Source organism: Bradyrhizobium quebecense (assembly GCF_013373795.3).
GTDB lineage: Bacteria > Pseudomonadota > Alphaproteobacteria > Rhizobiales > Xanthobacteraceae > Bradyrhizobium > Bradyrhizobium quebecense.
In genome coordinates this window covers 1,421,702-1,652,387 of the sequence record NZ_CP088022.1, presented here as the reverse complement: position 1 = coordinate 1,652,387, position 230,686 = coordinate 1,421,702, and the positions used below count along the sequence as shown (strand labels likewise).

Below are 230,686 nucleotides of genomic sequence, written 5' to 3'. Positions count from 1 at the left end.
ACGAAATCCCGTGAACGTATCCCAGCCGAAGATGGTCCCGGACAGCAGCAGCAGAGCGGACGCCATCAGGGAGGCCGTTATGACAACGCTCCAACGTCCAGTGGCGATCAGTACGAAGGGGAGAAGAATGCCATATTGAGGCTTGAAGATGAGAAGCGCGATCAAGAAACCACTGATGATCGGGCGCCTGTCCAATAGCAGCAGGGCGCCACCCAGCAGCGCTGCCGCAAGCAGCGAGCTTTGGCCGGAAAGAAAATCGTAGACGACGGGCGGTGCCGCCAATGCCAGCAGCAGTGCGCCTGAACGCGGCCGAATGGAGTAGACCACCAACAGCCAGCAAAACAGCTTTGCCGCGCTCCAGATCCAGAAGGCAGCTGTAAAGGGCAACAGCGCCAAGGGCGCCAGAACCAGAAAAAACACCGGAGGATAGAAGAACGGAACCGGCATTTGATCGTAGGAATACGGCGCATGATCCGCCGGCTGCATCTGAACGAGCATCTGACGCAGTTGGCCCCAATCATAGGCGGTCGCAGCATGGCCCTTTAGAGCCATGGAGCCGGCGGCCCAAAAACATGAGAAGTCGATGCCTGGATGACCGGCTCCACTGATAAACATCAGGGCCAAAGCCAGTATCGTCATGCTGAGCAGGATGAGACAGGCAATCGCCTGCCCTCGATCCTCGCCGTCCTCGTGCGAAATAACCCAGGTCATGAAAAATCGCGCGATCTCGTCAAAAGCGCAATCTACCATTGCGCTTTCTGGCGCGGCAACGGATTGGGGGTCCGTTAGTTAACGGAGAGCCCTGCAGACTTTGAGGACGGTTCCTGCGGCATCCCGTTGATTCAATGAGCTTGGTCGAGAGGGCGGCCTACGGCTGATTGTTCGGCGGCCTTTCGATGAACTTCCGGCTGCCGTTGAGAAGCTCGAGATTGTTGGCGATGACGGGGTTGCCCGGATCGAGCGAATACGCCTTCTCGAATTTGCGCCGCGCGCCGTTCAGATTGCCGCGCAGCATGAGGGAATAGCCCTGGTCGTTCAGGATCTGGACGGTCTCGCCGCCAATCCGGATCGCCTGCGCGTAGGCCTGATCGGCAAGATCGAACCGGCGCAACTTGTCATAGCTCGCCGCAAGCCCGACCCAGGCCGTGACGTCCTTGGGCGCCTTCTCGACCGCATCCTTGAAATAGCGCTGGGAGATTCCGTAGTTGCCGCGGTTGTACTGCTCGAGCCCCATCCGCACCGGCTCGTCGGAGGGATAGTATTTGACGTCGGTCGGCTCCTGCACGGGATCGCCGCCCGGCGGATCCACCGGTGCGACGATCGCGGCCTCGCGCGTCGTGTAGTCACAGGCCGCGAGGCCCGCGGCCAGCCAGCAGCAGGCGAGCGCCGGAATGAGACGCCGTAATCCTCGTCCCATGTTCCAGCTCCAGCGACTTCCCTGCGTCATTCGAAAACCCATCGTAAAACTACCTAACAAAAAACAGACGGCGCGATCCGACACTGTCAGCGCCAGAACCCAGTCTTCAGCTCGTTATCTGCCCCCTCCTCCTCCTACCCCGACGGCCACCGATCCTCCGGTCCCTGCTCCCAATCCGGTCGTGTTGACATTCTGAATTGTCGTGACAGGCGGGGCCTGGCCCATCGCCGTAGTCGGAGCGCTTATGTCGGGAAGCTGGTCGACCGGCCGCGACGTAGTGCCGTAGCGCCTCACGGCTTCGCCCGTCCGCCGCGCGTCATACGCGATCCGGCGATCGCCGACATAGGCCGGCCATGGGTGGATCGTGTGGGTGACGGCGTTGACCTCTTTGGCATTGCCGGCGCTCATCGTGATGGTGTCGGAACGCTGGACGTAGCGGTCCATCTCGTCATGCCCGTAGACGCCGTAGCAGCCGCCGAGCAGCACGGGGGCGAGCAGAGCCAGATATCGGACAGTCATCTCTCGCCTCCTCTAGTTCAGGGTTTTCACGACCGGCTGGTCGACAACGACCGCCGGTGGTGGAGCGCGCACGACCGCATCGGGCGCGATGATGTGGCCATAGGGCCCCTTCACGTCGCCGCCGGAATTGACGTAGTCGTTGTAACGCTTGCGAACTTCCATTTGGCCGTTGAGGAAGAAATCGACATCGTTAGCCGGCAGGCGTGAATCGAGTGGCGATGCCAGTTGCTGGCCGGGCGCCGCCGGCGCGACGAGGCGCGGCGTCACGATGATGACCAGGTCGGTTTCCTGCTGCTGGTAGGACTTGCTGCTGAACAAGGCTCCAAGCACCGGCACCGAGCCGATCCAGGGCAGTTGCGAAATGTCCTGCTGGTTTTTTGTCTGCAACAGGCCGGCGATGGCAAAGCTCTGGCCGTCGCGCAACTCGACCGTGGTGCGCGCGTCGCGGCGGGTCAGCGACGGAACGCTGGTGCCCTGAATCGTGACCGTATTGGTGAAGTCGAGTTCGCTGACCGAGGGCTCGACGCGGAGATTGATCAAGCCGCGCGAGAGCACGGTCGGCACGAAGGCCAGCTCGACGCCGAACTTCTTGTACTCGATCGACACGGTCGGAAAGCCATTCGTCGATTGGGTCGGGACCGGCACCGGAAATTCGCCGCCGGCCAGGAAGCGCGCGGCATCACCGGAGAGCGTGGTCAGATTCGGCTCCGCGAGCCGACGCGCCAGCCCTTTTGTTTCCAGGGCAGTAATCAGGAGGTCCACCGAACTGCCGTTGCTGGTCCTCAAGATGCTGGTCAACAGGCTTCCGAACGGAGCCGGAGATACGCCGCCGGCAGCACCGACAAGCGTTCCTATCGTTCCGAGTACAGGAAGACTGCCTGTGGGAGCGGCACCGACTGGACCGCCCCCGGCACCAAAGGCGCCATTGTTGTTATTGATACCGCCAATGGGATTTCGGCCAGCGGCTACGACGCCGCCCGCCCCCGAAAGGCCGATATTGGTTCCATTGGCGTTGGCCGCCATAAGGTTCACGCCGAGGTCACGCCCCGCCTGCCGGTTGACCTCGAGGAAGCGCACCTCGAGCATCACCTGCTGCGGTGCCGCAACGCTCATCGCATTGACCACGATACCGCCCTCGGGAACGCTGCCCTTGGCAATCGTCATCGCGCGCTCCGCGACGACCGCATCGGCAGCCAAGCCGCTCAGCACCACCTGGCCTTGGGATGCCGACACCCGAATGCCTCGGGTACCGGTGCCCTCCTGGATGTTCTGCTGCAGATTGCCGATATCGAGGCTCACCTCGACATCGAGGATGCCGATCTGCTTCATCGAGCTGTCGAACAGGATGACGTTGGTGGTGCCGGTCTTCTTGCCCTGGACGTAGATCAGGTGGTCGCTCAGCGACTTCACGTCGGCGATATCGGGCGAACCCGCGACGATCGAGGAAAACGCAGTGTCGACCCTGAAGGTCCGCGACTTGTTGATGGTCACCCTGACGCGCTGGACGTCGCTCATCTCGCTGACGAAGACGCCGCTGGAAGACGGAGCCCGCCGCTCCGCGGCGGCTGCAGGATCGGTGGAATGAAACAGGGTGACCGCAACGCCAAGCGCCATCGCGCTGAAGGCGACCAGCCTACGTCCCGCACCATCCGAAACGCGACTTCCCATCATGCCATCCCCTTCGCCGCATTTCCGCAGCGATTCCCGTAAACCTACGGCCTCGGCGTCCCGATCACTCCAGTTCGTCCATCACGCCGTAGAGCTTACAGTCTGTCCGACTACAAATAGTTACTTGCGAATTCTTATTCCCCGGCGTGCCGAACCGAACCAAAAACGCAGCTCAGTCCGAGCTCATCCCCACCCGCCGGGCCGCAAATGGCGGCTTCCGATCATCCCCCGCCGCGCGCCTTGATTGCAAGGAAAGAGCCCCGCCGGGCTGCGCCGATGCCTGAGAAAACTCCCCGATGTTGCCAGCGCGCACCACTTCCATAGCCCGGTTGGGGTATGTCCGACCTGCCGGCGCAGCCCCGCCGGCCGCCGGGCTCCGGACAGGCCCAATCAGCCCGCAAACGATTCGGGTCTGCTCAGAAGGGAATCTGGGTCGATGCGCTCGGCGAGTTTAGGGACGTGCCCCATATCGGCATCAGCGGGGCGAAGCCTGTCAGGGACACGGTCACCGTCAGCGCAGAGGTCCCCGCAGTCGTGGTCACCGTCGGCGTGAGACCGGCGCCATACAGGAAGGGCGCAGTCGTCTGCTTCTGTGCGGTCGTCAAATAGTCTCCGGTACAGGTGGACGGTGAATTGGACGCCAGCACAGCGGGCGAATAGCAGGTGATCATGTTCGCTCGAGCGGCAGCATCGGCGAGGATGCGCAACGACTGCATCGTGATCGTGTAGCGCCCGAAATCAAAGATGGCGAAGATCAGGGTGAACAAGGGCAAGGCAACGAGACAAAACTCGAAAGCCGCCGCCCCGCGCTGGTCGAGCTTTCTCATCACTGCACCAAACGCACGGTTTGAACGTTGGGTTCTGCTGCCGATCCGGTCCCGCCAACGCATCCGGAGTTGTCCAGCGTCGTACTGCCGGTAAACGACACCGCGTAGGCTATGACCTGGTAGCAGCCGGAACTGGGCGCACCAGAGCTGTTGCCGCCATACGTGACGGGAGCATTTGGGATATAAACCGTGCCATCGAAATAGCTGGCGGAGGTGCCGCTGATGTTGACGCCTTTGTTCGAATAGGCCTCGTCATCATAGATAAGAAGTTTCCTCATCAGAGCCAGCACCGTTGCCGACAACGGCCCCGCGGGGGACGCCATCGCCGTCAATTTGATCGTCGGGTTGCCGGTGATGGTGAGCGATCCTCCTCCGAAAAAAATCAGCGTGGCCGTCCCTGTTATGGTTGGACTGCCGTTGATCTTGACGTTCCCCGTAAAATAGTACGTGCCACTCAACGTGCCGGATAAACTCACGCTGTTGCCCGCATTGTAACAGGAGCCCGTCTCATACGATGTGGGTGTCGAGCTGCACGCCCCTTTCGAAAAAGCCGACAGCTTCAACGCTCCAATCGCCGTCGCTACCGCGCTGAGTGGATCGGGGATCGGCTGCTGATAGGTTTGCACGCCCGTGCATTGGCTTCCACCGGTCTGGGAGCAGCCGCCGACCGTGTAGCTCGGTGCATTCACCGAGAGGCCTGCATTGCCAATGAATCCGATCGCGTTTGACGCAGGGCTGTTCGACGAAATACCGCAGGTCGGCGAGTTGACGGTAGCGGCACCCTGGAAGGTGACAGTGCTCGTGATTGCCAGAACGCATGGGGGCTTCGACAAACTATCAAGTTTGGCGACCGCCATCGCAGCGATATTGACCGTCGACATGCCGAGCAGCTGAGCCAAACGTGCCGGCTGCTGCTGGCTGACAGTGGCCTGAACGTAAGTTCCAGCGGTCCCGTTCCACGACGTCAGGGAAGCGATCTGGACGCTCTGCGTGATACCGCTTACCGGCACGCATTTGGAGCCGGGATAGCTGGTGTCGCCGGAATTGCAGAACGTATTCTGAGCTGCGGCCTGCTTGCCGCGGTAATCGTATGTTTGTGAATTGTTGCAGGTGACGCCAGGTTGCTGCGCGATGTCGCAGACCATCCGCAGGGCCCCCGAATAGGCCGCCGCATCAGCCGCGCCCTGGGCGCGCTGCTGGATGGCGTACCACGACCCGGCCTCGCCGCCGAGTGCCATCATTCCGATCAACGGGATCAACGCGAGAACGGTTGCAAACGCGGCCGAACCTCGACGGCAATGGAGCATGTCACGCATGGAACACCTCATTGAAACCGCTCCGAATAGGTCAGCGTGAACGAACAAGGATTGGTATTGGTGCTGGTGCAAATTGCCGACCTCAACACCATCGGCGCGAACGTGATCGTCGTTGAATACACGTAGTATTTAGGCTGGGACGGATCTGAGTTCGATGAAGAGCAGACGGCATTGCTGTCGCCGCAGATCAGCGTGATGCTGGGAATCGGATAACGGGGATCGGCCTTGGCGAGCGCCGCCGATGCCCAAGCCGACGCGTTCGTGACGTCGCCCGGTGGGGAATACTGGATCAATTGCCCGAACCCGCGCAGCGCCGCCGACGCCTGAATGTATTGAAAGCCGGCCACCGCCAGGTCGGCAAGCGGCAGCAGAATAGCCAGGAACAGGAAAAGGAAGACGAACAGCATCTCGAACGCGACGGCGCCGCGCTGATCCGCAATCAGAGAACGCTTGCCGCTCACACTGCTTTTCCAGTTCTGCATGGCGACTTACCAGACATAGGGAATCAGTCTCCAGCGCGAGGCCTCGTAGCTGGAATATTCAGGAAGAGTGCGCCGAAGCACGTCTTCTTCGTAATGAATTCGCCAGACCTGGATGCAGATATGCAGGAACAGCAAGGCGACGGTCATCCAGCTCAGATGCTGCAACACAACGCCGACGAACACGATTTCTTCCGACAGATAGAGCGGGTGCTTGATCCACCGGTACGGCCCGGTCTGCACCACCGAACGCGCCTGCGGCACCAGGCTGAACGACCGTCCGAGATGGCGGACAGTGACGAGGATCATGATCATGCCGGTCAGCACGAAAGCCGTGGACAACAGATTCGGCAATGTGCCTTCGGTCTTCTCGAAAAACGTGATCGTCCACGGCCAGTATGTGCCGACGAACGCGGCGATCCTTGGCAGCAGTCCTTCGGCCTGCGCCTTTGCAGGCCCCCGGATCAGGATCAGGAGCGCCAGCATCAGGTAAAACACCGCGACAAAGAAGTTCGACACGAGCGATGGCCACGGCTCCCCCGCCGGGGTGGCGAGCTTGAATGACACGGCAAGCGCCAACAGGAGGAACCACGCGCTGCCCAGCATTCGGGTGAGCCGATCGTAGGCCAGGTTCGTCGAAAGGCTCATTGCACTTGCACTCATGGCTTACTTACCCAGGTCGGCGAATGTACGAATCAGATGAAGGAACGGGCTTCCGCCCAGAATGACGAACATCGCCGGAAGCAAAAACAACACCATCGGAACGGTGAGCTTGGCGCCCAATTTGTGCGCGCGCTCCTCGAGCTTGGTGATGCGTTCCCGGCGCAAGTCGACTGCGATGCTGCGCAGGGCCTGGCTCAGCGGCGTGCCATATTGCAGGCTTTGACTGACCATGGTGCCAAAGCGACGGAGGCCCTCCGACGTGGCAGCGAGCTTCTCGAAGGCGTCGGCACGGTTCGGCAGGATCCGCAGATCATCGAGAAGATCGCGCAGCACGTGGCTGATGGCGGGATTGGACTCCCGCATCTCCTCCGCCACACGCTCAATCGCGCTCTCCAGGCCCATGCCGGCTTCGCTGCAAACGACAAGCAGATCGATGGTGTCGGGCGTGCCGAGCCGGATCGCCGCATCGAAGCGTCGCTTCACGACCAGCAAGATCAGACGCGGAACCATGATTCCAAACGCCACGCCAATCAGCGTGAAGATCATCACGTCGGTGAACGGTCGTCCAAGAATCTGCGCAATAGCGAAAGCTGCGATCGGCAATACAAATGTGCTGACCGTCTTGAAGCCGATCCAGATCGGCAGGGTTCGATAGCGATTGAACCCAGCCGACTGAAGAACCATCTTCAGTTGGTCGAGATTTTCCTCGGCGTAGAAACGCCTGTAGCGCGTGCCGACCGACGAAAGCCAACCGATCAGGTCCCTCGAGTTCGATCGATCGGAGATGCCCAGCACGGCATTCGAGACACGCGTGTTTAGCGCGCGGAGATGCATCTCGCGAATGATCAGCAGGAAGGTCGCAGCCGCGAGTGCAACGGCAAGAGTGGCAAAACCGAGAACAGCCGTCATAGGGTGGTTTCCCTTCTGACCATCCAACGGATCACGAAATGCCCGATCAGGACCGAGCAAGCCGCATAAGCGAGAAGCACGTTGCCTTGCGGATCGAACAACAGCAGATCGATCGACCGCGGATTGATCATGTAAAGCAGCCCGCCGATAACGAGCGGCGCGCCGGTGAGCGCACGCGATGAAAAGATCACCTCTCCCGCCAAGGCCTTCGCACGGGCCGCCAGCGCAACCCGCTGGCTCACGGTCTCGCCCAGCGTTTGCAGCGTTTCCGCCAGGCTGCCGCCCGTCTTCAATTGCACCGCGAGGGTCACCGCAAACATCGCATACTCGGGCACCTGCGTTCGCTGGTAGACGGCTTCCACAGCCTCCTCGGGCGACCGGCCCGTATTCAGTTCGCTGCAGACGATGGCAAACTGCCCGGATGTCGGTTGCGGCATCTCGCGGGCGATGGTGCGAAATGCCTCGTGGACGGGCAATCCGGACCGGACAGTACTCGTCACCAGCTGAACCGCGTCTGGAAGTTGCTGGAAGAGTTGATTTGCAAAGCGGTGTCGCTGCCATCCGAACAGCCCGCGCACGACCAGGATGGCGACGCCTACGGCGGCAATGCCCCCATAGAGGCCCGGAAACTTCAGGAACGCGTTGACATAGATGATTGCCGCCCCTGCCATTCCCCCTGCGAGCAGCACGTAAATCGGGCGCAGCATGTACACCGCGTCGGGACGGTAGTTGGCGAGGCGATGGAACACATGCCAACGCGACGTCTTCGCCGCACGACGGATGGACACCAGGGTCGCCGCTTCAGCCGTCGGCAAGGCAATCTCGAGCTGGCGATCCATTCGCCTCTGTCGTGAGTCGAGCCAAAGGGTGTTTGCCCCAGCACACAGCAGAAGCAGCAGGACGATCATCAAGGGCGTCGACATCAGATCTGCCTCATCGCATCTGCCCAGGCCCGATCGAGACCGTAATAGACGAGGCGGCTCTTGAATTTCGGGACCGCGTTGGTGGAGCGGTAGGTGCCCGATATCCGCCCGTGAACGTCCTCTTCCTTGTACTCGAACAGCGCGATGTCGTTGGTGGTGATCACTTCGCCCTCGAGGCCGATCACCTCGCTGATCTGTATGATGCGGCGCTGGCCGTCCCGCATGCGCTCGACCTGCACAATGAGATCCAGCGCGGCGACGATCTGCGATCGGATTGCGCGCGACGGCAGGTTGACCTGCCCCATCTGCACCATGTTCTCCACGCGGGTCAGAGCGTCGCGGGTGCTGTTGGCGTGCACGGTGGAGATCGATCCATCATGGCCGGTGTTCATCGCCTGCAGCATGTCGAATGCCTCGGCGCCGCGCACCTCGCCCACGACGATGCGGTCCGGCCGCATACGCAGCGCGTTCCACAGGAGATCGCGTTGCGTCACCTGTCCGCTGCCTTCGAGGCTCGGGGGCCGGGTCTCCAGGCTGATCACATGCGGCTGCTGAAGCTGCAGCTCCGCCGCGTCCTCGATCGTGACGATGCGCTCGCTGTTGTCGATGAACTGGCTCAAGGCATTCAGCAGCGTCGTCTTGCCGGAACCGGTGCCGCCGGAGACCAAGACATTGAGCCGGCAGCGGGAGGCGATCTCCAGCAACTGTCCAAGCGCGGGCGTCATCGAGCCGTTTTCGATCATCCCGGCGATGTTCAGACGCCGGTTCGGAAATTTTCGGATCGAGATGCAGGGGCTATGGATCGCCAGCGGCGGCAGGATGATGTTGACGCGGCTGCCGTCAGGCAGACGGCAGTCCACCATTGGGCTGGACTCGTCGACACGTCGGCCGACCTGCGAGGCAATCTTCTGTGCGACGGAAGCGATGTGGTCATTGTCGCGAAACCGGACCGCGACCCGCTCGAGCTTGCCGGCCCGCTCGACATAGACGTTGTTCGGCCCATTGATCATGATGTCGTTGATCGTCTGGTCGAGCAGCAGCGGACGCAGCGGCCCGTAGCCGGTCATGTCGTCGGCGATTTCCTCCGCCAGGAAGAGCTGCTCGCGGCCCGACAGCTCCAGCCGCTCCTGGTTGGCGATGCCGTGGATGATTTCCTCGATCTGCCGCCGCAGGACGTCGCGGGAGACCGTCGTGGCCACCGACGGCTCGATCTGCTCGATCACCCGTTCACGGAGTGACGCCGACATCACCGGATGATGCGTGGAGGGCTCGTCATACCTGGGCGCCGATACGAACAGGCTGGACGCCGATGGCGCCACGCTTGATTCCTCCGGCGGGAAGGCCGGCGGGACCGGTTGCGCGCTTGGTACCGCCGACGGCGTGACCAGCACCGCTCCGTGCATCCGCACCGGCATTTCGTCTGCGCGCCTGCCGAACTTTTTCATAGCCCGAGCCACCTCTTCCACGCGGCCTTTTTCTTGGCACCGACGCCGGTGATTTCCCGTACGATCGGGGCAAGGTGACGCCGAAGCCCGGATACGTGCTTCAGCGCCGGAATGCCGAGGTTGACCGCCTGGGTCATTCCCTTGCCGAGATCGGGGATGATCATGTCCGGCTCTGCGCCAAGGGCCTTGACGATCGTCGCCCTGGGCAGGCCGCCGGCGCGGTCGGCGCGATTGAGCAAGGTAAAGACCCGATCCTTGCCGGCGATGTTGGTGACGGCGTTGCGAAGTGCGTGGGCATTGCGCAGACCCGTCACTTCGGCCTCCAGCAGCACCAGCACATGACGGGACATCTGGATGACCGGATAGATCGATGCCGGGAACGGCACCGGCACGTCGACAACGACGTAGTTGAACCGCTGACGGAGCAGGCCCAGCACGTGCCGCACGCCCGCTTCCGTAATGTCGAGCTTGGCATCAAGCTCCTCATCGCCGGAAATCAGGACAACCCGATCGTTCACCTCGATCGCTGCCCGCTCGAGGAACAGCGTGTCGGCTCGCATCGGGTTTTCAAGCGCGATGCGGAGGCCGGGTCCGGGGCGAACACCGAGCATCACCGCGGTCTCGCCGCCCTGCAGATGCAGGTCGAGCAGCGCCACCTTCGCCTTGGTGGTTTCGGCCAGTTGCATTGCGAGGTTGATTGCGATGCTGGTCGCTCCGGCGCCGCCCTGCGCGCCGCAGATCGACACCACGTGCCCGCCACGGTCATTGTGTGCCGGCGCGACGTCGCCAAGCAGCTTCGGCCGGAGCTGGTCCAGCACAATATCCCTTGTGATCGGCGTCGGAAGATACTCGGTAAGGCCGATCTCCATCAGTTCGCGGTAGAAGGTGATTTCCCGGTTGTCGCCGATCAGACACACCTTGACATCGGGCGGGCAGACGCTGGCCAGACGCTCCAGTTCAGTGAACGGATCATCCATCCCGCTGATATCGGTCACCAGCGCGTACAGATCGGTGTCGGTCTCGAGCATGCGTGTCGCATGACGAATGGTGCCACGCCGGATCACCAGGTTGCAGCCGTCGAGACCCTTGCGAAGGGCCGCAGCGCTGAGCTCGTCGTTGACGAAGCAGACGATCCGGTTACGCGCAACAAGGGACGTCGTTTCTTCGGGTGTTTCCATCACAGCCATGTTCGCACTCATCAACGTTTCTCCGACCCCTTGCTCGCCTCACCCACCACTGCTGTCGTCTGACGGTCGGCCGCCTGCGAGCCGTCGCAGTTCGCCAGGGCGTCGTCGTCGAGATCCTGCTTCCTGACCGAGTACTGCTTGACCTCGCTGCCGGTATAGATCGCGACCGTCGTGCTCTGGCCGGCAACTGCACTTTGGCGCGCCAGCTCCGGAGACACATCGCAGCTGGATGTCGCACCTGTGTCAGCCTTGTCCCATTGCTCGGCCGCAGCGCGGACGACGAACGAGAGCGTTCCAAGCTGCTTTGCAACGGCGACCCTCTTGACCTGTTCCGGCTTGAGCTCCAGCGAGACGGTTTGCGCCGTCTTCCCTGCGACGGCATTGCTGACGGAGCGACCGCCTTGGGCAATCTCCTGGTCGATCGCGATGACGCGCACGTTGGACAGAACGGTTTCGCTGACGGCCCGCCGCACTGGAGCCCCCTTCTCGAACACCTGGGTCAACACCACGTCGACATTGTCGCCCGGCCTGATCAGACCTGAGACGCCAGTCTCCTCATCAACCTTGATGCTGATGGCGCGGCTGTCCGGCGCCAGGACGCTGGCAAGGAAACCGCGATCCTTCGGACGCAGGATGTCTTCCAGGGTAATGGCGCTGCCGGCGTCGACGTACTTGCGAACCAGCGAACCGGGCAGCCCGGCTTTGGTGTCAGGCGTTTCGAGGATCGCGCCCGCGGGGACACGATTCGGGGCCGCCTGGCGTACGGCGAAATCCTCGTCCCGCGCCAATGTCCCCTTCGACAGCGGACGTGTCGTAACGAAGTAGCCGACGGTCGCAGCTGCGGGCTGCGGCTTTTCCGCGACCACCTCGGCAACAACCGGATCGTTCGGCCGGTTCAGGCTATAGGCGATGAGCCCGAGCGCCGTAGCCGCAAGCAGCAGCACCATGATGATCGAGACGCGGAGAGCGGACGACATGTCAAAATCCTTTGCTCAAAATAGCCCAGATACCGCCGCATGCGATGGCGACCCCGTAGGGCAGCGGTGCATGTCGCAAATGACGCCAGCGCTCGACCACGTAGACCCGGCGCACCAGCGACGATCCGGCGGGCGCCAGCTTCGGTTGTGGCAAACGACGCATCATCAGATGCACCGCGGCCAGAACGCCGCCGGCCAGTGCAGTTGCCGTCAACAGTTCAATCACGCCGGTCAGCGGCAGACCGATCGCCAGGGCAACCAGCAACTTGACGTCGCCCCCGCCGATCGCTCCCCGCAGATAGATCACGAAAAGCGCCAGGAACAGGATTGCGGCAACGATCAGCGACTGGCCGATCTGCATCGGACTGGCCAATTGGCCGACGATCCCAAGGAGCGCCAGCGCCAGACAAATTTCGTTTCGGATCAACCGTGTCGCGATATCGATCGTTGCGACATACAACAACAATGCGATTTCCAGACACGAGGTCGTGGACGCAATCCAATTCATGAAATAAACGCCTCAGAAAAGGCGGGGGGCACAAAATAATGCCCCCCTCCGGAGCCCGTACTCTGGGCTTAAGCGCTAACCGCGTTGGAAACCGCGGTGCCGATCGAAGTGATCGAGGCGAGCAGAACACTGCCGATGCCACTGGCGGTACCCGTACCGAACGCGGCCGAAACGGCGGCGACGATACAGGCGGCGACGATCACGTACTCGAACGACACAACGCCGTCCTTGTCCGTGCGCAGGTGCCTCAACCCTTCGGTGATCTTGATGTACGACTGCAACATAGGAGAAAGCCTCCTTAAGGCTTGCACACATCGCAATCCGGTTGACCGCTGTTGGCAGACGGGATCTGCCAACAGCATTCAAACATCCGGAGTTAAGCGGAGACTGCGGTGGCGACCTTGCCGGCGATCGTGGTGATCGAGGCGCTCAGAACCGAGCCGATGCCGCTGGCGGTACCCGTACCGAACGCGGCCGAAACGGCGGCGACGATGCAAGCGGCGACGATCACGTATTCAAACGACACAACGCCGTCGTTGTCCGAGCGGAGACGCTTGAAGGCTTCGGTGGTCTGGATGTAAAGCTTCAGCATAGGAAAATATCCCTTTTACGAGTAAATTTACGCAATATGTTGGCGGGGGCAAATCCGATGCCAACTAGGATTTTCTTATAATGCGTCGCGATAAATCTGTCGATTGGTAATCGTTTATTAACCCTACCGGCGTAGTCGCTGACGCCTCTCCGCGGGCGCGACGCTTCGATGGCAATGCACGAAACACCTTAAATTATAGGGTTTTCTGCATTTCTCGACATTTCGTTCTAGCCGCTCCGTGCGAATACGGTGACGGCATCCAAAGGGCGCACCGGACAAGTTGTCGCGCGAACGACTCCTTGGAGTGACGGCGTCACAATCCGGTTCCACAAGCACCCGCCGACTGTCGTTCGCAGGTTTGCGCCCTCGTCTCAGTAACAGGTCCCCGAATCCCCTCCGAGCCGGCCACAGCTCTCCGGGTTGGATTGTCGCCACTGCGTGACCGCCAGCGGCGGCTTGCCCGCGTCGGCCGGTGCGGCCGGTAGCCTGTTGCGCTCTTCGTCGAGCAGCTGCGCATGGAGCGTTTGGATCTGGAGGTTTCGCTCTGGCAAGGACATTGTTCTTGCTTGAACCTGCTCCGCGTCCACGCGCATAAGCGGTGATCTGCTTTGGCGGCACGGGAGTTAAATTGACCCGCAAAAGTACGGGGTTTGACAAGAACTATTCTTCAGCTGCCTGAGAACGGCCCTGTGGCGGAAGAGTTTCGGCCGACCGCCGTGGCGCGCGCAGCCTGGTAGGTCGGATGCGGGCCACGCCATCCGCGGTCGGACCACAACCGAAGTCTCCGGCCCCTCGCGCTCTGCAGCGAGTTTCGCCTCCAGAACAGGCACCTAAATGACCTATCTTCTTGAGGCCTTTGATGGGGTGGAGTAGGGTCTGCGTATTCGAGAAGTCGTTCTTAAAAATTGGATAGCCGCTTCGAATAGGCGTCTTTTTCATGCGCCGCGTGATCGACACCGCTCCAAAGGATGGGACATTCGTCATTCTCGAGGATGACGTAAGCGGAAGCTTTGAATCTGCTCAGTGGTCAGCTGAGGGGCGCGGGTGGATTAAGGAAAATGGCGAGCCAAGCGAGATCACGGCGACGCATTGGCTAACAATGCACCTTCCCGAAGAAGGTGATGAATTTTTTCTGCAGGATGAATTCATCCCGCCAAAGGAAACTGGATCAATCGCCCCCCCAGCGTCGCCAGGGCCCCGCTCCTTTTGTTTCCCCTCGGGCCTCGCCGAACGCGCGAGGGTGGCGGAATTAACTCGTCTGGTTACGAACGCGGACCCTGTCACCGGCGTCCGGGTTGAAGCGCAGGCCGCGCGGAGCAAACAGGAGCGCGGACCGGCCGCGCGGCGGTGGTTTGCCTTCTCCTCGATCGCCGCAGTGATGGTCGGGGCATCGCTCGTCGGCTGGTATTTCCACCCCGAGCTCGTCGCCTACGTGACGCGATACATTGTGGAGCAGGATAACGTGAGGCCTGGCACAGCTGGCGTGGAGGCGGTCAAGCAAGAGACCCAGGCCGCAAGAGAGGACCTGCAAAAAGCTGATTCATCGGCGCGGGATCCAGCTCTTCATCAGCAAGCCGACCGGGCGATCTCACAGGCACCGCGGGATACTGCGCCGGGCAAGCAAGGTGCGGAGGCAATGCGGCCGGAAGAACAACAGCCTTCTGAAAAGGAGCGGCGCCGCGCAGAGGCCCTAGCAAATGAACTGGCGAAGGCGCAGCAGATCATTGAGATGCGGGTAGCGCAGGCGAACAAGGCGCGCGATCAGGCGACGCAGCTCAGTCAGGCGGCGGACAGTGGGATGGCGTCGCTGCGACAGTCTCTGCAGAAGGAACACGACAGGGCCGAGGCGCTGGCGGGCGAGCTTGCGAAGGTGCGGCGGGATCTCGAGACCCAACTGGCACTCTCAAGCAAGGCCAGTGACGAGGCGGTGCAGGCGAAGAGGGCCGCCGAGAGCGTCACGGCGGAGCTGCGACAGTCTCTGCACAAGGAACACGACAGGGCCGAGGCGCTGAGGGGCGAGCTTGCGAGGGCCCGGCGGGATCTCGACACCCAGCTTACGCCGTCAAGCAAGGCCGGTGACGAGGCAGCGCAGGCGAACAAGGTCGCCAAGAGCGCGACGGCCGTGCTGTGGCCGTCTCCGAAGAAGGAGCGCGACCGGGCCGAGGCCGGCCGCGAGCCCACGCTAACTCAGGCCGCGGAGGCGGTTGCGACAGAGCAGCCAGCGGTCGCTGAGGCGCAAGGCGGTCCGGACGCGGCCAGGTTGCTGGCGCGCGCCAGCGCCCTGCTCGGCCAAGGGGATATCGGTGCCGCGCGGATCGTGCTCGAACACGCCGTCGAGACGGGCAGCGCACAGGCGAGCTTCATGCTCGCGGAGACATATGATCCCCTCGTTCTTTCCAGATGGAAGACCTACGGAACACGCGGCGACGTGACGAAGGCGCGCGAGCTATACGCAAAGGCGCTTGCCGGTGGCATCCAGCAGGCCAAGGATCGATCTGTCGCGTTGCATTAGTCTAGTATGACAACGACGATGGCGATCCAGGCCCGACTGCTCGGTTCTAAGAAGAGAGGCCCTTGGCGGACTTCGCGCCGTCTCAAAAGCAATTCGCGGAATCCCCCCCGAGCCGTCCACAACTCTCCGAGTTGGATTGGCGCCACTGCGAAACCGGCGGCGGCGGCCTGCTCGCGTCCGCCTGCGCGGCCGGTAGCCTGCTGCGCTCTTCGTCGAGGAGCTGCGAATGCAGCTTCTGGATCTGGACGTTTCGCTCGAGCAGGGACATGGCGCGCGCTTGAACCTGCTCCGCCAACGCCTTGCGCAGGGCATTCTCCCGATCGAGCAGCTCAGGAAACGGCAACAGCGGCCGGACGAGGTCCGTCGCCTTGATCACGCACGACGCCCGCGCCACCGCTTGCGCGATCTGATCCGGAAAGGCGCTCCGGCATCCCGCGAGCGCGCCGCTCAGGTTGACCGTTTCCGCCGCCGGTGCGGTTTCCGCTACCGGTGCCGTTTCCGGTGCCGGTGCCGGTACCGGTGCCGTGGTCGTCTCCGTCGCCGGCTCTGTTGCGGTCTCCGTTGCCGGTCCCGCCTCCTTTTCGATGGCCCGGCGAGCGGCCCCGCAACAGGGCAGCAGGATACAGAGGGAGAGAACGACCAGGCATCTCGCGCGCCTTGGCCAGTCCTCCCTGGCTCGCTGCTTGATCCGGCGCCCGATTGTTGTGTCGCTCACGGCAAGCCCCCATCGCGAGCCCCACCTGCCCCCTGCCGATACGAACATCACATCGAGCAGCGGGTCGATCGCGACGGTTCGTTATCGATGAGGGCGAGAGACTCGTTGAGACGGCGCAGAAGACGCACCCCGCGCATCCACGCCCGCCAGCACTAACAAACCGTCTGCGCAATGCGGGGACGCGACGCCGTCCTCGCCCCTCCGACGAAACTGGTATGGCGAAAATCTGTATCAGCAAAAAAGTGGTATCTCGAAATATCGCGTCGGCACGAGGTGGCGCCGGTACACTCGATTGATTTTAGATGTAGTTTTGTTGGTGACGCAATAGTCGCCTCTCACGCAGCGGCGCGGCAGCTCGTCGGCACCGCAGGCCGCGCTGCACCATTGCCTTATCAATAGGCGCACGATCATCATGGCACCGGCCGGTGTCGAAAATTCCGCTTCATCACCGCCGAGTCCTTGCTCTAGGATCAGGCATTTCAATCAGAGCGCCCAGCATGCGCTCGCGATATTTCCAGAACCAAAACGTAGAGCGACTGATCCGGCGTCATGGGGCTTGAGATGACCGATCGCATTGCACTTTTCATCGATGGTGCGAATCTGCACACCACGGTCAAGAACCTCGGCTTCGAAGTCGACTTCCGGCGACTGCTCTCGGAGTTCGGCAAGCATGGGCAGATCGTCCGCGCCTATTTCTACACGGTCGTGAGGGACGACGACGAGTTCAGCAGCCTTCGGCCGCTGGTGGATTGGCTCGATTACAACGGATATGCAGTCAGGCGAAAGGCCGCCAAGCAGCACGACGACGGCGATGGACGGCGGCGAATGAAGCGCAGCATTGGCATCGAGCTCGCGGTCGATGCAATGGAAATCGCGCATCGCATCGACCAGGCGTTCCTGTTCTCTGGCGATGGCGACTTGCGAGCTGTTGTCGAAGCTGTCAGGCGGATGGGCGTGCGTGTCACTGTCGTTTCGAGCATTCGAACGAAGCCCCCGATGATCGCCGATGAGCTTCGCAGACACGCCGATGCCTTCGTTGAACTCGAGAACCTCAGGCCGTCGATCGAGCGGCCGGCGCATCCGATAGCGCCGGAGTGACGTTGCGGGCGCCTTCCGAGATCGCCGGCGGAGATCGGCTGGGGACGCGCGCGCGGCTCGGCCAACCGCATCCGTACATCACCGAGTTGCGCGAGCCGCGCGCAGCCATCAGTATGAACCCAACCAACGCAACTGCAGAGGGAAAGCCAATGTGGAGGTCGGTCGGCTGCGTCTTGTTGCTGCTGGCGACGACGAGCGCAGCGATAGCTGGACCTTCAAGGTTCACCTGTGACGCGCCACGAGGCAAACGGGTTGAGGTTGCCCCCTCAGGCAAAGGCAGTGACGTTCAGTGGGTCGATGACGATCTGGATACGGTCCGGCCATCCGTCGTGATCGATGGCGAGACCTTCTCGGTCACCTGGGGGACGTCCGTCGCGACGGAAGGCAAGGGAGCCAAGCTCACCACCTATGTCTTTGCCGCGGCGCACCGTACTGCTGCGTCGATTTTTGCGACCCGCGTCGACGAGACCACGGCCGAGATCTTCCGGTTCTATTTTGCCAGCAAGTCGCTCTACAAGCTGACGAGCCGGCTGGGGGCCCCCTCGCCCGACGCCAAGCCTACGCCCTTCGTTGCGACCTATCTGGCGACCTGCCGTGAGCAGGAGAGCGCGGCCGGCCGTTAAGACGGACTTAACTGACCTTTGCTGTTCCGGTCGCCGGTGTTGCTGGATGGTACCAGCCCGACCGGTCACTGAACCGCCGCCAAATCGTTGAATTTTAATAAAAAACCAAATATTTCCGACCACTGACCCCCTATCCCGCCGCCCCACTTAGACCGGCTGTGTGGCTGAAATGTCATAGGTTACGGAACCGCCCGCTGTTAGCTTTCGTCAGATTCTACGTAATAATTTTTGTGTGTAGGGGCGGGGATTATGAAATCGGCATACACGGTCATCGCGTGCCTCTGCCTGGCGGCAACGCCAGCATGTGCCGAGGTTTTTTCCATTAACGATGCGTTGCGCCAGGCAATGCAGACCAATCCGGGCGTCGGTGAAGCTTCCGCAAATCGCCGGGCCACCGAAAGCGAACTGCGACAGACTCAGAGCACGCTGCTGCCGCAGGTGCGCGTTGACGCCAGCTACGGACCGGAAAAATTCGATCAGCCGCCGGGCTTCATCTCCCCGTCCATTCAGGCGCCGACTGTGGGTGCAGGACCGTGGCGCAATGGTAGCCAGGAATCGGTGGTCGTTCGCCAGCTGCTCTGGGATGGCTTCTCGTCGATCTACGACGTCTGGCGCCAGACCGCGCGCGTCAATGCGGCGGCCTCCCGCGTCAAGGAACGAACCGAGCTGCTGGCCCTCGACGCCGCCGAAGGTTACATGGACGTCGTGCGCTATATCCGGCTGGTGAGCCTTGCCCAGCAAAACGTCGCCAATCACGAGAAGATCTTTGCAAACGTGAACTCCCGCTTCTCGGGCGGCCGGGCCGGCGAAGGCGACCTGGAGCAAGCGCGCGAGCGCGTCGAGAGTGCCCGCGCGGCACTCGCAGAATTCCAGCGCAGCCTCGACGATGCCAGGGCGAAGTACCGTAAGGTTGTCGGGCTTGAGCCGATCAATGTTCGCTTCCCGAGCCCTCTCGCAGGTTTGCCGCACAGCCGCGACGAAGCGCTGGCGACCACCCTCCGGTTCAACTCGACGATTGCGGCGGCACAGTCCGACGCCGACGCCGCCAAGCATGCGTTCAAGGCCACCGACGGAACGTTCGGCCCGAAGTTCTATCTCGAGGGACGGGCAACCCACTACGACAACTCGTTCCCCTACGTGGCGGCCACCGGAACCCCCGCCGTTACGCATGAGGACTACAGCGGCAAGGTAGTGATGTCGTGGGACATCTTCCGCGGCGGCCAGGATGCCTGGAACAGGTCGGAGAAGGCCGAGCGCTTTACCGAGGCCACGATGCGCCACGCGCGCTTGCAGCGCGACGCCTATGAATCGATCGACAAGGCGTGGAATGCCCGTACGATTACGGCCACACGCATCGCGGCTCTGACGCGCCAGCTGGAAGCGGACCGGAAGACCATCGCGGCCTTCCAGAAAGAATACGAGCTCGGTCAGCGCTCGCTGATCGATCTCCTGAACGCCCAGAATCAGTTCTTCAACGCGTCGGTCTCGCTCACCTCCGCCCGCAGCGTCGTCGTGTTCGCCGACTATCAGCTGCTGGCTGCGATGGGGACCTTGATCGAATATCTGAAGGCTCCGCCGCCGGTCGACGCAGCGCCCACCGACATGCTTTCGATTGGGCTGCCGCGCTACTCGTTCCCCACCCTCCGCGTGAACCTGCCGCAGACCGGGTCCGAGCCGCTGCGCGTCGCCGTCCCGGCCCCCGTCACCTCAGTCCGCCCCGCCAAGGGCTACAAAGAAGGCTATGCGGCAGCTCAGCCCAAGGATACCGGCTTTGCCGACCGCTTCACCGGCTCGACCACGACCGCCGCCGTGCCCGGCTCCGCGGAATGGATGCAGCAGCAAAAGAGCGCTGCGGACGGCCCGAATGTCATCTACGCGGATCCGTCGGTCACGGCGAATGCGAGTTCCTATGCGTCGACAAAGCCCCACTGGCTGCTGTCGGCATTCCCGAGTTCCGCTCAATAGAAGCCGTCAGCCAACATCAGGACTGCAGAAAGGGCCCCAAACGGGGCCCTTTCGATTCCGTATTAATACTTAAAGCAAGTTTCGCTGATTTTGTTCGCTGTTTGTTGTAGTCTGCACGAAATCATCGAATGCGAATTCTGCATCTCCATTTTGATTATCGAGGTTTCAGTTGCTTTTTCGGACCCCCAGCACGGCGGTTGACGCCGGACGCCCCTCGCCGGAAGAATCGACTTCAAAGCCTGCCGCGACAAGCCGGCCAAGCGCGCTTGGCGATGATGCCCTCACCGCGTCGTTGACTTACCTCGCGGCTTATCACGGCCGCGCTGTAAGCCGCGAAGCTCTTCTCGGGGGACTTCCGATCCTGGACGGACGCTTGTCCGTTTCGCTCTACGACCGTGCGGCCAGACGCGCGGGTCTGGAGACCGAGGCCGTCAAGCGCGACATTTCGGACATTCCCGCGCTTGTCCTGCCGGCCGTCCTCATCATGAAGGACGGCGCTGCGCTCATCCTCCTTGGAGTGGACGCAGCGAACAATGCGATCAAGATCGTTGATCCGGCGACGCCGAACACCCCGCGCGTCGTCGAAATCCGCTCGCTCGCTGCGGACTATACCGGCTACGCGTTTCTGGTGAGAAGCGCTGCGCAGGCCAATGCGCGCGCCGTAGCCGCGGGAGACATCCCCACGAGCCATTGGTTCTGGTCGGTCGTTAAGACGCATTGGCGCAGTTACGGGCACATCGCGTTGGCTGCCTTTCTGACCAACATCCTCGCGCTGGCGACGCCGCTGTTCACGATGAGCGTCTATGACCGCGTCATCCCCAACGGGGCGATCCCCTCGCTGATCGCGCTCTCGATCGGCATGGGGCTCGGCATCGTTTTCGATTTCGTCTTTCGCATGGTCCGCAGCCGCATGATCGACGTGACCGGCAAGACCATCGACGTCGTGCTCGCCGCCAACATCTTCGAGCATGTGATGTCCGTGAAGATGGCGCAGCGGCCGACCTCCGTGGGCATCCTCGCCAATCAGCTCCGGGACTTCGACTCGGTGCGCGAGTTCTTCACGTCCGGAAGCGTTGTTTCGGCGACGGACCTGCTGTTTGCCATCCTGTTTGTCGGCGTGCTGTTCATCATCGCCGGACCGCTGGCCTTGATCCCGCTGATCATGCTGCCGATCGTGATGCTGATCGGCTTCCTGCTGCAACGCCCGCTCGATCGCGCAATGAAGCGCCTGCAGGCCGAATCCGCCGCCCGGCACGGTGTGCTCGTCGAGTCCCTGTCCGGTCTCGAAACCGTCCGCGCGACCGGCGCCGAGGCCCGCATGCAGACCTTGTGGGAACGTTCGGTCGCGGCGACCGCCCGCTCGGGTGAGGACGTTCACTTCTGGTCGTCGATGTCGCTGACGAGCGCGAGCACGGCCCAGCAGATCACGAGCCTGCTCCTCGTCATCGTCGGCATTTTCCTGATCCTCGACGGCAAGCTGAGCGTCGGCGCGCTGGTCGCCGCAAACATGCTCGCCGGCCGCATTCTGGCGCCGATCGCCGGCATCGCCTCCGTGATCACCAAGGGAACGCAGACGCTGACGTCCCTCAAGGCAATCGACCGCATCATGTCGATCGAGCGCGAGCGTTCGCCGACCCGATCCTATGTCGCAAGACGGATCGACGACGGCAAGATCGCCTTCGAGAACGTGTCGTTCGCCTACCCCAACGCGCCGGGCAACGCGCTCGAAAAGGTCAGTTTCAAGATCGAAGGCGGAGAAAAGGTCGGCATCATCGGCCGGGTCGGGTCCGGCAAGACCACGGTCGGCAGGCTGCTGCTCGGATTTTACGAGCCGAAGGAAGGCCGTATCATGGTCGATGGCGTGGACTCGCGCCAATACGATCCTTCGGATCTGCGCGCCGGCATCGGCTTTGCGATGCAGGATACCGACCTGTTCTTCGGCAAGCTGCGCGACAACATCGCCCTCGGCAAGCCGGAGGCGACCGACGAGGAAATCCTGCTTGCCGCACGGCTCTCCGGCGTCGAGAGCTTCATCGCCGGCCACCCGATGGGCTATGACATGCCCATCTCGGAAGGCGGCCGCAGCCTGTCGGGCGGCCAGAAGCAGGCGATCGGGCTCGCCCGCGTCCTGATCCGCAAGCCGCGCGTGCTCTTCCTCGATGAGCCGACCGCGCACTTCGATATTCGCAGCGAGCAGGAGTTCCTTGAACGCCTCAAGGGACTCCGTGACGAGCGCATGACCATCATCATTTCGACCCATCGTCTGTCATTGCTGAACATGGTCGATCGCCTGCTGCTGTTCGACAACGGCCGCCTGGTTGCCGACGGCCCGCGCGACAAGGTGCTTGCCCTTCTCCAGGGAAAGCCCGCGTCCACGGCGCCGGCACCCGAGAATACGATCCAGCCGAAATCTGCATAACGAGCAACATATATTATGGCATCTTCCGATTTTGCATTTGCAAATGATATCCGGTCCGCGGCGCTGCTGCGCACGCCGCGCACCTCGCGCATGCTGCTGTGGACGTCCTGCGCGCTGCTTGGGACGTTTCTGATCTGGGCTCACTTTGCAGTGCTGGATGAGGTCAAGCGCGGCAGCGGTCGCGTCGTGCCGTCGCGGCAGATGCAGGTGGTCCAATCGCTCGAAGGCGGCATCGTCGGCGACATCCTGGTGCGGGAAGGCGACATCGTTCAGCAGGGCCAGTCCCTGATGCGCATCGAAGACACGAAGTTCGCCTCCGAGTTCGGCGAAATCCGCGAGCGCCGCGCGGCGGCGGCGGCGCGGGTGGCCCGCCTCGAGGCCGAGGCGCGCGGACGAAGCGAGATCAGCTTTCCGGATGAAATCGACAAGGTGGTTCCTGCCGCCGTCGCGACCGAGGCCAGCGTGTTCAAGATGCGGGCCCAGAAGGTCGCGCAGGACATCGACGTCCTCAATCAGCAGGTCACTCGCCTCAGCGGCTCCCTCAAGCTCCTGGAACGCGAGCAGACCCTGACCCGCAGGCTCTATGATCAGAAGGTCGTACCAGAGATCGAAATGCTGCGGCTTGACCGACAGGCAACCGAGATGAAGGGACAGCTGGCGGAGGCGCAATCGAAGATCGCGAACATCACCACGTCCTTCCGCTCGCAGGCCGATGAGGACCTCGCCAAATCGCGTGGCGACCTCGCCGTCCTCGATGAGAACATCAAATCCGCCCAGGACCGGGTGCGCCGCACCGACCTGAAGGCGCCGGTCCACGGCATCGTCAACAAACTGAACGTCAGCACCATCGGCGCCGTCGTGGCGCCCGGCGCCAACCTGATGGATATCGTGCCTCTGGACGACACGCTGCTGGTCGAAGGCCGGATTCGTCCCCAGGACATCGCCTTTATCCGTCCCAACCAGGACGCGGTGGTGAAGATCAGCGCCTATGATTCCTCGGTCTATGGATCGCTGAAGGGCAAGGTCGAGCGCATCAGCGCCGATACGATCGTCGACGACAAGGCGGAGAAGACCGAACGTCAGGAGACCTTCTATCGGGTCATGGTACGCACCGATAAGAACCATCTCGGCAGCGAGCAGCATCCGCTGCCGATCATTCCGGGAATGGTGACCACGGTCGAAGTGCTGACCGGCGAGAAGTCCGTGCTGGACTACATCGTCAAGCCCGCTCGGCTGCTGCGTGACGAGGCCCTGCGCGAACGCTGATCGGGGCCCCGGAGTGCGTGGTTAACCGATCATGACCTGCGGTCGTTCAATTTCGAACGAACCGGCAAACCCTGGATTGACCGCCTTCCCGACAATCCAGGAGCAGCCCCCTCCACTTAACTCTGCTTAAGCGGCCCAGGCGCCAGTCTGCGTCCCGATAACAGCGGGGAGGCAGATCGACGCACAGACGTTGACGGTCCCCGACATTGGGGACGTCATTATGAAGTCGCTGAAGATTGCTTCGTCGGCGGTCATCGCCGTGGCTGCATTTTCAATAAGTCTTTGCGCAGCGTCGTCCGCGTTTGCCGCGGACGAGCTGCCTCTCGGCAATCCCGCCGGCGAGCTCGCGCCGGCCTCGGATGCCGCATCGAACCGCCCGCCTGCCACCTTCTTCACCATCACCGACGTGCTGGCCAAGCTCGACCGGCAGCGCGGCCGTGGTCCGAACGCCATTCGCACCGCCGCGCTCGCGCCGCTGAATACGGCGACCGACGCACTTCCCGCGGCGAAGCCGCTGCCGCCCGTTGGCGCCGAGCCGTTCGGCCTGTTCACCTTCCGCGCACCGGAAAACGGCCTGTGGCGCAAATGGCGCGGCCTCGAATCCGATCTCGCAAGGGAGCAGACCGTCCTCGAGCATTGCCGGGAGAACGCCGCCGGTTGCCCGCCCAATGCCGCGCAATTCCTGCGCCTGATCAACGCGGTCAAATCCAGATCCGGACGCGACCGGCTGGATGAGGCAAACCGCGCCGTCAACCAGGCGATCCGCTATGTCAGCGACTTCGCGCAGCACGGCGAAGCCGACCGCTGGACGGCTCCGCTCGCCACCTTTGCCACCGGCAAGGGCGATTGCGAGGACTACGCGATCGCAAAATACATCGCGCTCAGCGAAGCCGGCTTCCCGCGCGAGGAGCTGCGCCTGGTGCTCGGCCGCGATCGCGCCATCCGCCAGGATCATGCCGTGTTGGTAGCGCGGCTGGACGGCCATTGGCTGATCCTGGACAGCCGCCGTTCCGAGCTGATCGACGACGGCGACCTCGACAACTTCACGCCGATGTTTGCGATCAACGAGCACGGCGTCCAGCTGTTTGCCGCCCCCTACGCCAAGCGGCTTCCGCTGGGCGACGAGCTCGACGCGGCACCGGCGGCTGCCAATGCGGCGGACGCCGAGTGGACCGGCGCGGAGCAGCTCGACGCCGCAAGCCCGCTCCCCGGCTTCTTGCCCGTGCTGATGTAACGGCACGCGGGCAAAAACAAACCCCGTCGAAGATTCGACGGGGTTTGCAGAACTTGTCAGGGCCGATCAGTAGGCGTGAACGTTTGCCGCGGCCGGCACCCCGGTGCTGACGTGAGCAAGGTCCACCCTGTCGGCGCCGGTGCCGCTGGCCGAATACCACAGTTCATGGGTCGTGTTGTTGAACACGAACTCCTTGCCTGTACCGCCATTCCACGTTGCGGCGTTGGTCTCGTCGCCGACATGGAAGTTGGCCGCGGCGACGGTCGACGCCTGGCCGATCGACAGGTTGTCGCCGAGGTTGACGAAGATCTGGTCGGACAGCGCGTTGAAGTTGTTGATGGTGTCGTGTCCGCCGCCATTGAGCGTCAGGACGAAGGTGTCGTTGCCGGCACCGCCGTTCAGGATGTCGTTGCCGGCACCACCGTCGAGGAAGTTGCCGCCGGCGGCGAGGCCGGTCAGGGTGTCATTGCCGCTGCCGCCGAGAATGCCCTCGATCCCGCTGTAGGTATCGCCCTGGGCCGTGCCACCAGTACCGGTACCGGTCTGCAGGTTGACTGTGACACCGGTCGTATCGTCGCGGTAGTCGACGATATCCATGCCGCCGCCACCAACAATAGTGTCGATGTGCGAGCTGGTCGCGATGACGTCGGCGGTCGCACCGCCCGTCAGCGTGAAGTTGCCGCTCGAATCGCCGGCGACGACGTGAATACCCAGCGTGGACGACGTCGTATGGTCGCCATCGCCATCCGTCGCCACGATCCCGAACGACAGGTTCTGATCGGACGGCAGAACCGTCTGCGACACGTCGGCCGCCGTCAAGCGAATGGATTCGCCAGGCGTGCTTCCGGTGATTTGAAGGGAATTGAACGAGATCGTCGGGTCGATCAGCAGATGCCCCGTCGCATCCACCGACGCCGTCCCGGATTGCGTCGTGCCATGCACGGTGTCAGTCGCAGTCCAGGATACCGAATCCCCCACGTTGCCGGAATTGACGCTGAAGTTCACGGAGTCCACGAACTGCGGATTCGAGTTCGGCGGGTTATCAACGCCGATCCCTGTGCCCGGAACGTGGAACTCCATATTGAACGTTTCGCCAAAGTTCAGGAAGTTGTTCCCGACGCCGAAGCCTTGCGTCGAGGAGTTGACGAAGCCAGCCGAGAAGAATTCGATGCTGCCATCGGCAAGTTCGGCCCACGTAACGTGTCCGCTGGTCAGGCCGAGGAGTGAATCGGTGACGACAGTCGACGCCTGCGGATGAAGCAGGTCGAACGTGTAGGTGCCGTCCTCGAACACCTTCAGATCGAACACCTGCGTCGCGCCGGCCGACCCGATCAGCTCCGTGCCGATCGCGTGACCGCTGGCATCGGTCAACGCGACCGTCGAGTAGGTGATGCCCGTAATGCTCGGACCGGTGAGCGTGAAACCGCCGAATCCGTCGGCGCCGAAGTTAACGGCGAAGGTGCCGTTCACCGAGCCGATGTCGTTCGGCAGCGTCCCGTTGACGAATGCGCCGAGCGTCGGGCCGTCGTCGAGGAAGCTGATGTGGGTGCCGATGTCGGCGGAAGCCGACGTATGATCACCGTCGGAATCGGTCATCGTGACAGTCGCACCGATCTTGCCGGCCGCCAGCGAAACAGCGTCGTTGGGGTTGGTGGTGTCGGGCTGGTGGAGCGAGAGGTACTCCGCCACATAGAGCTGACCGGTCGCCGGATCGATGGCGATCGCAAACGCCACCTTGTTGCTCAGGCTGGGATTGGCGGCATCGACGCCGGCCGTACCGATGATCCGGCCGCTGGCGTCGAGCGACAGCGTGATGGCTGTGCCGTCCGTCAGGGTCAGGCCAGACGCGGCATTCAGTACGGTCAGGGCGTAGGTCGTCGTGCCCGGACCATCCGCCCCGTAGCTGCCACCGGTCAAGGTCAGGATGCTGCTGGCACCCGTGGAGGCAAAGCTGAGCGCACCGTTGTCCAGCACCGCGGACGATACGTCGGTATCGGTGCCCGCGTTCGCGACGGTCGCAAACAGTCCGGCAACCGTATTCGCCACGCCGTTGAACGTGATCGCGGTCGAGCCAAGAACGTCGCTCGCGCCACTGACCGTCTGAACGCCGGGCGTCTCGTCCACGCCCACCGTCGCCGCACTCACCGTCAGCGTCGGTGCCTTCGGACCATCGTCGCCGAACTCGATCTGGTGACCGATGTCGATCGAGGCCGAGGCCGTGACCGTCTTGTCGCCTTCACTGTCGGTGGTGAACGCGCTTGCCTTCAGATCGATCAGGTTCGCAGCCAGCTGCTTCACATCATTGATGTAGGAGCCGCTGTAGGTATCGGTCTGCGAATGGTCGATTGATTCGAACTGCGTCAGCGTCACGATGCCTGTGGTGAGACCGACGCTTAGTGTGAACGCCGTGTTGCCGGCGTTGATGCCGGCCTGTGTGGCCGACGTCGAACCGGTCACGATGCCGGTCACGCTGTCGAGATACAGGAAGATCGTGCTGCCGGCATGGGTCAGACCGCTGGCGCTGCCATTGGCCACGCCGGCGTGCAGGCCGATCGAGTAGTTGATCGTCGTCGCACCGGCGCCGTCGGCGCCGTACAGGTTGGTATTGCCGAAGGTGAACGCACCGGAGAAGTTCTCGGTCGCGATCGTCGCCGACGGGTTGGTGTCGTGGATATCCTGGGTGCCGACGAAATTGCCGCCGGCCAGGCCGCCGTCGAACGTCAGCAGCACCGGCGCCGTGAAGGCCGCGAGCGTCACCGTCGGGGTCTGCGGACCGTCGTCACCGAACTGGATCTGGTGGCCGACGTCCACCGAAGCCGAAGCCGTGACCGTCTTGTCGCCTTCGCTGTCGGTCGTGAACGCGCTTGCCTTCAGATCGATCAGGTTCGCAGCCAGCTGCTTCACATCATTGATGTAGGAGCCGCTGTAGGTATCGGTCTGCGTATGGTCGATCGACTCCAGCTGGGTCAGCGTCACGATGCCTGTGGTCAGACCGACGCTCAGCGTGAACACCGTGTTGCCCGCGTTGATGCCGACCTGCGTCGCCGAGGTCGAACCGGTCACGATGCCGGTCACGCTGTCGAGATACAGGAAGATCGTGCTGCCGGCATGGGTCAGACCGCTGGCGCTGCCATTGGCGACGCCGCTGTGAAGGCCGAGCGTGTAGTTGATCGTCGTCGCGCCGGCACCATCGGCGCCGTACAGGTTGGTATTGCCGATGGTGAACGCACCCGAGAAGTTCTCGGTCGCGATCGTCGCCGATGCATTGGTGTCGTGGATATCCTGGGTGCCAGTGAAGTTGCCGCCGGCAAGACCGCCGTCGAAGGTCAGCAGCACCGGCGCCGTGAAGGCCGCGAGCGTCACCGTCGGGGTCTGCGGACCGTCGTCACCGAACTGGATCTGGTGGCCGACGTCCACCGAAGCCGAAGCCGTGACGGTCTTGTCGCCCTCGCTGTCGGTGGTGAACGCGCTTGCCTTCAGATCGATCAGGTTCGCCGCAAGCTGCTTGATGTCGTTGATGTACGAACCGCTGTAGGTGTCGGTCTGCGTATGGTCGATCGACTCGAGCTGCGTCAGCGTCACGATGCCGGTGGTGAGACCAACGCTCAGCGTGAACACGGTATTGCCGGCGTTGATGCCGACCTGCGTCGCCGAGGTCGAACCGGTCACAACACCGGTGACGCCGTCAAGATACAGGAAGATCGTGCTGCCGGCATGGGTCAGCCCGCTGGCGCTGCCATTGGCCACGCCGGCGTGCAGGCCGAGCGTATAGTTGATCGTCGTCGCGCCGGCGCCATCGGCGCCGTACAGGTTGGTATTGCCGATGGTGAACGCACCGGAGAAGTTCTCGGTCGCGATCGTCGCCGACGGGTTGGTGTCGTGGATATCCTGGGTGCCGGTGAAGTTGCCGCCGGCCAGGCCACCGTCGAACGTCAGCAGCACCGGTGCCGTGAACGCCGCCAGCGTCACCGTCGGGGTCTGCGGGCCGTCGTCACCGAACTGGATCTGGTGACCGACATCGACGGAGGCCGAAGCCGTGACCGTCTTGTCGCCCTCGCTGTCGGTGGTGAAGGCGCTTGCCTTCAGGTCGATCAAGTTGGCCGCAAGCTGCTTGATGTCGTTGATGTACGAGCCGCTGTAGGTGTCGGTCTGCGTATGATCGATCGACTCGAGCTGCGTCAGCGTCACGATGCCGGTGGTGAGGCCGACGCTCAGCGTGAACACCGTGTTGCCGGCATTGATGCCGCCCTGCGTGGCCGAGGTCGAACCGGTCACAACACCGGTGACGCCGTCGAGATACAGGAAGATCGTGCTGCCCGCATGGGTCAGCCCGCTGGCGCTGCCATTGGCCACGCCGGCGTGCAGGCCGAGCGTGTAGTTGATCGTGGTCGCGCCGGCGCCGTCAGCGCCGTACAGATTGGTATTGCCGATGGTGAACGCACCCGAGAAGTCCTCGGTCGCGATCGTCGCCGACGCATTGGTATCGTGGATATCCTGGGTGCCGGTGAAGTTGCCGCCGGCCAGGCCGCCGTCGAACGTCAGCAGCACCGGTGCCGTGAACGCCGCCAGCGTCACCGTCGGGGTCTGCGGGCCGTCGTCACCGAACTGGATCTGGTGGCCGACATCGACCGAAGCCGAGACCGTGACGGTCTTGTCGCCTTCGCTGTCGGTGGTGAAGGCGCTTGCCTTCAGGTCGATCAGGTTGGCCGCAAGCTGCTTGATGTCGTTGATGTACGAACCGCTGTAGGTATCGGTCTGCGTATGGTCGATCGACTCGAGCTGGGTCAGCGTCACGATGCCGGTGGTGAGACCGACGCTCAGCGTGAATACCGTGTTGCCCGCCGCAATGCCGCCCTGCGTCGCCGAAGTCGAACCGGTCACGATGCCGGTCAAGCTGTCGAGATACAGGAAGATCGTGCTGCCCGCATGGGTCAGGCCGCTGGCGCTGCCATTGGCCACGCCGGCATGCAGGCCGAGCGTGTAGTTGATCGTGGTCGCGCCGGCACCATCGGCGCCGTACAGGTTGGTATTGCTGATGGTGAACGCGCCGGAGAAGTCCTCGGTCGCGATCGTCGCCGACGGGTTGGTGTCGTGGATATCCTGCGTGCCCACGAAGTTGCCGCCGGGCAAGCCGCCATCAAACGTCAGCAGCACCGGTGCCGTGAACGCGGCCAGCGTCACCGTCGGGGTCTGCGGGCCGTCGTCGCCGAACTCGATCTGGTGGCCGACATCGACCGATGCCGAAGCCGTGACCGTCTTGTCGCCTTCGCTGTCGGTGGTGAACGCGCTTGCCGTCAGGTCGACGAGGTTCGCCGTGATCTGCTGGATGTCGCTGATGTAGGAGCCGTTGTAGGTGTCGGTCTGCGAGTGGTCGATCGACTCCAGCTGGGTCAGCGTCACGATGCCGGTGGTGAGGCCGACGCTCAGCGTGAACACCGTATTGCCGGCGTTGATGCCGCCTGCCGTGGCCGAGGTCGAGCCGGTGATCACACCGCCGACATCGTACAGGAAGATCGTGCTGCCGGCATGGGTCAGCCCGCTGGCGCTGCCGTCGGCGACGCCGGTGTGCAAACCGACCGTGTAGTTGATCGTGGTCGCGCCGGCACCGTCGGCGCCGTACAGGTTGGTATTGCCGAAGGTGAACGCACCGGAGAAGTTCTCGGTCGCGATCGTCGCCGACGGGTTGGTGTCGTGGATATCCTGGGTGCCGACGAAATTGCCGCCGGCCAGGCCGCCGTCGAACGTCAGCAGCACGGGTGCCGTGAACGCCGCCAGCGTCACCGTCGGGGTCTGCGGGCCATCGTCACCGAACTCGATCTGGTGGCCGACATCGACCGAGGCCGTGGCCGTGACCGACTTGTCGCCCTCGCTGTCGGTGACGAACCCGCTCGCCGTCAGGTCGATCAAGTTGGCCGCAAGCTGCTTGACGTCGTTGATGTAGGAGCCGTTGTAGGTATCGGTCTGCGAGTGGTCGATCGACTCGAGCTGGGTCAGCGTCACGATGCCGGTGGTGAGGCCCACGCTCAGCGTGAACACCGTGTTGCCGGCGTTGATGCCGCCCGCAGTCGCCGAGGTCGAACCGGTGATCACACCGCCGACATCGTACAGGAAGATGGTGCTGCCGGCATGGGTCAGGCCGCTGGCGCTGCCGTCGGCGACGCCGGTGTGCAAGCCGAGCGTGTAACTGATGGTCGTGGATCCAGCACCATCCGCACCGTACAGGCTGGTGTTGCCGATCGTGAACGCACCGGAGAAGTCCTCGGTCGCGATCGTCGCCGACGCATTGGTATCGTGGATATCCTGCGTGCCCACGAAGTTGCCGCCGGCCAGGCCGCCGTCGAACGTCAGCAGCACCGGTGCGTTGAACGCCGCCAGCGACGCTGTCGGCGCCTGCGGGCCGTCATCACCGAACTGGATCTGGTGGCCGACATCGACCGACGCCGAGACCGTGACCGTCTTGTCGCCTTCGCTGTCGGTGGTGAACGCGCTCGCCGTCAGGTCGACGAGGTTCGCAGCCAGCTGCTTGATATCGTTGATGTAGGAGCCGTTGTAGGTATCGGTCTGCGAGTGGTCGATCGACTCCAGCTGGGTCAGCGTCACGATGCCGGTGGTGAGGCCGACGCTCAGCGTGAACACCGTATTGCCGGCATTGATGCCGCCCGCGGTAGCCGAGGTCGAACCGGTAATCACACCGCCGACGTCGTACAGGAAGATCGTGCTGCCGGCATGGGTCAGGCCGCTCGCGCTGCCGTCGGCGACGCCGGCGTGCAGGCCGACCGTATAGTTGATCGTGGTCGCGCCGGCGCCGTCGGCGCCGTACAGGTTGGTATTGCCGATCGTGAACGCGCCGGAGAAGTCCTCGGTCGCGATCGTCGCCGACGCATTGGTGTCGTGGATATCCTGCGTGCCGGTGAAGTTGCCGCCGGGCAAGCCGCCATCAAACGTCAGCAGTACCGGCGCCGTGAAGGCCGCCAGCGTCACCGTCGGGGTCTGCGGGCCATCGTCACCGAACTGGATCTGGTGGCCGACATCGACCGACGCCGAAGCCGTGACCGTCTTGTCGCCTTCGCTGTCGGTGACGAACGCGCTCGCCGTCAGGTCGACGAGGTTCGCCGCGATCTGCTGGACGTCGTTGATGTAGGAGCCGTTGTAGGTGTCGGTCTGCGTATGGTCGATCGACTCCAGCTGCGTCAGCGTCACGATGCCGGTGGTGAGACCCACGCTCAGCGTGAACACCGTATTGCCGGCGTTGATGCCGCCTGCGGTGGCCGAGGTCGAGCCGGTGATCACACCGCCGACGTCGTACAGGAAGATCGCACTGCCGGCGTGGGTCAGCCCGCTGGCGCTGCCGTCGGCGACGCCGGCGTGCAGGCCGACCGTGTAGTTGATCGTGGTCGCACCGGGACCGTCGGCACCATAGAGATTGGTGTTGCCGATGGTGAACGCACCGGAGAAGTCCTCGGTTGCGATCGTCGCCGATGCATTGGTGTCGTGGATATCCTGGGTGCCCACGAAGTTGCCGCCGGCCAGACCGCCGTCGAACGTCAGCAGCACGGGTGCCGTGAACGCCGCCAGCGTCACCGTCGGGGTCTGCGGACCGTCGTCACCGAACTGGATCTGGTGGCCGACATCGACCGACGCCGAGGCCGTGACCGTCTTGTCGCCTTCGCTGTCGGTGACGAACCCGCTCGCCGTCAGGTCGACTAGGTTCGCCGCGATCTGCTGGACGTCGTTGATGTAGGAGCCGTTGTAGGTATCGGTCTGCGAGTGGTCGATCGACTCCAGCTGCGTCAGCGTCACGATGCCGGTGGTGAGGCCGACGCTCAGCGTGAACACCGTATTGCCGGCGTTGATGCCGCCTGCGGTGGCCGAGGTCGAGCCGGTGATCACACCGCCGACGTCGTACAGGAAGATCGTGCTGCCGGCATGGGTCAGGCCGCTCGCGCTGCCGTCGGCGACGCCGGCGTGCAGGCCGACCGTATAGTTGATCGTGGTCGCGCCGGGACCGTCGGCACCATAGAGATTGGTGTTGCCGATGGTGAACGCACCGGAGAAGTCCTCGGTCGCGATCGTCGCCGATGCATTGGTGTCGTGGATATCCTGCGTGCCGGTGAAGTTGCCGCCGGCGAGACCGCCGTCGAAGGTCAACAGCACCGGCGCCGTGAAGGCCGCCAGCGTCACCGTCGGGGTCTGCGGACCGTCGTCACCGAACTCGATCTGGTGGCCGACGTCGACCGACGCCGAGGCCGTGACGGTCTTGTCGCCCTCGCTGTCGGTGGTGAACGCGCTCGCCGTCAGGTCGACGAGGTTCGACGCGATCTGCTGGATGTCGTTGATGTAGGAGCCGTTGTAGGTGTCGGTCTGCGTATGGTCGATCGACTCCAGCTGCGTCAGCGTCACGATGCCGGTGGTGAGGCCCACGCTCAGCGTGAACACCGTATTGCCGGCGTTGATGCCGCCCGCGGTAGCCGAGGTCGAACCGGTAATCACACCGCCGACGTCGTACAGGAAGATCGTGCTGCCGGCATGGGTCAGGCCGCTCGCGCTGCCGTCGGCGACGCCGGCGTGCAGGCCGACCGTATAGTTGATCGTGGTCGCGCCGGGACCGTCGGCACCATAGAGATTGGTGTTGCCGATGGTGAACGCACCGGAGAAGTCCTCGGTCGCGATCGTCGCCGATGCATTGGTGTCGTGGATATCCTGCGTGCCGGTGAAGTTGCCGCCGGCGAGACCGCCGTCGAAGGTCAACAGCACCGGCGCCGTGAAGGCCGCCAGCGTCACCGTCGGGGTCTGCGGACCGTCGTCACCGAACTCGATCTGGTGGCCGACGTCGACCGACGCCGAGGCCGTGACGGTCTTGTCGCCCTCGCTGTCGGTGGTGAACGCGCTCGCCGTCAGGTCGACGAGGTTCGACGCGATCTGCTGGATGTCGTTGATGTAGGAGCCGTTGTAGGTGTCGGTCTGCGTATGGTCGATCGACTCCAGCTGCGTCAGCGTCACGATGCCGGTGGTGAGGCCCACGCTCAGCGTGAACACCGTATTGCCGGCGTTGATGCCGCCCGCGGTAGCCGAGGTCGAACCGGTAATCACACCGCCGACGTCGTACAGGAAGATCGTGCTGCCGGCATGGGTCAGGCCGCTCGCGCTGCCGTCGGCGACGCCGGCGTGCAGGCCGACCGTATAGTTGATCGTGGTCGCGCCGGCGCCGTCGGCGCCGTACAGGTTGGTATTGCCGATCGTGAACGCGCCGGAGAAGTCCTCGGTCGCGATCGTCGCCGACGCATTGGTGTCGTGGATATCCTGCGTGCCGGTGAAGTTGCCGCCGGGCAAGCCGCCATCAAACGTCAGCAGTACCGGCGCCGTGAAGGCCGCCAGCGTCACCGTCGGGGTCTGCGGGCCATCGTCACCGAACTGGATCTGGTGGCCGACATCGACCGACGCCGAAGCCGTGACCGTCTTGTCGCCTTCGCTGTCGGTGACGAACGCGCTCGCCGTCAGGTCGACGAGGTTCGCCGCGATCTGCTGGACGTCGTTGATGTAGGAGCCGTTGTAGGTATCGGTCTGCGAGTGGTCGATCGACTCCAGCTGGGTCAGCGTCACGATGCCGGTGGTGAGACCCACGCTCAGCGTGAACACCGTATTGCCGGCGTTGATGCCGCCTGCGGTGGCCGAGGTCGAGCCGGTGATCACACCGCCGACGTCGTACAGGAAGATCGCACTGCCGGCGTGGGTCAGCCCGCTGGCGCTGCCGTCGGCGACGCCGGCGTGCAGGCCGACCGTGTAGTTGATCGTGGTCGCACCGGGACCGTCGGCACCATAAAGGTTGGTGTTACCGATCGTGAACGCACCGGAGAAGTCCTCGGTTGCGATCGTCGCCGATGCATTGGTGTCGTGGATATCCTGGGTGCCCACGAAGTTGCCGCCGGCCAGACCGCCGTCGAACGTCAGCAGCACGGGTGCCGTGAACGCCGCCAGCGTCACCGTCGGGGTCTGCGGGCCATCGTCACCGAACTGGATCTGGTGGCCGACATCGACCGACGCCGAAGCCGTGACCGTCTTGTCGCCTTCGCTGTCGGTGACGAACCCGCTCGCCGTCAGGTCGACGAGGTTCGCCGCGATCTGCTGGACGTCGTTGATGTAGGAGCCGTTGTAGGTATCGGTCTGCGAGTGGTCGATCGACTCCAGCTGGGTCAGCGTCACGATGCCGGTGGTGAGGCCGACGCTCAGCGTGAACACCGTATTGCCGGCGTTGATGCCGCCTGCGGTGGCCGAGGTCGAGCCGGTGATGACACCGCCGACGTCGTACAGGAAGATCGTGCTGCCGGCATGGGTCAGGCCGCTCGCGCTGCCGTCGGCGACGCCGGCGTGCAGGCCGACCGTATAGTTGATCGTGGTCGCGCCGGCGCCGTCGGCGCCGTACAGGTTGGTATTGCCGATCGTGAACGCGCCGGAGAAGTCCTCGGTCGCGATCGTCGCCGACGCATTGGTGTCGTGGATATCCTGGGTGCCGGTGAAATTGCCGCCGGCCAGACCGCCGTCAAACGTAAGCAGTTCTCCCGTCTTCGCCCCCGACACCGTCACCGTCGGGGTCTGCGGGCCGTCGTCGCCGAACCGGACGTTGCCACCCATATCCAGCAGCGCCGAGATCGTTGGGGACGAATCACCATCGCGGTCAGTGGTGATCGCGCTTGCCTTCAGGTCGATCAGGTTCGCAGCGAGCTGCTTGACGTCGTTGATGTAGGAGCCGTTGTAGGTATCGGTCTGCGAGTGGTCGATCGACTCAAGCTGCGTCAGCGTCACGACGCCGGTGGTGAGACCAACGCTCAGCGTGAACACGGTATTGCCGGCGTTGATGCCGCCTGCGGTGGCCGAGGTCGAGCCGGTGATCACACCGCCGACATCGTACAGGAAGATCGCGCTGCCCGCGTGGGTCAGCCCGCTGGCGCTGCCGTCCGTCACGCCGGTGTGGAAGCCCAGCGTGTAGTTGATCGTGGTCGCGCCGCCGTCGGCACCGGCAACGTTCAAATTGCCGAAGGTGAACGCCCCGGCGAAGCTCACCGATGCAACCGTCGGCGACGGGTTGGTATCCCCGGCCGTCTGCGCGCCGACGAAGTTGCCGCCGGCCAGGCCACCGTCAAAGGTCAGCGCGACCGGCTCAACTCCGGATACGGTCACCGTCGGGCTGACCGGGCCGTCGTCCAGGATCGTCAGATGCGAACCGACATCGGCAGTCGCGGTTGCGGACTGGCCGAAATTGTCTGTCACCGTCGCGGTCAGCGTGACCAGGCCGGACGCCAGTGTAATGCCTTCATTGAAGTCGCCGGGCGTTCCCTCGTGAACCGCGCGCAGATCCGTCAGCGTCACGTGACCCGTGGCATCAACTGCCACTGTGAAGACGAGATCGCCACCGATGGCCGTGCGTCCTTCGACGACGCCGGCTGCGTTGACCGTCAGCAGCACGTGCTGACCGGTCCCGGAATCGATCAGACCGGAGTCGGCATGCGGTGAACTAATGGACAGCGCATAGGTCAGCGATTGCTGGCCGCCCGGCACAATGACGTTAAACGACACCTGCACCGACGCGACCGTTGTCCCGGCGGGCCCCTGTCCCGAACCGGCAACGCCGCCGTTGGTCGCAGCGGTCAGGAAGCTCTCGTCGACGATCAGTTGCGGTACGAGACCGCCGGAAATGGTCGGAGGCGGAGCGATCCCGTTGAGCACAAAGCCGGGCGGCTGCTCTCCCGGCGGCAGAGGCGGTATCTCTTCCTGCGGCGCCAACGGATTTGTGGGCACAGGATCCAGCGGATCAACCGCGAACGGACTGAAGTTCGCACCGCTCGCCTGCGCGTTGCCGTTCGAGTTGCCGCCATTGTCGGCTGCGGGCAACACGGAGGAGTCCGTGCTGATCGGAAACAGGCTTGCAAACTCTTGCACCGAAACGTCGCGACCGGGCGCCATCTCGATTGTGACGTTGTTCTGCCCATCCGCGCGGGAGTCGAAGAACGGCTCAACCGTGACGGTCGACTGGTTGTCGAACAGGATGATCAGCTTTTCGCCGATATGAACCAGCGTGATCTTTTCATTTGCGATCGACGAAAAGTCGACCTTCGCTTTCTGGTCGTATCCAAGATTGACGACCACTGCCTGATCGGTCAGTGGCTTCGTCAGCTTGTAAATTCGTACGGGAGCCGAATTGGTGGAATTGCCGGTGCCGGTAGCCTGAGCGACCTGAAACGAACCCTGCATTATCAACTCCGCAAAATGCGATTAGAGGAAAAGTTGTAGAAAAATTTAGTTTTAGGCTATTGTTAACCCTCCCCCGGTCAAGAAATGTATTTGGTTAATCAATGCTTTCCCTGCGAGTGTGGTAAAGATCGGACAGGTCGAAGCTGCAAGAACAACGGCTTAGCCCGTTTGACTTGGTCGAAAGGCAGTATTTGCCCGGCCCAGTTCGTTCTCGCCGGCTATTTGGAGCGCTCGATGCGGGTGATTCTTCTTCTGGCTTGTGCCGCCGTCTTGATTTGGGACTCCTTCGGCGCAGTGGCCGCGCAAGCCCCGCAACCACCCGTCCCGCGCGAGACCACGGTCGAGCGCCAGGTTCAGGCCCTGGCCAACCGGGACACCCAGATCGGCCTCTACCTCAACGTGCTGCCTGACTGCACGTCGGGACCGCTGCCAACCATCCGGCTGGTCAGCCCACCCACCGCCGGGAAGGTCGTGGTGAAGTCAGCGAAGGCCAAGGCCACCAATTACAAGGCCTGCCTGGCGCTCGAGGTGCCCGCCTATGTCGCCTTCTACAAGGCGCCGCCCGAATTCCTCGGCGACGACGCCTTGACCCTCGAGGTCAAGTATCAGGGCGGCCGCACCGAGATTCAGAAGATCACCGTCAAGGTGAGTGGGCCGGGTAACCAGCAAAAGATCTGACGGCCCGCTGCAGGCCCGAGCACCGCCCTATAGCGGCTCGCCGTCGGCCGTTTCCTGCTCGACATCGTGCGAGACCTCGCTCGGCGCGGCGGCCGGCTGGCCAAGCTGTGCCCTGTCCTCCCGGCAATCGCTGATCCGGCGGGCGACCACCCGGTCCATCCGCGGCGCCTGACCGTGGACTTCGTTGACCTCGGTATAGGCCTCGTCGCTCAGCACTGTGATGACGGTGCTGACCGGCCCCATGTAGTCGCACCGGTTAGAGAAGACGTACCTGTTGCTGATCTTCTCCGGCCTTGAAGAATGGCAATTTCCGATCGATGGCGATGAAAACGTCGCCTTCATCGCCTGCGTCGGGTCGACGCAGCGCGTCATTTCGCGCTCGAGCAGCTTTTGCCGGACGTTCGAGGGCGAGACCATTTCCAGCGTCCGCGTGAATCGCCACATCCCCTTTCGGAAGGTCGGCCCGCTGAAGCTCTCCTCAGCCGCCGCGCCGCGGGAAGCGAGCAAGGACACGGCAAGGGCGGCCACGACGCCAAGCGTGCATGCGAAGACCTTCGACTGCCCGAAGCCCTCACGCGAAGTCATTCGTTGAATCCTTATCGGCTGCACGATGCGCATCGCGTGACTTCACTTGAAGCACGCCCCACCTCACTTCATTCCAGAACACTTCACGTTAAGGTCGAGTAAACACTCGCCCTTTTGGCTGGAGTTCTCCGCAGTCAAGACTCGACCCGGCGTGAAGCACGATCAAGGCCGGCTGCGGAAAACCCTCTCCGGAAAAATACGGTCCGGCCCCGGAGCCCGTCGCGAACCGGGCCCAAGCCCCAGCCTCCGAGGAGCCTGATGCTGGCAAGCTGCCTTGGCTGATCAAGGGCTATTGCTGCAAACGCGCCGCAGCGGATTTCGCGGTGTTGGCAACGCCGCCATCGTCGCAGTCGCCGATCCGCGTCGCGACCACCGTGTCGGTCCTGGGATGCTCGCCGGTGCTGACCTCGTTCAGCTCGGTATAGGCCTCGTCGCTGCGCACCGTGATCACGGTGCTGACCGCGCCCATGTAATCGCACCGGTGCCCGAAGGTGTACTGATTGCCGACCTTTTCAGGCTTGTCCGAGACGCAGCTTCCGACCGGTTCTGGTGAGAAGGTAGCCTTCATGGCGAAGGTCGGGTCGACGCAGCGCGTCGTTTCCGCGTTGACCACTCGGTACTTGAAATTCTTGTTCGCGCTTTTGACGACGTCGAGCGTCCGGATGAAGCGCCATAAGCCCTTGCGAAAGCTCGGGCCGGAGAACGATTGATCGCCTTGAGCGGGCTGAGCCGCCGCTGCCCGGCCGTTCACCGGTTGAGGAGATGGCGTCTGCGCGTGAGCCGCAGGGACGATCGTCAAGGTCAGTAGCGAACCTGCAATGGCACCACGGAAGTTCATTCCCACCCCCGATGTTCGCCCCGAAACCCGTTCGCGATGCGATCCGGCCAGGCGCTTGAAGCAGTCGCTGCGAAGCGACTCAATTACCCCTCACCACTTGCAGGCCAATTGTGGCCAGTAAAGGCACGTTGTCGCAGCCGGACAGTCTTCGACTTAATTCCGTTCCACTGCAGCAAACTTGCAACACTTAACGCTCAATCCCCAAGGTGATTGACCCAATCCGCCGTGCTGCACCGGGTGGAGCGGTTTGACCTTGGAGGTTTTTTTTGCTCATTTAGCGCGAGATATTTTGCTCAATTACTTAGCCTATCGCTGGACGAGGGGGCACTGATGCGTATTCGGATTTGCTACATGGTCGCGGGCATGTTGGCCTTGGGCGCAACGCTATCAGGCGCTTCCCGGCCGGCGGCGGCCGCGGACCTCGGCCTGATTACGAAAGCACCGGCCGGCACCTGCACCGAGATCGTCTTCACCTGCGAGAATGGCCATCAGTATCCGCTGTGCCCGCGCGCCGTGTCGGTCGAGGGCGAAGTGGTCACCGCCTCGCTGCTGACCGGTCATTCCGGCGGCGTGCATGTGCGGCTGGTGCCGATGGGAGTCGGATATCGCTATGCCGGTCACGGCATCTGGCTGGACGGCTTCCGCGAAAACGCGCTCCTCAACTTCGGCAAGCACCACCAGGTGGCCTGCGCCATCGCGCACTGATCAAAGCCTGATCCGGAAAACCGAGAAGCGGCCTTCCCTCGCGACAAGCGCTCCGCGCTTGCGCGGAGTTCGTGCCCAAACAAGACGGTCAAGCGCGATAGCGATTCGGCCCGATCTACTGCGCGCTCCGCGCCACACCGACTGGGGTGACACAAAGCACATCATGAAGCCGGCCGCTCCTCACCCCTTGGTGCGGAGCACGACGCGCGACGATCGCGAGAACATATACGCCTTCGGATAGACGTAGACCGGGCAGTGGTCCTGCCACTGATATTGCTGCCAATTCCACTTCCAGCAGCCCGATTCGATCTGAGGTTCCTGCACGTAGTCCAGCCGGTACGGCGGATCCCCAAACGGATAGTCGCCGCATCGCGCCGCCGTCGATGACAGAACGACGATTGAAGCAGCCGCGGCAATGATCACAGAAAATGACTTGTTCATAACGCCCCTCGATCGAATGACGTGACGACTCGAGAGTGCCAAATCCGGCGGTCCTTATCAAGGTGCCGGCCGCCCGCACCGCGACGCCAACCGGCCGTCTACACGGCGCGGTTTTGCGTTGGCGAGCGGCCACCGCCGTCGGCGACCAGCACCGCACCGGTCACGAAGGACGCCTCGTCGGAAGCGAGGAACAGGCAGCATGCCGCGATCTCGGCGGGCTCGGCCATCCGTCCCAAAGCGATCCGTCGCTCGACGCCGCGAAATTCGGTCTCGGCGGTGGTGCCATTCCGGTCCGCGAGCAGCTGCATTTCATAGGCGCTCATCGGCGTCCGCACCCAGCCGGGCGCCACGGCATTGGCGCGAACGCCGTCGGCGCCGTGGGCATAGGCCAGCGAACGCGTATAGGCGACGACGGCCGCCTTGCTGGCGGCGTAGCTTGTGCTGTCCGGGCTGGCATTGAATGCGGCAACCGAGGCGATGTTCACGATCGCGCCGCCGCGCTGCCGGAGCAGCGGCAGGGATGCCCGGCAGACGCGCATGGTCCCGGTGAGGTTGACATCAAGCGTCCTGACCCAGACCTGGTCGGAGACGCTGGCAGGCTGATCCGGCACGATCAAGCCGGCGGCGTTGACGACGATGTCGAGCCAGGCGCCGCAGGCGGCGACGGCATTGGCAATGTCGTCCGGACGCGTGACGTCGCCATGGACCGCCTGCCCTCCGCACTCCGCCGCGGCGGCCTGAAGCTCGGCGTCGCCGAGCCCGAACAGCACGACGCGCGCGCCGCTCAATGCCAGCAGTAAAGCCGTGGCCCGGCCGATCCCTGTGGCTGCGCCGGTCACCAGCGCGGTCTTTCCGTCCAGCCGCGGCATCAGAGCATGATCCGGAAAAGTGGAAACCGGTCTTCCGAAAGGATCATGCTCATCTAGAGCCCCCACTGCCGTTCGACGGCAAATCCGGTCTCCGGCAGCGTCGAGCCGCCGTCGACGACGATGGTCTGCCCGGTGACATATTTGGCCTCAGTGGAGGCGAGATAGAGCATCGCGCAGGCGATGTCGTCCGCGCTCCCCATATGCCCCATCGGGATGAAGCGCTCGAGCTTCGCCTTGTTCTCCGGCGCGCTCATGGTGCCCCGGCCGGGCTTCTCGATGAAGCCGGCTTCGACGCCATTAACCGTGATGCCGTCGCGCGCGAGCTCGAAGGCGGCGCCGCGGATAAACGCGTTGACGCCGGCCTTTGCCGCCGAGTAATGCGCGCCGCCGCCCATCGCGACGCGCGCCGAGACCGAGGATGTCACCAGAATGCGTCCGAAGCTGACGGCGCGCATATGCGGAATCGCAGCCTGTGCGAGCCAGATGCTGGCGTTCAGATTGAGCGTCAGCGTCTCGTCAAGCTTGGCTTCGTCGAGCTCGTCAAGCGATGCCCACGGACAACCACCGGCATTGTGCACGACGATATCGAGCCGGCCGAACTTGGCGGTGACATCGTCAATCATCGTACGCAAGCCGCTGCGATCGAGCCGGTCGAACGGAACGCAATGCGCGGCCCGTCCATCGTCTGCGAGCTCGCGCGCCAGCGCCGCGGCCACATCGAGCGTCCGGTTGGCGATCACCACGGTCGCACCCGCCTGCGCAAGACGCCTGACAATGGCCGCACCGATCCCGCGGCCGCCGCCGGTGACGATGGCGACCCGGCCGTCGAGATTGAACGGAAGCGCCTGCATCAGATTGCTCCCGCGCCGCGCAGCAGATCGATGAACCGCGCGAACACCGCCGTGTGCTTGTCCACGTCCCGCTCCGACGTCGCCGGACACATCAGCAGCATGGTGTGGAACGGCGTCACCAGAATGCCCTCGTTCATGTAGAACGCATGCAGCAAGGTCTCGATATCGGGTTGCCGGCCGGCAATGACGTCGGCGCCGCTGCGTGGCGGCCTTGGCATGAACATGATCTCGGCACGCGCGCCGATCTGGGTGACGTGCCAGGGCAGCCCGGCCGCCTCGATCAGCCGGCGCGCCTCCTGCGCGAGCCAGGTCGCGATTCCGATCATCCGTTCGTAATTCGCTGAGGTCAGGACCCTCTCCAGCACCGCGCGCATGGTCGCGACCGTCAGCGCGTTGCCGGCGAGCGTACCGCCGAATCCAAGATGCGCCGACTGCCGCTCGCGCGGATTGACATGGGGGACGAGTTTCCAGAGCCGCTCGGCAATCTCCTCGCTCAGACCGAACACGCCGGCGGGGATGCCGCCCGCGATCGCCTTGCCGGCGACGAAGATGTCGGGCTCGAGCCCGTGGCCCTCCGTGTAGCCGCCCGGTCCGCACGACAGCGTATGGGTCTCGTCGATGATGAGCACGGTGCCGGCGCGGCGGGTCAGATCGCGCAAGGCCTGGTGGAAACCAGGGTCGACCGGGATCATGCCGAAATTCGTCATCAGCGGCTCGGTCAGCACGCAGGCGACATCGCCCTGCGCCAGCGCCGCCTCCAGCGCCGCGACGTCGTTGAACTCGACCACCCGGCTCACGGCATCATGATCGATGCCGTTGGGATGGATCATGTTACGCAGGCCGACGCGGCCGTCGCGTATCTCGACATGGGCCTCCTCGACACCGCCATGATAGCAGCCGGAGAACACCAGCACCTTGCGGCGGCCGGTGATCATGCGCGAGATGCGGATCGCGGCGCGGTTGCCGTCGGTCGCTGACGTCGTCAGGGTCCAGTACTTCGGGCCGAAGCGGCGCGACAGCTCGGCGCCGACCCAGATACTGTCCTCCGTCGGCAGCATCATGGTCGCGCCGCGCTTGAGCTGGGCCAGCGCGGCTTCCGTCACTGCCTCGGGCGCGTGGCCGCACATGCCGCCAGTGTCGCCGAGGCAGAAGTCGATGTAGTCGCGGCCGTCGATGTCCCTGATATGCGCGCCCTGCGCCTCCTCGGCATAGATCGGAAAACCGCCGGCCCAGCGCCGCATCCAGTGCGACGGGCCGCCATAGAGGTAGTGCTGCCGGCCTTGCTGCCAGGCCGCTGCCGATCGCGGATGCAGTGCCCGAAAGCGTTCCTGCTCGGCATCGAGCAAACGGTTCAGAACGCCTGCGCGCTCAGTAGTTGCTGATGTCATAGCGCGATCCAGGCGGTCTTGAGGTCGGTATAGGCGTCCAGCGCGTGGAGCGACTTGTCGCGTCCAAAGCCGGATTGCTTGAAGCCGCCGAGCGGCACCGTAATATCAGCGCCGCCATAGGCGTTGACGTGCACGACGCCGGCCTTGATGGCGCGCACCATGCGATGTGCCGTCGACAGGCTTCCGGTCCACACCGCCGACGCAAGTCCATAGGGCGTCGCGTTGGCGAGCGCCGTGGCCTCATCCTCGCCGTCGAACCGCGTGACCGCCAGTACCGGGCCGAACACCTCCTCGCGCCAGACCTCCATCGACGGCGCCACCTCGGTGAGGATCGCGGGCGCCATGAAGTTGCCGCCGCTCTCGACGTGGATCTGCTCGCCGCCGACCAGCCGCTTCGCACCCTGCGCTTCCGCGCGGACAAGCGCGTCCAGGTTCTTGCGCAACTGCACCTGGCTCGAGATCGCGCCGATATCCGACGTCAAATCGAGGGGATCGCCGACCCTGAGCTTTGCGGTGGCGTCGAGCAGCTCATCCATGAAGCGATCATAGATCGCGGACTGCACCAGCAGCCGCGAGCCCGCCACGCAGACCTGGCCCGAATTCCTGAAGATGCCGTTCGCAGAGACCTTGGCCGCATGCTTGATGTCCGGCACATCGGCGAAGACGATGTTGGGCGACTTGCCGCCAAGCTCGAGATGAATCCGCTTCAGGTTCGACCGCGCCGAGCATTCCAAGAGCCGCCGGCCGACCGCGCCCGAGCCGGTGAAGGCCAGCACATCGACATCCATATGCAGCGCGAGCGCCTCGCCGGCCGATGCGCCGCGGCCGGTGACGACGTTGAGCACGCCGTCCGGCAGGCCTGCCTCGGTCGCAAGCTCGGCGAGCCGCAGCAGGGTCAGCGATGCCAGCTCCGGCGGCTTGACCACGACCGAGTTTCCGGCGGCGAGTGCGGGACCGATCTTCCACGCCCCGATCATCAGCGGAAAATTCCAAGGCACGATGACGCCGACGACACCGAGCGGCTCGCGATGCACGAGCCCGAGCACGTCACCCGAGGTCGGCGCGATCTCGCCATACACCTTGTCGATCGCCTCGGCGTAGTACCTGACGGTGCCGGCCGCCGACAGCGGTTCGGCCTTGTAGGCCAAGCCGATCTCGGTGCCGTTGTCGCGCACACCGAGCACCGCGATCTCGAGCGCGTGCTGCTCGATCAGATCGGCGAACCGCAACAGCACTTTCTTGCGCTGCGCCGGTGCCGCGCGCGACCAGCTTCCCTGCTCGAAGGCCTGTCGTGCCCGCTTCACCGCAAGGTCGACATCGGCCGCATCGCCGTCTGCAATCGTCGTCAGCACCTTGCCGTCGATCGGCGACACCACATCGAGCCGTGCCTCGCCGATCGCCTGCGCCGGTCGGCCGCCGATGAAGAGCTGCTGGGCCGGAATTGCGGCCGAGCGTAACAGATCGATCTGGGCTTGCTGCATGCGCGATCATCATGACGGTGACAAAAGCGGCTCCCGACCGAGGACCGCTGGCATGGTGCAATCCTCGCCAAATCAAGGCCTTGGCAGCAATCAACCGATAGGTGGATGTCGCCGCGGCCAGCGCCCTCATAGCGTGATCGCACGATGGCCGAACGCCCTGCCCGCTGGGTGCAAACCAACTCGTCCACATCCCTCACGCCGCCGGCGAGCCGAAGGTCATGCCCGAGATCACGCAGCCCCGCATTCTTCTGATCGGCACTGGAGACACCAAGGCCGACGAACTGCTGTTCATGAGCGAGTGCATCGCGCGCGCCGGCGGCAGCACGATCATGATGGACATCAGCGTGCTCGGCGATCCGCCGTATCAACCCGCACATGACAAGCACGCGGTGGCATCCGCTGCGCAGACCACGATCGCGGCGATTGCATCCAGCGGTGACGAGAATTCCGCGATGTCGCTGATGGCGATCGGCGCTGCCAATCTGGCACGCGAGCTTGCGGCGCGCGATGCCATCGACGGCGTGATCGCGATCGGCGGCACAATGGGCACCGACCTCGCGCTCGACGTCGCACAGGCGCTGCCGCTCGGCTTACCGAAGCTGATCGTCTCGACCGTCGCCTTCTCGCATCTGATCCCGCCCGAACGCGTCGCCGCCGATCTGATGATGATCCTATGGGCCGGCGGCCTCTATGGCCTCAACGGCACCTGCGCCGCCGTGCTGTCGCAAGCCTGCGGCGCCATCGTCGGCGCGGCGAAGAGCGCGATCAAGCCGAGCCGGGACCGGCCGGTCGTTGCGATCACATCGCTCGGCAAGAGCTGCCTGCGCTACATGGTCGAGCTCAAGCCGCAGCTCGAGCAGCGCGGCTATGAAGTGGTCGTCTTCCACACCACAGGCATGGGTGGCCGTGCCATGGAGTCGATCGCCGCCCAGGGCGGCTTTGCCGCGGTGCTGGACCTCAGCCTGCAGGAGGTCGCCAATCAGCTCACCGGCTCGGTGGTCAATTCAGGCGCCGACCGGCTCGAGAATGCGGGCAGAGCCGGCATTCCGCAAATCGTCGCCCCCGGGGCTGTCGACATGGTCGACTTCCCGGCCTGGCTTGGGATTCCGAACGAGCTCTCGGATCGGCCGTTCCACGCGCACAACCGGCTGCTCGCGTCGGCGACTTCGGGAGCCGCCGATCGCCGCCGGATCGCCCACGCGATTGCGGAGAAGCTCGCCGGCGCCAGCGCGCCCGTCGCCTTTGTGCTGCCCGCCGGCGGCATCCAGCAATGGGACCGCGAAGGCGAAGCCCTGCACGACCCCGACGCCCTCGCCGCCTTTGTCGACGCGATGCGGTCGGCGGTCCAGCCGCCGGTCGAACTGCACGAGATCAAGGACCACATCAACAGCGCGGCGTTCAACGAAACGGTGCTCGGTATCTTCGACCGGTGGGTCGCGGCCGGCATTGTCCGCTCCGGCCGCGCGACGGCTGCCGCATGACGCGACCGCACGCCCAGGCGCTGGTGCTCGACTTCGGCGGTGTCATCTCGAAGACCCTTTTCGAGACCCATGATCTGACCGAGCGCGCGCTCGGACTCGCGCCGTGCACGCTGAAATGGCTCGGACCATTTGCCCCCGACAGCGATCCGCCCTGGGCTGCCATGCAGCGCGGCGAGATTTCGGAACGCGATTACTGGCTGACCCGCAGCCGCGAGGTCGGGCGCATGGTCGGCGAGGACTGGTGCGACATGGAAACCTTCGTGAAACGGGCGCGCGGTGCCGATCCCGACACTGTGATCCGCCCCGAGGCGGTGCGCGCGATCGCCCTCGCCGCCGACGCCGGTTTCCGGCTCGCGATCCTCTCGAACGAGCTCGACCTGTTCTACGGTGCGGAGTTCCGCACCCGCCTCTCCATCCTCAAGCGCTTCGACACCATCGTCGACGCGACCCATACCGGGATCCTGAAACCCGATCCGCGCGCCTATCAAAGCGTGCTGGACGAATTGGCGCTGGAAGCAGAAGATTGCGTCTTCGTCGACGACCAGCGCCGCAACATCACGGGCGCCGCCGCGTACAACATGCGCACGGTGCTGTTTGACGTACGCAGCCCAGCCGCGTCCTACAGCGAGGCCCTTCGGCACTTCGGGCTGCAATTCGACTAAAGCGTTTTCGAGCGAAGTGGGTACCGGTTCGCGTGAAGAAAACGCGTCAAAACTGGAATCTGGAGCCCCGTTCCGATTCCATCGAAACGGAAAAGACTCCAGCCGGACAGAGAGCGATCATGCGCGACAGAAACTTCCTGGTTGAGAACAACGCCAAGCCGATCTGGCATCCGATGGCCCATCCCGCCGAGATGCGGGCGCAGCCGCCGCGGATTGTGATGAAGGGCGAAGGCGTCCACGTCACCGACATTGACGGCAACACCGTGATCGATGCGGTCGGCGGCCTGTGGAACGTCAACCTCGGCTACAGCTGCGATCCGATCAAGAAGGCGATCGCGGACCAGCTCAGCGCGCTGCCGTACTATTCAGGATTCCGCGGCACCTCGAGCGGCCCCTCGATCGAGCTCGCCTACGAGCTCACCGAATGGTTCAAGCCGGAAGGCATGGTTCGCGCCTTCTTCACGTCAGGCGGATCGGACTCGGTCGAGACCGCGCTGCGGCTCGCGCGGCAATACTGGAAGATCAAGGGCCAGGCCGACCGCACCAAGTTCCTGGCGCTGAAGAAGGGCTATCACGGCACCCATTTCGGCGGCGCCTCCGTCAACGGCAACGCCAATTTCCGCCGCAACTATGAGCCGATGCTGCCGGGCGTATTCCATATCCCGGCGCCGTCGACCTATCGCAATCCCTTCAACGAGACCGATCCTGCCAGGCTCGCGCAGCTTTGCGCGGCGGCGATGGAGGAAGAGATCGCGTTCCAGGGCGGCGACACCATCGCGGCCTTCATCATGGAGCCGGTGTTAGGGGCCGGCGGCGTGATCGTGCCGCCGGACAGCTTCATGAAGCTGGCGCGCGAGATCTGCGACCGGCACGGCATCCTGATGATCGCCGACGAGGTCGTCACCGGGTTCGGGCGCACCGGCGCGTGGTCGGGTTCGCGTCTGTGGGGCGTCAAGCCTGACATGATGACGATGGCCAAGGCGATCACCTCGGGCTATTTCCCGCTCGGCGCGACGCTGATCGGCGAGCAGGTCGCGGAAACCTTCGAGACTGACACCACCACGTTCGGCTCGATCGGCCATGGCTACACGTATTCAGGCCATCCGGTCGGCTGCGCCGCGGGCCTTGCCGCACTCGCCGAGACCCGCCGCCTCAAGCTCGACGAGAATGCCGCCGCACGCGGCAAGGACCTCGCGCAGGCGCTGGCCGCGCTCAAGGCGAAGCATCCGCTGGTCGGCGACGTCAGGGGCAAGGGCCTGATGGCCGCGCTCGAGCTCGTCGCCGATCGCGTCAGCAAGAAGCCCGCCGACAAGAAGACGATGGCGAAGGTGGCAGATAGCGCCTACGAGGCCGGCGTGATGCTGCGCGTCTCCGGCAACAACCTCATTCTGTCCCCGCCCCTGATCCTCACCTCATTGGATGTGAAGGCGATCGCCGAAGGGATCGACGCCGGCCTCTCAGCGGCCGGCTGACAGCGCACTGACACACGCCATAGCGCGCTCGAACAGCGCGCCGTCCGCCTTGTCGCTATCGAGGCAATCGGCGAGCGATGCCGCCGACATTCTCTGGTCGGTGCAGAAGATCCGCATGAAGTCGGCCGCGAGCGCGACCTTGCGCGGCGCGGATTGGCGTTCCCAGTCACTGCTGCTCAAATAGAGCAAGGACGCATCGTCAGCGCTGTTTTCGGCCGTCGCGCCCCACGCGACCGGCTGCGCCGCCAACAACGCCAGCAGCGCGCCGGCCACCGCTCCCGTGCGATGCACGCGGCCACTCATTTGGTGTCCCTGGCATTCACCATCGGCGGCACGTCGAGCGCGGGATTGCGATCGAAGAAGTTGAACGGGCGGAGCCGGAAGCCGTGCCAAAGGCCCGGCATGACCGGCCAATCCTCGGCGCGCGGCACATGGCGAAAGCCGACCGTGTACCACAGCACGAGGTCACGATCCTCGATCGGCCGCTTTGCGGCGGTCCATTTCGGCAAGCCATCGACCTCAGGATTCTCGTTCGGGTACATGCCTGCGGCATATCGCTCGTCCCTGGCGTAGGCCGAGGTCCATAGCGTGTAGGCGCTGAAGCCGGCGCGGAGCTGGATCGGATCGTCCTTGGCGAGCAATGAGACGTCGGAGTGTCCGGGCATCAGCTGATAGCTCGTGCGATAGCCCTGCTTGTTGGTCTTGCCCGTACTTTCGATCCTGAACTGCGCCGCGCTAAGCGGCGTCGTGATCGGCCCTTCGTTCGCGACCGGCCTGGTGTCGACCTGCCAAAGGCTCTTGCGCTGGCCCTCATCCAGCCGGCGGACGCTGAAGCGGTCCTCGACCAGCCGGTTCGCGGTGCCGTCGACGTCCATGTCGATCCGGAACGTCATGTAGTGATCGTGATTGACGGCCAGCAGCCGCTCGTCGACCAGCGTCCCGTAGGCCGTGTCCTGCTTCGCCGTCGGATCGCTCAAGGTTCGGCTTGCGACGCCCTTGGTTGCATCGATGCCATAGGCGCCGAGCCGCACGTCGATGTTGCCGGCGCGGTCGAACACGTAGTCCACCAGATAGTCGTAATTGCCGACCACCGGCGCCATCCGCACCACCAGCTCGTTGTTCGGCCGCACCTCGGCGGTGTTGTTGATGAGCTCGCTGTGGCGCCAGATCGGATCGCCGGTCGGCCGCTCGAAGATGCAGACCGCGCCCTTGGAGACAACCGGCATGCCCTTGGTGTCCGAGATCGTCAGATCAAGGAAATGCGCACCTTCGGGGCAATCGATGCCGCGCTGCAATTCGCTGGAGAGCACGCCAAAGCCGTATTCGCCGATATCCATATAAGCGCGAAACGACCAGGTCGGCGCCGGATCCATATAGGGCACGAACATCTCGCTCGCCGAGATCTGATAGGCGATGTCGCGGAACGTGCCGTGATCGTCGTAGCGGATCAACGACAGCACCGCGCCGACGCGCGGCTCGAGACGGACATGGAACGACCAATTGTCCCAGTGGACCTGGCCGCCCTCCACCTTCACATTGCTGCCCTCGGGCGCGGTGATCTCGATCGGCTTCGGCGGCTTGCGGTATTTTCCGGAGTCGGCATAGGCATGCGAGGGCGTCTGCGCCGGCGGCGGCAGCACGCCGAGATCGGTCACCGACAGCACCGTCCTGCTCTTGAGATCGACCTGGGCGACCAGGTTCTCGATCGGCTTGCCCCAGAGATTGTTGGCGGCACCGGTGGTGTCGACACAGGGCACGTTGAGCAGGCGGCGGCCCTTCAGGGCCGGGTCGCTCACCGGCCCCACCGTCAGCGGCAGGCACAACACATTGTGGAAATCGGTGATGCCGCGCTTCGCCATCGCGGCGATCCAGCGCGGGTCCTGCTTCGGCAGATCACCGGCCGACATCAGCTCGTCGATCGTCAGCGCGGCCTCATGATCCCTGATCTCATCCCAGCCGAGCAGGCTGCGCGCGGCAAGATCGATATGCGCTTCGTAGAGATGTCCGCCGCTCAGCAGTGTCGCATTCGCCCGCCGCGCGAAGGGGTGTCCGGGCTTCCACGCCCGCACCTCGTCCTTCGGGTCCTCGTCGACCGTCATGGAGACGACCCGCGCCGCATCGTCGAGCTTGCCGGCGCCGCGGAGAATCTCGGTGACCGAACGGATTTCGTCCGTCGTCAGCCCGTCCATCGGGTGCGTGGCGGCCGCCTGCGGCCACATCCTGCGCTCGGCCTGCGCCGGCAGCGGCGCCGCCATCGTCATCGCAACCAAGCCGGCCAATGCCGATCCGCATCCCCGGAATATCAGAGCCATCACACCCTCCACGCAAAGCTAGAACTGTCAGAATACAAGCAATGGTGACGGCGTGAAGGCCCGCCTCATCCGGTAACCCGTTCCGATGCGCCCGGCAGGATGGTGGCCGCGGCCGGCCGTGGCGCGGCACGGTGGACGTCGAGCAGCCGCACGCCGAGGCGATCGCGCAAGGCCGGCCAGATGCCGCGCGGCGCCACGATCATCACGACGACGGCAATGATACCGAGCCCGACCAGATACCAGCCGCCGGACAGGCCGAGCGGCCCGGTCATCAATTCGCGCAGGCCGAAGAAGATGATGACGCCGAGGATCGGGCCTTCCAGCGTTCCGATACCGCCAATGATCACGATGAACATCATGTAGACGGACCAGTTGACGTCGAACGCCGCGAGCGGCGCGATGAACAGATTGCCCATGAAGCTCAACGCACCCGCAAGCCCGCACCCAGCCGCGGAGAGCACGAAGGCGATGAAGCGATTGTGCCGGACGTCGACCCCGACGCTCATCGCGGCGAGATCATTGTCGCGCACGCTCATCAGCCCGAGCCCGAAGCTCGAGGTCATCATCTTGTACAGCGCCGCGATGGTGACCAGCGTCAGGCCGCCCGCCAGCCAGAACATGGTCGGCTCGAACCAGTCGAAATCGATCAGCTTGCTGGTGGCGAGCGGCACGCCCGAGGTGCCGCCGATCGCCTGCGACTTCATCGTGAAGGCGCCGATGATCTCGGCGAACACCCACATCGCGATCGAGAAATAGGCGTCGCGCAAACGAAACAGCGGAAAGGCGATGATCGCCGCGACGGCCGCGGCCACCAGCGGCGCCACCGGCAGCACCCAGATCGGGGTCACCTCGAGCCAACCGGAGGTCAGGAACAGCGCATAGGCGCCGAAGGCAATGAAGACCTGATGGCCGAGCGACACCAACCCGGCGTAGCCCGCCAGCAGGTTCCACATCTGCGCCATCGTCAGCAGCAGCAGGCATTCGGTCGCGAGCCGCAGGATGCCCTCGTTCAGCACGAAGGGCGCGCCGGCGATAGCAGCGACGAGCACGATGGCACAGGCGAGGAAAATTGTCCGTGTCGGCATCTGCGTCATACCCTGCTCGACACGAGACCCGACGGGCGGATCAACAGCATGATGAAGAATAGGAGGTGCGCATAGAGCAGCCCCGCATTCGGATCGATCTTCAGCCCGATCAACTGCGCCATGCCGAGCGCGATGCCGCCGAGCAATGCGCCCCAGAACGAGCCGAGCCCGCCGAGCACCACGACCTCGAAGGCGATCAGCAGCCGCTCGGCGCCGGAGAACGGCGTGAAGCTCGACCGCACCGCAAGCAGCACGCCGCCGATCGCGCCGAGCGCGAGCGACAGGCCCATGACATAGTTGTAGACCCGATCCGGCTTGACCCCGGACAGCCGGACGATGTCGCGGCGGTCGGCGGTGGCGCGCACGATCCGCCCGAACTCGGTATGGCGCAGCACGAGCTGCAGCGCCATGAACAGCAGCGCGGCGAGCACCAGCGTGAGCAGCGGCATGATGCCGATGTTGAGGCCGGCGATCTCGAGGCTGGCGCGCGACAGCTCGCCGACCTGGAGGCTGCGCACGTCAGCGCCGAATATCTCGACCATGACGTTGCGCAGGATCACCGAGACGCCGAAGGTGAGCAGCAATGGCGACAGCGGATCGGGCGACGTCACCACGCGGTTGACGATGGCCGCCTGATAGAGCCAGCCGACCGCAAACGACAGCGCGATCACCGGGATCAGCATCAGCAGCGGCGAGACCTGGGGAAACAGGTTGGAAAGCAGCACCGCGCAGAACGCGCTCAGTACCATGAATTCGCCGTGTGCGATGTTGACGACGCGCATCACGCCGAACACCAGAGCGAGCCCTATGCCGAGCAGGCCGTAGAGCCCGCCCAGCAGGGCTCCGTTGATCAATGTCTCAATCCAGATCATATCGTGCCAATCCTGGCTAGTTACCGAAATAGGCGTGCGTCAGCTGTTCCGGCTGCAACCCTTGCGCCGGGCCGGTCAGCGACACCCGCCCCTTTAACAGGCAGTAGATCCGCTCCGACGTCGCGAGCGCGCGCTTGACATCCTGCTCGACCAGCACGACGGCGGTGCCCTCGCGGAGAATGTCGGCAAAGGAGCGATAGATCTGCTCGACCACGACGGGCGCGAGCCCGAGCGAAATCTCGTCGCACAGCAACAGCCGCGGGTTCGACATCAGTGCGCGGCCGATCGCCGCCATCTGCTGTTGGCCGCCGGAGAGCTGGCCCGGAAACATCCGCCGCCGCTCTTCCAGGATCGGGAACAGGTCGAACACCCGCCGCAGGGTCCAGCTGCCCTTGCGCCGGTTGACGCTGCCCATCAGCAGGTTCTCCTCGATGGTCAGCGAATCGAACAGCAGCCGGCCCTCGGGCACCATGATGAGCCCGAGCCGCGACACCTCTTCCGCCGGCATGCGCGAGATGTCGATGCCGTCGAAATGCACCGCCCCGCGCCGCTCCTCGTTCAGCCCGACCAGCGCCTTCAGGAACGTGGACTTGCCGGCGCCGTTGGCGCCGACGAGCGCCACCACCTCGCCATCCGCGACCGTGAAATTCATGTCGAACACGGCCTGGAGATCGCCATAGAAGATCTGCAGGCCGTTCACATCAAGCAACGCCATCGGCCTTCAATCCCATGTAGATCTCGCGCACCACGGCGCTGTCCATGACCTCGGCCGGCGGCCCCTCCAGCACCTTGCGGCCGAAATCGAGCACCAGGATCCGATCCGACACTGCGCGCAAAGCGTGCGGAATGTGCTCGATCCAGATCATGGCGTGATCTGCCTTCACCGACTTGATGATGACAACGAGGCGCTCGACCTCGGGCTCGGTCAGCCCGGCCGCGATCTCGTCGAGCAGGATCAGCTTGGGTTTCGAGGCCAGCGCCTTGGCGAACTCCAGCCGCTTGCGGTCGATCAGCGGCAAGGCGCCCGCGAGCTTGTCCGCCTTGGCGCCGAGCCCGGTGCGCTGCAGCACCTCCATCGTCCAGTTCGACGCCGCCTCGCCATGCAGGCCCGCGCCGTAGGACGCCGCCACCAGCGCGTTCTCGTAAATCGACAGATGCGGAAACGGCTGCGGGATCTGGAACGCGCGCCCGAGCCCCAGCCGCGCCCGGCGATGCGGCGGCAGGCCTGATATCTCCTTGTCGTCGAGCGTGATCGAACCGCCGTCGGCCGTAAGCAGGCCGACGATCAGGTTCAACAGCGAGCTTTTGCCGGCGCCGTTCGGGCCGATCACGCCGAGGCATTCGCCGCGCGCCAGCTCGAAACTAACGTTGTCGGCGACCACGATCTCGCCGAAACGCTTCGACAGCCCGCTCACGCGCAGAAGCGGTGCCATCTCAGGCGAGCTTCGACAGCAATGCGAGATCGGCCTGCTTCGGGATGAACGGCGCCGTCCCGTTGTGCACGATCAAGAGCTCATATTTCGCCTTGCCGCCCCTGGTCTTGCGCCATTGCCCGCCCGACAGCGAGGTCACCGCGACGTTCTTGATCGGCGTTCCCTTGAACTTCACCGGTCCGACCACCGTCTCCATGTCGAGACCCGCGATGGCATCGCGCAGCGAGTTCTTGTCCTTCGGATCGCTGTTCTGCAAAGCAGCAAGCGCAACTTCCCACAGAGCATGCGCGTAGCCGATCGGCTGGGTCCATTGCTTGCCCGTCGTCTTCTCCCATTCCGCGGCGAGCTCGGCGGCGCTCTGCCCGGTCAGCGACGACTTGAACGGATAGGCCGGCGTCCACCACACTTCGGTGGACATGCCGTCACCACGATCGCCGAGCGCATTCACCGCACTTGGAAACAGGAACGCCGCCGCCACCGTGCAGATCTGCGGCTTGAAGCCAGCCTGGGCCGCCTGATTCCACAGCGTCACCCAGTGATTGCCGTAAGTGAAGCCGGAGACGATGTCGACGCCGTTGTTCTTGAATGACGACACCTGATTGGTGAAGTCGTCGGTCGCAATCTGGAATTTTCCGGCGGAGAATTCCTGATAGCCCGCCTGCGTAATGCCGCCGGGCAAGCCGACCTTCGGGTCGGAGAACGCCTGGCCGGCAGGATTGTCGATATAGAGCGTGCCGACCTTCTTGTTGGTCTCGACCGACTGCCACATGCCGAGGAAGTTCTTCACGACATCATCGGCGCCCCAGAAGAAGTGATAGCTGTAGGGGAAGCCCTTATCGGGCGTCGACTTGCGCGGAAACATCCAGCCCTGCCACGGCACCATGGTCGAGATCGAGGGAATGCCGCGGGCATCGGCGAGCTCCTGCACCGGTGCCTGCGCGTCGCCGTCCTCGATCAGGATCAGGTCGCACTTCTCGCGCAGCACCAGCTCGCTCGCAACCACCGACGAGCGGTTCGGATCGGACTGATTGTCCTTGAAGACAAACTCGACCTGCCAGGTCTTGCCGCCGATCTTGAGGCCATCCTTGAGGCGGGCCTTGATGCGTTCATGAATCCAGGTGTCGGGTTCGGCAAACGGCGCCCGGACGCCGGAGAGGCAACCGACCCAACCGATCTTGATGGTGTTGCCGGCGCCGCGCGCGATGTTGACCAGCGGCACGTTCATCGCCGATGCGAGACCGGTCGCACCGGCCGCCTTCAGCAGCGTGCGCCGGTTGAGCCGGCCGATGGACGAGTTGGTCTTCGAATTCTCCGTCATGTCCCTCTCCCCTGAAACAATTGTCTGAAGTGAATCCTGCCTAGGCCGCCGATCGCTGGATCGCCGCACGGCTCACTGCTGCGAACTTGCACAAGGTGTTCTCGATGATCCGGCGCGGGATGCCGCGCACGATGAAGACGAGCCGCGAGCGCCGGTCCGCCGACGGCCAGCCCTGCAGCGTGATCGGCGGATGGAACACATGCTGCACGCCATGCACCACGACCGGCGCATCGGGCTGTTCGGCGACATGCACGATCGCCTTGAAGCGCAGCAGGTCCTCGCCCTTGAGCGCAGCGACATAATCGAGCCAGCGCCCGAACGCGTCACGCTGGATCGGCTCGTCGATGATCAGGCTGTAGGAGGATACGCCGGCATCGTGCGCGTGGTGGCTGTGATGGCCGCATTCTGCGCCGTCGCAATCGTGCTCGGCGTGATGATGCGGCGCATTCGCCGCCTGCGACGCCAGATCGAACCAGCGCACCACATCGGCCGAGCGGGCCGACGGATCGAACAGACCGGCATCGAGAACCTTCGCCGGATCGACCACCCCGTCCCGCACATGCGCGCGCGTCGCGACCGGATTGATCGCGCCGAGCCGCGCGTCGAGCCGCGCCAGCGCATCTTCGGCGGCAAGGTCGGTCTTGGTCACGAGCAGCCGGTCGGCGACCGCGATCTGCCTGACAGCTTCAACGTGCGCCTCGAGGGTGCGCGCGCCGTTGACGGCATCGACGGTCGCGACCACGCCGTCGATCCGGTAGCGGCCAACGACATCGGGCGCCGTCATCAGCGTGTGCAGCACCGGCACGGGATCGGCGAGCCCGGTGGTCTCGACCAGCACGCGGTGGAACGGCGGGATCGCCCCAGTGGCGCGGCGGGCGGCGAGATCGGCCAGCGTCTCGATCAGATCCTCGCGCACCGAGCAGCAGATACAGCCATTGTCGAGCAGCGCGAGGCGGTCCTCGCTGCTCTCGACCAGGAGGTGATCCAGCGCCACCTCGCCGAACTCGTTGATAATGGCGACGACGCCATTGAGCTCCGGCTGGCGCAGCAGATGGTTCAGCACCGTGGTCTTGCCGCTGCCAAGGAAGCCGGTGAGCACCGTGACCGGGATCTGATCCACAGCGATCATCACGCACCCCGCTCGTAGACCTTGCGGCCTTCGAAGAAGGTCATCTCGACCCGCGTGTCGGCGAGCTGATCCGGCGGGATGTCGAAGATCATCTGGTCGAGCACGATCAGGTCGGCCGACTTACCGACCTCGATCGAACCGATCGATTGGCCGAGACCGGCGGCCCGCGCGGCATCGATGGTGTAGATGTCGATCACGGTGGCGAGATCGAGCGCCTGCTCGGCCCACAGCGACTTGCCCGGAAAATCCCCGGTTGGGTTTTGCCGGGTCACCATGCCTTCGATGCCCTGCCAGGGATCGGGGATCGGAATCACCGGCCAGTCCGAGCCGCCGGCCATCAACGCGCCGGCCGCCTTCAGGTCCTTGTTCGGCCAGAAGCGCTGCGCGCGCTCCTCGCCCATCGCGGCCTTGTGCGCCTCGAGGAAGATGGTCGGATACCAGATGATCGGCGACAGATCGGCCGCGACGCCGAGTTCGGCGAAGCGCTTGATGTCATCGGGTGCGATGTAGCTCGCATGCGCGATCTGGTGAATCAGGTGGGTCGGGCCGTTGAAGCTGCGCACCACATCGATCGCGTCGAGCGCCTGCGTCACCGCGGCATCTCCCGCGCAATGGATCTTCGCGGCGAGGCCGAGCTTCTCGCAGCGCCCGAGCCAGCGGATCAGGTCGGGCACGGTCAGCATGGTCGATCCGCGGAAGCAGCAGCCGCGCACGGGATCGGCCACATAAGGCTCGTGGAACGCCGCGGTCTTGGCGCCGGGCACGCCGTCAAGGAACACCTTCACATAGTCCGGCTTCACATGCGCGCCGCGATACTGCTCACGCAGCGCAAACAGCTCCTCGCCGGCCTTGCCGAACATGAAGCCCGGCTCGACCACCGGCATCGCGCAGACCGCCCAGGCGGTCAGCTCGCCACGGTCGTCGAGCCCCTTCAGCGCCGCCATGATCGGCTGCATGCTGGCGGCGTCGATGAAGGCGGTGACGCCATAGGCGTTCAGCACCGAGATCGAACGCGCCACCGCCGCGCGGTCCATCTCGGCCGTGTAGTGACCGGAGGCCGCGAGCGCCCGCTCGACCAGGCCGGAGGCGGCCTCGATCATGATGCCGGTCAGCGTCCCAGTCTTGAGGTCGCGGCCGATCTCGCCGTCGGTCGGGTCGGCGGAATCGGCCTGCACGCCGGCCAGCCGCAGCGCCGCCGAGCTCGCCCAGCGATTGTGATAGGTGTCGTCGCGCAGCACGACGGGATGTCCGAGGCACGCCGCGTCCAGCAGCGCGCAGGACTCCGCGGTGTTCATCTCGTTCAGGAGATTGTTGCCGAACTGCCCGCCGACGATCCAGGCGCCGGGCGCAGCCACCGAGGCAGCCTTGTGCAAGGTCTCGGCGATCCTTGGCACGCTGTCGGCGTTGGAGAAGCGCAGCTCGTAGAGATCGGCCTGCCCGCCCATCATGATGTGATTGTGGATGTCGATGATGCCTGGCATTGCCATTCGTCCACCGAGATCGACGGTCTTGGTCCCCTCGCCGATGAGCGCCGCGACGTCGCGTTCCTCGCCCACGGCGATGAAGCGGCCGGCCTTCACGGCTGCGCACGCCGCCCAAGGCTGCGCCCGGTTCGACGTGTAGATCCGGCCGTTGCGGAAGACCGTGTCGGCGAATGTCCTGTTCATACGGATCAACTTCTCGATTGGGAAAGTCCGGAGCGATCAGCCTTCGCCGTGCGGTGCACAGCGGCGAAACCGTGCACGGCGCCGGCATGATCGGCCAAACGTTCGACATGTCGGCATTTGGAACAATCCACCGTCCGGTGGATGCTCCGCCCGCCCCCCGCAGTGCGGGCAGGCGGCCCCCTCAAAAGCCCAACGCCAGCCCGTCCTTGCGGTGGTCGGAGGCGCCGAGCAGAACGCCGCGGGCATGGTCGATGCGGATCGCCTGGCAACCGCCGATCGGCTCCTCGGAGAAGCGGGCATCGTGGCCGCGGGCGCGCAGTTCGTCGCGGATCGCCGGTGATATCGTCGTCTCCAGCGACAGTGCGCCGTCGAAGGCAAAGGAGCGCGGTGCCTCGGCCGCCGCCTGGACATCCATCTTCATGTCGAAGATGTTCGACAGCAGATTGGCATGGCCGGCGGCCTGGTAGTGCCCACCCATCACGCCGAACGACATCACGGTCTTGCCGTCCTTGCGCAGCAGGCCCGGGATGATGGTGTGCATCGGGCGCTTGCGCGGCCCGAGCGAATTGAGGTGTCCGGGCCTGGCGCGAAAGCTCCAGCCGCGGTTGTGCAGCAGGATGCCCGATCTCGGCGCATAGATGCCGCTGCCGAACGGATAGAACAGCGAGTTGATCAGCGAGACGGCGTTGAGGTCGCGGTCGACCACCGTGACATAGACGGTGTCGCGATGCTCGATATCGTCCCAGATCGCAGGCGCGGACGCGCGGCTCATGTCGATCTTGCTGCGGATCCGCCCGATATAGTCGTCGGCAAGGAATGCGGCCGAATCGACCTTGCCGGCAGCGGGATCGCAGAAGAAGGCGTCGCGCGCGCGGTAGGCGGCCTTGGTCGCTTCGGCGAGCAGATGGATGCGATCGGCCTGCGCCAGCACGCCGACATCGAAGCCGGCGAGCGTGCGCAGGATCATCAGCGCCGCCAGGCCCTGCCCGTTCGGCGGACACTCGATCACGTCGTGGTCATGGTAGCGCGCCGAGATCGGGCGCACGTAGTCCGAGGTCTGCGCCGCGAAATCCTCGATGCTGTGGGCACCACCCAATCCGCGCAAGATGCCGGCCATCTCGTCGGCGGCCTCGCCTGCGTAGAACGCCTCGCGCCCGTGCTGCGCGATCCGGCGCAGGGTCCGGCCAAGCGCAGGCTGCGTGCGGATGTCGCCGACCTCAGGCGCCTTGCCGCCGGGAAGGAACTGCGCAGCGGCATTGGCGTCGATCTCGATCCGCGCCCGGAAGCGGCGCCAGTCTTCCGCGACGCGCGGTGTGACGCAAAAGCCCTGCTCGGCCGCCGCAATCGCCGGCCGGAAGATCTCTTCCAGCGACCTGCTGCCGTGATCGGCGACCAGCCTGCACCACGCGTCGATGGCGCCGGGCACGGTCACGGCTTCAGGGGCGGTCGGCGGAATGTCGCGCGCGCTGCTGCCGGCATATTTTTCAGTATCGGTGCCGGCGGGCGTGCGGCCCGAGCCGTTCAGCGCGATCGGCTCCCCGGCCTTCGGCGAATACAGCGCAAAGCAGTCGCCGCCGATCCCGGTCATCTGCGGCTCGACGACGCCCTGCACCGCCACCGCCGCCACGGCGGCATCGACGGCATTGCCGCCGGCTTTCAACATCTCGACCGCGGCAAGTGTCGCCTGCGGGTGCGAGGTCGCGGCCATGCCCCGCTCCGCAACCGCCACCGAGCGGCCGATGGCCATGAAATCACGCATGTCGGATCCTTCAATGCTGCGAGCGGCAGCCGCTCGCCAACATTGTCGAAAACGACACCGGTCCTCGAGGAACTCTCGATCGGCAGCCCGACAGGCAGCAATCCACCTAACGGTGGATCGGGTGGACGCGAGAGTGAAGCGAATAACGAAGCTCGGACAAAACATGTTGCGAGAGCGCGGATGCTTGACCCACAGGCCGCGCAACAAACGTCGTCCCGGCGAAGGCCCGGACCCATTACCACCGAAGGTGATTGTTGCGCGACGCTGGAACGACGCGTCCCACCGACATATCCGCCGCGGAGTTGATGGTGTGGACGGCCCCCTACGGCATCAGTGTGCCAGAATGAGGTTGTTGCAAATCTCAGACATGGGAGCCGTCCGTGAACCAGATTATCCGCATTGGGATGGATACGTCGAAGCATATTTTTGTGCTGCATGGGGTTGATGCGTCCGAGCAGCCGGTCTTACGCAAGAAGCTTTCGCGCAAACTCGTGCTGGAGTTCTTCGCCAAATTGCCGCCGACGGTGATCGGGATGGAGGCCTGCGGGGCGTCGCAATATTGGGCGCGCGAGCTTTCCAAGCTCGGTCACGAGGTGAAGCTGATGGCGCCGCAATTGGTTAAACCCTACGTGATGCGGAACAAGAATGACGGGCGTGATGCAGAAGGCCTGTGTGAAGCGATGAGCCGGCCGAGCATGCGCTTTGTGCCGGTGAAGACGGCCGAGCAGCAGGCTGCGCTGATGCTGATGGGGGTCCGCGACGGACTGATCGCCCGGCGCACCCAATTGACCAACACGATCCGCGGCCATGCGGCGGAGTATGGCCTGATCGCGCCCAAGGGACTGGACGCGATCGAACCACTGCTGGCGCGGATCGCGCAGGACGAGACGCTTCCCGCTCTGGCGCGCGAGCTGTTTGTCGTGCTGGGCCGGGAGTGCGTCAGGCTCGAGGGCGAGTTGGAGGTGGTTGAGGCCAGGCTGATGGCCTGGCACCGCGGCGATGCCACGGGCCGGCGCCTGGCTCAGATCCCCTCGGTCGGTCCGATCATTGCAACGATGCTGGTGATGAAGACACCTGATCCGGGCGCGTTCCGCTCCGGTCGTCACTTTGCGGCTTGGCTCGGCCTCACGCCCAAGGACCATTCCACCGCAGGCAAGACCAGGCTCGGCAAGATTACCCGGGCGGGCGACCAGGACCTGCGCCGTCTGCTGGTCGTCGGGGCCACGGCGGTGATCCAGCAGGCCAGGCGGGGGCGCGGTCATCACTCGCGCTGGCTGCTGGCGCTGATCAAGCGTAAGCCGCCGAAGCTTGCGGCCGTAGCGCTCGCCAACAAGGTGGCGCGCATCGTCTGGAAGCTGATGGTGACGGGTGAGAGTTATGACGCCGCACGGCTGAATGCCGCGACGACGGGTACCGCTTAACAGATTGGCCGGCTGGCGGGCTCGCTCGTCAGCCGACCCGGAGCTGCAAGAGCAGATGGAGCGATCGATCGAGCAACGATGCGAGACAATCCGTGGGACCCATCGGCCGTCAACAGGTCGCGGAGTTGTTTGGAACTCGCATCGCGCAAACCATCTTGGCCAGCGATCCATTCGATCGCACTCAACAGGCCGGACATATGGATGCAAGCGATCCGATCAATCCCAGAAAGCTCTTGTGCCACGGGGGCCGTCCACATATGGGTCCCGGCCTTCGCCGGGACGACGGGAGGAAAGAGCCGCGTCTCAGTGCGGCCGCGACATCAGCGCGACGACGGCGGAGCGGGTCTCGACGCCGAGTTTCTCGAAGATATGGATCAAATGCGTCTTCACCGTCGCAAGACCGATGCTCAGGCACTCGCCGATCTCGCGGTTGGTGCGGCCGCAGCACAACAGCTCGACCACTTCCATCTCGCGCGAAGTCAGTCCGTAGCGCGCCGGCTCGTCCGGATTCGGGGATAGCCGGCTGGTCAGGTTGAATTCGAGGTACTCGTGGATCTTCTCGGCGATGTGCATGCTGCCGTCGGGAATCGCACAGCCCGGCGCCCAGAGCACGCTCATTCCGGCCACGATCCGGTCGTTGCGGCGGAAGAAGAACTCGATCATGTCGGCGACACCGCATTGGCCGGCAAACGCACGATAGGTCGCCGCCTCCTGGGACGCGCATTGGTCGAGCGCGATGCTCAGCCGGGCGATCGGCCGGTTGCTCGCGGAGCGCGGATGCAACGGATCGAGCCGGTTCATGCCGGCGAGATACTGGTCGTGGAAGCTCGGCGGAACGTTGCTAGAGAGCACGAAGCGGTTGAGGGTCAGGTTGCCGTCGACCTCGTAGAACGCGGTCGCCGAGCCTTCGAGGATCCCGCGCGCGAACTGGATGGCCTGTGTGGTTGCCGGATCCGGTCGGCCCAGAAGCGCGATCATGACCTACCTCCCGATCGATGTTCCCCGATGGCGAACGTCTGCGCGTCGCATCGCCGGCACGCTGAGACAGACGCCGGGCATAGTCAAGCAAATTGCGGGCCAAGCGCTCGTCCCGGAAACGGTTACGCCGGAGTAACCCGGCCATGACCTCCACCATCCGGTTGATTGCGAGCGGCGCGAGCTATACGGAACTTTTGTCCCCGGTATCATTATTGGATCAACAATGAATTCGCGTCGCATCATGGCCGCCTTCCCGTCGGCGGCCGACGAACAAGTCACGCTCGCCAACTGGCGCCAGCATCCCTTCAGCGAGTGGGCATTCCGCAATGTCCGCGAACTGCTTCCCACCGCCAACATCGCGCGCGCCCCGACGCCGGCCCCGCTGTCCTTTGCGCCGCGCTATCTCGACGACGTCAGCTTCGCTAACCCGCGCGGCGAGACGGTCGGCGTCGGCCAGGCGCTGCGCGCAAGCCACACCGACGGCATCGTCGTGTCGCACCGCGGACAGGTCGCTTTCGAATGGTATGCCCACGGCCTGGCACCGGACACCCCGCATCTGATCTTTTCGGTCAGCAAGTCGGTCGCCGGAACGCTCGGCGGCATCCTGGCCGATCACGGCAAGCTCGATCCCGACGCACCGGTGACGCGCTACATCCCGGAGATGGAGGGATCGGTCTATGGCGGCAGCTGCACGGTGCGCCACCTGCTCGACATGAGCGTCGGCATCCGCTTCGACGAGGACTATATGGCGCGCGACGGCGACGTCATGAACTACCGGCGCTCGACCGGCTGGGAGCCGCCGGACCCGACCGTGCCGCCGACCAATCTACGCGACTATCTGCGCACCCTGCGGTCGAACGGCACGCCGCATGGTCACACCTTCCACTACGTCTCGACCAACACCGACGTGCTCGGCTGGGTCTATGAGCGCGCCTGCGGCATATCCTACGCGAAGATCCTCGCGCAGTATCTGTGGCAGCCGATGGGCGCCGAGCACGATGCCTACATCGCCGTCGACTCGCGCGGCGCGGCCCGCGTCGCCGGCGGCATCTGCGCGACACTGCGCGATCTCGCCCGTTTCGGCGAGATGATGCGCAACCACGGCATCAGCAACGGACGGCAGGTGGTGCCGGGCTGGTGGGTCGACGACATCAGGCAAAACGGCAATGCCGAGCCCTGGTCGCGCGGCGACCTGACCAAGGTGTTTCCGAACGGCAACTACCGCAACAAGTGGTACACGATTGATCGCAACGAAACCCCGTTCGCCGCGGTCGGCATCCATGGCCAGTGGATCTACATCGATCCGGCCAACGAGACCGTGATCGCCCGCGTCTCGTCGCAGCCGCTGCCGATGGACCTCGATCTCGATCACATGTGGATGCGCGGCTACCGTGCGATTGCGGCCAGACTTGCCGGCAAGGCCTGACGGGGCGCGACGCGGAGAGTCAACGACGACGCGCTATTCGATCGGCGGCCGCCGCGTATGCCAGTCCGTCACCGACTGGAATGCGGCGCCGGCGCGGACCAGCACGTCCTCGGACAGATGCGGGCCGACCAGTTGCATGCTGAGCGGCATCTGGTCCGACGCCATGCCCATCGGCAGCGTGATGGTCGGGCTGCCCGAGAAGTCGAACACCGCCGTGAAGCGCAGAATGTTCAGGAGGACGCTGGGGTCGGCGCCGTATTCGCTCATCTTGGTGAGCGTCGGGATCGGCACCGGCATCGTCGGGATCAGCAAGAGATCGATATCCTCGAACATCGCAGCGAGGCTGCCTGCGAACTTCAGCCGCTCGTGATGGATCGCCGCGATGTCGACACCACTCGTCGCCCTGCCCTGCTCGATCAGTTGGGCGAGGTCCGGCCCGTATTCCGATTTCCGCGACGGGTAGGTGTCCAGATGCGCCTCCGCCGTTTCCACCGAGCACATCGCAATCCACTGGCTGACCAGCTTCTGATAGGGCGGGAAATGCACTTCCCGGATGTCGGCACCGAGATCGGCAAGCGCGCGCTCCGCTTGCACCAGGGCGGCGACGACCTGCCGATCGATTCCCTCCTGGGTGTACCTGCGATCGACGCCGATCCTCAAGCCCCGGATGCTCTCGCCGACGCCGGCCAGATAGTTCGGCACCGGGGCGCGCAAGGCGGTCGGATCGTTGGCATCCGCGCCGGCGATGACGCCGAGCATTGCTCCGGCGTCGGCAGCGCTGCGGCACATCGGTCCGACGTGATCGAGCGAGTCCGCCAGCGGGAAGATTCCGTGCCGGCTGACACGGCCCCAGGTCGGCTTGATGCCGGTCAAGCCGCAGGTCGCCGACGGAAATCTGATCGAGCCGCCGGTGTCGCTGCCGATCGAGCCGTAGCAGAGCCCCGCCGACGTCGCGACGCCCGATCCGGTCGACGAGGAGCCGACCCAATAGTTCACATTCCACGGATTGAGCGGAGCCTGGATCGCCGGATTATGGCTGGTATAGGCCCCCTCCGTCATCTTGAGCTTGCCGAGCGTCACTGCACCGGCGACTTCGAGCCGATCCACGATCGTGGCATTGAAGGACGGCACGAACTTCGCATGGATTGTCGTGCCGCCAGCGGTCGGTGCAAACGTCGTGTAGCAGAGGTCCTTCAGCCCGATCGGAACGCCATGCAACGGGCCGCGCCAGATGCCCTTGGCAATCTCCGCGTCGCGCTGCTTCGCCTGCGCCACGGCCCGCTCCGCAAGGACGTGCGCGTAGCCATGAAACTGCCCATCGAGCTTCGCAATCCGGCCTAGCAGCGCCTCCGCGATCTCCGAGGCCTTCACCTCGCCACGGCGAATGAGCCCGGAGATCTCGGTGATCGACTTGTAGTGCAATGGATCCGCTGACATGTCGTTGTGGCCCCGGCTAGAACTGAACGCCGCGCGTCAAGGCGCCGTCCACGACGAGGCTGGTGCCCGTGATGAAGCTCGCCGCCCTGCTCGCGAGAAATACCGCGGCATTCGCCATTTCCTGCGGCGTGCCCATGCGACCGGTCGGATTGAGCGCCAGCGCGGTCTTGTAGAGTTCGGGATTGCCGTCCTTGATCATGTTCCAGACACCGCCCTCGAAATAGGTGTTGCCCGGCGACACCGAATTGGCCCGGATGCCCTTGGCCGCGAGCTGGTAGGCGAGGCCCTGCGTGTAGTGGATGATCGCGGCCTTGAACGTCCCGTAAGGACCGCTGGCAAAATCGACCTCGCGCCCCGACACGCTGGAGATGGTGACGATCGCCGCCGCCGCGCTTTTCTCGAGATAGGGCATCGCCGCGTTGACGAGGCGCACCGTCCCCATCATGTCGGTGGAGAATTCCTTCTCCCAGCTCTCCTCGTCCTGCCCGATCGACAGCGCGCTGACATTGGCGACCACGACATCGATGCCGCCGAGCTTTCCGGCCATGTCGGCGACCCAGGCTTTCAGCGCCGGTCCGTTCGAGACGTCGACCGCTCCACCGAACGCCGCAACGCCCTTGGCCTTGATCGCGGCGACCGCAGTGTCGACATCCGCCTGATTGCGCGCGCAGATGCCGACATTGGCACCTTCGGCCGCGAACGTGTCGGCGATCGCGCGTCCGATTCCCTTGGTGCTGCCGGTCACGAGAACCTTTGCTCCCTTGAGTCCCAGATCCATCTCCATTCCCTCCGTTGTTATCAATTATGGAACGCGCACTTCCTCACCACATGGCGTGGCCGATCAAAGCAGCAGCTGCGCGCGAACATTGTCCGCGTTGACCTCCTCGCCGGCCAGCGATCGCGTGATCTTGCCCTTCTCCATGATGTAGCAGCGCTGGGCGATCGCCAGGATGGTGTCGAGGTTCTGCTCCACGAAGATGATCGTGGTCCCGAGCTCGGCTCGGAACGATTGCAGCGCCTCGCAGATGTGCTGCACGATCGAGGGCTGGATGCCCTCGGACGGCTCGTCGAGGATCATCAACGACGGATTACCGATCAGCGCGCGGCCGATCGCAAGCTGCTGCTGCTCGCCGCCCGACATGGTGCCGGCGATCTGCCGCCGGCGCTCCTTCAGGCGCGGGAAATATTCATACACGAGTTCCGGCAGCTTCTTTCCATCGGGTCCGCCGATCAGTTCACCGACCTGCAGGTTCTCCTCGACGCTCATCTGCGGGAAGACATCGCGGCCCTGCGGGATGTAGCCGAAGCCGGCACGCGCTCGCGCATCGGCCTCGAGCTCCGTGACATCCTGATCCATGAAGGTGATGGTGCCGCGCCAGGACTGCAGCAGCCCGATCAGGCACCGCATCAGGGTCGACTTGCCGACGCCATTGCGGCCGATCACGCCGACGATCTCGCCGCGCGCAACCTGCATGCTGACGCCCTGCAGGATCGGCGTCGCGCCGTAGCCCGCCCAAAGTCCCGATACGTCCAGGATGCGATCAGTGGGCATGGGTCTTACCCAGGTAGATTTCCGCGACCTTCTCGTCTTCCAGGATCGCCTCCAAGCTGCCGCGCGCGAAGATCTTGCCAAGATGCAGAACGGTCACGCGCTGGGCGACCTGACGCACGAACGCCATGTCGTGCTCAACGACAAGAACCGTCATACCCTCGGCATTGAACGACTTGATCAGTTCGCCGGTCTTGTAGGTCTCTTCCGGCGACATGCCGGCGGTCGGCTCGTCCAGCAGCAAAAGCTGCGGCTGCAATGCGAGCGCCATCCCGATCTCCAGCCATTGCTGCTGGCCATGCGACAGCACACCGGCGAGCCTGCCGCTATCGTCAGCCAGATTGAGCAGCGCCAGCAGCCGCTCCTCCTCAACCCGGCATTCCGCGCCCGAAAGCCGCTCCTGCAGCGCGATCTGGATGTTCTGCCGCACCGGCAATTCCTTGAACACGCTCGGCGCCTGCATCTTGATGCTCATGCCGCGCTGCACCCGCGCGTAGGGTCGCTCCGCGGTGATATCGACGGAGTCGAAGAAGATGCTGCCGGTGGTCGGTGGATAGAGGCCAACGATCAGCTTGAAAAGCGTGCTCTTCCCGGCCCCGTTGGGGCCGATCAGGCAATGGACCTCACCGGCATTGACCGTCAGATCGACATCGGAGACGGCGGTCAATCCACCGAAGCGCTTGGAGACACCTTTTACATCGACCAGCGCCATGGTTCAGGTCTCATCCGATTGCAGACGGCCGGCATCCGCCAGCGCAGGGGCCTCGTCGCGCCGCCGACGTCTGCTCCACCAATCGACGACGAGCTTGCCGATACCGAGGACAAAGCCCTGGGGCGCCAGCATCACGGTGGCGAGCAGGAGCGCGCCCATCAGCACCAGCGCGGCCTGCTGGCTGTAGACCGTGATGGTCTGGAAGCCGAACAGCAGCAGGAACGATCCGACCAGGGTCGCGGTCAGATCATTGCGTCCGGAGAACGCCACCCACACGATCGGCATCGCCGCCGCCGGCAGGCCGATGCTGGACGGCGTGATGAACTGCCCCCAGGACGTGTACAGCGCGCCGCTGAGGCCCGCGAGGCCGCTGCCGATCACGAAGGTCAGGAGTTGATACTTACGGACGTCGTAGCCGAGCATCTCGGCGCGCTGCGGATTTTCGCGGGTCGCCACGATCACGTTGCCGATGCTCGAGTTCACCAGCATGCGCAGCGCGATGTAGACGATCACGATCAGTGCGATCATGACGTAATAGAGCGCCGATCCCTCGATGTCGAAGCTGCCGACGGTGAGCGGATCCATTCCCTTCATGCCGTTGAAGCCGTTGAGCCGGGCCGGACCGATATGCCATTCCGGCCCTGCCGTCTGCCCGAGGAAGAAGGCCAGCACCAGCGTCGCCGACAGCGTCACGATGCCGAAGAAAATCCCGCTGATGCCACCCCAGATCATGAAATAGCCGAGGACCCCCGCCGCCATCATCGCGATGACAACCGAGAGCACGAGGGCCGCGATGGTGGCCGTTCCCCCGCCCATGTTGATGGCGAGCACGCCATAGCCGTAGCCTGCGATGCCAAAGAAGAAGGTCTGGCCGAACGACAGCATGCCGCCGTAGCCCCACATCAGGCAGAGCCCGAGCGCCATGAAGATCCAGATCAGGAAGTAGGCAAAGTTGCCGACATCATAGGAGTCGGCGAACAACGGATAGATCAACGCGCCCGCCAGCACGGCAACGAAGCAGGACCAGAAGATCTTTCCGCGTCCGAGCGTCTGCGGACCGTCGAGCAGCTTCAACATCAGAAATTCCCGTCTAGCGCCCACGACGAACCAGCACGCTGGATAACCCCTCGGGCAGCACCCGTATGATCAGGATCACGGCAAACAGCATGCCGATCTGCCCGATGATCTGCCCGTAGCTCGCATTGAGCGCCATCCTGATCATCGCCAGGAACACTGCCGCCGGTGCGGTTCCGAGCAGGACATTGGCGCCGCCGATCACGACGGTGACAAAGCTCTCGACCACGAAGGTCGCGCCCATGGTCGGGATCAGCGTCATGGTCGGCGCGTAGAGCGCGCCGCAGAGTCCTGCGAGCGCCGTGCCGATCCCGAAGCTGATGGAATAGATACGGCCGGTGCGCGCGCCGAGCGCCTTCGCCATTGCCGCATTCTGCATTGTGGCGCGCGCGATCACGCCAAAGCGCGTCTTCATGAAGACGATGTAGAGCCCGGCCAGCACCGCCACCGCACAGCCGAACAGCACGAGGCGATAGGTCGAGAATGTGTAGCCGCCGATCGCAAAACTTCCTTCCGGCGTGCCGATACCGCGCACCGCGGAGCCTACGATCAGCAGCATCGACTGCGTCACGATCAGGCTGAGGCCCCAGGTCGCCAGAAGGGAGTCGAGCGGACGTTTGTAGAAGCGCCGCACGACGAGGTACTCGACGATCATGCCGATGATCCCCGCGGTCAGCGCTGCGAGGATCTGGGCGATCGGGAGCGGCACGCCGAGATTGACGAGCCCGACCGTCACGTAGGCCCCGCACATGATGAACTCGCCATGCGCCATGTTAATGACGCCCATCATGCCGAACACGATGGCAAGGCCCGCGGCCGACAGGATCAGGAACGCGAAGACGTCGGCGAACTGATAGAATACCGAGAAGAGTTCAGCCGACATTCCACTCTCCGTGATCACGGCGCCGCATCATTGCGGCGCCGGTTCGCTTCAAAGCCGTGAGGCAAAACACGAGCAAGATTCGTGCCCGCTTGCATCACGATTTGCTGGGAAGATGACTCGGCGTGTACTGATCCTTGTCGTTCTTCTTAGTGAGGTCGCAGCCGATCTCGCCGAGCCAGTATGGCTGGATCGTTCCGTAATCCTTCTCGACCGTCACCTCATGCTTGGGTCCGACCGAGATCAGGCGCATGCGGTGCGACGTATGCTGGCTCTTCGGATCGATGCAGACCTTGCCCTCGGGTGCGTCGATGCAGGCATCACCGGTCGCGATCACCTTGCGCATGTCCTCGAGCTTGGTCGACTTCGCCTTCTCGACCAGCGCCTTGTACATATAGAGCGCGTTATAGGCGTTGTAGCCCATGTCGTTGATGTAGAGCTCGTCGGGGAACTTGGCGTGCCAGCGCTTCTTGAAGTCGTTGGCTTCGGGCGTGTCGATCTCCTCGAACCAATTGGCGGTCGCATGCATGTTGTTGAGCGCCGGCGGCTTGAACCGCTTGTGCTCGAAGCCGAGCATGACCTTGATCGAGGACCCCATCGGCAAATTGAGGTTGGCCGCGGCCGCCTGCTCGAAGAACGAGTCCTGCGCGGCGCCGACATTGATCGTCAGCAGCCAATCCGGCTTCGCCTTCTGGATGTTCTGGATCGTCTGCGCGAACTGCGAGACGCCGAGCGGGATGAACTCCTCGCCCACCACCTCGCCGCCGAGGTCCTTCATGATCTTGCGGTTCCACTCCGCCGAGATCTGGCCGAAATTATAGTCTGCGGCGATGACGTAGACTTTCTTGCCGAACTTCTGGACCATCCAGGGGATCAGGGTCGAGAACTGCTGCTCCGGCACCGCGCCCATGCTGACCATGGAGGCATCGCAGACGCCGCCTTCATACTGGTTCGTGTAGAAGTACGGCGTGGTGGTGCGATCGACGATCGGACGCAACGCCTCGCGCGACGCCGAGGTAATGCCGCCGATCAGCACGTCGACCTTGTCGCGGTTGAGCAGCCTTCGGCCGAACTCCTGGTAGCGGGCATTGTCACCTTGGGGATCAAGGTGAATCAACTCGATCTGGCGGCCGAGAATGCCGCCGCTCTTGTTGATCTCCTCGACCGCCAGTTGCGATCCATGTAGCTTCGGCATGCCCATGAATGCCAGATCGCCGGAGACGTCCTCCAGCAAGCCAACCTTGAGCGGCGGGTCGGCCGCCTGAGCAGCACCAATGACAGCCGTCCCGAGTACGGCACCAAGCAAAGCCATTCCGACTATACGCCCCGAATTCATCGCGATGTTCCTTGTCGTTGAAAGATGTGGAAGTCACGCCTTGAGGTAATTCTTCAGGATCGACGCCCCCATCGTGTATTTGGGGTCGACCATGTTGCCGAGCCGCATGCGGCCGGCCTGGCTGAGCAGCATGTAGGCGTCGATCTCATCGAAGCCGTAATCGGCGCTCATCCACCGCACGAGCTCGCGATAGGCGATCCGTGCCGCGTCTTCGAGCGGGCGTGCGCTGCCGATCGTCATGATGAAGTCGCGCGTCTCGAGCCGCGGCCAGGCAAAGCTCCAGTTCTTGATCAGGTCGATCTGCAGCGTCACGGTCGCGCGCTGTTCGAGCGCCACGCCCGAAAGCTCGCCGTCGCCCTGGGTTGCGTGGCAATCGCCGACATAGAGCAGCCCGCCTTCGGTATGCACCGGAAAATAGATGATGGAGCCAGGTGCGACGTCGGGCAGGTCCATGTTGCCGCCGTGATAGTCGGGCTGCAGCGAGGAGATCGCCTCGATCTCGGGCGACACGCCGATGGTGCCGATGAACGGCTCATAGGGCAGCGTGATCTTGTCGCTCCAGCGCACGCCGTTGCGGTCGACGTGCAGCTTCTTGACGCGCTCCGGCAGCGGCGGATTGAGCAGCGCCGTGGATGCGGTCCCGACCAGGCCGCCGAACTCCGGAATGATGCAGGTGGTGCCTGCCGGCTGCGCGCCGCGGGTCTCGACGTCGCGGATATAGACGGCGAGGCAATCGCCCTTCCTGGCGCCCTTGACCGCGATCGGCCCGCACTGCGGGTTCAGGTAAGGGAAATTCAGCTTCGCCGTGGGGCTGTCGCTTTCGCTGGTGAGCACGCCGCCGAAGGCATCCTCAGTCTCGACGATGACCACCCCGCCCGGATCGATCGATAGGGTCGGCTTGGCATAAGGTCCATAGACGTAATGGAAGCTGCCCTGTTGCTCGATCGTCAAACTATGGGTCGTGCCCGTCGCGCCCTTGGCGACGGCCCGCTTGGCCATGATGGAACTCTTCAACCAGTCTTCGGTCATGCGAATGGCTCCTCAACTCAGATCGCGGGATGGCGCTTGTGCCAGTCGGTGACGCGCTGGAAGGCATCGCCGGCACGGACGAGACTTGCCTCGTCGAAATGACGGCCGACAAACTGGAAGGCGACCGGACCGCCGTTCGGCGCAAAGCCGCCGGGAAGCGTCACGGTCGGGCTGCCGGTCATGTCGAACGGACAGGTGAAGCGCAGCAGCCCGGTAATCAGCGACGGGTCCTCACCGAGTGCCGCCATCTTGGCCAATGTCGGCGCAGCGAACGCCTGGGCCGGGACCGCGATCAGATCGACCGTCTCGAACAGCAGTCGCACGGCGCCGCGAAACGCTTCGCGCCGCAGCACGATCTTCTGATAGTCCATCCCGGATTGCGCCCGACCGAGGTCGAGCAGGCCGGCAAGCGCCGGACCGTATTCGTCCTTGCGTGCCGGATAGGTCTCCTCGTGCGCAACGGCCACTTCGATGCCGCACAGCGGGAACCAGTCCTCGATCACGGCTTTTGGATCAGGGAACGTGATCTCCTTGATCTTCGCGCCGAGATCAGCGGCAACACGCAGACCTTCGCCGAGCACATTGCCGGCAGCCTCGTCGGTGCCCTCGCTGGTCCAGCGCCGATCGACCCCGATCGTCACGCCGCGCAAGTCTCCGGACAAACCAGCGAGATAGTCCGGCACGGATAGCGGCACGGACGTGGTGTCCTTGGGATCCTGGCCCGCAATCACGGCCAATATCGCGCCGCAATCGGCCGCGCTGCGCGCCATCGGACCGATGTGATCCAGCGTTGCGGCGAGCTCGAAAGCGCCGTAACGGCTGACGCGTCCCCAGGTCGGCTTCACCCCGGTGATGCCGTTGGCCGCCGAGGGAAAGCGGATCGACCCGCCGGTATCGGTTCCAAGCGACCCGAAGCAAAGCCCCGCGGCGGTGGCGACGCCGGAACCGCTCGACGATGCGCCGGACCACAGATCGGCATTCCACGGGTTCTTCGGCGGATCGATCTTCGGGTGATGATCGGCATAGGCGCCCTCGGTTTGCTGCAGCTTGCCGAGGATGACAGCGCCGGCGTCCTTCAGCCGCGCGACCACGGTGGCATCCTCACTCGGACGGAAGTCGCGATGAATGGTCATGCCGTGCGCGGCCGGCGCGCCCTTGACCCAGCACAAATCCTTGACGGCGATCGGCACGCCGTGCAGCGGCCCCTTGATCTTGCCGGACGCGATCTCCTTTTCGGCTGCCGCGGCTTGGGCAAGCGCTGCGTCGCCCATCACATAAGCGTAGCTCTTCAGCTTGCCGTCGAACTGCTCGATCCGCCCGAGCATCGCTCTCGTCACCTCGACCGGCGAGAGCTTTTTGGTCTGGATTTGCTGCCCGACCTCAATGAGCCCGAGATAGTGAAGATCCGTCGTCGGCATCGTTTCTCATCCCCGCACTTGGCACCGCACTTGGCACGACGCAAGCGCAGGCACTGCCCATCACCGCGCATGCGCCTCCGGCTTGGCGACACGGATGTGTCGCCAATTTGTTTGGCGGCAAAAGCAAAAAGCCACCCGCCCCTCCAAACGAAGGTGACGAATGGCCCAAATGCCGCGGCTATGAACTATCGCGTGGGTCCGGGATCGAACGGAGCACTCTGCGCGGCGATCGGGACGTCATCGGCCAAATCGACGCACGCAAGGTTCGACAGGAAGCCCTGTAGGAGAAAATTCTAAGGAGGTGTGCAGCGCGTTGTCAACGAGGCTGGCTGCACAAATTTCGCGAGGTGCTGCGCAGCAAATCGGCATGACCACTTGCACCGGCCTCTGCGAAGATGGTTTCCTGCATGAGTTGCACCGAAAGTCGTCGATGACAAAGCCGTCCATTCCCGTTGGCATTATCTGCTCGCAGCACGGGCCCTATCAGGCCATGGGGCGCGAGATCCTGAAGAGCGCCATGATGGCGGTCGACGAGATCAACGAGCAGGACGAGTTCGACTTCGCGATATCGGCGCATGTCCGCGATCCCCGCGGCATCATTTCGGAATACCATACGGTCTGCGACGACCTCATTCGCAATGTCGGCGTCGAGCACATCATCGGCTGCTACACCTCGGCTTCGCGCAAGCAGGTGCTCCCGATCGTCGAGCGCACCGACCGCCTGCTCTGGTATCCGGCGCGCTACGAGGGGTTCGAATGCTCCGACAACGTCATCTATGTCGGCGCCTCGCCCAATCACAACGTGCTGCCGCTGGTGCGCTACGTGCTCGACAATCTGTCGCGCGAGATTTTCTGCGTCGGCTCCAACTATGTCTGGACCTGGGAGACCAACCGCGTCACCCGCGAGCTGGTGACGGCCGCGCGAGGACGGATTCTCGCGGAACGTCTGCTCGAGCTCGGTGAAAGCGCGGTCACGCACATCGTCGACGAGATCGTACGGCGCCGGCCGCCGGTTGTGTTCAACACGCTGGTCGGCAGTTCGAGCTATGATTTCATCCGCGCGTTTCATGCCGCAACCACGGCGGCAGGTCTCGACATCCCGATGCTGAGCTGCAGCCTGTGCGAGCCCGAGCTCAAGATCGCGGGCCCCGCATCGGCCGGCTGCATCACGTCGTCGGCCTATTTCGAAAGCATCCGCCTGCCCGAGAACCAGGCCTTCGTCGCGCGCTGGAAGACGCGTCACGGCGAGCACAGCAGCCCGTCGGTGGACGGGCAATCCGCCTATGTCGCGGTCTATCTGCTGGCCCGCGCGCTGCAACGCGCCGGCACGTCCGATATCGGCGAGGTACGGCGCGCCGCGGCCGGCCATCGCTACAATTCGCCGCAAGGCCCGGTCTGGATCGACGGCAGCAACAACCACTGCGTCCTGACGCCGCGGCTCGCCGTCTCCAACGCCGACGGACAGTTTGACATCTTCTGGGAAGCTGAAGCTCCGGTTAAACCGGATCCCTATCTGACGCAGCTCGACATCGCCGCCGGCCCCGCAAGGGATGGAACGTTGCCGAATGCGCCGCATTTGCGGGTTGTGAAATGAGCAAACCGTCATCATTTTCGCTGCGCGGGCGCAAGGCGCTCGTCGTCATCAAGGACGAGCGCGACGCGACGATCGTCAGGCGCCAGTTCGAACGTCTCGGGATCGACATCGTGACATGGGATGGCGGCGCCAGTATCGACTGCCGGCCGGACGTGACGCTGATCGACGACGAGTTCCTGCCGCTCACCTCACCGACGCAGCGCGCGTCGCTGGGGCGAGGCCCGGTCATTGCCCTGCTCGGCACCGAGACGCCGAGCCGCCTCAAGCTGGTGCTCGACCTCGATCCGGCCTCGTTTCTGGTCAAGCCGCTGCGCTCGGCCGGCATCTATGCCGCGCTCGTCCTGGCCTTCGAGCGAAGCGAACGCACCAGCGAGCTCAAGCAGCAGGTGCTGAAGCTCGAACAGCGCCTGCGATCCCGCCGCGTCGTGCTCGCCGCCGTCCTTCAGGTCATGCACACGCATGCGCTCGCCGAACCGGCCGCCTTTGCGCTGATCCGGCGCGCGGCCATGGAGCAGCGCAAGACCATCGAGGAGCTCTCGGCCGAGATCACGGTAACGGGCTCCCTGCCCCGAGCGGCCGGTTAGCCGGTGTCGCCCATGCCCGGCTCGAAACCGGGCTTGACGAGTCTGTAGAGCGATCGAGCGCGATTGCCTGCCGCCGCAGGTGTGTGCTGCCAAAATATCGAAAACAACCCCATGCAAAGCAGCTGGCGGCTGCGGTCGTTCGACAGAGCAACTTGACACGTCGGGCGACTCAGGGGTATATTTCGATTATTCCGAACTTGTGCAAGCGTCGCCTGCCGGCCCTCGTCAGGGCTGCGGCCCCTCACCCGATTTGCTTCGCAAATCGACCTCTCCCCGCGCGGGAGAGGTGAAGCAGTGCGCCCGAACCGATTCAATCCGAACTCATCTTGCTAGGGCGCGTACTCATAAACTCGTACTCATAGACTCGTCAGGTCCGCTTATGAACAGTCCGCTCGGACCAATCAGCTCACTCCAACCAGCGCCTTACAGACCTCCCGGCTGGCCTCTTGGAATAATTTGACGGCACCTCCGGCCCGTCGTCCCTTCAGGGTGATTGAGGCTATCGGGGCGGAAGTATCGCCAAGATCGACGTTCAGCGCGCGCAGCCATGCGCTACTCGATCGCATTCTGAGTATCTGCATGGGCAATAGGGTTATAAACCGGCTGCTCGCCAACAGATTCAACCGCATGTAGATTGAAATCGTGGTGACGGTCGTTGGCGGAAGCGGCAGGTTATGTCGCCGAAATAGCTCGACGCCGGTACGCCCCAAAAAAGAATCGGGCGGCGAGAGCGTCCATTGCTCTTGCATAAGTTCTGCGAGCTTCAACTTCTTCCTCGATCGCAGGAGCGGATGCCGTCGCTCCGCCATCACCGCAAGGGAGGATCTAAACAGCACCTGCGCGGACAAATCATCAGCGACCGGCAACGGCGCCCAGCGCGTTATAGCCAGATCAAGCATTCTCTGGCGCAGAGCATGCTCCAGCGCATCCCGATCACCTATCGTGATATGATACCTGATACCTGGATATCTGCGGACGAGATGTCCGATAATTTCTGTAACGATGGCGGTGACCGGCTCGGTTGTACCGATCGCAACGAGCCCTTGCGCTGGATCTGACCTTTGCACAATGTCGGTAACACCTAGCTTTATTTCGTCGAAAACGACGCGCGTGCGATCGACAAGAAGGCGACCGCACTCAGTGAGTTCAACTCCGCGCGAAGTGCGATCCAGCAGCGCAGCTCCGACGGCATGCTCCATATCGGTGATAGCTTTGGAGATCGCCGGCTGCGACAACCCGAGACGGCGAGACGCCTTGGCCATGCTGCCGACCTCTGCGACGGTCTGCAGCGTGTGCAGATCCTTGAGGCGTAGGCGTCGGCCGATGCGGTCGTGCCACTGCATGGGTATTCACCTCACGTTATAGCCCGATAGGAAAATGCAATTTCGGGTTATAGCGTTGTTGCTTCAGAATAGCGAGATGGAAAGCCGGCCGGATCATCGCATTGCTGTCCCAAGCACATGGAGAACGCCATGCAGCTTTACTCGCGTCGCGCCATACTGGCCGGGTTTTCGGCTCTGGCTCTTCCGCTACCCGTTATTGCGGCCGACCAGCCGCTGAAGATCGTGTTTCCATTCGCGCCTGGTGGGTCGGGAGATTCGATCGCCCGGCTGTTTGCCGAGCAGCTTCATACCAGGCTCGGCAAGGTGGCGATTGTGGAGAACCTTGCTGGCGCTGGCGGGCGCATCGGCGCTCAGGCGGTCAAGAATGCCGCACCGGGAGAGGAGGCAGTGCTGTTTGCCTCCGCTTCACAATTCACACTTCAGCCGCATCTCTTCAGGAGCCTGGGATATGATGCAGAGCGCGACTTTGTGCCACTTTCACAGGTGATGACGGTCGATCTGGCTCTGGCGGTCAGCGGGAAGCTGCCCATCTATTCGGTGCACGAACTCATCGACTGGATGCAGGCCAATCCCGAACAGGCCGTGTACGGCTCGCCGGGAGCAGGTACAGCACCTCATTTCATCTGCGGCGAGTTTGGCCGGATCACAGGCCTAAACCTGCGCCACACGCCCTATAGGGGTACGCCTGCTGCCCTCCCGGATGTGCTGGCCGGCCGGGTCCCGATGTATATGGCGTTTCTTTCCGAACTCCTGGAGCAACATGGGGGCGGTGGCATACGCATCATCGCCACCGCAGCCGCTGCGCGATCTTCCTTCCTGCTCCAGACCGCAACTCTGAAGGAGAGCGGGATCGATATCGACGCGGCCGGGTGGTTCGCATTCTATGCGCCTGCCCATTCCACGCGTCAGTTCGTTGAGCGCCTGGGAAAGGAGATCATTGCAATCGGGAGCGATCCCGAAATGCGCGCAAAGATTCATGCCATGGGGTGCGAGCCAACAGGAACGACATCGGACGAACTTAAACATATCCAGCGCGCCGAGTTCGAACGCTGGGGACCGATCGTCAGGGCGTCAGGATTCCCGATCGAAGACTAGGGCGGCACATGACCACCAATCCCCCCGAACAGTTGTTGGACCTTGTTCAATCGCACCGTGTGACGGCTGTGATCTATGTCGCTGCCAGGTTGGGCCTTGCCGAATTGCTGCGCGACGGACCGCGAACGGTCGAAGAACTCGCGAGTCGAACCCGCGCGGACCGGGACGCACTGGCCCGCTTGCTCGTCGCTCTCTCGACCGTCGGCATTTGCTCTCGCGTCGGCGAAGGCCGCTACTTGCTAAACGAACTGGGGGCCGGGCTCGACGGTGCTGCTGAACGATCGTTCAAGAACTGGGTCATCTTTGAAGGCAGGAGGTGGGATGGTCTTCTGGATTCGATCATGTCGGGGAAGACGGCTGCCCAACTCCAGGACGTCGACGACAATTTCGATTTGATGGCGCGCACGCCAGAGCATACGCGGATATTCAATGAAGCGATGACAGACCTGACACGGCTGGTCACGCACGATCTGCTGCAGGCCTACGACTTTGGCACGATCTCCCACTTGATGGATGTCGGAGGCGGCTCCGGGGAACTCATGGGCGCTGTGGCGAGAGAATACTCGAATATCAAAGGAACGGTTTTCGATCTGCCGAGGTGCGCCGACGCCGCCAACCAGCACTTCGGGCACCTCGGAATCTCCGACCGCGTCGACTTTGTTGCAGGCGATTTCTTTCACGCGGTGCCTGCAGTGGCCGATGCGATCATCTTGAAAAGCATTATTCACGACTGGGATGATGAACGCAGCCGCATCATTTTGGGAAACTGCCGCAAAGCGCTTCCCCAAAAAGGCAGACTGCTATTAGTCGAACGTGCGATGCCGGAATTGCCCGGTACCGATGACGCGGGCAGGTCGTGCGCGATGAGCGATTTAAACATGCTGCGCGGTCCAGGTGGACGGGAACGGACCGAAAGGGAATATTATCGGCTCCTGACCGAGAGTGGATTCCGTCCCATCGCGGTTCTCCGCGCTGGCCGATTTAATCTGACCGAGTCGCGGCTTTGTTGAGACTTGGAAGCCGGCTGCGGCGATGCGCCAGAGGCGGACAAACACGCCGCAACGAGTGGGGCGTGCTATTCGATGACATCATCGGCCTTAGCAAGCTCTCGCACCGTCGATCAATCCGCCTATGCGAGGCCGTCTTAGAATGCTGCAATGAGCTTGGCGAAGTCCTCGGCCGAGCGGCTACTCGGAACCCCGTTCAATCGGGACTCCTGCCGCCGATCACGTGCTCCGAGCGGCCATGTTACCGCCAATCCGGCAACAACTTCGATAAGCTCGCGCCGCCTCATTGGGCCTGCCCTCGGAACCGCAGCATCGCTGGACGAATGAGGGTATCGAAGATGCGCTTCAGGAACCAATGTCGCAGTTGGGTCAATTTCGACGGATTTATCAGGGATTGTCGGCAGGTTGATGTCCGCTTCTGCCCGTAAGCGCCGAACCGGGTCCGAGCCAGAAGCATTGCGTTTGGCCGGTGTCCCATGATTCAAACTCCCAAACTCGGGGCTCGATCATGCGCTACGAACTGGCCGACTATGAATGGGCTGCCATAAGACCGATGCTGCCGAACAAGCCGCGTGGCGTTCCTCGGGTGAACGACCGACGCGTCCTCAATGGCATCTTCTGGGTCCTCCGATCAGGAGCACCCTGGCGTGATCTGCCGGCGGCGTTTTGCCCATACACCACTTGCTACAACCGGTTCGACCGGTGGCGGCGAGCTGGTGTCTGGGGCCGCATCATAGACGCACTTGCCGCTGCCCATGATGCCAGTGTCCAGATGATCGACACGTCTATCGTCCGCGTACATCAACATGGGGCCTGTATCACAAGGAACCAGCGCCAATCGATGGGAAGGTCACGCGGCGGTTTGACGAGCAAAATCCACGCGGTGGTCGATAGCAATGGTCTGCCGGTGCGACTGGCGTTGAGCCCCGGCGAGGCGCACGACGTACGACTTGCCGGAAGACTGCTCTCTCGCCTGAAGCCCGGGTCAATGCTGCTTGCCGACCGGGGCTATGACGCCGACAGGATCAGGGAGCTTGCCATGAGGAAGGGAGCGTGGGCCAACATCCCGCCGAAAAGCAATCGGAGCGCTCCGATCTGCTTTAGCCCGTACCTCTACCGCGCTCGCAACCACGTCGAACGGTTCTTCAACAGGATCAAGCAATGCCGTCGGGTGGCGACGCGCTACGACAGGCTTGCAGGAAACTACCTTGCCTTCGTCCAACTCGCATCTATCCGCCTATGGCTGGCCGCGCGTTATGAGTCCGCGCCCTAGTTCGCCACCTGACGGCGCTCATCCGGCGTCAGCTTCTTCATCTGCTCCGCGGTCAACTGGCCATCGCCGATCACCTGGAAGGCGCTATTCGGATCGTATTGGCTCTGCCTGTCGTTGCCGCGCCGTTTTTGATCATCGCTTCCGTCGCCCCCGCCATAGCCGAGCACTTCGACGATGATGACGGAGGGCTGCTCGTTATTACGTGGCGGCGGCACGGCCGCCTGCTGGGCAGCCGCGCCGGCCGTGTTCGAGGCCTCGCTCAGGGCACCCATATTGGGCGCCTGGACCACCGGCACGCCGATGACGCCGCCCTGCGCCTGGATGTTGGCGGCGTTGACGATGTGCAGCGCCGCAATGTTGACGAAGCTCGACGCGCGGATTCCGGCCTCGCCCGCATCGACGGTGCCGAGCGGCGCAATCAGATCGACGGTGCCGCGTGCCACCTCCGGGATCGGCTGCAGCGTTGCGATGCCGGCGCCGCTGGACGGCGTCACAGGCGATATCGTGATGTTGCCGTAGTTGTCGTAGACGCGTTTGGGCGGCGTATAGATCACCGTGGTCTTGGCGCCGCGGCCGGCATTGATGTCGCCCTCCGCCGACCAGATGACGATATTGCCGCCGAACGTGGTCATGATGCGCGACAGGCCCATCAGCACGCTGTTCTGCGAACAGATCTGGATGTTGCCCGCGCCTTGCGTGATGAGGCCGGCGCCGGCATCCGGCAGCAGCCCTTCAGTGCCGATCGTGACGCCGCCGCCCGGTGTGAGGAACTGGATGTCGCCGCCGAAATCGGTGTGAACGAAGCCGCTTTGAATCTTGTAGTTCGGCTTGCCCAGCGTACCGGAGGCCGCCGTGAACATCGTGATGTCCCCACGGTAGGCGGACGGATTCGGGAATAGCGTCGCGATCGCCTCGCGCCCGCGCAGATAAGAGCCCGCGCGTGGCCCACCCGCGTCATTGTATTCGCGCCCACCCGCGGTCAGCTCGGCATAGTAGACCTGCCGCAGGAAGATGCGCCGCTGCGCATCCGGCAGCGTGACGAAGTAACCGAGGGCATCGGCCTTTGTCCCGCTATAGCCGAAGCGTTCCGTCAGCCAGTCATAAAGCTCATCCCCGTAGGTCTTGGCAACCTTGCCGTGCTGGTCGGCGAGCGGTCCCGCGCCTGCGAGATTGTTCGGATCGAGATAGAGCCTGGCAAACCCGGCCCAGTCCACTTGTCCGATGCCGATCTCGCCGACGCCCACTCCAGCCTGCATGACCACGCCGGCACCGGGCCGTTTGTCGCCCGCAGCGAGAGCTCCGATGCTTTCGACCGTGGCCGTGGATCCCTGATAGATGCTCCTGCCCGCCGTGATTTCGAGCGTGCCCGGCCCGGCGATCGCCCATCCTTGCTTCGCCGCGATTTGGAGCCCTGGCCAGCCAGCATAGATGATGCTGCCGCCGGCCGCGATGGTCGAGACGTCGTTCTGATCGCTATGCAGGATCAGGCCCATCGTATCGACGATGTCACCGCCCGCCAGCATCTGCAGCGGCCTTGCTGCCTGATAAGTCACGCTATAGACGTTCGCGCCAGCGACGAACTGGCTTGTTGTCAGAATCCGGCCATAGGTAATGCTCGTGATGTCGCCGTTCACAGCATAGATGCGCGACAGATCGCTTTGGGCCGGCACGACCCTGTCCTTCACCGTGTTCGCATCGAAGACGAAGGGCTGTGCGCCGGTACCGTAAGAATAAACGGCTTGCGCGCCGTTGATTTGATCGCTTAGCGCATTGTAGTCGCCCCAGTAATTGGACGCAGTGATATTCAGTCCATTGGTCAAGCTCGCCCAGCCGGGCCTGAACGGCGTTGCCAGAGCCGACGCCGGCGTCGTCAGGAGACCGGTCTCGAGTGTGTTGCCGAAGATCGATCCTCGCGCGAGAACCTCGAACGCACCGTTCGGTGACGGCAGCAGCATTCCCCCGCCAAGTCCGTAGATGTTTCCGTTCGCGGCGACCGCCCGCATGATCGAGGGCAGAAAGCGGGAGATGGCCGGGCCACCACCCGGCGAGAGCGAACCACCGGCGGCCATCATGTCGAGTGCGGTGGTCCCGGTCCACAGCGTGAACCAGCTCGCTGCCTCGTCGCCATTGCCGGCGGCGGTGAGACCGGTGGTGCCGACACGACCCGGGTCGAGAATGGTTCCGACCGCCAGATCGCCACGCGCGCGGATGTCGATCGCGCTGTCGCCCGGTGCGAAATCGCCACCACTCAGCGTGGTCATGGAATAAGGTGTCAGCGGGTTGATCGGCCGCGGATCCGACCCGCCATCGACCCGAAAGTTTGACGCGGTGAGGCTGCCGAAGTCTCCCGTGGCGATATCGATCCGTCCACGCAGATTGACGAACTGATTGCCGCCGGTGCCGATCTCGCCGGCCTTCACCGACAGCGTGCCGCCACCGGTCTGCACAAGGCTGCCATCGGCCATCACCCGGCCGCTGCCGCCGACGGCGACGACGACGCCGCGGCCCGTGTCGCCGCCGAGCGTGCCACCCGCTTGCAGCGTGACGTTGCCGCCGCCGAGCGTGCCAAGACCGGAGAACGCGGACAGTCCCAGGCTCAAAATGCTCGCGTCGCGGATTTGATCGTAGGTATAGCTGCCGAAATTGATGCCCCAGGCGGTCCGCTGGCCGATTTCCGAACCGCCCTGGCGCCATAGCCAGGACCCGATCTCGGTCGTGGGCTTCGCCAGCGTGCCTTTGACATCGCCCTGCGCGACCAGCAGGAAGTCGCCGCCGTGCTCGGGGTAATACATCCGCTGCGAACCCAGCGTCGGTTCATAGTTCGCGTTTGCCGATCCGAGCAGCGAGCCATCGGCCAATGTGCCGCGACCGACGTTGTAGGGATCGTTCGCGGCCGTCCCGGTCTCCCTGATCGCCGTGCCGGCCGTATAGACGCCAAACGGCGTCTGCTGATCGTAGTTGCCGCCGGCGAGAAGTTCGAGATCCCCCGTGCCGGTGCGCAGGACGCTGACGCCCGTCGTCGTCGGCTTGTTGATGGTGACGTTGAACGGATCGTTCAACACCACATTGCCCGAACCGGCGAGCGCGTTGGCGGACTGCAACGTGCGGCTGTCGGCGCTGGCAAGATCGGCGCCGCCCAGAAGCCGCATCGACCAGGACTGCGTGCCCGGCGCGAGCATCGGGGCGATCGCCCAGATCTGGCGATCACCGGGCCCGGTCAGATTGATATTCGTCATGCCAGCCGGCAGCACCGTGCCCTTGGGAAGCGGCGTATCGGCGGTGAACGTGTAACCCCCAAATAGGGCAAGGCTGGTCCCTGCGGGCAGCGTCACAGGCTGAAGCGTCAGGCTAATGCCTGCGTTGATGAAGATCTGCCCGGTGAAATAGACGCCTTTTTCGAACACGGTGCCGGCCGGAAATACTGTGCCAAGGGGCAACACGTCACCCGGATTGTAGGTCTTGTCCGGAGCGATGATTCGTCCACCATTCAGCGTCCTGACCCGATTGGCGGGTCCCCTCACGGTGAAGTCCTCCGCCAGGGTGATCGTGATAGGGAGCGAATTTGCGGCGTTCGGGCTTGTCGTGATGCTTCCGTCGTCGAGCTTCAACTCCATGTTGATTGTGCCGTCGCGCGGAATGGTCGAGCCATTGCCGAGGATCACGCCATTCGTCGTGACGGTGTAGGCGGCAGGCAACGTGCCGGTGGCAATCACGGTCACCGCGTCAGGCGACGCCGGCGGCGGCGCGAAGCCGTCGGTGATGCTGCCGTTGATCTTGAGATCGCTGGCGGCACGCACCACCAGCACACCCGGTTCGCCGGAGCCACGCACGGCCGGATCGGCGTTCGGCCCATAGCGGTAGCCGGAGAAATCCAGATCGCCCTTGGTCGACAGATCGCCGCTTGAGGTGATGGCAACACCGGGCCGTAGATGGAAGGCGGAGCCGTGGGCCGCAAGCCCGGCCAGGCGGTTCTGCAGGTCGCCATTCTGCAGCGCCGCATTGATGAATGCCATACTGTCGTCATGCAGACCATCGAGATAGGCTTGGTCGATGACGCTGCCGCCCGGAAGGTCGTAGGTGCGGAAGCCGTTCATCGCAATGCTGCTGGCGCCGCGAATATTGAACGGGCCACGCGCGTCGATTGCGATATCGTTGGCTCCGGCGCCATCTCCGCCGGCGCCGCCGCGGCGCGGCGCGTTGAGCTCGAGCCTGCCGCGCGTCACGCCATCCGGTGAGGTCATGTCGATGGTGGCGCCCGCAGCCAGCGTCATGGTGCCGTGCGTGGTGGTGAGTTCGACATGCGCGGTGTTGTTGGCTTCGATCGGCGCGCCGTAGCTGTCGATCCAAAGCACATTGCCATGAACATTGAGCACGGCATTTGAGGTGAGCCTGAGATCGTCGCGCGCGGACAGGCGGACGGTACCGGGCTTCGCCCCACTCGCGTCGATCCTGCCGTCAACCGTGAGGCTGCCTTGATCGACCGAGACCGTGACGTAGCGTGCCTTGACGCCGTCGCCGATGACAAGGCTGCCCTGGCGGAGATCAAAGCTGCGGGCGCTGAAGAAACCGGCATCGTTGAGCTTGGCATTCAACGCGGCGAAATCGCCGAAATTCTGCGCCGCGACCGTGAACTGGCCACTGTCGTAATCCCCCGTCGACGATCCCTTGAGCGTGCCGGCGAACGATACCTGCCCATGCGCGGCGTCGATCGCCTTGGCCGCGATCGAGCCGGCCGCATTGTTCACGGCCGAGACATCGATCACCGACCCCGCAGTCTGGATGATATTGCCGTTGGTGGAACTCAGGACGAGGTCGCCGCCCCAGCTGAACTTGGTAACGTCGAAGAAGGCGAGGCCGCGGCCTGACAGATCAAGTACCGCGCTTCCGCCGAGCACGACGTCGTGCGTCGCATTCAGCGTCAGCTTGCCGGAGGGCAAGGCGAATGCGGTATCCACGAGGACGCTGTCGCCGGTGAAAGAGAGCGTGCCGCCGAGATCCGTCGCGCCACGCGTGTCGGTGGGAGCTGCTCCCGCCGGCGTGACCAGACGCAGGGCTGCGCCCGCGCTGACATCGAACTTGGCACCGCTGCTCGCCGTGATCAGCGGAGTAGCGATGGTGAGCGCGCCGCCTTGCAACGCGCCGCCGCTGTCCTGGCTGAGTCCCACCTTCAGCGTGCCATTGCTGTTCGAGGTGATCCGGTTCGCCGCGCTCAGCGTGACATCGGAGAAGCCGAGCGCAAGGCGACTCAGCGTTGCGCCATCGGTCGGCCTGCTCAGCGAGGCGTCATAGCCGAACAGTATCTCGTTGGCGGTGATGGCGAGATGCCCCGATCCCGTGCCGGGCCCACCGGGCAGAACCGCGGCAGGCGTCTGGCTGCCGTAAGGGCTCGCAGTGCTGCCGCTGCCGGTGCGAATGCCGTTCCAGACCAGCATGTCGGCGGTGATGCTGGCGGTGTCGCTCGCGGTGCCCAGGCCGTAGATCGCCGGTGTATTGAGGACGAATTTGAGAGAGCCTGCGGCACCGCCGCCCTGGCGCGTAGTGTCGAGGTCGACACTGCCGATCAAATTGAAGGCGCCGCTTGCCGTGATGATGAGCTGCTCGAGCGCAGGGCTGCCGGCGGTCGTCGACGGCCGCAGCAGCTTGTCGAGCACATCCTGGGTGAGATTCCAGCCCGCCGGCAGTTGCCCCGCGGCCTGCGCCGCGGCGAGCGCGGCCGCGTTGCCGACATTGACCTGCTCCTGCGTGACGTTGAGGTAACGCGCACCGAAATTGACGTCGCCCATCGTGAGCCCGCCCGGCGCGGCGAGCACCACGCTGCCGTCGGTCAGCAGCGACGCACCGCTCGCGATGCTGATCTTTCCGGGTCCAACCGCATCCAGGAACTGGAACCGGCCGTTGGCGACCGCGAGCACGGCCGGGCTGCCTGCGGGATCTGCCGACGAATAAGGCGCGATGTTGCCGTAGACATAGCCGAGCGTGGAATCGACAGCGGCGCTGCTCAGTCCGCGCGTATCGATCGTCGCACCGCCCGACATGCTGATCGTCTTGCCGACCAGGAACACCTGGCCGGCGCGGATCAGCGTGCCGTCGAGTAGGTTGACGGCCGCAGCCGTCCGTCCGTCGAAATAAATCTTGGCGCCGGCCCCGGGATTGTCCTCCGAAAAGTACGTGCTGGTGCCGCCCAGCATGAGCGTCGGCGCCCTGAAGGCATTGACGTCGTCGCTCGAGACCGACGTATGCCCGATAATCGGCGAGACCCCTGGTGCGGTGATGTCCAGAACGGCAGGACCGGACGAGACAATCGACGGCCTGACGATCAGCGTGCCGTCAATGCCGCCCTTGGCGCCATCGAACAATGCGGTGCCCGCGAAGGACAGTGATTTGGTGTTGTCCGACTGCTGGGCAAGTCCGATCTCGAGGATCTTGCCATCTTCCGGCAGACGCGGCCGGAAGCCGCCGAATGCGGCCGCCTGCGCACGCTCGAAATCGGCATAGCCGGTCTCGTTGTATTGCGAATAGAGCCGCGTGGTCTGGCCCGACGTGAGGATCACCCGCGTCGGCAACGCGTCCCTGATACCGGTATTGGCAACACCGAGAAACCCCGATGTGACGACGGAGCCATTGCCCGCAGCGACGGAAGCCGTGATGGTTGTTCCGGTTGCGCCAAGCTCGACGCGATAACCGCCAGGCACCAGCGCGTAGCTCGACGGCAGCAGCGTGTAGGTGCCCGCCGGAACTCCCGGCACACCGGAGGGCAGCGTGATCTGCTGCCCGACCGCCGGATCGCCGGCGCCATTGGTTGCGATCACCGGCGCGTAGTCAGCGGCGTACCCGGGCACGATCGCGTAGACCTTGTCGCCCGCAGAGCTGTAGCTGTTGACCGGATTGGCGTTGACGAGCGCCGTCCTCAGCACGTCGACGGAGCCGCCACGACCGGAGATGAAGCCCGCGCCGGTGAGTGTGCCGCCGCCAGTCAGGTCGAGCACGGCACCGGCCTCACCGACCACCGACGCGGCGTTGATCGAAACGCCGCTGGCGATCTTGATGTTACCTAAATGATCGTCGTAAGCGGCGCTCGCCAGATTGCGCAGTGTACCGTCCGCGCCCTGATAGGTGATGCCATCCGAGGTGCCGCCAAACGGCATGATCAAGCCGGCTGCGCTTGCGGAGGTGATGCTGCCGCTTCGCAAGACGATGTGCGCGTCGGATGGCCCGACATCGTTGTTGAGCCAGATGCGCCCCAGTGGCGCGCGAAGAACGCCGCCCTGATCGATATTGGCGGCAACAAGGGTCAGATCGCCAAAGACCGAAGCCGGTACCGCCGGTGTCTGGTCGTCGTTGCGGCGGATAACGAGATGGGCGTCGGGGTCATAGCCGGCACTGATTCCATTTGGACGGAGCCCAACCACGATCGCGGCAACCGCGCCGCTCAAAGGATAGATCTGGTCTGCGGTCAGTGCGAGGTTCTCAACGTCGAGACCGCCGTTGCCGAACCGGATATCGCCACTGCTCTGCAACGCGACCTGATGAAAGCCGCGGGCGTCGAACGAAACGCTGATGGGACGCCCAAGGTCCACGTCTCCACTGCCCTGCTTGCCGGTGGCTCCGAACTGGACGTTGCCATAGACATCGACGAGATCGCCTGAGACCGTGAAACTTCCGCCGACCGCCGGGTTGCGGACGTGAAGGTCGTTGATCCCGGGAGAATAGCCCACCGCCGCCTGCGCATCCGCGGCGTTGTAGACGCCATCAAGACGGACATAGGGCGCGGACAAGCGAACTGTGCTGTTCGGGGTGTCAGGCGCCGCGGCGATGACGCCGCTCGAAAGCCGAAGGCTGCGCGAGAGGCTGAGATCCGCATTGCCGTCAAAGATGAGAAGGTCGCGGGTATAGAGCGCCAGCGAGGCGAAGCCCCCCTTCTCGACCTGGTTGACGCCAATCACCGTCCGCCCGAATTGCAGCGCCGGATCGGCCTGGCCGGGCGACAGGCTGGCGCTCAGCCCGCTGCCCGTAGCGTTCTGCACGAGCGTGATATCGCGTGACCTCTGGAACTCCGGAGGCAGTTCGCTGCTGGCATAGGGCGAATTGGCGTTCGGCTGGCCCACGATGTAGCCGCGCCACGACATGGTCAGGTCCAGCGTGCCGCCGGACGCGCCGCTGCCGCCTGATGCCGCGCGCAAGGTGCCGTCGAGCGCCATGCCGAAGCTGGAATAGAGCGAGATCGTTCCGCCATCGCTCGCGGCAGGCGTCGGGACGTAGCTGTTGCCACTTTGGACATTGACCACCGCAGCGGTGCCCGACGCGTCGATCAGCGCGCCCGGGCGAACGATCACGAAGGCATCGCTGACGACGGGATATTTTGGATCCAGCGCTCCGGTGCCGCCGATGCGGATCGTGCCGCCGTCCGGCACCGCGGCATAGGAAATCCCCTTCTCGTCGCGCCCGACCGCGTCGCGCGCAGAGACGTCCAGCACCGCGTCGTCGCCGATCCAGAACGATCGGGCCAGGCCGAACTCGCCGTAACCCATGTTGTACCTGACGTCGCCGGGCGCATCCTGCAGGCTCGTGATCAGGATATTGCCGGCGGGCGCCTTGATCGCACCGTCGATGACAGTCTGGCGATTGGCGAAGATCGAGACCGAACGCCCCGGATCGACGTTGATCGACGCGCCCTTCGCCAGCGTGAAATCATGCAGGCTCCAGAAGGTCAGATCGGCGCCGACGCGCTGCGCGGCGCTGCGCGTGAAGGAATTGATCGTGAATTTGGCAGGCGTCCAGAGGTCCGCGGCCTCGGTGACGACGCTCCCGCTGGACGTGGTGTAGCTGCGCGCGGTGAAGCGATAGACCGGCACCTCGGCGTCCACACGAGCACCTTCGCCGATCTGGATGCCCGTGTTGCTGCTGATGTTGTAGGCCGTGAAGCCGGACTGGAAGATCGCCGGATCAAGCACCAGCGCATCGGCCACGGCTTGGCCGATCGATATCTGCTGGCCCGCGTTGAGCGTCAGCGTTCCGCCGCCGGCGAAGCCATAGGCGCGGATTGTGCCATCGAGGATGAGCGGGTTGGTGAAGAACTGCGTCCAGGCCAGATGCGAATAGTCATTGGCCACGAGGCTGACATTGCCGCCCTTGCCGCCTTTCGTCTTGCCAGTCACCAGGATGGCACCGCCCGAGGACACATCGATCAGCGACCCGCTCGCGAGCGTGACGCCGCCGGTCGTCGAAACGGTGAAATTGCCGCCATCGACATGCGCCTGACCGGATCCATCGGCTCCACTCAGCGCGTTGCTCCACAACCCGCTGAGATCGACGGCGACGTTCTGGCCGATCGTGACCTGCGACTTGCCGTTCGCATCGTTCAGCGCCCACCATTGTTCGTTCTGCCCCTGGCCGAGCACGGCATGCATGAGATTGGTCAGCGTCACGCTGCCACCATGCGCCGTGACATTGGCGCCGAGTTCGACATGCGGCGCCATGAAGGTCACCTGCGCGCCAGGAGCAAGCTCGAGCGGCGCCTCGACGAGGATTTCCTTGCTGCTCGCAACACTGAGACCACCCAGCCTGGCGGCATTGAGCGCGTCCGAATTGAACAACGCAGTCCCGATCCGATCGTCGGGCAAGACCGACGTGGCGTTCAGCGCATCGGTGATCTCAGGCGTGCGGCCGAAGATGACCTGCGCGGCGGATGCACTGGTGAGGCCGAGCCCCGAATAGCCACCGAGCGCGAGCTTGCCCTGCAGCGGCGCGACATTCTGCGACAGCTTGTAGCCGTCGGTGGTGCCGTCGGGCCGCGCCGTCGTCTGGCGTGAGCCGGTGACGACATCAGCGACGATATCAGCTTCGAAGACTGCCGTCGGCGTGGACAGGACGAGAGACCCGGCGTCACGGCCGATGGTGTAGCCGTCTTCCCAGCGGGTGGTCACGCGGCCCTTGCCGAACGGGCTGGTCCAGACCTCGGTCAGATTCGGCGCAACCTTGCCGCCGAGCTTGTGCTCGCGAATGAAGCCCGCGCCAAAGCCGTAGAACTGCATATCGGCGCGTGCCTGGTTGACGCTGTAGAGACGGCCGTCCGCGCCCAGGAAATTGGTGGTGCGGATGTAGCCGCCCTGATAGCTGATCGAGCCGCCGGAGACGTCGAACACCGCCCCCTTCTGCGCGACGACTTCCTGCGCCGACAGCGTGACGGTGCCGCCGACCGCGGCCCATTCGCCGATCCGGTGGGCGGTATTGGCGAGATATCCCGAGACCTCGAGCAGGCCACCCGGCGTATAGTAGCGGTCGGTCGCATAGCCGCCGGTGCCCGCCGGCACCAGCACCAGGTCGCGCGCGTCGATCCAGACGTCCGCGTTCTTCAGATTGTCCCGATCACGATTGGCCGGCGAGTCGCGCAGCTCGTTGCCTTGCACGTTGATCAGGAGGTTATTGGTCGACATCGGCAGCAGCACGCCGCGCACGCCCGAGACGTCGATGATCGATCCGCTCTCGGCGAAGACGCGGCGGCCGGCGCTAACCGCCACCTGGCCGCCCTGCGCCTGCGTGGTCGAGCCGTCCTTGAAGTTGACGCTGCCGCCGCTGACGATCTCGATACGTCCCTGGTCGAGCCGGTCGGCGAGCTGGGAAAGATTATCGAACTGGGCGTTGGCGACCGGGGCGTGGGTGACGGCCTTGGAATCGGTGACCAACTGACTGCGTTGGCTGTCGAGCGCGGTGTCGCTGCTGTCGAGCTCGGGCAGGATCGCGGTCAGGCTGCCACCGGCGAGCGAGATGCTGCCCGCGGCATCGGACGCTGCGTTCAGGAGGTGGATCGTGCCGCGGGTGTTGACCGAGGTCGTGGCGACAAGCACCCCGTCCTGGGTGATGCTGCGGCCTGCAAGCGTGATGTCGCCTTGCTGGGCGAAGATCAGGCCGGAATTGCCGACAGCCGCGATCGCGTCGCGCACGATCGGCGAGATTTCGTTGCCGCGTGTGGTCGAGGCCTGGTTGGCATCCGTGCTGTAACCCGGCCGCAGCAGAAAGTCGTTGCCGGCAGCGAGCTGCACCTGGCCTCGCGGCGCGCTGATCGAGCCGGCATTGCTGACCTCGGCTCCCATCAGCAGGACGAAGCCGCCCCCCTGCGTCACCGAGGACGGTGCGTTGGTCGAGATCAGCGCGCCGGCCTCGACCCTCACCGCGCCGCGGGCATCGGTGAAGCTCGGCACGTATTGGCCACCCGCCTGCTGCGCGTAGATGCCATTGCGCAGGAACTGGGTGTCGGTGATGTTGGCGGTCGAGGCGATCAGCGAGCCGACATTCACCTGGCTCGCGCCGCCGAAGATGATGCCGTTCTGGTTGATCACATAGACCGAGCCGTCGGCCTTGATGTTGCCGAGAATCTGGCTCGGCGCCGCGCTGCCGACCACGCGGTTGAGCGCCACCCAGTTCGCATTACCTTGCTGGTCGAAGGTCAGCGTGGTGCGCGCGCCGACGTTGAATGAATTCCAGTTGAGGATCGCCTGCGCCCTGGTCTGCGCGATGCCGACCTGGGTCTGCCCGGCGGCGTCGATCGCCTGCGTCGGCGCATTCGCGCCCTGCCATCCCGGCGCCACCTGCAGGCCGCCGGTCGCAAGGCCGTTGGGCACTGCGACCTGCGGCAACGTCACCGAACGCTGCGAGGTCTGCGCCGCGGCGCGTGCCGCGTTCTGCAGGCCCTGGATCGCCTGGATGGCGCGCGTGGCCCGCGCCATCGCATCCTGGCCTTGCTTGGCGGCTGCCGCCGCGTCCTGCGCTGCCGACTGCGAAGCCGCCATCGCCGCGGCTGACGGCGACACCGTCCAGCTCGATCCAAACGGGCGCGCGACCACCGGCGTATTGGTGAGAAGTGCCACGACGCTGACGCTGCCAAACAATGCAGTGCGAACGGTCGCGCGGGTGAGAGACCTGGAGAGGCGGGGAACCATGGAATCGCTTTCTTGCGCCGGGCGACGACAGCCGAAGATTTCGCGTCTCAGCGCCAGCACCGAGACCCTCGCGGCTGTGACGATCCCGAATGGGCAGACCCGCACGCCGGATGCGAAATTTTTTGCAAACCGATAGAGGCCCCCTCAGCTGAGCAGCACAATGCCGCCGGGAAGCGTTTTGGCTTTCACGCCAAAGGCTTGTTCGAGCTGCAGGAGAACCTCGTCGATCCGATCGATATGGAAGCGGCCGTTGATCAGATGGGCGTTGAGCTCGGCATTGACGATGAAGATCCGGCCCGACCGGTACCGGTTCACCTCCTCCACCACCTTGGGCAGCGGCGTATAACGGAAGATCAGCAATCCCTCTTGCCAGGCCGCCTCGACGGCCGGATCGATCGCGACGATGTCGCTCATGCGCCTCTCGTCATAGGCGATCTGCTGCCTTTCACGAACGGTACGGGCGTTTCCCTGATGCTCGACGCGAACCTCGCCGCGGAGACAGGTAACGCGTACCTCGGCTCCGAGGTAGCGGACGTCGAACGAGGCTTGCGTTGCCACGGTTTGACCACTGGACGCGATCACCGTCACTGGTCGCGACAGTTGCGGGGCCGTCGCGATCGATGCCTGCCCCGTGATCAACTCGAAGCGGCTGATGTCGCCATGGTCCGGGCGCAGCGCGATGCTGGTTCGTGTGTCGAGGTTGATCGACACATTGTCGTTCAATGCGAGCTTGCGCTGCTCCCCCGTGCCGGTCCGGTAGTCGGCCGCAAGCTCGGACCATGACGGCCAGAGCTCGAGCGGGGGACGTAGCGTCACCGCTCCGACGGCGGCCGCGGCGGTCGCAAGTCCCCCGCCGAGCACCAACCTGCGGGTCATCACGCGCTTCGCTTCGCCATCAAGCAATACGCCCAGCGACGCGGGGTCATACCGGAGGTTATGGCCGGCTTTGCCGACCGTCTCCCAAAGCTTGCTTGCCTTGGCAAAGGCAATCGCATGGGCCGCGCTCTGCTGGCGCCACAGCTGGAATGCCTCGGCGTCCTCGACTGTCGCGTCTCCGGACGTCAAGCGCCTCACCCAGGCATGTGCCTCCCGCTCCATCGCGCCGAGCCCTATCGTCGGTTTGCCGCCTTCGTACGTCATGCGGACTTGCCTCGCCGCGCACGCAAACGGCAGCCTCCGCAGCCGAACCGTCCGCCTGTCCACTTGACGTTCGCGATAGCCATCAACCGCACAACTATTTTCCCAACTTCAGCGCGCAATGTTCCTGGGCGAGGCGGAGTTCCTTCTCGACCAGACGCAACGAGACTCCCAGCCGGCTGGCGATCTCACGCTGCGGCATTCCCTGAAGCCGCGCGGCCAGCAGGATGACCCGGCGGCGCGGTGTCAGTTCCGCGATCGCCTTCTCCAGGGCCTCGATCTCGAAGCGAGCCTCAGTGATCTGACCCGGCCCGGGCGCATCGTCCACAATATGGAGCAGATCCTGAACTTCATTGCGCGCCAGACGCCGTTTCTCGGCCCGCTGCCGGTCGATTGCGACGTTAAAGGCCATGCGGAACAGATAGGCCGCCGGGCTTTGCACCGACCCCGCCACCTCGGCCCGCCCGAGACGCACATAGGTGTCCTGCAATGCATCGCTGGCAAGCTCCGCCGATCCGAGACGGCGGCTCAGCCGCAGCTTGAGATCGTCGTAGCGGGCAGCCAGGAAGCTGCGCAGCATGGTCCGGGTTGCGTCGCTCATCGCAGCACGCTCAATTCACCCCACCGCTGGTCCGGATGGCGTCGATCCCGGCGCAGTCCTGCGTCCGTTCCGACGGACGCGCCGCAACGACCATCGTGAGGGGTTGCGAGATGCCGGGCGGCGGCACCTCGTTCATTCTCAAACCGCGAAGCGTCGTCTCGATCGCGCTGTCGACGCGGTCATCGCCTGTCTTGCTCAAAAGCCTGGTCTGTTGCACGGATCCTGTTGGAGCGATCCAGAACTGCACGGCGATCCGATAGCGGCCGGGCCGCAGCAAAGTATCCCTGCAGAAGGCGTCGCGAACGCGCTCCTGCACCACGGCATAGTAACGGGCACGAATGACTGGATCGCCTTTTCGCGCATCGACGTCGGGCGTCGTCGGCTGCCCGGCGGCCGGAGACGAGGGCACGATCACCACGGCATTCTCCGACGTCAGGCGGCCGACAAGGCCGGTGCCATCAAGCAGGATCTGCAAGGCCTCGGACGGCGCGAAGACGCCCCTCACCTCGCCTGAGAGTCGGCCGGTCGCAAGCCGCGCATCGTAAAGCACCTCACGCCGCGACGTGGCGCCATAACTTTCCAGTGCGGATGTCAGGGGTTGCGACGGAATATCGAAGGTGAGGCGCGGCGCAGCAGCGATCGGACTCTCCTGCCCCATCGAGACATCGCTGCCCGCCCCCAGCATGCAGAGGCAGATCAAAACGCACAATCGACGAGCGTCTGAGGGGCGCCCTGCCACGCCCCTCGAAAGATATCCAATGCTCATCGTATCCGCGTCGATTGTTTCCCAAGGCGGGCGACTGTGTCCAATCTGCAACGTTAGCGTCGAAGTGTGACAGCGGTACGTAGGCCCGTGGACGAGGATCCGAGCCCGCTGGGGATGGGCAGCGCTATTTCTTCAGTTCCGCATAAAGCTGCATCACCCGTTGCGGCAAAACCTCGATGCGGGGCACCCGGAGCGCATGGCGCTCGCCGAAAATGCGATCGAGTTGGGGAAATCTGTCCTCACCGATGCCGAAGGCAAATATATCGGTGCCGCGCCGCCGCAGCTGCTGAGCGGCACGGCGCGCGTCCTCCACCAGATATTGCGGATCGGGCACATCGACGTCGGACGGCTCGCCGTCGGTCAGAACCAGCAGCACCTTGCGGAATGCACGTCGCCCCGCGAGGTAGCCTCCGGCGTGGCGCAACGCGGCACCGAGCCGGGTGGAATGGCTGCTGCCAACGCCCGCGAGACGCGAACGCACGACGGCGTCCATCGGCTCCTCGAAGCCCTTGATGCGGAGATAGCGCACACGGTCGCGGCCGTCGGAGCTGAAGCCGTGCACCGCGATCGCGTCATTGGCGGCCTCGACCGCCGTCGCCATGATCGCGGCGGCCTTGCGCTCGACGTCGAGAACCGTCCGGCCGCGACGATCACGGTCGGCGGTCGATTGCGACAGGTCGAGCAGCAGCAGAACGGCGAGATCACGCGGTCCCGGCGCATCGCGCTGGTAGACCCTGGGCTCGCTGATGCTGCCGGCGCGGCGCTCGATCGTCAGCGCGATTGCTGCGTCGATGTCAAGCGCGTCGCCGTCGCGCTGGCCCCTGTATCTGATGCGGCGACCGATTGAGGCGTCGCGGGTCAACTCGGTGATCCAGCGCATCGCCTCGGCATCCGTCGAAGGGTCGAACGGCTGTGCGGAAACCGCTGCGTCAGCCTCCAGGATCGTGGTCCAGTCCGCGCGCTCGGTGCGCGTCGCATAGTCCCATTCCGGGTAGGTCGCGACCGGAAATCCGTCCAGCAGGGTGACCGCTGCGGCCTTCGCGCGCAGCGTTTCGTCGGGCTTTGCGTTGTCGTCGGTGGATCGTCCATCGACGTCATCGCGACGCTCCATTCGTACGGAATCGACCGCAAGTTCGATCGTCTCGGCCGGGCTGTCCGGCTGATCGCCAAAATCCCACAGCGCCAGATTGTCGTCGCGATAGGCCGGTTCGACGACGTAGCTCTTGGCATTGAACTGCAACCGCATCTGCCCGATGTCGTTGCCGAGCAGCCCGCCGATCTCCCGGCTGATGGCGGGATCAATCCACCGGTCGGCGGCACCGGCAAACAGAGCCCGCCCCTTGGTCACCCACGCATCCGGATCCTGATAGTCCGGATCGATCAGCGCCCGCGCCAACCGCGTCATCAGTCCGGCGGCAGTTGCCTGGCCGGTTGGCGTCGCACTGTGAAACGGCAACCACAGCCGGCGCAGCCCGGGCATCTCGCGAAGCGCCAGCGTCTCAACCCTGGCATCCTCGATCAGCGAAACCAGCGCGATCTGGAGCGCCTTCAGTCGCCCCACGGGAAAGCGGACGGTGGAGTGCACGAAATGCGCTCCGGCATGCGCGACCGCGGCGAGATAGATGGTGTCTGCCGCCTCGCCCGCGAAACCGGGAAAGGTCTCCGGGAGCCCGATCAGGCCGGCAGCGAGCGAGGCACGCCGCGGCACCGGCGTCGGTGCAATGGCAAGCTTGCGGAAACGCGGCTTCCTGTTCCACAGCGCGATCGTGGTTGCAGCGAGGCGCTTCTCCAGCCGTGCAAAATCATCGCCGGTCCGGCCGACTGCGAACAGCCGCGCCGAGAGCGGATCGTCGAGCGCGAAATAGGCGCGTCGACGCGATGCGCGGCCGCCGCTTGCGCGCAAGCCGGCCGAAACCCAGGCGGAAAAATCGTCGGCGCCGGCATGCGTGAGCAGCGGCTCCAGCCGGCCGATCGCAAGGCCCACCGATTCCGGGCCTGCATCTGCGAGTTGGCCTAGCGCCGCAAGAACCGCGGTGAGTTCTCCAGCACCCGCAAGCCGCGGCAGCACCTTGGACAATTCGGTCAGCAACCCATGGGCAGTGCGGCTTCCAGCGCTGCGGCCGATATCCCCTGCGGCGCGTCCGATCGCGATCAGGTCATCGGTCGATCGCAGCGCCTGCCATTGCTCCGATAGTTTTAGAAAGCCCAGAACCACCGCCTGGCCGAGGTTGGCCTCGAACAGGTCGTGCACCGCCTCGTCCCAGGCCGCCAGACGATCGAACGATCCCATCCGGTGCAAGGCGGCTCGCGCCCCCTGCACCGCCACGGCGATCTCATCGTGGTCGCGCAAGAGCGCCGCGAGCCGGCGCCCGGACCGGAAGCCATCGAGCGAACTGATTTGCGCGACCGCCACCTCCGAGTTTCCGTCTACGCAGAGGCCGAAATCACGTCACGCAACGTGTTCCTGGTGTCCGCATCGTCGGTCAAGGGAACGACGATCGTGGTCTCGCACGCCTTTTCGAGGCTGATGCCGCATCCGATCAAGCGGCCGGCATTGACCAGCATCCGGGTCGAGGCGCCTTCGTCAAGCCCTTGGCCCTTCAGATTGCGGCTGTGCTGGGCGATCTTCACCAGGAGATCGGCGAGATTGGGTTCGATGCCGGCCTCGCGCGACACCACCTCGGTTTCCGCCGACCGGTCGGGGTAACCGAAATCCAGCGCCGCGAAACGCTGCTTGGTGGATTCCTTGAGATCCTTGATCGCGCTCTGGTAGCCCGGATTGTAGGAGATCACGAGCTGGAAATCGGAATGCGCGTGGATCAGCTCGCCGCGCTTTTCCAGCGGCAGCACACGCCGATCGTCGGTCAAGGGATGGATCACGACCGTCGTGTCCTGACGCGCCTCGACGATCTCGTCGAGATAGCAGATCGCGCCAAGACGCACGGCCGTCGTGAGCGGCCCGTCGCTCCACACCGTACCCTCCGCATCGAGCAGCCAGCGTCCCACCAGATCCGCCGCCGTCATGTCCTCGTGACAGGCGACCGTGATGAGCGGACGGCCGAGCCGCCAGGCCATGTATTCGATGAAGCGGGTCTTGCCGCAGCCGGTGGGGCCTTTCAGCATCACCGGCATGCGGTTCGCATAGGCTGCGCCGAACAGTTCGACCTCATCCTTGAGCGGCCGGTAATACGGCTCCTGGCGGATGCGGTACTGGTCGAGCAGCAAAGCGGGATTGGACAAGCTCACGCCTCCCATGATCGCGCAGGCAGCCGTTCGCAACCGATTGAACTCACGATGCGAGCAATTCCTTGAGCTTGGTATCGATGAAAGCGACATCGACCGGATTAGTCCCCGGCCCGCCCGCGAAGTGGCCCCAGATCGATGGCACCGGCACGAACCTGGCGTTCGGCATGTTCGCGACCTCGTTCTCGCTGTCTTCAGGCGGGAAGTAGAGATCGGTCTGCCCCGGCATGACGTAGGCCTTGGCCTTGATCGCCTTCAGCGCAGCCTTGAAGTCACCATTGTAGATCTCGTTGGCGCTGATGTCGCCATTCTGCCAGGTCCACAGCATGGTGAGCAGGTTGTTGGGATCCTTCGGCAGGAAGAAGCCCTCCCAGAACGCCACCAGGAAATCCTCCAGCGACGAAAAGCCCATCGTCTTGATGTCGAGCTGCTCGCGATAGAAGGCCTGCGAAAAGCCCCAACCGGCATAGACCCGCGCGGCGGCGCGCAGACCGCGGGCCGGCTTATCGGTGTACCAGCCCTCCTTCCACGCCGCATCCGCCGTGAGTGCGGCCTTCACGCCTTCGAGGAACACGTAGTTGTGGCGCGAGCATTTGGCCGAGCCACAGAACGGCGCCAGCAGATCCATCATATCGGGATAGAGCGCGCCCCAGTGGAACGTCTGCAACGCGCCCATCGACCAGCCGACTACCAGACGGATGTGCTTGATGCCGAATTTCTCGGTCACCAGCCGGTGCTGGGCGCGGACATTGTCATAGGCCGTCACCTGCGGAAAACGCGGCCCGTTATAAGGCTCCGGCGTGTTGCTCGGCGACGACGACAGGCCGTTGCCCAGCATATTGGGAATGATGATGAAGTACTTCGCCGGATCGAGCGCCATGCCCGGCCCGATCAGCCATTCATTGTCGGTGTGCTGGCCGGAGTACCAGGTCGGATAGACGATCACGTTGTCCTTGGCCGCGTTGAGCTGGCCAAACGTCTTGTAGGCGAGCTTGCAGTCGCGGAGGGTCGCGCCGCGCTGCAAGGCCAGATTGCCGAGATCATAGATCTGATAGTCGACGCTCATTGATGTATCCTTCTTGCTTGATCGAGCTTGTCGCTTACGCGGGACGCGCCACCTTTTCGGTGGAAGATTCCACCCGCGCGATCGCCCCGTACACGATGCCGGCGACCAGCGCGGCGGAGATCGCAGTGGACAGCCCCGGCATCAGATTTTCAACCGCAAATGCGCACAGCGACCCGATGCCCCAGGCGATGAACGGCTTCGCACGCCAGTCCAGGTCCGCACGCGCCCCGGTGCGCAACAAATACTGATCGACCAGGATGATCGCGCCGATCGGCGGCACGAGAATGCCAAGCAGCGACAGCCACTGGATGAAGAACGCCCAGACGTTGCCCGCGGCAACCACGATGCCGATAGCGCCGAGGATCACGGCCATCAGCCGCATGTTGGTGCCGAGGATACGGGACCAGCCGGTGGCCGCATTGTAAAGGCAGTGCGAGCAGACCGAGCCGAGATTGGCGTAGAGGAAGATAAAGGCAAGAATGCTGAGCCAGGCGAGCTGCTTGCCGTTCATGTAGCCGAACATGTTGTCGACACCGAACGGGTTGGCGTTCGGCACCGCAAGCGCAGCCGTCATCACGCCGCCGACCAGCATGGCCACCAGATTGGCGAACGGAAACGCGCTGAAAGTGGCAAACAGGGATGCCCGCGGACTCGGCGCCCAGCGGTTGAAGTCCGCCGTCACCGTGCCGGCGTCGATGAACAGCGCAAGCACCACCGTGAGGCCGACGCCCATCGACATGCTGGCGACGCCATTGTTGCCGGCATAGCCGAAGATCGCCGCTGCCGTCGTGGTCGAGGCTGCGTCGGCTGCAACCCAGAGGCCGAGGACGACAAACAACGGCACCGACGCCAGCCCGATATAGTGCAATCCCTTCACGCCGACGAAGGTAATCCCGATATAGAGCACGCCCGCGACGATGGTCATCGCTACATAGTTGAGGCCGTAGGTCGAGGAGATCAATGCGCCGGTGATGCCGGTCTGCACCGCGTACCAGCCGAGCAGCAGGGTCGACAGCAGGCCCGACGCCAGCACATAGCCCTTCTTTCCGAACACGATGCTCGCGATCAGCGCGAAGTTCATGCCGCGCCTGGTGCCGATCAAGCCGAGCGCGCCCACATAGGCGAACATGATCAGATTGCCGACGATCATGGCCACCAGGGCATTCTTGAAGCCCATGCCCAGCACCAGCAGCGATCCCGTCATTGCGCCGGTGATGATCATCGGAAAGCCCAGCCACACCATGGTGACCGAGAAGGCGCTGCGCCGGGCGCTGATCGGCACCGGCTCATGCTCGAATTCATGGCCGAGAAGGTCGTCGATCTGCCCCTCGGTCTGATGCACCAGTCCGCTATTTGCTTCGCTGCTCATGGTAACCCCCGTTTCCCGCTGCAACAATTTCAGAACCGCGCCGGCGCGAATGATCGCGCCGGCACAGCTCGGCTTTTCCAAATCAACGATGTGCGACTTTCTGGTTCGGAATGCCCTCGATCGGACATTCGTCGGTCCCGACGGTCGGACGGGTCATGGCTTCAACCATTTCCCGCGTACCCTCGGGGTCCGTGATCCAGTTCTTGTAGAAGGTGTACGGACAGACCGCGTGGCCGCGGTCGCCCTCTCCGGAGTTGATCAGGCCGGTATAGCCGCGGTGCATCAGCTTGAAGAGATGGTTCTGCGACTGCATGTTGCGGCGGGCATCGCGGATCAGCGACACCGAGAGCTGGGCGTACTGGATGCCGTTCTCCTCGGTGCCGCACTCGCCGAGCGTCCGGCCGTCGAAGCCGATGAGCGCGGAATGGCCGAAGTAGGAATAGACGCCGTCGAAACCGGAAGCGTTGGCGACCGCGACGTAGCAGTTGTTGGCCCAGGCCATCGATTTCGAGATCTGGATCTGCTGCTCCTTGGCCGGATACATGTAGCCCTGGCAGCGGACGATCAGCTCGGCGCCGCGCATTGCGCAGTCACGCCAGATCTCCGGATAGTTGCCGTCGTCGCAGATGATCAGGCTGATCTTCAGGCCCTTCGGCCCTTCCGAGACGTAGGTGCAGTCGCCGGGGTACCAGCCCTCGATCGGCACCCACGGCATGATCTTGCGATACTTCTGGACGATCTCGCCCTTGTCGTTCATCAGGATCAGCGTGTTGTATGGCGCCTTGTTGGGATGCTCCTCATGGCGTTCGCCGGTCAGCGAGAACACGCCCCAGACCTTCGCCTTGCGGCAGGCGTCGGCGAAGATGCGGGTTTCCTCGCCGGGCACTGACGAAGCCGTTTCGTACATCTCCTTGGAGTCGTACATGATGCCGTGGGTCGAGTATTCCGGGAAGATCACGAGATCCATGCCCGGCAGACCGAGCTTCATGCCCTCGACCATCTTGGCGATGTTGCGCGCGTTATCCAGCACCTCGGCCTTGGTGTGCAGACGCGGCATCTTGTAATTGACCACGGCAACGCCGACCGTGTCCTTGCTGCTCGATATATCTCCATGCAACATGTCTCGACTCCCTTTCTGAACGATAATTCCCGCTACACGGCCATGTGGAGCTGGATGAGATCATCGGTGAGCTCACCGATCGCGCCCTTGGCGACGACGCGTCCCTTTTCGAGCAACGCGAAGCGGTGGGACGCGCGCCGCGCGAACGTGACATTCTGTTCGACCAGCACCACCGTGATACCGCGCTCGCGATTGAGCTTGACGATCACGTCCTCGATCTGCTCGACGATGTTCGGCTGGATGCCCTCGGTCGGCTCGTCCAGCAGGATGACCTTGGGCTGGGCAAGCAGCGCGCGTGCGATCGCAAGTTGCTGCTGCTGACCGCCGGAGAGATTGCCGCCGTAGCGGTTGAGAAAATCCTTGAGCACCGGAAACAGCTCGAGCACCCACTCCTCGATGCCGTTGGCCGATTTCGCGGCGAAGGTTCCGAGCGTCAAATTCTCCCGCACGGTGAAGCGCGGCAGGATGCCGCGGCCCTGCGGCACATAGGCGATGCCGGCCTTGGCGCGCTGATGGGTCCGTAGCGGCGAGATGTCGGCGCCGTCGAGCGACAGGCGTCCGGTGCACCGGTCCATCAGGCCGAGGATGCTGCGCATCAGCGTGGTCTTGCCGACGCCGTTGCGGCCGAGCACCGACAGGAATTCGCCATTGCCGACCATCAGGTTGATGCCCTGCAGGGCGCGGCTGTTGCCATAGAAAGCGTCGACGTCGGTCAGCTCAAGCATGGCTGATGCCTCCCGATCCGAGATAGGCGCGCCGAACTTCCGGATGCGCTTCCACTTCCGCTGCGGTGCCCTCGGCCAGCATCTGGCCCATATGCATCACCGAGATGATGTCGCCGATCGCCTTGACGAAGCCCATGTCGTGCTCGACCACGATCAGCGTGTGCTTGCCCTTCAGCCGCGCAAACAGTTCGGCGGTCTTGCGGGTTTCCTGTGCCGTCATGCCCGCGGTCGGCTCGTCCATCAGGATCAGCTCGGCGTCCTGGGCGACCAGCATGCCGATCTCCAGCCACTGGGTCTGGCCGTGCGACAGATAGGCGGCCGGCCGGTCGAGCTGTTCGGTGAGCCCGACCAGTTCGGCAAGACGTTCGATGTCGTCGCGGCCGGCATTGCCGATACTCCAGCGCAGATTGCCGAACACGGAGGTGCGGCGCGCCCGCGCCACTTCGAGATTGTCGCTGACCGAGAGCTCGCGAAACACGCTCGGCACCTGGAACTTGCGGCCGACACCGGCGCGGGCGATCTCGTATTCCTCAAGATCCTGCAGCGCGGTGCCGTCAAAGCTGACGGTGCCGGCGCTGGGCTTAACCTTGCCGCAGATGATGTCCAACGCCGTGGTCTTGCCGGCGCCGTTCGGCCCGATCAGGCAGCGTAGCTCGCCCTTGCCGACGCTCATGTTGAGCGAATTGAGCGCCCTGAAACCGTTGAAGCTGACCGAGACGTCGCGGAGATCGAGATGGGAGCTCATGTGCTGCCCTCCGTCTGGCTGACACCCCGTGCAACCGCGCCGCTGGCGGCCTGTCTGCGCTGGGCAACCCAGCGCCAAGTGGCCTGCGCGAGGCCGGCGAGCCCCTTTGGCAGGAACAGCACCACGAGCACGAACAGCGCGCCCATCACCAGCGTCCAGGTTTCGAGGAACGCCGCGGATTCCGACAGCGCGCCCTGCATGCCCGCGACCAGCACCGCGCCGAGGAATGCCCCGACCAGGCTTTGCCTGCCGCCGACGGCGCACCACACCACGACCGAGAGCGAGAGCTGCACGCCGAGGAAGGTCGGCGAGGCAAACTCCATCACGACCGTGTAGAGCATGCCGGCGAGGCCTGCGATCGCAGCCGACAGCGCGAACACGAAGATCTGGTAGAGCGCGACGTCGTAGCCGAAGTAGCGCACCCGGCTCTCGTGGTCGCGGATCGCCTGCACGATCAGGCCGGCCCTGGACTTGGTGAAGGCAAAGGCAACCAGCAGGCTGAGCAGCACGCATCCGGCGACGAGGTAGTAGGTCGCGCGGCCATAGGCATCGAACGCGACGCCGAACAGCTCGAGCTGGGCGAGATCGGTGATGCCGTTGAAGCCGCCGGTGTAGCTCTGCTGGTCGATGATCACGAGATTGATCACCACCATGGTGGCGAGCGTGATGATCGAGACGTAGACGCCGGTGACCCGCCCCCGGAACATGAACCAGCCGAGTCCCGCCGCAACCAGCGCCGGCACGAGCAGGCCCGCGGCGATGGCGAAGCTGAGCGACCGGAACGGCTCCCAGAACCAGGGCAAATGCTGGACATTGTTCCAGACCATGAAGTCCGGCAGTCCGCTGGCTCCGGTATGCACCGGCACGGTCTTGAGCTTCAGCGCCATCGCCATCGCGTAAGAGCCGAGCCCGAAGCTCATCGCCTGGCCGAGATTCAGGATTCCGCCGAAGCCCCAGGATAGCCCGAGCGATATCGTCAGGATGCCCAGCACGAGATAGCGCGCGACCTTGTTGAGCAGGAAGTCATTGTTGAGCAGCACCGGGAGCGCGAACACCAGCGCGGAAACGATGAGCAACGGGGCAAGTTGCGCGATCAGGCGCTGCAATCCGCTGGAGTTGGAAATATTCGACGGCATAGATGAGCGATCTGTCTCAGGCCCGCACGCGTGCGGTGAAAAGCCCCTCGGGGCGGAAACGGATGAGCACGACGATGGCGAGCAGCACGATCGTCTTGGCCACCGTGTCGTTCTGCAGGAAGGCGATGCCGCCGGAGAGCTCGCCGAGGATGAAGGCACTTGCCACGGTGCCGGCGAGGCTCTGCACGCCGCCGAGCACGACCACCATGAAGGCGTCGACCACGTAGCCGGTGCCCATGTCGGGCGACACGCTCTTGAGCGGCGACACCAGCGCGCCGGCAAGTCCGGCAAGGCCCGCGCCATAGGCGAAGGTCAGCGCGTAGACCCGCTTGGCGTTGATGCCGAACGAGGCAGCGACCGAGCGGTCCTGGATAATGGCGCGCAGCTTCATCCCGACCGGGGTGCGGTTCATGAGCAACCAGGTCGCCCCGAACAGCGCGATCGACACGACGAACAGGAACACCCGGTACGACGATATCGGGATTCCGAACACGTCCATGCTGTCGGACAGCGCCGGCGGCAGCTGCACATAGCGCAATTCGCTGCCGACCATCAGCCGCACCGCCTGCTGCAGCATGATGCCGACGCCCCAGGTGGCGAGGATCGTGTCGAGCGGCCGGTTGTTGAGCAGGCTCAGCACGTAACGCTCGATGACCCAGCCGAACGCGGCCACCACCAGGAAGATCGGAACGAGGCTCGCGAGCAGGCCGAGCCCGAGATAGGTGTGGAACACCCAGGCGGCGTAAGCGCCGAGCATCACGAACTCGCCGTGGGCGAGATTGATGATGCCCATCGAGCCGTAGATGATCGACAGTCCCAGCGCCACGAGCAGCAGAATCGACCCGATGCTGAGGCCTGTGACAATTTGTTCGATGAGTTGGTCCACGTCGGGATCCGCTTTCGATGTTGGTTTGGGCGCCCTGCGCCCCTCGCATGTGTGCGTGAGGCCGCTTTCGTTGCCGGAAGCCGGCCGCCGGCGCCGCACGCCGACGGCCGTCGTCAGCCCCCGTCAGCTCTTCTCGACCAGGCCCTTCTCGGTGCAGGACTGCCCGGGATAGGCCGCGTAGGGCACCGGCTTCAGCCAATCCTTGGCCTCGACGAGAATCTCGAACTGGCCGTTCGACTTCGCCTGCGCGATCTTGGGCCACAGCCAGGTGTGCAGGTTCTCCGGCTCGATCCGGACCTTGCCCTGCGGCGCGATCACTTCCTGGCCCTTGACCGCGTCGCGGATGTTCGGCGGCGTGAGATCGCTGGTTGCCAGCTTCTCGACCGCCTGCTTGAACAGATAGGTCTGGAAGTAGCAGGCCTCCGAGACGAAATGCGTCACCTTGTCGGCTCCCCAGCGCTTCTTGTAGGCCTCGACGAACTTCTCGTTCTCAGGCGACTTGTGCACCATGAAGTACGGCGCCGAGGTGAAGTGACCGGCGGCAGCCTCTCCGCCCATCGCCGCGACCTCGTTCTCGGAGGTCGTGAGACTCGCCATCGGCATCTTCTCGGGATCGAGGCCGGCAGCCTTGTACTGACGATGCAGTGCGACCACGGAATCGCCGACCACGGTGGAGAAGATCACGTTCGGCTGCGTCGAGCGGATCTTGTTGATGACGGAAGAGAATTCGGAATGGCCGAGCGGCACATATTCTTCCGCCACGACCTCGCCGCCGAGCTTCTCGAGCAGCTTCTTGCAGTAATTGTTCTCTTCCTTCGGATAGATGTAGTTGGAGCCGATCAGATAGAACTTCTTGCCGAACTTCTTGACCAGCCAGGGCACGAACTCGTCCTGCTGCTGGTTCGGCACGGCGCCGGTGTAGATGACGTTCTTCGAGCACTCGCGGCCCTCATAGAGCGTCGGATACCAATAGAGATTGTTCTGCCGCTCGAAGACCGGGAGCACCGCCTTGCGACTCGCCGAGGTATAGGAGCCGAACACGCTCACGCATTTGTCGCCGACGACGAGCTTGCGGGCCTTCTCCGAGAACGTCGCCGGATCAGACGCAGGATCCTCGACGATCGGCACGATCTTGCTGCCCTTGATGCCGCCGGCGGCGTTGATCTCCTCGATCGCAAGCAGCGTCGCCTTGTTGAGCGATTCCTCGATGATCGCGGTCGTTCCCGTCAGCGAGAACAGCACGCCGACCTTGATCTCGCCGCCCGCGGCGTACGCGAGGTCGGCGTTCTTGATCCAGATATGCGGCAGTCCGGCGCCGGCAAATGCACCAAGCGCCGCGGTATTCCTCAGCAAAGTCCGCCGTGAAATGCTCATCCCTAGCTCCCTTCAGGACTGAAAAAACAAAAAGCCCTCCCGATGCGCGCTTACGCGAGCATTGGGAGGGCTTTGTTGCCGGTTGTGTCGAAGGCGGCGCTGTCGCCGCCGGCCCCGCTATTGGGGCTTACTGTTGATGATCGTAGCCAAGCAGTTCGAACGAGTCAACAATCGCCGCGGCGACTGCACTTGCCGACACGCGACGATCCATCGCCTGTCGTCTGATAAAGCCATAGGCTTCGGTTTCCGGCATCTGCCGCGTCGCCATCAGGATGGCCTTGGCGCGTTCCACCGTGCGCATCGAACGCAGATTGTCGTCGAGCTTCTCGATCTTGCTGCGAAGCCGCCGTTCGTAGCTGAACTGGCTGCGCGCCAGCACGAGGCTGGACAACACTGCATTCTGCGTGAACGGCCGCGGCAGAACGGCGTTGGGCGTTGCATGACACAGCGCGTCGGCATGAACGGCTTCCGTCGCCGGCAGGATCACGACCAGCGCGGAACGCGCGTCGCCGGGAATCCACGGCAGGCGCCGCGCCAGATCCGGTGAATATTCGCAGTACACCACGTCGGCATCGGCCGGCACGCTCTCCGGCATCGGCCAGACCTGGCGCACCCGCATCCTGAATCGCTGCAATTCGCGCAGCAACATGCCGACCTGATCGTCGACCGGCGCGACCACGACAGCCGACAGATCGGCAAGTTCCTGAACCATGGTCTTGCGTCCGCCGACGTCTCGGCTCGGCTGCGGCTTACGCGACATCTCGTTCATTGGACGCTTCCTGTTTGCGTTGCACGACCATATCCGATCAGGAACGGATCCGCATGCACCGGCTCCTTCGACTGGCTGACCACATCGAACTGTCCCTGGCGGTTGGCGCGTCCGATGCGCGTCCACAGATCAGTATGACCCGACATCGGGTTGACTGTCACCGCACCTTGCGGTGCATCAAAGCTGGTGCCGAACACCATCGAGCGCAGCACTTCGGTGTCGAGCGAATTGACCTGCTCGAGCGCCTTCGCAAACAGATGCAGCTGGAAATAGGATGCCTCGGCGCACATGTTGGTGGAGATGTCGGCGCCGAACCGCTTCTTGAAGCGCTGCACAAACGCGCTGTTGGCGCTGCCCTCGACGCCCTGGAAGTAGGATGCCGCGGTGACGTGTCCTTCGCCGACGTCGAAACCCATCGCGGCGATTTCGGCTTCCGTCGTGGTCAGGCTGGCGATCGGCACTTGCTTTGGATCGAGCCCGACATTCGCGTAGGCCTGATAGAGGAAGACCGTACCCTCCCCCACGACGGTCGAGAAGATCACGTCGGGTCTGACCCGCTTGATGTCCTGGATGATCGGGACAAAGTCCTGCCAGCGCGCGTAGACATTGACGTAGCGCTCGCCCACGACCGAGCCGCCGTTGCTCTTCAGCAGTTCCCGCATCACCCGGTTGGACTCACGCGGATAGATGTAATCCGATCCCACGAAATAAAATCGTGTTCCGAACGTATCCATCAGATAGCGGCACAGCGCGAGGCTGTTCTGATTCGGCGAGGCGCCGGTGTAGATGACGTTCGGCGACGCCTCGAAACCCTCATAGAGCGTCGGGTACCACAGCAGGCCGTTCAGCCGTTCGACCACCGGCAGCACCGCCTTGCGGCTCGACGATGTGTAGCAGCCGAATATAGTGCTGACCTGATCCTCCACCATCAACCGTTTGGCGTAGTGGCCATAGGCGGCCGAATCCGAGCCAGGGTCGTAGGCGACGGGAACCAGCTCGCGGCCGCAGACCCCGCCCGCCTCGTTCACCTCCTCGATCGCAAGCTGCGTGCCCTGATACTGGGTCTCCTCGATCACCGACATGAAGCCGGTTCGCGAGAACAGCACGCCTATCCGCCATGGAGCGGAGGTCGCTTGGGTAAGGTTCGACATGATCAGGCCCTCGACAGAATTGGAGGGACGAGAGGGATTATTGTTCTTGTTGCTCTCGAACAGCATTGCCGGGGGCGGAAGATTGCATGTCATCTGCCGCGAGACAAGGACCCAGGCAGCTCATCCTGTCAGCGGCGCTGACGCGAAAGCAGGCAAACCAGACGTTACCCGCAAATGATCACAGGTGCAGCGGTCCACGGACCGTCTATCTCCGGTAGACGCGCGATCGATTGCCCGTATCAAGCGCAGGGATGGATAGTAACTCGGGGGAAACCTACGGCCGGCGCCATTGCAGCAAGGAGTAAGGCGGATCCGACTCCGGGTGATGCTCGAAGACCCCTTCGACATCGGCGCCGATTGCAGCCGCCTGTTCGGGATCGCCGAGCAGATTGCCGACCATGCGAATGCCGCCGGCCTGCGGCAGTTCGACAAGCACCGCGATGTAAGGTCCATGCCCTTTCAGCGCCGCATGCGACGGATGCCATACGCGTTCCCAGCTGAAGATCCGGCCGCGCGGCTCGACCTCGGTCCATGCCGGATCGAAGGCGTGACAGCGGTGGCAGAGCCATTCGGGTCCGAACTGCCAAGTGTTGCAGCCGCCGCAGCGTTGCACCAGCAGCTTGCCCTGACGCAATCCTTCCCAGTAAGGCGCAGACAGGCCGTCAGGTTCTGCAACCGGGATCGGCAGACCTGCCGGGAGGTGGCGCGCGCTCGGCTTGCTCATAAGGTGGCCTCCGAACCCAAGATGAGGTTGCTCGCGGGAGAGACCATCGGACCTCCGATGACCATTGCGACGTCGCTGCGTCGAGCCTGGCTCGTCGACGCGCCGCGCACCTGGCGAACCGCTTCCAGCACGAGCTCAAAACCGTGCATGTAGCATTCGGCGAGGTTGCCGCCGCTGGTGTTGAGCGGCAGGCGCCCGGACGGCGCGATCAGGTTGTCGAATGTCAGGAAGTCGTTGGCCTCTTCAGGCTTGAAGAAGCCGTGCTCCGCCAGCGCCATCACGACACCGCCGGTGAAATTCTCGTAGGCCTGGACCACACCGACATCGGACGGCCCTACTCCGGCCATGCGGTAGAGATCAGGGGCAACGGTGTCGAAACTCGCCGTGGCGTAGAGCGGTGCGTTGTGCGCCGTCGCCGCCGCGCGATGTCCGGATCCGAAGGCCGCACCGAGCAGATAGGCCGGCTTGTGCTGGAATTCCGCGGCGCGCTCTGCCGATACCAGCAACAATGCCGCCGCGCCGTCATTTTCCATGCAGCAATCGTGGAGATGGAACGGCTCCACAATCCAGCGCGAGGCATCGTATTTCTCGACGTCCAGCGGCTTGCCGTGCATCACGGCACGCGGGTTGGCCTGGGCATGGTGATAGGAGGCGAGCGCAATCGCGCGCAACGCCTCTTGCCGCACGCCGTGCTCGTGCATGTAGCGCTGCACCCGCATGGCAAAGCGCTGCGGCGGCGCCAGCACACCATAAGGCATCAGGTAGGACCGCTCGCCCGAAACCGTGTGGATCCCGCCCGCCTGTCCGAACCGGCCATATTGGCCCTGCGCCAGCGAGCGGAACACCACGACACAATCGGCGAGGCCCGCGACGATCGCGGCCGCCGCGTTGGCAACCGCAGCACAGCAACCGCCGCCGCCTCCGCCCCATTGCATGGTGGCGGAGCGCAATCGATGCGTCCCGAGCGCCGCGGCCAGCCGCGAGGCCTCGCTGCGATCGTCGCTGTAGGACGAGAAGCCGTCGATCTTGCGCGGATCGAGCCCGGCATCTTCGCACGCCGCCAGAATGGCTTTCAGCGCGAGCTTGAATTCCGGGTCGGGAGAAGCGCCGTGTCGATAATAATCCGTTTCACCGATCCCGATGACAGCCACACGGCCCCGCAGCGTCCGCTCGTCTCGCGCGCGCGCCGTCACGACTTGGCATCCTGTCGCGCGGGCTGGCTGCCGAAAGCCCCGCCTGCGGCGAGGCGCGCAATCTCCGCCTCGTCGTAGTCGAGCAACTCACGCAGGACATTCTCGGTGTGCTGCCCAACGGCTGGTGCGGCAACGGGATCAACGATCGGTGTTCGCGAATAGCGGATCGGCAGGTTCACGTTCGGCACCCAACCCAGCGTCTCGTGCGGGATCCGGGTGACGATCCCGCGCTCCCTTGCCTCCGGGGAACGGATCGCCTCGCCGACGGTGCGCACCTGACCGCAGGGCACCCCCGCCGCCCGCATCCGCGATTGCCAGTGCGACCAGGGCTGCCGGGCAAAGGCATCGCCGAGAATCGCGAACAACTCCTCGCGCCGACGGATTCGATCCGGGCCGGTTGCATAGATCTCAGCCGCCGCGAGATCCTCGCGCTCGACAACCTGCGCCATCAGGCGTTGGAAGATCTTGTCGTTGCCGCAGTTGATATAGAAGGCGCAATCGCTGGCCTGAAACACACCCGACGGACACGTATCCGGACTGGTATTGCCGCTTCGCTTCGGATCGGCATTGTTGAACAACGACTGCATGGTCGCGTAGCCGGTCATCAGGACCGCATTCTCGAACAACGACACCTCGATGGCCTGGCCCTGCCCGCTGCGTTCCCGCGCGAACAGCGCGCCGAGGATCGCATTGCTCGCCATCATCGCGGTGCTGATATCCATCACCGGCGACAATGCCCGCACGCCCTCGCGGTCGGCATAGCCGTTCATCGACACGAAGCCGCTCTCGACCTGCGCGATCGGATCGAAACCGAGCCGGTCCGAAAATGCCCCGTCACGGCCATACGCCGACACCGAGCAATAGATGATCTCGGGCTTGATCTTGCGGCAGCTCTGATAGTCGAGCCCCAGCCGTGCCATCACATCAGCCGAAAAATTCTCGACTAGGACGTCCGCCGTCGCGATCAGCTCGCGCGCGACCTTCAGGCCCTCGGGGGACTTGAGATCGAGGGCGACGCTGCGCTTGTTGCGGTTGGTCCAGAGGAACGGCGCACCGTGCCTGAGATCGGGATGCACCGGGGGATAGCGGCGCAAATCGTCACCGCGGCCGGGCGCTTCGATCTTGATCACCTCGGCGCCCATGTCGGCGAGGATCATGGTCGCAAACGGTCCCGCGATGAAATGCGAGAAATCGATCACCCGGACCCCCTCGAGCGCTCTTGGCGCATCGACGGGGCGCGGCGTGTGCTCGGGGAAGTCGGCTTCAAGCTGATCCAGCATCAGGGCATCCGTCGGTTTGAGAAGAGTTGATCCGAGTGTCGCTGCCGTCGTCGTCAATTGCTCTTCGGCGGCTCGACGAGCGAGCATCCGCCCTGGTCGAGCGGCCGAAACGCCTCCGGCCCTGTGAGCACGCCGACCTGCTCCAGCAGGTCCCACTTGCTCTTCGACGCATTCGGGCTCTTCACTTTGAAGATATACATGTTGTGAATGGCGCGGCCGTCCGCGCGCACCACGACCGGCCCGAACAAGGCGTCGTCGATCGGCTTCTCCTTCAACTTCCGGATCACCGCGGGCGCGTCATTGGTTCCTGCCGCCAACGCTGCGTTCAGATAGGCCAGCACGGAGGAATAGACGCCGGCGTGGAACGCGGTCGGCGATTGTCCGCGCTGACGCTCGCTGAACTTTGCCGACCAGGCACGGCTGGCATCATTGAGGTCCCAGTAGAACGGCTGGGTGATGATCAACCCCTCGCCGACCGCAAGGCCGCTCGACTCGACATCGTTGGTGGTGGTCAGCAGCGCCGCGAAGGTGCGCCCGCTCTGTTTCAGCCCGAACTCGGCGGATTGCTTGATCAGGCTGACCGTGTCGCCGCCTGCGGTCGCGAACGCGATCACGTCTGCGCCCGAGCTATCCGCCTGGAGGATGAACGAGGCGTAGTCCGCATTGTTGATCGGCACATTGACCGACCCAAGAATGGTGCCGCCGCCGGCGCCGATCACGGCCGTGCCGTCGCGCACCATCGACTTGCCGAGCGCATTGTCGGTCGCGATGAAGTACCATTTCTTGCCGCCGTGACGCACGAGATAGGCACCGATCGTGTGCGAGGCCGCCCAGGTGTCGAAGGTCCACTGGATCGTGTTGGGCGAGCAGTATTTCCCGGTCAGATCGGAGGACGCCGCACTCGATGCAATCAGCGCCGCCTTGGTGCCGCGCACGACTTCGTTGACGGCGAGCCCGACGGCCGAGTTCGGCACGTCGGCAACCGCATCGACCTTCTCCTGATCGATCCAGCGGCGCGCGATTGCGGCGCCGACATCCGCCTTGTTCTGGTGGTCGGCCGAGACGATCTCGACCTTGAAATCCGGATGAAGCCGCATGAAGTCTTCGGCGGCCATTTTGGCCGCCGTCACCGAACCTTCGCCGGCATTGTCCGAGTAAGGGCCCGACGCGTCGTTAAGCACGCCGATCTTGAGGGCGCGCGCAGCGTCCGCCGACGCGGGCGAACTGACGCACACGGCCAGCAGGGCCATTCCGGCAATATGCGAGAGATACTTCATTGTTTCCACCCGTCGTCTGTTGTTGTTCTAGAGATCGAGCACGAGCGTGCGGGACTTGGCGCCCGAACAGCAGATCATGACGCTCTTGTTCGCCGCTTGCTCTTCCTTGCTCAGAAACTGGTCGCGATGGTCGGGTGTGCCCTCGAGCACGCGCGTCTCGCAGGTGCCGCACACTCCCTCGGTGCAGGCGTAGTTCGCGGTGATGCCGGCATCCAGCAACGCATCGAGGATCGTCTTGCCGGGCTCGACCGCAATCGTGCGGTTGCTTCGCGCGAGCTTGACGTCGAAGCCGCCTTCGGTAGAGGGCGCTTCGCGCGCCTGGAAGTATTCGACGTGCACGCGATCGGACGGCCGACCGGCCGCCGCCGCCTCGAATGCCGCAAGCATGGGCACCGGGCCGCAACAATAAAGATGCGCGTGGGCCGGTGCGTTTCCGACAATTGCCGGCAGGTCGAACAGACGCCCCGATCGCTCGTCGTCGAAATCGAGATGTATCCTGGAATGAAGATCGGATCGGAATGCATCGAGCTCGTCGAGGAACGCGGCACCAGTGCGCGTCCTCGCGGCGTAGAACAGCTCCCAGTGGCGTCCGAGCGCCTCCAGCCGCCGGATCATGGACAATAGCGGCGTGATGCCGATGCCGCCGGCGATCAGGACCGAATGCTCTGCCGCTTCGTGCAGCGCGAAATTGTTGCGCGGCTCCGAGATCGTCACGATGTCCCCGACCTTCATGGAGTCGTGGACAAAGCTGGAGCCGCCCCGGCTTTCGGCATCCTTGTTGACGGCGATCACATAGCGGTGCCGCTCGCGCTCATCGTTGATCAGCGAATAGCTGCGGATCATGCCGTTCGGCAGATGCAGGTCGATATGGCTGCCGGCGGTGAACGGCCGCAGCTCGCCGCCTGTCCGCGCGATCAGCTCATAGGAATTGATCCGCTCGGCCTCGTAGCCGATGCGTTTGACCAGCACGTCCTGCGTCACGTCAGCCATGGCGGGATGCGCTCACAGCTCGTACCCGAAATCGGCGCCGAGCTTCGCCCGCATGAACGGCGCGCCGACATCGACCCAGGAATCCTCCGGCGGCAGCCGCAGCGACACCGCCCGCACCATGAACACGTCGGGGTCCAGCACACCCTTGGGCTTGATCGCGTGATCGCGATAGGCGCCGAGCGCTTCCAGAATGAAACGCCGCGTCATCGCAATGCCCGTATCGCTCGAGCAGAGCGTCTCCCTGGTGCGATCGAAGATCGGCGAGACACCGCTCTGGCAGGCGCCGTCCTGCACCCAGAGCCCCGGCAGGCCCGAGAACCACGTGGTGCGCTGCGCCTCGTAGTCGAATTGAAAGCCGTTCTGCGGATTGTATTTGGTCCAGTAGCCTGCATACGGAACCGTCACCGGGTGCTGGACCAGCGCGTGGCGGCTGGCATGGCCACTCTCGCGGCCCTTGTGTCCTTCGGCGAAGACCTGCCGCGTTTTCTCCAGCAGCGGCTCCGACGGATGATAGGAGAACATGATGCAAAGTGTGTTCTCGTCATCGATCGGCACCCAGGCGTGCCCGCTCAGATCCGGGAACGGCGACAGCGGGGGCACCAGCGTATAGAACGGCAGCAGGAACTGGTTGACGCGCCAGTACAGCGTGTTGGCATCGTAATTGCGCCGCGCGGCGATGCTCATGCCGAAGTCTTGCTTGATGCATTCGAAGGTCGGCCGCAGGTCGCGCTTCTGGATCCAGGCGCTCGTCGTGCCCTGGGCGTCCAGCCGACCGTGCAGCAGCGGGGCGTGCGCCGAGTCGATCTCGCCCTCGACCGCCTGCAGCCAGTTGCACTCCTGGACGCGAATCGAGATGTGCACCTGCTCGGCTGGCACCAGATTCCATTCGAGGTTCGGCAGCGGCGGAAGCTCGGCCTGGTCGGGACCCATATAGGTCCAGATCATCCCGTTGCGCTCCTTGCAGGGATAGGCCTTGATCCGCACCCGCTCCTTGAGGCGGCTGCGCACCGGCTCGGCCGGCATGTCCGTCACCGCGCCGGTGACGTCGAATTTCCAGCCGTGATAGACGCAGCGCAGCCCGCAATCCTCGTTTCGCGCGAAGATCAGCGGCGCGCCGCGATGCGGACAGGCCTGGTCGACCAACCCGATGCGGCCCTCGGAATCCCGAAAGGCAACCAGATCCTCGCCGAGCAGCCGGATGCGTTTCGGCTGTCCGTCCGTAGCGAGGTCCGCCGACGGCAGGAAGGGAATCCAGTAAAGACGAAACAGATCGCCGAGCGGCGTGCCTTTGCCGACCCTCACCAGGCGTTCATTGTCTTCGCGCGAGAGCATGCGTTGCCTCCTTCAATTGCGTGTGGCCGGGCCCGCCGCACCGCCGAGAAATGCGGCGACACGGTCGGAAAGTCCGAGCTCCTGAGCGGTCCAAAGCGGATCGGATGCGGTGAGCGGCTTGCGTGGCATGGGGGGCTGCTTGCCCTCCTCCACCAGGCCGACGATCAATTCGATGCGCCGCCGCTCGAGCTCCCGCAATGCGTCCTCGACGACGGCGGCTTCCGCCGTGCATCCCGGCAGCTCCGGATAGGCAAGGCGAATCCGCCACTGCCCCGGCTCGGTTTCGACGGCTTCGGCCTCAAGCAGATAGGGAATCGACAGCAGCTCACGCAGGTCCAAGTTCAACCTCCCTGCACGATGTCTTGGCATCGCATTTGATACGTATACGTACTACATTGCCGGATGACTGACAAGGCCGAAAGCAGTTGCATCGTGCCGGGAACAGACCGGGGTGCGGTTCACCGCAGGGTTGAGGACGTCAGGCCAAGCTGCTAACGGCTAACGCGAATTCGCAAAATCGGAGTCCAACGACGGCATGGCAGCCGACAAGAGTATGAAAACGAGTTCGGCGACGGACATTGCGCGCGACTGGCAACTCGAAGGCGGAGTCGGATTTCTGTTGCGGCTGCTGGAGGCCCGCTACGACGGGCTCTATCAGAGCATGACGCGTCAGAGCGACATCACGCCGCGGCAGTTCGGCGTGCTGATGGCGCTGTACCAATTGGGTCCTCTCACCCCCTCGGTGCTGGCGGAGCGGATCAGTTGCGACCGCAACACGCTCAGCGAGATGCTGAAGCGGATGGTTGCACGCCGGCTGGTTTCAAAGAAGAACAATCCGGACGACCGCCGCTCGCTCCAGGTGCAGATCACCGCCAAGGGAGAGGAAGCGCTTCTGGCAGTTATCCCCGCCGCCGCCGAGCTGCAAAACATCATGCTGGCACCCCTGCGCAAGGAAGACCGCGCGCATTTCCTGAAATGCATGCTGGCGATCGCGAAGGCACCGCCGCCGGACGCTCCGTCCGATACCTGAGACCGCCGGCGTCCGGCTGCCTAAGCCTGCGCCCTGCCAAACGTGCCCGCAGCCGCGAGCGCCGCGATTGCGTCCGGCGACAATCCCAGGATCCGCGACAGCAAATCGTCGCGCTGCGCGCCAATCCCGGGAACTTGGCTTCCGATCGACGTATCGGCCCCGGACATCTGCCATGGCGCATTGACGCCGACGAATTCGCCGGCGCCATCCGAGACCGTCCCAAACACGCCCCGTTGACGCAGATGGGCGTCGGTCAGCGCCGCGCCCGGCGTCCGGTACTCGGCGCAGGGAACGCCGGCACGATCCAGCGCCGCGATGCATTCAGCGACGGTGTGGCGCTCGGTCCATTGCTCGATCACCTGCATCATGGCGGTCCAGTTGGCACCACGCGCCGGAATGGTCGCAAAGCGCGAATCGTTTGCCAGTTCGTCCTGCCCCGTCACCTCACATAGCGCCGCAAAATTGCGCGGCGTGACCGGGGCGATCAGGATATCACTATCGCGCGTGCGGACCGGCCCATAGGTCGGACGCGGCGAGCGGATCGGGAATTGCGCTTCCTGGAGCTCGTAGACCAGCAGGTTAAGCATGCAATCCATCAACGCCACATCGACGCGCTGCCCCTTGCCGGTGCGTTCGCGCTGGACCATCGCGGTCTGGATCGCGGAATAGCCGAAGATGCCGCCGAGGATGTCGGCGACAAAGATCGCGCCGGCCGCCGGACGCTCCCGGTCGCCGGCATAGCGCATCAGCGAGATATCGAATCCGCTCTCGGCGTGCACGATCATGGCGTAAGCGGCCCGCTCGGCGGCGGGGCCTGTCTGGCCATAGCCCGAGATCGAGCAATAGATCAGGCGCGGGTTGATCTCGCGAAGCGCATCGTAGCCGAGGCCGAGCCGCTCCATCACACCCGGACGGAAATTCTCGACAACGATGTCCGCCTCCGCGACCATGCGATGCACGAGCTTGACGGCATCGGCGTTCTTCAGGTCCAGCGCCAGGCTACGCTTGCCGGCATTGAGCTGGCCGAAATAGGTGCTGTGGCCTTCGCGCAGCGGCGTCCGCAGCCGCATGTCGTCGCCTTCCGGCGGCTCGATCTTGATCACCTCGGCGCCGACGTCGGCGAGCAGCCGCGCGCAATACGGCCCCGCCACCATGATGGAAAAATCCAGCACCCGCACCCCGGCGAGCGGCGCCCTGTCGCCATCTTTTTTCATCCGATCTCTCCTATCTCGGCAGTCTCAGCGCGCGTTGTGCGATCAGGCTGCGCTGAATCTCATTGGTCCCGATGCTGATGACCCACATCAGCGAATGCCGCAGGTTCTGCTCGAAGCGGCCATTGTCGATCGCGACCGGCATCTGTTCGGACAGCGCGGCGCGCATGCCGAGAATGTCGAGCGCGGCCTCGCCGAATCGCTCCATCAGCTCTCCGGAAAACACCTTGCTGATCGCGCCATATTCCGGCGGCGTCATGCCGTCGGCGGCAAGCTCGGCACAATGCATCATTAATAGACGACCGATCTCGATCTCGGATGCCAGGGTCGCCATCCTGTCGCGGACGATGGGGTCATCGGCGAGAGACCGCTCTCCTTGTCTCGCCATCACATGCAAACGCAGCTGTTCGAAGGCGTGCGCGACCTTCAGGACGATCCCGCCACCGACCAGCCCTCGCTCGAAGGCGAGCGCGCCGGTCAGCACCTTCCAGCCGCCATTGACCTCGCCAACCAAATTCTCGGCGGGAATGCGGACATTGTCGTAGAAGATGTTGGCAAACGTACCGTCATACATGGTGACGGATGGACGGATGGTGATGCCCGGCGCATCCATCGGCACGATGAACATGCTGATGCCGGCATGCGGCGGCCTCGCGTCCCTGTCGGTCCGGGCAGCGAGGAACATGTATTTGCCCCACCAGGTGGTGGTCCAGATCTTCTGGCCGTTGATCACCCAGTGATCGCCGTCCCTGATAGCACTGGTGCGCAGCGCCGCGAGGTCCGAGCCCGCCTGCGGTTCGCTGTAGCCCATGCCGTGCATGGCTTCGCCGCGCAGGATTTCCGGAAGATATTTTTGCTGCTGCTCTGCCGTGCCGAACATCATCAACGCGTTGGCCTGGATCGCCGCACCGATCCGCGGCGCCTCGCCCCGCTCCATCGTCTCCATGAAGGCGATCTGCTCCAGTGGAGAGCGCGCCTGGCCGCCGAACTGCTCCGGCCATCCGAGGCCAATCCATCCGGTCTCGCCGATATTTCGGGCGAAGCTCGCATCGAACTCGCGCTTGGCGAATGGCCTCTGATCGAACGCCTGCTTTGTGTCTCCGGTCCAGTTTTGCGTGAGCCAGAGCCGGACCTGCTCGCGAAACGCATTTCCGGCGGACCCGAGGTCGTATTGCGGCAACCCGGCGCCACCCGCATCCAACAGTCGCGCGGCAAGTCTGCACTTCGCATCCGAGGCGCCGCCGAGCGCGATGGTATCGAGGTGCACGCGCTTGAAGTGGATCGGCGCCTCGTGCTCCTCGGCATAGCCGATCGCACCGAATGTATGCTGGGTCTCCAGCGAGACCTGCCGCAGCGCATTGCCGGAAAACGCCGATGCGCAATCGGCGAAGTAGCGCCAGTCGTCGTCGCCGCCATCATGCAGTCCGGCGGCATGCTCGAGGATCAGCCTGACGCCTTCGAGCGCGATCAGGCAGTTGGCCAGCTTGTGCTGAATGGCCTGGAACTTGCCGATCGGTTGTCCGAACTGATGCCGCTCCTTGGCGTAGTCCACCGCCAGCTCAAACGCCCGCCGCGCCGCGCCGTAAGCGCGCGCGGTCAACGCCGCCTTGCCCTTGATGCGGAGATCGTCCAGATCGACCGTCCCGACGGGAATGCGCATGAGCGGCGCTGCGTTCAGCCTGACCTCGGAGAGCCCCGATGCCCCCATCGCGCGGGTCGCAACGCATTCGACACCGGGACCGCCAAGATCGATCAGCGCAAGATGGGCTTGATCGAGCGCGACCAGAAGATGCGTGGAGCCTCCCGCGGCCTCGACAAAGCGGAGCACACCTGTTGCCCTGAGGTCCATGACCTGGATCGAGCCCGTGCCAGGATCGGGGTCCAGCGCACCAAACGAGAAGGCGATGATCGCCTTCCCGGAATGCAGCCGCTCCAGCAGATCCACCACGACGTCGACCTGCGATCCGGAGATCGCAAGATTGGCGAGCGCCGCAGACCACATCGGCGCCGGGCATCCGGCCCGGCCAAGCTCCGACATGACGACAAGAATCTCGGCGAGTCCGCCTTCGCCACCTTCTGCACCAAGCGCGGCGACGCCCTGCCCGACCAGCTTGCGCCAGATCGCCGACACTTCGTCCGGCGAGGACGACGCCGTTGCGCCGCGCGAACGCCAATGCTCGTCGAGGAAGCCGCGCAAGGAATCGCGCAGCATTCCTGCGACATCGTCATTCGACGCTTCGGTCGCCGTCATTGCCCAGCCCCCGAGCTATGCCTGGCCGAACCTCGGCTTGCGCTTCTCCTTGAACGACATCGTCGCCTCCTTGTGGTCCGCGGTCTCGAACGTCACCTGCTCAAGCGCCATCGAGGCCTCCAGCAGCATGTTCACGCGCTCCTTGACGATCTGGTTGATCGACAGCTTGGTCCAGCGAATGGCCCAGGTCGGACCGTTGGCGAGCTCGACCGCGATCTCGCGGGCCTTGGCCAGTACCTCCGCGCGCGGCGCGACGTGATTGACCAGCCCGATCCGCTCCGCTTCCTTGCCCTTCAGCAGCGTGCCGCGGATCAGGAATTCCTTGGCCTTGTTGATGCCGACCAGCAGCGGCCAGATCACCGTGCCGCCGTCGCCTGCGACCAGACCGACGCGCGAGACGTGGGTGTCGCCGATCCGCGCATCTTCCGCCATCACGGTGATGTCGCAGAGCAGCGCATGGGTCGCCGCCAGGCCGATGGCGTCGCCGTTGATCGCCGCGATGATCGGCTTGTCGAGCTCGAGCTGGCGGGTGACGCCGCGCCGGCTGATCATGGGATCGTGGACTTCGCCCTCCTCGAGCACGTCGCCGCCCGGCCGCTCGGACATCGCCTTCACGTCGCCACCGACGCTGAAGAAGTCGCCGGCGCCGGTCAGCACCACGGCATTGACGGCATGATCGTCGGCGAGGTCGTCCCAGATCGTTCGCAGCTCGCGGATCAGCTTCTGATTGATGGCATTGCGCGCCTGCGGGCGATTCAAGGTCACGGTCGCGACCTTGTCCGCGACCTCGACCGTCAGGCATTCATACTTGGCGTAGTTGGACACGTTTGCCTCCATTGTTATTGCTGTTTGAGTGTTGAATAATTCGCCGGCGCGGCGCGCTACCGGCGCAGCCCGGGCTGCACGTCGGCCAATGCGACGTGAAGCGACATCGCACCCGGATCCTGCTCCAGCATGCGCTGCACGGATTCCAGGTGCGACCGCAGCAGCCGGCTTGCCAGCGCCACGTCTCGTTCGCTCAGCGCCGCCAGGAATTGCCGCCGCTTCTCCGCGAGCCGCGCCATCGCGACCCCGCTGGAAGCGACCTTGGCATAGACGAAGCGCATGTGGATCTCGGTGACCGAATCCACGATCATCGCGATCACCTTGTTGCCGGTCGAGGCCGCCAGCAGCTTGTAGAACTCGCGCGAGCATTCGACCCGATCGAGCAGCCGGCCCTCCTTCGTGGCAAGCTCGGTCCGCTCGATATTGGCTTCCAGCGCATCGAGGTCGGTGCGCCGGGCATTTGCGCATGCCAGCTGCACCACGAGGTCGAGGACGTGGACCCGCGCCTCCGACAATTCCCGCACGGATATGGTCCCGAGGCTCAGCATGTCGCGCATGACCTCGTTCATGCGGCGGGTGTCGCCCTGCTGAATGAAGGCGCCACCCTTGACGCCCTTCTGCAGTCGCAGCACGCCGGCCATCTCCAGGCTGCGCAGCGCTTCCCGCAGCACATTCCGGCTGACGCCGAGTTGCTGGGCGAGTTCGCGCTCGGCCGGCAGCTTGTCGCCGGGCTTCAGCACGCCGAGCGCCAGCTGCTCGCGAATGCGCTCGCAGATCTCCTCGAACGTCCGCCTGGTGTGGATCGGCTTGAATGTCGGCGCGGCCGCGGAGCCGGCCGCACGGAGATCGGTGGCCCGCTCGCGCCGGTTCGGCGAGGCGGTGCGGGGGCGCTGCGGCGTGCGAGGGCTTGACTTGGTGCTCATGCGGTGAATTATTAAATGGATCACCCATTCAATGGAAGCCCCTTTTTGGCTTCCGGCAAAGAAAACAGACGGGGAGCCCGTATGAGTTTTTCCGAGGAGCAGGTCGCCTTCCGCGACAACGTGCGCAGGATGGTCGCAAGGCATGTGGCGCCGATTGCCGCCGAAATCGACGAGACCGACCGCTTCCCGCTCGAACTGGTCAAGCTGTTCGGCGAGATGGGATTGATGCAGCTCTGGGTGCCGGAGCGCTACGGCGGCCCGAACGGCAACCTGACCATGGCCTGCATCGCGCGCGAGGAAATCTCGAAGGTCTCGCCCGCCTGCGCATCGATCGCGGCGCTCAACACCATGTTTATCATGCCGTTGCTGCATTTCGGCTCGGAAGAGCAACGCCAGAAATATTTGCCGATCATCGCCCAGGGCGGCGTGGTTACGGCGATCGCGATCTCGGAGCCGCAGGCCGGCTCCGACGTCGCCGCGCTCAACACCCGCGCCCGCAAGGACGGCGACAGCTATGTCCTGAACGGCCGCAAGCAGTGGTGCAGCTACGGCGTCGTCGCCGACTACATCGTGGTGATGGCGCGGACCAGCGACGGCGCCGGCGCCGACGGAATCAGCGCCTTCATCGTCGAGCCGAAGAAGATGCCGGGCATTACGTTCGGCCGCCACGAGCGCAAGATGGGCTTTCGCGGCGCCCCCAATACCCCGATCTTCTTCGACAATGTCCGGGTCCCGGCCGAAAACCTCGTCGGCGAGGAAGGCAAGGGCTTTCGCGCGTCGATGCGCGCGCTCGACCTCAATCGCCCGACCATCGGCGCCCAGTCGGTCGGCCTCGCGCAAGGCGCGCTCGATGCCTGCGTCGCCTACGCCAAGGAACGCAAGCAGTTCAAGCAACCGATCGCCGAATTCCAGGGCGTGCAGTTCATGCTCGCGGACATGGCGATGCAGATCGAGGCCGCCCGTGCGCTGGTCTATGAATGCGCCCGCGCCGGCGATGCCGGCGACTGGAAGCGGCTCAACGTGCTTGCCAGCATGGCCAAATGCGTCGGCAGCGACATGGCGATGAAGGTGACAACCGACGCGGTCCAGATATTCGGCGGCTACGGCTACACCATGGACTACCCGGTCGAACGCATGATGCGCGACGCCAAGCTGACCCAGATTTTCGAAGGCACCAACCAGATCCAGCGCGTGGTGATCGCCCGCGAGCTGCTGCGCTAGCGCAGATCGATTGCAACAGGAAACGAATTACAGGGAGGAACGACCTTGAACCGCATCATAGACCGGGCGTTGGCAGCTGTCGTGCTGTCAGCCCTGCTGGCGGCGCCTGCCTACGCGCAGAAAGCTTATGGACCCGGCGCCAGCGATACCGAGATCAAGCTCGGCCAATCGACGCCGCTGAGCGGCCCCGCCTCCGCCTTCGGCGCCGGCGCCGGGCGTGCCGTGGTCGGCTATTTCGAGATGCTGAATACGAAGGGCGGCATCAACGGCCGCAAGATCAACTTCACCCAGCTCGACAACGCCTACAGCGCGCCGAAGGCGGTCGAGCAATCGCGCAAGCTGATCGAGGACGTCGGCATTCTGGCCGAGGTCGGTACGATCGGCACCGCGCCCAACGTCGCGATCCAGAAATACCTCAACGGCAAGCAGGTGCCGCAGCTCTTCATCACCGCCGGAGGACGCCGCTTCAACGATCCCAAGACGTTCCCGTGGACAATCCCGCTCTATCCGGACTTCGAAACCGAAGGCCGCGTTGTCGCCAAATACCTCCTGCGCACAAAGCCCGACGCCAGGATCGGCGTGCTCTACCAGAATGACGACTACGGCAAGGATTATCTCAAGGGCCTCCGCGCCGGTCTCGGTCCGAAGGCCGAGCTGATCGTCGCCCAGGTCTCCTACGAACTTGCCGACCCGACGATCGACTCACAGATCGTCCAGCTGAAGGCTGCCGGGGTCGACACGCTGATCGAGCAGTCGTCGTCGAAGGCCGCCGCGCAATCGATCCGCAAGGTCTACGAGCTCGGCTGGAAGCCGCTGCACGTGATCGGCGGCTCCACGGCATCGGTCGAAACCATCCTGAAGCCCGCGGGCCTCGAGGCTTCGAAGGGGCTGGTCACCACGCAATTCCTCAAGCAGCCCGGCGACCCGGCGTGGGCCAATGACGACGAGGTCAAGGCCTACAAGGATTTCCTGAAGACGTACGCAGCTTCGGCCAATCCGGACGACTATTCCGTGCTGGTTGCCTATATGAACGTGCACGCCGTGGAGCTGGCCTTGCGCAAATGCGGCGACGACCTGACCCGCGAAAACCTGATCAAGCAGGCGACGTCGCTGAACGGCGAGCGGCTGCCGATGATGCTGCCGGGCGTCTCGATCAGCACCCGGCCCGGCGACTACACGCCGTTCAGGACCTTGCGGATCGCAACGTTTGATGGCGAGAGCTGGTCGCTGACCGGCGAGCCGCTGTCGGCCGATTGAGCCGGATTGGCGAGAACCGTCATCAGTGGCCTCTCGCCAACGTCAACTCAGGCGCGCAGGCTCGGCAGATCGAGCCCATTGGCGCGGGCGCATTCGATGGCCGTTTCATAGCCCGCGTCGGCGTGGCGCATGACCCCCGTCGCCGGATCATTCCACAGCACGCGCTCGAGCCGGCGCGCCGCTTCCGGCGTTCCATCCGCCACGATGACCATGCCGGCGTGCTGCGAATAGCCGATGCCGACGCCGCCGCCGTGGTGCAGCGACACCCAGGTGGCGCCGCTCGCACAGTTGAGCAGCGCGTTGAGCAACGGCCAATCGGACACCGCATCTGAGCCGTCGCGCATCGCCTCGGTCTCGCGGTTGGGGCTTGCCACCGACCCGCTGTCGAGATGATCGCGGCCGATCACGATCGGTGCCTTGAGCTCGCCGCGCGCGACCATTTCGTTGAAGGCAAGGCCAAGGCGATGGCGGTCGCCGAGACCGACCCAGCAGATCCGCGCCGGCAGCCCCTGAAACTTGATGCGCGCCTTCGCCATGTCGAGCCAGTTGTGCAAATGGCCATCGTTGGGCATCAGCTCCTTGACCTTGGCGTCGGTCTTGAAGATGTCCTCGGGATCGCCCGACAGCGCCGCCCAGCGGAACGGCCCCACGCCGCGGCAGAACAGCGGACGGATATAGGCCGGAACGAAACCCGGAAAGTCGAACGCCTGCTTCAGGCCCATGTCCTTGGCCATCTGGCGGATGTTGTTGCCGTAGTCGAGCGTCGGGATTCCCTGCGCGTGGAAATCCAGCATGGCCTGGACATGATCGACCATCGAGGTCTTGGCCGCGGTCTCGACCGCCTTCGGATCGACGGCGCGCCGCGCCTCCCATTCGGCGAGCGTCCATCCCTTGGGCAGGTAGCCGTTGATCGGATCGTGCGCGCTGGTCTGGTCGGTGACGATGTCCGGGCGCACGCCACGGCGCACCAGCTCCGGAAAGATCTCGGCCGCATTGCCGAGCAGGCCGACCGACACCGGCTTCCGGGTCTTGGCCGCGTCGGCAATGATCGCCAGCGCTTCATCGAGCGTCGTCGCCTGCCGGTCGAGATAACCCGTGCGCAGCCGCATCTCGATGCGGCTCGGCTGGCATTCGACGGCGAGCATCGAGGCGCCGGCCATGGTCGCGGCCAGCGGCTGGGCGCCACCCATGCCGCCGAGGCCGGCCGTGAGGATCCATTTGCCGGCGAGGCTGCCGCCATAGTGCCGGCGGCCGACCTCGACGAACGTCTCGTAGGTCCCCTGCACGATGCCCTGGCTGCCGATGTAGATCCACGAGCCTGCCGTCATCTGGCCGAACATCATCAGCCCCTGGCGGTCGAGCTCGTTGAAATGGTCGAGCGTCGCCCAATGCGGCACCAGGTTCGAGTTCGCGATCAGGACGCGCGGTGCATCCGCATGGGTGCGGAAGATGCCGACCGGCTTGCCGGATTGCACGAGGAGCGTCTGATCGCCTTCGAGCTTCCGCAAGGACGCGGTGATCCGGTCAAAGCTCTCCCAGTCGCGCGCCGCTCGGCCGATGCCGCCATAGACCACAAGCTCGCTCGGACGCTCGGCGACATCGGGATCCAGATTGTTCATCAGCATCCGCAGCGGCGCTTCCGTCAACCAGCTCTTTGCGCTGATGTCGGTGCCGCGGGGAGCACGGATGATACGTTCGTTATCCAGTCGGCGGTTCATGACGGATGTCCCTGTCGGCTAAGCAAGTTTTGGAAACGGATCGGACGAAAGGGCCGCGACCGCGGCCGCCGGCAACGCGTCGGCTTCGATCAGCGACGCGGCCCGCGCGAGATCGTCGGCCATGTAGCGGTCCGCAGCGAGCGCCGGAACGTGCTCGCGCAGCGCGGCAATGACCGCAGCGAGTGGCGCGCTGGTCGCATGCGGGGCGCGCAGCGTGATGCCTTGCGCGGCGACCAGAAGCTCGATGCCGAGGATGGCCGCGAGGTTGTCGGCCATGTCGGACAGCCGGCGCGCGGCGTGCGCGGCCATCGAGACGTGATCCTCCTGGTTGGCGCTGGTCGGCGTGGAATCGATCGAGCACGGCATCGCACGCTGCTTGTTCTCGGCATAGAGCGCCGCCGCTGTCACCTCGGCGATCATGAACCCGGAATTGATGCCGGGCTCGGGCGTCAGGAACGGCGGCAAGCCGAAGTTCAGCGCGGGATCGACGAGGGTCGCGATCCGGCGTTCGCTGGTGGCACCGATCTCCGAGAGCGCCAGCGCGATCTGGTCGGCGGCGAACGCCACCGGCTCAGCATGAAAATTGCCGCCCGAGACGATCTCGCCGGTCTCGACCAGGACCAGCGGGTTATCCGTCACGGCATTGGCCTCAATCGTCAGTCCACGCGCGGCATGTACGAGCAGGTCGAGCACGGCGCCCGCGACCTGCGGCTGGCAGCGCAGGCAATACGGGTCCTGCACGCGCTCGTCGCCTTCGAGATGCGATTGCCTGATGTCGCTGCCGTCGAGCAATGCGGTCAGGGCAGCAGCCGCAGCGATCTGGCCATCATGACCGCGCAGCGATTGAATCTCTGGACGAAACGGCACCGTGGAGGCCATCGCCGCATCGACCGACAGCGCACCGGTTACCAGCGCGGCACACGCCAGACGATGCGCGCGCAGCAGGCCGGAAACCGCATAGGCCGTCGAAAACTGCGTGCCGTTGATCAGCGCAAGCCCCTCCTTGGGACTGAGCGTCAGCGGCGCGAGGCCGGCAGCAGCAAGCGCGTCACGACCCGGCACGACCTTGCCATCAAGGAATGCCTGCCCCTCCCCGATCATGACGGCGGTCATATGGGCGAGCGGCGCCAGATCGCCGGAGGCGCCGACCGAGCCCTGCTGCGGCACCAGCGGCGTGACGCCGCGCGCCAGCATGCCCTGCAACTGCTCGATGACATCGCGGCGCACGCCGGACGCGCCGCGGCCAAGCGAAATCACTTTCAACGCCATCATCAGGCGCACGATCGGTTCCGGCGTGGCTGGGCCTACTCCACAACAATGCGACAGGATGAGATTACGCTGAAGCAGTGCGGTTTGATCAGGCGCGATACGCGTCGAGGCCAGCTTCCCGAAACCGGTATTGATGCCGTACACGGGAACGTCGATATGCGCCGCTTTCGCCACGATCCCCGCGGCTGCCTCGACGGGCGGCCAGAACGACGGATCGAGCGCGATGGGCGCGCCTACGAGCACGCGCGCCAGCACGTCGAGGCCGACCGTTCCGGGCTTCACGACAATCGGGACATCCGGATCGCTCATTGGCCCCTCCACACCCGTCGGTGCAACGGATTGAAGCCGATGCGATAGACCAGCTCGGCGGGGCGTTCGATGTCCCAGATCGCCAGATCACACGATTTGCCAGCCTCCAACGTCCCGATCTCGGCGAGCATGCCGAGCGCGCGCGCTCCCTCCCGCGTCACCCCGGCGAGGCATTCGGCAACGGTCATCCGGAACAGCGTTGCGCCCATGTTCATCGTAAGCAGAAGCGAGGTCAGCGGCGAACTGCCGGGATTGCAGTCGGTCGCCAGCGCCATGTTCACGCCATGGCTGCGGAACAACTCGACCGGCGGCTTCTGTGTTTCACGAATGAAATAGAACGCGCCGGGCAGCAGCACCGCTGTTGTCCCCGCCTTGGCCATCGCGGCAACGCCGGCTTCATCGGTGTGCTCCAGATGGTCGGCCGAGAGCGCGGAGAACTTTGCGGCGAGTGCCGCGCCGTCGAGATTCGACAGCTGGTCTGCGTGCAGCTTCACAGGCAGCCCCAGCGCACGCGCCGCCGCGAACACCCGGACCGTCTGCTCTCCGGAAAATGCGATGCCCTCCATAAAAGCATCGACGGCATCGGCAAGGCCGGCCTCGGCCACCGCCGGCAGCATCTCGTTGCAAACCCGATCGATGTAGCGGTCCTTGTCGCCGTTGGCTTCGGGCGGCAATGCGTGCGCGCCCAGAAAGGATGTGCGGATCGCGACTGGCCGCAAGCGGCCGAGGCTGCGTGCCGCTGTAAGCTGCCGCATCTCGGTCTCGACGTTAAGGCCATAGCCGGACTTGATCTCGACGGTGGTTGCGCCCTCGCCGATCAGCGCGTCCAGCCGCGGCAGTGCGCCGGCGACAAGCTCGGCCTCGGTCGCGCTGCGCGTGGCGGCAACGGTCGAGACGATGCCGCCGCCCGCGCGCGCGATCTCTTCATAGCTAGCGCCTTTCAGGCGAAGCTCGAACTCGTGCGCGCGATTGCCGCCAAAGACCAGATGGGTGTGACAATCGACCAGCCCGGGCGTGATCCAGCGGTCCGCGCAATCGATCCGCTCCACGGCGTCCGCATCCACAGGAAAGTCGGCCCGCGTGCCTGCATATACAATGCGGCCGTCGCGCGCCGCGATCAGGCCGCGCTCGATCTCGCCGAGATCGGCGCGATCGCCGCGCATCGTGGCGAGCCGGGCGTTGTGCCAGATGCGGTCGAAACGCTCTGCCATGCGATCGTCCCCTTAAGGTGGGATGCTTGACTTATATGTCTAGACATATAATCGTGTCGGAGTTCTGTCCAGCCGGCATGGAAAAATGACACGACTGCATTTCGCATTCGCGCTGCTGCCCTCGGGCTGGGCCGATGATGTGCAAATCGTGGTCACCGACGGCGCGATCGCCTCGGTGACGGCAGACGTGCCCCCCGCCGCGGGCGACGAACGTCACCAATTGGCGGTTCCGGGATTGGCGAGCCTGCACAGCCACGCGTTTCAGCGCGGCATGGCCGGCCTTGCCGAACTGCGCGGCAACACCACCGATACGTTCTGGACCTGGCGCGAGACGATGTATCGCTTTGCGCTGACGATGACGCCGGACGACGTCGCGGCCGTTGCGACCCTGCTCTATGTCGAGATGCTCGAGCGGGGCTTTACCCGGGTCGGAGAGTTTCACTATCTCCATCATGATCGGGACGGCTCGCCTTACGCCAATCCGGCCGAGATGGCCGTGCGCATCGCGGAAGCGACCGAGGCCTCCGGCATCGGGCTCACGCTGTTGCCGAGCTTTTATGCCCACGGCACTTTCGGCGGCGCAGCGCCGCATGCCGGGCAGCGTCGCTTCATCTGCTCGGTCGATCAGTTCGCCGCGCTGATGGCGGCCTCGCGCGAGGCAATCCGAACACTCCCCGGTGCCAACATCGGCATCGCTCCGCACAGCCTGCGCGCTGTAGCGCCGGATGAACTCGCGGCGATCATTCCGCTTGCCGGGACGGATCCAATCCACATCCACGCCGCCGAGCAGGTGCGCGAAGTTGAGGATTGCATGGCCTGGTCGGGGCAGCGGCCGGTGCAATGGCTGCTGGAAAACACGCCCGTCGATCGTCGCTGGTGCCTGATTCACGCGACCCACATGACGGAACGGGAAGTCGCTGCGCTCGCCGGCAGCGGCGCCGTTGCCGGCCTCTGCCCGGTCACCGAAGCAAGCCTCGGCGACGGCATCTTTTCGGCGCGCGAATTCCTTGCCGCAGGCGGCCGGTTCGGCATCGGGACCGATTCCAACGTGCTGGTCGGGGTCGCCGACGAACTTCGTCAACTCGAATACGGTCAGCGCCTGAAGCACCGCGAGCGCAACGTGCTCTCCGGACAACCCGGTGCATCCACCGGCCGCGCCCTGTTCGATCACGCGCTCGCGGGCGGCGCGCAGGCCCTGGCGCAGACCAATGCTGGCCTCGTACCTGGCGCGCGCGCCGATATCGTCAGCCTCGATACCGCGCACCCATCCCTGGCGGGACGGTCGGGCGATGCCGTTCTCGACGGCTGGCTGTTTGCGTCCGGAAGCAACGCGATCGACTGCGTCTGGGCCGGCGGCGACAAGGTGGTCACAGCCGGCCGGCACCGGTCGCGCGACAAGGCGCGCGAGCGGTTCAATGCCAGCGTCCGGAGGCTCGTCGCATGAGCCTCGCTTCCGATCGAGCTAAACCGCGCGCAGCCGAAAAGCCGACGCTCTACAAGCGGATCCGGCTCGATATCGAGACACGGATCCTGACCGGCGAATGGCCCCCGGGCCACCGCATCCCCTTCGAACACCAGCTCATGGAGCGCTATCATTGCTCGCGCATGACCGTGAACAAGGCGCTGTCGGAGCTCGCGCAGGCCGACCTGATCGAGCGGCGGCGGCGTGCCGGCTCATTCGTGCGCCGCCCGCAGCATCTGTCGGCGGTGCTCAAGATCGCCGACATGCGCGCCGAGATCACGGCGCTCGGCCGCAGCTACGGCTATCAGCTGATCGATTGCCGGCGACGCACCGCGACCGCAGCCGATCGCGCCCGACTCGGCATGAGCGCGGCCGGCAAGGTGATCGCGATCGCCTGCCGGCACAGCGCCGACAATGTGCCGTTTGCGGTCGAGGACAGGCTGATCGACCTCTCCACGGTGCCGGAAGCCGCGACGGCGGACTTTGCGCGCGAACCGCCGGGATCCTGGCTGCTGCATCACGTGCCGTGGACAGAAGCCGAACATACGATCAGCGCGGTTGTCGCGGACGACCGCACGGCAAAGGCGCTCGACATCGCGGTCGGCGCGCCCTGCCTCGTGATCGACCGCTACACCTGGCGCGGCGCGCGCACGGTGACGGCGGTGCGGTTACATTATCCAGGCGACACGCACCGGCTGGTCGCCCGCTTCAAGGGAGGCTGAGACGGCTTGCGCGGCATGTTTCATGCAATGCATCATGGGCCACCATCCGCCAACGTTTCCGTGCGGCAATCCGCCGCGACTGACGTGAAGACATCACTGGCGTGAAGACATCAACAGGGTTCAATCCATCGTCCAAGGGGTCGACAATCATGCGTTCGTTCAAGCTATTGCCCGCAATCGCAGCCTTGCTCGCGTCCACCGCCGCGTTCGCGGATGACGTCAAGGTCGGCGTCGGCATTTCCGGGTGGACCGGCTTCGCGCCGCTGACGCTCGCCAGGGAGGCCGGCATCTTCAAGAAGAACGGCCTCGACGTGACCTTGAAGAAGATCCCGCAGAAGGACCGGCATCTCGCGATCGCTTCGGGCGACATCCAGTGCGCAGCGACGACCGTGGAGACGTGGATTTCCTGGAACGCCAACGGCGTCGCGACCAAGCAGATCTTCCAGCTCGACAAGAGCTATGGCGCCGACGGCATGGCCGTGCGCAACGACGTCGCCGCGATCAAGGACCTCAAGGGCAAGACCGTCGCGGCATCGGCGCCGGGCACCTCGCCCTACTTCGCGCTGGCCTGGATGCTGAAGAAGAACGGCCTCTCGGTGAAGGACGTCACCGTGGTCAATCTGGAGCCCGCCGCCGCGGCGCAGGCGTTCGTCTCCGGCCAGAACGACGCCGCGATGACCTACGAGCCCTATCTGTCGACCGTGCGCGCCGCCCCCGACAAGGGCAAGATCATCGCGACCACGCTCGACTATCCGATCGTGATGGATACGTTCGGCTGCACACCGAAATTCCTGACCGACAATCCGAAGGCAGCGCAGGCGCTGGCCGACAGCTATTTCGAGGCGCTCGACATGATCGCCAAGGATCAGGCCAAGGCATATGAGATCATGGGCGCGGACGTGAAGCAGTCCGGCGAGCAGTTCGGCAATTCGGCAAAGTACCTGCGCTGGCAGGATAAGGCCGCCAACCAGAAATTCTTCGCCGGCGACTTCCTCACATTCAACAAGGATGCCGCCGAGCTCCTGCTCGAGGTCGGCATCATCAAGGCCGCGCCGAAGGTCGAGGACATCTACGACGCCAGCTTCATCAAGTAACGCAGCCATCATTTCGGCCGGTCCCGCCCCGCGACAAGCCGGGCGGGACTGGCGCATGAGATACGCCTGGACAAATTTGATGCGTCCCCTCGAACCCACAACATCGACGCAGCGCGTGGTCTACGGCCTCGCCTTCTTCGTGCTGTTCGTCGCCCTCTGGTCCTGGGCGACGTTCGGCGGCCATGTGTCGAAGACATTCCTCGCCAACCCGCTCACCATGGTGCAGGAAGGCTATGAGCTGCTCGCCAAGCAGGGCTTCCTGTTCGACATCGGCATGACGATCTGGCGCGTCATCGGCGGCTTTGCCCTTGCCGCCGTCATCGCGGTGCCGATCGGCGTGCTGATGGGCGCCTACAAGCCGGTCGAGGCCTTTCTCGAACCGTTCGTGTCCTTTGCGCGCTATCTGCCGGCATCGGCCTTCATCCCGCTGTTGATCCTGTGGGCGGGCATCGGCGAGCTGCAAAAGCTGCTCGTGATCTTCATCGGCGCGGTGTTTCAGATCATCCTGATGGTGGCCGTGACCGTCGGTGCCACGCGGCGCGACCTGGTCGAAGCCGCCTACACGCTCGGTGCCGGCGACAGCGGCGTCATTCGCCGCGTGCTGCTGCCCTCCGCGGCCCCCGAGATCGCAGAGATCCTCAGGCTGGTGCTCGGCTGGGCCTGGACTTACGTCATCGTGGCCGAACTGATCGGCTCATCGTCCGGCATCGGGCACATGATCACCGACAGCCAGGCGCTGCTCAACACCGGCCAGATCATCTTCGGCATCATCGTCATCGGGCTGATCGGCCTGATCTCCGATTTCCTGTTCAAGGCGTTCAACGCCTGGCTGTTCCCGTGGAAGCTCGCATGACCGCGCTCAGGATCGATCAGGTCTCGCGAACCTTCCCCGCCCGCGCCGGCAACGCGCCGACCCGGGCGCTCGAGCCGACCACGCTCGATGTCGGCGACAACGACTTCGTCACCATCCTCGGCCCGTCCGGCTGCGGAAAATCCACCCTGCTCCGGATCATCGCCGGGCTCGACCGGCCGACCAGCGGACGCGTCACGCTCGATGGGCGTGAGGTCACCGGCCCCGGCGCCGATCGCGGCATGGTGTTTCAGTCCTACACCCTGTTTCCCTGGCTGACCGTGCGCGAGAACATCGCCTTCGGCCTGCGCGAGCGCGGCGTTCAGCAACAAGGGCGCCATGACATCGCCGACGCCTTCATTCGCCGGGTCGGATTATCCGGCTTCGAGAACCACTGGCCCAAGCAGCTGTCGGGCGGCATGCAGCAGCGCACCGCGATCGCCCGGGCGCTGGCCAATGATCCGAAGATCCTGCTGCTCGACGAGCCGTTCGGCGCGCTCGACAACCAGACGCGTGCGCTGATGCAGGAGATGCTGCTCGGGATCTGGGAGCGCGACCAGAAGACGGTGCTGTTCGTCACCCACGACATCGAGGAAGCGATCTTCCTCGGCAGCCGCGTCATCGTGATGAGCGCGCGTCCCGGCCGCATCAAGGCCGAGATCGTGGTCGACCTACCGCATCCGCGCTCCTACAAGATCAAGACCACGCCCGAATTCGTCGCCCTGAAGGAACGGCTGGTCGAGGAGATCCGCACCGAGGCCTTGAAGGTCGCCGAACAGGCCTGACGATCAGCACGCCTCCAGGGCCTTTCCCGTTCCGATTGGATCGGAACGGGGCCCCAGGCCTTTGTCTTGACGCGTTTTCTCAACGCGAACCGGTATCCACTTCGCTCGAAAACGCTCTAGTGGCTGATCATCCAGGGACGCGCGGTCGGAAAGCCCTTGGCGCCGCTCTTGGTCTTGGTCATCAGCCGCGCCGGCTTCTTCTTGCCCGTGGAACAGCAGCCGCAGCCCGGACCATGCGCGGCCTTGTACTGATCGAGCGTCTTCGGCGCGTGCCGGCTCTGCTCATTGGTGGCGTGCGCCTTGCGCTTGTCCGATGGCATGCAGAAGAATGCCGGGGCAGTGAGGATCACGCGCGGCGACGTCGTCTCGCATTGCGGGCAGTCCTGCGGCAGGTCGCATTCAGCCATCGGCCGCATGTCGGTAAACGGGCCGCAATCGTTGCAGAGGTATTCGTAGATCGGCATTTCGTTAATCCTTGCGCAGTCGTGTGTGAAATCTGGCGGCGGATGCGGGGCGGCCAATACGCAGCCGTCCCGCACCCTTCGCGCAGGGATCACTTGAAGGATTACTTGTCGGGCGAGATCGGCATCTGCACGTCGCCCTTGATGTGCTTGATCGGTCCCGCCGACGACGGCATGACGTCGAAGTCGAAGATTTCCGTCGGCAGCCACAGCGTGGCGCAGGCGTTAGGCACGTCGACCACGCCGGAGATGTGGCCCTGGCACGGCGCAGTGCCGAGGATCGAGTAAGCCTGGGCGCCGGAGTAACCGAACTTCTTCAGATACTCGATTGCGTTGAGGCAGGCCTGGCGATAGGCGATGTGGACGTCGAGATAGTGCTGCTTGCCGGCCTCGTCGACCGAGATGCCTTCGAAGATCAGATAGTCCTTGTAGTTCGGCGTGATCGGCGACGGCTTGAACACCGGGTTCTTGATGCCGTACTTCGATACGCCATCCTTGATGACGTCGACCTTGATGTGCAGCCAGCCGGCCATCTCGATCGCGCCGCAGAAGGTGATCTCGCCGTCACCCTGGCTGAAATGCAGGTCGCCCATCGAGAGCCCGCCGCCCGGCACATAGACCGGGAAGTAGATCTTCGATCCACGCGACAGATCCTTGATGTCGCAGTTGCCGCCATGCTCACGCGGCGGCACGGTGCGGGCGCCCTCGAGACCGATCTTGGCCTTGACGTCGCCCTTGGCCTGACCGGCATGCGCGGTCGGCGCGAACGGCGGATTGGCGAGACCCGGCACACGGGTCGGATTGGTCGCGATCAGCTCGGCTTCGCGCTTGTTCCAGGCGGCCAGCATCTTGGCATCGGGCAGACATCCGATCAGGCCGGGATGGATCAGGCCGGCGAAGTTGACGCCGGGGATGTGACGCGACGAGGTGTAGAGGCCCTTGATGTCCCAGATCGACTTCTGCGCCAGCGGGAAATGGTCGGTGAGGAAGCCGCCGCCATTCTGCTTGGAGAAGAAGCCGTTGAAGCCCCACAGGCTCTCCTTCAAGGGACCCACGTCGAGCAGGTCGACGACGAGGAGATCGCCGGGCTCGGCGCCCTTGACGCCGATCGGACCCGAGAGGAAGTGCACGATCGACAGATCGATGTCGCGCACGTCATCGGCGGAATCGTTGTTCTTGATGAAGCCGCCGGTCCAGTCGACGGTCTCGATGATGAAGTCGTCGCCGGGGCTGACCCACTCGACGATCGGAACCTCCGGATGCCAGCGGTTGTGAATCTTGTCGTTTTCATAGGCCGATTTGCTGAGGTCGACCTTGATCAGTGTATCTGGCATCGCGATGCTCCCCTTGGGTTACTGATAGTTAGACGGACAGGTACTTGGAAATCTGCGCGGCATCGACGCTGGCGCGCGGATCGTCGCGGACGATCTCGCCGTTCTCGATGACGAGCACGCGGTCGGCGATGTCGAGCGCGAAGCTCAGGACCTGCTCGGAGACGACGATCGACAGCCCCCGTTCGTCGCGGATCCGCTTCAGGGTGCGCGCCATGTCCTTGATGATCGACGGCTGGATGCCTTCGGTCGGCTCGTCGAGCAGCAGCACCTTCGGCTTGGTCGCCAACGCGCGAGCAATCGCGAGCTGCTGCTGCTGTCCGCCCGAGAGATTGCCGCCGCGACGGCCCTTCATCTCGAGCAGCACCGGAAACAGCTCGTAGATATCGCCGGGCACTTCCGAGCCGCCTGACACCACAAGGCCGGTCTCGATATTCTCCTTCACGGTCATGGTTGAGAAGATCATGCGGCCCTGCGGCACGTAGGCGAGCCCTTTCGCCACCCGCTCGTAGCTCTTCATCGCGCCGAGCTCGGTGCCATCCATGGTCACCTTGCCGCTCTTGGCCGGCAGGATACCCATCAGCGACTTCATCAGCGTGGTCTTGCCCATGCCGTTGCGGCCCATGATGGCGACGATCTCGTTCGGCGCGACGGAGACGTTGAGGCCGTGCAGCACCTCGCTCTGGCCGTAGGCGACGTGAAGATCATTGATTGCCAGCATCAATCGCTCCTAGAATCGGGCGCTGTTCTTCACCTCTCCCCTTGTGGGAGAGGTCGGATCGCATCGCCAGATGCGATCCGGGTGAGGGGTTGCGCGCTCTCGTGGGACCTGAAGGCCCTCACCCGGCGCTTCGCGCCGACCTCTCCCTGACGGGGAGAGGTGAACCGAGTTCGCGGCTCGACCTATCGTAACCATACGTCAGTGGCCCAGATACACTTCGATCACCTTCGGATCGTTCTTGACGTGCTCCATCGTCCCCTCGGACAGGATCTGGCCCTGATGCAGCACCGTGACCTTGTGCGCGATGTCCTCGACGAATTTCATGTCGTGCTCGATCACCAGCACCGAGCGATCCTTGATGATGCGGTTGAGCAGCTCGGCGGTCTTGGCGCGCTCCGAGACGCTCATGCCGGCCACCGGCTCGTCCAGCATCAAGAGGTCCGGGTCCTGTATCAGCAGCATGCCGATCTCGAGCCACTGCTTCTGGCCATGGCTGAGCTGGTCGGCATAGGTGTTGAGGCGGTCCTTCAGGAAGATCATCTCCGCGACCTCCTCGACCCGCTGCTTGACCGCGTCATCGCGCTGGAAGGTCAGCGAGCCGAACACGGTGCGGCCGCGCGGGTAGGAGATTTCGAGATTCTCGAACACGGTGAGATCCTCGAACACCGACGGCGTCTGGAACTTGCGGCCGACGCCGGCCTGCACGATCTCGTTCTCGCGCAACCTTGTCAGCTCCTGGCCGCGGAACTGGATCGAGCCTGACGTGGCCCGGGTCTTGCCGCAGATCAGGTCGAGCACGGTGGTCTTGCCGGCGCCGTTCGGGCCGATGATGACGCGGATCTCGTTCTCCTCGACATAGAAGGAGAGATCGTTCACCGCCTTGAAGCCGTCAAAGGACACGGTGAGTCCGGAGACAGCGAGCAGGAAATCCTTGGGCTGATGGCCGACGAGCATGATGGACCCTCCTCACTCGGCCGGTGCGCCGTCGGCGATCAGGCCGGCCGCCGATTTCGATTTGCGGGATGCGAACAGGCGATCGATGCGGGGCTGGATATGGTCCGCCCAGATGCCCGAGAGCCCGTTCGGGAAGGCCAGCACCACCGCAATGAACAGCGCGCCGAGGCCGAACAGCCAGAGCTGCGGGAAGGATTCCGAAAGGCTGGTCTTGGCGAAATTGACCAGCAACGCGCCCCAGACCGCGCCGAAGATCGACATCCGACCGCCGACCGCGGTGTAAATCACCATCTCGATCGACGGCACGATGCCGACGAAGGACGGCGACATGAAGCCGACCTCGAGCGTGAACATGGCGCCGCCGATCGCAGCGAACGCCGCCGCGGCACAGAACGCGAAGATCTTGAAGTTGGCGACGCTGTAACCGGAGAAGCGCACGCGATCCTCCTGCTCCCTCATCGCCACCAGAATGCGCCCGAGTTTTGTCAGCCGGATGAATTGCGCGGCAACGATGCATCCAAACAGCAACACAACCTCGACAAAATACAGAATGAACTTGGCGTGATCGGTGCGGATGTCCCAGCCGTGCAGTGTGCGCAGATCCGTGATGCCGTTGATGCCGCCGGTGTAACCCTGCTGCCCCACGATCAGGATGGTGAGGATCGCCGCGATCGCCTGCGTGATGATCGCAAAGTACACGCCGCCGACCCGGCGCTTGAACATCGCAGCGCCGATGATCAGCGCGAACAAGGCGGGCACCAGCAAGATCGCCAGTACCGTGACCGGAAAGCTGTGGAACGGCTTCCAGAACAGCGGAAGCTGCGTGATCTGGTTCCAGTCCATGAAGTCCGGGATGCCCGGCGTCGACTGGATCTTGGTGTTCGCGACCGAGGACGCCTCGAGCTTGAGGTACATCGCCATGCAGTAGCCGCCGAGGCCGAAGAACACGCCCTGCCCCAGGCTCAGGATGCCGCCATAGCCCCAGCACAGCACGAGGCCGATGCCGACGAAGGCGTAGGTCAGGTATTTGGCGACCAGGTTGAGGCGGAAGATATCCAGCGACAGCGGCAGGATGAGAAGCAACAGCACCGCGAGCGCAAGGAAGCCGAGCAGTTCGGAGCGATTGAAAAAGCGCGAGTTGATGACCATGACCTGCCTGCTTGTTCTTATTTGCGGACCTTGAGCGCGAACAGCCCCTGCGGACGCACCATCAGGATCGCGACGATGGTCAAGAGCGTGATCACCTTGGCCATCGATCCCGACAGGAAGAATTCCAGCGTCGACTGGGTCTGCGAGATCGAGAAGGCCGAGGCGATGGTGCCGAACAGCGAGGCCGCGCCGCCGAACACGACGACCAGGAAGGTGTCGACGATGTAGAGCTGGCCGGCGGTCGGCCCGGTCGAGCCGATCATGGTGAAGGCCGAGCCTGCAATCCCGGCGATGCCGCAACCGAGGCCAAAGGTGTAGCGATCGACCTTCTCGGTATTGATGCCGACGGCGCCTGCCATTACGCGGTTCTGCACCACGGCCCGCACCTGCTTGCCCCAGCTCGACCAGAACAGCACATAGGCGACCGCGATCGTGATCAGCATGGTCAGCGCCATCACGAACATGCCGTTGATCGGAATCTGGATCGAGTCGGTCGCCTGCCAGGAGCCCATCATCCATTCAGGCAATTCGACGCCGACCTCGCGTGCGCCGAAGATCGAGCGATAGGCCTGCTGCAGGATCAGGCTGAGCCCCCAGGTCGCCAGCAGCGTGTCGAGCGGACGCTTGTAGAGATGGCGGATCAGCGCCCATTCGACCAGCATGCCGAGCGCGCCGGAGGCGATGAACGCCAGGATCATGGCGATGAAGAAGTAGCCGGGGAACAGCCAGGGCGCGACGTGCTGCACGGCGTTCGACGTCATCCACGTGACGTAGGCGCCGAGGATCATGAACTCGCCATGCGCCATGTTGATGACGCCCATCTGGCCGAAGATGATGGCAAGCCCCAGCGCCATCAGCACATAGACGGAGAACAGGATGAGCCCGGCAAATCCCTGCATTGCAAGGATGGCGCCGAGATCACTGATCGAATAGTCGCCGAACATAATGTCCTCCAGTCCAGGGGCATACGCCGCGACGCAGCGGCGTCCGATCCGCGGCGTAGATGATGGCATCCACGCCGCGATGCATTGAGAGCTTGCGCCTTAGGCGCTTGGCCTCACTGGTAGCCCTTGGGGAACGGATCCGGCTCGACGAGATCGGCGGTCTCGTAGATTAGCTCATACTGGCCGTCGGCCTTGGCGCGTCCGACGCGGGTCTTCGACCACAGATGATGGTTCTCGTGGATCCGGACATAGCCTTCCGGCGCGCCTTTGAACTCGACGCCGGGCGATGCCGCCGCCACCTTGTCGATGTCGAAGGAGCCCGCCTTCTCCACCGTCAACTTCCACAGCCACGGGCCGAGATAGGCAGCCTGCGTCACGTCGCCGATCACGGTCTTCTCGCCCCACATCTTCTTGAACGCGGGCACGAAGGCCTTGTTGTTCGGATTGTCGAGCGACTGGAAGTACTTCATGCAGGCATAGGCGCCGGCGATGTTCTCACCGCCGATGCCGTCGATCTCATCCTCGGTCACCGAGATGGTCAGCAGTGTCTGCTTCGACAGGTCGATGCCGGCCGCCTTGAGCTGCTTGTAGAACGCGACGTTGGAGCCGCCGACGATGATCGCGTAGATCACGTCCGGCTTGGTCAGCTTGATCTTGTTGATCACCGAGTTGAACTGGGTCGAGCCGAGCGGGAAGTACTCCTCGCCGACCACCTTGCAGGCCTGCAGATGGTTCTCGATGTGCTTGCGCGCGATCTTGTTCGAGGTGCGCGGCCAGATGTAGTCCGAGCCGAGCAGATAGAAGCTCTTGGCGCCCTTGGTCTTGTTGACCCAGTCGAGGCCGGCGATGATCTGCTGCGTCGCCTCCTGGCCGGTGTAGATGACGTTCTTGGACTGCTCGAGGCCTTCATAGAAGGTCGGGTAGTACAGCATGCCGTTGTACTGCTCGAACACCGGCAGCACCGCCTTGCGCGAGGCCGAGGTCCAGCAGCCCATCACGGCCGCGCATTTGTCGTTGACCAGCAGCTTCTTGGCCTTTTCCGCGAAGGTCGGCCAGTCGCTCGCGCCGTCTTCCTGGATGAACTTGATCTTGCGGCCGAGCACGCCGCCGGCGGCGTTGATCTGCTCGATCGCGAGCTTCTCGGCCTCGACCGATCCGGTCTCGGAGATCGCCATGGTGCCGGTCACCGAATGCAGGATACCGACCGTGACTTCACTATCGGTGACTGCAAGACCCGTGGTGTTGACCGCGGAGGTTGCAGGAACGTCGGCAAAAGCGGGTCGGCCCAGCATCGAAACGGCCGGCAAAGCCGCCATTCCCATCAAGAGCTTGCGGCGGAGCGGAGACTTCAGGCCTGGTCTGGTTTCGTCTGACATGAGCACCCCATTGGTTCGAGAACGCTTATTGATCAGGCGAGGATTGCTCACTTTTGTGCAGCGCACTGATACGTGAGATCGCGTATACTGCACCGCAAAATAGCGACGTAGGTTTTTGGTACGGGATTTGCCCGCGATCAGAGCATCGTGGACCAGGAGTAGAGCGAGTGGCAGGGCGGCAGCGGATTGACCGCGTCAGGCGCCAATATAATCAATGGGTCGCCAACCAGACGCTGGAAGACTACGCGCTGCGCTTCACCGCCAAGAGCGCGCGGCGCTGGTCCGCCGCCCGCGTTGCCAACACCGCGCTCGGCGCGATCTCCTTCCTCGCGCTGGAGGCGATCGGCGGCACCATCACGCTGAACTACGGCGCGATCAACGCCTCCGCCGCGATCCTGGTCGTCAGCGTCATCATCTTCCTGTGCGGGTTGCCGATCGCCTACCATGCCGCAAAAAGCGGCATCGACATCGACCTGCTGACCCGCGGCGCCGGCTTCGGCTATATCGGCTCGACCATCACCTCGCTGATCTACGCCTCCTTCACCTTCATCTTCTTCGCGATCGAGGCCGTGATCCTGGCCAGCGCGCTGGACATGTGCTTCGGCATCCCGCGGCCGATCGGCTACCTGATCAGCGCGGTCGTGATCATTCCGCTGGTCGTCTACGGCATCACGCTGATCAGCCGCTTTCAGCTCTGGACCCAGCCGCTGTGGGTGATCCTCCACATCATGCCGTTCGCGGCGATCGCCTGGGCCAATCCGCATTCGTTCACCGAGTGGCGCAAGTTCGCCGGCGAGCACGGTGATCCCGCGGGCAATCTCGACCTCCTGCTGTTCGGCACGGCGGCCTCGGTCGTGTTCGCACTGGTGGCGCAGATCGGCGAGCAGGTCGACTTCCTGCGCTTCCTGCCGCGCGACCGCCGCACCTCGCGAAAGGCCTGGTGGATCGCACTGCTCAGCGCCGGTCCGGGTTGGATCGTGCTCGGCGCTCTCAAGCTGCTGGCGGGCTCGTTCCTCGCCTTCTTCGCGCTCAGCCACGGCGTCTCGGCCGAGCACGCGGCCGAGCCGGCGAACATGTATCTCGAAGCCTTCCGCTACGTGCTGTCGCAGCCGGATCTCGCGATGGCGCTGACCGGGACGTTCGTGATCCTGTCCCAGGTCAAGATCAACGTCACCAACGCCTATGCCGGCTCGATCGCCTGGTCGAACTTCTTCTCCCGCCTCACCCATTCGCATCCCGGCCGCGTGGTGTGGCTGGTGTTCAACGTCGTCGTCGCGCTGCTGTTGATGGAGATCGGCGTCTACAAGGCGCTGGAGCAGACGCTCGCGCTCTACTCGAACGTCGCAATCGCCTGGGTCGGCGCGCTGGTCGCCGATCTCGTCATCAACAAGCCGCTCGGCTTGCGGCCGCAGCATATCGAGTTCAAGCGCGCACATCTCTGCGACATCAATCCGGTCGGCGTCGGTGCCATGACGATCGCGACCGTGGTCTCGATCAGCGCGTTCTACGGCCTGTTCGGCCCGACCGCGAAAGCGCTGTCGGCCTTCGTCGCGCTTGCGGTCGCCTTCATCGCGGCTCCCCTGATCGCCTGGGCGACCGGCGGCAAATACTACATCGCGCGCAAGCCGAAGCGGAGCTGGCAGAACATTGAATCGATCCAGTGCTGTATTTGCGAGCATGCGTTCGAGCCCGAGGACATGGCCGCCTGCCCGGCCTATGCCGGCCCGATCTGCTCATTGTGCTGCTCGCTCGACGCCCGCTGCCACGACCTCTGCAAGCCGCATGGGCGGATCGGCGCACAGGTCTCGGAAGCCCTGGGCAAGGTGATGCCGCAGCCGATCTACGCCCGCATCAATTCGCAGCTCGGACATTACCTCGGCGTGTTCGCGGTCTCGGCCGGCCTCGTGGCGCTGGTGCTCGGCCTGATCTACCTGCAGACCACCGCAGCCGTGCATGCCAACGAGCTATTAGCCGACGTGCTGTGGAAGGTGTTCTTTGCACTGACCCTGATCATCGGCGTCGTCGCCTGGCTGTTCGTGCTGGCGCAACAGAGCCGGCGCGCCGCGGAAGACGAAACCCGCCGGCAGACCACGCTGCTGATCCAGGAGATCGACGCCCACAAGCGCACCGACGCCGAGCTGCAGCGCGCCAAGGAAGTCGCCGAGGCCGCCAATCTCGCCAAGAGCCGATACGTCGTGGGTCTCAGTCACGAACTTCGCTCGCCGCTCAATGCGATCTCCGGCTATGCGCAGCTACTGGAGCAGGACGACAGCCTCCCGGTGCGGCCCCGCGGGCAAGTGCGGGTGGTCCGCCGCAGCGCCGATCATCTGTCGGGCCTGATCGACGGCATTCTTGATATCTCCAAGATCGAGGCCGGCCGCCTCTATCTATCGCGCGACGAGGTGCGGCTGAACGATTTCCTCGAGCAGCTGGTCGGCATGTTCCGCCTGCAGGCCGCAGCCAAGGGCATCGACTTCGTGTTCAGGCGGCCGGCCGTGCTGCCCGTCGTGGTCTATGCCGACGAGAAGCGGCTGCGGCAAATCCTGATCAACCTGCTCTCGAATGCGATCAAGTTCACGCAGTCCGGCAAGGTGCAATTCGTGGTGCATTATCGCAGCCCGGTCGCCGAGTTCGAGGTGATCGATACCGGGCCGGGCATCCAGCCCGACGATCTCGAACGGATCTTCGCGCCGTTTGAGCGCGGCGCGCTCGGCGTGACCCAGCCGCAGACCGGCACCGGGCTCGGCCTCACCATCAGCCGCCTGCTCGCGGGTGTGATGGGCGGCGACATCAAGGTCTTGAGCACGGTCGGCACCGGCAGCACCTTCCGCGTCAAGCTGCTGCTCTCCGAAGTCACCAATCCACGGCGCGATGCGCCGGTCGACGCTCCGGTGTACGGCTATCACGGCCCGCGCAAGACGATCCTGATCACCGACGATGACCCGACCCACCGCGACCTCCTGCGCGAGATCCTCGCGCCGCTCGGCTTCATCCTGCTCAGTGCGCCTGACGGGCCGGGCTGCCTGGCCCTCGCGCAGCATTGCCGGCCGGACATGTTCCTGCTCGATATCTCGATGGCGGGCATGGACGGCTGGACGGTCGCTGAAACCCTTCGCTCCGAAGGTCATCACCAGGCCCGCATCCTGATGATATCCGCTAGCGCATTGGAAGCCCATGGCGCGCCGCTGGCGCAACCGTTCCACGACGGCTATTTGATGAAGCCGATCGACATCCCGCGGCTGCTCGAGAGCATCCGCCAACTGCTCAAGATCGAGTGGCAGTATGAGGCCGAGCAGGTTCCGCCCCCGCAATGGAAGCCCGACACTGGTTCGCGCCCGCCGGTGAAATCTGTCGAAGAGCTGATCAGCCTCGGCCAGCTCGGCTATATCAGGGCGATCCAGCTCAAGCTCGACGAGATCGGCAACGAATGTCCCGAACATGCCGATTTCGTCGGCCAGATGCGCACGCTGATCGACCGGTTCGATCTTGATCAATATATGGCGACGTTGAAAACTTTGCACAGCTATGACCATTGAACAGCGAAAGCGCGACGTTGCCCTTGTCGTCGACGACTCGCCCGAGACGTTGCGCCTGCTCACCGACGCGCTCGACGGCGCCGGCATGACCGTGATGGTCGCACTCGACGGCGCCTCCGCGATGCGCATCGTCGACCAGATCACGCCCGATATCGTGCTGCTCGATGCCGTGATGCCCGGCATGGACGGCTTCGAGACCTGCCGGCGGCTGAAGCGCGACGCCGGGCTCGACGGCGTGCCGATCATCTTCATGACGGGGCTGGCCGAAACCGAGCACATCGTGCGTGGGCTGGAGGCCGGCGGCGTCGACTATGTCACCAAGCCGATCGTCGTCGAGGAAATGCTGGCGCGCATCCGGGTGCATCTCGCCAACGCACGGATGACCCAGAGCGCCCGCGCCGCGCTGGACGTCTCCGGCCGCTACCTGCTCGCGGTCAACAGCTCAGGCGCCCTGCTATGGGCGACGCCGCAGGCACAGCGGCTGCTGTCGGATACGCTCGCCGATGCCGCCGACAATTTCGTGCTGCCGGAGCCGATGCCGCAATGGCTTGAGCAGGCGCAGAAGGGCAAAGCCGGAGCGAAGACCGCAACGGTGGCGCCATTCCCCGGCAGCGAGCAGCTTCGCCTGCAATTCATGGGCAAGCTCGGGCCCAACGAATTCCTGCTGCGGCTGGCCAAGGACACCAGCGGCGACATGCCGGCCGAGTTCTCCAGCGAGCTCGGCCTGACCACCCGCGAGGGCGAGGTGCTGTCCTGGCTCTCCAAGGGCAAGACCAACCGCGACATCGCGCAGATCCTGGGCTTGAGCCCACGCACCGTCGACAAGCACCTCGAGCAGATCTACGCCAAGCTCGGCGTCGAGAATCGCACCGCCGCCGCCGCGATCGCGGTCAACGCCAGGCATCGCAAGTCGTAGCCTGCCGCCTTCGCTGCCGGCGCGCGTCTGAAGATGGCCAATCGCCTCGGACCATGACAGGATGGGCATGATCGCTCATTCCTGCGGAGAATAGCCATGGATCGTCTGGCGGCGATGGAGACGTTCGTGCGGGTGGTCGAGACCGGCTCGTTCTCCGCAGCGGCGCGACAGCTCCGGGTCGGCCAGCCGGCAGTCTCGAAAGCAGTCGCACAGCTCGAGGAATTTCTCGGGGTCAAGCTGCTCACGCGCTCCACCCACGGGCTTACCCCGACGGAAGCGGGGCTCGGCTATCTCGAGCGCGCCAGGCGCGCGCTTGAAGAGGCGGCCGAGGCCGAGATCGCGGCGCGCGGCGCCGGAGCCGGCCTCAAGGGACGATTGCGGGTCTGCGCCGCTGTCACCTTCGCCCGGATCCATCTCATTCCGATGCTGCCGAAATTTCTCGCGCAGCACCCGGAGCTGGAGCTCGAGGTCGTGCTCGACGACCGCCAGATCGATCTTGTGCAGGAAGGCATCGACGTCGCACTGCGGATGGGCAAGATGACGGATTCGACGCTGACTGCCCGCCGTGTCGCGAGATGCAAGCGCCTCGTGCTGGGCACGCCGGCCTATTTCGACCGCGCCGGCACGCCGGCCACGCCGAGCGAATTGAGCCGGCACCAGGCCGTCGTTTATCTGCGCGAGGGCAGCGTGTGGTCCTTTCAGCGCGAGAGCACCGAACTGGCCGTCACGGTGCGGAGCCGGTTGCGGGTCACCGCGGCCGAAGGCGTCCGGGCTGCGGTGCTCGCCGATGCCGGGCTCGCGATCGCCTCGGAGTGGATGTTCAGCCCCGAACTGAAAGCGGGCACGGTGCGTGCGGTCCTGCCTGAATGGAGCCTCCCCGCACTCGATCTCTGGGCCGTGCTGCCGACCGGGCGCGCCGCGACCGCCAAGGCGCGCGCATTCGTGAACTTCTTCGAGCGCAGCTTCAATGCATGACGCGCCATCCGCCGGTTGACGAGGTTCGCGCTTATTCCGGCCAGGAATAGGCGCTAGTCCAACGGCAGCGCTACCGCGCGCGGCCATCTCCTTTAGCTTCCTGGGTGTGAGTTCAACCGAACAGACGGCGCCGCCGTCCTGCACCCGGAAGCCCAAGGAGATCGCCATGTCGCTTCAAGCCAAGCTCGACGCTTTCAAAGCCGACTTCGAAGCCGGAAAGCCGCCCTACAACGTTCCGCCAGCCGTCATCGAGATCATGCACCGCGCCACCGCGGAGCTTGTCGCGTCCGGTGCCGCCCAGCGCGCCAAGAAGGCGGGCGACGTCGCCCCCGCCTTCTCGCTCCGGGATCCCGACGGCAATATCGTCAACTCTGCCGGCCTGCTGAAGCGCGGCCCGCTGGTGCTCAGCTTCTACCGCGGCGTCTGGTGCCCGTATTGCAACATGGAGCTGCAGGCGCTGGAAGCCGCCAAGCCGGAATTCGACAGATACCGCGCTTCGCTGGTCGCGATCTCGCCGCAGACCGCGCCGAACAGCCGGAAGTCGGTGCGCCAGAACAAGCTCTCGTTCCCGATCCTGTCCGACGTGAAGGGCCAGATCGGCGACGCCTTCGGACTGCGCTTCCATCTGCCCGACTATCTGGTCGAACTTTACAAGCAGCTGAAGAACGATCTGCCGACCTTCAACGACGATCCGAGCTGGACGTTGCCGATGCCGGCCCGCTACGTCATCGGACAGGATGGCGTGATCCTCTACTCGGAGGTGAACCCCGACTATACCCGCCGCCCGGAGCCCGAGGACATGATCGCAGTTCTCCACCAGGCGGTGGCCGTGAAGGCATGACAGCGCGCAGAGCGGCCGGTGGCGATCGCCCATCGGCCGCTTGCCTGTCGTGGGTCAAACCTGTACGGCGCCTGGCGGATCACCCGGTGCGGCGACACCCATCGCGGCATCCGGTTCGGACGATTGCGCCTTTCGCCACTGCGCCGGTGTCACGCCCATATGGCTCTTGAAGGCGCGCTGAAATGCGGCCTCGGACTGGTAGCCGACCATCTCCGCAACGGCGCCGGTCGACAGCGATGATCTCCTCAACTCGTTCGCCGCAAGCGTCATCCTGATATCGGTAAGCAGATCGCTGGCCGATCGCCCAAGCTTCTCCTGGAACTGCCGTGCAAGCGTGGCGCGCGACATGTTGCAGAGACGCGCCAGCTCCGGCAGCGACCACGCGCGCGCAGGCTGGTTGAACATGGCCGCCACCGCCGGCGCAAGACGGGGATCGCCGACCAGTGCAAGCAGACCGTGTGACCTGTCATCGGTCTCGCTCGCAAGCCGCAGCACAAGCGCAAACATCGCCGTGGACAGCGCGTCCAGCATGGCGCGGCCGCCCAGATGATCGTCGGCCGTTTCGCTGCGCATCAGGGACACGAGCCCGGCGAGTTGTGCGGCGGTTCCCTTTCCCGTCCGCGGGCCGGCATGCACGACAAGACGCGGCGGAAGATAGGTGCGCAACAGACGGTCGTGCGGGGGCGCAATCGCGAAGTGTCCGCACAGCAGGTCGAGCCGTTCGTCCGAACCCAGGTTTTCGCTGATCGTGAAATTCTGTGCCGCCCGGTTGCGCGCCGGCAGCGGTGTCGCCCCGCTGCCGTCATGCATCACGTGTCGCGGGTTACCTGGCAGCAGGAGAATGTCGCCGGTCTTCAGCAGCAACGGCCGACCGCCTGCGGGATCGTCCAGGATCGCCGAGCCGGCAAGCACCGCATGATAGGGAATCTCGTTGGACGCGCCCGGCCCCTGGTCGATGCGCCACGGCACGCTGTAGCTGCAACGCAGGTCGAGCCGCCCGCGCACCGGCATCATCGCGAACAGCCGGCTGAGCCAATCCATGGCAGTCCCCCAAAGCGACCGGATTGAGACGATCGAGCATATATATGAGCTATATCGACATTCAGTGTCTCACATCTCGATCCTATTGTCACTCCGCAATCGTTCACCAACCCCAACAACGAGTGCCACCATGTCCCGTCTCTCAGTCCCCAATCTCGAAACCGATACCGGCCCCTCGGGCCAGATCTACGCCCAGATCAAGAAGGCGGCCGGCAGCGTCCCGAACGCCTACGCGGCGATCGCCGCCCACGGCCCGGCCGCGCTCAAGTCGATGCTCGCCGCCGATGCGGTGCTCGCCAGCGGAAGCCTTTCCAAGCGCGATCGGGAGATCATCAAGCTCGTCATCAGCGCCGCCGGCGGCTGCGACTACTGTGTCGCCGCGCATTCCCATCTCGCCAGGCTCGCCGGCGTGAACGCGGACGTCCTCCAGCAGATCCGCGACGGCGCGCCGACCGGTGACGCCAAGCGCGATGCGCTGGTGCATTTCGTCCGTAAGCTCGCACAGTCGAGCGGCATCGTCAGCGACGCGGATTTCGTCGCGATCAAGGCCGCCGGCTACAGCGACGCGCAGCTGGTCGAGATCAGCCTGGCGTTCGCGACCATCGTCTTCACCAACGTCTTCAACCGCATCAACGACACCGACATCGACTTCCCCGCGGTCGCCTAGAGCAACCGCGCGATGTCACACGAAGGGATCACGACCATGACCACGCTTTCCAACACCACGCAAAGTCCACTTGTCCGCACGCTGTACAGGTCCGGCCTGCTCACTGAAGATCTCGACTACCACGTCGTCCGCGCCGCGATGGTGATCATGTTCCTGTTCTTCGGTTACCAGAAGTGGTTTCCGTACGAATTCGAACGGCTGGTCCCGTTCATCAGCAACGGGCCGCTGATCTGGTGGCTCTATCCGGCCTTCGGCCACGCCGGCGCCAGCTACTTCCTCGGCGCCTCGGAGTGGACGTTCGGCTCGCTGCTGCTGGCGGGTTTCTGGGACAAGCGCCTCGGCGTGCTCGGCGCCCTCGGCTCGACCGGCACCTTCATCGCGACCGTCACCATCATCCCGTTCATGCCTGATGGTTGGGACGTTGCCGCCGGAGGCTTCCCTGCAATGACCGGCAACGTGCCCTTCCTGATGAAGGACGTCGTTCTGCTCGCCGTGTCGCTCTACCTGCTGAGGCAGGACGTGGTTCGCCTTATCAGGCAATAGGTGGCGCAGCTGATGGCGATGGCTCGCCGGCGAACCTCGCGTTCGCCGGCGATCGCGCGTTGATCGGGGGGCGGGGAAACCGCGGGCGTCGCGACATCTCCATCATTGTTGCGGTGCAGGCAAAGTCAGACCGTGCTTCGGCGTTACGCCGTAACTTGTTGCCGAGTTTGCGGAATGCGTTGCAGTTGCCGGTCCGTTCCTGTGCGGGATCGGGTTGGCACTGCGGGATGTTCAATCTGGATCGCGTTGGCATTGCCATGCAGGAATGATCGGTCGCTCTCCCGGCCATGACCATAGTTCTGCCGTGCGGTCTAGGTTACAAAATACCGCCGGTGTTGTTCTGGGGTGAGTTGATGAAGAAGGGCGACGTCACATGTCCGCGCTGCGGGGCTGGATTCCGGCGCCTTGAGCTGGCATCCGGATCAGGAAGCAAGGGCGAGTATCGCTGCCCGGTCTGCGAGACAACCCTCGAGCAGTTCGATGGCGACACGCTCGTCGCCTACCGCCTGACGATCCAACCCTCTATTCGCGGGCTGAAGACCGGATAGCAGCCCTGCTGCGTGGAATGCCGACGCGATCCCTCGATCACGATCGCCGCTTGAGGACGTAGGCGTCCATGATCCAGCCGTGCCGCTCACGCGCATCTCGGCGCGCGGCGACGATGCGAGGGCCTGCCTCGGCCAGCTCGCCCGCCATGAGGATCTGATCGGGCATGCCGAGATAGGCGCCCCACCAGATCCTTAAGCCCTCCGGATCCAGCGTCTGGAATGCCGCGCCGCCGTCGAGCATCACGACGATGGTTTCGACGCCCGGCGGCCAACCGGCCTCGCGGAGCCGCCTGCCGGTCGTGACCAGGAACGGCTCGCCGATCTCGTTGAGCGGCAACGCATGCGCCGCGCACAGCGCCTGGATCGACGTGATGCCCGGGATCACCTCGATCGACGGCAACGGTTCGAGCCGTCGCGCAATCCGCAGGCTCGAATCGTAGAGCGAGGGATCGCCCCAGATCAGCAGGGCGACGCGCCCCTCGCCGCCGAGATGGCGCGCGATTTCCTGTGACCAGGTTGCGGCCACCGCATCGTGCCAATCGTCGACGCCCTTGCGATAGTCCGCCTCGCCGGCGTCACGCACCGGCAGGTCGAACTCGGCAATGCGCGTGCGGTCGTTGTTCAACGCCTCTGCGCTGATCGTTCGGCGCAAGTCGGCAAGATCCGACTTCGCGGTCCCCTTGCGCGGGATCAGGACCAGGTCGGCAGCATTGATGGCGGCGATCGCAGCAAGCGTGAGCTGCTGCGGATCGCCACATCCGATACCGATCAGGGAAAGCGTCAACATGGTCGTATCAACCTTGCTCCGGCGCCAGCGCACCCAACAGGATAACGGCCGCCGCGGTAGCAGCGCCTGCATGCGTAAGCCGTTCGGCGAGCTCTGCGATCGTGGTGCGGACAAGCCGCTCGTCGGCATGGCCGAGCGACTCCGCCAACAGTGCAGGCGTCTCGGGAGCGAGGCCATGCGCGATCAGCCTTGCGGCCAAGGCCGGGAAGGTGCGCCGGCCCATATAGACGACGGTGGTCGCCTCGGGATCGGCCAGCGCCCCCCAATTCAAATCCGCGGGCAACTCGCCCGTGACATCGGCGCCGGTCACGAACTGGACGCGGCGCGAGGTCAGCCGCCGCGTCAGCGGAATGCCGGCCTGCGCCGCGGCAACCGAGGCCGAGGTCACGCCGGGAATGATCTCGTAGCCGATGCCGGCCGCGCGCAACGCCTCGATCTCCTCCTCGAGCCGTCCAAAGATGCCGGCGTCACCGGATTTCAGCCGCACCACGCGCACGCCGGCCGCCGCGTAGTCGACCAGTAGCCGGCTGACATGATGTTGCTTCGCCGAGAGGCGGCCGGCGCGTTTGCCAACCGCGACGAGATTGGCGCCGGAGCGCGCGAGATCAAGGATCGCGCCCGAGGCGAGGTCATCATAGAGCACCACGTCGGCCTCACGCAGCCGCGCGGCTCCCTTCATGGTCAGGAGTTCGGGATCGCCGGGGCCGGCCGACACGAAGGAAACGAATCCGCTCACCGGTCCTCCGCAATCAGATGGAAGAATGTACCCGTTGCGTTGCGCCGCCGCGATCCGGTCTCCGCAACGATCGAGCCGGTCGCATCGCGCACCACCGCAAGCGGCATGTCGGGTTGTGCGATGATCGTCGAATAGTGAAATTCGTGGCCGCGCAGACGTGCACCCGGACCATGCCCGGGCATCGCAGCAGCAAGCTCGGCGAGCCGGTAGCCCAGGTGCATGCGCCGCTTGGCATAGCTGGTCTCAAGGCCGAGCAAGCTCGCCATCTCATGGCGCACGCCTTCGGCATCGATCAACCCGGCGCCCAGCACCATGTAGCCCCCGCACTCACCGTGCACCGGCTTCGTCTCCGCAAAGGCACGCAGCTGCCCAAGAAACCGCTTGTTGGAGGCAAGCCGGGCGGCATGCAGTTCGGGATAACCGCCGGGCAGCCAGCACACATCGGCGTCCGCGTCGGGAGCTTCGTCGGCAAGTGGCGAGAACGTCACGATCTCGGCGCCGGCCGCGCACCAGGCTTCCAGCATATGCGGGTAGACAAAGGAGAACGCGGCGTCGCGCGCGAGCGCAATGCGCTGACCCGGCGGCGTGATGTAGAGGCTCCGCACCGCCGATTGCGGCGACCAGGCGCGCGCCGATTTCAGCACGGCGTCGAGATCGACATGCTCGACAACGAAGCGTGCGGCCTCGTCGATCAGAGCGTCGATCTCGGCCTGCTCTTCGGCCTGCACCAGGCCGAGATGCCGCTTCGGCAAGGCGATCTCGGCGTGTCGGGGCAGCGCCCCCAACACCGGAATGCCCGTGCCCGCCATGGCGCTGCGCACCAGCGCTTCGTGCCGCGCACTGGCGACGCGGTTGAGCACGACGCCCGCAAGCCGCACGCCGGGCCGAAAATCGCGCAATCCCGCCGCGACCGCCGCCGCCGTCTGTGCCTGGCCGGAGGGGTCGATCACCAGCAGCACCGGCCATCCCATCATCTCGGCAATATCGGCGGTGGCGCCGGTACCCGAGACGCCGCGCGTCGCGACGCCGTCGAACAGTCCCATCGAGCCTTCGGCCAGTACGAGATCGGCATCCGCACCACGGCCTGCCAGATGCGCGATCGCCTCGCGCGTCATCGCCCAGCTATCGATGTTGACAGACGCGCGTCCCGTCGCGACCGCGTGAAAGGCAGGATCGATGTAATCAGGCCCACTCTTGAGGCATTGCACCCTCACGCCGCGATTGCGATAGGCGCGCGCCAGCGCCAGGGTCAGCGTCGTCTTGCCGACGCCGGATGCCGGTGCCGAGATCACGAGCCCCGCGGTCATCGCGATGATTCCGGAAAGCGCGGCTCCGGCCCCACCGGCCGGTAGCGGCGGTCATAGTCGGCCGCATAGAGGCGGCTCTCGGCGAATTCGCCGGCACCGAGCGTCTTGCCGACCAGGATGAGCGCAGTGCGTTCGAGCTCGGGTCCGACCGCGGCATCGAGGGTCGCAAGCGTGGCGCGCACGATGCGCTGCTGCGGCCAGCTCGCGCGCCAGACGATCGCCACCGGACAATCCGCGCCATAGTGCGGCGTGAGCTCGGCTATGACCTTGTCCAGCAGATGGATCGAGAGATGGATCGCGAGCACCGCACCGGTCGCGGCAAAGGCCGCCAGCGTCTCGCCATCAGGCATCGCGCTGGCCCTACCCGGCGTGCGCGTCAGCACCACCGACTGTGCAAGGCCGGGCAGCGTCAGCTCGGACTCCAGAGCCGCCGCGGCCGCCGCGAAAGCCGGTACGCCTGGCGTGACCGAATAGGGAATCTGCAATGCGCGCAACCGGCGCAACTGCTCGCCCATCGCCGACCAGATCGAGAGATCGCCCGAATGCAGCCGCGCGACGTCCTTGCCCTCGGCATGCGCCGCGGCGATCTCGGCGATGATCTCGTCGAGCGAGAGCGGCGCCGTGTTGACGATGCGCGCATCCTTCGGGCAATGCGCCAGCACGCCCTCGGGGACCAACGATCCGGCGTAAAGACAAACCGGGCAAGCAGCGATGAGATCGCGGCCCCGCAGGGTCAAGAGATCGGCGGCGCCCGGCCCCGCGCCGATGAAATGCACCGTCATTCGCCGTCTCCTTCTGCGATCGCCGCAGTGGCCATCTGATCCTGCGACACGGCCCTGACCGAAATCAGGCGCGCGCCGCGCCCAGCGGCTGCGACTGCGGCTGCTTCGGCCACCGAACCCGTCCCGAACCTGGCCCTGACGAATTCGGATTGTGTCGCGGTTTGCATCTCAGCCAACATCTCGGCGGGAATGCCCCGGATCGGCAACCCCAGTTCCTGTGCCAGTGCTCGCAATGCCACAGCATCGGCCTTGTCACTCACCGTCGCAACCGCCGCAAGGCCTTCTGGACCGCCGGCCGCGTCGAGCGCTTCGCGCAACGACGCGACACTGGCATTGCTCCTGAACCCCAAGCCCGCGACCCTCATCGGACCGCGCTCCATTGCACGATCGGCCGCGCGGCTTTCCAGGAGCGATACCGCCCCAACGGCTCGGCCTGCGCGATCTCCAGGCGCATCAATTCGCCGCCGTGACGCTGATGCAGATCGGAAAGCAGAGCCTCGGTCTCCAGAGTCACCGCATGCGCGAGCAGACGCGTTCCCGGCGCGATGCGCGACCAGATCGCATCGAACATATCAGCATCGAGGCCGCCGCCGACGAACACTGCATCGGGCACCTCAAGGCTCGACAAAGCACCGGGGGCTTTGCCCTCGATGACGGTGATCCGGTGCGTCAAGCCGAAGCTCGCCGCGTTGCTGCGGATGTTGGCGGCGCGATCGCGGCGGGCCTCGACGGCGATCGCCGTCCCGCCGCAAAGCGCCCATTCGATCGAGATCGAGCCCGAGCCGGCGCCAATGTCCCATAGCTGCTCACCCGGCCGCGGCGAAAGCGCCGACAGCGCAAGCGCGCGGACGGGCCGCTTGGTCAGTTGCCCGTCATGCACAAAGAGTGCGTCGGGAAGACCCGAGCTACGCGCGATCCCCTGCGTTCCCCTCGCCTCCAGCGCAACAGCGACCAGGCTGTCGCTTGAGTCGCCCGCATAGCTGTCAGCGCGATGCTGCGCGATGGACTCACGCGGTCCGCCAAGCGCCGAAAGCGTCCACACCGCCGACGGCCCCCAGCCGCGCTCCGTGAGCCAGCGCGCGAGATCGGAAGCCGCGCTGCCGTCGCGCACCAGGCAAATGATCCGTGCACAGCGCGCCAGATGCTGCAGCAGCCGTTCGAACGGTGCGGCATGAAGGCCGAGACAGATGACATTCTCGAGCCGCCAGCCCAAACGTGCCGCCGCCAGCGAGAACGTCGACGGCGCGGAATGCGCGACCCACTCGCCTAGCTGCAATTTCCCGACGAGGCTTCCGCCGACGCCATGCCAGAACGGATCGCCCGAGGCGAGCACAACAGTCGGTCGCCCGCGGCATTCAAGCACGATCTCCGCATCGAACGGCACCGGCCAGACGCTGCCGCGCTCGGCGATTCCGGCCAGCGCCAGATGCCTTTCGCCGCCGAACACCGTTTCGGCTTCACCAAGCGCCTTTCGGCTTGCGTCGGAGAGGCCGGCAAGGCCATCTTCGCCGATGCCGATGATGGTCAACCAGGGACTACCCATGATGCGCGCCCTGATCCTGGGCGGAACGGCCGACGCCAATTTGCTTGCCGCTGCGATGCCCCGCGCGGGGATCGACGCGGTCTATTCCTATGGCGGGCGCACCGCCGCTCCAGCGGAACAACCTCTGCCGACCCGGATCGGCGGGTTCGGCGGAGCCAACGGTCTTGCCGATTATCTGCATCGCGAGGGCATCACGCATGTGATCGACGCGACGCATCCGTTCGCGGCCGAGATGAGCCGCAACGCGATCGCCGCCTGCGCGCAAACCGCGACGCCGCTGCTCGCGCTCGAACGCGCGCCGTGGAAAAAGACATCCGGCGACCGCTGGATCGAGGTCGCGGACGTCGTCTCGGCGGTCGCGGCGTTGCCTGATAGCCGCGCCAACGTGTTCCTCGCGATCGGCCGCCAGCACATCGCGCCGTTCGGCAGCCGGCCGCAGCATTCCTATACGTTGCGTTTCGTCGATCCGCCGGAGGAGACGCTGCCGTTGCCCGGTGCCGACGTCATCGTCTCGCGCGGCCCGTTCACGCTCGAGAGCGAGCTCGCGCTGATGCGTGCGCGCTCCATCGCGTGGATCGTCGCCCGCAATTCCGGCGGAGGTGGCGCGCGCGCCAAGATCGATGCCGCCCGCGCGCTCGACCTTCCCGTCATCATGATCACGCGGCCGCCGCTGCCCGAGAGGCCGCGGGTCGAAAGCGTGAGCGAGGTGATGCAATGGCTCGGTCATCGAACCTGCCTCGGCGCATAGACCCAGCGGCCGACCCGCCGCGTTGTCGAATTGCAGACGATCACAAGCGTCCGCATGTCGGCCATCTCGGGCCGCGCGTCGCGCAATTTGACCGTCTCGATCCGCTGCTCGGGTGTGCTGACGGCGCGCGCGAACACCATGATCCGCTCGCCGCAGCCCGCTTCTTTCAAAATCTCGAGCGTCCGCGCAAAGCCATCAGCGCGGCTCGCCGAGCGCGGATTGTACATCGCGATCGCGAAATCGGCTTCGGCCGCGAGCCGCAGGCGCTGCTCGATCAGCGGCCAGGGCTTGAGATTGTCGGAGAGGTTGATCGCGCAAAAATCATGACCGAGCGGCGCGCCGGCACTGGCGGCTGCCGCCAGCATCGCCGTCACACCGGGCAGAACGCGGATCGGCAGGTCGTGCCATTGCGGCGCGTCCTCGAGCGCTTCGAACACGGCGGATGCCATCGCGAAGACCCCGGGGTCACCCGAGGACACCACGACGACCTGCCGCCCTTCGGCCGCAAGCCACAGCGCCTCACGGGCGCGCTGCAGCTCCACGCGATTGTCCGAAGGATGCAGCGTGAGCCCTTCGCGCGGCGGCACGCGCGTCACATACGGCGCGTAGCCGACGATATCGGTCGCAATTGCGAGCGCAGCGGAGACCTCCGGCGTGATCAGCGCTTCGTCGCCCGGCCCAAGTCCCGCGATGGTCAGCGTGCCGGTCATTGCGCCGCCTCCCTGCGCCGCCCCAGCCCGTGCACCAGCACGATCGCAAAATACGGACAGTCTGCCTCGCCGAGATCGGCGAGCCGTGCGACGCGCTGATCGGGCATGGTGCCGCGTTCGACGAGCCATGCATCGTCGAGGCGGCCCACGGACGCGAGCGCGCGGCGGATCTTCGCTAGATTGCGGCCGGTCTTCATGACGATGAGCGCATCGGAGCTGCGCATCCGCTGCGCGAGCTCAGCCTCAGGCAGCGTGCCCATCAGCACGGTGGTCACATCGTCGGCGAGCGCGATCGGCTGGCCGACCGCATTCCAGCAACCGACCATGCCGGGAATGCCGGCGATCACCTCGATCTCGACGCGTCCCTGCAGCCGCTCATGCAGATGCATGAACGAGCCGTAGAAATAGGGATCGCCCTCGCAGAGCACGACGACGTCGATCGCGCGCGCGAGCCGCGCCAGACGCTCGGTCCATTCGTCGTAGAAGGCCGCGAGCAGCCGCGCGTATTCGGGACTGTCAAAACCGATCTCCGTGGTGACCGGATATTCCATCGGATATTCGCTGACGTCGGCGGCGAGCATGCCGTCGACGATGCGCCGCGCCTGCCCGAGCTGTCCCTTCTTACGAAAATAAGCGACATGCTTTGCGGTACGCACCATGCGGTCGGCGCGCACGCTCATCAGGTCCGGATCGCCTGGGCCAAGCCCGCAACAGATGATGCGTCCCATCGCTATTCGCTCCGGCTCGCCAGCGCATTGACGGCGGCGACCGTGATCGCCGAACCACCGAGACGTCCCTCGACCGTCAGCGCCGGCACCGGCGGCGCAGCCATCAATGCCGCCTTGGACTCGGCGGCACCGACGAAGCCGACCGGACAGCCGATGATCGCCGCCGGCCGTGGACACTCGGCGTTCTCCAGCATGTTGAGCAGATGAAACAGCGCCGTCGGCGCGTTGCCGATCGCGACGATGGCGCCGGCCAGATGCGGCCGCCACAGTTCGAGCGCCGCCGCGGACCGCGTGTTGTGCATCGATTGCGCGAGTTCGGCAACCTTGACATCACCGAGCGTGCAGATCACGGCGTTGCCGGCCGGCAGCCGTGCGCGCGTGATGCCCTCCGACACCATCCGCGCATCGCAGAGAATCGGCGCGCCGTTCTGCAAGGCTGCCCGTGCCCGCCCAGCCATGCCGGGCGTGAAGCGGACATGCGCTTCCAGGCCCACCATGCCCGCCGCATGGATCATGCGCACGACCACCGGCTCCTCGTCTGATGTAAAGCGCGCAAGGTCGGCCTCCGACCGGATCGTCGCAAAGGACTGGCGATAGATCGCCGCACCATCGGTCTCATAGACGTGCGGCATCAATGGCCTCCCATCAGCACGGAGGGATTCGCGATGAGGTCCGAACGGGTCAGCCCTCGCAGGACTGGCGCGTCCCGCGTGGTGCCGTCGCGGATGAGGTCAAAGCCCTCGCGTGACGCAACCAGGGTGACGTCAGCCGAACCGGAATGGGCACAGCCCTTGGCGCAGCCGGACACGTGAAGCCGGGCATCCGCCGGGACAAAGGATGCAAGCGCCGATGCCAATGCACGCGTGTCGGCATGCGCCTCACGACAGCGCGGCGCGCCGCTGCAAGCGATCATGCGGAGCGCCGGATCATTGGGATCAGTGACGAGATCCGCGCCGCGGGGCATCTCATGCATCCCCTCCGCCAGCACCATCCGCCACGGCGTCATGCGGAGAGCCTGCGCGCACCCGGCGAGATGGCTGAGCATCTGCCGCGGCATTTGTCCAAAGGCGACGCCGACCATCGCACCAGTCGGATAGAGGCCGGGCACAGGGGCCGCCGATCGAGCCACCGGCTCGGCATCGCCGCGAAGCAATTCGGGAAGGCTCGCTCCACCGGCCAGGTGAGCCACCATCCGCCGCTTCTCACCCTTGGCTCCGCCGGAGATGACAAACCATTCGGCTATCGCGAGTCCGATATCCACCGCCTCTCCGCGCGAGACAGAGCGACCGTACCGTGCGCCATCGGCACGCACCAGCAGTCCGCCATTGCGATCGCGCTCGATCCTGATATCCGCAGACGCGCCGGCCAGCACCCGCTCGCTGCCGTCATCGATTGCGAAGCCGAACTTGGTCGGAAGACCGAGCGACGCGCTGGCGAGCGCCCGCTCAAGCTCGGCCGCGAGCGAAGGCGTGTCGTCATCGGCGGTCCAGAACGGCGTCACCAGAACGTTGCGCTGCGCCTCGGTATCCGAATCTGTGTCCAGCAATCCGAGCTCGGCGAGCCCATCGATCAAGGCGGGATAACCCTCATCGCTGACGCCGCGGATCTGGAGATTGGCGCGGCTGGTCAGATCGATCAGGCCGTTGCCGTATCGCGCAGCCAGATCGGCGATTCCTGCCGCCTGCGCAGCGTCCAGCCGCCCGCCGCGCGGACGGATGCGCACCACGAGGCCATCGCCCGACTGCATCGGCCGCAGCGCGCCGGGACACCAGCCCTTGATCGCGACCGCGCTCATGAGGCCTCCTGCAGCGCAGCTGCAATCGAATTGCGCCGCGTCTGCCAGAGCGACGCGTCGTGCAGCCGGATGAAGCAGGTTTCGATCGCAGCCAGCGCAGCCGGATTCTCGCGCGCCATGAAGGCGCGAACGTCGTCATTGCCGAGCGTCGCGTCGTAATAGAGGTCGAACAGGTGCGGCGGCACTGCACCAGCGAGATGCGCGAACGCCGCCATGTGCTCCAGGGTCGCCGATATTTCGGCGGCGCCGCGGAAGCCGTGGCGCATCATGCCAGTGATCCACGCGGGATTGGCGGCGCGCGCCCGCACCACAAGCGAGATTTCTTCGGTCAAGGAACGGGCATGCGGCTGATCCGGCCGCGTCGCATCGAGGTGATAGAGCGACGGGACCTTTGCGCCGAGCCGCCGCGCCGCGGCGGCGATGCCGGCCTCATGCGCGGCATAGTCCGCCGCCAGCAACAAGTCTGTCTCCGGCAAGTCCTGGGTGTGGACGAAGCTGTCGGCAGAGGCGAGCCGTGCCTCGATGCCCGCGCGGTCGGGCCTGATCTCGCCATCGGATGCAATGGCCCAGGACGATGCCGACAGCCAGGCTTCGCCGGCCGCGTCGCGCGCCTCCTCCGTGAAGACGTCCGGGACAGACGCGATGCCGGCGCCATAATGTCCGGGGCGAGGCCCGAACACGCGCGAGACGCGCTGCCGGTAAGGATTCTCGTCGCTCTCCTCGTTGCGTTCGGACAACGCCTCGGTCGCAGCTTCGAACAACTGCGCAAGACCGGAGAAGACGTCGCGAAACAGCCCCGACACGCGCAGCGTCACGTCGATGCGCGGACGGCCGAGTTCCGCCGGCGCGATGATGTCGTAGCCCGACACCCTGCCCGACCCATGATCCCAGCGCGGCGCGATCCCGGCGAGATGCAGCGCCATCGCAAAGTCCTCGCCGGCGGTGCGCATCGTCGAGGAGCCCCAGAGATCGACGACCAGCCCTTTCGGCCAGTCGCCGTGATCCTGCAAATGACGGCGCAGCAGCTCTTCGGCGAGCTTCACGCCTTGCGCATGCGCGGACGGCGTCGGCACCGCGCGCGGATCGACCGCAAACAAATTGCGTCCGGTCGGCAGCACGTCGCTCCGCCCGCGATAGGGCGAGCCCGACGGCCCCGACGCAACACGCCGACCCGCGAGCGCATCGCGCAGCGCTGCCCTCTCCGCCTCTCCGCAAGCGCCCTGCCCGAACACATGAAGCCCGTCGCCGAACTGGCTTTCCTTGAGATCGCAGACGAAACGATCGATCTGGGGAATGGCCTCGGCTGCGGAGACTGACGCCGCGAGACCGAGATCGTCCTCCAGCCCGGCGATGCGCGCTTCCTCGCGAATCGCGGCAATCAGGCGCTGCCGCCGCGCCGGATCGAGGCCGTCCGCAGTCGAATATTCATCGAGCAAACGCTCGAGCCTGCGCAAGCCCTCCGGCACCGCCGCCTGCGCCAGCGGTGGCGGCAGATGGCCGATCATCACGGCACCGATCCGGCGCTTGGCCTGCGCGGCCTCGCCGGGGTCGTTGACGATGAAGGGATAGACAACCGGCAGATCGCCGATCAGCGCTTCCGGCCAGCATGCGGATGACAGCGCAACCGACTTGCCGGGCAGCCATTCCAGCGTTCCATGCGCGCCCATGTGGACGACGGCATCGATGCCCTGCTGCCTGAGCCACAGATAGAACGCGACATAGGCATGGCGCGGCGTGCGCGAGAGATCGTGATAGTCGGCATCGCGCTGACCGACCTCACCGCGTTCCGGCTGAACCGCGATGATCGACTTGCCGCACCGGATCGCCGCGAAATGAAACGCGCCGTCGCGGCAGTCGGAATCATCCTCCGGCGCGCCCCATGCACGCGAAAGATCGTCCTGGAGCTGCTGCGGGAGGCTGGAGATCGCTGCGCGATATTCGGCCACGTCCCATGTCAGCTTCCGGTGCAAAAGCGCGTCTCCCAGCGGCCCCACCGGCTCAAGGTCAAAGCCTGCGGCCGCAAGATCGGTCAGCAACAGCTCCAGCGAGGCAAGCGCATCAAGACCAACGGCATGCGCTATCTGATGCGGACGACCGGGATAGTTCGAGAGTACGAGCGCGAGCTGCTTCTCTTGCGCCGGCTTGCCGGCAAGCCGATGCCAGGCTGCTACGTGCGCGGCGACCGCTGCGACGCGCTCGGCATCCGGCTGATGCGCAAGATGCGCGAACTGCAGATCGGGATCGCGCTCGCCTGGCGACTTGAAGCTCACGACGCCCGTGAACAGGCGGCCGTCGACCTCCGGCAACACCACATGCATCGCGAGATCGCCGGGCGACAGGCCGCGCAGCGACACGGCCCAATCCTCGCGCCGCGCCGTGGACAGAGCGACCTGGAACACCGGGCACGATACGGCATCGAACGGCGTCGTACCGTCGTCACCCGCCGCGGAGAACGCGGTCACATTGACGATGGCGGCCGGGCTGCATTGCGCGAACTGAACGCGCAGCCAATCGGCCACCCCCGCCGCCTTCAACGAGGTGACGAACACGCCGTGGGCATCGAATCCCTTTTCGCGCAAAGCCTCGATCAACGCATCGACCGGCGCCGTGTCGCCGGCCGCCAGATAGGAGCGATAAAAGGTCACCAGCACAAGCGGTCGGCCATCCGATGCCGGCAGCGCCGCGACGGCACCGCGCCGCGAATCGTAGACGCCGATCTCGGGAAGATCGATCTCGCCGACGACAGGCCCGGCATAGAGGCCGGACGCCAGCGCCAGTTGCGCGATCACGGCCTGCGCGGCAACGGGGCCGCCCTTGTCGCACAGCACCTTCAGGCGGCGCAGCGTCGAGACCGGCAAGGTCGAGAATTCATCCAGCCGCAGATCGTCGCGACCATCCGCCGGCAGCACGACCAGGGCGATGCCGCGCTCCTTCGCCAACCGATGCACCGCGGCCAGCCCGTATGACCAATAGGGTTCGCCGCCGATCAGCCGCACCAGGATGCCGCGTGCCTGCGACAGTGTCCGCTCGATATAGGTATCGACCGACAGCGGGTGGCGCAGCTCCGCGAGATTGGCGAGCCGCAGCGACGGCAGCGCGGCGCGGCCCCGCCGCCAGCCGGCCGCGAACGCGGCGAGATCGCTGTCGGAAAACGACAGCACCACGAGATCGGCCGGATCCTGGCCGAGGTCCCTTGGCGTCGCGGTCTCCTCAAGGCCGCGGCTCTCGCGGAAGACGACGTGCATCAGACACCTAGTCGCGCCCGGATCGCGGCCTCATCGACATCGCTGTGTTCGCCGATCACGACGAGCTTCGACTGCCGGGCCCGCGCGCCCCAGGGCATGTCGAATTGATGCCTCACCCGCTCGCCGACCGATTGCACCAGCAACCGCATCGGCTTGCCTTCGACCGCGATATAGCCCTTGGCCCGCAGCACGTTCTGCTCGCGTGCCAGCCCCTTGATCGACGCGATCAGCGCATCGACGTCTGAAATCTCCGGAAGATCGATCACCACGGAATTGAAGTCGTTGTGCTCGTGGTCGTCCTCACCATCATGGTGGGACGGCCGCGACGCGAGGTCGTCCTCTGCCGCCGCTTCAAGACCGAGGATCACGCGGGCGTCGATCGCGCCGTCGACGATGGGCAACATCGGCACCTCGCGCGGCATCTCGGCCGCGATCACCGCCTTGGCCGCTTTGATCCCCTCGGCTCCGGCGAGATCGGCCTTGGTCAGCAGCACGATATCGGCACAGGCGATCTGGTCCTCGAACACTTCGGACAGCGGCGTCTCGTGATCGAGATTGTCGTCGGCCGCGCGCTGCGCATCCACCGCGGCGGGATCGGGCGCAAAACGGCCGGCGGCAACAGCCTCGGCGTCGGCCAGCGCGATCACGCCGTCGACCGTGATTCGCGAACGAATCTCCGGCCAGTCGAACGCCTTCAACAACGGCTTCGGCAGCGCGAGGCCGGACGTCTCGATCACGATGTGATCGGGCCTCACAGGGCGCGCGAGCAATTGCTCCATCGCCGGGATGAAATCGTCGGCGACGGTGCAGCAGATGCAGCCATTGGCGAGCTCGACGATGTTCTCGGTCGGGCAATTGGCGTCGGCGCAGGACTTCAGGATCTCGCCGTCGACGCCTTCGCTGCCGAATTCGTTCACCAGCACCGCGAGCTTCTTGCCGTTGGCATTCCGGATCAGATGCTGGATCAGCGTCGTCTTGCCGGACCCGAGAAAGCCGGTCACGACGGTGACCGGAACCTTGGCGAGCGTCATCATTCTGCGGCCTCCGGCACGACGGCGATGGGTGGAATGCGGGCAAGCGATTGCTTGCGAAAGATTTCCGGGCGGCTGCGCCACGGCACGATGCCGTCAGGCGCGGCGGCATAGGCAGAGGCGCCGGCGATCACATCCCTGGCATGATCAGCCGACAGGCGGCCGTAGACATAGGACCATCGCCCCGGCGCGCTGAGCGCGACCGAGCAGCCTTGGCTGCAGGCCGACAGGCATTCGACCGGAACCAGATTGACGTCGTCGGGCACGCCGGCCTCAACAAGCGCGGCATGCAGGCGCGCACCGGGCGCGGGCTCGCCTTCGGCCAGCGTCTGGCCTGCGCGACAGGTGATACAGACATGAAGTGTAACGCTCATCGCCCTTCCTGGATTGACTGCGGGAAGCGATGAGGCACACGAACCTGACGTGAACAGGTTCGTTCCCCGTCGCGGAACACCCCGTCCGCCGGTCTCAAACACACTGCGTCGGCAGGTCTCCCGGCTTGCGGAGTAGGATTTCTCCCGTGATGCCCACCTTCCCGACTCCATCAGGGAATCAGTGGCTTGGGCATCTCTCCGGTCACGGTCGCGGGGGCGGCTGCGCTTCGGGCAAACCTCGCGGTCCGAGCCCTATCGCATTCCCTCTTCGCCTGTCGTAGGACAGGAACCAACGCGGGGTCACCATTCGTCCTGGCCTCGCACTTGTCAAGCCGAAGGAACGTGATGATTTCTGATGGAAACGACGCTGACGATCGCGACGTCGGCACCGACCCTTCGCTGGATGCGCGGCATGCGGCCAAAATGGCGAAAAAGAAGGTCGCCCGCGACAAGATCATGGCGACCAAAAGCAGTGAAAAGGGCCTGATCATCGTTCATACCGGCGCCGGCAAAGGAAAATCCTCCTCCGCCTTCGGTATGATCGTGCGCTGCGTGGCGCACGGCTTTCCCTGCGCCGTGGTGCAATTCATCAAGGGCGCCTGGGATACCGGCGAGCGCCGGCTGCTCACCGGGCATTTCGGCGATCTCTGTCAATTCCACGCGATGGGCGAAGGCTTTACCTGGGAGACGCAGGACCGCGCCCGCGACATCGCGGCAGCGCAGGCCGGCTGGGAAAAAGCCAAGCAGCTGATCGCGGATCCGAGCCTGCGGATGGTGGTGCTCGACGAGATCAACATCGCGCTCCGTTACGATTATCTGGCGATCGCCGATGTCGTCGAGTTCCTGACCACGTCGAAGCCGCCGATGACCCATGTCGTGCTCACCGGGCGTAACGCCAAGGAGGAGCTGATCGAGATCGCCGACCTCGTCACCGAGATGACATTGGTGAAACATCCGTTCCGCTCCGGCATCAAGGCCCAGCCGGGCGTCGAGTTCTGACGGACATCACCATGGCGCGCGCATTGATGATCCAGGGAGCCGGCTCGGACGTGGGCAAGTCGCTCATCGTCGCCGGCCTCGCGCGTGCCGCGAGACGACGCGGCCTGCGCGTGCTGCCCTTCAAGCCGCAGAACATGTCCAACAACGCCGCCGTGACCGTCGACGGCGGCGAGATCGGACGCGCGCAGGCATTGCAGGCGCTCGCTGCCGGCGCCGAGCCGCACACCGACATGAACCCGGTGCTGCTGAAGCCGGAAACCGATATGGGCGCCCAGGTCATCGTGCACGGCAAGCGGATCGCGACCGCAGGCGCGCGCGAATATGCCGCCATGAAGCCGTCGCTGATGGGCGCGGTGATGGAGAGTTTTGGGCGCCTGAAAGAGCGCGCCGATCTCGTGCTGGTCGAAGGCGCCGGCAGCCCGGCCGAGGTCAATCTGCGCAAGTCCGATATCGCCAATATGGGCTTTGCGCGCAAAGCTGGCGTGCCCGTGGTCTTGGTCGGCGACATCGACCGCGGCGGCGTCATCGCGCAGCTCGTCGGCATCCAGGCGGTGATCCATCCTGATGATGCTGCGATGATCCAGGGTTTTGTCATCAACAAATTCCGCGGCGATCCGACGTTGTTCGACGACGGCTACCGGCTGATCGAAGCCCGCACCGCCTGGCGCGGCTTTGGCGTGCTACCCTGGTTCGTTCGCGCCGGCGAGCTTCCGGCCGAAGACGCGCTCGGGCTTGGCGAGGCGCGCAAGCCCGGTCAGTGCAAGATCGCGTTTCTGGCACTGTCGCGGATCGCCAACTTCGACGACCTCGATCCGCTGAAGCTCGAACCCGGCGTCGATCTCGTGATGGTGCGGCCGGGCGAAGCCATTCCGGGCGACGCGAAGCTCGTCATCCTGCCCGGCTCGAAATCGACCCGCGGCGATCTCGCCTTCCTGCGCGCGCAAGGCTGGGACATCGACCTGCTGGCGCATCATCGCCGCGGCGGCCATATCCTTGGGCTGTGCGGCGGATACCAGATGCTTGGGCAGAGCGTCGCCGATCCCGACGGGATCGAGGGGCTCGCCGGCGAAACGCCTGGCCTCGGGCTTCTCGATGTCACGACTGTTATGACCGAACAGAAGACGCTGACCCGCGTCAGCGCGATGCATGCTGCGACCCATCAACCGATCAGCGCTTACGAGATCCACATCGGACACACCGGCGGCCCGGATCGCGCGCGGCCCTTTTCAATGCTTGACGGCTCGCCGGAAGGCGCCATGTCGCGTGACGGGCGCGTTCACGGCAGCTATCTGCACGGCCTGTTCACCTCGGACGGATTTCGCAAGGCGTTCCTTGCGCAGCTCGATATCCCTGCGGCGGATCAGCCGTACGACGCCAGGGTCGAGAGCGCGCTTGACGCGCTTGCCGAGCACATCGAGACCCATCTTGATGTGGAAGGCCTGCTCGCGTTGGCGCGCTAAACCATCAACGCGACAACACGGCGGAAAGACGGGACCATTCGGCCTCGCTGCCCGGCAGACCGAGGCGCAACCATCCCGGCTTTTGCTGGAAGACGCGCGACCAGATCTGGCCGCGGGCAAGCTTGTCCTGCGCGGCCAGCGCGTCGCCGGTCTCGTAGAGACGAAACAGCGACGTGCCGCCGAGCAGCGTCCAGCCCAGCGATTGCGCTTCCGCATCGAGCCTGACGCAGTCGTCCGCCAGCCGTGCGGTCGTCGCCCTCGCCCAGTCGCGATCGAGCAGCGCGCGCCGTCCAATCGCAATTGCGGCACCCGAAACCGGCCATGGGCCCGCCATCGCCGCAAGCGCAGCGATATCCGGCTCGCTGCCGATAGCGAAGCCGAGCCGCAAGCCCGCAAGTCCGTAAAACTTGCCGAATGAGCGCAGGATCAGGAGCCCGGATTGTCCGGCCTCTCCTGCAACTGACAGGTCGGGTACAGCGTCCGCAAAACTCTCGTCAATCACGAGCCGGCCAACGCGCGGCAACAGCGCGAGCAGTTCGTGCCGATCATGGCGTCTGCCATCGGGATTGTTCGGATTGACGATGATGCCAATGTCCGCTCCCGCAAGCGCTGCGAGATCGGACACCTCGGCAACATCCCAACCGGCCGCCGACAACATCCCGGCATACTCGTTGTAGGTCGGTGCAAGAATCCGCGCTCGCCCGCGCGGCGCCAGATGCGGCAACGACTGAATTGCGGCCTGCGCACCGCTCATCGCCACGATCGGCGCGTCGGTGCGGTAGGCCTGCCGCGCGGCGTTGTGCAGCGACTCGATATCGGAGCGCGACGGCAACGCGCTCCACTGCCGCGGCACGACATCAACGTCAGGATACGGCACCCGATTGATACCGGTCGACAGGTCGATCCAGTCTTCCGCGGCGCCGCCGAAGCGCTGCTGGGCGACATCGAGATTTCCGCCATGCTCGCGCATGCGCCGCTCCTTCACGCCAGCGCCAGGGCCACGAACGCAGCGGCCAACAGCATCATGGCGTAACGATAGAGTTTCAGCCCGGTGAGGACATCAGCGGCGGCCGGATCGCGCGCCCCCTCGTTCAGCCAGGGCTCGTTCGCGACGCTGCCGTGATAGATGCGGGGCCCGCTGAGCCGCACACCGAGCGCGCCGGCCATCGCCGCTTCCGGCCAGCCCGCATTCGGCGAGCGATGGTGCCGCGCATCGCGCAGCATGCAGGACCACGCCTGCGAGAAGCGCGGTGCAAGCAGCACGAACAGCAGTCCGGTCAGCCGTGCCGGAACGAGATTGGCGAGATCGTCGATCCGCGCAGCGGCCCAGCCGAAGGCTTCATGCCGCTCGGTGCGATGACCGATCATGGAATCCAGTGTGTTGATCGCCTTGTAGCCAAGGATTCCCGGCAGGCCGAACAGCGCCCCCCAGAACACCGGCGCCACGATGCCGTCGGATGCATTCTCGGCAAGGCTCTCGATGGTCGCGCGCGCGATGCCGGCGTCGTCGAGCGTTGCGGGATCACGTCCGACAATTTGTGCGACCGCCGCACGCGCGGCCCCGATGTCGCCGGACACAAGCGGATGTGCCACCGCGGCGACATGGTCATGCAGCGAGCGCAGCGCCACCAGCGGCCACGCCAGCACGCCGACAAGGACGACGCGAACCCATCCGGATGGGAGTAAAGACTGCACGGCCCAACCCAGCGCCGTTGCCAGCGTGATCACCAGGATGACAGCCGCGACACCGGCGATGCGCCGAAACGCCGGCGGATCGGAGGCACGGTTCCAGGCGGTATCGACGAGATGGATCAGCCGGCCGAGCCAGGTCACGGGATGGCCGATGCGGGCAAACAGCCAATCCGGCCAGCCGATCAAGACGTCCACAGCCATCGCCACCGCCATTGCTCCCGCAAAACCCACGCACCTCTCCTCGCCGCGATCCCCCTGATGCGCAAGACGTCGGCCGAGTGCAAGCCCTCCATAGCGGATTTCGGCTTTGTCTTTTGCCGCGATTGGTGGTTAGAGCGTTTTCGAGGCGAAGCGGATACCGGTTCGCGACAGGAGCCCCTATGGCCGTCATTCTGATCACCGGCGGAGCCCGGTCCGGAAAAAGCCGCCGTGCCGAATTGCGCGCGCGCAGCTTTCCAGGTCAGCCGGTCTATGTTGCGACCGCCGAGGCGCTCGACGCGGAAATGGATGAGCGCATCGCCAGGCATCGTGCGCGCCGCGGCAGCGACTGGATCGAACGCGAGGTGCCGCTCGACCTCGTGGCGGCGCTGGCCGAGACCGATGGCGGCGGCGCAAGGCTGGTCGATTGCCTGACGCTCTGGCTGTCCAACCTGCTGCATGCCGAGCGCGACTGGTCGCAGGAAGTCGCGCGGCTGGCGGACGCGCTGGCGCGCCAGCGCAGCCCGGTCATCATGGTCACCAACGAGGTTGGCCTCGGCATCGTGCCTGACAACGCACTGGCGCGGACCTTCCGCGACGCCGCAGGTCTCATGAACCAGAGCATTGCCGGCGTGGCGGACGAGGTCGAGTTCGTCGTTGCGGGCCTGCCGATGAAGCTGAAATGAGCAACACGATCGATCCCGCCAAAGGCCCCGCGATGGTCGCATTCGACGAGGCGTTTCGTCGGCAACTGCACGAACTGTTCGTGTGGCGGCGCGACGTGCGGCGCTTCTTAGCCGATCCGCTGCCGGACGGCACGATGGAGCGGCTGATCGAGATCGCCTGCCTGTCGCCTTCGGTCGGGTTGAGCCAACCCTGGCGGTTCGTCATTGTCGACGATGCGGCACGGCGCCGCGCGGTGATCGAGGACTTCAAGAGCTGCAACGCCGACGCGCTGCGATCCTATTCCGGTGAGCGTGCAGCAAAATATGCCGCATTGAAACTATCCGGCCTCGAAGAGGCGCCCGGCCATCTGGCCGTGTTCGCCGAAAAGACCGACCAGATCGGCTCCGGCCTGGGGCGCGCCACAATGCCGGAGACAACCGAATACTCGGTGGTGGCCGCGATCTGCTCGATGTGGCTTGCCGCGCGCGCGGAAGGCATCGGGCTCGGCTGGGTCTCGATCTTCAATCCAGGCCGCGTTCACGAGATTCTGGAAATACCCGATACGTGGAAATTCATCGGCTACCTCTGCATCGGTTACCCCGAGGTGGAATGCGACCGTCCGGAGCTCGAGCAGGCCAAGTGGGAATCGCGGCGAGGTCCGGATGAATTCACCATCCGGCGCTGACCAACCTCCGGGCGGCAGCGGCGCCTCGAACAGCGCCGCCCACTGGCGCGCCGACATCGCCTCCCTGGTTTTTCCGCTCCCGGAGCACGGCGCCATCTGCGCGGTACATCGGGGCGCGTTTCGAACATTGCTTGGCGCCGACCCGACGCCGGAAGGCTGCATCGGTTATTTCGCGCGGTTTGAAGACGCGTTCAGGGCCGCGGCACGCGCCAAGATCCCGCGCAAGCGCATCCCCTTTGGAACAAATCTGCATCTTACCAGTCGCGACATCGCTCGAAAGCTGCTAGAAGCCGACCAAATCGAACGTGGAGAACGACCATGAGCCAGTCCCCGGCCGCGCAAACCCAGGTCATGCAATCCCAGGTCATGCAATCCCAGGTCACGCATCTGCCGGTCGCCGCCCGACAGGTCGGACGGCTTTCGCAATCCCTGATGGCGATGTCGCTCGGCCTGTTCATTGTCGGAGTGGTCGGCTTCTCGCACATCGACGTGATCCACAACGCCGCGCACGACGTGCGCCATTCCAACGCATTCCCCTGCCACTGATCTCGTCGGCATGAGCACGTTTCGCTCGATCGTCTTCTCCTCGGTCATTGCCGGATTCATCGTTGGCCTGATCGTCACAGCGGTCCAGCAGTTCGGCACCGTCCCGCTGATCCTCAAGGCCGAGGTCTATGAGAAGGCGGCCGAGCACAAGCACGAAGCCGCCGCGCCACCGCAGGCCATCCTCGTCCACGATCATGCGGATCATGATCATGGCACCGAGGCGTGGGAGCCGCGCGACGGTCTGGAGCGCAATCTCTATACCGCGGGAGCGAACATCCTGACCGCGATCGGCTTTGCGCTGCTGCTTTGCGGCTTCTTTTCGGTGCGCAGCGGCGCGACCGGCGAGCCGATCTCGTGGCACGAAGGCCTGATGTGGGGCCTCGCTGGCTTTACCGTTTTCACGATTGCGCCGGGCCTTGGGCTGCCGCCTGAACTGCCGGGGGTCCCCGCCGCACCACTGATGTCACGTCAGATCTGGTGGGTGACGGCGGTGCTGGCGACATCCGCCGGCCTCGGGCTGATCGTTTTCCGGCGCTCGATGCCGGCCGCCATCGCCGGCGTTGTCCTGATCATGCTGCCGCATTTGATCGGCGCGCCCGAGCTGGAGCATGTCGAGACCAATGTGCCCTCGTCATTGTCGCATCAGTTCGTGGTCGCGGTCACGCTGACCAGCCTGGTGTTCTGGTCCTTGCTCGGTGGCCTGACCAGCGCCGCGTTCGCCTATTTCGACCGGCCCGCATCGGCGTAACGCCACTGCCTGATATCGTGGCCGCTCAGCTCGCCTGCCTGAGCGGCTTCCCGGCCCGCAGCTCCCTGTCCTGCACCAGCACCTTCTCCGCATAGAGCTGGTCGATCTCCTGCGCGGACAGCCCGAGTTCGCCCAGGATCTCCTCATTATGTTCGCCGAGCAAGTCGGCCCTCAGCTCGGTGCGCTGCGGCCATTCCGAGAAGCGCATCGGCGCGCCCGGAATCGCAAATTGGCCGATCCGGGGATCGCTGACATGGCGGACCGTGCCGCGCTCGATCAGATGCGGCTGGGCCATGGCGTCATTCAGCGTTAGCACCGGCGCACAGGGGATTCGTTCCTGCTCCAGCGCCGCGATCGCCGCATCGCGTGACGGAAAAGTCTTGAGCCAGGCTTCGACGATCTCCCCCACCAGCACCCTGTTGTCGGCCCGGGCGCGTGCGGACTCGAACCGCGGATCCTTCTCGAGCTCCGGCCGCCCCAGCGCACGAACCATTTGCGGCCATTGATGCGCCAGCGCGCAGATCACGAGAAATTCACCCCGGCCGCAATCGAACACCCCGACGGGACCGCCATTCGGGTGCAGCGAGCCCTCCCGCTGCGGCACGAAGCTATCTCCGCGCAGCGAGACCTTCGGCACATTTGCCTCGTGCATGTGAAAATAGGTGTCGAGCAGCGTCGATTCAATGAACTGGCCCTCTCCGGTCCGCTCGCGGTGAAGCAGCGCAAAGCCGACTGCCATCGCCGCCGCAACACCGGTCGAGGCGTCTCCGATCGCCACCGGCACTTGCGCCGGCTTCCCATCGGGATCGCCGATCACGCCGGTGATGCCGGCGAAGGCCTGGGCGATATAGTCGAAGCCGGGTTTGTCGCTCAGCGGACCGGTCTGTCCGGCGAACGAGATCGAGCACATGATCAGCCGCGGATTGATTTTCCTGAGCGTCTCATAACCAAGTCCGGCGCGCTCCATCACACCGGGCGTAAAGTTCTCCACCAGAACGTCGGCATTGGCGGCGAGCCGGGTCAGGATCTGGCGGCTCTTCTCATGCTTGAAGTCGAGCGCGAGGCTGCGCTTCGAATGGTTCTGCTGGAAGAAATACGTGCTCTGCGACGTGTTCTTGTGCGCGGGATCGCGCGGCTTCAGGCCCTGGAAGCGCGATCGGTCGCCGAACGGCGCGAGCTCGATCTTGATCACGTCGGCGCCGGCCTCGGCCAGCAGACGCGTGCAGGTCGGGCCTGCAACGAACTGGGTGATATCGAGCACGCGATAACCGGTCAGCATTTTCGGAGGCAGTGTCATCTCAATTGTCCAGTTGTTGTGACTGAAGAGTTTCGGCGGGCGCGTTTCCGCTCACCGGCCTCGTTCCAAACAGATTGCTGCGGGCCTGCGCGTCGAGCGTCTTGCGCACCGCGCGCCGGCCGACCGCGAGTCCCTTCTGAAGCAGCGGCCGCGCGCGCAGTTCGGCGAACCAGCGCCGGACGTGCGGAAAGTCGTCGAGCGTGAAGCGTTGCGCCTTGTGGGTCATCACCCAGGGAAAACAGGCGATGTCGGCAATCGAATAGTTGTCGGCGGCGACATAGCCGCTCTCACTGAGCCGATCGTTCAGCACGCCGTAGAGACGGCGCGCCTCGTTGCCGTAGCGCTCGACCGCATAGGGAATTTTGTCGGACGCATAGACCGAGAAGTGCCCGTTCTGGCCCAGCATCGGTCCGAGCGCGCTCATCTGCCACATCAGCCATTGCTGCACGCGGATGCGGCCATGGAGATCACGCGGGACGAACCTGCCGGTCTTCTCCGCGAGGTAAAGCAGGATCGCCCCCGACTCGAAGATGGTCAGCGGCCCGCCTCCGCCGGGCGGATCCCTGTCGACGATGACAGGGATCCGCCCATTGGGATTGAGCTTGCGGAATTCGGGCTTGAACTGGTCGCCGCGCGTGATGTTGACCGGCACGACCGTATACGGCAGCCCGCATTCCTCGAGCATGATCGAGACCTTCCAGCCATTCGGCGTCGGCGCGAAATGAAGATCGATCATCGGAGCTCCGGCACAGCTCAGGCCAGCTGCTTTTCGCGCGACCGCGGCAGTCCGGCCTCCTGCAGCCGCCGCTCGAGCATCGGCACCCGGTCGTTGCCCCAGAACTGCTCGCCGCGAAACACGCAGATCGGCACGCCGAAGATATGGTCGCCCTGGCTCTCCTGCTGCGCTTCCTCATATTCGCGCCGGCCGTCGCCTTCGAAATAGCTGCGGAATTCGGCGCCGGACATCCCGAGCGATTCGATGAAGCGCTCCACGGCATCGACCTCGTCGACCGCGAGCTCGCGGCGGAAGAACAGCTCGTAGACCAGACGGCTGTATTCGATCAGACGTCCCTGCTTCTCCGCGAACAGCCCGCCGATCAGCGCCGGTGCGGTGTCGAAGATCTTCAGCGGCCCGCGGATGATCTTCTTGTCGCCGCGCTCGTTCGCGGACCGCCGTGCATCCATGTAGGAATACTTGACCTTGTATTCCGAATAGATGCTGCGCTGGCCGGAGCCCTTGATCCGGAGCTGGAACGGCCGCCAATGCACCTTGATGTCGAATTTCTTTTCCAGTTCGAACACCGGATCGAATGCCAGCCAGGCATAGGGGCTCTTGTAGTCGGAATACATCTTGAGAACTTCGCGGGACATTGTCTCTCCTTCCATGTCGATGTCATTGCGATTGAGCGACGAGCGGGCACTGGCTCTCCGACAACGGCTGCGCCGCCTCGGATGCCGGAATGACCTTCTCGATGGTGTAGTAGTCCCAGGGCTTCCTGACCTCGCCGGGGGCCTTGATGCTCGCCATGTAGAACGGATGCATCAGCCAGCCGTCGGTGCGCACAAAACCGTTCTCGACATACATGTCGTTGACCGGCAGCTTCCGGATCTCGTCGGCGACCTTCGGGCCGTCCAGGGTCCTGGCGGCCGCGACGGCCTGCAGATAATGCAGCGTTCCCGAGTAGACCGCGGCCTGGTCCATGGTCGGCATTGCGTGGTGCTGCCCGAAGAAGCGCTCCGACCACGCGCGCGTCTTGTCGGTGCGGTCCCAGTAGAACGGCGTCGCAAAGGTCAGCCCCTGCACATTGGCAATGCCGAGCGCGTGCACATTGGTGATGTAGGTCAGTGGCACCACGATGTGCTGTCCGCCCTCGGCGATGCCGAACTCCTTGGCCTGCTTCACAGCGTTGGTGGTGTCCTCCGCCGCCGAGATCAGCCAGATCACCTTGGCTTTCGACGCCACCGCCTGCAGCAGGAAGGAGCTGAAGTCGGGATTGTTCTGCGGGAAGCGCACCGAGCCCAGCACCTTGCCCCCGGCCGCCTTGATCGCACCCGCCGCAGCGTCCTCCATCGCCTTACCGAAGGAGTAGTCGGCCCGACAGGAAGAAGAAGCTGTCGAGCCCGCGCTCGATCAGCGGCTTCGGCAGCGGCGCCGAGATGGCGTAGGCGTTGAGCGACCACGAGAAAGCGGTCGCTGCGCAGGCTTGCTGCGTGATTGCCGGGCTGCCAGTGACGCCGTGGATGACGATCTTGTTGCGCGTCCGCGCCAGTTCCTGCACCGCGAGCGCGACGGCGGATTGCGCGACGTCGACGACGACGTCTGCACCGCCATTGTCGAACCAGTTGCGGGCGATCGCCGCGCCGACATCGGCTTTCGCTTGGTGATCGCCGGAGATGACCTCGATCGGACGATCCAGCACCTTGCCGCCGAAGTCCTCGACCGCCATCCTGGCAGCGAGCACCGAGCCCGGCCCCATGATATCGCGGTACATCCCCGACATGTCGGTGAGCACGCCGATCCTGACCGGCTGCACATCCTCCGCCCGGACCGATGTCAGCATCGCGCCGCCGACCAGCAACGCGATCGCTGCAGCTGTGGTTGTTGGTTTCTTCACCATGACTATCCTCGACGCTCCCGCTTGGGACGGCATGCATGTGCCGGCCTTCTTGCTTTCAGATGATCCGCCTGGACGTCAGATCGTCGATCCGCTGCCCGGAGAGGCCGAGCAGCCCGCCATAGATCTCATGATTGTTCTGCCCGAGCGTCGGCGCCGGCGCGGTGTATCCCTTGTGCGTCCGTCCCATCTTGATCGGGAACCCGGCGCCGATGACGTGCTGCTCCAGCGGCTCGGTCGGATGCGCGACCGGCTGCAGCATGTCGCGCGCACCGAGATGCTCCCAGGCGAGGATGGCGTCGATGTCGCGGATCGGGCTCGCGGCGACATCGCCGCGATTGAGCGCCTCGATCGCCTCGAGCGTGGTGCGGCCCAGCGTCCATTCGCTGACGATCGCATCGACGATCGTGTTGTTGGCGACGCGCCAGCCGGTGTTCATGAACTTCGCATCCGCGGCGAGGTCGAGCCGGTCCATTACACCCAATAGCGCCAGCCAGTCCTCATTCGTGGCGGCGCCGAGCGCGATCGCACCATCGCGCGTGGCATAGGTGTTGAACGGCGAGAACCGCATGATGCGATTGCCCTGCCTTGGCGCCATCCCCATCTGCGGATAGCAATCCAAGGGCTCGTCGAGCACCAGCGACAGCAGGCAGTCGGCCATCGCGACATCGACGAACTGGCCTTGTCCCGACATGCGCTGCTCGGTCAGCGCGGCGAGGATGCCGGAGACGGCAAAGGCGCCCGTGATGCCGTCCGCGAGCGCGGTGCCGGCCTTGCTTGGGCTGCCATCTGGCGCACCGGTGATCGACATCAGGCCGGATGCTGCCTGGATCATCAAATCGTACGCCTTGAGACGCCGGTCGGCGCCGGTCGAGCCGTAGCCGGTCAACGCACAATGCACGATCGCGGAGTTGACCTGGCGGTTTGCCTCATAGTCGATCCCGAGCCGCTCGGCAGCGCCAGGACGCAGATTCTCGACCAGGATGTCCGACTTGCGCAGCAGCGCATGGAACAGCTCCATGCCCTCCGCCGTGCGCATGTTCAGCGTGATCGACTTCTTGTCCCGGCAGCGTTTCAGATAGGCGAGGCCGAGATCGCTATCGTGCCTGCGGTCGAGCGAGACGCCGTCCTTGCCGAGGAATGGCGGCCCGGTCATGGTGGGATCGCCCTGCTCCGGGGTGTCGATGCGGATGACCTCGGCGCCGAAGCCGGCCAACATCAAGGTCGCGAACGGGCCTGAATAGAATCGCGTGAGATCGAGTACGCGGACACCGTGCAGCGCGCCATGCCTCGTCATCGTCGGGCTCGTCGTCATCCGCAATTTCCCTTCCCGCTTGCTGCCCTGTCGCTGTCTTCATCGTTGACGCGGCGGGCATATAGGTCAAATATTTTCCGATCCGGATTATTGATGCGAAAATGGAATGAATGATGCGCGAGCGACGCCCACGCCGGTTCGAGGTCAGCCTCAAACATCTTCGTGCCGCCAACTCGGTCGCGGTGTATGGCAGCTTCACCGCGGCCGCCGCCGACCTCGGCATGACGCAGTCGGCGGTGAGCCGTCTCGTGCTGCAGCTCGAACGGCAGCTCGGCGTCTCGCTGTTCCTTAGATCGACGCGCAACGTCATCCTGACCGCGCCGGGCCGCGAATTCACGGCATCGACGCAGCGCCTGCTTGCCGATCTCGGCGCCCAGGTCGACAACGCCCGCGCGCTCGGCGAACAGATCAAGGGACGCCTGATCATCTCCTGCCTGTTGTCACTCACGCACCACGTCGTGCCGGAGGCCGTGCTGAAATACAGGAAGGCGCATCCCGGCGTCGAAATCCACCTGCGCGAGGGCCTCGGCAGCGAGGTCTATGAAGATGTGCGCAGCGGCCTCGCCGACTTCGGCGTCGGCAACGTCACCGCGCTCGGCCAGGAAGTCGTCAGCGACGACGCGGTGCAGGAGTCCTGCTTCGCGATCCTACCGTCGCGCCATCCGCTGCGAAACAACAGCACGCTGAGCCTCCGCGAACTGCGCAACGAAGCCTTCGTCTCGCTCCCGACCGGCTCGGGCCTGCGGAAGCAGATCGACAGCGTCGCGACCGCAAGCGGCATCGTGCTCAATCACAGCACCATCGTCGAGCAGTTCGGCACGCTCTACGACTTCGTCGCAGCCAATGTCGGCATCTCGATCGTTCCCGCCTCGGCCGTGCCGCCGCGCGCCCCGCGCGGCGTGATCGTCAAGCGGCTGGTGTCGCCGCCGCTGGTTCGCAAGATCGGGATCCTGCGGCTGAAGAACCGCCCGCTGACGCCGGCCGCGACCGGATTTCTGGATATCTTCCGGCCACTGTTCCTGAACGCGTCACGGCGATAGCCCAAGACTCACAAGAATCATTTGAGATTCGCAGCAGAGCCTGATTAGGTTCGGGGACGCCGTCTGCTGCACGCCGCAACCGGCGCGCATGGCGGCGAAAATGCCGAACCGACAGGGCCCGACCACCGATGACCAAGACGCGACGGACACGACCGACGATTCGTGACGTCGCGGCCGAGGCCGGCGTCTCCGTCTCAAGCGTCAGCCGCACGCTCAACGGCGGCATCTATACCAGCGCCGAGCTGCATGCGCGCATCATGCGCGCGGTGAAGCGTCTCGGGTTCGAGCCCGACCAGGCGGCGCAGGCGCTGCGCTCGCGGGCCTCCAACACCATCGGCTGCATGGTGGCCGATTTCTCCAATCCGCACTACACCGGCATGGTGAGCGCGGCGGAGGAGGAATTCCAGCGCGCCGGCTTCCTCTTGATGCTGGCGGCGACCAAGCATGAGGAGGCGCGCGAGGCAGCGTTCCTGTCGGCGGTGCGGCGCCGCCAGATGGATGGATTGCTGCTGTTCGCCGGCGACAATTCCCACAAGGATTTCATGAAGGGGCTAGCGACGCTCGACCTGCCCTGCGTCACCGTCGACCGCGAGGTACCCGATAGCGTCATGGTTCGCGTCGATCACCGCGGCGGGGCGCTGGAGGCAACGCGCTATCTGATCGGCCTCGGCCATCGCCGCATCGCGTTGCTGACCGGAAGTGCTGCGGTGCTGCCGAGCTCGGAACGGCTTGCGGGCTACCGGCAGGCGCATCAGGAAGCGAAGATCGAGGTCGACCCGACCCTGATCCGCCCGCACATGCAGGGCGCCAACACCGCCTTCAGCTCGGTGTGCCAGCTGCTGCAAATGACAAAGCCGCCGACCGCGATCATCTCGCTCGGCACCAGCATGCTGGCCGAAGTGCTGGAGGCGATCACCAGCAACGGCCTGCGATATCCGCAGGACGTATCGATCGTGTGCAGCGGCGACACCGACCTCGCCCGCCATGCGACGCCCGCGATCTCAGCCCTGAGCTGGGACATGAACGAGGTCGGCCGCACCGCCGCGCGGCTGTTGCTGGAACGGATCCGCGAGCCCGACAAAGCCGGCAGCAGCGCCCCGGTGTTCCTGCCGACGCGCCTCATCCTGCGCCATTCCTGCGCCGCACCGGCAACGCCCGCGCGGGGGCGGAAGTAGCGCCGCGCCGATCAATCGGCCAGCGGCGCCGCTGCGTATTGCGCGTCGGAGACGTGCTCCATCCAGGTCGCGTAGTCGCCGTCGAGCGCTTCGTGGATCGCGATATGGCTCATGCCCGTGGTTGGCGCCGCGCCGTGCCAATGCTTCTCGCCCGGCGGAATCCATACCACGTCACCCGGACGGATCACGCGGATCGGGCCATCCCAGCTCTGCACATATCCGGCGCCGGCCGTGACGCAGAGCGTCTGGCCGAGCGGATGGGTGTGCCACGCCGTGCGCGCACCCGGCTCGAAGGTGACGCGCGCGGCCTGCACACGCGCGGGCGCGGGTGCATTGACGATCCCGTCAGCCCATACCGTGCCGCTGAACCAATCGGCGCTGCCGCGCCGGCTTGCGATCGATCCTGCGCGCTTGATGTCCATTCGCAATCCTCCCGTCTATCCAGGCTGGAAACGGTTCCAGCATCTCGTCATCGCCGGCTATCGCCCCTCTCAATGACGGAGCGAGACCGCGGTCGTGCTACTCTCAGCGCAGCACGAACCCCTCATAACCGCGCTGCGCGATCTGCGCGATGCGGTGGCGGTAGCCCTGACCGACATAGGGCATGAACACCCGCGGCTTGCCCGCGATGTTGGCGCCCTGGTACCAGGAATTCGCCTTCGGATAGAGCGTGCGGCTGGCGGCGTCGGCGACATGCGCCATCCAGGCCCGCTCGGCGTCGCGTTCCGGCTCGATCCGCGTCAATCCCTTGGCGCGCATGTTGTCGAGACAGGCCGTGATCCACTCGACATGGTTCTCGCAGGCATGGATCACGTTGCCGATCACCGACGGGCTGCCCGGCCCGGTCACGACAAACAGGTTCGGAAAGCCCGACACCATCAGGCCGAGATGGGCGCTGGGCCCGTCGGCCCAGGCCTCGTTCAGGGTCGCGCCATCCCGCCCGCGGATCTGCATCGCGGCGAGCGCCCCGGTCATCGCGTCATAGCCCGTCGCCAGCACCAGTGCATCGAGCGTAAAGGACCGCGTCGCGGTCTCGACGCCGGTCTCGATGACTGTCGTCAGCGGCTCCGCGCGCAGATCGACCAGCTCGACATGCGGCAGATTGTAGGTCGCGAAATAACCGGTATCGATACAGATGCGCTTGACGCCGAGCGGATAATCCTTCGGTGACAGTGCCTCCGCCGTCGCCCTGTCGTGCACGATGCCGCGGATCTTGTCGCGCACGAAGTCGCAGGCGACGTCGTTGACGGCCTCGTCGGTCAGGATGTTCGGGAACGCGGTCAGGATGCCGCCGCCGCCCTGCTCCCACAGCTGCTCATAGCGCGCCCATTGCACGTCCCGCCCGGGCACCGGCGCGTCGAAGGCATTCGCGGGCACCCGCCCGAACTCCGGCGTCTCGAGGCTCTCGCGATATTTCGCGATCACGGGCTCGGCGGCAGCGATGTCGGCCTCGGACAGCGGCGCATTGCGTGCCGGCACCGAGTAGTTCGGCGTGCGCTGGAATACGGTCAGGCGGCTCGCCGCCTTGGCGACCATCGGGATCGTCTGCACACCCGACGAGCCGGTGCCGATCACGGCAACGCGCAAGCCGGAAAAGTCGATCTCCTGATGCGGCCACTGCCCGGTGTGATAGACCGGCCCACGAAAACGCGCGAGGCCCGCGAGCTTAGGCTTGTTGGGGACCGAGAGATTGCCGGTCGCCATCACGCAAGTCGATGCGACGATGCAATCGCCGCGATCGGTGCGCAACGTCCAGCTCTCGCCTTCTTCGTCCCAGTCGGCGCCGGTCACACGGGTGTCGAACCGGATCAGGGAGCGCAGATCGAAGCGGTCGGCGACGCGCTGCGCGTAGCGCAGGATCTCCGGCTGGGCGGCATATTTCTCGCTCCAGCGCCATTCCTGCCGCAGCTCCTCCGACCAGCTGTAGGAATAGAACAGGCTCGGTATGTCGCAGCGCGCGCCGGGATAGCGATTCCAGTACCAGGTGCCGCCGACGTCGGACGCCGCCTCGATGCCGATCACCTTCAGCCCGAGCTCGCGCAACCGATAGATCGCATAGAGCCCGCCGAAGCCGGCACCGACCACGACGGCATCGCATTCGGCGACCAGCGGCGGCCTCGCGCCATGGTCCGGGCTCGTCTGCTCCAGTCTGCTCATTTGTCACATCTCTCAGGCCGCAGGAATATTGCCATCGGTGGCAACGCGCGCTAGTCTGGAAACGTTTCCAGACCGGAAGCGCATACGATAATTGTCGCCGGACGTCAACGCGCCGGCCCTCGGCAAGGGGCCCCGCGCGCACGTCACAAGGCGATCAGCGGACAATCAGGGAGTGAGTGAGGGATGTTGGACGGATTTTGTCTTCGCGCGTGCCTGGCGGCCGCGGTAACAATCGGCGCGCTGTCGCCGGCGCTCGCGCAGAAGAACTACGGCCCAGGGGTCTCGGATACCGAGATCAAGGTCGGCAACATCATGCCCTATAGCGGCCCCGCTTCGGCCTACGGCGCGATCGGCCGGACCGAGGCGGCCTATTTCAGGATGATCAACGACCAGGGCGGCATCAACGGACGCAAGGTCAACTTCGTCAGCTACGACGACGGCTTCTCGCCGCCGAAATCGGTCGAGCAGGCACGCAAGCTGGTCGAGGGCGATGAGGTGCTGCTGGTGTTCCAGCCGCTCGGCACCGCGCCCAATGTCGCGATCCAGAAATATCTCAACGGCAAGAAGGTCCCTCACCTCTTCGTCGCATCGGGTGCGACGCGCTTCGGTGATCCCCAGGGCTTTCCCTGGACGATGGGCTGGCAGCCGAACTACCAGAGCGAGGGGCGGATCTACGCCAGATACATCCTCGACAAATTCCCGAACGGCAAGATCGCGGTGCTCTGGCAGAACGACGATGCCGGCAAGGATGCGCTCAAGGGGCTGCGCGACGGCCTTGGTGACAAGGCAGCCAGCATGATCGTCGCCGACAAGTCCTACGAGCTGACCGATCCGACGCTGGATTCGCAGATCGTGGCGCTGCGCGCCTCCGGCGCCGACATCCTGTTCACCTGGGCGGCGCCGAAGGGCGCGGCGCAGACGATCAAGAAGGTCGCCGAACTCGGCTGGAAGCCGACCTTCTTCCTGACCTCCACCGCGACGTCGGTCGCCTCGGTGATGCGCGCCGCCGGCATCGAGCATTCGCAGGGCATTATCTCGGTCGCCTACCTCAAGGATCCGACCGACACGATCTGGAATGACGATGCCGAAACCAGGGAATGGCGGGCGTTCATGGACAAGTACATGCCCGACGGCGACAAGACCAACGGCAATCACGTCTATGGCTACGCCGCCGCGCAAACGCTCGCGCAGGTGCTGAGGCAGTGCGGAGATGATCTCACACGCGAGAACGTGATGAAGCAGGCTGCCGGCCTGAAGGACTTTGCGCCGAAGATGATCCTGCCCGGGATCAGGATCAACACCAGCGCGACTGACTTCCGTCCGATCGAACAGTCGCAGCTGATGCGGTTCGAAGGCGAGAGCTGGAAGCTGTTCGGCAACATCATCACCGGCGAGGTCGGCAGCGAATAGTGCGCCTGCGCACTCTGTTCAATGAGAGGATGGGACGAGACGCAAAGTTGAGGCAATTTGCGTCGCGACGACGCGGGTGTTTGACTCACGGGCGTGCAGCATGTTCGACGTCGTCCCTGCGAAAGCAGGGACCCATAACCACAAACGGTCGTTATTGCGCGACGCCGGAACGACGAGCCGCAATCACAACACCCGCCGCGGAGTATGGGTCCCTTGGGTTCACGACACAAGTGCAACACCTGCTAGGGTGTTGTGGCGATGGGACAATGTTATGGCCAGCTCAGCCTTGAAGAGCGCGTTGAGATTTACCGCCTGCATGCAGGCGGTAAATCTCAAAACGATATTGCGTCTGCGCTTGACCGCGCGACGTCGACGATAAGTCGGGAGCTGAAGCGCAACTCGCGGCCTACCAAGGTCTGGAAGGGCGGTTACGAACCTGTCCGGGCTCAACAATTAGCCGAACGTCGGCGACGGCAGGATGGCCGCTTCAAGCTGGCGCGCCAGCCGGCCCTGCGGGACTGCGTCGGCAAAAGCCTTGCGATGGGACATTCGCCGGAGCAGATCGCTGGTCGACTGGCGCGAGAACATGGTCGCGTCATGATCAGCCACGAGTCAATCTATCGTTTCATCTATCATCGTACGGCCCAGAAGGATTACTGGCACCGCCTGCTGCCGCGCCATAAACTCAGGCGAGGGCGCCGGCGACGCCCAGGCGGCAGCCCTGCCAGCTTCATTAAACAACGGCGCTCGATCGATGAACGACCCTCCGAGGTCGAAGGCCGCGGGACGCCGGGTCATTGGGAAGCCGACTTCATGCTGTTCGCGCGATATGGCCAAGGATTGCTGGTTCTCCACGAGCGACAAACTCGCTTCAGCATCGTGCTGCACCCACGCGATCGGAAAGCTGTCCTCACCGCTCGGACCATCGCCCGTCAACTCGGCAAGCTTCCACAGGCGATCCGTAAAACCATCAGCTTCGACAACGGAACCGAGTTCGCCGAGCATCACAGGCTTCACAACGCCCTCGGCGTCCAAACCTTCTTCTGCGATCCCCATAGTCCCTGGCAAAAAGGCGGCGTGGAAAACTCCATCGGGCGCTTACGACGCTCTCTGCCACGCAAAACTGACCTCAGGTTCATCACGGCAGCCGCCCTCAGGCGCCTCGCTCAGCGCCTCAACGATACCCCACGCAAATGCCTGGACTTCAAGACCCCCGCCGAGGCATTCTCCAAACTCAAATCAATCGTTGCACTTCAAACGTGACTCCATCTCCCGGCTTTCGCAGGGACGACACCGAGCGTGTTGCTTGACAGTTGAGCTCCAAACTCTATTCCGAATGCACATCACCTCACCCTACCCGGCCGGCGTCAGGATCGCCCGCTGTGCCGCATGCCAGCTCGCTTCGTCGGGCGCGCAGAGCAAGCCGCCGGTCAGATTGACCGGCTTGTAGGGCGATCCGTCGAAATGTGCGCTGTAGCCGCCGGCCTCGCGATGCAACAGCCAGCCCGCGGCATGATCCCACGGCATCAGCTTGTTGTAGAACAAGAGATGGCAATGGCCCGACGCCGCCATGCGGTACTCGTGCGCGGCGCATCGAAGCCAGGCGCTGACGCCAAGCCTGGACAGATTGCCGGCGACAATTGCCCGCAGCGGCTCAGGCAGGAAGTTGACGCCGATCACCGCTTCCATTTGCTTGACCGGCACCGCCGGGGCCACCCTCAAATCATGCCGCCTGCCGTCCGGCATTTCGAGCCACGCACCCTCGCCACGCAGCGCGAACGCGGTGTCGTTGCTGACGGGATCATGGATCGCGCCGAACACGATCTCGCCGCGCATCGTGGCGGCCACCATGGTGCCGAACAGCGGCAGGCTCGAGGTGAAGTTCCGCGTGCCGTCGATCGGATCGATGATGAAGGCAAGCTCAGCGGTTCCGACCTGATCGAGCGTGGCCGGATCGCGTGCCGTGCCTTCCTCGCCGATCACGACCGCATTCGGAAATGCCCGGAGCAGCGCCGCCGAGATCGCCTGCTCGGCGAGTTCATCGGCTTCGGTCACCACGTCAAACGCCGATGTCTTGGTACGGACCTCGATCTCCCGCACGCGGCGGAACCGCGGCATGATCTCGGTGCGGCCGACCTCGGCGAGGATGTTTCCGATATTTTGCGCATCGGCATGGGACAGTTTCACGCGGCATTCTCCTGCGTTGCGCCGGCATCCTATCGCAGGATCATGACTGCGCGGCAATCAACGGCGCTGGTTGTAGACATCGATGCAGACGGCGCCCAGCAGGACGAGGCCCTTGATCACTTGCTGATAATCGATGCCGATGCCGAGGATCGACATACCGTTGTTCATCACGCCCATGATCATGGCACCGACCACCGCGCCGCCGACCCGGCCGACGCCGCCATAGGCCGAGGCGCCGCCGATGAAGCAGGCGGCGATCACGTCGAGCTCGAAGCCGAGGCCCGCTTTCGGCGTCGCGGTGTTGAGCCGGGCAGCAAACACCAGCCCGGCGAGCGCCGCGAGCACGCCCATGTTGACGAAGGTGAAGAAGGTCAGCCGTTCAGTCTTGACGCCCGACAGTTTCGCGGCCTTGGCGTTGCCGCCAACCGCATAGATCTGGCGGCCGATCACGGTCCGCCGCGTGACGAAACCGTACAGCGCGATCAGCACCGTCATGATGACGAGCACGTTCGGCAGGCCGCGATGCGAGGCGATCAGATAGGTGAAGTAGAGCACCGCGCCCGCCAGCGCGATGCTCTTGGCGATGAAGAACGCATAGGGCTCGACCTCGATGCCATGCGACTGCTCGCGCGCCCGGCTCTTGGCGCTCGCGAGCACCAGCGCGAACGCCAGCACGACGCCGATCAGAAGCGAGGTCGGATAGAGCGTGCCGGCGCTCGGAAACAGCTCGGGGATGAAGCCCGACGACAGCTTCTGGAAGGTCGGCGGAAAAGGCCCGACCGACCGGCCCTGCAGCACCGCGAGCGCAAGGCCCTTGAACACCAGCATGCCCGCCAGCGTCACGATGAAGGACGGAATCTTGAAATAGGCGACCCAGTAGCCCTGCGCCGCGCCGATCGCGGCACCGATCAAGAGACAGACGATGAAGGCGATCGGGTAGTCGACATGATAGGTCACCATCAGCACCGCTGCGACCGCGCCGACGAATCCCGCAACCGAGCCGACCGAAAGGTCGATATGCCCGGTGACGATCACCAGCAGCATGCCGAGCGCCATGATCACGATGTAGCTGTTCTGCAGCACGAGATTGGTGAGATTGACCGGCTGCAACAGCGTGCCGTCGGTCACGATCTCGAAAAACAGCATGATCGCGAGCAGCGACAGCAGCATGCCGTAGTTGCGCAGATTGTTCTTGATGAAGCCGGAATGCTTGGGAGTCTCGGGAAGTGACACCGTCTTGTCGGTCATTGTGCTCCGCCTCCCGCCCGTACCCCGCTGTCGTGGGCGCCGTTCCCGGACATCCTGACATTGCGCATGATGGCGCGCATGATCTTCTCCTGCGTCGCGTTGCCCTTCGCGAACTCGCCGACGAAGGCGCCGTCGTTCATCACACAGATCCGGTCGCAGATGCCGAGCAGTTCCGGCATTTCCGACGAGATCACCACGACGCCTTTGCCGGCCTCCGCGAGCTCGTTGATGATACAATAGATCTCGTATTTTGCCCCGACGTCGATGCCGCGAGTCGGCTCGTCCAGCAGCAGCACCTGCGGATTGGTCATCAGCCATTTCGACAGCACCACCTTTTGCTGGTTGCCGCCCGAGAGCTGTCCGGCTTCCTGATAGACGTCGGAGCATCGGATCCGCATCCGGTTGCGGTAGTCGCTCGCAGCCTTCAGCTCGACGACATCGTCGATCACGCCGCGATCCGACACCTGGCGAAGGCTCGCCAGCGTCACATTCTTGCGGACGTCGTCGGCGAGGATCAACCCGAGCTGCTTGCGATCCTCGGTGACATAGGCGAGGCCGGCATGGATCGCGGCCGGCACGCTGGCAAGGTTGGCCTCGCGTCCGTCAAGGCGGATCCTGCCGGAGATATTGTAGCCCCAGGCCCTGCCGAACAGGCTCATGGCGAACTCGGTGCGGCCGGCGCCCATCAGGCCGGCGATACCGACCACCTCGCCACGGCGCACCCTGAAATCGACGTTCTTGATCACCTGCCGGGCGGTGTGCAGCGGGTGATACACCGACCAGTTCTCGACCGTCATCACGGGATTGCCGATCGCAACGTTTCGCTCCGGGAAACGATGCGCGAGATCGCGGTTGACCATGCTGCGGATGATCCGGTCCTCGTCGACCTGCTCGGTCCGGCAATCGAGGCTGTCGACGGTGCGGCCGTCGCGCAGCACCGTGATCCGGTCGGCGACCCGCGCGACCTCGTTGAGCTTGTGCGAGATCAGGATCGAGGCGATGCCCTGCTCGCGGAATACCAGCAGCCGGTCCAGCAGCGCGGCGCTGTCGGCCTCGTTGAGGCTCGCGGTCGGCTCGTCCAGGATCAGGAGGCGCACCTTCTTCGACAGCGCCTTGGCGATCTCGACCAGCTGCTGCTTGCCGACGCCGAGATCAGTAACGAGCGTGTCCGGCGATTCCCGCAGGCCTACCTGCGCCAGCAGCTCGGCCGTCCGCCGGTACACAGCGTTGCGGTCCACCACCCCGAACCGCGACGGTGCACGCGACAGAAAGATGTTCTCGGCGATCGACATCAGCGGGATGAGCGCCAGCTCCTGGTGGATGATGATGATCCCCAGCGCCTCGGAGTCGTTGATGTCGCGGAACCGGCGCTCCTCGCCATCGAACAGGATCGACCCTTCATAGCTGCCGGCGGGATAGACCCCGCTCAGCACCTTCATCAGGGTCGACTTGCCCGCACCGTTCTCGCCGACCAGCGCATGGATCTGCCCGGCTTCCACGGTGAAATTGACGTCGCGCAGTGCCTGCACGCCGGCAAAGCTCTTGCTGACGTTACGCATCTCAAGCATCGCCGTCATCGGATCACATCCCGCAACGTCACTAGGCCTCGGCGCTATCAGCCCCGCTCGCCCGCCCTAGTCGAATTGCGAACGCTTGTAGTAGCCGCTGTCAATCAGGACTTTCTCCCAATTGGTCTTATCCACCACGACCGGCTTCAGCAGATAGGACGGAACCACCTTGACCCCGTTGTTGTAGGTCTTGGTGTCATTGACACTGACCTCCTTCTTGCTCAGCACGGCATCGACCATGTCGGCCGTGACCTTGGCGAGATCGCGGGTGTCCTTGAAGATGGTCGAATATTGCTCGCCGCGCAGCATGGCCTTGATCGAGGGCACCTCGGCATCCTGGCCGCTGACGAACGGCATCGGCTGATCCTTGCTGCCGTAACCGACGCCCTTCAGGGAGGAGATGATGCCGATCGACAGGCCGTCATAGGGCGACAGCACCGCATCGACGCGCTTCTTGCCGTAGAAGGCGCTGAGCAGATTGTCCATCCGTGCCTGCGCCGTCGCGCCGTCCCAGCGCAAGGTCGCGACCTTACCCATGCCCATCTGGCCGCTCGCAACGACAAGCTTGCCGCTGTCGATATACGGCTTCAGCACCGACATCGCACCGTCGTAGAAGAAATAGGCGTTGTTGTCGTCGGGCGAGCCGCCGAACAGCTCGATATTGAAGGGCCCCTTGCCGTCCTTCAGCCCGAGCGCATTCACGATCGACCCTGCCTGCAGCACGCCGACCTGGAAATTGTCGAAGGTCGCGTAATAGTCGACGTTCGGCGTGTCCCGGATCAGGCGGTCATAGGCGATCACCGTGATGCCCTGGGCCTTGGCCTGCTTCAGCGCATCGGACAGCGTGGTGCCGTCGATTGCCGCGATGACCAGGACCTTGGCGCCCTTGGTCACCATGTTCTCGACCTGGGAGAGCTGGTTCGGGATGTCGTCGTCGGCATATTGCAGGTCGGTACCGTAGCCGCGTTCCTTCAGCACCTTGACCATGTTGTTGCCGTCGTCGATCCAGCGCGCCGAGGACTTGGTCGGCATCGCGATGCCGATGGTCGGCTTGCTCTGGGCGCGTGCGTCCGGTGAGGTCGCAGTAAGACCTGCCAACGCCAGTGCGATCAACGAGACCTTCAGTTTGAACATGCTTCGCTCCCTTGGTTTTTTGAGTTGAGGGTACCGTTGCCGTGGACCGCGTCAATCGACGGCTATCGTTCGTGGGCCGGCCGCAGATCTACGGCGATGTCGGATCGGCGCCAGGACCGTCACGACCCGAAATTGCGGAATGTCGATTGAACCCGTCAACAGCGCCAATGCTCACTCCGCACGGTCAGCCATGTCGATCCTGCAATACCAAGTTCACCCGCGAGTCATGTCGTGGGATGAACGAGGTGCGGGAATGACGTGGAGGATCATGAGGCGCCGGTCTCCCGGAACTGTTGGCAAGCGCTACCACCCGCCAGAATTTCTGGTGGTACGTCACCGTCTTGAGCAACCTTTGGTGGATGCCACCCCTACTATATGAATGCGCGCACCGACTGGCCATTTATTTAGATATCCAAATAAATTGACCGGCGACATGGAGGGTCACGAGGCGTTATCTCCCGAAATAATTGAGCAAGCCTCACCATCCGCTAGGTGCGGCGCTGCTTCTGACAACCTTTGGTGAGATTGTGCCCCTACTATGTAATGGAGGCAAGCATCATTTATTTAACTTCCAGAATAAATTAATCAGAACTGCCGGCCGGCGGCAGCGGCCTTCAGGCGTCGATGTCAGACAGATCGTCAACAACAAGCAACGCTCCGGCGAAATCGTCGTCGCTGAAATAGGTGCTGCGGGTGATGACCACGGGGATGCCCGCCCGCGACGCCGCGATGAGGCCGTTGCCGGAATCCTCCACGGCAATGCAATCGGCCGGGCCAAGCGCGAGCCGCGCCAGCACCTCGACATAGACATCGGGTGCCGGCTTCTTCCGCGGCACGTCGTCGCCGGCCACGATCGCCTCGAACAGATCGGCCCAGGCCGGCCCCAGCGCAACCGACAGCAGCGCATCGATATTGCCATGCGAGGTCGTCGTGGCGATCGCCAGGCGCTGGCCGCGGCTGCGCGCGCCGGCGAGCCATGCCCTCACGCCCGACCGCAACGGGCAGTCACCCGCCGCGATCAGCGCGGCGTAGCGCTTGGTCTTGATCCCGTGCAGGTCGGCGATGTCTGCGAATGTCAGCGACGGAACCGCGTTGCGCTGGTCGAAGGCGCGGATGCGCTCCTTGCCTCCGGCGACCCGAAGCAGCCGCGCGTAGGTGACCTGGTCCCAAAACCAATCGAGGCCGGCCTCGGCGAACGCCTCATTGAAGGCGCGGCGATGCACCTCCTCGGTTTCGGCGAGCGTGCCGTCGACATCGAAGATCAAGGCGCGGGCGCCCGCAATGATGTGGCGCATCCCGGCGTTCCTGATGCCGGCGAGCGCCTGGTTCATCGTGCCTCGCCCGCCGCGCCCGCCCCTTTCGCGAACACGCGGCTCGCAAGCACGTCGCCGGCCTCGATCGACATCACGTCGTCGGTCGTGAGCGTGCGGTCGAGCTTCGCCACGATCCGGTTGGCCTGGCGCAGCCGGACGCGGTCGAGCGCGTTGCGGATCGAGCGCGCATTGGAGAACAGCGGCTGTTGCTTGCGGATGCCGATGTACCGGGTGAAGGCCTCGCGTGCTTCCGGGGAGAAACGATAATTCTGCTGTTGCAACATCAGCTCGGCGATCCAGAGCAGCTCGCCATCCGAATAGTCCGGGAAGTCGATGTGATGCGCGATGCGGGAGCGGAACCCCGGATTGCTCTGGAAGAACTTCTCCATGCGGTCGCCATAGCCGGCCAGGATCACCACCAGATCCTCGCGCTGCTGTTCCATGATCTGCAGCAGGATCTCGATCGCCTCCTGGCCGTAGTCGCGTTCGTTCTCGGGACGGTACAGGTAATAGGCCTCGTCGATGAACAGCACGCCGCCCATCGCCTTCTTCAATATCTCTTTCGTCTTCGGCGCGGTGTGGCCGATATATTGCCCGACCAGGTCATCGCGCGTGACGCTGATGACGTGGCCGCGGCGCACGAAGCCGAGCTTGTGCAGGATACCGGCCATCCGCAGCGCAACCGTGGTCTTGCCGGTGCCGGGATTGCCGGTGAACGACATGTGCAGCGTCGGGAACGTCGTCGCCAGCGCCATCTTCCGCCTGATGCGTTCGACCAGCAGCAGCGAGGCGATCTCTCGGATACGGGTCTTCACCGGCTTGAGACCGATCAATTCGGAATCGAGCTGGTCGAGCACGTCGCCAATACCGAGGTCGGCAAATTCATGCCGGAGGTCGATGGTCTCGGGCGGCGTTTCGCGGATTTGTTCTTGCGGTTGCGTCATTATCCTCTCGCTTCGAGAAAAGCTCCGTCGCCGCGGCGGCGACGACGGAGAAGTGCATCCGGACCAGGACGGTCGAGGGAGCAATCCGCCTGGCTTGCAAGCCGGACGCGGTCAACGATCGGTGTATCGTTCGCCCTCGGGGCGGCTCGCCGCGTAGGAATGCGTCGCGTAACGCTGGTTGCGTCCGGCAACTTCCTGGCGATCGAGCCGGAAGCCCGGCTCCTCGCGCGGCCGGTTGACGATGAAGGAGATGCGAACCGATTCCCAGCCGTGACTGGAATCAAAGCCGGAGATCCGGATGTAGCGGTCGCCATAGACGCGCCGACAGTCGGCGAGTTCCTTCATGATGCCGGCCGCATCGCGCAGGTCGAACATCGGCAGGCCCCACATGTCCCAATAGGTGTTGCGGGGGTGCGGATCATCGGTGAACTCGATGTTCACTGCCCAACCCTTGTCGAGGCAGTATTGCACCTGCGCGGCGATCTGCTCATCGGAGAGATCGGGCAGGAAAGAGAAGCAACCTTGGGTCACGCGCATGAGAAACTCCTGTCAGACCGCCATGCTCGGCGTGGGAACGAAATCGGGGGCGTCCGTCGACTCGTAGTTGAAGGTGACGTCCTTCCAGACGTCGAGCGCCTCGCGCAGCGGCGTGCAGGTCAGCGCCGCCTTGGCCAGGATCTCCGGCCCCTCGTGGACGTAGTCGCGTCCCTCGTTGCGGGCGAGGATCATGGCTTCCAGCGCGACGCGGTTGGCGGTGGCGCCGGCCTGGATTCCGCGGGGATGCCCGATCGTGCCGCCGCCGAACTGCAGCACGACGTCCTCGCCGAGCAGGTCGAGCAGCTGGTGCATCTGGCCGGCATGAATGCCGCCGGAAGCCACCGGCATCAGCTTGTTGAGGCTCGCCCAGTTCTGGTCGAAGAACACGCCGTGCTCGAGCTGCATCGGGTTGAAGTCCTCGCGACAGATGTCGTAGTAGCCGCGCGTGGTGTTGGGATCGCCCTCGAGCTTGCCGACCACCGTGCCGGCATGGATGTGGTCGACACCGGCGAGCCGCATCCATTTCGCGATCACGCGGAACGAGACGCCATGGCTGCGCTGCCGCGTGTAGGTCGAATGGCCGGCACGGTGCAGATGCAGGATCATGTTGTTCCGGCGCGCCCACTTCGCCATCGACTGGATCGCGGTGTAGCCGATCACGAGATCGATCATGACGATGTTGGAACCGAGCTCATGGGCGAACTCGGCGCGCTCGTACATGTCCTCCATCGTCGCCGCGGTGACGTTGAGATAGGTGCCCTTGATCTCGCCGGTCGCGGCCTGAGCGCGGTTGACCGCCTCCATGCAGTACAGGAAGCGCTCGCGCCAGTGCATGAAGGGCTGCGAGTTGATGTTCTCGTCGTCCTTGGTGAAGTCGAGCCCGCCTTTCAAGGCTTCATAGACAACGCGGCCATAGTTGCGGCCGGACAGGCCGAGCTTCGGCTTCACGGTGGCGCCGAGCAAGGGACGGCCGAACTTGTCGAGCCGCTCGCGTTCCACGACGATGCCGGTCGCCGGGCCCTGGAACGTCTTCACATAGGCGGTCGGAAGCCGCATGTCCTCGAGCCGCAACGCCTTCAGCGGCTTGAAGCCGAACACATTGCCGATAATCGAGGCGGTCAGGTTCGAGATCGAGCCCGGCTCGAACAGGTCGAGATCATAGGCGATATAGGCGAAGTAGCTGCCCGGCGAGTTCGGCACCGGATCGACGCGATAGCACTTCGCCCGGTATTTCTCCGCGGCGGTCAGCCGATCGGTCCACACCACGGTCCAGGTCGCGGTCGAGGATTCGCCCGCCACCGCCGCGCAGGCTTCGGTCGGATCGACGCCGTCCTGCGGCGTGACGCGGAACAGGGCGATGACGTCGGTGTCCTTGGGCTCGTAGTTCGGCTCCCAATAGCCCATCCGCTTGTATTCCATCACGCCGGACTTGTAGCGATCCTTGCCGCGCACGGTAATCGATGGCTGTATGTTCATCTCAATCTCCTGTCGTCGTTCGTCGCCGTCTGCTCAGGCGGCCTGGGTGATCTTTCCAATCTGCGGATCGAGCGCGCCGGCGCGATAGCGACGGGCCATCTCCGGCAGTGCAACCACCTTGATCCGGGCGGCGTTGCCGGCCGTACCGAACTGCTCGAAGCGGTCACGGCAGAGTTCGCGCAGCGCATCCATCGCGGGCTTGAGGAATTTGCGCGGATCGAACTCGCCCTTCGACTGCACGGCGACCTTGCGGAAAGCGGCCGCCATCGCCAGCCGGCAATCGGTGTCGATGTTGACCTTGCGCACGCCGTGCTTGATGCCGCGGACGATCTCCTCGACCGGCACGCCCCAAGTCTGCGGCATCTCGCCGCCGAACTGGTTGAACATGTCCTGCAGCGCCTGCGGCACCGAGGACGAGCCGTGCATCACCAGATGCGTGTTGGGCAGGCGCGTGTGGATCTCCTCGACCACGCGCATCGCCAGGATCTCGCCGTCGGGGCGGCGCGTGAACTTGTAGGCGCCGTGCGAGGTGCCCATCGCGATCGCGAGGGCATCGACTTTGGTGGCGCGGACGAAATCGACCGCCTGGTCCGGGTCGGTAAGCAGCTGATCATGGCTGATCTGGCCCTCGACGCCGTGACCATCCTCCTGCTCGCCGCCGCCGTGCTCGAGCGAGCCGAGCACGCCGAGCTCGCCCTCGACCGACGCGCCGACCCAGTGCGCCATATCGACCACCCGGCGGGTGATATCGACATTGTAGTCATAGTCGGCCGCGGTCTTGGCGTCGGCCTTGAGCGAACCGTCCATCATGACGGAGGTGAAACCGTAGCGGATCGCAGTCGCGCACGTCGCCTCTTCGTTGCCGTGATCGAGATGCAGGCAGAGCGGGATCTGCGGATACATTTCCTCCAGCGCATCGATCATCTTGGCCAGCATGATGTCGTTGGCGTAGGACCGCGCGCCGCGCGAAGCCTGGATGATCACAGGCGCATCGCAGGCCGCCGCCGCCTCCATGATGGCGAGGCCCTGCTCCATGTTGTTGATGTTGAAGGCCGGCACGCCGTAGCCGCGTTCGGCGGCGTGGTCCAGCAATTGCCTCAAGGTTATCCGCGCCATGATGGCGTCCTCCTTTCAATTCGCTCGTTGCATGAGCTGTTTTGCTGCAGCGGCAACTGCCACAGGGGTGATGCCGAATTCGCGGTAGAGCACGTCGGCCGGCGCCGAAGCGCCGAAGCCGGTCATGCCGACGAATACGCCGTCGTCGCCGAGCCAGCGCGCCCAGTCGCCCTCGACCGCGGCTTCCACGCCGACGCGCGGGACGCTGCCCAGCACCTGGGCGCGATAGTCGCGCGGCTGCTGGCGGAACAGGTCGAAGCACGGGGCCGAGACGACCGCGGCCTGCACCCCTGCTTCCGCCAGCAGCTTTGCGGCTTCGAGCGCGATCGACACCTCCGAACCCGTTGCAATCAGGGTGACGTCACGCCCGAAGGCCGGCTCGACGAGAACGTAGGCGCCGAGCGCAACCTGGTTGTCCTTGCTGCCGTCGCGGACCGTCGGCAGCGCTTGCCGCGACAGGCAGAGGATCGACGGCGAGGTCTCTGCCTTAAGCGCACAGTCCCAGGCTTCCGCGGTCTCGACCGCATCGGCCGGGCGGAACACCAGCAGGTTCGGGATCGCCCGCAGCGCCGCCAGATGCTCGACCGGCTGATGCGTCGGCCCGTCCTCACCGAGCCCGATCGAGTCATGGGTCATCACGTGGATGACGCGGATGCCCATCAGCGCTGCGAGGCGGATCGCCGGCCGGCTGTAATCGGCGAAGCTGAGGAAGGTGCCGCCATAAGGAATGAACCCGCCATGCAAAGCGATGCCATTCATCGCCGCCGCCATGCCGTGCTCGCGGATGCCATAGTGGATATAGTTGCCGTCGAGCGTTTCCGGCCGCACCGAGACCTGCGACTTCGCCAGCGTCAGATTGGAGTGCGTGAGGTCGGCCGATCCGCCCAGGAGATTGGGCAACGTTTCGGCGATCACGTCGATCACCTGCTGCGAGGCCTGCCGCGTGGCGAGCTTCGGCCGCTCGGTTGCGAACCGTTCCACCAGCTTCGCCATCGCCTCTGCATAGGCACAGGGCAATTTCCGGTTCAGGGCGTCGTGGAACGGAGACCGCTCGCCGTTACCCGCCTTGCAGGCGCTGCGCGAGCGCTCGATCCAGGCCCGCCGCGCGTCACGGCCGCGACCACCGAGTTCGCGCCACTCGGCCAGCACGGCATCGGGGATTTCGAAGGCCGGATATGGCCAGTGCAGCGCGCTTCGGGTCTTCGCCGTCTCATCGGCGCCGAGCGGCGCGCCGTGCACCTTCTCGCTGCCCTGCCGGTTCGGGGCACCGAACCCGATCACCGTGCGGCAGGCGATGAGCGACGGACGATCGCTCGCTCGCGCCTGCCTGATCGCGGTAGAGATCGCCTGCGGATCGTGGCCGTCGATACGGCAAACGTTCCAGCCGCTGGCTTTGAACCGCGCCGTCTGGTCGTCCGAGCAGGACAGCGAGGTGGCGCCGTCGATCGAGATGTGGTTGTCGTCGAACAGCACGATCAGCCGGTTCAGCCGCAGATGGCCGGCGAGCGAGACCGCCTCATGGCTGAGGCCTTCCATCAGGCAACCATCGCCGGCGATCACATAGGTGCAGTGGTCGACGAGGTCGTCGCCGAAGCGGGCGTTCATCAACCGCTCGGCGAGCGCCATGCCGACCGCGGTCGCGATCCCCTGCCCGAGCGGCCCGGTCGTGGTCTCGACACCAGGCGTATGCCCGTATTCGGGATGTCCCGGGGTTTGCGATCCCCATTGCCGGAACGCCTTGAGCTGATCGAGCGTCATGCGCTCGTAGCCGGTCAGATAGAGCAGCGCATAGAGCAGCATCGAGCCGTGACCGGCGGACAGCACGAAGCGGTCGCGGTCGGGCCAGGCCGGATCGGCCGGGTCGAACTTCAGGAAGTCGGTGAACAGCACGGTCGCGACATCGGCCATGCCCATCGGCATGCCGGGATGGCCGGATTTCGCCTGCTCGACCGCGTCGATGGCAAGGAAGCGGATGGCGTTGGCCATCTCGTCGTGGCTGATTTCGGGCCGGTTGGCAACGGACGCAAGTGCGGTCATATCGTTCGCCTCTTTCGTTCGATCAATTGCAGGATCAACGGGGTCAGGATGAGCTGCATCGCGAGATCGAGCTTGGCGCCGTGAATCACGATCGAATTGGCGCGCGACATGAAGCTGTTCGGGATCATCGAGAGCAGATAGGGAAAATCGATGCCGCGCGGGTTCTTCAACCGGATCACGACCATCGATTCATCCGGCGTCGGGATCCAGCGCGCGATGAACGGGTTCGACGTATCGACCGTCGGCACGCGCTGGAAATTGATGTCGGTCTCGCTGAATTGCGGGCAGATGTAGTTCACGTAGTCGGGCATGCGGCGCAGGATGGTGTCGGTCACCGCCTCGGTGGAGTAGCCGCGATGGCTGCGGTCACGATGCAGCTTCTGGATCCATTCGAGATTGATCACCGGCACGACCCCGATCTTGAGATCGGCGTGCTGCGCGACGTTCACTTTGTCGGTGACCACGGCGCCGTGCAGGCCCTCGTAGAACAAGAGGTCGGAATTCTCCGGCAGCGCCTCCCACGCGGTGAACGTGCCGGGCTTGGCGCCGTAGAGCCGCGATTCCTCTTCGTCGTGCACATAGTGCCGCGTCGTGCCGGTGCCGGTCTCGGCATAGTCGCTGAACAGCTTCTCCAGCTCCTCGAACAAATTGGTCTCGGGGCTGAAATGGCTGAAATGCTTGTCGCCGCGCTCGGCCTTCTCCAGCATCTGGCTGCGCATCTCGGCGCGGTCGTAACGGTGGAACGCGTCGCCCTCGATATAGGCCGCGACCACATTCTCGCGGCGGAAGATGTTCTCGAACGTCTTCTTCACCGAGGTGGTGCCGGCGCCGGACGAACCGGTGATCGAGATGATGGGATGTCGACGAGACATGCGCTCCCCCCTCAGCGAAACAGGCCGCGCCGCGCGAACAGCGGGGCATCGCTGCTCTCGAACAACGGCTCGACGGTCAGGTGGATCGCATCGACGTCGCGCACGGCGCGCGCCGATCCCATGATCAGCGGCACGCGCTGATGCGGCGTACGTGCCGAGAGATCGAGAATGCGCGACCGGCCGCTCGAGGCGGCACCGCCTGCCCATTCCATGATCAGCGCGATGGGATGCGCCTCATACAGCAGGCGCAGCCGGCCTTCGCGGTAGCCCTGGCGCGCATCGGCCGGATACAGAAACACGCCGCCGCGCATCAGGATCCGGTAGGCCTCGGCCACCAGCGAACCGATCCAGCGCATGTTGAAATCCTGCCCGCGCTCGCCGTTCACGCCGGCAAGGCACTCGTCGATGTAGTTGCGCACCGGGCCGCTCCAGTGCCGCCGGTTCGAGGCGTTGATGGCGAATTCCTTAGCATCCTGCGGCACCCGCAAGTCACGCGCAGTCAGGACGAACTCGCCGGTTCGCGGATCCAGCGTGAAGCAGTCGACGCACTGGTCGAGCGCCAGCACCAGCACGGTCTGCGGACCGTAGATGAAGCAGCCCGCGGCACATTGCGCCGTACCGGGCTCGAAGAAGGTCGAGATGATGTCGTTCCCCTTCGGCCGGATCGAGAAGATCGTGCCGATCGAGATGTTGTTTTCGAGATTGGCGGATCCATCGAGCGGATCGATCGCGACACAGAGCGGCGCATCGGGATCGAGCGTCTCCGGCAGCTCGACCTCCTCCGAGAGAACCGCGGCGACCGGCGCGGTGCGCAAGGCATCCCGCATCAGGCGGTCGGCGACGATGTCGATGGTCTTCTGGCGATCGCCGTCGGGATTGATCCCGCCGCTCTCACCGCCGATCCCGGCGAGCGGCCCGGCGGCGATGATGCGCGAGAGCTCGATCGCGGCACCGGCAAGGGCTTCGATCACCGCAACGGTCGCGGCGCGCAGCGGGTTGTGCTGCGTCGGCCACTCCAGATGGGCATGCAATGCAGGACGAATCTCCACCGGCCTCTCCCTTTGATCGCGCCCTCTGTCCCGAGGTGTCGAGAGGCGACCACAGGGGGGGTCGCCTTCGGCCTATCAACGCGCGAATTGCCTAATTAGGGAAATTTCATTATCTTGGGTCTGAACAAAGTATTTCTTATGGAGCTGTCATGGCCGGCAACTTCTCGCGGGATCTCACGATCCGCCAGCTGCGCGCGCTGTCGGCCGTGCACGCGGCCCGCTCGATCACGTCGGCGGCCAACCAGCTCAACCTGACGCAGCCCGCGGTGACGCTGCAGCTCCGTAACCTGCAGGCGCTCGCGGGATTGCCGCTGATCCAGCGCACCGGCGACGGCATGGCGCTGACCGATGCCGGCGCGCATGTGCTGGCGCTCATCGAGCGGATCGAGGCGGCGCTCAAGGACTGCGAGCAGTCGCTCGACATGATCGCAGGCCGCAGCGGCGGCCGCGTCGCGATGGGCGCGGTCTCGACCGCGAAATACTTCGTGCCGTTCGCGATCGCGGCGTTCTCGCGCCGCTTTCCCAAGATCGAGGTGACGCTCAGGATCGGCAACCGCGAGGAAATCCGCGACGCGCTGCGCGGCTACGATCTCGACATCGCGGTGATGGGCCGGCCGCCGGCCGATGTCGAAGTCGAGATGAAGCCGCTCGGCCGGCATCCGCACTTCATCATCGCCGCACCCGATCACCGGTTGGCGCGGCGGCGGCACGTCGCGACATCAGAGCTCGCCAATGAAACCTTCATCACCCGCGAGCCGGGATCGGGCACGCGGATGCTGATGCAGCAATATTTCGAGCGGGTCGGACTGGAGCCGAAGCTCGGCATGGCGATGGACAGCAACGAGACCATCAAGCAGGCGGTGATGGCCGGACTCGGCATCGCCTTCATTTCCCAGCACACCGTGTTCCATGAACTGGAGGATGGCCGGCTGGTGGTGCTCAAGGTGAAGGGCCTGCCGATCGTCCGGCAGTGGCACGCAATCAGGCGCACCGACAAGATCCTGCTGCCGCCCGCACAGGCCATGCTGGACTTCCTGGGCAAGGAGGGCTGGCGCTATCTGCCGAATTCGCGCTAGCGCCGCGACGTTGCGATACCCGTTCGATCGAAAAAATCGAGTTAACGCCGTATGTTAAGCATTGAAGTTCCCGCGAACGCGTGCCACATCTTAACTGCGGTCGCGCGCGGACCGCATCCCTGCGAGGGAGGATGAACTGCAGAACCAGTCCCCGCCGATGCCTGACTTCAAGGCGTTATTCGAGGCGGCGCCCGGCCTCTATCTGGTGCTGACGCAGCCTGACTTCCGCATCGTGGCAGTAAGCGACGCCTATCTGCGCGCCACCAAGACCGAGCGCGCCGCGATCCTTGGGCGCGGGCTGTTCGACGTATTTCCCGATAATCCGGACGATCCGGCCGCCGACGGCGTGCGCAACCTGCGCGCCTCGCTGGAACGCGTGGTCCAGTTCCGCCGCCCCGATACCATGTCGGTGCAGAAATACGATATCCGTAAGCCCGAGTCAGAAGGCGGCGGATTCGAGGAACGTTACTGGAGCCCGCGCAACACGCCGGTGTTCGGACCGAATGGTCAGTTCACCTACATCATGCATCGGGTCGAAGACGTCACCGGCTTCGTTCAGCTGAAGCAGCGCGGGGCCGAGCAAGACCAGCTGGCGGACCGGCTGCGCGAGCGCACCGAGCAGATGGAAGCGGAAATCTTCTCGCGTGCCCGCGAGGTCGAGGCCGCCCGCGAACAGCTCGAAGCCGAGCAGAGGCTGCGCCAGGTGCAGAAGATGGAAGCCGTCGGACACCTCACCGGCGGCATCGCGCACGACTTCAACAATATCCTGACCGTCATCACCGGCCTGATCGACATCCTTGCCGAGGCCGTCGAACACGATGCCGCGCTGTCATCCGTCACCAAGATGATCAGCGACGCCGCGTTTCGCGGTGCCGAGGTGACCAAGCACCTGCTGGCCTTCTCGCGGCAGCAGCCGCTGCAACCGCGAGAAGCCAACCTCAACACGCTGGTGCAGGACACCGCGCGGCTGCTGCGCCCGTCGCTCGGCGAGCAGATCGAAATCGAAACCGCGCTCGAACCCGACGCCTGGCCGGCGTTCATCGACCCCAACCACATGTCGACCGCGCTGCTCAATCTCGCCCTCAATGCCCGCGATGCGATGCCGGATGGCGGCAAGCTGATGCTGGAGACCAGCAACGTCATCCTCGACGAGACCTATGCCGCCACCAACCTGGATGTGCGGGCAGGTGAATATGTGATGGTCGCGGTCAGCGACACCGGCGGCGGAATCCCGGAGGGGATCCGCGAAAAGGTGTTCGAGCCGTTCTTCACCACCAAGGACACCGGCAAGGGCACCGGCCTCGGGCTGAGCATGGTGTACGGTTTCATCAAGCAGTCCGACGGGCATCTCAAGATCTATTCCGAAGAAGGCCACGGCACGTCGATCAAGCTCTATCTGCCGCGCAGCATAGGCGACATGGTCGACGTCGAGCCGCCTCCTCCGGTCGACACGCGCGGCGGCCACGAATCCATCCTGGTCGTCGAGGACGATCCGCTGGTCCGCAATTACGTGGCCGCCCAGCTCGAGCAGCTCGGCTACCGCACCATGGTCACCGCCAACGGCCCGGAAGCGCTGGCCGCCGTCGACAACGGATTCGTCTGCGACGTGCTGTTCACCGATGTCATCATGTCCGGCGGCATGAATGGCCGGCAGGTGGCCGATGCAGTGATCGCCAGGCTGCCTTCGGTGCGCGTGCTCTTCACATCGGGCTACACCGAGGACGCGATCTTCCACCACGGCCGTCTCGACCCCGATGTCACGCTGCTGCCCAAGCCCTACCGCAAATCCGACCTCGCCCGAATGATCCGGCAGGTGCTGGCCCAGCCTCCGGCATCAGCGGTGGCGGCCAAGTAGCGCGGCGACATCAGGGCCCGAAGCTCGAGCGGCTCTGGATCTTCCAGGCGCCGCCGAGCAGGCTCAGCACATAGAGGGAATCGTAGATCCCGATGACCGATCCGTCCTCGCGGTAGCGCGTATAGCGGACGGCGTAATGCGCCTTGGCCGGCGAGGACTGCACGAGCTTGGTCTCGTTCCAGACGCTGTGATGCCAGCCATCCTGTTTGCGCAGCCGCTCGAACAGGTCCATCGGATTGTTGCCGGGCTGCTGATAGACCGTGACCACGCCGCCGGCGATCCGCGCATGCGGGAAGTGCATCAGTGCGTCCATGGCGGAAGCATCATGGCGATTGAGCGCCGCCATCCAAAGCTTCAGCACGTCTTCGCATTTGGACCGGTCGTCGCGCGAGATCTGCGCCTCGACAGTATAGGTCGCAGCCGGCGCCGGCATCACACGCCTCCGCCCTGCTTGTTGGCCCGGTCGGCCGGCACGGCGCACCCGGACAGGAACAGCGCAGCACAGGCCTTGGCGCGCGCTGCCATCTCGCTGTGCAGTGGTGCGGGCTTGTGCCCGAACATAACGTCGCGCTGCGGTTTGAACACCAGCATGCCGAGCAGCATGCCCGCTGCGGCTTCGGTGTCATCGAGCACGATCCGCCCTCGCCGCTGCTGGACGCCGAGCCAATTCGCCAGCGCGGCGATCGAGCGCTGCATGGCCTTTTCATAGAACGTCTCGGCGATGTCAGGGAATTTGTCGCTCTCGGCCAGGATGATCCGCTGCAGCGCAATGACCTCGGCATCGAGAATGAGCTCGGCGCAGACCAGCAGAGCGGCCTCCAGGGCCGCCGCAACATTGCGGCCGTCGCAGGCGCCGAGATTCACGATGGACACGAACCGGTCCACCCGGTCGGTCACCATACCTTCGAACAGCGCGAGCTTGGTCGGAATCAAACGATAGAGCGTCTTGGTGGAGACGCCGGCGCGGCAGGCGACGTCGGCGATGCTGGCCGCGGCGAAGCCGCGCTCCGAGAATTCGCGCCGCGCAGCCTCATAGATCAGCGCGCGCGTCTCGTCGTCGGAACGAAGCTGTGGCCGCCCGCGGCCGCGCCGTTCCGGCGCCGACGCGGTCTGCTCTGTCTGGTCTTTGTCATTCCGGTTCATCCGCGAGCCATGCTTTTAGATGATAACTGTCATTCTATTGACAGTCTCAATATGGGCTCTATTTTGGAAAACATCAAGTTTCCTAATTATCCTGGGCCGCCGAAAGCAAAATTCCTACGGTTTCCCAGCGGGATAGAACGATCAGGAGCGCCTGCCATGAGCCAGCATGAAACGTCCTTCAAGGCCGAGAGCCAGGTTCCGGCCGAGACCGCCAAGCAGTTGATCGCAAATCCGGTGGCGGCCAAGCCCGCCGCAAAGGGCAAGCTTCGCCGCCTGCTCATGACCGGCGCGGCACTCGCCCTTCTGGCGGGCGGCGCCTGGTATGGCTGGGATTACTGGACGGTCGGCCGCTTTCAGGTCTCGACCGACGACGCTTATGTGAAGGCCGACAACACGACGATCGCACCGAAGGTGTCAGGCTATCTCAGCGCGGTGCTGGTAGGCGACAACGAGCATGTGCGCGCCGGCCAGATCCTGGCGCGGATCGACGAGCGCGATTTCAAGGTCGCGCTTGATCAGTCGAAGGCCGACGTCGCTGCCGCCGAAGCCGCGATCACCAGCAAACGCGCACAGCTCGACGTGCAGCACTCGGTGATCGAGGCGGCGCGCGCGACGCTTGCGGTGGACACTGCGACGCAGATCTTCGCCGAGCAGGAGAACAAGCGCTACACCGACCTCGCAGGCACCGGCTACGGCAGTGTGCAGAACGCGCAGCAGGCGCAGTCGCGCTACGCCAGCGCGCAGGCCGCCATCGCCCGCGACACCGCAAACCTCGCCTCCGCAGAGCGCCAGGTGGAACTGCTCAAGGCCGAGATCGCCCAGGCGGTTGCGGCGTTGGGACGGGCGACCGCGCTCCAGAATCAGGCCGAGCTCAATCTCGGCTACACCACCATTACCGCACCGATCGACGGCGTCGTCGGCAACCGCACGCTGCGTACCGGCCAGTTCGTCCAGGCCGGCACGCAACTGATGTCGCTGGTGCCGGCCACCGGCGCCTACGTGATCGCGAATTACAAGGAGACGCAGCTCACCAATGTCCGCAAGGGCCAGCCGGTCGAGATCGAGGTCGACATGTTCCCCGGTCAGGTCGTACGCGGTCATGTCGACAGCCTTGCGCCGGCGAGCGGTCAGGAGTTCGCGCTGCTGCCGCCGGACAACGCCACCGGCAACTTCACCAAGGTGGTGCAGCGCATCCCGGTGAAGATCGTGCTCGACGCAACCAATGTCGACCTGCGGCCGGGCATGTCGGTGATCCCCTCCATCGCGACGCTGTCGCATCCTGCCGAGGAAACTCCGCGCTCCAGCGCCTCTCCCAAGCTCGCTGTCGCCTCTTTCAAATAGGTGATGTCATGTCCGATCTCGCGCTCTCCTCCCCGGCTGCTGCGCCCCGCGCGGCAGCGGCAGCGGTCGATCCCAACCGCGCCAGCATGGCCGTCTGGATTTCCATCGTCGCCGCGATGATCGGCGCCTTCATGGCGATCCTCAACATCCAGATCACCAACGCCTCGCTGCTCAACATCGAGGGCGGCATCGGAACCGGCGTCGACAACGGCTCCTGGATCTCGACGTCCTATCTGATCGGCGAGATCGTGGTGATCCCGCTGACCGACTTTCTCAGCCGGGTGTTCTCGTTCCGCAAGATCATCATTGGCTTCGCCACCCTGTTTGCGATCTTCTCGGTCGCCTGTGCCTTCACCCACGATTTGCCGTCGATGATCGCGATGCGCGGCCTGCAGGGCTTCTTCGGCGGCGTGCTCATCCCGATGGCCTTCACGCTGGTCTTCACCAAGCTGCCGAAGGTGCAGCAGCCGATCGGCCTTGCGATGTTCGCGCTCGCCGTGACGTTTGCCCCGGCGATCGGCCCGACCATCGGCGGCTACCTGACCGAGAATTACGGCTGGCAGACCATCTTCTTCGTCAACGTGATTCCGACCGCGGTCATGGTCGTCACCCTCTATCTCACGCTGGAACGCCAGCCGCTGCAGCTGCATCTGCTTCGCGAGGGCGACTGGCTGGGCATCGCCACGATGGCAATCGGCCTCGCGTCGCTGCAGGCCGTGCTCGAGGAAGGCAACAAGGACGACTGGTTCGGCTCGCCCTTCATCGTCAAGCTCGCGGTGATCGCCGCCGTCAGCCTGACCCTGTTCGTCTGGATCGAGCTCGTGGTCGAGAAACCGCTGCTCCGGCTGCGGCTCTTGACTCAGCGCAGCTTCGGCTTCGGCACCATCTCGGCGGTGTTCGTAGGGTTCGCGCTGTTCGGCTCGGTTTACCTGCTGCCGGCCTATCTCGGTCAGGTGCAGCGCTACAATGCCGAGCAGATCGGCCAGGTGCTGGCCTGGACCGGCCTGCCGCAGCTGATCCTGATCCCGCTGGTACCGAAGCTGATGCAGCGGTTCGACCCGCGCTTCATCGCCTTCACCGGCATGATCCTGTTCGCGGTCTCATCCTTCATGAACATACAGATGTCGCTCGATTACTCCGGCGACCAGTTCTTCGTCCCGAACATCGTCCGCGCGATCGGCCAGGCGATCATGCTGGCGCCGCTGTCCGCCGTCAGCCTCGGCAGCGTCGCGCCGCAGGATGCGGCTGCCGCCTCCGGCATCTCCAACATGATGCGCAACCTCGGCGGCGCGATCGGTACGGCGCTGCTCGCCACCATCGTCACCAAGCGCGAGCAATTCCACTCCAACATCATCGGCCAGTCGGTCGACCTCGGCCGCGAGGAAGTGCGCACGCGGATCGCCGAGGTCACCAACTACTTCCTGAGCCACGGCATCTCCGATCCCGCGACCGCGCACAACCAGGCGATCGTGGCGCTCGGCAACATCGTGAAGCGGCAGGCGCTGGTGCTTGGCTTCAGCGACACCTTTGCCGTGATCGGCATCGTGCTGGTGTTCGCCGCGATCGCGATCCTCTTAACCGGCAAACCCAAGAATATGGCCGGCCGCGGCGCGGCGCATTGATCTCTCGTTGATCCCCGGGGCGACGGCCAGAAGCCGTCGCCCGATTCTCAGCTCGCCTCGCGCAACTTGAAGCGCTGGATCTTCCCGGTCTGGGTCTTCGGCAACGCCTCGACGAAAGAGATCGCGCGGGGATATTTGTACGGCGCGATCGTCGCCTTGACGTGATCCTGCAACAGCTTGACCTCGACATCGTCGCTGCGCGCGCCCTGCTTCAGCACGATGAAGGCCGAGACGATCTGTCCCCGCTCCTCGTCAGGCGCGCCGATCACCGCGCATTCCGCGACATCGGGATGTCCGAGCAGCGCCGCCTCGACCTCGGGACCGGCGATATTGTAGCCCGCCGAGATGATCATGTCGTCGGCGCGCGCCACGAATGACAGCCGGCCGTTTTCGTCGCTGACGAAGGCATCGCCGGTGATGTTCCAGCCGTCGCGGACATATTTGGTCTGCCTGGAGTCGGCGAGATAGCGGCAGCCGGTCGGGCCGCGAACCGCCAGCTTGCCGACCTGGCCCGGCGGCAGCTCGTTCATGTCCTCGTCGACGATCTTCGCCTGGTAGCCGGTAACAGGGGTGCCCGTGGTGCCAGCGACGGCGCTGCCGGCGCGGTTGGTGATGAAGATGTGCAACAGCTCCGTGCTGCCGATGCCGTCGAGGATCGGCTTGCCGGTCTTCCTGGTCCAGCTCTCGAACACCGGCGCCGGCAGCGTTTCGCCGGCCGAGACCGCGAGCCGCAGCGACGACAGATCGGCACCCTTGTCCATCGCCGCCATCATCGCCCGATAGGCGGTCGGCGCGGTAAAGCAGATCGTCGCCTTGTAGGTCTCGATGATCCGGACCATCTCGCTCGGCGCCGCGTTCTCCAGCAGTGTCGCGGTGGCGCCGAAGCGCAGCGGGAAGATCGCGAGCCCGCCAAGGCCAAACGTAAATGCGAGCGGCGGCGAGCCGACGAACACATCGTCCGGCGTCACCTTCAGCACTTCCCTGGCATAGCCGTCCGCCACGATCAGGAGATCGCGGTGGAAATGCATCGTCGCCTTCGGCTCGCCCGTGGTGCCCGACGTGAAGCCGAGCAGCGCGACGTCGTCACGGCCGGTCTTCACCGCATCGAACTTGACCGGCTTGTTCAACGCAATCCGGTCGAGCTCGGCATCGTGATTTTGCGTGCCGTCGAAATTGACAACCTGCTTGAGGAATTTGCTGGTCTTGGCGCAGGCCACCAATTCGTCCGCGATGCGGCTGTCGGTCAGCGCCAGCGCAATCTCGGCCTTGTCGACGATCTTGGCCAGTTCGCCGGCGCGCAGCATCGGCATCGTGTTGACGACGACGGCACCGGCCTTGGTCGCCGCGAGCCAGGCCGCGACCAGCGCCGGGTTGTTGCCCGAGCGGATCAGGACGCGATTGCCGGGCTTGACGCCGTAATTCTCCACCAGCGCATGCGCAAGGCGGTTCGACCAGTCGGTCAATTCCTTGTAGGTGCGCTGGCGGCCATTGCCGATCAGCGCGATGCGATCGCCCATGCCCTGCTCGACGAGGCGGTCGGTCAGTTCGACCGCGGCGTTGAGATAATCGGGATAGCTGAATTCGGGCCGGTCGAGCAGCAGCTGCGGCCATTGCGCTGATGGCGGCAGGTTGCGCCGTGCGAAATCGTCGACATGCCCGGATGGGCCGAGCCCGGGAAATTCGCCTGACATTCGATTGCCCCTCACTTTCCATCCAGAAAGGCCAAGGTCTTGTCGCCAAGACCAAATATCGAGAAGACCAGTATCGAGGACGCCCGGCAGCGTTCCGATCGCCAATCATTTTATACTTAAAATAATTTGACGCAAGGGTGGATATCGCGCGGAAATGGCGCGGTCCCGCAAACCTCAGATCTGTGTGAGCTGCTTCAGCCGCGCGACCATCTCCGAGTCCGGGTCGGCGAGCGGTGCGATCGCGGTGAAATGATTGGCATTGGCCACAGTGCCGAACCGCGTTGCTACGCCCGCTTCGCCCCACACATCAGCGATGGTCCGGCTCTGCCGGTGATATTCGGCGCTCTCGTCGCCGCCGACCACCGCATCGAGCGTCGCGCCTGCGGGCGCTTTCCAGAGCAGCGGGCTCACTGCCCTTGCTGCATCGCGGTCAAGACCAAGCGCCTTGTTGATGGAGGTGCCGACCAGCGGCTCGAGCTCGAACAGGCCCGAGATCGCGTAAGCAGCCCTGACCAGATTCGTCGGCAGCGACGCATCGTAGGCCGGCCAATCGGTCGCAAGCATGCAGGCGGCAAGATGCCCGCCTGCGGAGTGTCCCGACATGACCAGCGGCCGGCCGAGCTTCGCCAGTTCGCGTGACGCCGCGCGCATCTCGCCGATGATGTCGGCGACTGTGACGTTGGGGCAGAGGTCGTAACTCGGCACCGCGACGCTGATGCCGTGGCCATTGAGGCCCCGCGCACAGTGGCTCGATGACGAGCCATCGAGCGCCTGCCAGTAGCCGCCGTGGATGAAAACCACGAGCGGCTCGTCGCGATCACCCTCAAAGAGATCGATGACGTTGCGGCTTCCAGGTCCATAGGTCAGTCGCCGTGGCGGGTGCTGCGCACGATAGGCCGCCGAGTCCCGCGCCCAGCCGGCCATCAGCGCCGGGTTTTCCGGCACGCGCGCGCGGTTGTTGTATTCGACCTCGTAATCGATCCCGCTCACCGCTTAAGCAGTCCTCGCCTTGGCGGAGCGCTGCGCCGAGCCCTTGGCCTTGGCGAGCAGCCGCATCAGTTCGCGGATATCCTTTGGCGACAGGTCGCCGAAGATATCCGCAATCCATTTCTCGTGCTCGGCGGCCATCTTGCGGAATTCGGCGCGGCCGAGCTTGGTCAGCCGGATGTACTGCACGCGGCGGTCGGTCTCCGAGGTGCGGCGATCGAGATGGCCGGACTCGACCAGGCGCTCGACCAGCCCGGTGACGTTGCCGTTCGAGACCATCATTCGCTTCGACAGGTCCGACAGCGTCATGCCGTCGGACACCTTGTCGAGCTGGGCCATCAGGTCGAAGCGCGGCAACGTGACGTCGAACTTCTCGCGCAGCCGGCTGCGCACCTCGCCTTCGATCAGCGTGGTGCAGGTCAAGAGCCGCAGCCACAGCCTGAGCTCGGTGCCGTGATCGTCGGGCAGTTCGACGGCTTTGGTTTCGGAATCGAGGATCATGCGGCGATCGTGCCTCCGCGGCAGGTTTCGGTCGGACCGATTGCTTTCAGCTTCAAGCAATTCGCGGCGCCCCGCAAGGACAATTGCGAATCCAGCCCGACATGCCCGGCCGATCCTGCAATTTCTTTAAACTTCAAGCAATTGGCGCGGCGCTTGCATGTGCTGCGCCGGCATGGTGCGCGACGGTCGCCTGACGCAATGCCACATCGCTTGCGGCGGTTGCACGCGTCAGACTAAGCTGAGGCCAAATGGGCCGAAGCCGAAACATCAAGCCAGTGGTTGGGGGAGAGACATGAAGCAATTGACGAAGCTCGCGGGACTGGCGGCGCTGCTCGGTATCGCGGTCGCCCCGGCTACCGCGCAGGAGAAGATCAAGATCGGCGTGCTGGTGACGACCTCCGGCCCGGCTGCGGCGCTTGGCCAGCAGGTCCGCGACGGCTTTGCGCTCGCGGTCAAGGACCTCGGCGGCAAGATGGCCGGCCGCGAGGTCGAGATCGTCAACGCCGACGACGAACTGAAGCCCGACGGCGCCGTGGTCAAGGTGCGCGGCCTGCTCGAGCGCGACAAGGTCGATTTCGTGGTCGGCCCGATCTTCTCCAACATCCTGCAGGCGATCCACCGCCCGGTCACCGAGAGCAAGACTTTCCTGATCAGCCCGAATGCGGGCCCCTCCAGCTACGCCGGCAAGGAGTGCAACCCGTTCTTCTACGTGACATCGTACCAGAACGATCAGGTGCACGAGGTCCTCGGCAAGGTGGCGCAGGACCGCGGCTACAAGCGCGTCTATCTGCTGGTGCCGAACTATCAGGCCGGCCGCGATTCCGTCGCCGGCTTCAAGCTCGACTACAAGGGCGAGATCGTCGAGGAATCCTACACGCCGCTGAACACGCTGGATTTCCAGCCCGAGCTCTCCAAGATCGGCTCGCTGAAGCCGGACGCACTGTTCACCTTCATGCCGGGCGGCATGGGCGTCAACCTCGTGAAGCAGTACAAGCAGGCTGGCGCCACCGTGCCGGTGCTCTCCGCCTTCACCGTCGACGAATCCACCCTGCCCGCGCAGCAGGACGCCGCCGTCGGCATGTTCGGCGGTGCGAACTGGGCGCCGAACCTTGACAATCCCCAGAGCAAGAAGTTCGTCGCGGCCTATGAGGCGGCCTACAACGGGGTGCCCGGCACCTACGCCATGCAGGCCTATGACGCTGCACTGTTGATCGACAGCGCGGTCAAGGCCGTGAAGGGCGATCTCTCCAACAAGGACGCAGTCGCGGCGGCGCTGAGAAAGGCCGACTTCACCTCGCTGCGCGGTAACTTCAAGTTCAACAACAACGGCTATCCGATCCAGGATTTCTACCTCACCAGGGTCGCGAAGCGGCCGGACGGCAAATTCCAGACCGAGATCGTCGAAAAGGTGTTTTCGAATTATGGCGACCGCTACGCCAAGGACTGCGCGGCCAAGTAGTTCACACGAAGCGTTTTCAAGCGAAGTGGATACCGGTTCGCGTGAAGAAAACGCGCAAAATTGAAACATGGAGGAAGTACCAACATGAAAGACGAAATCGCCGGCATCACCCACGCCAATGAGGGCATCCAGGGCATTTCCTGGAGCATCCTCGGCCAGACCTATGTGCCGAAGAGCCGCACCGAGCATTCCTTCTCCTGGCACGCCACATTCCCGCCGGGCACCTTCGTTCCGCCGCACATCCATCCCGACCAGGACGAGTATCTCTACATCCTCGAGGGCAAGCTCGACTTCATGCTCGACGGCGCCGATGAATCGGCAACGCCAGGCGATCTGGTGCGCCTGCCGGCGGGCAAGCCGCACGGCATCTTCAACAAGTCGCAGCAGCCGGCCAAGACGCTGTTCTGGGTGTCGCCGACGCGCAGGCTCTACGACCTGTTCTGGGCGATCCACAACATGAAGGACCAGAACCCGGACGACGTGGTGCGGCTCGCCGCCGAGCACAACATTCACTTCCTGCCGCCGCCTCCGGCGTAGGATTCCTCCGTCATTGCGAGCGAAGCGAAGCAATCCATAGTTCGGCGATCCCGGAACGATGGATTGCGTCGTCGCTTCGCTCCTCGCAATGACGAAGTGGGGATGGCCGGCCGGGCGTCTCCTTCTTCAAAGACTTACTGCCGCGCCACGACGCGCGCGGCAAAGCCGGCCTTCGCGGCATAGCCGCGCACGATCGCCTCGCGCGCCTCGTAGTTGAGAATGGTGTCGACGTCGGTAAAACCCTGTGGCGCGAGCTGCTCGACGGCGTCGATCACGCCTTCCGGGCCGCCGCGGCGGTTGGAGGCGACGATGTCGGCGGTCATCGGCAGCCGCTGCCGCTCATAAGCCGCGAGCGCCTGGCGCGGATGCTCCGACCGCGCCAGCATGTCGGCGAGGCAGCGCGCATCGAGAATGGCCTGCGACGCGCCGTTCGAGCCGACCGGATACATCGGATGCGCGGCGTCGCCGAGCAGCGTGACGCGGCCGCTCGACCAATAGGGCAGCGGATCGCGGTCGCAGCACGGATACTCCCAGAACTCCGGCGTCGCGTTGATCAGGCCGGCGAAGTCGACCTGCGGGATGGTGAAGCTCGTGACATAGGGCATCATCTCGTCGCGGCGGCCGAGATTGGACCAGCCCTCGCGGCGCGGCGGCGGCGAGGAGCCGTCGCCGATCCGCACCAGCACCGCCCAATTGGTGAGGCGGCTTGCCGGGCTCGAGCCTGGCGCAATCGGATAGATCACGGCCTTGGCATTCAACCCGCCGGCGATGATCATCGAACGGCCGGTCAGGAAGGCCGGCCAATCGGTCGCGCCGCGCCACAGCATCAGCCCGTTCCAGCACGGCCCGCCCTCATCGGGAAACAGCATCTCGCGCACCTTCGAATGGATGCCGTCGGCGCCGATCAGGATGTCGCCACGCGCGGTGTGCACATGGCTGCCGCTGCGATCGAAGAAATAGGCCGAAACGCCGCCCTCGTCCTGCGTGAAGGAGCCGAGCCGGCAGCCGGTGCGGATCGCATCCGCGCCAAGCCGGTCGATTACGGCCTGATGGATCACGCCCTGCAGGCGGCCGCGATGAACAGAGAATTGCGGCACGTCGTAGCCGGCATCGAGCCCACGCTTCTCGTGCCAGACCTGTTGGCCGTGCCGCGTCAGATAAAACAGCTCATAGGTACGGATCGCGACCTCGTCGAGCTTGTCGAGCAGGCCAAGCCCCGCCAGCTCGCGGATCGCATGCGGCAACGTATTGATGCCGACGCCGAGCTCGCGGATCGTCTCCGACTGCTCGTACAGCTCGCAACTGATGCCGCGCGACCGCAGCATCAGCGCAGTGGTGAGGCCTCCGATTCCGCCTCCGACGATAATCGCCTTCATCGTCCCTTACTCCACTCACAACAGGACGCTTTTACGCTTTCGCCTAAGGTCGCACGGCCCCGCGCCCGGCCGCAAGCGGCTTGGTCGCCCAGGACTCGGACCGGCCTGCGATGATTAGGCTTAGCCTTAACATTGGCTCAGCATACTCCGATCCATTTCCGTCACCCTGAGGAGCCGCGAAGCGGCGTCTCGAGGGGTCGACGGCCACCAGCCGGGCCGTTCACCCTTCGAGGCTCGCTGCGCGAGCGCCTCCAGCGACAAAGGTGAAGCCTTTGCGCGGGGGTGACGGGTCTGACAGCCCATCCCTCAATCCGGCACCACGGCGATGGCCTGGATTTCCACCTTGGCGCGGTCCTCGATCAGGCCCGCAACCTGGATCGCGGTCATCGCCGGAAACCGCCGGCCGATCACGTCGCGATAGACCCCGCCGATTTCCTTCAGCCGCGCGGAATACTCCTTGCGATCGAGCAAGAACCAGGTCATCGACACGATGTGCTCCGGCCCGGCCCCGCCGGCGGCGGCGACCGCGACGATGTTGCGCAGGGTCTGGCCGATCTGCGCCACGAGGTCATCGCTCTCGAACACGCATTGCCCGTTCCAGCCGATCTGGCCGGCGATGAAGAGCTGTTTGCCGCGCGCGGCCATGCCGTTGGCGTAGCCGATCGGCTTCGCCCATCCGTCCGGTTGCAGGATCTCGATCATCTCAATTGCCCTCGAAGGCGGGTTTCTGCTTGGCGGCGAAGGCCTCGAAAGCGCGGCGGAAATCGCCCGTCACCATGCAGATCGCCTGCGCCTGCGCTTCGGACTCGATCATCTCGTCGACGCCCATCGCCCATTCCTGGTTGAACATCGTCTTCGTCACGCCATGTGCGAACCACGGTCCATCCGCAAGCGAACGCGCCAGGTCCTGCGCGGCGGCGGCGAGCTCGGCCGGCGGCACGAGGCGGTTGTGAAAGCCCCACGCAAAGCCTTCGTCGGCACTCATCGCGCGGCCGGTGTAGAGCAGATCGGCAGCACGGCCCTGCCCGATCACGCGCGGCAACAATCCGCACGCCCCCATGTCGGCGCCGGCAAGGCCGACGCGGGTGAACAGGAACGCGGTCTTGGCCTGCGGCGTCGCCAGCCGCAGGTCGGACGCCAGCGCCAGCATCGCACCGGCCCCGGCGCAGATGCCGTCGATCGCGGCGACAATGATCTGCGGGCATTTGCGCATCGCGCGCACCACCTCACCGGTCATCCGGGTGAAGGCGAGCAGGTCGGGCATCGCCATCCGCGTCAACGGCTCGATGATCTCGAACACGTCGCCGCCGGAACAGAAGTTGCCGTCGGCGCCGGTCAGCACGATGGCGCGGACGTCGGAGGCATATTTGAGGTTGGTGAAGAGATCGCGCAGCTCCTCGTAGGACTCGAAGGTCAGCGGGTTCTTCTTGTCCGGCCGGTTCAGCGTAATGGTTGCGACGCGGCCGCTCGCGTCGGTCGACCAACGGAAGTGTTTTGCAGGATAATCCCTGAACGGACGGAGCTTTGCTTTCATCTCGGACATGATGTGTTCCTTCACCCGGTAAAGACTTCGCCGCCGGCAACCGCCACAGCTTGTCCATTGATTGACGATGCGCCCTCGGAGGCAAACCAGAGGACGCTGTCGGCGACCTCCTCCGGCGTGACCAGCCGCTGCATTGGATTGACCTTGGCGAGCGCAGCCCGCGCCTCCTGCTCGCTGCGCCCGGTCTTGGCGACGATGTTGGCGGCCGCATCCGCCACCAGCGGCGTATCGGTGTAGCCGGGGCAGACCGCATTCACGGTGACGCCGCGCCGGGCGTACTCCAGCGCCAGCGAGCGCGTCAGGCCGACGACGCCGTGCTTGGCGGCGACATAGGCCGAGACATAGGCGTAGCCGGTGAGGCCCGCAGTCGAGGCCACGTTGATCACCCGCCCGCGGCCGCGCTGCGCCATCCCCGGCAGCACGGCGTGCGTCACCAGGAACACACTGGAGAGATTGCTCGCCAGCATGTCCGCCCATAGCGCCGCGTTCGTCTTGTCGAACGGCGCGCTGGCGGCCTTGCCGGCATTGTTGACGAGGATATCGATCGGCCCCGCCTCGGCCTCGATCTGCGTGATACCCTTGGTCACCGCCGTTTCATCGGTCACGTCGATCGCGACAACTGCGCCAGCGCGCTCACCGAGCAACGAAGCCGTCGCCTTCAGCACATCGATCCGGCGTCCGGCGATGCTGACGCGTATACCGGCTTTTGCGAGCGCGATTGCCGTTGCGGCCCCGATGCCGGAACCGGCACCGGTCACGAGCGCATGGGCGTTGGGCCAGAACCGTGTCATGCCTTCACTCCCGCGGCTAACCGTTCGAGATTGGCCTCGTATTGCGACTTGCCCGACAGATACTGCTTCGGCCAGGCGACCTGCTTGACGCCGATCTTCGCGGCCTCGTGCAGCGTCCAGGCCGGGTCGGCGAGATGCGGCCGCGCGATCGCGCAGAGATCGGCGCGGCCGGCGGCGATGATCGAATTGGCGTGGTCCGCCTCCGAGATCGCGCCGACCGCGATGGTGGCGATGCCGACCTCGTTGCGGATCTTGTCGGCGAACGGCGTCTGGTAAAGCCGGCCATAGATCGGATGATCGTCGGCCCAGACCTGGCCCGAGGAGCAGTCGATCAGGTCGGCACCGGCCACCTTGAACAGTTTTGCGAAGGCGAGCGCATCCTCGGGCGTGTTGCCGCCCTCGGCCCAGTCGTGACAGGACAGGCGGACCGACATCGGCTTGTCCTCCGGCCACACCGCGCGGATGGCGCGGAACACTTCCAGCGGATAACGCGCGCGGTTCTCGATCGATCCGCCATAGCCGTCGCTGCGGCGATTGGTCAGCGGCGAGAGGAAGCTCGATAGCAGATAGCCGTGGGCGCAGTGCAGCTCCAGAATATCGAAGCCCGCGGCGGCGGCGCGCCTGGCGGCGGCAACGAACTGGTCGCGCACCTCGTCCATCTCGGCGCGGCTCATCGGCTCCGGAATCTGGCCGTCAGGCAGATAAGGCACCGGCGAGGCCGACACCAGCGGCCAGTTATGGTCAGGCAGCGGTTCGTCCATGCCTTCCCAGGCGACGCGCGTCGAGCCCTTGCGGCCGGCATGGCCGAGCTGGATGCCGATCCGGGCTTGCGAATTGCGATGCACGAATTCGACGATCCGCTTGTAGGCCGCCGCCTGCGCCTCGTTCCACAGGCCGCAGCAGCCGGGCGTGATCCGCGCCTCCGGCGAGACGCAGGTCATCTCGGTGAACAGCAGGCCCGCGCCGCCGAGCGCGCGGGAGCCGAAATGCACCAGATGGAAGTCGTTCGGCACGCCTTCCTCGGCCGAATACATCGCCATCGGCGAGACGATGATCCGGTTGTGCAGCGACAGGCCGCGGATATGGAACGGCGTCAGCATCGGCGGCGTGACGCGCTCGTTGGTGGCAGGCACGCCGCTGCGCTCGGCAAACCAGCGCTCATAGCCCTCGAGCCATGTCTTGTCGCGCAGCCGCAGATTCTCGTGGCTGATGCGCTGCGAGCGGGTCAGCAGCGAATACATGAACTGCTCCGGCTCCAGCGTATCGGCGTAGCGCGAGCCGACCACCTCGAACCATTCCATCGCATTGCGCGCGGCATTCTGGATTCGCGCCACATCGACCCGGCGCAGCTCCTCGTAAGCCTTCAGCACGGCGGGAATGCTGTCCTTGATCGCGCCGTGGGTCTTGAACTGGTTGGTCAGCTCGATCGCATCTTCCAGCGCGAGCTTGGTGCCCGAGCCGATCGCGAAATGCGCGGTGTGGGCGGCATCGCCCATCAGCACGACATGGCTGTTGCCGTTGAACGCGGTCCACTTGCCGCAGATCAGCCGCGGAAACGACAGCCAAGCCGAGCCGCGCAGATGCCGCGCGTTGGAGACCAGATGATGCCCCTCGAGGATTTCCGCGAACACTTTCTCGCAGAACGCGATGGATTCTCCCTGATCCATCTTGTCGAGGCCGTGGGCGAGATAGGCCTCCTCGGTGGTCTCGACGATGAAGGTCGCCGCGCCCTCCTCGAACTTGTAGATGTGCGACTGGAACCAGCCATGCTCGGTCTTGCGGAAGTCGAAGGTGAAGGCATCGAACGGCCGGTTGGTGCCGAGCCAGATATAGCGGTTCGGCCGCATCAACATGTCGGGCTCGAAGGTCTCCGCGTATTTGGCGCGGACCTTCGAATTCACACCGTCGCACGCCACGATCAGATCGGCGTCGGGGAACTCGAGATCGGAATTGACCTCGCGCTCGAAGATCAACTCGACGCCGAGCTCCTCGGCCCGCGCCTGCAGGATGTTGAGCAGCCGCTTGCGGCCGATGCCAACGAAGCCGTGGCCGGTGGTGCGCATCCGGCGGCCCTTGATCAGGACCTCGATGTCGTCCCAGTGGTTGAAGGCCTGCTCGATCGTGTCGGCGGTGACCGGGTCCCATTTGCGCATGTTGTCCATGGTCGCATCGGAGAACACCACGCCGAAGCCGAATGTGTCATAGGGCCGGTTGCGCTCGACCACGGAGATCTGGTGCGCGGGATCAAGCATCTTCATCAGGATGCCGAAGTAGAGCCCGGCCGGCCCGCCTCCAATGCAAACGATGCGCATGGCGTTCTCCCGTTGGCTTCGGCCGGGGTCGTTTTCCCAGGGAGCCGATGAGGGATAATATTTTATACTTAAAATAATTGTCAAGGGCGGCGTGGACCCACGCATAGCTGTCGTCCCTGCGAAAGCAGGGCATAACCACAGGATCGCGTTGTTGAAATGGGCTGTGGCCCCAGCGCTGTAAACCAACAGCAATTGGTGGCTATGGGTCCCTGCTTTCGCAGGGACGACACTGAGTTTGTGGAGCGCCGTGCGCCCTCAATGCACCGCGGCGTACAGGATCTTGTCCTGCGTCGCGTCGGCCGCGTCAAACTCGGCGACGATGCGGCCGGTGCGGGCGACCAGGATGCGGTCGGAGACCGCGAGGATCTCCGGCAGATAGGACGAGATCACCACCACCGCCTTGCCCTCGTCGGCGAGCCGGCGGATTTCGCCGTGGATGTGCGGGATGGTACCGACGTCGACGCCGCGCGTCGGCTCGTCGAAGAAGATGATCGACGGCTCCTGCACCAGGGTCTTGGCCAGCACCACCTTCTGCTGGTTGCCGCCGGACAGCTCGATGATCTTGGCCTTGCGCTGCAACGCGCTGATCTTGAGCCGGTCGACCCAGTAATTCGCGAGCTTGCTGCGCCTCGCGCGCGACAGCAGGAAGCTCCAGCCCTTCCGCGTCGCGAGGCTGCCGATATAGACGTTGTCGTCGACCACCATGGTCTCGAAGAAGCCGTTGGCCTTGCGGTCCTCGGTGATGTAGGCGATGCCGTCATTGATCGCCTGCCGCGGCACGCGATAGCGGATCGGCTTGCCGCGCAGCCGGATGGTGCCGCCATTCACCAGGTTGCGCTTCAACGCGCCGTAGACGATCTTGGCAATCTCGGTGCGGCCGGAGCCGATCAGGCCGGCGATGCCGACCACCTCGCCGGCATAGACCGAGAACGACATGTTCTTGACCGCCATGCCCATGGTGACGTTCTCGACCGTCAGCACCTTCTCGCGGCGCTGATGGGTCTTCGCTTTGCCGCCATAGACCGCTTGCGCCACCTCGCGCCCGACCATGTGCTGCACCAGCGCATCGCGGGTGAGCTGCTTGGCGGGCGCCGTGATCACCAGCTTGCCGTCGCGCAGCACCGTGATGCGGTCGGCAATCTGGAGCGATTCCTCCAGCGCATGGGAGATATAGATGATCGAGACGCCGCGGGCGCGCAGGTCGCGCACCAGATGGAAGAAGTGGACGATCTCCTCCGGCGTCAGCGACGCGGTCGGCTCGTCGAAAATGATGATGCGCGCCTTGTTGTAGATCGCGCGCGCGATCTCCACCATCTGCTTCTTGGCGGTGCCGAGCAGCGCCACCGGCGTTGCCGGATCGACGTGGAAATTGAGCGACTGCAGCAGCTGCTGGGCCTGGATGTTGAGCGTGCGGAAGCGCGTCAGCAGCTTCTCATTGCCGAGCTCGATGTTCTGCGCCGCGGTCATGGTCGGCACCAGGCTGGTCTCCTGATAGACCATGCAGATGCCGGCATCGAGCGCGTCGCGCGGCTGCTCGAAATCGGCGGGCTTGCCGTCGAGCAGATAGTCGCCGGAAGTGAGATTGATCGCACCCGCGATCGCCTTGCACAGCGTCGACTTGCCGGCGCCGTTCTCGCCGACCAGCGCATGCACCTCGCCGGGATAGAGATCGAAATTGACGCCCTCGATGGCGTGGACACCGCCATAGATCTTGGAGCCGTTGCTGATCTGCAGCACCGGCTCGCGGGTTGCGGACTGGGTCGCGGTCACCGCCTGCGTCACGCCGTCATTCATCGCAGCTCTCCCGTGTAGCGCAGCAGCCGTCCGGCGCCCCGCGCCGCGATCACGATGCCGGAAGGCGTCGCGCAGGCCGCGGTGATGCCGTGGAAGCGGCCGCCGGCGCGGCTGTGCAGGCTGTCGCTGGCCTCGCCCTCGGAATCGAGATGCACCAGCAGGCCATAGGAGCGCGGCGGCGCCCACGGCTTCTGGATGCCGAGCGCCTTGACGCTGCCGATCTGCATCGGCTCCAGGCAGTCGCTGCCGCCGGCGAGTGCCGGCGCCACCCAGTAGTCGGGCGGCATCGTCGCCATCATCTCCTCGCGGAAGTCGTCTTCCTTGAGCACGAACTCGATCAGATGGGTGCGGCGGGCGAAGATACCGAGCAGCACCCCGCCATTGCCGTCCGGATGCAGCCGCGCCGGATAGCCCGGCATGTTGGCGGCGACGGTCTCGCGCGGGCCAAGCCCGTTGCCAGCGAGCGCGAACCGGCTGAGGCGATGCGCCCAGCTTTCGGTGAGCCACAGGCTGTTGCCGTCGGCCGAGACCATCACGCCATAGGGATATGGCAGATCGCGCAGCAGCACCTGCGGATTGTCGAGGCCGGCATCGCAGCTGATCAGGCGGCCGCCGGCGCGCTTCTCCATCAAATCATGCCGCCACTCGCTTGGGCGCCGACCGGTGCTGCCTTCGACCGCGTAGATGCGGCCATCAGGCGACGCCGTCACCGACAACAGCCCCGTGAGCGCGCTGCCGCCGGCGGCCTCCAGCCAGCGCGGCGCGGGCTTTGCAGGATCGATCGCGGCAAGCCCCCTGCCCGCGACGCAGACCAGGAGACGGCCGTCCGGATGCAATGCGAGCCCGCCGGCATCATCCTCGAATTCGGCGACGACCGCGCGGGTCGCGAAATCACCGCCGCTGAGCTTCAGCACCTGGCGGCCGGCGGAAACGAAGATCGCGCCATCGCCGGCGGCGATGACGTCGTCGACGCCCGGCAGCGGCGCGCCGATCGGCACGGCGGTGTCGAGCCGGTCGTTCGGGCTCATCGCACCGTCGAGCGGCGGGATCGATTTCTCGACGCCATCGCGATCAACGACGCTTCTGATATCGCGCAACAGATGGTCGAACAGTCCCATTAGCTGATCACCCTGCCTTTGGCGCCCCAATAAGCATCGTATCCGGTCCAGCTCTCGTCGACGCCGTCGAGCTTGATGCGGCCGATCCGGTTGTTCTCGAGCCCGCCGAGATAAAGATAGCCCTCATGCTCGCGCATCGACGTCAGCACCGAATGCGAGGTCCCGGTCGGGTCCCACCAGGACTCCAGCGCTTCGCCCCTCTCGTTGAACTTCAGCACGCAGCCGTGGTTCAGCCCCGGCGCCAGCCATTCGTCGGTCGGCACCTGTTTCACCATGCGCAGCCGGAAGCCGGGCTTGCGCACGGAGAGATCGAAGGTCGGCGTGCGGATGCCGACCAGGGCGAGCCAATAATTGCCGTCGGAGGCACGATTGATGTTGTCAGGGTTGCCCGGCAGCTGGTCGATCAGGACTTCGGTGCGGCCCTTCTTCGGCCCCGCGATCCAGTAACGGAAGATCTTGCACAGCGAGGTGCTTGCGATCAGCACGGATTGGCCGTCATGCGAGACACAGACGCCGTTCGGAAAATAGAAATGGTTGATGACAGTGCGGGTTGTTTTGGTCTTGGGATCATAGCAGACTAGGCGGCCATTCGGCCGCGCCTCGAGGATATCGAGGGTGTTGGTCGTCATCTCGTAGCGCGTAGTGCAGTCGCTGAAATAGATCTTGCCGTCGGGCGCGATGTCGAGATCGTCGGCCATGCGCAGGCGGCTGTCGTCGTTCAGCTTGTACCAGGTACGGTTGGTCTCATCGGTGACCTTGAACACCTTGCCATCAGGCGCGATGCCGTAGACACCCATGCCGGCCACCGCGACAATCAGGTTCTCGTCGTGGTCGAACTGCATGCCAAGCGGCCGGCCGCCGATATGGGCGAACACTTCACGGGTCTCGAAGTTTGGTCCCGAGAAGCGAATCACGTTGCCGTCGCGGGTCGAGCCGTAGACCCGGCCCTGGCGGTCAAGAATGACGTCCTCGGGCCCTTCGACCTGGTCGACGCCGATTGCCTGCGCGTTGATCAACCGGTCGTTCTGGGCAAATGGCGAACCGGAGCCGCGCTGCACCGACGGTGCTGGCGCCAACGCCACATAAGCGGGATTGACATAGATCTTCTGGATCGCCTTGCCGCGGTTCTTCGACCATTTGACGTCGATGCCGACCGCAGCGAGCAGGATCATGCCGGTCACCGCCGAGGTGACATAGCCCGGAATGCCCATGCGCACGAGGCCGTTGATCAAGAGGAAGATGATCAGCGCGCCGATCATCGCCCGCCACACGGTGCCCTTGCCGCCGGCCAGCGAGACGCCGCCGAGCACCACGGCGGTCAGCGCCTGGAACTCCCACCCGACGCCGGTGGTGGAATCCGTCGAGGCCTGACGTGCCGCGTAGAAGATACCGCTCGCCGCGCACAGCGTGCCCGACAGAACATAGGTCATGAACAGCATCAGACGGACGCGGATGCCGGCATGGCGCGCCGCCTTGCGGCTGGCGCCGATCGCGGTGAGATGCCAGCCATAGCGCGAGCGCGACAGGAAGATGTGGCAGACCAGGAGCACCACGAACAGCGTCGCCGCATTGACGGGAATGCCGAGCACGCTGCCGCCGCCAATGAAATCCCAGGCGTCGCTCTCGACCGAGTTGGTCGCGAACACCTGGGCATAGCTGGTGTTGAGCAGATTGACCGAGGCGCGCAGGATGATCAGGGTCACCAGCGTGGTCAGGAACGGCCGCGTCTTGAGGAAGCCGATCAAAAAGCCGTTGATGCTGCCGAGCACCGCGCCGACCAGAAGCGTCGCCGGCACGGCAAGGCCGACCGGCCATTCGCGTACCAGGAGGAAATAGAGCGCCGCGAAATTGCACAACGCGAAGATCGCACCGACCGACAGGTCGATGCCGCCGGTGACGAGGCAGAAGCCCATCGCGAGCGCGACAAAGCCGAATTCGGCGAACAGCCGCAGCAGCGACACCGAGTTCTGCACCGAGGCGTAGTCGGGAATGGTGAGCGCGAAATACGCCCACAGCCCGATCATCACGGTGAAGGGAACGACCGGCTCGAACCACTGCTTGAGCAACAGCTCCGACAGCAGGAGCCGGGGTGAAAACCGCCGCACCGATGCGGCAAAGGAATCAACTGCCATCGACATCGCCAAAGCACTCCCTGATCCGGTTTCAACGTTTCCGGATTCTGACCCGTGATACAGCCGGCGCGGGAATGCCCCCCGCGCCGGCTGTCTCGCGCCTTGTTAGTTTTTCTTGGGTAGCGCGAAGCAGGTGCCGCCGAGCGAGGCGTTCGACTTATCGATCCAGATCGGCCGCGTGTAATAGGACAGGTTTTTCGTGCCGGGCTTGTCGCCGGACATCAGCAGCGTCTCGGCCGCGAACATCAGGTCGTGGCCCTGCTCGGTCGCCTTGTAGCTGAGGAACTTGCTGAAATTGCCTGAAGTGACCTGGTCGCAATCGAGCTGCGAGCCCTCGCCCGAGGCGAACACCTTCACGTCGTCGATCTTGCCGGCATTGCGGATCGCCTGCGCGGCGCCCGACTCCATGATGCCCCAGAAGCCGATCGAGGCGCAGAGATCGGGATGCTGCTGGATCACGGTGGCGGTGATGTTGAGCGCGGTGTTGGCATCCCAGTTCGCCGCCTGGTTCGACACCACCTTGATGTTGGGATCCTTGTTCAGAACCTCCATGATGGCGCCGACCTGATCGACGCTGGCGGCTGCGGTCAATTCGCCCTGCACGATCTGCACCTTGCCCGATTTGCCGGAGCCGGTACCGCAGGCCTTGACGGCCTCGTTCGCGAGCATCCTGCCGATCTCGCGCCAGTCGACGCCGACAAAGGCGCCAGACTTGTAGTTCGAGGCCATATTGACCTGGATCACATGCGTGCCCTGGCTTTCGGCACGCTTGAGGTCCTTCATCAAGAGCGTCACGCTCGGGTTCTGCACGATCAGGACGTCGGGCTTCTGGTCGACCAGCGCGGTCAGCGCCTGCTGCATGGCGGACGGATTGTTGTTGGGGTCGCGCACGACATACTTCATGCCGCGCCACTCAGCCTCTTCCTGCACCACGCGGCCCCACTCATCGGAGAGCGGCACGCCGAGCGCGATCGGCAGATAGGCGATGGTCTTGCCCTGCAGCGACTTGTCGTAGGCGGTGCGCAGCTCGCGCCCGGCCTTGGTACCTTCCTCCTGTGCCGATGCCGCGAACGGCATCGCGGCGAGCGTCACCCCGGCGAGCAGGATCGTCCAGAACTTGGTCGTCTTCATCGTCTCCTCCACACAAAATTCTTTTGATTGATTGGATTTCTTTTTGATTGGCGCGGCGATCGCGCAGACCGCGAACACCAGGATCGGAACCGGGATGCCGAACAGCCGCCCGGCGCCGAGATACATCAGGCCCGGCGCATCCTTCGGCGCGTAGACCACCCAGGCCGGCGCGATCCAGAAGGCGAGACCATAGATCACGAAGCCGGCGGCCAGCGTCACGAACAGCGCCGGCGCCTCCACGAAGGCGACCATGACGCCGTTGACGACGCCGATCAGCACCGCAATGGCCAGCGCCAGCAGCACTGCCGTGAAAACAGGCATGCCGTTTTGCATGTAGATCAGGGCGATCGCCCAGGAACCCGCCATGATCGCGACCTCGGAGAGGTCGATGCCGCGGCTGATCACGATCAGCCCCATGCCGAGGCCGAGCACGCCAAGGATGGAAATACTGCGCAACAGATTCAGGAGATTGGAAACGCTGGCAAAACCGTTCAGGGTCAGGCCGAACACGACCAGAAGCGCGATCGTGATCAGGAGCACGATCTGCTCCTGGCTCGGTTTTGCGAACATTGTGCCCGAGCGAGATGATGCCGCAGGGACAGCAACGCCGCGCGATGGCGATTGCACGCTCATCGTTTCCTCCAGGTATTATTTTGCTTGAGACTTTAAGAGCGCCAACTCATATTCGTCAAATGCATTCGACGGATACGGATTGATTATTTCCATGCATGTACGCGATATCGATCTGAACCTGTTCGTCGTGTTCGACGCGATTTACACCGAAGGCGGCGTCAGCCGCGCCTGCTTCCGCCTCAATCTGACCCAGCCCGCGGTCAGCCATGCGCTGAGCCGGCTGCGCGCGATGTTCAACGATCCGCTGTTCGTGCGCCGCCATCACGTGATGACGCCGACCCCGCTGGCGCGCCAGATCATCACCACCGTGCGCCAGGCCCTCAACGGCCTGGAGACGACGCTGACCCACACCAACCGCTTCGATCCGGCCAGGACGCCGAAGCGCTTCGTGATCGGCCTGCGCAACAATCTCGAGGCGCCGATGCTGAGCGCGCTGATCAACCGGATCAGTGCCGTCGCGCCGCTGGTCGAGATCGCCACCGTGCGCAGCGAGCGCAACAATCTGGAGCGCGAGCTTGCCGCCGGCACGCTGGACGTCGCGATCGATACGCTGCTGCCGCTCTCCACCGAGGTGCGGCGCGAGCAGATCCTGACCGAGCATATTGCGGTGTTCGCCCGGCGCGGCCATCCCGAGCTCGGCACACGGCTCGACAAGAAGGCTTACCTGCGCATGGAACATGTCTGCGTGACGTCGCGGCGCAGCGGCCTGTCGTTCGAGGACTTCCAGTTCCAGCGGCTCGGCCTGACGCGCACCGTTCGCTTGACCTGCCAGAACTTCGCGACTGCCTGCCATGTCGTGAGCCGCAGCAACATGCTGCTGACGGCATCGGAGAGCGCCGCCTCCGTGCTGGAGGATCCCGGGCTGTTGCAGTGCTTCCCCTGCCCGTTCCCGATCAGCCCGCACGTCAATTATCTCTATTGGCATGCCACCGCCGAGGGCGACACCACCAATCAATGGCTGCGCGAGCAGCTGCGCGCCGCCGCGGCGTTGCTCGCAGGTAGCCGCTTCAGCAAGAAGAACCGGCGTGCGGCCAGGACACGCCCCAAGGTGGGCATCCCGGCGCCGATCAGCCTCGCCGCGGAATGAGAGCGCCTCGAGCGCCGCAACAAGCAATCATGCGGCAGCCTGCGACCGCGCATCCTCGCGACGGAGATGGCGCCGTGCCCAGGCGGCCACCTCCTCCATTGTCGCCCGCGTCTCGGGCAGGAACGGAAAGATCGGGTAGACATGGACTGAGTCCTCGACCACCCGCAGCGTCACCTCGACCCCGGCCTGCTCCGCGCGCTCGGCCAGCCGTGTGGTATCGCTGAGCAGCACCTCGCCCCGGCTCGCGGTCAGGAACAGCGGCGGCAGGCCGGTGAGATCGCCGAACAGCGGCGACACCAGCGGATCGGTCGGCTCGTGCCCCTGGAAGTAGGACGCCCCCATGAACGTGAGCAGGTCGCGGTTGGCCGCAGGATCGTCGCCATTGAACTGGCGGATCGTCGGACCCGACAATGTCAAATCGGCGAAAGGCGCCGCGGCGAGAATCGCCGCCGGCAACGGATCGCCGGCATTGCGGAGCGCCAGCACCATTGCAACGGCAAGGCCGCCGCCAGCGGATTCGCCGGAGACCATGATCGAGCCCGCGGGAATGCCGCGCGCGAGCAATGCGCGATAGGCGGCCACCGCGTCGTCGAGCGCGGCCGGATAGGGATGCTCCGGCGCGAGCCGGTAATCGACGGTGTAGCACGTTCCCTCCACCGCAGCCGCAAGCCGGCTTGCGTATTCCAACGAGCCCCTGGCGGACCCGATCAGATAGCCGCCGCCGTGGAAGTGCAGCACGACGTTGCCACCCTGCGCGTCCGGAGCCGCGACGCGCCAGGCCTTGACGTCGCCAAGCTCGTCCTCAACCGCGGCCACGCTTGCGGGCAGCGGAAAGGTGGTCACGAGGAAACGGTCATAGGCCTCGCGCAACCCGTCATGACCACGTGCGACATCTTCAGGCCGGAACGCATACTTCCAGAGGTCGAACGCGCGCTGCGCTTCCGGACGCTGCAAGCGCTTGCCTTCGCGCAGGCCGGTGACATTGAGCACTTCGCCGGGCGGCCCCTCGGTGGCCTTGACCACATCATAGTCCCAGGCGAGGCCCCAGCTGGTCTCCGCCAGCGGATCGATGCGCGCCATGCCCTTCCAGCGGTGGTTGCGGTGGCGCAGGCGATCGGCATCGGTCTCGTGCATCAGCTTGACCACCGCACGCGCACCGGCCTGGATCCGCGTCGTGCGCGGCAGCCGCCGCTGCTCGTACTCCTTCAGCGCGCCCGGGACATCGTTCTGCCGTCGCGACAGCACACGCGCAAGCGTCCAGCCATCCTCGATGCTCTGGCCGGCACCGGCGGCAAGAAACGGCACCATCGGATGAGCCGCGTCGCCGAGCAGCGTGATGCGGCCGGAGCTCCAGCAATCGATCGGATCGCGATAATACATGCCGGTGATGAATGCGCTCTGGCATTGCTCGAGCATTTTTCGCGCACGCGGCTCGGCGTCATTGAAGGAGCCCAGCAGTTCGGAAATGTCGCCGGTCTCGTCCCAGGATTCCCGTGTCACCTCGTGCGCAGGCACCGAAGCGAGGATGCTATAGAGATTTTTCGGCCGCACCCAATAGGTGATCAGCGTCCGGCCCGGGCCGAACCAGTAATTGCCGCGCTCCTCCAGATCGAGGCCTTCGACCCGCTCGGCCGGAATCAGCGAGCGCCACATCAGAATGTTGGCAAAATGCTTCTCCTCCCGGCCGCGCAGATGCTCGCGTACCACTGAATGGATGCCATCGCATCCGATCAGCACGTCACCGCGCACGGTCTCGCCATTTGCGAGCTTCACTTCGACGCCATCGGCGTCCTGCGAGACTGCCACGCAGCGGGCATCAAGCCGTCTGGCTTCGGGCGGCACCGCGTCGGACAGGATCTGAACCAGGTCGGCGCGATGGATATTGTACATCGGTGCGCCATAGCGCTTGGCGGCCTCATCGCCCAGCGGAGCCTGGTACAGCATCTTGCCGGTGCGCAGGTCGCGGTAGTCATACGATTGCGGCTTGACGCCTACGCTGCGAATGGCGGCCTCTAATCCAAGCTCGCGCAACACGATCGCCGCGTTCGCGGCAATCTGGATGCCGGCGCCGATTTCGTTCAATGCCCTGGCCTGCTCGAGCACGAGAACGTCAATGCCTTGATGACGCAGCGCAATCGCTGTAGTCAGTCCACCGATGCCGCCGCCCACGACGAGTACACGCATGACCTGCTTCCTCTCCGAGTCCGAATTAAGCGATTTCACTTAATTAATCCAGGATCAGTTCGCATGTCAAGCAGGCGGAAGGGCACGCGCGCGACTTCGGAAGAGACGCGGAACCAGATCAAGGCGGCCGCGCAAATGCTGTTTGCCCGCCATGGCGTCGACGCCGTGACCGTGCAGCAGATCGTCGACGCAGCCGGACAGCGCAACAACGCCGCGCTGCACTATCATTTCCGGTCCAAGGAAGAGCTGATCCGGCAGATGGTCGTCGACGGTGCGACTGTGCTCGAAGAGCGGCGGCGTGACATGCTCGGCGAGATCGAGGCGCGCGGCGGACCTAAAACCATTCGCGAGCTGATCGTGGTGCTGGTCATGCCCGTGATCGAGCTCGGTGACGACGAGCGATGGCGCGGATATATCCGCTTCACCTCGAACCTGCAGGCCTCCGATCCCAAGGCGTTGCGTGAGGCGCTGAACGGCCGCTGGAATGCCAGCTATATCGAATGCTTCAATCAGCTGAAGCAGATGCTGCAACTCCCGGCGCCGATCGTCGAACAGCGGCTCTCGATCCTCGCCATCTACGCCAACGCGATCCTGTCCGCCCACGAAGCTGCGCTCGAGTTGCGCAACACCAAAAGCAGCCGGCTATGGGGCCAACCCTTCACGATCGAGAATATTCTCGACACGCTTGAAGCCACGCTGACTTGCCCGGTTTCAAAGAGCGTCTTGTCCAAGCTGCCGGAGAGTTGACCGGATCATTCCGGCCACGCCGAGGGCCGCGGTCTGGCTTGCGACAGCCGCCGGAGCGGCGCCTCGCTCACAGTCCGCTCAGGCCGCTATCCACCGCGAGCGTCTGCGCGGTGACGTAGACGCTCTCATCCGACATGAAGAACAGCACCGCATAGGCGATCTCCCACGCCGTCGCCTGGCGGCCGAACGGAACCTGCCCCTTGCCGCGCGACGGCCGTCCCGCACCGGCCTCGCGGCCGTTCGGGGTGTCGACCAAGCCGGGATAGACCAGGTTGGCGCGGATGCCGCGCCGCGCGCCGGTATGCGCGATGTTGCGCATCAGGCCGCCGAGCGCCGCTTTGGAAGAATCATAGACCGCCATCTGTGATCCCGCCTTCAGCGCCGCGATCGAGGAGATGAAGACGATCGAGCCGCCATCGGCGAACTTCGGCAAGGCGGCGCGGCAGCACAGCATCGGGCCGCGGACATTGACGTCGTAGATCCTGTTCCATTCCTCCGCGCTGACATTGTCGAGCCCGGTCTTGCCGAAGGTGCCGATGTTGAGCACCATGCCGTCGAGCCCGCCCATCGCGTGGTGAGCCTCGTCGATCATCCTGATGACATCGGCCTCGCTGGTGACGTCGGCAGCGATCGCGAAAGCGCGACCGCCGTCAGCCGCGATGCGCGCGACCGTAGCCTCGGCGGAGGCGCGGTTGAGGTCGGCGACCGCGACATGGGCGCCTTCGCGCGCGAACAGCAGGCTCATGGCGCGGCCATTGCCGATCGGATCGGTCGCGGCATCGAACACGCGCTGGCCGCCGCCGACCACCAGGATGCGGCGGCCGTTCAGGCGTCCCCTGCCCGGCGCGGCACCCGAGGACTCCGCGCTCAGCGGACGGACATAGCGCTCCGGCTTCGTGTCTTGCTTGGCCTCTTGCGAAGTCTCCGACATCCCATCAACCCCGCTTCTTGCCGCCCTCATAGACGGCCATGCCGGCGGCCGGATCGAGATCGGTCTCGGTCGTCTCCGTCAGCCGCGCCATCATCATGTAGAAGCCGAGCGTGACGATCGCCTCGACGATCTCCTGATCGCTGAAATGCTTGCGCATCCCGGCGAAAGCCGCCTCGCCGACGCGGACCTTCTCGACCACCTCGCGGCCGAAGCCGAGCAGCGCCCGCTCGGCCGCATTGAGCGCGGCATCGTCGTACCCGCCGCGCTCGACGGCATCGATCTGCGCCTGGGTGACGCCGACGCCGAGCGCGATCGGCACATGCTGCCGCCACTCGTAGGCGCCGCCCTCGAGCTGCGCGGCCTGCAGGATCAGGAGCTCGCGGTTGACCGCCGACAGCTTCTGCTTGTGCAGGATCGAATTGCCGAGCCGCATCAGGGGCATCGCATTGGCCTCCGCATGGGCCATCATGCGGAAGATGTTGAGCTTGACCGGCATGCGGTCGAACGCCGCGCGGATGTCGCCGCTCGTGGTATCCGGATCAATCAGAGGCAGCCTTGCCACGCGTCTCTCCCTTTTTTCGTTGCTTCTTGTCCAAGATGTCTGCGTCCTTTGCCGCAATCAGCGACAGGAAGAACGCGAGATAGCGGTCGATCGCCTCGATCACCTTCGGTCGCGGCGAGGCCTGCGCGCCCATCACATAATGTTCGAGCCTGACATAGATCAGGCCGGCGGCGAACAGCCGCGCCGCCTCGCGCGGGTCTGTGGTCGTGATCAGTCCGGCGAGCGCAAAGCCGCGGAAGTAGTCCGTCATCAGATTCTGTTCGCGCGCATAGAAGTGGTCGGCGAACTTGGCGCGGATGCCGGGCACACGGTTGCGTTCGGCGGTGATGACCTTCTGGAACTGATGCTCGCGCGGATCCGACCATTGTTCGACGAGGTCGAGCGCGAACTGGCGGCAGAACGCCGCCGGCTGCTGCGCGAGCTGCCGGTAGCGCGGCGCCTCGAGCCGGTCGGCCGAACTCGCCGGACCGTGCTCGCTGACGATCGCTTCGAGGATCGCGGCCTTGCCCGGAAAATGATTGTAGAGGCTGCTCTCGCGGATGCCGACGCGGCGCGCGAGCTCGCGCATCGACGCGCCGCCATAGCCGCTTTGCGCGAACAGGCTGAGCGCCTCGCTGAGGATGCGCTCGCGGGTGGAGGTCACGACCGCGTCGGCCGCGCTGGATGTGGAAGCCGCCATGACGCCTTGACTAACGAACGATCGTTCGCTAGTCAACCGTACGAACGATCGTTCGTCTGCACGGCGGCGGTCCGGCCCGCAAGCGGCGGGCGAAGTATTCGCGTTTCAACTCCGCTCCTAAAGAGGCGGAGAGCAATTTGGGGAGATACCGTCATGGCGCGCCTCGTCCGCTCTCATTTGCGCGCGGCCCTCTTGCTGCTGCCGCTGATCGCCGCCGGTACCGCCCGAGCCGAGAGCGCGAAATATGACTCAGGTGCCGACGACAAGACGATCAAGATCGGAACCACAGCGCCGCTGTCCGGCCCCGTCTCGGCGTTCGCGCAAATCGCGAAATCGGCCGAGGCCTATTTCCGCAAGGTGAATGACGAGGGCGGCATCAACGGCCGGCGCATCCAGATGATGATCGCCGACGACGCCTACAGCCCGCCCAAAACGGTGGAGCAGACGCGCCGCCTGGTCGAGAGCGACGAGGTGTTGTTGATCTTCGGCGGGGTCGGCACGCCGACCAACAGCGCCGTGCACAAATATCTCAACGACAGGAAGGTGCCGCAGCTCTTCCTCGGCTCGGGTGCGGCGAAGTGGGACGATCCGAAGAATTTTCCGTGGACCGTCGGCTGGCAGCCGACCTATCGCGACGAGGCGATCGCCTACGCCAAATACATCAAGGCGAGCCACCCGAACGCCAAGGTCGGTGTGCTCTATCAGAACGATGACCTCGGCAAGGACTATCTAAGAGCGCTGGAGGAAGGCCTCGGCAGCACCGAAGCCATCGTGGCGCGAGCGGCCTACGAGACCACCGCCCCCACCGTCGATACGCAGATCCTGCTGCTCAAGAGCAGCGGCGCCGACGTCGTGCTGGTCGCGGCGACGCCGAAATTCGCGGCGCAGGCGATCCGCAAGATCGGCGAGATCGGGTGGAAGCCGACCACCATCATCTCCAATGTCTCGGCCTCGATCAGCGGCGTGCTCGAACCCGCCGGAAAGGACAATTCCACCGGCGTGATCTCGAGCCAGTACCTGAAGGACTCGACCGACCCGGCGCTGAAGGACGACGCCGGCTACAAGGAATGGGTCGCCTTCATGGACAGGTATCTGCCCGACGCCAACAAGAGCGACTGGCTCAATGTCTACGGCTACACCATCGCGCAGACGCTGGCCGCGGTGCTGAAGGCCGCCGGCAACGACCTTACCCGCGCCAATGTGATGAAGCAGGCGACCAGCATCAGGAATCTGCATCTGCCGATGCTGATCAACGGCACGGCGGTCAGCAACTCGCCGGAGCGGTATACACCGATGACCAGCCTGCAATTGATCCGCTACGACGGCACGCGCTGGGTGCCGTTCGGCGACCTCATCAAGAACTGAGCACCGCATGCGCCAGATCACGATCGGCAGCATGCGGATCGACCGGCTGGTCGAAATCCCCTCGCTCGCCTTCGACAAGACATGGCTGTTCGCCAATGTCACGGACGAGGTGATCGCCGCGAACCGGAGCTGGCTCGATCACCGCTATATCGAGCCGGAGACCGGCCGCTTCATCCTGAGCCACCACTCCTATCTGGTACGGACGCCGCGCTGGACCGCTGTCGTCGACACCTGCTGCGGCAATCACAAGCCACGTCCGCGCGTGCCGGCCTGGAACAATCTCAACCAGCCCTATCTGGAAAACATGGCCGCGCTCGGTGTGCGGCCCGAACAGGTCGACTTCGTGATGTGCACGCATCTGCATGTCGACCATGTCGGCTGGAATACGCGACTGATCAACGGGCGCTGGGTGCCGACCTTTCCGAAAGCACGCTATCTGATGGGACGCGCCGAGTTTCGGCACTGGGAGGCCGCGCACCGGGCGAACCCGCCGACGCCGGTCAATCACGGCTCGTTCGAGGATTCGGTGCTGCCGGTCGTCGCGGCCGGACAGGCCGAATTCGTCGAGACCGATCACCTGCTGTTCGACGACCGCGACGCGGGCCTGCGCTTTGCGCCGGCGCCGGGCCACACCGCCGGCAACATGCAGATCCACCTCAACGGCCGTGGCGACCATGCCGTGATGTCAGGCGACGTGATCCATCATCCGATCCAGTGCGCGGAGCCGTGGCTGTCGAATGCCGCCGATGTCGATCCCGCGGCGGCGCTCGCCACCCGCGTGACGCTGCTGGAGGAATTGGCGGATACGCCGAGCTATCTGCTGACCGGGCACTTCCCCGCCCCGACCGCAGGCCGCGTGGTCCGACATGGCGAGGCCTTCAGGTTCAGGTTCGAGGATTGAGCACGGGTACTCATGAACCCGCACAGCCTAGAGCATTTTCGGTTCTGATTGAATCAGAACCGAAGCTCTAGATTCTTGTTTTGACGCGTTTTCTTCACGCGAACCGGTGTCCACTTCGCTCGAAAACGCTCTAAGACCGCTGCGCCTCCGTTAGCGGCGCATACCGGGGACCACATCAGATGTCCAGGTAGAGCCAACAGCACCACCCCCTTCTGACGGTGCGACTAGCTCCGTGTGCGGCCTTGCCGCCCGCGGAGCGATTCCAAG

General features: G+C 64.6%; 194 protein-coding genes and 1 riboswitch (2 of these 195 cut by a window edge). Of the genes, 56 read left to right on the top strand and 138 right to left on the bottom strand.

The genetic code is table 11. From position 1 onward, the window contains the following. The 16 genes from HU230_RS07570 to HU230_RS07495 form a co-directional block, all read right to left on the bottom strand. Window positions 1-750, bottom strand: partial view of a glycosyltransferase family 87 protein gene (locus HU230_RS07570; protein WP_234633856.1) — the 5' portion only. Its footprint begins 486 nt before the window's first position; 750 of the gene's 1,236 nt are visible here — the first part of the coding sequence; it begins with the start codon at window positions 748-750; its stop codon lies beyond the left edge, outside the window. A gap of 118 nt (window positions 751-868) precedes the next feature. Continuing rightward, window positions 869-1,417 (bottom strand): tetratricopeptide repeat protein, encoded by a 549-nt coding sequence (locus HU230_RS07565; RefSeq protein ID WP_210284266.1) that lies wholly within the window; start codon window positions 1,415-1,417, stop codon window positions 869-871. Window positions 1,418-1,531: 114 nt separating this feature from the next. Then, entirely contained in the window at window positions 1,532-1,936 is a 405-nt protein-coding gene (locus HU230_RS07560; protein ID WP_176532224.1) for a hypothetical protein, read from the bottom strand. Window positions 1,937-1,948: 12 nt separating this feature from the next. Beyond that, the gene (locus HU230_RS07555; RefSeq protein ID WP_176532225.1) at window positions 1,949-3,607 is read right to left on the bottom strand and encodes a type II and III secretion system protein family protein; all 1,659 of its coding nucleotides are present in this window, start codon (window positions 3,605-3,607) and stop codon (window positions 1,949-1,951) included. Between the two features lie 413 nt (window positions 3,608-4,020). After that, on the bottom strand, window positions 4,021-4,431 hold the full coding sequence (locus HU230_RS07550) for a TadE/TadG family type IV pilus assembly protein (protein ID WP_224943078.1): 411 nt from the start codon (window positions 4,429-4,431) through the stop codon (window positions 4,021-4,023). Then, window positions 4,431-5,747 (bottom strand): pilus assembly protein TadG-related protein, encoded by a 1,317-nt coding sequence (locus tag HU230_RS07545; RefSeq protein WP_176532227.1) that lies wholly within the window; start codon window positions 5,745-5,747, stop codon window positions 4,431-4,433. Before HU230_RS07545 ends, HU230_RS07550 begins: the two co-directional genes overlap by 1 nt. Before the next feature lie 8 nt (window positions 5,748-5,755). Then, the gene (locus HU230_RS07540; RefSeq protein ID WP_176532228.1) at window positions 5,756-6,229 is read right to left on the bottom strand and encodes a hypothetical protein; all 474 of its coding nucleotides are present in this window, start codon (window positions 6,227-6,229) and stop codon (window positions 5,756-5,758) included. A 6-nt stretch (window positions 6,230-6,235) separates the two neighbouring features. Continuing rightward, window positions 6,236-6,874: a methyltransferase family protein gene (locus HU230_RS07535; RefSeq protein WP_224924353.1), complete on the bottom strand. Its 639-nt coding sequence runs from the start codon at window positions 6,872-6,874 to the stop codon at window positions 6,236-6,238. An 18-nt stretch (window positions 6,875-6,892) separates the two neighbouring features. After that, the gene (locus HU230_RS07530) at window positions 6,893-7,825 is read right to left on the bottom strand and encodes a type II secretion system F family protein (RefSeq protein ID WP_234633855.1); all 933 of its coding nucleotides are present in this window, start codon (window positions 7,823-7,825) and stop codon (window positions 6,893-6,895) included. Beyond that, window positions 7,795-8,721 carry a type II secretion system F family protein gene (locus HU230_RS07525; protein WP_176532231.1) on the bottom strand — a complete coding sequence of 309 codons (927 nt, stop codon included), beginning with the start codon at window positions 8,719-8,721 and terminating at the stop codon, window positions 7,795-7,797. The genes HU230_RS07530 and HU230_RS07525 overlap by 31 nt, the downstream gene beginning before the upstream one ends. Next, on the bottom strand, window positions 8,721-10,166 hold the full coding sequence (locus HU230_RS07520) for a TadA family conjugal transfer-associated ATPase (RefSeq protein ID WP_176532232.1): 1,446 nt from the start codon (window positions 10,164-10,166) through the stop codon (window positions 8,721-8,723). Before HU230_RS07520 ends, HU230_RS07525 begins: the two co-directional genes overlap by 1 nt. Then, on the bottom strand, window positions 10,163-11,365 hold the full coding sequence (locus HU230_RS07515) for a CpaE/TadZ family protein (RefSeq protein ID WP_176532233.1): 1,203 nt from the start codon (window positions 11,363-11,365) through the stop codon (window positions 10,163-10,165). The genes HU230_RS07520 and HU230_RS07515 overlap by 4 nt, the downstream gene beginning before the upstream one ends. Continuing rightward, a complete protein-coding gene (gene cpaB / locus HU230_RS07510; RefSeq protein ID WP_224924352.1) occupies window positions 11,365-12,300 on the bottom strand; it encodes a Flp pilus assembly protein CpaB in 936 nt (311 codons plus the stop codon). Before cpaB ends, HU230_RS07515 begins: the two co-directional genes overlap by 1 nt. A 31-nt stretch (window positions 12,301-12,331) precedes the next feature. Then, window positions 12,332-12,838 (bottom strand): A24 family peptidase, encoded by a 507-nt coding sequence (locus tag HU230_RS07505; RefSeq protein ID WP_176532235.1) that lies wholly within the window; start codon window positions 12,836-12,838, stop codon window positions 12,332-12,334. Window positions 12,839-12,906: 68 nt separating this feature from the next. Then, on the bottom strand, window positions 12,907-13,122 hold the full coding sequence (locus HU230_RS07500) for a hypothetical protein (RefSeq protein ID WP_176532236.1): 216 nt from the start codon (window positions 13,120-13,122) through the stop codon (window positions 12,907-12,909). A gap of 92 nt (window positions 13,123-13,214) precedes the next feature. Further along, window positions 13,215-13,430, bottom strand: a complete 216-nt coding sequence (locus HU230_RS07495) for a Flp family type IVb pilin (RefSeq protein WP_176532237.1) — start codon at window positions 13,428-13,430, stop codon at window positions 13,215-13,217. A gap of 937 nt (window positions 13,431-14,367) precedes the next feature. Between HU230_RS07495 and HU230_RS07490 the strand changes: the two genes are divergently transcribed. Then, window positions 14,368-15,942: a coiled-coil domain-containing protein gene (locus tag HU230_RS07490; protein WP_176532238.1), complete on the top strand. Its 1,575-nt coding sequence runs from the start codon at window positions 14,368-14,370 to the stop codon at window positions 15,940-15,942. 82 nt (window positions 15,943-16,024) lie between these two features. Here the strand turns inward: HU230_RS07490 and HU230_RS07485 are convergent, their stop codons facing one another. Beyond that, window positions 16,025-16,657, bottom strand: coding sequence for a hypothetical protein (locus tag HU230_RS07485; protein ID WP_176532239.1), 633 nt, complete (start codon window positions 16,655-16,657; stop codon window positions 16,025-16,027). A gap of 549 nt (window positions 16,658-17,206) precedes the next feature. Between HU230_RS07485 and HU230_RS07480 the strand changes: the two genes are divergently transcribed. The 6 genes from HU230_RS07480 (at window position 17,207) to HU230_RS07455 (ending at window position 25,262) form a co-directional block, all read left to right on the top strand. Further along, window positions 17,207-17,755 (top strand): LabA-like NYN domain-containing protein, encoded by a 549-nt coding sequence (locus HU230_RS07480; protein WP_420840848.1) that lies wholly within the window; start codon window positions 17,207-17,209, stop codon window positions 17,753-17,755. A gap of 329 nt (window positions 17,756-18,084) precedes the next feature. After that, window positions 18,085-18,378, top strand: coding sequence for a hypothetical protein (locus tag HU230_RS07475; protein ID WP_176532241.1), 294 nt, complete (start codon window positions 18,085-18,087; stop codon window positions 18,376-18,378). A gap of 249 nt (window positions 18,379-18,627) precedes the next feature. Next, complete coding sequence (locus HU230_RS07470; RefSeq protein WP_176532242.1) at window positions 18,628-20,343, top strand: TolC family outer membrane protein; 1,716 nt, start codon at window positions 18,628-18,630, stop codon at window positions 20,341-20,343. Window positions 20,344-20,635: 292 nt separating this feature from the next. Beyond that, the gene (locus HU230_RS07465) at window positions 20,636-22,762 is read left to right on the top strand and encodes a type I secretion system permease/ATPase (RefSeq protein ID WP_234633854.1); all 2,127 of its coding nucleotides are present in this window, start codon (window positions 20,636-20,638) and stop codon (window positions 22,760-22,762) included. A 15-nt stretch (window positions 22,763-22,777) separates the two neighbouring features. After that, window positions 22,778-24,028 (top strand): HlyD family type I secretion periplasmic adaptor subunit, encoded by a 1,251-nt coding sequence (locus HU230_RS07460; RefSeq protein ID WP_176532244.1) that lies wholly within the window; start codon window positions 22,778-22,780, stop codon window positions 24,026-24,028. A gap of 220 nt (window positions 24,029-24,248) precedes the next feature. Next, window positions 24,249-25,262: a transglutaminase-like cysteine peptidase gene (locus HU230_RS07455; protein ID WP_176532245.1), complete on the top strand. Its 1,014-nt coding sequence runs from the start codon at window positions 24,249-24,251 to the stop codon at window positions 25,260-25,262. A 66-nt stretch (window positions 25,263-25,328) separates the two neighbouring features. Here the strand turns inward: HU230_RS07455 and HU230_RS07450 are convergent, their stop codons facing one another. Then, window positions 25,329-37,508, bottom strand: coding sequence for a DUF5801 repeats-in-toxin domain-containing protein (locus HU230_RS07450; protein WP_176532246.1), 12,180 nt, complete (start codon window positions 37,506-37,508; stop codon window positions 25,329-25,331). A gap of 234 nt (window positions 37,509-37,742) precedes the next feature. On the opposite strand from HU230_RS07450, the gene HU230_RS07445 reads away from it, so the two are divergent. Further along, complete coding sequence (locus tag HU230_RS07445) at window positions 37,743-38,186, top strand: hypothetical protein (RefSeq protein ID WP_224924351.1); 444 nt, start codon at window positions 37,743-37,745, stop codon at window positions 38,184-38,186. Between the two features lie 27 nt (window positions 38,187-38,213). On the opposite strand, the gene HU230_RS07440 is transcribed toward HU230_RS07445, so the two are convergent. After that, a complete protein-coding gene (locus HU230_RS07440) occupies window positions 38,214-38,804 on the bottom strand; it encodes a DUF3617 domain-containing protein (RefSeq protein ID WP_224924350.1) in 591 nt (196 codons plus the stop codon). A 256-nt stretch (window positions 38,805-39,060) separates the two neighbouring features. Next, window positions 39,061-39,609, bottom strand: coding sequence for a DUF3617 family protein (locus HU230_RS07435; protein WP_176532247.1), 549 nt, complete (start codon window positions 39,607-39,609; stop codon window positions 39,061-39,063). 330 nt (window positions 39,610-39,939) lie between these two features. Between HU230_RS07435 and HU230_RS07430 the strand changes: the two genes are divergently transcribed. Next, the gene (locus tag HU230_RS07430; protein WP_176532248.1) at window positions 39,940-40,314 is read left to right on the top strand and encodes a hypothetical protein; all 375 of its coding nucleotides are present in this window, start codon (window positions 39,940-39,942) and stop codon (window positions 40,312-40,314) included. A gap of 180 nt (window positions 40,315-40,494) precedes the next feature. Here HU230_RS07430 and HU230_RS07425 read toward each other — a convergent pair whose 3' ends face one another. The 5 genes from HU230_RS07425 to HU230_RS07405 form a co-directional block, all read right to left on the bottom strand. After that, window positions 40,495-40,755: a hypothetical protein gene (locus tag HU230_RS07425; RefSeq protein ID WP_176532249.1), complete on the bottom strand. Its 261-nt coding sequence runs from the start codon at window positions 40,753-40,755 to the stop codon at window positions 40,495-40,497. A gap of 98 nt (window positions 40,756-40,853) precedes the next feature. Further along, window positions 40,854-41,624, bottom strand: a complete 771-nt coding sequence (locus HU230_RS07420) for an SDR family NAD(P)-dependent oxidoreductase (RefSeq protein WP_176532250.1) — start codon at window positions 41,622-41,624, stop codon at window positions 40,854-40,856. Window positions 41,625-41,677: 53 nt separating this feature from the next. Next, a complete protein-coding gene (locus HU230_RS07415) occupies window positions 41,678-42,475 on the bottom strand; it encodes an SDR family oxidoreductase (RefSeq protein WP_176532251.1) in 798 nt (265 codons plus the stop codon). Continuing rightward, a complete protein-coding gene (locus HU230_RS07410; RefSeq protein WP_176532252.1) occupies window positions 42,475-43,863 on the bottom strand; it encodes a transaminase in 1,389 nt (462 codons plus the stop codon). The genes HU230_RS07415 and HU230_RS07410 overlap by 1 nt, the downstream gene beginning before the upstream one ends. Next, window positions 43,860-45,344 (bottom strand): aldehyde dehydrogenase, encoded by a 1,485-nt coding sequence (locus HU230_RS07405; RefSeq protein ID WP_176532253.1) that lies wholly within the window; start codon window positions 45,342-45,344, stop codon window positions 43,860-43,862. The genes HU230_RS07410 and HU230_RS07405 overlap by 4 nt, the downstream gene beginning before the upstream one ends. Before the next feature lie 218 nt (window positions 45,345-45,562). On the opposite strand from HU230_RS07405, the gene HU230_RS07400 reads away from it, so the two are divergent. The 3 genes from HU230_RS07400 to HU230_RS07390 all read left to right on the top strand — a co-directional run bounded on the left by HU230_RS07400 (window position 45,563) and on the right by HU230_RS07390 (window position 48,959). Beyond that, the gene (locus HU230_RS07400) at window positions 45,563-46,825 is read left to right on the top strand and encodes a Tm-1-like ATP-binding domain-containing protein (protein WP_176532254.1); all 1,263 of its coding nucleotides are present in this window, start codon (window positions 45,563-45,565) and stop codon (window positions 46,823-46,825) included. Further along, window positions 46,822-47,487: an HAD family hydrolase gene (locus tag HU230_RS07395; protein WP_176532255.1), complete on the top strand. Its 666-nt coding sequence runs from the start codon at window positions 46,822-46,824 to the stop codon at window positions 47,485-47,487. The genes HU230_RS07400 and HU230_RS07395 overlap by 4 nt, the downstream gene beginning before the upstream one ends. Before the next feature lie 119 nt (window positions 47,488-47,606). Beyond that, window positions 47,607-48,959 (top strand): aminotransferase class III-fold pyridoxal phosphate-dependent enzyme, encoded by a 1,353-nt coding sequence (locus tag HU230_RS07390; protein ID WP_176532256.1) that lies wholly within the window; start codon window positions 47,607-47,609, stop codon window positions 48,957-48,959. Here the strand turns inward: HU230_RS07390 and HU230_RS07385 are convergent. The 10 genes from HU230_RS07385 to HU230_RS07340 form a co-directional block, all read right to left on the bottom strand. Further along, entirely contained in the window at window positions 48,945-49,232 is a 288-nt protein-coding gene (locus HU230_RS07385; protein WP_176532257.1) for a hypothetical protein, read from the bottom strand. The two genes, HU230_RS07390 and HU230_RS07385, sit on opposite strands and share 15 nt — an antisense overlap. A gap of 26 nt (window positions 49,233-49,258) precedes the next feature. Continuing rightward, window positions 49,259-51,271: a copper amine oxidase gene (locus tag HU230_RS07380; protein ID WP_176532258.1), complete on the bottom strand. Its 2,013-nt coding sequence runs from the start codon at window positions 51,269-51,271 to the stop codon at window positions 49,259-49,261. Window positions 51,272-51,336: 65 nt separating this feature from the next. Further along, on the bottom strand, window positions 51,337-52,356 hold the full coding sequence (locus HU230_RS07375) for a branched-chain amino acid ABC transporter permease (protein WP_224943075.1): 1,020 nt from the start codon (window positions 52,354-52,356) through the stop codon (window positions 51,337-51,339). A 5-nt stretch (window positions 52,357-52,361) separates the two neighbouring features. After that, on the bottom strand, window positions 52,362-53,228 hold the full coding sequence (locus HU230_RS07370) for a branched-chain amino acid ABC transporter permease (RefSeq protein WP_176532260.1): 867 nt from the start codon (window positions 53,226-53,228) through the stop codon (window positions 52,362-52,364). A gap of 16 nt (window positions 53,229-53,244) precedes the next feature. Then, complete coding sequence (locus HU230_RS07365; RefSeq protein WP_176532261.1) at window positions 53,245-53,943, bottom strand: ABC transporter ATP-binding protein; 699 nt, start codon at window positions 53,941-53,943, stop codon at window positions 53,245-53,247. Beyond that, window positions 53,930-54,661: an ABC transporter ATP-binding protein gene (locus HU230_RS07360; protein ID WP_176532262.1), complete on the bottom strand. Its 732-nt coding sequence runs from the start codon at window positions 54,659-54,661 to the stop codon at window positions 53,930-53,932. Before HU230_RS07360 ends, HU230_RS07365 begins: the two co-directional genes overlap by 14 nt. A 1-nt stretch (window position 54,662) precedes the next feature. Next, window positions 54,663-55,979 carry an ABC transporter substrate-binding protein gene (locus HU230_RS07355; protein WP_224943073.1) on the bottom strand — a complete coding sequence of 439 codons (1,317 nt, stop codon included), beginning with the start codon at window positions 55,977-55,979 and terminating at the stop codon, window positions 54,663-54,665. Window positions 55,980-56,019: 40 nt separating this feature from the next. Continuing rightward, the gene (locus HU230_RS07350; RefSeq protein ID WP_176532263.1) at window positions 56,020-57,108 is read right to left on the bottom strand and encodes a CobW family GTP-binding protein; all 1,089 of its coding nucleotides are present in this window, start codon (window positions 57,106-57,108) and stop codon (window positions 56,020-56,022) included. Further along, window positions 57,108-58,775 (bottom strand): amidohydrolase, encoded by a 1,668-nt coding sequence (locus HU230_RS07345; RefSeq protein WP_176532264.1) that lies wholly within the window; start codon window positions 58,773-58,775, stop codon window positions 57,108-57,110. Before HU230_RS07345 ends, HU230_RS07350 begins: the two co-directional genes overlap by 1 nt. Window positions 58,776-58,956: 181 nt before the next feature. Then, complete coding sequence (locus HU230_RS07340) at window positions 58,957-60,534, bottom strand: gamma-glutamyltransferase family protein (RefSeq protein ID WP_176532265.1); 1,578 nt, start codon at window positions 60,532-60,534, stop codon at window positions 58,957-58,959. 380 nt (window positions 60,535-60,914) lie between these two features. Here HU230_RS07340 and HU230_RS07335 point away from each other — a divergent pair, with 380 nt between their 5' ends. After that, the gene (locus tag HU230_RS07335; protein ID WP_176531977.1) at window positions 60,915-61,955 is read left to right on the top strand and encodes an IS110 family RNA-guided transposase; all 1,041 of its coding nucleotides are present in this window, start codon (window positions 60,915-60,917) and stop codon (window positions 61,953-61,955) included. A 303-nt stretch (window positions 61,956-62,258) separates the two neighbouring features. Here HU230_RS07335 and HU230_RS07330 read toward each other — a convergent pair whose 3' ends face one another. Next, window positions 62,259-62,933 carry a helix-turn-helix transcriptional regulator gene (locus HU230_RS07330; RefSeq protein WP_176532266.1) on the bottom strand — a complete coding sequence of 225 codons (675 nt, stop codon included), beginning with the start codon at window positions 62,931-62,933 and terminating at the stop codon, window positions 62,259-62,261. Window positions 62,934-63,156: 223 nt separating this feature from the next. On the opposite strand from HU230_RS07330, the gene HU230_RS07325 reads away from it, so the two are divergent. Then, window positions 63,157-64,359, top strand: coding sequence for a serine hydrolase domain-containing protein (locus HU230_RS07325; protein ID WP_176532267.1), 1,203 nt, complete (start codon window positions 63,157-63,159; stop codon window positions 64,357-64,359). A 33-nt stretch (window positions 64,360-64,392) separates the two neighbouring features. Here HU230_RS07325 and HU230_RS07320 read toward each other — a convergent pair whose 3' ends face one another. The 9 genes from HU230_RS07320 to HU230_RS07280 form a co-directional block, all read right to left on the bottom strand. After that, window positions 64,393-65,796 carry an amidase gene (locus tag HU230_RS07320; RefSeq protein ID WP_176532268.1) on the bottom strand — a complete coding sequence of 468 codons (1,404 nt, stop codon included), beginning with the start codon at window positions 65,794-65,796 and terminating at the stop codon, window positions 64,393-64,395. Window positions 65,797-65,812: 16 nt separating this feature from the next. Next, window positions 65,813-66,574 (bottom strand): SDR family NAD(P)-dependent oxidoreductase, encoded by a 762-nt coding sequence (locus HU230_RS07315; RefSeq protein ID WP_176532269.1) that lies wholly within the window; start codon window positions 66,572-66,574, stop codon window positions 65,813-65,815. Between the two features lie 63 nt (window positions 66,575-66,637). Beyond that, the gene (locus tag HU230_RS07310; RefSeq protein WP_176532270.1) at window positions 66,638-67,348 is read right to left on the bottom strand and encodes an ABC transporter ATP-binding protein; all 711 of its coding nucleotides are present in this window, start codon (window positions 67,346-67,348) and stop codon (window positions 66,638-66,640) included. Next, window positions 67,338-68,057 (bottom strand): ABC transporter ATP-binding protein, encoded by a 720-nt coding sequence (locus HU230_RS07305; protein ID WP_176532271.1) that lies wholly within the window; start codon window positions 68,055-68,057, stop codon window positions 67,338-67,340. Before HU230_RS07305 ends, HU230_RS07310 begins: the two co-directional genes overlap by 11 nt. Before the next feature lie 3 nt (window positions 68,058-68,060). Continuing rightward, window positions 68,061-69,134, bottom strand: a complete 1,074-nt coding sequence (locus HU230_RS07300; protein ID WP_176532272.1) for a branched-chain amino acid ABC transporter permease — start codon at window positions 69,132-69,134, stop codon at window positions 68,061-68,063. 13 nt (window positions 69,135-69,147) lie between these two features. Then, a complete protein-coding gene (locus HU230_RS07295; protein ID WP_176532273.1) occupies window positions 69,148-70,014 on the bottom strand; it encodes an ABC transporter permease subunit in 867 nt (288 codons plus the stop codon). A 94-nt stretch (window positions 70,015-70,108) separates the two neighbouring features. Beyond that, window positions 70,109-71,323: an urea ABC transporter substrate-binding protein gene (locus HU230_RS07290; RefSeq protein WP_176532274.1), complete on the bottom strand. Its 1,215-nt coding sequence runs from the start codon at window positions 71,321-71,323 to the stop codon at window positions 70,109-70,111. 57 nt (window positions 71,324-71,380) lie between these two features. Then, a complete protein-coding gene (locus tag HU230_RS07285) occupies window positions 71,381-72,376 on the bottom strand; it encodes an acetamidase/formamidase family protein (protein WP_176532275.1) in 996 nt (331 codons plus the stop codon). 17 nt (window positions 72,377-72,393) lie between these two features. After that, the gene (locus tag HU230_RS07280; protein ID WP_176532276.1) at window positions 72,394-73,794 is read right to left on the bottom strand and encodes an amidase; all 1,401 of its coding nucleotides are present in this window, start codon (window positions 73,792-73,794) and stop codon (window positions 72,394-72,396) included. A gap of 430 nt (window positions 73,795-74,224) precedes the next feature. On the opposite strand from HU230_RS07280, the gene HU230_RS07275 reads away from it, so the two are divergent. Further along, on the top strand, window positions 74,225-75,388 hold the full coding sequence (locus HU230_RS07275; RefSeq protein WP_176532277.1) for a transporter substrate-binding domain-containing protein: 1,164 nt from the start codon (window positions 74,225-74,227) through the stop codon (window positions 75,386-75,388). Further along, window positions 75,385-75,972, top strand: coding sequence for an ANTAR domain-containing response regulator (locus tag HU230_RS07270; protein WP_176532278.1), 588 nt, complete (start codon window positions 75,385-75,387; stop codon window positions 75,970-75,972). The genes HU230_RS07275 and HU230_RS07270 overlap by 4 nt, the downstream gene beginning before the upstream one ends. A 401-nt stretch (window positions 75,973-76,373) precedes the next feature. Here the strand turns inward: HU230_RS07270 and HU230_RS07265 are convergent, their stop codons facing one another. After that, window positions 76,374-77,315: a LysR family transcriptional regulator gene (locus HU230_RS07265; protein WP_176532279.1), complete on the bottom strand. Its 942-nt coding sequence runs from the start codon at window positions 77,313-77,315 to the stop codon at window positions 76,374-76,376. A 129-nt stretch (window positions 77,316-77,444) separates the two neighbouring features. On the opposite strand from HU230_RS07265, the gene HU230_RS07260 reads away from it, so the two are divergent. The 3 genes from HU230_RS07260 (at window position 77,445) to HU230_RS07250 (ending at window position 80,690) form a co-directional block, all read left to right on the top strand. Next, window positions 77,445-78,410 (top strand): tripartite tricarboxylate transporter substrate-binding protein, encoded by a 966-nt coding sequence (locus HU230_RS07260; RefSeq protein WP_176532280.1) that lies wholly within the window; start codon window positions 77,445-77,447, stop codon window positions 78,408-78,410. Between the two features lie 8 nt (window positions 78,411-78,418). Continuing rightward, entirely contained in the window at window positions 78,419-79,420 is a 1,002-nt protein-coding gene (locus tag HU230_RS07255; protein WP_176532281.1) for a methyltransferase, read from the top strand. A gap of 505 nt (window positions 79,421-79,925) precedes the next feature. Next, entirely contained in the window at window positions 79,926-80,690 is a 765-nt protein-coding gene (locus tag HU230_RS07250; RefSeq protein ID WP_176532282.1) for an IS5 family transposase, read from the top strand. Here the strand turns inward: HU230_RS07250 and HU230_RS07245 are convergent. The 23 genes from HU230_RS07245 to HU230_RS07135 all read right to left on the bottom strand — a co-directional run bounded on the left by HU230_RS07245 (window position 80,687) and on the right by HU230_RS07135 (window position 115,849). After that, on the bottom strand, window positions 80,687-92,626 hold the full coding sequence (locus HU230_RS07245; protein WP_176532283.1) for a filamentous haemagglutinin family protein: 11,940 nt from the start codon (window positions 92,624-92,626) through the stop codon (window positions 80,687-80,689). The two genes, HU230_RS07250 and HU230_RS07245, sit on opposite strands and share 4 nt — an antisense overlap. A gap of 144 nt (window positions 92,627-92,770) precedes the next feature. Then, on the bottom strand, window positions 92,771-93,766 hold the full coding sequence (locus tag HU230_RS07240; protein ID WP_176532284.1) for a FecR family protein: 996 nt from the start codon (window positions 93,764-93,766) through the stop codon (window positions 92,771-92,773). A 94-nt stretch (window positions 93,767-93,860) separates the two neighbouring features. Then, window positions 93,861-94,364: an RNA polymerase sigma factor gene (locus tag HU230_RS07235; protein WP_176532285.1), complete on the bottom strand. Its 504-nt coding sequence runs from the start codon at window positions 94,362-94,364 to the stop codon at window positions 93,861-93,863. Window positions 94,365-94,374: 10 nt separating this feature from the next. Then, window positions 94,375-95,181, bottom strand: coding sequence for a TonB C-terminal domain-containing protein (locus HU230_RS07230; RefSeq protein ID WP_176532286.1), 807 nt, complete (start codon window positions 95,179-95,181; stop codon window positions 94,375-94,377). Between the two features lie 73 nt (window positions 95,182-95,254). After that, window positions 95,255-97,543, bottom strand: coding sequence for a nitric oxide reductase activation protein NorD (locus HU230_RS07225; protein ID WP_176532287.1), 2,289 nt, complete (start codon window positions 97,541-97,543; stop codon window positions 95,255-95,257). Window positions 97,544-97,557: 14 nt separating this feature from the next. Then, complete coding sequence (locus HU230_RS07220) at window positions 97,558-98,370, bottom strand: CbbQ/NirQ/NorQ/GpvN family protein (protein ID WP_275945287.1); 813 nt, start codon at window positions 98,368-98,370, stop codon at window positions 97,558-97,560. 49 nt (window positions 98,371-98,419) lie between these two features. Then, window positions 98,420-99,439: an alpha/beta fold hydrolase gene (locus HU230_RS07215; RefSeq protein ID WP_176532288.1), complete on the bottom strand. Its 1,020-nt coding sequence runs from the start codon at window positions 99,437-99,439 to the stop codon at window positions 98,420-98,422. Between the two features lie 34 nt (window positions 99,440-99,473). Further along, window positions 99,474-100,808, bottom strand: coding sequence for a purine-cytosine permease family protein (locus HU230_RS07210; protein ID WP_176532289.1), 1,335 nt, complete (start codon window positions 100,806-100,808; stop codon window positions 99,474-99,476). Window positions 100,809-100,890: 82 nt separating this feature from the next. After that, window positions 100,891-101,928, bottom strand: a complete 1,038-nt coding sequence (locus tag HU230_RS07205; protein ID WP_092125395.1) for an aliphatic amidase — start codon at window positions 101,926-101,928, stop codon at window positions 100,891-100,893. Window positions 101,929-101,960: 32 nt separating this feature from the next. Then, entirely contained in the window at window positions 101,961-102,653 is a 693-nt protein-coding gene (gene urtE / locus HU230_RS07200; RefSeq protein ID WP_176532290.1) for an urea ABC transporter ATP-binding subunit UrtE, read from the bottom strand. Next, window positions 102,646-103,398, bottom strand: a complete 753-nt coding sequence (gene urtD, locus HU230_RS07195) for an urea ABC transporter ATP-binding protein UrtD (protein ID WP_176532291.1) — start codon at window positions 103,396-103,398, stop codon at window positions 102,646-102,648. The genes urtE (HU230_RS07200) and urtD (HU230_RS07195) overlap by 8 nt, the downstream gene beginning before the upstream one ends. Next, entirely contained in the window at window positions 103,395-104,534 is a 1,140-nt protein-coding gene (urtC, locus tag HU230_RS07190) for an urea ABC transporter permease subunit UrtC (protein ID WP_176532292.1), read from the bottom strand. The genes urtD (HU230_RS07195) and urtC (HU230_RS07190) overlap by 4 nt, the downstream gene beginning before the upstream one ends. Window positions 104,535-104,550: 16 nt before the next feature. Continuing rightward, window positions 104,551-105,420, bottom strand: a complete 870-nt coding sequence (gene urtB / locus HU230_RS07185) for an urea ABC transporter permease subunit UrtB (RefSeq protein ID WP_176532293.1) — start codon at window positions 105,418-105,420, stop codon at window positions 104,551-104,553. A gap of 123 nt (window positions 105,421-105,543) precedes the next feature. Then, on the bottom strand, window positions 105,544-106,794 hold the full coding sequence (locus tag HU230_RS07180) for a transporter substrate-binding domain-containing protein (protein WP_173641995.1): 1,251 nt from the start codon (window positions 106,792-106,794) through the stop codon (window positions 105,544-105,546). A 127-nt stretch (window positions 106,795-106,921) separates the two neighbouring features. Then, window positions 106,922-107,563, bottom strand: coding sequence for an ANTAR domain-containing response regulator (locus tag HU230_RS07175; RefSeq protein ID WP_176532294.1), 642 nt, complete (start codon window positions 107,561-107,563; stop codon window positions 106,922-106,924). After that, window positions 107,560-108,714, bottom strand: a complete 1,155-nt coding sequence (locus tag HU230_RS07170; protein ID WP_210284268.1) for a transporter substrate-binding domain-containing protein — start codon at window positions 108,712-108,714, stop codon at window positions 107,560-107,562. Before HU230_RS07170 ends, HU230_RS07175 begins: the two co-directional genes overlap by 4 nt. A gap of 274 nt (window positions 108,715-108,988) precedes the next feature. Then, window positions 108,989-109,438: a Zn-ribbon domain-containing OB-fold protein gene (locus tag HU230_RS07165; protein ID WP_176532296.1), complete on the bottom strand. Its 450-nt coding sequence runs from the start codon at window positions 109,436-109,438 to the stop codon at window positions 108,989-108,991. Continuing rightward, window positions 109,435-110,631 (bottom strand): thiolase C-terminal domain-containing protein, encoded by a 1,197-nt coding sequence (locus HU230_RS07160; RefSeq protein ID WP_176532297.1) that lies wholly within the window; start codon window positions 110,629-110,631, stop codon window positions 109,435-109,437. The genes HU230_RS07165 and HU230_RS07160 overlap by 4 nt, the downstream gene beginning before the upstream one ends. Further along, the gene (locus HU230_RS07155; protein WP_176532298.1) at window positions 110,628-111,911 is read right to left on the bottom strand and encodes a CaiB/BaiF CoA transferase family protein; all 1,284 of its coding nucleotides are present in this window, start codon (window positions 111,909-111,911) and stop codon (window positions 110,628-110,630) included. Before HU230_RS07155 ends, HU230_RS07160 begins: the two co-directional genes overlap by 4 nt. A gap of 53 nt (window positions 111,912-111,964) precedes the next feature. Beyond that, window positions 111,965-113,188 carry an ABC transporter substrate-binding protein gene (locus tag HU230_RS07150; RefSeq protein ID WP_176532299.1) on the bottom strand — a complete coding sequence of 408 codons (1,224 nt, stop codon included), beginning with the start codon at window positions 113,186-113,188 and terminating at the stop codon, window positions 111,965-111,967. A 27-nt stretch (window positions 113,189-113,215) separates the two neighbouring features. Then, window positions 113,216-114,178: a PDR/VanB family oxidoreductase gene (locus HU230_RS07145; RefSeq protein WP_176532300.1), complete on the bottom strand. Its 963-nt coding sequence runs from the start codon at window positions 114,176-114,178 to the stop codon at window positions 113,216-113,218. Window positions 114,179-114,190: 12 nt separating this feature from the next. Then, entirely contained in the window at window positions 114,191-115,510 is a 1,320-nt protein-coding gene (locus tag HU230_RS07140) for a Rieske 2Fe-2S domain-containing protein (RefSeq protein WP_176532301.1), read from the bottom strand. 12 nt (window positions 115,511-115,522) lie between these two features. Then, window positions 115,523-115,849, bottom strand: a complete 327-nt coding sequence (locus HU230_RS07135) for a hypothetical protein (RefSeq protein ID WP_176532302.1) — start codon at window positions 115,847-115,849, stop codon at window positions 115,523-115,525. Window positions 115,850-116,063: 214 nt separating this feature from the next. Between HU230_RS07135 and HU230_RS07130 the strand changes: the two genes are divergently transcribed. Then, window positions 116,064-116,540, top strand: a complete 477-nt coding sequence (locus HU230_RS07130; protein ID WP_224943071.1) for a MarR family winged helix-turn-helix transcriptional regulator — start codon at window positions 116,064-116,066, stop codon at window positions 116,538-116,540. 20 nt (window positions 116,541-116,560) lie between these two features. Here HU230_RS07130 and HU230_RS07125 read toward each other — a convergent pair whose 3' ends face one another. Genes HU230_RS07125 through HU230_RS07110 form a run of 4 tightly spaced genes read right to left on the bottom strand, consistent with a single transcriptional unit; the run spans window position 116,561 to window position 121,750 of the window. After that, a complete protein-coding gene (locus tag HU230_RS07125) occupies window positions 116,561-117,754 on the bottom strand; it encodes a CaiB/BaiF CoA transferase family protein (RefSeq protein ID WP_176532304.1) in 1,194 nt (397 codons plus the stop codon). A gap of 10 nt (window positions 117,755-117,764) precedes the next feature. Further along, complete coding sequence (locus tag HU230_RS07120) at window positions 117,765-120,002, bottom strand: acyl-CoA dehydrogenase family protein (RefSeq protein ID WP_176532305.1); 2,238 nt, start codon at window positions 120,000-120,002, stop codon at window positions 117,765-117,767. Between the two features lie 15 nt (window positions 120,003-120,017). Beyond that, complete coding sequence (locus tag HU230_RS07115; RefSeq protein WP_224924346.1) at window positions 120,018-120,827, bottom strand: enoyl-CoA hydratase/isomerase family protein; 810 nt, start codon at window positions 120,825-120,827, stop codon at window positions 120,018-120,020. A 56-nt stretch (window positions 120,828-120,883) separates the two neighbouring features. Beyond that, a complete protein-coding gene (locus HU230_RS07110) occupies window positions 120,884-121,750 on the bottom strand; it encodes a FadR/GntR family transcriptional regulator (RefSeq protein ID WP_176532306.1) in 867 nt (288 codons plus the stop codon). 81 nt (window positions 121,751-121,831) lie between these two features. Between HU230_RS07110 and HU230_RS07105 the strand changes: the two genes are divergently transcribed. Together HU230_RS07105 and HU230_RS07100 are read left to right on the top strand one after the other, a co-directional pair. Next, window positions 121,832-122,971 carry an acyl-CoA dehydrogenase family protein gene (locus tag HU230_RS07105; RefSeq protein ID WP_176532307.1) on the top strand — a complete coding sequence of 380 codons (1,140 nt, stop codon included), beginning with the start codon at window positions 121,832-121,834 and terminating at the stop codon, window positions 122,969-122,971. A gap of 54 nt (window positions 122,972-123,025) precedes the next feature. Further along, complete coding sequence (locus HU230_RS07100; protein ID WP_420840881.1) at window positions 123,026-124,228, top strand: ABC transporter substrate-binding protein; 1,203 nt, start codon at window positions 123,026-123,028, stop codon at window positions 124,226-124,228. A gap of 47 nt (window positions 124,229-124,275) precedes the next feature. On the opposite strand, the gene hutU is transcribed toward HU230_RS07100, so the two are convergent. Genes hutU through hutI form a run of 3 tightly spaced genes read right to left on the bottom strand, consistent with a single transcriptional unit; the run spans window position 124,276 to window position 128,735 of the window. After that, the gene (hutU, locus tag HU230_RS07095; RefSeq protein ID WP_176532309.1) at window positions 124,276-125,946 is read right to left on the bottom strand and encodes a urocanate hydratase; all 1,671 of its coding nucleotides are present in this window, start codon (window positions 125,944-125,946) and stop codon (window positions 124,276-124,278) included. An 18-nt stretch (window positions 125,947-125,964) separates the two neighbouring features. Then, window positions 125,965-127,524, bottom strand: coding sequence for a histidine ammonia-lyase (hutH, locus tag HU230_RS07090; protein ID WP_176532310.1), 1,560 nt, complete (start codon window positions 127,522-127,524; stop codon window positions 125,965-125,967). Next, window positions 127,521-128,735 carry an imidazolonepropionase gene (gene hutI, locus HU230_RS07085; protein WP_176532311.1) on the bottom strand — a complete coding sequence of 405 codons (1,215 nt, stop codon included), beginning with the start codon at window positions 128,733-128,735 and terminating at the stop codon, window positions 127,521-127,523. Before hutI ends, hutH begins: the two co-directional genes overlap by 4 nt. Window positions 128,736-128,820: 85 nt before the next feature. Here hutI and HU230_RS07080 point away from each other — a divergent pair, with 85 nt between their 5' ends. The 5 genes from HU230_RS07080 to HU230_RS07060 all read left to right on the top strand — a co-directional run bounded on the left by HU230_RS07080 (window position 128,821) and on the right by HU230_RS07060 (window position 133,648). Then, on the top strand, window positions 128,821-130,179 hold the full coding sequence (locus tag HU230_RS07080; RefSeq protein WP_176532312.1) for a formimidoylglutamate deiminase: 1,359 nt from the start codon (window positions 128,821-128,823) through the stop codon (window positions 130,177-130,179). Beyond that, window positions 130,176-130,919 (top strand): histidine utilization repressor, encoded by a 744-nt coding sequence (gene hutC, locus HU230_RS07075; RefSeq protein ID WP_176532313.1) that lies wholly within the window; start codon window positions 130,176-130,178, stop codon window positions 130,917-130,919. The genes HU230_RS07080 and hutC overlap by 4 nt, the downstream gene beginning before the upstream one ends. A 149-nt stretch (window positions 130,920-131,068) precedes the next feature. Further along, entirely contained in the window at window positions 131,069-132,013 is a 945-nt protein-coding gene (locus HU230_RS07070) for an ABC transporter substrate-binding protein (protein WP_176532314.1), read from the top strand. Between the two features lie 79 nt (window positions 132,014-132,092). Further along, window positions 132,093-132,866: an ABC transporter permease gene (locus tag HU230_RS07065; RefSeq protein WP_176532315.1), complete on the top strand. Its 774-nt coding sequence runs from the start codon at window positions 132,093-132,095 to the stop codon at window positions 132,864-132,866. Continuing rightward, entirely contained in the window at window positions 132,863-133,648 is a 786-nt protein-coding gene (locus tag HU230_RS07060; protein WP_176532316.1) for an ABC transporter ATP-binding protein, read from the top strand. The genes HU230_RS07065 and HU230_RS07060 overlap by 4 nt, the downstream gene beginning before the upstream one ends. A 116-nt stretch (window positions 133,649-133,764) precedes the next feature. Here HU230_RS07060 and HU230_RS07055 read toward each other — a convergent pair whose 3' ends face one another. The 7 genes from HU230_RS07055 to urtA all read right to left on the bottom strand — a co-directional run bounded on the left by HU230_RS07055 (window position 133,765) and on the right by urtA (window position 140,584). After that, a complete protein-coding gene (locus HU230_RS07055) occupies window positions 133,765-134,112 on the bottom strand; it encodes an FmdB family zinc ribbon protein (protein WP_173641971.1) in 348 nt (115 codons plus the stop codon). A 101-nt stretch (window positions 134,113-134,213) separates the two neighbouring features. Continuing rightward, window positions 134,214-135,443, bottom strand: a complete 1,230-nt coding sequence (fmdA, locus tag HU230_RS07050) for a formamidase (RefSeq protein WP_176532317.1) — start codon at window positions 135,441-135,443, stop codon at window positions 134,214-134,216. A 28-nt stretch (window positions 135,444-135,471) separates the two neighbouring features. Then, entirely contained in the window at window positions 135,472-136,161 is a 690-nt protein-coding gene (urtE, locus tag HU230_RS07045) for an urea ABC transporter ATP-binding subunit UrtE (RefSeq protein WP_050400072.1), read from the bottom strand. A 198-nt stretch (window positions 136,162-136,359) separates the two neighbouring features. After that, on the bottom strand, window positions 136,360-137,115 hold the full coding sequence (urtD, locus tag HU230_RS07040; RefSeq protein WP_063695194.1) for an urea ABC transporter ATP-binding protein UrtD: 756 nt from the start codon (window positions 137,113-137,115) through the stop codon (window positions 136,360-136,362). 12 nt (window positions 137,116-137,127) lie between these two features. Next, window positions 137,128-138,264 (bottom strand): urea ABC transporter permease subunit UrtC, encoded by a 1,137-nt coding sequence (gene urtC / locus HU230_RS07035; RefSeq protein ID WP_176532318.1) that lies wholly within the window; start codon window positions 138,262-138,264, stop codon window positions 137,128-137,130. Window positions 138,265-138,281: 17 nt separating this feature from the next. Next, window positions 138,282-139,208, bottom strand: coding sequence for an urea ABC transporter permease subunit UrtB (gene urtB, locus HU230_RS07030; protein WP_092125363.1), 927 nt, complete (start codon window positions 139,206-139,208; stop codon window positions 138,282-138,284). 113 nt (window positions 139,209-139,321) lie between these two features. Further along, entirely contained in the window at window positions 139,322-140,584 is a 1,263-nt protein-coding gene (urtA, locus tag HU230_RS07025) for an urea ABC transporter substrate-binding protein (RefSeq protein WP_176532319.1), read from the bottom strand. A gap of 167 nt (window positions 140,585-140,751) precedes the next feature. On the opposite strand from urtA, the gene HU230_RS07020 reads away from it, so the two are divergent. The 4 genes from HU230_RS07020 to HU230_RS07005 all read left to right on the top strand — a co-directional run bounded on the left by HU230_RS07020 (window position 140,752) and on the right by HU230_RS07005 (window position 146,852). Continuing rightward, entirely contained in the window at window positions 140,752-144,120 is a 3,369-nt protein-coding gene (locus tag HU230_RS07020; protein WP_176532320.1) for a hybrid sensor histidine kinase/response regulator, read from the top strand. Continuing rightward, window positions 144,110-145,036 carry a response regulator transcription factor gene (locus HU230_RS07015; protein ID WP_176532321.1) on the top strand — a complete coding sequence of 309 codons (927 nt, stop codon included), beginning with the start codon at window positions 144,110-144,112 and terminating at the stop codon, window positions 145,034-145,036. The genes HU230_RS07020 and HU230_RS07015 overlap by 11 nt, the downstream gene beginning before the upstream one ends. Before the next feature lie 96 nt (window positions 145,037-145,132). Then, the gene (locus HU230_RS07010; protein WP_176532322.1) at window positions 145,133-146,011 is read left to right on the top strand and encodes a LysR family transcriptional regulator; all 879 of its coding nucleotides are present in this window, start codon (window positions 145,133-145,135) and stop codon (window positions 146,009-146,011) included. Window positions 146,012-146,177: 166 nt separating this feature from the next. Further along, a complete protein-coding gene (locus HU230_RS07005; protein WP_176532323.1) occupies window positions 146,178-146,852 on the top strand; it encodes a peroxiredoxin-like family protein in 675 nt (224 codons plus the stop codon). 54 nt (window positions 146,853-146,906) lie between these two features. On the opposite strand, the gene HU230_RS07000 is transcribed toward HU230_RS07005, so the two are convergent. Beyond that, window positions 146,907-147,893: an AraC family transcriptional regulator gene (locus tag HU230_RS07000; RefSeq protein ID WP_176532324.1), complete on the bottom strand. Its 987-nt coding sequence runs from the start codon at window positions 147,891-147,893 to the stop codon at window positions 146,907-146,909. Between the two features lie 130 nt (window positions 147,894-148,023). Between HU230_RS07000 and HU230_RS06995 the strand changes: the two genes are divergently transcribed. The 3 genes from HU230_RS06995 to HU230_RS06985 all read left to right on the top strand — a co-directional run bounded on the left by HU230_RS06995 (window position 148,024) and on the right by HU230_RS06985 (window position 149,651). Then, window positions 148,024-148,560: a carboxymuconolactone decarboxylase family protein gene (locus tag HU230_RS06995; RefSeq protein WP_176532325.1), complete on the top strand. Its 537-nt coding sequence runs from the start codon at window positions 148,024-148,026 to the stop codon at window positions 148,558-148,560. Window positions 148,561-148,596: 36 nt separating this feature from the next. After that, a complete protein-coding gene (locus tag HU230_RS06990; RefSeq protein WP_176532326.1) occupies window positions 148,597-149,103 on the top strand; it encodes a YkgB family protein in 507 nt (168 codons plus the stop codon). Window positions 149,104-149,456: 353 nt separating this feature from the next. Continuing rightward, on the top strand, window positions 149,457-149,651 hold the full coding sequence (locus tag HU230_RS06985) for an IS1 family transposase (RefSeq protein WP_173641958.1): 195 nt from the start codon (window positions 149,457-149,459) through the stop codon (window positions 149,649-149,651). A 37-nt stretch (window positions 149,652-149,688) separates the two neighbouring features. Here the strand turns inward: HU230_RS06985 and cobF are convergent, their stop codons facing one another. From cobF to cbiE, 6 genes are read right to left on the bottom strand one after another with little or no spacing between them, the layout of a single operon-like run. Further along, the gene (gene cobF, locus HU230_RS06980) at window positions 149,689-150,438 is read right to left on the bottom strand and encodes a precorrin-6A synthase (deacetylating) (RefSeq protein WP_176532327.1); all 750 of its coding nucleotides are present in this window, start codon (window positions 150,436-150,438) and stop codon (window positions 149,689-149,691) included. 7 nt (window positions 150,439-150,445) lie between these two features. Next, the gene (gene cobA, locus HU230_RS06975; RefSeq protein WP_176532328.1) at window positions 150,446-151,174 is read right to left on the bottom strand and encodes a uroporphyrinogen-III C-methyltransferase; all 729 of its coding nucleotides are present in this window, start codon (window positions 151,172-151,174) and stop codon (window positions 150,446-150,448) included. Beyond that, window positions 151,171-152,481: a cobyrinic acid a,c-diamide synthase CobB gene (locus tag HU230_RS06970; protein WP_176532329.1), complete on the bottom strand. Its 1,311-nt coding sequence runs from the start codon at window positions 152,479-152,481 to the stop codon at window positions 151,171-151,173. Before HU230_RS06970 ends, cobA begins: the two co-directional genes overlap by 4 nt. After that, window positions 152,478-153,263, bottom strand: a complete 786-nt coding sequence (cobM, locus tag HU230_RS06965; protein ID WP_176532330.1) for a precorrin-4 C(11)-methyltransferase — start codon at window positions 153,261-153,263, stop codon at window positions 152,478-152,480. Before cobM ends, HU230_RS06970 begins: the two co-directional genes overlap by 4 nt. Continuing rightward, window positions 153,260-153,628, bottom strand: a complete 369-nt coding sequence (locus tag HU230_RS06960; RefSeq protein WP_176532331.1) for a cobalamin biosynthesis protein — start codon at window positions 153,626-153,628, stop codon at window positions 153,260-153,262. The genes cobM and HU230_RS06960 overlap by 4 nt, the downstream gene beginning before the upstream one ends. Beyond that, on the bottom strand, window positions 153,625-154,806 hold the full coding sequence (gene cbiE, locus HU230_RS06955) for a precorrin-6y C5,15-methyltransferase (decarboxylating) subunit CbiE (RefSeq protein WP_176532332.1): 1,182 nt from the start codon (window positions 154,804-154,806) through the stop codon (window positions 153,625-153,627). Before cbiE ends, HU230_RS06960 begins: the two co-directional genes overlap by 4 nt. Here cbiE and HU230_RS06950 point away from each other — a divergent pair. Beyond that, the gene (locus HU230_RS06950) at window positions 154,805-155,554 is read left to right on the top strand and encodes a cobalt-precorrin-6A reductase (protein WP_176532333.1); all 750 of its coding nucleotides are present in this window, start codon (window positions 154,805-154,807) and stop codon (window positions 155,552-155,554) included. The genes cbiE and HU230_RS06950 overlap by 2 nt on opposite strands. Here HU230_RS06950 and cobJ read toward each other — a convergent pair. The 7 genes from cobJ to HU230_RS06915 are packed head-to-tail and all read right to left on the bottom strand — an operon-like array spanning window position 155,530 to window position 163,437. Then, window positions 155,530-156,264, bottom strand: coding sequence for a precorrin-3B C(17)-methyltransferase (gene cobJ / locus HU230_RS06945; RefSeq protein ID WP_176532334.1), 735 nt, complete (start codon window positions 156,262-156,264; stop codon window positions 155,530-155,532). The genes HU230_RS06950 and cobJ overlap by 25 nt on opposite strands. Beyond that, window positions 156,261-156,992 (bottom strand): precorrin-2 C(20)-methyltransferase, encoded by a 732-nt coding sequence (locus tag HU230_RS06940; protein WP_176532335.1) that lies wholly within the window; start codon window positions 156,990-156,992, stop codon window positions 156,261-156,263. Before HU230_RS06940 ends, cobJ begins: the two co-directional genes overlap by 4 nt. 2 nt (window positions 156,993-156,994) lie before the next feature. Beyond that, window positions 156,995-157,624 (bottom strand): precorrin-8X methylmutase, encoded by a 630-nt coding sequence (locus HU230_RS06935; RefSeq protein WP_176532336.1) that lies wholly within the window; start codon window positions 157,622-157,624, stop codon window positions 156,995-156,997. Continuing rightward, on the bottom strand, window positions 157,624-158,787 hold the full coding sequence (gene cobG, locus HU230_RS06930; RefSeq protein ID WP_176532337.1) for a precorrin-3B synthase: 1,164 nt from the start codon (window positions 158,785-158,787) through the stop codon (window positions 157,624-157,626). The genes HU230_RS06935 and cobG overlap by 1 nt, the downstream gene beginning before the upstream one ends. Beyond that, a complete protein-coding gene (gene cobN / locus HU230_RS06925) occupies window positions 158,784-162,032 on the bottom strand; it encodes a cobaltochelatase subunit CobN (RefSeq protein ID WP_176532338.1) in 3,249 nt (1,082 codons plus the stop codon). Before cobN ends, cobG begins: the two co-directional genes overlap by 4 nt. Further along, a complete protein-coding gene (gene cobW / locus HU230_RS06920; RefSeq protein WP_176532339.1) occupies window positions 162,032-163,066 on the bottom strand; it encodes a cobalamin biosynthesis protein CobW in 1,035 nt (344 codons plus the stop codon). Before cobW ends, cobN begins: the two co-directional genes overlap by 1 nt. Further along, a complete protein-coding gene (locus tag HU230_RS06915) occupies window positions 163,063-163,437 on the bottom strand; it encodes a DUF1636 family protein (RefSeq protein ID WP_176532340.1) in 375 nt (124 codons plus the stop codon). The genes cobW and HU230_RS06915 overlap by 4 nt, the downstream gene beginning before the upstream one ends. Before the next feature lie 93 nt (window positions 163,438-163,530). Next, window positions 163,531-163,746: riboswitch (cobalamin riboswitch) on the bottom strand. A gap of 36 nt (window positions 163,747-163,782) precedes the next feature. Here HU230_RS06915 and cobO point away from each other — a divergent pair. Together cobO and HU230_RS06905 are read left to right on the top strand one after the other, a co-directional pair. Continuing rightward, window positions 163,783-164,436 carry a cob(I)yrinic acid a,c-diamide adenosyltransferase gene (gene cobO, locus HU230_RS06910; RefSeq protein WP_176532341.1) on the top strand — a complete coding sequence of 218 codons (654 nt, stop codon included), beginning with the start codon at window positions 163,783-163,785 and terminating at the stop codon, window positions 164,434-164,436. 11 nt (window positions 164,437-164,447) lie between these two features. Further along, complete coding sequence (locus HU230_RS06905; RefSeq protein WP_176532342.1) at window positions 164,448-165,896, top strand: cobyric acid synthase; 1,449 nt, start codon at window positions 164,448-164,450, stop codon at window positions 165,894-165,896. A 4-nt stretch (window positions 165,897-165,900) separates the two neighbouring features. Here HU230_RS06905 and cobD read toward each other — a convergent pair whose 3' ends face one another. Beyond that, window positions 165,901-166,866, bottom strand: coding sequence for a threonine-phosphate decarboxylase CobD (cobD, locus tag HU230_RS06900; RefSeq protein WP_176532343.1), 966 nt, complete (start codon window positions 166,864-166,866; stop codon window positions 165,901-165,903). A gap of 11 nt (window positions 166,867-166,877) precedes the next feature. Beyond that, window positions 166,878-167,801 (bottom strand): adenosylcobinamide-phosphate synthase CbiB, encoded by a 924-nt coding sequence (cbiB, locus tag HU230_RS06895; protein WP_210284543.1) that lies wholly within the window; start codon window positions 167,799-167,801, stop codon window positions 166,878-166,880. Between the two features lie 167 nt (window positions 167,802-167,968). Here cbiB and cobU point away from each other — a divergent pair, with 167 nt between their 5' ends. From cobU to HU230_RS06870, 5 genes are read left to right on the top strand one after another with little or no spacing between them, the layout of a single operon-like run. Next, a complete protein-coding gene (gene cobU / locus HU230_RS06890; protein WP_176532345.1) occupies window positions 167,969-168,472 on the top strand; it encodes a bifunctional adenosylcobinamide kinase/adenosylcobinamide-phosphate guanylyltransferase in 504 nt (167 codons plus the stop codon). A gap of 32 nt (window positions 168,473-168,504) precedes the next feature. Further along, complete coding sequence (bluB, locus tag HU230_RS06885; protein WP_176535111.1) at window positions 168,505-169,137, top strand: 5,6-dimethylbenzimidazole synthase; 633 nt, start codon at window positions 168,505-168,507, stop codon at window positions 169,135-169,137. Then, entirely contained in the window at window positions 169,115-169,459 is a 345-nt protein-coding gene (locus tag HU230_RS06880; protein WP_176532346.1) for a hypothetical protein, read from the top strand. Before bluB ends, HU230_RS06880 begins: the two co-directional genes overlap by 23 nt. Window positions 169,460-169,503: 44 nt before the next feature. Then, on the top strand, window positions 169,504-169,683 hold the full coding sequence (locus HU230_RS06875) for a CbtB domain-containing protein (protein ID WP_176535112.1): 180 nt from the start codon (window positions 169,504-169,506) through the stop codon (window positions 169,681-169,683). A 10-nt stretch (window positions 169,684-169,693) separates the two neighbouring features. After that, window positions 169,694-170,431: a CbtA family protein gene (locus HU230_RS06870; RefSeq protein WP_176532347.1), complete on the top strand. Its 738-nt coding sequence runs from the start codon at window positions 169,694-169,696 to the stop codon at window positions 170,429-170,431. Between the two features lie 25 nt (window positions 170,432-170,456). Here HU230_RS06870 and HU230_RS06865 read toward each other — a convergent pair whose 3' ends face one another. The 6 genes from HU230_RS06865 to HU230_RS06845 are packed head-to-tail and all read right to left on the bottom strand — an operon-like array spanning window position 170,457 to window position 175,658. Beyond that, entirely contained in the window at window positions 170,457-171,728 is a 1,272-nt protein-coding gene (locus HU230_RS06865) for a CaiB/BaiF CoA transferase family protein (RefSeq protein ID WP_176532348.1), read from the bottom strand. Between the two features lies 1 nt (window position 171,729). Continuing rightward, window positions 171,730-172,464: a glutathione S-transferase N-terminal domain-containing protein gene (locus tag HU230_RS06860; protein WP_176532349.1), complete on the bottom strand. Its 735-nt coding sequence runs from the start codon at window positions 172,462-172,464 to the stop codon at window positions 171,730-171,732. Window positions 172,465-172,481: 17 nt separating this feature from the next. Further along, window positions 172,482-173,099 (bottom strand): DsbA family protein, encoded by a 618-nt coding sequence (locus HU230_RS06855; RefSeq protein ID WP_176532350.1) that lies wholly within the window; start codon window positions 173,097-173,099, stop codon window positions 172,482-172,484. Window positions 173,100-173,121: 22 nt separating this feature from the next. Next, on the bottom strand, window positions 173,122-173,799 hold the full coding sequence (locus tag HU230_RS43600; protein WP_176532351.1) for an ABC transporter substrate-binding protein: 678 nt from the start codon (window positions 173,797-173,799) through the stop codon (window positions 173,122-173,124). 4 nt (window positions 173,800-173,803) lie between these two features. After that, window positions 173,804-174,343, bottom strand: coding sequence for an ABC transporter substrate-binding protein (locus tag HU230_RS43595; RefSeq protein WP_176532352.1), 540 nt, complete (start codon window positions 174,341-174,343; stop codon window positions 173,804-173,806). 58 nt (window positions 174,344-174,401) lie between these two features. Continuing rightward, window positions 174,402-175,658, bottom strand: coding sequence for a CaiB/BaiF CoA transferase family protein (locus HU230_RS06845; protein ID WP_176532353.1), 1,257 nt, complete (start codon window positions 175,656-175,658; stop codon window positions 174,402-174,404). Window positions 175,659-175,771: 113 nt separating this feature from the next. Between HU230_RS06845 and HU230_RS06840 the strand changes: the two genes are divergently transcribed. Together HU230_RS06840 and HU230_RS06835 are read left to right on the top strand one after the other, a co-directional pair. Next, window positions 175,772-176,698, top strand: coding sequence for a LysR family transcriptional regulator (locus tag HU230_RS06840; RefSeq protein WP_176532354.1), 927 nt, complete (start codon window positions 175,772-175,774; stop codon window positions 176,696-176,698). Between the two features lie 128 nt (window positions 176,699-176,826). Then, a complete protein-coding gene (locus HU230_RS06835; protein ID WP_176532355.1) occupies window positions 176,827-177,873 on the top strand; it encodes a LacI family DNA-binding transcriptional regulator in 1,047 nt (348 codons plus the stop codon). Window positions 177,874-177,884: 11 nt separating this feature from the next. Here HU230_RS06835 and HU230_RS06830 read toward each other — a convergent pair whose 3' ends face one another. Beyond that, window positions 177,885-178,295 (bottom strand): (R)-mandelonitrile lyase, encoded by a 411-nt coding sequence (locus tag HU230_RS06830; RefSeq protein ID WP_176532356.1) that lies wholly within the window; start codon window positions 178,293-178,295, stop codon window positions 177,885-177,887. Window positions 178,296-178,398: 103 nt separating this feature from the next. Next, window positions 178,399-180,030: a flavin-containing monooxygenase gene (locus HU230_RS06825; protein ID WP_176532357.1), complete on the bottom strand. Its 1,632-nt coding sequence runs from the start codon at window positions 180,028-180,030 to the stop codon at window positions 178,399-178,401. Window positions 180,031-180,213: 183 nt separating this feature from the next. Between HU230_RS06825 and HU230_RS06820 the strand changes: the two genes are divergently transcribed. Together HU230_RS06820 and HU230_RS06815 are read left to right on the top strand one after the other, a co-directional pair. Continuing rightward, entirely contained in the window at window positions 180,214-181,440 is a 1,227-nt protein-coding gene (locus tag HU230_RS06820; protein ID WP_176532358.1) for an ABC transporter substrate-binding protein, read from the top strand. 258 nt (window positions 181,441-181,698) lie between these two features. Continuing rightward, complete coding sequence (locus HU230_RS06815) at window positions 181,699-182,703, top strand: IS30 family transposase (protein ID WP_176532359.1); 1,005 nt, start codon at window positions 181,699-181,701, stop codon at window positions 182,701-182,703. 90 nt (window positions 182,704-182,793) lie between these two features. Here HU230_RS06815 and HU230_RS06810 read toward each other — a convergent pair whose 3' ends face one another. The 12 genes from HU230_RS06810 to HU230_RS06755 form a co-directional block, all read right to left on the bottom strand. Beyond that, window positions 182,794-183,627, bottom strand: coding sequence for an inositol monophosphatase family protein (locus HU230_RS06810; RefSeq protein ID WP_224943069.1), 834 nt, complete (start codon window positions 183,625-183,627; stop codon window positions 182,794-182,796). 57 nt (window positions 183,628-183,684) lie between these two features. Further along, window positions 183,685-184,875, bottom strand: coding sequence for a multiple monosaccharide ABC transporter permease (gene mmsB, locus HU230_RS06805; RefSeq protein WP_176532360.1), 1,191 nt, complete (start codon window positions 184,873-184,875; stop codon window positions 183,685-183,687). Beyond that, the gene (gene mmsA / locus HU230_RS06800) at window positions 184,872-186,452 is read right to left on the bottom strand and encodes a multiple monosaccharide ABC transporter ATP-binding protein (protein WP_176532361.1); all 1,581 of its coding nucleotides are present in this window, start codon (window positions 186,450-186,452) and stop codon (window positions 184,872-184,874) included. The genes mmsB and mmsA overlap by 4 nt, the downstream gene beginning before the upstream one ends. Window positions 186,453-186,509: 57 nt before the next feature. Beyond that, entirely contained in the window at window positions 186,510-187,577 is a 1,068-nt protein-coding gene (gene chvE, locus HU230_RS06795; RefSeq protein WP_176532362.1) for a multiple monosaccharide ABC transporter substrate-binding protein, read from the bottom strand. A gap of 614 nt (window positions 187,578-188,191) precedes the next feature. Beyond that, window positions 188,192-188,908 (bottom strand): HAD-IA family hydrolase, encoded by a 717-nt coding sequence (locus tag HU230_RS06790; protein ID WP_176532363.1) that lies wholly within the window; start codon window positions 188,906-188,908, stop codon window positions 188,192-188,194. Further along, window positions 188,905-189,834, bottom strand: coding sequence for a CbbX protein (gene cbbX / locus HU230_RS06785; RefSeq protein WP_176532364.1), 930 nt, complete (start codon window positions 189,832-189,834; stop codon window positions 188,905-188,907). Before cbbX ends, HU230_RS06790 begins: the two co-directional genes overlap by 4 nt. A gap of 111 nt (window positions 189,835-189,945) precedes the next feature. Beyond that, window positions 189,946-190,371, bottom strand: coding sequence for a ribulose bisphosphate carboxylase small subunit (locus HU230_RS06780; RefSeq protein WP_176532365.1), 426 nt, complete (start codon window positions 190,369-190,371; stop codon window positions 189,946-189,948). A 12-nt stretch (window positions 190,372-190,383) separates the two neighbouring features. Beyond that, a complete protein-coding gene (locus HU230_RS06775) occupies window positions 190,384-191,847 on the bottom strand; it encodes a form I ribulose bisphosphate carboxylase large subunit (protein WP_176532366.1) in 1,464 nt (487 codons plus the stop codon). Between the two features lie 33 nt (window positions 191,848-191,880). Then, window positions 191,881-192,963, bottom strand: coding sequence for a class II fructose-bisphosphate aldolase (fba, locus tag HU230_RS06770; protein ID WP_176532367.1), 1,083 nt, complete (start codon window positions 192,961-192,963; stop codon window positions 191,881-191,883). Between the two features lie 15 nt (window positions 192,964-192,978). Next, a complete protein-coding gene (tkt, locus tag HU230_RS06765; protein WP_176532368.1) occupies window positions 192,979-195,000 on the bottom strand; it encodes a transketolase in 2,022 nt (673 codons plus the stop codon). Further along, the gene (locus HU230_RS06760; protein ID WP_092127070.1) at window positions 194,997-195,872 is read right to left on the bottom strand and encodes a phosphoribulokinase; all 876 of its coding nucleotides are present in this window, start codon (window positions 195,870-195,872) and stop codon (window positions 194,997-194,999) included. The genes tkt and HU230_RS06760 overlap by 4 nt, the downstream gene beginning before the upstream one ends. 11 nt (window positions 195,873-195,883) lie before the next feature. Next, the gene (locus tag HU230_RS06755; RefSeq protein WP_420840930.1) at window positions 195,884-196,915 is read right to left on the bottom strand and encodes a class 1 fructose-bisphosphatase; all 1,032 of its coding nucleotides are present in this window, start codon (window positions 196,913-196,915) and stop codon (window positions 195,884-195,886) included. A gap of 155 nt (window positions 196,916-197,070) precedes the next feature. On the opposite strand from HU230_RS06755, the gene HU230_RS06750 reads away from it, so the two are divergent. After that, window positions 197,071-197,997, top strand: coding sequence for a LysR family transcriptional regulator (locus tag HU230_RS06750; protein WP_176532369.1), 927 nt, complete (start codon window positions 197,071-197,073; stop codon window positions 197,995-197,997). A 157-nt stretch (window positions 197,998-198,154) separates the two neighbouring features. Then, window positions 198,155-199,852, top strand: a complete 1,698-nt coding sequence (locus HU230_RS06745) for an ATP-binding protein (protein WP_176532370.1) — start codon at window positions 198,155-198,157, stop codon at window positions 199,850-199,852. A 10-nt stretch (window positions 199,853-199,862) separates the two neighbouring features. Here the strand turns inward: HU230_RS06745 and HU230_RS06740 are convergent, their stop codons facing one another. Further along, the gene (locus tag HU230_RS06740; RefSeq protein WP_176532371.1) at window positions 199,863-200,285 is read right to left on the bottom strand and encodes a hypothetical protein; all 423 of its coding nucleotides are present in this window, start codon (window positions 200,283-200,285) and stop codon (window positions 199,863-199,865) included. Continuing rightward, complete coding sequence (locus HU230_RS06735; RefSeq protein WP_176532372.1) at window positions 200,285-200,995, bottom strand: TetR/AcrR family transcriptional regulator; 711 nt, start codon at window positions 200,993-200,995, stop codon at window positions 200,285-200,287. The genes HU230_RS06740 and HU230_RS06735 overlap by 1 nt, the downstream gene beginning before the upstream one ends. Before the next feature lie 156 nt (window positions 200,996-201,151). On the opposite strand from HU230_RS06735, the gene HU230_RS06730 reads away from it, so the two are divergent. Next, complete coding sequence (locus HU230_RS06730) at window positions 201,152-202,336, top strand: HlyD family secretion protein (RefSeq protein ID WP_176532373.1); 1,185 nt, start codon at window positions 201,152-201,154, stop codon at window positions 202,334-202,336. 8 nt (window positions 202,337-202,344) lie between these two features. Further along, window positions 202,345-203,958, top strand: a complete 1,614-nt coding sequence (locus HU230_RS06725) for a DHA2 family efflux MFS transporter permease subunit (protein WP_420840847.1) — start codon at window positions 202,345-202,347, stop codon at window positions 203,956-203,958. A 47-nt stretch (window positions 203,959-204,005) separates the two neighbouring features. Here the strand turns inward: HU230_RS06725 and HU230_RS06720 are convergent, their stop codons facing one another. The 3 genes from HU230_RS06720 to HU230_RS06710 form a co-directional block, all read right to left on the bottom strand. Continuing rightward, on the bottom strand, window positions 204,006-205,649 hold the full coding sequence (locus HU230_RS06720; RefSeq protein WP_176532374.1) for a benzoate-CoA ligase family protein: 1,644 nt from the start codon (window positions 205,647-205,649) through the stop codon (window positions 204,006-204,008). Window positions 205,650-205,823: 174 nt separating this feature from the next. Beyond that, on the bottom strand, window positions 205,824-206,639 hold the full coding sequence (locus HU230_RS06715) for an alpha/beta hydrolase (RefSeq protein ID WP_176532375.1): 816 nt from the start codon (window positions 206,637-206,639) through the stop codon (window positions 205,824-205,826). A gap of 3 nt (window positions 206,640-206,642) precedes the next feature. Continuing rightward, a complete protein-coding gene (locus tag HU230_RS06710) occupies window positions 206,643-207,137 on the bottom strand; it encodes a MarR family winged helix-turn-helix transcriptional regulator (RefSeq protein WP_176532376.1) in 495 nt (164 codons plus the stop codon). A 292-nt stretch (window positions 207,138-207,429) separates the two neighbouring features. On the opposite strand from HU230_RS06710, the gene HU230_RS06705 reads away from it, so the two are divergent. Beyond that, window positions 207,430-208,596 carry an ABC transporter substrate-binding protein gene (locus HU230_RS06705; RefSeq protein WP_176532377.1) on the top strand — a complete coding sequence of 389 codons (1,167 nt, stop codon included), beginning with the start codon at window positions 207,430-207,432 and terminating at the stop codon, window positions 208,594-208,596. A gap of 84 nt (window positions 208,597-208,680) precedes the next feature. Next, a complete protein-coding gene (locus HU230_RS06700; protein WP_176532378.1) occupies window positions 208,681-209,133 on the top strand; it encodes a cupin domain-containing protein in 453 nt (150 codons plus the stop codon). 134 nt (window positions 209,134-209,267) lie between these two features. Here the strand turns inward: HU230_RS06700 and HU230_RS06695 are convergent, their stop codons facing one another. From HU230_RS06695 to HU230_RS06655, 9 genes are all read right to left on the bottom strand, one after another. Continuing rightward, a complete protein-coding gene (locus tag HU230_RS06695) occupies window positions 209,268-210,509 on the bottom strand; it encodes a flavin-dependent oxidoreductase (protein ID WP_176532379.1) in 1,242 nt (413 codons plus the stop codon). 306 nt (window positions 210,510-210,815) lie between these two features. Then, complete coding sequence (locus HU230_RS06690) at window positions 210,816-211,211, bottom strand: RidA family protein (protein WP_176532380.1); 396 nt, start codon at window positions 211,209-211,211, stop codon at window positions 210,816-210,818. 1 nt (window position 211,212) lies between these two features. Continuing rightward, window positions 211,213-212,052 carry an enoyl-CoA hydratase family protein gene (locus HU230_RS06685; RefSeq protein ID WP_176532381.1) on the bottom strand — a complete coding sequence of 280 codons (840 nt, stop codon included), beginning with the start codon at window positions 212,050-212,052 and terminating at the stop codon, window positions 211,213-211,215. Between the two features lie 11 nt (window positions 212,053-212,063). Further along, the gene (locus HU230_RS06680) at window positions 212,064-212,843 is read right to left on the bottom strand and encodes an SDR family NAD(P)-dependent oxidoreductase (protein WP_176532382.1); all 780 of its coding nucleotides are present in this window, start codon (window positions 212,841-212,843) and stop codon (window positions 212,064-212,066) included. Further along, a complete protein-coding gene (locus HU230_RS06675; RefSeq protein ID WP_176532383.1) occupies window positions 212,840-215,155 on the bottom strand; it encodes a bifunctional salicylyl-CoA 5-hydroxylase/oxidoreductase in 2,316 nt (771 codons plus the stop codon). The genes HU230_RS06680 and HU230_RS06675 overlap by 4 nt, the downstream gene beginning before the upstream one ends. Window positions 215,156-215,410: 255 nt before the next feature. Beyond that, window positions 215,411-216,949 carry a sugar ABC transporter ATP-binding protein gene (locus tag HU230_RS06670; RefSeq protein WP_176532384.1) on the bottom strand — a complete coding sequence of 513 codons (1,539 nt, stop codon included), beginning with the start codon at window positions 216,947-216,949 and terminating at the stop codon, window positions 215,411-215,413. After that, on the bottom strand, window positions 216,946-218,067 hold the full coding sequence (locus HU230_RS06665; RefSeq protein ID WP_176532385.1) for an SMP-30/gluconolactonase/LRE family protein: 1,122 nt from the start codon (window positions 218,065-218,067) through the stop codon (window positions 216,946-216,948). Before HU230_RS06665 ends, HU230_RS06670 begins: the two co-directional genes overlap by 4 nt. After that, complete coding sequence (locus tag HU230_RS06660) at window positions 218,067-220,205, bottom strand: ABC transporter permease (protein ID WP_176532386.1); 2,139 nt, start codon at window positions 220,203-220,205, stop codon at window positions 218,067-218,069. The genes HU230_RS06665 and HU230_RS06660 overlap by 1 nt, the downstream gene beginning before the upstream one ends. Window positions 220,206-220,304: 99 nt before the next feature. After that, window positions 220,305-221,870, bottom strand: coding sequence for a substrate-binding domain-containing protein (locus tag HU230_RS06655; RefSeq protein WP_224943067.1), 1,566 nt, complete (start codon window positions 221,868-221,870; stop codon window positions 220,305-220,307). A 184-nt stretch (window positions 221,871-222,054) separates the two neighbouring features. On the opposite strand from HU230_RS06655, the gene HU230_RS06650 reads away from it, so the two are divergent. Next, window positions 222,055-223,050, top strand: coding sequence for a LysR family transcriptional regulator (locus HU230_RS06650; protein WP_176532388.1), 996 nt, complete (start codon window positions 222,055-222,057; stop codon window positions 223,048-223,050). A 27-nt stretch (window positions 223,051-223,077) separates the two neighbouring features. Here the strand turns inward: HU230_RS06650 and HU230_RS06645 are convergent, their stop codons facing one another. Further along, complete coding sequence (locus HU230_RS06645; RefSeq protein WP_176532389.1) at window positions 223,078-225,234, bottom strand: alpha/beta hydrolase fold domain-containing protein; 2,157 nt, start codon at window positions 225,232-225,234, stop codon at window positions 223,078-223,080. Window positions 225,235-225,297: 63 nt separating this feature from the next. Between HU230_RS06645 and HU230_RS06640 the strand changes: the two genes are divergently transcribed. Next, on the top strand, window positions 225,298-225,981 hold the full coding sequence (locus HU230_RS06640; protein WP_176532390.1) for a TetR/AcrR family transcriptional regulator: 684 nt from the start codon (window positions 225,298-225,300) through the stop codon (window positions 225,979-225,981). Between the two features lie 67 nt (window positions 225,982-226,048). Here HU230_RS06640 and HU230_RS06635 read toward each other — a convergent pair whose 3' ends face one another. From HU230_RS06635 to HU230_RS06625, 3 genes are read right to left on the bottom strand one after another with little or no spacing between them, the layout of a single operon-like run. Continuing rightward, a complete protein-coding gene (locus tag HU230_RS06635; RefSeq protein ID WP_176532391.1) occupies window positions 226,049-226,912 on the bottom strand; it encodes an SDR family NAD(P)-dependent oxidoreductase in 864 nt (287 codons plus the stop codon). Window positions 226,913-226,916: 4 nt separating this feature from the next. Next, a complete protein-coding gene (locus HU230_RS06630) occupies window positions 226,917-227,474 on the bottom strand; it encodes a carboxymuconolactone decarboxylase family protein (protein ID WP_176532392.1) in 558 nt (185 codons plus the stop codon). After that, complete coding sequence (locus HU230_RS06625; RefSeq protein ID WP_176532393.1) at window positions 227,452-228,153, bottom strand: TetR/AcrR family transcriptional regulator; 702 nt, start codon at window positions 228,151-228,153, stop codon at window positions 227,452-227,454. Before HU230_RS06625 ends, HU230_RS06630 begins: the two co-directional genes overlap by 23 nt. A 153-nt stretch (window positions 228,154-228,306) precedes the next feature. On the opposite strand from HU230_RS06625, the gene HU230_RS06620 reads away from it, so the two are divergent. Both HU230_RS06620 and HU230_RS06615 read left to right on the top strand, forming a co-directional pair. Next, window positions 228,307-229,518 (top strand): ABC transporter substrate-binding protein, encoded by a 1,212-nt coding sequence (locus tag HU230_RS06620; RefSeq protein WP_176532394.1) that lies wholly within the window; start codon window positions 228,307-228,309, stop codon window positions 229,516-229,518. Window positions 229,519-229,525: 7 nt separating this feature from the next. After that, on the top strand, window positions 229,526-230,419 hold the full coding sequence (locus HU230_RS06615) for an MBL fold metallo-hydrolase (protein ID WP_176532395.1): 894 nt from the start codon (window positions 229,526-229,528) through the stop codon (window positions 230,417-230,419). Between the two features lie 224 nt (window positions 230,420-230,643). On the opposite strand, the gene HU230_RS06610 is transcribed toward HU230_RS06615, so the two are convergent. Then, window positions 230,644-230,686, bottom strand: partial view of an adenylate/guanylate cyclase domain-containing protein gene (locus tag HU230_RS06610; RefSeq protein ID WP_176532396.1) — the 3' end only. 3,209 nt of this gene lie beyond the right edge of the window; the window shows 43 of its 3,252 coding nt (coding positions 3,210-3,252); the start codon falls outside the window, past its right edge — the gene reads right to left on this strand; its stop codon occupies window positions 230,644-230,646.

What these genes read in the sequence shown, in the direction of transcription:
- HU230_RS07565 (WP_210284266.1), bottom strand. Translation starts at nt 1,417, where the DNA reads ATGGGACGAGGATTACGGCGTCTCATTCCGGCGCTCGCCTGCTGCTGG.
- HU230_RS07560 (WP_176532224.1), bottom strand. Translation starts at nt 1,936, where the DNA reads ATGACTGTCCGATATCTGGCTCTGCTCGCCCCCGTGCTGCTCGGCGGC.
- HU230_RS07555 (WP_176532225.1), bottom strand. Translation starts at nt 3,607, where the DNA reads ATGATGGGAAGTCGCGTTTCGGATGGTGCGGGACGTAGGCTGGTCGCC.
- HU230_RS07550 (WP_224943078.1), bottom strand. Translation starts at nt 4,431, where the DNA reads ATGAGAAAGCTCGACCAGCGCGGGGCGGCGGCTTTCGAGTTTTGTCTC.
- HU230_RS07545 (WP_176532227.1), bottom strand. Translation starts at nt 5,747, where the DNA reads ATGCGTGACATGCTCCATTGCCGTCGAGGTTCGGCCGCGTTTGCAACC.
- HU230_RS07540 (WP_176532228.1), bottom strand. Translation starts at nt 6,229, where the DNA reads ATGCAGAACTGGAAAAGCAGTGTGAGCGGCAAGCGTTCTCTGATTGCG.
- HU230_RS07535 (WP_224924353.1), bottom strand. Translation starts at nt 6,874, where the DNA reads ATGAGCCTTTCGACGAACCTGGCCTACGATCGGCTCACCCGAATGCTG.
- HU230_RS07525 (WP_176532231.1), bottom strand. Translation starts at nt 8,721, where the DNA reads ATGTCGACGCCCTTGATGATCGTCCTGCTGCTTCTGCTGTGTGCTGGG.
- HU230_RS07520 (WP_176532232.1), bottom strand. Translation starts at nt 10,166, where the DNA reads ATGAAAAAGTTCGGCAGGCGCGCAGACGAAATGCCGGTGCGGATGCAC.
- HU230_RS07515 (WP_176532233.1), bottom strand. Translation starts at nt 11,365, where the DNA reads ATGAGTGCGAACATGGCTGTGATGGAAACACCCGAAGAAACGACGTCC.
- cpaB (WP_224924352.1), bottom strand. Translation starts at nt 12,300, where the DNA reads ATGGTGCTGCTGCTTGCGGCTACGGCGCTCGGGCTCATCGCCTATAGC.
- HU230_RS07505 (WP_176532235.1), bottom strand. Translation starts at nt 12,838, where the DNA reads ATGAATTGGATTGCGTCCACGACCTCGTGTCTGGAAATCGCATTGTTG.
- HU230_RS07500 (WP_176532236.1), bottom strand. Translation starts at nt 13,122, where the DNA reads ATGTTGCAGTCGTACATCAAGATCACCGAAGGGTTGAGGCACCTGCGC.
- HU230_RS07495 (WP_176532237.1), bottom strand. Translation starts at nt 13,430, where the DNA reads ATGCTGAAGCTTTACATCCAGACCACCGAAGCCTTCAAGCGTCTCCGC.
- HU230_RS07490 (WP_176532238.1), top strand. Translation starts at nt 14,368, where the DNA reads ATGCGCCGCGTGATCGACACCGCTCCAAAGGATGGGACATTCGTCATT.
- HU230_RS07480 (WP_420840848.1), top strand. Translation starts at nt 17,207, where the DNA reads ATGGGGCTTGAGATGACCGATCGCATTGCACTTTTCATCGATGGTGCG.
- HU230_RS07470 (WP_176532242.1), top strand. Translation starts at nt 18,628, where the DNA reads ATGAAATCGGCATACACGGTCATCGCGTGCCTCTGCCTGGCGGCAACG.
- HU230_RS07460 (WP_176532244.1), top strand. Translation starts at nt 22,778, where the DNA reads ATGGCATCTTCCGATTTTGCATTTGCAAATGATATCCGGTCCGCGGCG.
- HU230_RS07455 (WP_176532245.1), top strand. Translation starts at nt 24,249, where the DNA reads ATGAAGTCGCTGAAGATTGCTTCGTCGGCGGTCATCGCCGTGGCTGCA.
- HU230_RS07450 (WP_176532246.1), bottom strand. Translation starts at nt 37,508, where the DNA reads ATGCAGGGTTCGTTTCAGGTCGCTCAGGCTACCGGCACCGGCAATTCC.
- HU230_RS07445 (WP_224924351.1), top strand. Translation starts at nt 37,743, where the DNA reads ATGCGGGTGATTCTTCTTCTGGCTTGTGCCGCCGTCTTGATTTGGGAC.
- HU230_RS07440 (WP_224924350.1), bottom strand. Translation starts at nt 38,804, where the DNA reads ATGCGCATCGTGCAGCCGATAAGGATTCAACGAATGACTTCGCGTGAG.
- HU230_RS07435 (WP_176532247.1), bottom strand. Translation starts at nt 39,609, where the DNA reads ATGAACTTCCGTGGTGCCATTGCAGGTTCGCTACTGACCTTGACGATC.
- HU230_RS07430 (WP_176532248.1), top strand. Translation starts at nt 39,940, where the DNA reads ATGCGTATTCGGATTTGCTACATGGTCGCGGGCATGTTGGCCTTGGGC.
- HU230_RS07425 (WP_176532249.1), bottom strand. Translation starts at nt 40,755, where the DNA reads ATGAACAAGTCATTTTCTGTGATCATTGCCGCGGCTGCTTCAATCGTC.
- HU230_RS07420 (WP_176532250.1), bottom strand. Translation starts at nt 41,624, where the DNA reads ATGCCGCGGCTGGACGGAAAGACCGCGCTGGTGACCGGCGCAGCCACA.
- HU230_RS07415 (WP_176532251.1), bottom strand. Translation starts at nt 42,475, where the DNA reads ATGCAGGCGCTTCCGTTCAATCTCGACGGCCGGGTCGCCATCGTCACC.
- HU230_RS07410 (WP_176532252.1), bottom strand. Translation starts at nt 43,863, where the DNA reads ATGACATCAGCAACTACTGAGCGCGCAGGCGTTCTGAACCGTTTGCTC.
- HU230_RS07405 (WP_176532253.1), bottom strand. Translation starts at nt 45,344, where the DNA reads ATGCAGCAAGCCCAGATCGATCTGTTACGCTCGGCCGCAATTCCGGCC.
- HU230_RS07400 (WP_176532254.1), top strand. Translation starts at nt 45,563, where the DNA reads ATGCCCGAGATCACGCAGCCCCGCATTCTTCTGATCGGCACTGGAGAC.
- HU230_RS07395 (WP_176532255.1), top strand. Translation starts at nt 46,822, where the DNA reads ATGACGCGACCGCACGCCCAGGCGCTGGTGCTCGACTTCGGCGGTGTC.
- HU230_RS07390 (WP_176532256.1), top strand. Translation starts at nt 47,607, where the DNA reads ATGCGCGACAGAAACTTCCTGGTTGAGAACAACGCCAAGCCGATCTGG.
- HU230_RS07380 (WP_176532258.1), bottom strand. Translation starts at nt 51,271, where the DNA reads ATGGCTCTGATATTCCGGGGATGCGGATCGGCATTGGCCGGCTTGGTT.
- HU230_RS07375 (WP_224943075.1), bottom strand. Translation starts at nt 52,356, where the DNA reads ATGCCGACACGGACAATTTTCCTCGCCTGTGCCATCGTGCTCGTCGCT.
- HU230_RS07370 (WP_176532260.1), bottom strand. Translation starts at nt 53,228, where the DNA reads ATGATCTGGATTGAGACATTGATCAACGGAGCCCTGCTGGGCGGGCTC.
- HU230_RS07365 (WP_176532261.1), bottom strand. Translation starts at nt 53,943, where the DNA reads ATGGCGTTGCTTGATGTGAACGGCCTGCAGATCTTCTATGGCGATCTC.
- HU230_RS07360 (WP_176532262.1), bottom strand. Translation starts at nt 54,661, where the DNA reads ATGGCACCGCTTCTGCGCGTGAGCGGGCTGTCGAAGCGTTTCGGCGAG.
- HU230_RS07355 (WP_224943073.1), bottom strand. Translation starts at nt 55,979, where the DNA reads ATGACGGAGAATTCGAAGACCAACTCGTCCATCGGCCGGCTCAACCGG.
- HU230_RS07350 (WP_176532263.1), bottom strand. Translation starts at nt 57,108, where the DNA reads ATGATCGCTGTGGATCAGATCCCGGTCACGGTGCTCACCGGCTTCCTT.
- HU230_RS07345 (WP_176532264.1), bottom strand. Translation starts at nt 58,775, where the DNA reads ATGAACAGGACATTCGCCGACACGGTCTTCCGCAACGGCCGGATCTAC.
- HU230_RS07340 (WP_176532265.1), bottom strand. Translation starts at nt 60,534, where the DNA reads ATGCGTGATTTCATGGCCATCGGCCGCTCGGTGGCGGTTGCGGAGCGG.
- HU230_RS07330 (WP_176532266.1), bottom strand. Translation starts at nt 62,933, where the DNA reads ATGATCGCGCTTCTGGGCCGACCGGATCCGGCAACCACACAGGCCATC.
- HU230_RS07325 (WP_176532267.1), top strand. Translation starts at nt 63,157, where the DNA reads ATGAATTCGCGTCGCATCATGGCCGCCTTCCCGTCGGCGGCCGACGAA.
- HU230_RS07320 (WP_176532268.1), bottom strand. Translation starts at nt 65,796, where the DNA reads ATGTCAGCGGATCCATTGCACTACAAGTCGATCACCGAGATCTCCGGG.
- HU230_RS07315 (WP_176532269.1), bottom strand. Translation starts at nt 66,574, where the DNA reads ATGGATCTGGGACTCAAGGGAGCAAAGGTTCTCGTGACCGGCAGCACC.
- HU230_RS07310 (WP_176532270.1), bottom strand. Translation starts at nt 67,348, where the DNA reads ATGCCCACTGATCGCATCCTGGACGTATCGGGACTTTGGGCGGGCTAC.
- HU230_RS07305 (WP_176532271.1), bottom strand. Translation starts at nt 68,057, where the DNA reads ATGGCGCTGGTCGATGTAAAAGGTGTCTCCAAGCGCTTCGGTGGATTG.
- HU230_RS07300 (WP_176532272.1), bottom strand. Translation starts at nt 69,134, where the DNA reads ATGTTGAAGCTGCTCGACGGTCCGCAGACGCTCGGACGCGGAAAGATC.
- HU230_RS07295 (WP_176532273.1), bottom strand. Translation starts at nt 70,014, where the DNA reads ATGTCGGCTGAACTCTTCTCGGTATTCTATCAGTTCGCCGACGTCTTC.
- HU230_RS07290 (WP_176532274.1), bottom strand. Translation starts at nt 71,323, where the DNA reads ATGGCTTTGCTTGGTGCCGTACTCGGGACGGCTGTCATTGGTGCTGCT.
- HU230_RS07285 (WP_176532275.1), bottom strand. Translation starts at nt 72,376, where the DNA reads ATGACCGAAGACTGGTTGAAGAGTTCCATCATGGCCAAGCGGGCCGTC.
- HU230_RS07280 (WP_176532276.1), bottom strand. Translation starts at nt 73,794, where the DNA reads ATGCCGACGACGGATCTTCACTATCTCGGGCTCATTGAGGTCGGGCAG.
- HU230_RS07275 (WP_176532277.1), top strand. Translation starts at nt 74,225, where the DNA reads ATGACAAAGCCGTCCATTCCCGTTGGCATTATCTGCTCGCAGCACGGG.
- HU230_RS07270 (WP_176532278.1), top strand. Translation starts at nt 75,385, where the DNA reads ATGAGCAAACCGTCATCATTTTCGCTGCGCGGGCGCAAGGCGCTCGTC.
- HU230_RS07265 (WP_176532279.1), bottom strand. Translation starts at nt 77,315, where the DNA reads ATGCAGTGGCACGACCGCATCGGCCGACGCCTACGCCTCAAGGATCTG.
- HU230_RS07260 (WP_176532280.1), top strand. Translation starts at nt 77,445, where the DNA reads ATGCAGCTTTACTCGCGTCGCGCCATACTGGCCGGGTTTTCGGCTCTG.
- HU230_RS07255 (WP_176532281.1), top strand. Translation starts at nt 78,419, where the DNA reads ATGACCACCAATCCCCCCGAACAGTTGTTGGACCTTGTTCAATCGCAC.
- HU230_RS07250 (WP_176532282.1), top strand. Translation starts at nt 79,926, where the DNA reads ATGCGCTACGAACTGGCCGACTATGAATGGGCTGCCATAAGACCGATG.
- HU230_RS07245 (WP_176532283.1), bottom strand. Translation starts at nt 92,626, where the DNA reads ATGGTTCCCCGCCTCTCCAGGTCTCTCACCCGCGCGACCGTTCGCACT.
- HU230_RS07240 (WP_176532284.1), bottom strand. Translation starts at nt 93,766, where the DNA reads ATGACGTACGAAGGCGGCAAACCGACGATAGGGCTCGGCGCGATGGAG.
- HU230_RS07235 (WP_176532285.1), bottom strand. Translation starts at nt 94,364, where the DNA reads ATGAGCGACGCAACCCGGACCATGCTGCGCAGCTTCCTGGCTGCCCGC.
- HU230_RS07215 (WP_176532288.1), bottom strand. Translation starts at nt 99,439, where the DNA reads ATGAGCGTCGACTATCAGATCTATGATCTCGGCAATCTGGCCTTGCAG.
- HU230_RS07210 (WP_176532289.1), bottom strand. Translation starts at nt 100,808, where the DNA reads ATGAGCAGCGAAGCAAATAGCGGACTGGTGCATCAGACCGAGGGGCAG.
- HU230_RS07205 (WP_092125395.1), bottom strand. Translation starts at nt 101,928, where the DNA reads ATGTTGCATGGAGATATATCGAGCAGCAAGGACACGGTCGGCGTTGCC.
- urtE (WP_176532290.1), bottom strand. Translation starts at nt 102,653, where the DNA reads ATGCTTGAGCTGACCGACGTCGACGCTTTCTATGGCAACAGCCGCGCC.
- urtD (WP_176532291.1), bottom strand. Translation starts at nt 103,398, where the DNA reads ATGAGCTCCCATCTCGATCTCCGCGACGTCTCGGTCAGCTTCAACGGT.
- urtC (WP_176532292.1), bottom strand. Translation starts at nt 104,534, where the DNA reads ATGCCGTCGAATATTTCCAACTCCAGCGGATTGCAGCGCCTGATCGCG.
- HU230_RS07180 (WP_173641995.1), bottom strand. Translation starts at nt 106,794, where the DNA reads ATGAGCATTTCACGGCGGACTTTGCTGAGGAATACCGCGGCGCTTGGT.
- HU230_RS07175 (WP_176532294.1), bottom strand. Translation starts at nt 107,563, where the DNA reads ATGAACGAGATGTCGCGTAAGCCGCAGCCGAGCCGAGACGTCGGCGGA.
- HU230_RS07170 (WP_210284268.1), bottom strand. Translation starts at nt 108,714, where the DNA reads ATGTCGAACCTTACCCAAGCGACCTCCGCTCCATGGCGGATAGGCGTG.
- HU230_RS07165 (WP_176532296.1), bottom strand. Translation starts at nt 109,438, where the DNA reads ATGAGCAAGCCGAGCGCGCGCCACCTCCCGGCAGGTCTGCCGATCCCG.
- HU230_RS07155 (WP_176532298.1), bottom strand. Translation starts at nt 111,911, where the DNA reads ATGCTGGATCAGCTTGAAGCCGACTTCCCCGAGCACACGCCGCGCCCC.
- HU230_RS07150 (WP_176532299.1), bottom strand. Translation starts at nt 113,188, where the DNA reads ATGAAGTATCTCTCGCATATTGCCGGAATGGCCCTGCTGGCCGTGTGC.
- HU230_RS07145 (WP_176532300.1), bottom strand. Translation starts at nt 114,178, where the DNA reads ATGGCTGACGTGACGCAGGACGTGCTGGTCAAACGCATCGGCTACGAG.
- HU230_RS07140 (WP_176532301.1), bottom strand. Translation starts at nt 115,510, where the DNA reads ATGCTCTCGCGCGAAGACAATGAACGCCTGGTGAGGGTCGGCAAAGGC.
- HU230_RS07130 (WP_224943071.1), top strand. Translation starts at nt 116,064, where the DNA reads ATGAAAACGAGTTCGGCGACGGACATTGCGCGCGACTGGCAACTCGAA.
- HU230_RS07125 (WP_176532304.1), bottom strand. Translation starts at nt 117,754, where the DNA reads ATGAAAAAAGATGGCGACAGGGCGCCGCTCGCCGGGGTGCGGGTGCTG.
- HU230_RS07120 (WP_176532305.1), bottom strand. Translation starts at nt 120,002, where the DNA reads ATGACGGCGACCGAAGCGTCGAATGACGATGTCGCAGGAATGCTGCGC.
- HU230_RS07110 (WP_176532306.1), bottom strand. Translation starts at nt 121,750, where the DNA reads ATGAGCACCAAGTCAAGCCCTCGCACGCCGCAGCGCCCCCGCACCGCC.
- HU230_RS07105 (WP_176532307.1), top strand. Translation starts at nt 121,832, where the DNA reads ATGAGTTTTTCCGAGGAGCAGGTCGCCTTCCGCGACAACGTGCGCAGG.
- hutU (WP_176532309.1), bottom strand. Translation starts at nt 125,946, where the DNA reads ATGAACCGCCGACTGGATAACGAACGTATCATCCGTGCTCCCCGCGGC.
- hutH (WP_176532310.1), bottom strand. Translation starts at nt 127,524, where the DNA reads ATGAGCGATCCGGATGTCCCGATTGTCGTGAAGCCCGGAACGGTCGGC.
- hutI (WP_176532311.1), bottom strand. Translation starts at nt 128,735, where the DNA reads ATGGCAGAGCGTTTCGACCGCATCTGGCACAACGCCCGGCTCGCCACG.
- HU230_RS07080 (WP_176532312.1), top strand. Translation starts at nt 128,821, where the DNA reads ATGACACGACTGCATTTCGCATTCGCGCTGCTGCCCTCGGGCTGGGCC.
- hutC (WP_176532313.1), top strand. Translation starts at nt 130,176, where the DNA reads ATGAGCCTCGCTTCCGATCGAGCTAAACCGCGCGCAGCCGAAAAGCCG.
- HU230_RS07070 (WP_176532314.1), top strand. Translation starts at nt 131,069, where the DNA reads ATGCGTTCGTTCAAGCTATTGCCCGCAATCGCAGCCTTGCTCGCGTCC.
- HU230_RS07065 (WP_176532315.1), top strand. Translation starts at nt 132,093, where the DNA reads ATGCGTCCCCTCGAACCCACAACATCGACGCAGCGCGTGGTCTACGGC.
- HU230_RS07060 (WP_176532316.1), top strand. Translation starts at nt 132,863, where the DNA reads ATGACCGCGCTCAGGATCGATCAGGTCTCGCGAACCTTCCCCGCCCGC.
- HU230_RS07055 (WP_173641971.1), bottom strand. Translation starts at nt 134,112, where the DNA reads ATGCCGATCTACGAATACCTCTGCAACGATTGCGGCCCGTTTACCGAC.
- fmdA (WP_176532317.1), bottom strand. Translation starts at nt 135,443, where the DNA reads ATGCCAGATACACTGATCAAGGTCGACCTCAGCAAATCGGCCTATGAA.
- urtE (WP_050400072.1), bottom strand. Translation starts at nt 136,161, where the DNA reads ATGCTGGCAATCAATGATCTTCACGTCGCCTACGGCCAGAGCGAGGTG.
- urtD (WP_063695194.1), bottom strand. Translation starts at nt 137,115, where the DNA reads ATGCTCGTCGGCCATCAGCCCAAGGATTTCCTGCTCGCTGTCTCCGGA.
- urtC (WP_176532318.1), bottom strand. Translation starts at nt 138,264, where the DNA reads ATGGTCATCAACTCGCGCTTTTTCAATCGCTCCGAACTGCTCGGCTTC.
- urtB (WP_092125363.1), bottom strand. Translation starts at nt 139,208, where the DNA reads ATGTTCGGCGACTATTCGATCAGTGATCTCGGCGCCATCCTTGCAATG.
- urtA (WP_176532319.1), bottom strand. Translation starts at nt 140,584, where the DNA reads ATGTCAGACGAAACCAGACCAGGCCTGAAGTCTCCGCTCCGCCGCAAG.
- HU230_RS07015 (WP_176532321.1), top strand. Translation starts at nt 144,110, where the DNA reads ATGACCATTGAACAGCGAAAGCGCGACGTTGCCCTTGTCGTCGACGAC.
- HU230_RS07010 (WP_176532322.1), top strand. Translation starts at nt 145,133, where the DNA reads ATGGATCGTCTGGCGGCGATGGAGACGTTCGTGCGGGTGGTCGAGACC.
- HU230_RS07005 (WP_176532323.1), top strand. Translation starts at nt 146,178, where the DNA reads ATGTCGCTTCAAGCCAAGCTCGACGCTTTCAAAGCCGACTTCGAAGCC.
- HU230_RS07000 (WP_176532324.1), bottom strand. Translation starts at nt 147,893, where the DNA reads ATGGATTGGCTCAGCCGGCTGTTCGCGATGATGCCGGTGCGCGGGCGG.
- HU230_RS06995 (WP_176532325.1), top strand. Translation starts at nt 148,024, where the DNA reads ATGTCCCGTCTCTCAGTCCCCAATCTCGAAACCGATACCGGCCCCTCG.
- HU230_RS06990 (WP_176532326.1), top strand. Translation starts at nt 148,597, where the DNA reads ATGACCACGCTTTCCAACACCACGCAAAGTCCACTTGTCCGCACGCTG.
- HU230_RS06985 (WP_173641958.1), top strand. Translation starts at nt 149,457, where the DNA reads ATGAAGAAGGGCGACGTCACATGTCCGCGCTGCGGGGCTGGATTCCGG.
- cobF (WP_176532327.1), bottom strand. Translation starts at nt 150,438, where the DNA reads ATGTTGACGCTTTCCCTGATCGGTATCGGATGTGGCGATCCGCAGCAG.
- HU230_RS06970 (WP_176532329.1), bottom strand. Translation starts at nt 152,481, where the DNA reads ATGACCGCGGGGCTCGTGATCTCGGCACCGGCATCCGGCGTCGGCAAG.
- cobM (WP_176532330.1), bottom strand. Translation starts at nt 153,263, where the DNA reads ATGACGGTGCATTTCATCGGCGCGGGGCCGGGCGCCGCCGATCTCTTG.
- HU230_RS06960 (WP_176532331.1), bottom strand. Translation starts at nt 153,628, where the DNA reads ATGAGGGTCGCGGGCTTGGGGTTCAGGAGCAATGCCAGTGTCGCGTCG.
- HU230_RS06950 (WP_176532333.1), top strand. Translation starts at nt 154,805, where the DNA reads ATGATGCGCGCCCTGATCCTGGGCGGAACGGCCGACGCCAATTTGCTT.
- cbiE (WP_176532332.1), bottom strand. Translation starts at nt 154,806, where the DNA reads ATGGGTAGTCCCTGGTTGACCATCATCGGCATCGGCGAAGATGGCCTT.
- cobJ (WP_176532334.1), bottom strand. Translation starts at nt 156,264, where the DNA reads ATGACCGGCACGCTGACCATCGCGGGACTTGGGCCGGGCGACGAAGCG.
- HU230_RS06940 (WP_176532335.1), bottom strand. Translation starts at nt 156,992, where the DNA reads ATGGGACGCATCATCTGTTGCGGGCTTGGCCCAGGCGATCCGGACCTG.
- HU230_RS06935 (WP_176532336.1), bottom strand. Translation starts at nt 157,624, where the DNA reads ATGCCGCACGTCTATGAGACCGATGGTGCGGCGATCTATCGCCAGTCC.
- cobG (WP_176532337.1), bottom strand. Translation starts at nt 158,787, where the DNA reads ATGAGCGCGGTCGCGATCAAGGGCTGGTGTCCCGGCGCGCTGCGGCCG.
- cobN (WP_176532338.1), bottom strand. Translation starts at nt 162,032, where the DNA reads ATGCACGTCGTCTTCCGCGAGAGCCGCGGCCTTGAGGAGACCGCGACG.
- cobW (WP_176532339.1), bottom strand. Translation starts at nt 163,066, where the DNA reads ATGATGACGCTCGCCAAGGTTCCGGTCACCGTCGTGACCGGCTTTCTC.
- HU230_RS06915 (WP_176532340.1), bottom strand. Translation starts at nt 163,437, where the DNA reads ATGAGCGTTACACTTCATGTCTGTATCACCTGTCGCGCAGGCCAGACG.
- cobO (WP_176532341.1), top strand. Translation starts at nt 163,783, where the DNA reads ATGATTTCTGATGGAAACGACGCTGACGATCGCGACGTCGGCACCGAC.
- HU230_RS06905 (WP_176532342.1), top strand. Translation starts at nt 164,448, where the DNA reads ATGGCGCGCGCATTGATGATCCAGGGAGCCGGCTCGGACGTGGGCAAG.
- cobD (WP_176532343.1), bottom strand. Translation starts at nt 166,866, where the DNA reads ATGCGCGAGCATGGCGGAAATCTCGATGTCGCCCAGCAGCGCTTCGGC.
- cbiB (WP_210284543.1), bottom strand. Translation starts at nt 167,801, where the DNA reads ATGGCGGTGGCGATGGCTGTGGACGTCTTGATCGGCTGGCCGGATTGG.
- cobU (WP_176532345.1), top strand. Translation starts at nt 167,969, where the DNA reads ATGGCCGTCATTCTGATCACCGGCGGAGCCCGGTCCGGAAAAAGCCGC.
- bluB (WP_176535111.1), top strand. Translation starts at nt 168,505, where the DNA reads ATGGTCGCATTCGACGAGGCGTTTCGTCGGCAACTGCACGAACTGTTC.
- HU230_RS06880 (WP_176532346.1), top strand. Translation starts at nt 169,115, where the DNA reads ATGAATTCACCATCCGGCGCTGACCAACCTCCGGGCGGCAGCGGCGCC.
- HU230_RS06875 (WP_176535112.1), top strand. Translation starts at nt 169,504, where the DNA reads ATGCAATCCCAGGTCACGCATCTGCCGGTCGCCGCCCGACAGGTCGGA.
- HU230_RS06870 (WP_176532347.1), top strand. Translation starts at nt 169,694, where the DNA reads ATGAGCACGTTTCGCTCGATCGTCTTCTCCTCGGTCATTGCCGGATTC.
- HU230_RS06865 (WP_176532348.1), bottom strand. Translation starts at nt 171,728, where the DNA reads ATGACACTGCCTCCGAAAATGCTGACCGGTTATCGCGTGCTCGATATC.
- HU230_RS06860 (WP_176532349.1), bottom strand. Translation starts at nt 172,464, where the DNA reads ATGATCGATCTTCATTTCGCGCCGACGCCGAATGGCTGGAAGGTCTCG.
- HU230_RS06855 (WP_176532350.1), bottom strand. Translation starts at nt 173,099, where the DNA reads ATGTCCCGCGAAGTTCTCAAGATGTATTCCGACTACAAGAGCCCCTAT.
- HU230_RS43600 (WP_176532351.1), bottom strand. Translation starts at nt 173,799, where the DNA reads ATGGAGGACGCTGCGGCGGGTGCGATCAAGGCGGCCGGGGGCAAGGTG.
- HU230_RS06845 (WP_176532353.1), bottom strand. Translation starts at nt 175,658, where the DNA reads ATGACGACGAGCCCGACGATGACGAGGCATGGCGCGCTGCACGGTGTC.
- HU230_RS06840 (WP_176532354.1), top strand. Translation starts at nt 175,772, where the DNA reads ATGCGCGAGCGACGCCCACGCCGGTTCGAGGTCAGCCTCAAACATCTT.
- HU230_RS06835 (WP_176532355.1), top strand. Translation starts at nt 176,827, where the DNA reads ATGACCAAGACGCGACGGACACGACCGACGATTCGTGACGTCGCGGCC.
- HU230_RS06830 (WP_176532356.1), bottom strand. Translation starts at nt 178,295, where the DNA reads ATGGACATCAAGCGCGCAGGATCGATCGCAAGCCGGCGCGGCAGCGCC.
- HU230_RS06825 (WP_176532357.1), bottom strand. Translation starts at nt 180,030, where the DNA reads ATGAGCAGACTGGAGCAGACGAGCCCGGACCATGGCGCGAGGCCGCCG.
- HU230_RS06820 (WP_176532358.1), top strand. Translation starts at nt 180,214, where the DNA reads ATGTTGGACGGATTTTGTCTTCGCGCGTGCCTGGCGGCCGCGGTAACA.
- HU230_RS06815 (WP_176532359.1), top strand. Translation starts at nt 181,699, where the DNA reads ATGGGACAATGTTATGGCCAGCTCAGCCTTGAAGAGCGCGTTGAGATT.
- mmsB (WP_176532360.1), bottom strand. Translation starts at nt 184,875, where the DNA reads ATGACCGACAAGACGGTGTCACTTCCCGAGACTCCCAAGCATTCCGGC.
- mmsA (WP_176532361.1), bottom strand. Translation starts at nt 186,452, where the DNA reads ATGACGGCGATGCTTGAGATGCGTAACGTCAGCAAGAGCTTTGCCGGC.
- chvE (WP_176532362.1), bottom strand. Translation starts at nt 187,577, where the DNA reads ATGTTCAAACTGAAGGTCTCGTTGATCGCACTGGCGTTGGCAGGTCTT.
- HU230_RS06790 (WP_176532363.1), bottom strand. Translation starts at nt 188,908, where the DNA reads ATGAACCAGGCGCTCGCCGGCATCAGGAACGCCGGGATGCGCCACATC.
- cbbX (WP_176532364.1), bottom strand. Translation starts at nt 189,834, where the DNA reads ATGACGCAACCGCAAGAACAAATCCGCGAAACGCCGCCCGAGACCATC.
- HU230_RS06780 (WP_176532365.1), bottom strand. Translation starts at nt 190,371, where the DNA reads ATGCGCGTGACCCAAGGTTGCTTCTCTTTCCTGCCCGATCTCTCCGAT.
- HU230_RS06775 (WP_176532366.1), bottom strand. Translation starts at nt 191,847, where the DNA reads ATGAACATACAGCCATCGATTACCGTGCGCGGCAAGGATCGCTACAAG.
- fba (WP_176532367.1), bottom strand. Translation starts at nt 192,963, where the DNA reads ATGGCGCGGATAACCTTGAGGCAATTGCTGGACCACGCCGCCGAACGC.
- tkt (WP_176532368.1), bottom strand. Translation starts at nt 195,000, where the DNA reads ATGACCGCACTTGCGTCCGTTGCCAACCGGCCCGAAATCAGCCACGAC.
- HU230_RS06760 (WP_092127070.1), bottom strand. Translation starts at nt 195,872, where the DNA reads ATGTCTCGTCGACATCCCATCATCTCGATCACCGGTTCGTCCGGCGCC.
- HU230_RS06750 (WP_176532369.1), top strand. Translation starts at nt 197,071, where the DNA reads ATGGCCGGCAACTTCTCGCGGGATCTCACGATCCGCCAGCTGCGCGCG.
- HU230_RS06745 (WP_176532370.1), top strand. Translation starts at nt 198,155, where the DNA reads ATGCCTGACTTCAAGGCGTTATTCGAGGCGGCGCCCGGCCTCTATCTG.
- HU230_RS06740 (WP_176532371.1), bottom strand. Translation starts at nt 200,285, where the DNA reads ATGCCGGCGCCGGCTGCGACCTATACTGTCGAGGCGCAGATCTCGCGC.
- HU230_RS06735 (WP_176532372.1), bottom strand. Translation starts at nt 200,995, where the DNA reads ATGAACCGGAATGACAAAGACCAGACAGAGCAGACCGCGTCGGCGCCG.
- HU230_RS06730 (WP_176532373.1), top strand. Translation starts at nt 201,152, where the DNA reads ATGAGCCAGCATGAAACGTCCTTCAAGGCCGAGAGCCAGGTTCCGGCC.
- HU230_RS06725 (WP_420840847.1), top strand. Translation starts at nt 202,345, where the DNA reads ATGTCCGATCTCGCGCTCTCCTCCCCGGCTGCTGCGCCCCGCGCGGCA.
- HU230_RS06720 (WP_176532374.1), bottom strand. Translation starts at nt 205,649, where the DNA reads ATGTCAGGCGAATTTCCCGGGCTCGGCCCATCCGGGCATGTCGACGAT.
- HU230_RS06710 (WP_176532376.1), bottom strand. Translation starts at nt 207,137, where the DNA reads ATGATCCTCGATTCCGAAACCAAAGCCGTCGAACTGCCCGACGATCAC.
- HU230_RS06705 (WP_176532377.1), top strand. Translation starts at nt 207,430, where the DNA reads ATGAAGCAATTGACGAAGCTCGCGGGACTGGCGGCGCTGCTCGGTATC.
- HU230_RS06700 (WP_176532378.1), top strand. Translation starts at nt 208,681, where the DNA reads ATGAAAGACGAAATCGCCGGCATCACCCACGCCAATGAGGGCATCCAG.
- HU230_RS06695 (WP_176532379.1), bottom strand. Translation starts at nt 210,509, where the DNA reads ATGAAGGCGATTATCGTCGGAGGCGGAATCGGAGGCCTCACCACTGCG.
- HU230_RS06690 (WP_176532380.1), bottom strand. Translation starts at nt 211,211, where the DNA reads ATGATCGAGATCCTGCAACCGGACGGATGGGCGAAGCCGATCGGCTAC.
- HU230_RS06685 (WP_176532381.1), bottom strand. Translation starts at nt 212,052, where the DNA reads ATGTCCGAGATGAAAGCAAAGCTCCGTCCGTTCAGGGATTATCCTGCA.
- HU230_RS06680 (WP_176532382.1), bottom strand. Translation starts at nt 212,843, where the DNA reads ATGACACGGTTCTGGCCCAACGCCCATGCGCTCGTGACCGGTGCCGGT.
- HU230_RS06675 (WP_176532383.1), bottom strand. Translation starts at nt 215,155, where the DNA reads ATGCGCATCGTTTGCATTGGAGGCGGGCCGGCCGGGCTCTACTTCGGC.
- HU230_RS06670 (WP_176532384.1), bottom strand. Translation starts at nt 216,949, where the DNA reads ATGAATGACGGCGTGACGCAGGCGGTGACCGCGACCCAGTCCGCAACC.
- HU230_RS06665 (WP_176532385.1), bottom strand. Translation starts at nt 218,067, where the DNA reads ATGGGACTGTTCGACCATCTGTTGCGCGATATCAGAAGCGTCGTTGAT.
- HU230_RS06660 (WP_176532386.1), bottom strand. Translation starts at nt 220,205, where the DNA reads ATGTCGATGGCAGTTGATTCCTTTGCCGCATCGGTGCGGCGGTTTTCA.
- HU230_RS06650 (WP_176532388.1), top strand. Translation starts at nt 222,055, where the DNA reads ATGCATGTACGCGATATCGATCTGAACCTGTTCGTCGTGTTCGACGCG.
- HU230_RS06645 (WP_176532389.1), bottom strand. Translation starts at nt 225,234, where the DNA reads ATGCGTGTACTCGTCGTGGGCGGCGGCATCGGTGGACTGACTACAGCG.
- HU230_RS06640 (WP_176532390.1), top strand. Translation starts at nt 225,298, where the DNA reads ATGTCAAGCAGGCGGAAGGGCACGCGCGCGACTTCGGAAGAGACGCGG.
- HU230_RS06635 (WP_176532391.1), bottom strand. Translation starts at nt 226,912, where the DNA reads ATGTCGGAGACTTCGCAAGAGGCCAAGCAAGACACGAAGCCGGAGCGC.
- HU230_RS06625 (WP_176532393.1), bottom strand. Translation starts at nt 228,153, where the DNA reads ATGGCGGCTTCCACATCCAGCGCGGCCGACGCGGTCGTGACCTCCACC.
- HU230_RS06620 (WP_176532394.1), top strand. Translation starts at nt 228,307, where the DNA reads ATGGCGCGCCTCGTCCGCTCTCATTTGCGCGCGGCCCTCTTGCTGCTG.
- HU230_RS06615 (WP_176532395.1), top strand. Translation starts at nt 229,526, where the DNA reads ATGCGCCAGATCACGATCGGCAGCATGCGGATCGACCGGCTGGTCGAA.